The sequence below is a fragment of the Acidimicrobiales bacterium genome (assembly GCA_041394185.1).
Classification (GTDB): domain Bacteria; phylum Actinomycetota; class Acidimicrobiia; order Acidimicrobiales; family Poriferisodalaceae; genus JAAETH01.
This window is the reverse complement of the sequence record JAWKIQ010000002.1, coordinates 230,687-461,372: the sequence shown is the minus strand read 5'-3', so window position 1 is coordinate 461,372 and position 230,686 is coordinate 230,687. Positions and strand designations below refer to the sequence as shown.

214 protein-coding genes, 4 tRNA genes, 1 pseudogene and 1 riboswitch (2 of these 220 cut by a window edge) are annotated in these 230,686 nt (G+C 65.6%); of the genes and pseudogenes, 138 read left to right on the top strand and 81 right to left on the bottom strand.

What is annotated here, in order from left to right; genetic code table 11:
* From R2770_09690 to R2770_09680, 3 genes are all read right to left on the bottom strand, one after another.
* Window positions 1–603, bottom strand: partial view of a hypothetical protein gene (locus R2770_09690; GenBank protein MEZ5280735.1) — the 5' portion only. Its footprint begins 438 nt before the window's first position; 603 of the gene's 1,041 nt are visible here — the first part of the coding sequence; it begins with the start codon at window positions 601–603; the stop codon falls past the left edge of the window.
* Between the two features lie 964 nt (window positions 604–1,567).
* Window positions 1,568–2,722 (bottom strand): tyrosine-type recombinase/integrase, encoded by a 1,155-nt coding sequence (locus R2770_09685; GenBank protein MEZ5280734.1) that lies wholly within the window; start codon window positions 2,720–2,722, stop codon window positions 1,568–1,570.
* A 121-nt stretch (window positions 2,723–2,843) separates the two neighbouring features.
* Window positions 2,844–2,916: transfer RNA gene (locus R2770_09680), tRNA-Arg, on the bottom strand.
* 150 nt (window positions 2,917–3,066) lie between these two features.
* On the opposite strand from R2770_09680, the gene R2770_09675 reads away from it, so the two are divergent.
* Window positions 3,067–4,554 (top strand): hypothetical protein, encoded by a 1,488-nt coding sequence (locus tag R2770_09675; protein MEZ5280733.1) that lies wholly within the window; start codon window positions 3,067–3,069, stop codon window positions 4,552–4,554.
* Window positions 4,555–4,557: 3 nt separating this feature from the next.
* Here the strand turns inward: R2770_09675 and R2770_09670 are convergent, their stop codons facing one another.
* Window positions 4,558–5,355: an NUDIX domain-containing protein gene (locus tag R2770_09670; protein MEZ5280732.1), complete on the bottom strand. Its 798-nt coding sequence runs from the start codon at window positions 5,353–5,355 to the stop codon at window positions 4,558–4,560.
* A gap of 94 nt (window positions 5,356–5,449) precedes the next feature.
* Between R2770_09670 and R2770_09665 the strand changes: the two genes are divergently transcribed.
* Entirely contained in the window at window positions 5,450–5,965 is a 516-nt protein-coding gene (locus tag R2770_09665) for a hypothetical protein (protein MEZ5280731.1), read from the top strand.
* An 18-nt stretch (window positions 5,966–5,983) separates the two neighbouring features.
* Window positions 5,984–6,337 carry a hypothetical protein gene (locus R2770_09660; GenBank protein ID MEZ5280730.1) on the top strand — a complete coding sequence of 118 codons (354 nt, stop codon included), beginning with the start codon at window positions 5,984–5,986 and terminating at the stop codon, window positions 6,335–6,337.
* Between the two features lie 15 nt (window positions 6,338–6,352).
* Here the strand turns inward: R2770_09660 and R2770_09655 are convergent, their stop codons facing one another.
* Both R2770_09655 and R2770_09650 read right to left on the bottom strand, forming a co-directional pair.
* On the bottom strand, window positions 6,353–6,757 hold the full coding sequence (locus tag R2770_09655; GenBank protein MEZ5280729.1) for a hypothetical protein: 405 nt from the start codon (window positions 6,755–6,757) through the stop codon (window positions 6,353–6,355).
* Window positions 6,758–6,777: 20 nt separating this feature from the next.
* Complete coding sequence (locus tag R2770_09650; GenBank protein MEZ5280728.1) at window positions 6,778–9,309, bottom strand: DUF3516 domain-containing protein; 2,532 nt, start codon at window positions 9,307–9,309, stop codon at window positions 6,778–6,780.
* 105 nt (window positions 9,310–9,414) lie between these two features.
* On the opposite strand from R2770_09650, the gene R2770_09645 reads away from it, so the two are divergent.
* Window positions 9,415–10,869 carry a PLP-dependent aminotransferase family protein gene (locus tag R2770_09645; GenBank protein MEZ5280727.1) on the top strand — a complete coding sequence of 485 codons (1,455 nt, stop codon included), beginning with the start codon at window positions 9,415–9,417 and terminating at the stop codon, window positions 10,867–10,869.
* Between the two features lie 19 nt (window positions 10,870–10,888).
* Here R2770_09645 and R2770_09640 read toward each other — a convergent pair whose 3' ends face one another.
* Window positions 10,889–11,935 carry an IMP dehydrogenase gene (locus tag R2770_09640; protein ID MEZ5280726.1) on the bottom strand — a complete coding sequence of 349 codons (1,047 nt, stop codon included), beginning with the start codon at window positions 11,933–11,935 and terminating at the stop codon, window positions 10,889–10,891.
* Window positions 11,936–12,055: 120 nt separating this feature from the next.
* Between R2770_09640 and R2770_09635 the strand changes: the two genes are divergently transcribed.
* Genes R2770_09635 through R2770_09600 form a run of 8 tightly spaced genes read left to right on the top strand, consistent with a single transcriptional unit; the run spans window position 12,056 to window position 21,925 of the window.
* Entirely contained in the window at window positions 12,056–14,170 is a 2,115-nt protein-coding gene (locus R2770_09635) for a glycosyltransferase (GenBank protein ID MEZ5280725.1), read from the top strand.
* Window positions 14,171–14,201: 31 nt separating this feature from the next.
* On the top strand, window positions 14,202–15,020 hold the full coding sequence (locus tag R2770_09630; protein MEZ5280724.1) for a hypothetical protein: 819 nt from the start codon (window positions 14,202–14,204) through the stop codon (window positions 15,018–15,020).
* Window positions 15,017–15,880: a glucose-1-phosphate cytidylyltransferase gene (gene rfbF / locus R2770_09625; GenBank protein MEZ5280723.1), complete on the top strand. Its 864-nt coding sequence runs from the start codon at window positions 15,017–15,019 to the stop codon at window positions 15,878–15,880. The genes R2770_09630 and rfbF overlap by 4 nt, the downstream gene beginning before the upstream one ends.
* Window positions 15,880–16,908, top strand: a complete 1,029-nt coding sequence (locus tag R2770_09620) for an SDR family oxidoreductase (protein ID MEZ5280722.1) — start codon at window positions 15,880–15,882, stop codon at window positions 16,906–16,908. The genes rfbF and R2770_09620 overlap by 1 nt, the downstream gene beginning before the upstream one ends.
* A complete protein-coding gene (gene rfbH, locus R2770_09615) occupies window positions 16,905–18,320 on the top strand; it encodes a lipopolysaccharide biosynthesis protein RfbH (protein MEZ5280721.1) in 1,416 nt (471 codons plus the stop codon). Before R2770_09620 ends, rfbH begins: the two co-directional genes overlap by 4 nt.
* The gene (locus tag R2770_09610; GenBank protein MEZ5280720.1) at window positions 18,317–18,880 is read left to right on the top strand and encodes a dTDP-4-dehydrorhamnose 3,5-epimerase family protein; all 564 of its coding nucleotides are present in this window, start codon (window positions 18,317–18,319) and stop codon (window positions 18,878–18,880) included. Before rfbH ends, R2770_09610 begins: the two co-directional genes overlap by 4 nt.
* Entirely contained in the window at window positions 18,877–19,749 is an 873-nt protein-coding gene (locus tag R2770_09605; protein MEZ5280719.1) for an NAD(P)-dependent oxidoreductase, read from the top strand. Before R2770_09610 ends, R2770_09605 begins: the two co-directional genes overlap by 4 nt.
* 58 nt (window positions 19,750–19,807) lie before the next feature.
* Window positions 19,808–21,925 (top strand): glycosyltransferase, encoded by a 2,118-nt coding sequence (locus tag R2770_09600; protein MEZ5280718.1) that lies wholly within the window; start codon window positions 19,808–19,810, stop codon window positions 21,923–21,925.
* Between the two features lie 24 nt (window positions 21,926–21,949).
* Here R2770_09600 and R2770_09595 read toward each other — a convergent pair whose 3' ends face one another.
* The 8 genes from R2770_09595 to R2770_09560 all read right to left on the bottom strand — a co-directional run bounded on the left by R2770_09595 (window position 21,950) and on the right by R2770_09560 (window position 30,846).
* Window positions 21,950–22,615, bottom strand: a complete 666-nt coding sequence (locus tag R2770_09595) for a serine protease (protein MEZ5280717.1) — start codon at window positions 22,613–22,615, stop codon at window positions 21,950–21,952.
* Window positions 22,612–23,430, bottom strand: a complete 819-nt coding sequence (locus tag R2770_09590; protein ID MEZ5280716.1) for a 50S ribosomal protein L11 methyltransferase — start codon at window positions 23,428–23,430, stop codon at window positions 22,612–22,614. Before R2770_09590 ends, R2770_09595 begins: the two co-directional genes overlap by 4 nt.
* Before the next feature lie 4 nt (window positions 23,431–23,434).
* Window positions 23,435–24,148 carry a hypothetical protein gene (locus R2770_09585; protein ID MEZ5280715.1) on the bottom strand — a complete coding sequence of 238 codons (714 nt, stop codon included), beginning with the start codon at window positions 24,146–24,148 and terminating at the stop codon, window positions 23,435–23,437.
* Between the two features lie 22 nt (window positions 24,149–24,170).
* Window positions 24,171–24,758, bottom strand: a complete 588-nt coding sequence (locus tag R2770_09580; protein MEZ5280714.1) for a TetR/AcrR family transcriptional regulator — start codon at window positions 24,756–24,758, stop codon at window positions 24,171–24,173.
* A gap of 197 nt (window positions 24,759–24,955) precedes the next feature.
* On the bottom strand, window positions 24,956–26,128 hold the full coding sequence (locus tag R2770_09575; GenBank protein MEZ5280713.1) for a hypothetical protein: 1,173 nt from the start codon (window positions 26,126–26,128) through the stop codon (window positions 24,956–24,958).
* A 42-nt stretch (window positions 26,129–26,170) separates the two neighbouring features.
* Window positions 26,171–28,582 carry an ATP-dependent helicase HrpB gene (gene hrpB, locus R2770_09570; GenBank protein MEZ5280712.1) on the bottom strand — a complete coding sequence of 804 codons (2,412 nt, stop codon included), beginning with the start codon at window positions 28,580–28,582 and terminating at the stop codon, window positions 26,171–26,173.
* Window positions 28,583–28,586: 4 nt separating this feature from the next.
* A complete protein-coding gene (locus R2770_09565; protein ID MEZ5280711.1) occupies window positions 28,587–29,768 on the bottom strand; it encodes a hypothetical protein in 1,182 nt (393 codons plus the stop codon).
* Between the two features lie 103 nt (window positions 29,769–29,871).
* Window positions 29,872–30,846, bottom strand: a complete 975-nt coding sequence (locus tag R2770_09560) for a YihY/virulence factor BrkB family protein (GenBank protein ID MEZ5280710.1) — start codon at window positions 30,844–30,846, stop codon at window positions 29,872–29,874.
* Between the two features lie 123 nt (window positions 30,847–30,969).
* Here R2770_09560 and R2770_09555 point away from each other — a divergent pair, with 123 nt between their 5' ends.
* The 3 genes from R2770_09555 (at window position 30,970) to R2770_09545 (ending at window position 33,390) form a co-directional block, all read left to right on the top strand.
* Window positions 30,970–32,154, top strand: coding sequence for a cysteine--tRNA ligase (locus tag R2770_09555; protein MEZ5280709.1), 1,185 nt, complete (start codon window positions 30,970–30,972; stop codon window positions 32,152–32,154).
* A 69-nt stretch (window positions 32,155–32,223) separates the two neighbouring features.
* Window positions 32,224–32,430, top strand: a complete 207-nt coding sequence (locus R2770_09550; GenBank protein ID MEZ5280708.1) for a hypothetical protein — start codon at window positions 32,224–32,226, stop codon at window positions 32,428–32,430.
* 51 nt (window positions 32,431–32,481) lie between these two features.
* Window positions 32,482–33,390, top strand: coding sequence for a PD-(D/E)XK nuclease family protein (locus tag R2770_09545; GenBank protein ID MEZ5280707.1), 909 nt, complete (start codon window positions 32,482–32,484; stop codon window positions 33,388–33,390).
* Here the strand turns inward: R2770_09545 and R2770_09540 are convergent.
* Window positions 33,372–34,835: an RNB domain-containing ribonuclease gene (locus R2770_09540; protein ID MEZ5280706.1), complete on the bottom strand. Its 1,464-nt coding sequence runs from the start codon at window positions 34,833–34,835 to the stop codon at window positions 33,372–33,374. The genes R2770_09545 and R2770_09540 overlap by 19 nt on opposite strands.
* Window positions 34,836–34,907: 72 nt before the next feature.
* Between R2770_09540 and mutM the strand changes: the two genes are divergently transcribed.
* Both mutM and R2770_09530 read left to right on the top strand, forming a co-directional pair.
* On the top strand, window positions 34,908–35,711 hold the full coding sequence (gene mutM, locus R2770_09535; GenBank protein MEZ5280705.1) for a bifunctional DNA-formamidopyrimidine glycosylase/DNA-(apurinic or apyrimidinic site) lyase: 804 nt from the start codon (window positions 34,908–34,910) through the stop codon (window positions 35,709–35,711).
* A 26-nt stretch (window positions 35,712–35,737) separates the two neighbouring features.
* On the top strand, window positions 35,738–36,661 hold the full coding sequence (locus R2770_09530) for a P1 family peptidase (protein ID MEZ5280704.1): 924 nt from the start codon (window positions 35,738–35,740) through the stop codon (window positions 36,659–36,661).
* On the opposite strand, the gene R2770_09525 is transcribed toward R2770_09530, so the two are convergent.
* Window positions 36,651–37,979: a glycosyl hydrolase gene (locus R2770_09525; GenBank protein ID MEZ5280703.1), complete on the bottom strand. Its 1,329-nt coding sequence runs from the start codon at window positions 37,977–37,979 to the stop codon at window positions 36,651–36,653. The genes R2770_09530 and R2770_09525 overlap by 11 nt on opposite strands.
* Here R2770_09525 and R2770_09520 point away from each other — a divergent pair.
* Entirely contained in the window at window positions 37,978–39,855 is a 1,878-nt protein-coding gene (locus tag R2770_09520; GenBank protein ID MEZ5280702.1) for a glycosyltransferase, read from the top strand. The two genes, R2770_09525 and R2770_09520, sit on opposite strands and share 2 nt — an antisense overlap.
* 42 nt (window positions 39,856–39,897) lie before the next feature.
* Window positions 39,898–40,782 carry a class I SAM-dependent methyltransferase gene (locus tag R2770_09515; GenBank protein MEZ5280701.1) on the top strand — a complete coding sequence of 295 codons (885 nt, stop codon included), beginning with the start codon at window positions 39,898–39,900 and terminating at the stop codon, window positions 40,780–40,782.
* Here R2770_09515 and R2770_09510 read toward each other — a convergent pair.
* Genes R2770_09510 through R2770_09485 form a run of 6 tightly spaced genes read right to left on the bottom strand, consistent with a single transcriptional unit; the run spans window position 40,726 to window position 47,874 of the window.
* A complete protein-coding gene (locus R2770_09510) occupies window positions 40,726–41,973 on the bottom strand; it encodes a glycosyltransferase family 4 protein (GenBank protein MEZ5280700.1) in 1,248 nt (415 codons plus the stop codon). The genes R2770_09515 and R2770_09510 overlap by 57 nt on opposite strands.
* Complete coding sequence (gene asnB, locus R2770_09505) at window positions 41,970–43,802, bottom strand: asparagine synthase (glutamine-hydrolyzing) (GenBank protein ID MEZ5280699.1); 1,833 nt, start codon at window positions 43,800–43,802, stop codon at window positions 41,970–41,972. Before asnB ends, R2770_09510 begins: the two co-directional genes overlap by 4 nt.
* On the bottom strand, window positions 43,802–44,965 hold the full coding sequence (locus R2770_09500) for a glycosyltransferase family 4 protein (GenBank protein MEZ5280698.1): 1,164 nt from the start codon (window positions 44,963–44,965) through the stop codon (window positions 43,802–43,804). The genes asnB and R2770_09500 overlap by 1 nt, the downstream gene beginning before the upstream one ends.
* The gene (locus tag R2770_09495; protein MEZ5280697.1) at window positions 44,962–45,729 is read right to left on the bottom strand and encodes a hypothetical protein; all 768 of its coding nucleotides are present in this window, start codon (window positions 45,727–45,729) and stop codon (window positions 44,962–44,964) included. The genes R2770_09500 and R2770_09495 overlap by 4 nt, the downstream gene beginning before the upstream one ends.
* Window positions 45,730–45,757: 28 nt before the next feature.
* On the bottom strand, window positions 45,758–46,756 hold the full coding sequence (locus tag R2770_09490; GenBank protein MEZ5280696.1) for a glycosyltransferase: 999 nt from the start codon (window positions 46,754–46,756) through the stop codon (window positions 45,758–45,760).
* A complete protein-coding gene (locus R2770_09485; GenBank protein MEZ5280695.1) occupies window positions 46,753–47,874 on the bottom strand; it encodes a glycosyltransferase in 1,122 nt (373 codons plus the stop codon). Before R2770_09485 ends, R2770_09490 begins: the two co-directional genes overlap by 4 nt.
* A 131-nt stretch (window positions 47,875–48,005) precedes the next feature.
* On the opposite strand from R2770_09485, the gene R2770_09480 reads away from it, so the two are divergent.
* Together R2770_09480 and R2770_09475 are read left to right on the top strand one after the other, a co-directional pair.
* Window positions 48,006–49,211: a glycosyltransferase family 4 protein gene (locus R2770_09480; protein ID MEZ5280694.1), complete on the top strand. Its 1,206-nt coding sequence runs from the start codon at window positions 48,006–48,008 to the stop codon at window positions 49,209–49,211.
* Window positions 49,208–50,167 (top strand): NAD-dependent epimerase/dehydratase family protein, encoded by a 960-nt coding sequence (locus R2770_09475; protein ID MEZ5280693.1) that lies wholly within the window; start codon window positions 49,208–49,210, stop codon window positions 50,165–50,167. Before R2770_09480 ends, R2770_09475 begins: the two co-directional genes overlap by 4 nt.
* On the opposite strand, the gene R2770_09470 is transcribed toward R2770_09475, so the two are convergent.
* Window positions 50,157–51,170 (bottom strand): glycosyltransferase family 4 protein, encoded by a 1,014-nt coding sequence (locus tag R2770_09470; protein MEZ5280692.1) that lies wholly within the window; start codon window positions 51,168–51,170, stop codon window positions 50,157–50,159. The genes R2770_09475 and R2770_09470 overlap by 11 nt on opposite strands.
* Window positions 51,167–53,059 carry a polysaccharide biosynthesis protein gene (locus R2770_09465; GenBank protein ID MEZ5280691.1) on the bottom strand — a complete coding sequence of 631 codons (1,893 nt, stop codon included), beginning with the start codon at window positions 53,057–53,059 and terminating at the stop codon, window positions 51,167–51,169. Before R2770_09465 ends, R2770_09470 begins: the two co-directional genes overlap by 4 nt.
* Before the next feature lie 97 nt (window positions 53,060–53,156).
* Between R2770_09465 and R2770_09460 the strand changes: the two genes are divergently transcribed.
* From R2770_09460 to R2770_09425, 8 genes are all read left to right on the top strand, one after another.
* Window positions 53,157–54,254: a glycosyltransferase gene (locus R2770_09460; protein ID MEZ5280690.1), complete on the top strand. Its 1,098-nt coding sequence runs from the start codon at window positions 53,157–53,159 to the stop codon at window positions 54,252–54,254.
* Entirely contained in the window at window positions 54,251–55,111 is an 861-nt protein-coding gene (locus R2770_09455) for a hypothetical protein (protein MEZ5280689.1), read from the top strand. Before R2770_09460 ends, R2770_09455 begins: the two co-directional genes overlap by 4 nt.
* On the top strand, window positions 55,108–56,412 hold the full coding sequence (locus tag R2770_09450) for a glycosyltransferase (GenBank protein MEZ5280688.1): 1,305 nt from the start codon (window positions 55,108–55,110) through the stop codon (window positions 56,410–56,412). Before R2770_09455 ends, R2770_09450 begins: the two co-directional genes overlap by 4 nt.
* Complete coding sequence (locus tag R2770_09445) at window positions 56,409–57,602, top strand: glycosyltransferase family 1 protein (protein ID MEZ5280687.1); 1,194 nt, start codon at window positions 56,409–56,411, stop codon at window positions 57,600–57,602. The genes R2770_09450 and R2770_09445 overlap by 4 nt, the downstream gene beginning before the upstream one ends.
* Window positions 57,602–59,065, top strand: a complete 1,464-nt coding sequence (locus R2770_09440; GenBank protein MEZ5280686.1) for a hypothetical protein — start codon at window positions 57,602–57,604, stop codon at window positions 59,063–59,065. The genes R2770_09445 and R2770_09440 overlap by 1 nt, the downstream gene beginning before the upstream one ends.
* Before the next feature lie 78 nt (window positions 59,066–59,143).
* Complete coding sequence (locus R2770_09435) at window positions 59,144–60,895, top strand: hypothetical protein (protein MEZ5280685.1); 1,752 nt, start codon at window positions 59,144–59,146, stop codon at window positions 60,893–60,895.
* Window positions 60,896–60,984: 89 nt separating this feature from the next.
* Complete coding sequence (locus R2770_09430) at window positions 60,985–63,564, top strand: oligosaccharide flippase family protein (GenBank protein MEZ5280684.1); 2,580 nt, start codon at window positions 60,985–60,987, stop codon at window positions 63,562–63,564.
* 154 nt (window positions 63,565–63,718) lie between these two features.
* Entirely contained in the window at window positions 63,719–63,880 is a 162-nt protein-coding gene (locus R2770_09425) for an antitoxin (protein MEZ5280683.1), read from the top strand.
* Between the two features lie 5 nt (window positions 63,881–63,885).
* Here R2770_09425 and R2770_09420 read toward each other — a convergent pair whose 3' ends face one another.
* The 4 genes from R2770_09420 to R2770_09405 are packed head-to-tail and all read right to left on the bottom strand — an operon-like array spanning window position 63,886 to window position 67,114.
* Window positions 63,886–64,221, bottom strand: a complete 336-nt coding sequence (locus tag R2770_09420) for a hypothetical protein (GenBank protein MEZ5280682.1) — start codon at window positions 64,219–64,221, stop codon at window positions 63,886–63,888.
* A 26-nt stretch (window positions 64,222–64,247) separates the two neighbouring features.
* A complete protein-coding gene (locus R2770_09415; protein ID MEZ5280681.1) occupies window positions 64,248–65,381 on the bottom strand; it encodes a glycosyltransferase in 1,134 nt (377 codons plus the stop codon).
* An 8-nt stretch (window positions 65,382–65,389) separates the two neighbouring features.
* On the bottom strand, window positions 65,390–66,136 hold the full coding sequence (locus R2770_09410) for a methyltransferase domain-containing protein (GenBank protein MEZ5280680.1): 747 nt from the start codon (window positions 66,134–66,136) through the stop codon (window positions 65,390–65,392).
* 12 nt (window positions 66,137–66,148) lie between these two features.
* Window positions 66,149–67,114 (bottom strand): hypothetical protein, encoded by a 966-nt coding sequence (locus tag R2770_09405; protein ID MEZ5280679.1) that lies wholly within the window; start codon window positions 67,112–67,114, stop codon window positions 66,149–66,151.
* Window positions 67,115–67,473: 359 nt separating this feature from the next.
* Between R2770_09405 and R2770_09400 the strand changes: the two genes are divergently transcribed.
* Both R2770_09400 and R2770_09395 read left to right on the top strand, forming a co-directional pair.
* Window positions 67,474–68,418: a pyridoxal-phosphate dependent enzyme gene (locus R2770_09400; protein ID MEZ5280678.1), complete on the top strand. Its 945-nt coding sequence runs from the start codon at window positions 67,474–67,476 to the stop codon at window positions 68,416–68,418.
* Between the two features lie 330 nt (window positions 68,419–68,748).
* Entirely contained in the window at window positions 68,749–70,170 is a 1,422-nt protein-coding gene (locus tag R2770_09395; GenBank protein MEZ5280677.1) for a M20/M25/M40 family metallo-hydrolase, read from the top strand.
* A gap of 10 nt (window positions 70,171–70,180) precedes the next feature.
* On the opposite strand, the gene R2770_09390 is transcribed toward R2770_09395, so the two are convergent.
* The 4 genes from R2770_09390 to R2770_09375 are packed head-to-tail and all read right to left on the bottom strand — an operon-like array spanning window position 70,181 to window position 72,996.
* Window positions 70,181–70,435, bottom strand: a complete 255-nt coding sequence (locus tag R2770_09390) for a hypothetical protein (protein MEZ5280676.1) — start codon at window positions 70,433–70,435, stop codon at window positions 70,181–70,183.
* 5 nt (window positions 70,436–70,440) lie between these two features.
* Window positions 70,441–71,637, bottom strand: coding sequence for an aminotransferase class I/II-fold pyridoxal phosphate-dependent enzyme (locus tag R2770_09385; protein MEZ5280675.1), 1,197 nt, complete (start codon window positions 71,635–71,637; stop codon window positions 70,441–70,443).
* Entirely contained in the window at window positions 71,634–71,942 is a 309-nt protein-coding gene (locus R2770_09380) for a hypothetical protein (protein ID MEZ5280674.1), read from the bottom strand. Before R2770_09380 ends, R2770_09385 begins: the two co-directional genes overlap by 4 nt.
* 40 nt (window positions 71,943–71,982) lie before the next feature.
* A complete protein-coding gene (locus R2770_09375; GenBank protein ID MEZ5280673.1) occupies window positions 71,983–72,996 on the bottom strand; it encodes an NAD(+)/NADH kinase in 1,014 nt (337 codons plus the stop codon).
* Between the two features lie 24 nt (window positions 72,997–73,020).
* Between R2770_09375 and R2770_09370 the strand changes: the two genes are divergently transcribed.
* Window positions 73,021–73,812, top strand: a complete 792-nt coding sequence (locus R2770_09370) for a PfkB family carbohydrate kinase (protein MEZ5280672.1) — start codon at window positions 73,021–73,023, stop codon at window positions 73,810–73,812.
* Between the two features lie 5 nt (window positions 73,813–73,817).
* On the opposite strand, the gene R2770_09365 is transcribed toward R2770_09370, so the two are convergent.
* Both R2770_09365 and R2770_09360 read right to left on the bottom strand, forming a co-directional pair.
* Window positions 73,818–75,467, bottom strand: coding sequence for an iron ABC transporter permease (locus R2770_09365; GenBank protein ID MEZ5280671.1), 1,650 nt, complete (start codon window positions 75,465–75,467; stop codon window positions 73,818–73,820).
* A gap of 4 nt (window positions 75,468–75,471) precedes the next feature.
* Window positions 75,472–76,566: a thiamine ABC transporter substrate-binding protein gene (locus R2770_09360; GenBank protein MEZ5280670.1), complete on the bottom strand. Its 1,095-nt coding sequence runs from the start codon at window positions 76,564–76,566 to the stop codon at window positions 75,472–75,474.
* 15 nt (window positions 76,567–76,581) lie between these two features.
* Window positions 76,582–76,726: riboswitch (TPP riboswitch) on the bottom strand.
* Window positions 76,727–76,814: 88 nt separating this feature from the next.
* On the opposite strand from R2770_09360, the gene R2770_09355 reads away from it, so the two are divergent.
* The 4 genes from R2770_09355 to R2770_09340 are packed head-to-tail and all read left to right on the top strand — an operon-like array spanning window position 76,815 to window position 79,723.
* Window positions 76,815–77,342 carry a DUF4333 domain-containing protein gene (locus R2770_09355; GenBank protein ID MEZ5280669.1) on the top strand — a complete coding sequence of 176 codons (528 nt, stop codon included), beginning with the start codon at window positions 76,815–76,817 and terminating at the stop codon, window positions 77,340–77,342.
* A gap of 31 nt (window positions 77,343–77,373) precedes the next feature.
* A complete protein-coding gene (locus tag R2770_09350; protein ID MEZ5280668.1) occupies window positions 77,374–79,125 on the top strand; it encodes an ABC-F family ATP-binding cassette domain-containing protein in 1,752 nt (583 codons plus the stop codon).
* Window positions 79,126–79,136: 11 nt separating this feature from the next.
* Entirely contained in the window at window positions 79,137–79,283 is a 147-nt protein-coding gene (locus tag R2770_09345; protein MEZ5280667.1) for a hypothetical protein, read from the top strand.
* Between the two features lie 8 nt (window positions 79,284–79,291).
* Window positions 79,292–79,723: a GNAT family N-acetyltransferase gene (locus tag R2770_09340; GenBank protein MEZ5280666.1), complete on the top strand. Its 432-nt coding sequence runs from the start codon at window positions 79,292–79,294 to the stop codon at window positions 79,721–79,723.
* A 7-nt stretch (window positions 79,724–79,730) separates the two neighbouring features.
* Here the strand turns inward: R2770_09340 and R2770_09335 are convergent, their stop codons facing one another.
* Window positions 79,731–81,665, bottom strand: coding sequence for a S8 family serine peptidase (locus tag R2770_09335; GenBank protein MEZ5280665.1), 1,935 nt, complete (start codon window positions 81,663–81,665; stop codon window positions 79,731–79,733).
* Between the two features lie 210 nt (window positions 81,666–81,875).
* Here R2770_09335 and R2770_09330 point away from each other — a divergent pair, with 210 nt between their 5' ends.
* The 3 genes from R2770_09330 to R2770_09320 are packed head-to-tail and all read left to right on the top strand — an operon-like array spanning window position 81,876 to window position 83,407.
* Window positions 81,876–82,505 (top strand): NifU family protein, encoded by a 630-nt coding sequence (locus tag R2770_09330; GenBank protein MEZ5280664.1) that lies wholly within the window; start codon window positions 81,876–81,878, stop codon window positions 82,503–82,505.
* A 60-nt stretch (window positions 82,506–82,565) separates the two neighbouring features.
* Complete coding sequence (locus tag R2770_09325) at window positions 82,566–83,117, top strand: sigma-70 family RNA polymerase sigma factor (protein MEZ5280663.1); 552 nt, start codon at window positions 82,566–82,568, stop codon at window positions 83,115–83,117.
* A complete protein-coding gene (locus tag R2770_09320) occupies window positions 83,117–83,407 on the top strand; it encodes a hypothetical protein (protein MEZ5280662.1) in 291 nt (96 codons plus the stop codon). The genes R2770_09325 and R2770_09320 overlap by 1 nt, the downstream gene beginning before the upstream one ends.
* A 39-nt stretch (window positions 83,408–83,446) precedes the next feature.
* Here R2770_09320 and dxs read toward each other — a convergent pair whose 3' ends face one another.
* The 3 genes from dxs to R2770_09305 are packed head-to-tail and all read right to left on the bottom strand — an operon-like array spanning window position 83,447 to window position 87,231.
* Complete coding sequence (gene dxs, locus R2770_09315; protein ID MEZ5280661.1) at window positions 83,447–85,318, bottom strand: 1-deoxy-D-xylulose-5-phosphate synthase; 1,872 nt, start codon at window positions 85,316–85,318, stop codon at window positions 83,447–83,449.
* A 30-nt stretch (window positions 85,319–85,348) separates the two neighbouring features.
* Window positions 85,349–86,215 (bottom strand): phosphatase PAP2 family protein, encoded by an 867-nt coding sequence (locus R2770_09310; protein MEZ5280660.1) that lies wholly within the window; start codon window positions 86,213–86,215, stop codon window positions 85,349–85,351.
* Complete coding sequence (locus R2770_09305) at window positions 86,212–87,231, bottom strand: lysylphosphatidylglycerol synthase transmembrane domain-containing protein (GenBank protein ID MEZ5280659.1); 1,020 nt, start codon at window positions 87,229–87,231, stop codon at window positions 86,212–86,214. Before R2770_09305 ends, R2770_09310 begins: the two co-directional genes overlap by 4 nt.
* Before the next feature lie 81 nt (window positions 87,232–87,312).
* On the opposite strand from R2770_09305, the gene R2770_09300 reads away from it, so the two are divergent.
* Genes R2770_09300 through R2770_09280 form a run of 5 tightly spaced genes read left to right on the top strand, consistent with a single transcriptional unit; the run spans window position 87,313 to window position 93,049 of the window.
* Window positions 87,313–88,137 (top strand): LppX_LprAFG lipoprotein, encoded by an 825-nt coding sequence (locus R2770_09300; GenBank protein ID MEZ5280658.1) that lies wholly within the window; start codon window positions 87,313–87,315, stop codon window positions 88,135–88,137.
* Between the two features lie 42 nt (window positions 88,138–88,179).
* On the top strand, window positions 88,180–89,583 hold the full coding sequence (locus R2770_09295; GenBank protein MEZ5280657.1) for a TldD/PmbA family protein: 1,404 nt from the start codon (window positions 88,180–88,182) through the stop codon (window positions 89,581–89,583).
* The gene (locus tag R2770_09290) at window positions 89,580–90,935 is read left to right on the top strand and encodes a TldD/PmbA family protein (GenBank protein MEZ5280656.1); all 1,356 of its coding nucleotides are present in this window, start codon (window positions 89,580–89,582) and stop codon (window positions 90,933–90,935) included. The genes R2770_09295 and R2770_09290 overlap by 4 nt, the downstream gene beginning before the upstream one ends.
* Complete coding sequence (locus tag R2770_09285) at window positions 90,932–92,272, top strand: TldD/PmbA family protein (protein ID MEZ5280655.1); 1,341 nt, start codon at window positions 90,932–90,934, stop codon at window positions 92,270–92,272. The genes R2770_09290 and R2770_09285 overlap by 4 nt, the downstream gene beginning before the upstream one ends.
* Before the next feature lie 54 nt (window positions 92,273–92,326).
* A complete protein-coding gene (locus R2770_09280; GenBank protein ID MEZ5280654.1) occupies window positions 92,327–93,049 on the top strand; it encodes a PHP-associated domain-containing protein in 723 nt (240 codons plus the stop codon).
* Between the two features lie 25 nt (window positions 93,050–93,074).
* Here R2770_09280 and R2770_09275 read toward each other — a convergent pair whose 3' ends face one another.
* Complete coding sequence (locus R2770_09275; GenBank protein MEZ5280653.1) at window positions 93,075–93,470, bottom strand: hypothetical protein; 396 nt, start codon at window positions 93,468–93,470, stop codon at window positions 93,075–93,077.
* Between the two features lie 56 nt (window positions 93,471–93,526).
* Between R2770_09275 and R2770_09270 the strand changes: the two genes are divergently transcribed.
* Entirely contained in the window at window positions 93,527–93,745 is a 219-nt protein-coding gene (locus R2770_09270; GenBank protein MEZ5280652.1) for a hypothetical protein, read from the top strand.
* A gap of 14 nt (window positions 93,746–93,759) precedes the next feature.
* Here R2770_09270 and R2770_09265 read toward each other — a convergent pair.
* Window positions 93,760–93,900, bottom strand: a pseudogene (locus tag R2770_09265) (FmdB family zinc ribbon protein).
* 143 nt (window positions 93,901–94,043) lie between these two features.
* Between R2770_09265 and R2770_09260 the strand changes: the two are divergent.
* The 6 genes from R2770_09260 (at window position 94,044) to R2770_09235 (ending at window position 98,902) form a co-directional block, all read left to right on the top strand.
* Window positions 94,044–95,198 (top strand): UTP--glucose-1-phosphate uridylyltransferase, encoded by a 1,155-nt coding sequence (locus tag R2770_09260; GenBank protein MEZ5280651.1) that lies wholly within the window; start codon window positions 94,044–94,046, stop codon window positions 95,196–95,198.
* A 43-nt stretch (window positions 95,199–95,241) separates the two neighbouring features.
* Window positions 95,242–96,444 carry a molybdopterin molybdotransferase MoeA gene (locus R2770_09255; protein MEZ5280650.1) on the top strand — a complete coding sequence of 401 codons (1,203 nt, stop codon included), beginning with the start codon at window positions 95,242–95,244 and terminating at the stop codon, window positions 96,442–96,444.
* A gap of 69 nt (window positions 96,445–96,513) precedes the next feature.
* A complete protein-coding gene (moaA, locus tag R2770_09250) occupies window positions 96,514–97,500 on the top strand; it encodes a GTP 3',8-cyclase MoaA (protein ID MEZ5280649.1) in 987 nt (328 codons plus the stop codon).
* A 24-nt stretch (window positions 97,501–97,524) separates the two neighbouring features.
* Complete coding sequence (gene moaC / locus R2770_09245) at window positions 97,525–98,097, top strand: cyclic pyranopterin monophosphate synthase MoaC (protein MEZ5280648.1); 573 nt, start codon at window positions 97,525–97,527, stop codon at window positions 98,095–98,097.
* A gap of 175 nt (window positions 98,098–98,272) precedes the next feature.
* Complete coding sequence (locus tag R2770_09240) at window positions 98,273–98,779, top strand: hypothetical protein (protein MEZ5280647.1); 507 nt, start codon at window positions 98,273–98,275, stop codon at window positions 98,777–98,779.
* A gap of 46 nt (window positions 98,780–98,825) precedes the next feature.
* Window positions 98,826–98,902, top strand: a tRNA-Ala gene (locus R2770_09235).
* 83 nt (window positions 98,903–98,985) lie between these two features.
* Here the strand turns inward: R2770_09235 and R2770_09230 are convergent.
* Entirely contained in the window at window positions 98,986–99,978 is a 993-nt protein-coding gene (locus tag R2770_09230) for a tyrosine-type recombinase/integrase (protein ID MEZ5280646.1), read from the bottom strand.
* A gap of 74 nt (window positions 99,979–100,052) precedes the next feature.
* Window positions 100,053–100,343, bottom strand: a complete 291-nt coding sequence (locus R2770_09225) for a hypothetical protein (GenBank protein ID MEZ5280645.1) — start codon at window positions 100,341–100,343, stop codon at window positions 100,053–100,055.
* A 355-nt stretch (window positions 100,344–100,698) separates the two neighbouring features.
* Here R2770_09225 and R2770_09220 point away from each other — a divergent pair, with 355 nt between their 5' ends.
* The 9 genes from R2770_09220 (at window position 100,699) to R2770_09180 (ending at window position 106,763) form a co-directional block, all read left to right on the top strand.
* Window positions 100,699–100,926 (top strand): helix-turn-helix domain-containing protein, encoded by a 228-nt coding sequence (locus R2770_09220; protein MEZ5280644.1) that lies wholly within the window; start codon window positions 100,699–100,701, stop codon window positions 100,924–100,926.
* A gap of 297 nt (window positions 100,927–101,223) precedes the next feature.
* On the top strand, window positions 101,224–101,958 hold the full coding sequence (locus R2770_09215; protein MEZ5280643.1) for a tyrosine-type recombinase/integrase: 735 nt from the start codon (window positions 101,224–101,226) through the stop codon (window positions 101,956–101,958).
* 219 nt (window positions 101,959–102,177) lie between these two features.
* Window positions 102,178–102,411, top strand: coding sequence for a hypothetical protein (locus tag R2770_09210; protein MEZ5280642.1), 234 nt, complete (start codon window positions 102,178–102,180; stop codon window positions 102,409–102,411).
* Window positions 102,408–102,785 carry a hypothetical protein gene (locus R2770_09205; protein ID MEZ5280641.1) on the top strand — a complete coding sequence of 126 codons (378 nt, stop codon included), beginning with the start codon at window positions 102,408–102,410 and terminating at the stop codon, window positions 102,783–102,785. Before R2770_09210 ends, R2770_09205 begins: the two co-directional genes overlap by 4 nt.
* Before the next feature lie 483 nt (window positions 102,786–103,268).
* A complete protein-coding gene (locus R2770_09200) occupies window positions 103,269–103,436 on the top strand; it encodes a hypothetical protein (protein ID MEZ5280640.1) in 168 nt (55 codons plus the stop codon).
* A 38-nt stretch (window positions 103,437–103,474) separates the two neighbouring features.
* The gene (locus tag R2770_09195; protein MEZ5280639.1) at window positions 103,475–104,107 is read left to right on the top strand and encodes a hypothetical protein; all 633 of its coding nucleotides are present in this window, start codon (window positions 103,475–103,477) and stop codon (window positions 104,105–104,107) included.
* On the top strand, window positions 104,091–104,528 hold the full coding sequence (locus tag R2770_09190) for a hypothetical protein (protein MEZ5280638.1): 438 nt from the start codon (window positions 104,091–104,093) through the stop codon (window positions 104,526–104,528). The genes R2770_09195 and R2770_09190 overlap by 17 nt, the downstream gene beginning before the upstream one ends.
* A 964-nt stretch (window positions 104,529–105,492) precedes the next feature.
* Window positions 105,493–106,494 (top strand): phage major capsid protein, encoded by a 1,002-nt coding sequence (locus tag R2770_09185; protein ID MEZ5280637.1) that lies wholly within the window; start codon window positions 105,493–105,495, stop codon window positions 106,492–106,494.
* Window positions 106,491–106,763: a hypothetical protein gene (locus R2770_09180; GenBank protein ID MEZ5280636.1), complete on the top strand. Its 273-nt coding sequence runs from the start codon at window positions 106,491–106,493 to the stop codon at window positions 106,761–106,763. The genes R2770_09185 and R2770_09180 overlap by 4 nt, the downstream gene beginning before the upstream one ends.
* Window positions 106,764–107,433: 670 nt before the next feature.
* On the opposite strand, the gene R2770_09175 is transcribed toward R2770_09180, so the two are convergent.
* Complete coding sequence (locus R2770_09175; GenBank protein ID MEZ5280635.1) at window positions 107,434–108,603, bottom strand: citrate/2-methylcitrate synthase; 1,170 nt, start codon at window positions 108,601–108,603, stop codon at window positions 107,434–107,436.
* A 68-nt stretch (window positions 108,604–108,671) separates the two neighbouring features.
* On the opposite strand from R2770_09175, the gene R2770_09170 reads away from it, so the two are divergent.
* The 7 genes from R2770_09170 (at window position 108,672) to xylB (ending at window position 117,726) form a co-directional block, all read left to right on the top strand.
* Window positions 108,672–109,865: a citrate synthase gene (locus R2770_09170; protein MEZ5280634.1), complete on the top strand. Its 1,194-nt coding sequence runs from the start codon at window positions 108,672–108,674 to the stop codon at window positions 109,863–109,865.
* A 95-nt stretch (window positions 109,866–109,960) separates the two neighbouring features.
* Window positions 109,961–111,646 carry a septum formation family protein gene (locus R2770_09165; protein MEZ5280633.1) on the top strand — a complete coding sequence of 562 codons (1,686 nt, stop codon included), beginning with the start codon at window positions 109,961–109,963 and terminating at the stop codon, window positions 111,644–111,646.
* A 4-nt stretch (window positions 111,647–111,650) separates the two neighbouring features.
* The gene (locus R2770_09160; protein MEZ5280632.1) at window positions 111,651–112,934 is read left to right on the top strand and encodes a hypothetical protein; all 1,284 of its coding nucleotides are present in this window, start codon (window positions 111,651–111,653) and stop codon (window positions 112,932–112,934) included.
* A 50-nt stretch (window positions 112,935–112,984) separates the two neighbouring features.
* Complete coding sequence (locus tag R2770_09155) at window positions 112,985–113,185, top strand: hypothetical protein (protein ID MEZ5280631.1); 201 nt, start codon at window positions 112,985–112,987, stop codon at window positions 113,183–113,185.
* A 129-nt stretch (window positions 113,186–113,314) separates the two neighbouring features.
* Complete coding sequence (locus tag R2770_09150) at window positions 113,315–114,928, top strand: site-specific DNA-methyltransferase (GenBank protein MEZ5280630.1); 1,614 nt, start codon at window positions 113,315–113,317, stop codon at window positions 114,926–114,928.
* A gap of 36 nt (window positions 114,929–114,964) precedes the next feature.
* Window positions 114,965–116,293 carry a xylose isomerase gene (xylA, locus tag R2770_09145; GenBank protein MEZ5280629.1) on the top strand — a complete coding sequence of 443 codons (1,329 nt, stop codon included), beginning with the start codon at window positions 114,965–114,967 and terminating at the stop codon, window positions 116,291–116,293.
* Window positions 116,290–117,726, top strand: a complete 1,437-nt coding sequence (gene xylB, locus R2770_09140; GenBank protein ID MEZ5280628.1) for a xylulokinase — start codon at window positions 116,290–116,292, stop codon at window positions 117,724–117,726. The genes xylA and xylB overlap by 4 nt, the downstream gene beginning before the upstream one ends.
* Window positions 117,727–117,749: 23 nt before the next feature.
* Here the strand turns inward: xylB and R2770_09135 are convergent, their stop codons facing one another.
* Window positions 117,750–118,952: a DUF445 domain-containing protein gene (locus R2770_09135; protein ID MEZ5280627.1), complete on the bottom strand. Its 1,203-nt coding sequence runs from the start codon at window positions 118,950–118,952 to the stop codon at window positions 117,750–117,752.
* A gap of 130 nt (window positions 118,953–119,082) precedes the next feature.
* Between R2770_09135 and R2770_09130 the strand changes: the two genes are divergently transcribed.
* The 3 genes from R2770_09130 to R2770_09120 are packed head-to-tail and all read left to right on the top strand — an operon-like array spanning window position 119,083 to window position 120,977.
* Window positions 119,083–119,751, top strand: coding sequence for an SCO family protein (locus R2770_09130; protein ID MEZ5280626.1), 669 nt, complete (start codon window positions 119,083–119,085; stop codon window positions 119,749–119,751).
* Window positions 119,748–120,602, top strand: coding sequence for a cytochrome c oxidase assembly protein (locus tag R2770_09125; GenBank protein ID MEZ5280625.1), 855 nt, complete (start codon window positions 119,748–119,750; stop codon window positions 120,600–120,602). The genes R2770_09130 and R2770_09125 overlap by 4 nt, the downstream gene beginning before the upstream one ends.
* 39 nt (window positions 120,603–120,641) lie before the next feature.
* The gene (locus R2770_09120; protein ID MEZ5280624.1) at window positions 120,642–120,977 is read left to right on the top strand and encodes a hypothetical protein; all 336 of its coding nucleotides are present in this window, start codon (window positions 120,642–120,644) and stop codon (window positions 120,975–120,977) included.
* 6 nt (window positions 120,978–120,983) lie between these two features.
* On the opposite strand, the gene R2770_09115 is transcribed toward R2770_09120, so the two are convergent.
* Both R2770_09115 and R2770_09110 read right to left on the bottom strand, forming a co-directional pair.
* A complete protein-coding gene (locus R2770_09115) occupies window positions 120,984–121,109 on the bottom strand; it encodes a hypothetical protein (GenBank protein MEZ5280623.1) in 126 nt (41 codons plus the stop codon).
* Between the two features lie 279 nt (window positions 121,110–121,388).
* Window positions 121,389–123,935 carry a M1 family metallopeptidase gene (locus R2770_09110; GenBank protein MEZ5280622.1) on the bottom strand — a complete coding sequence of 849 codons (2,547 nt, stop codon included), beginning with the start codon at window positions 123,933–123,935 and terminating at the stop codon, window positions 121,389–121,391.
* 114 nt (window positions 123,936–124,049) lie between these two features.
* On the opposite strand from R2770_09110, the gene R2770_09105 reads away from it, so the two are divergent.
* On the top strand, window positions 124,050–125,045 hold the full coding sequence (locus tag R2770_09105) for an adenosine kinase (GenBank protein ID MEZ5280621.1): 996 nt from the start codon (window positions 124,050–124,052) through the stop codon (window positions 125,043–125,045).
* Window positions 125,046–125,058: 13 nt separating this feature from the next.
* On the opposite strand, the gene R2770_09100 is transcribed toward R2770_09105, so the two are convergent.
* Entirely contained in the window at window positions 125,059–126,720 is a 1,662-nt protein-coding gene (locus tag R2770_09100; protein MEZ5280620.1) for a phospho-sugar mutase, read from the bottom strand.
* Between the two features lie 82 nt (window positions 126,721–126,802).
* Here R2770_09100 and R2770_09095 point away from each other — a divergent pair, with 82 nt between their 5' ends.
* From R2770_09095 to R2770_09085, 3 genes are all read left to right on the top strand, one after another.
* A complete protein-coding gene (locus R2770_09095) occupies window positions 126,803–128,233 on the top strand; it encodes an MBOAT family protein (GenBank protein MEZ5280619.1) in 1,431 nt (476 codons plus the stop codon).
* Between the two features lie 84 nt (window positions 128,234–128,317).
* Entirely contained in the window at window positions 128,318–129,652 is a 1,335-nt protein-coding gene (locus R2770_09090) for a DUF459 domain-containing protein (protein ID MEZ5280618.1), read from the top strand.
* Complete coding sequence (locus R2770_09085) at window positions 129,649–130,854, top strand: DUF459 domain-containing protein (protein ID MEZ5280617.1); 1,206 nt, start codon at window positions 129,649–129,651, stop codon at window positions 130,852–130,854. Before R2770_09090 ends, R2770_09085 begins: the two co-directional genes overlap by 4 nt.
* Before the next feature lie 24 nt (window positions 130,855–130,878).
* Here the strand turns inward: R2770_09085 and R2770_09080 are convergent, their stop codons facing one another.
* Together R2770_09080 and R2770_09075 are read right to left on the bottom strand one after the other, a co-directional pair.
* Window positions 130,879–131,472 (bottom strand): hypothetical protein, encoded by a 594-nt coding sequence (locus R2770_09080; GenBank protein MEZ5280616.1) that lies wholly within the window; start codon window positions 131,470–131,472, stop codon window positions 130,879–130,881.
* Between the two features lies 1 nt (window position 131,473).
* Complete coding sequence (locus R2770_09075) at window positions 131,474–131,995, bottom strand: hypothetical protein (protein ID MEZ5280615.1); 522 nt, start codon at window positions 131,993–131,995, stop codon at window positions 131,474–131,476.
* 347 nt (window positions 131,996–132,342) lie between these two features.
* Between R2770_09075 and ychF the strand changes: the two genes are divergently transcribed.
* The 3 genes from ychF to rsmI are packed head-to-tail and all read left to right on the top strand — an operon-like array spanning window position 132,343 to window position 134,626.
* On the top strand, window positions 132,343–133,428 hold the full coding sequence (gene ychF / locus R2770_09070; protein MEZ5280614.1) for a redox-regulated ATPase YchF: 1,086 nt from the start codon (window positions 132,343–132,345) through the stop codon (window positions 133,426–133,428).
* Window positions 133,429–133,469: 41 nt separating this feature from the next.
* Complete coding sequence (locus R2770_09065; protein ID MEZ5280613.1) at window positions 133,470–133,799, top strand: DUF192 domain-containing protein; 330 nt, start codon at window positions 133,470–133,472, stop codon at window positions 133,797–133,799.
* Window positions 133,796–134,626: a 16S rRNA (cytidine(1402)-2'-O)-methyltransferase gene (gene rsmI, locus R2770_09060; GenBank protein ID MEZ5280612.1), complete on the top strand. Its 831-nt coding sequence runs from the start codon at window positions 133,796–133,798 to the stop codon at window positions 134,624–134,626. Before R2770_09065 ends, rsmI begins: the two co-directional genes overlap by 4 nt.
* A gap of 4 nt (window positions 134,627–134,630) precedes the next feature.
* Here rsmI and R2770_09055 read toward each other — a convergent pair whose 3' ends face one another.
* From R2770_09055 to R2770_09045, 3 genes are all read right to left on the bottom strand, one after another.
* Window positions 134,631–136,487 carry a glycosyltransferase gene (locus R2770_09055; protein MEZ5280611.1) on the bottom strand — a complete coding sequence of 619 codons (1,857 nt, stop codon included), beginning with the start codon at window positions 136,485–136,487 and terminating at the stop codon, window positions 134,631–134,633.
* A gap of 68 nt (window positions 136,488–136,555) precedes the next feature.
* Window positions 136,556–137,842 (bottom strand): aminotransferase class I/II-fold pyridoxal phosphate-dependent enzyme, encoded by a 1,287-nt coding sequence (locus R2770_09050; GenBank protein ID MEZ5280610.1) that lies wholly within the window; start codon window positions 137,840–137,842, stop codon window positions 136,556–136,558.
* A 67-nt stretch (window positions 137,843–137,909) separates the two neighbouring features.
* Window positions 137,910–139,583, bottom strand: coding sequence for a diguanylate cyclase (locus R2770_09045; GenBank protein ID MEZ5280609.1), 1,674 nt, complete (start codon window positions 139,581–139,583; stop codon window positions 137,910–137,912).
* A 287-nt stretch (window positions 139,584–139,870) separates the two neighbouring features.
* Between R2770_09045 and R2770_09040 the strand changes: the two genes are divergently transcribed.
* The 5 genes from R2770_09040 to R2770_09020 all read left to right on the top strand — a co-directional run bounded on the left by R2770_09040 (window position 139,871) and on the right by R2770_09020 (window position 144,735).
* Window positions 139,871–141,370 carry a class I tRNA ligase family protein gene (locus tag R2770_09040; GenBank protein MEZ5280608.1) on the top strand — a complete coding sequence of 500 codons (1,500 nt, stop codon included), beginning with the start codon at window positions 139,871–139,873 and terminating at the stop codon, window positions 141,368–141,370.
* 20 nt (window positions 141,371–141,390) lie between these two features.
* Window positions 141,391–142,179 (top strand): TatD family hydrolase, encoded by a 789-nt coding sequence (locus R2770_09035; GenBank protein ID MEZ5280607.1) that lies wholly within the window; start codon window positions 141,391–141,393, stop codon window positions 142,177–142,179.
* 120 nt (window positions 142,180–142,299) lie between these two features.
* The gene (locus R2770_09030) at window positions 142,300–143,148 is read left to right on the top strand and encodes a transglycosylase family protein (protein ID MEZ5280606.1); all 849 of its coding nucleotides are present in this window, start codon (window positions 142,300–142,302) and stop codon (window positions 143,146–143,148) included.
* A gap of 13 nt (window positions 143,149–143,161) precedes the next feature.
* Window positions 143,162–143,983, top strand: coding sequence for a 16S rRNA (adenine(1518)-N(6)/adenine(1519)-N(6))-dimethyltransferase RsmA (gene rsmA / locus R2770_09025; protein MEZ5280605.1), 822 nt, complete (start codon window positions 143,162–143,164; stop codon window positions 143,981–143,983).
* A complete protein-coding gene (locus R2770_09020; protein MEZ5280604.1) occupies window positions 143,980–144,735 on the top strand; it encodes a 4-(cytidine 5'-diphospho)-2-C-methyl-D-erythritol kinase in 756 nt (251 codons plus the stop codon). Before rsmA ends, R2770_09020 begins: the two co-directional genes overlap by 4 nt.
* Window positions 144,736–144,807: 72 nt before the next feature.
* On the opposite strand, the gene R2770_09015 is transcribed toward R2770_09020, so the two are convergent.
* Window positions 144,808–144,897, bottom strand: a complete 90-nt coding sequence (locus tag R2770_09015; protein ID MEZ5280603.1) for an AURKAIP1/COX24 domain-containing protein — start codon at window positions 144,895–144,897, stop codon at window positions 144,808–144,810.
* A 138-nt stretch (window positions 144,898–145,035) separates the two neighbouring features.
* On the opposite strand from R2770_09015, the gene R2770_09010 reads away from it, so the two are divergent.
* From R2770_09010 to R2770_08940, 15 genes are all read left to right on the top strand, one after another.
* Entirely contained in the window at window positions 145,036–145,629 is a 594-nt protein-coding gene (locus R2770_09010; protein ID MEZ5280602.1) for a sigma-70 family RNA polymerase sigma factor, read from the top strand.
* Complete coding sequence (locus R2770_09005) at window positions 145,626–146,684, top strand: hypothetical protein (protein ID MEZ5280601.1); 1,059 nt, start codon at window positions 145,626–145,628, stop codon at window positions 146,682–146,684. Before R2770_09010 ends, R2770_09005 begins: the two co-directional genes overlap by 4 nt.
* Window positions 146,685–146,756 (top strand) — tRNA-Gln (locus tag R2770_09000).
* A gap of 2 nt (window positions 146,757–146,758) precedes the next feature.
* A complete protein-coding gene (locus R2770_08995; protein MEZ5280600.1) occupies window positions 146,759–147,850 on the top strand; it encodes an NTP transferase domain-containing protein in 1,092 nt (363 codons plus the stop codon).
* Between the two features lie 63 nt (window positions 147,851–147,913).
* Entirely contained in the window at window positions 147,914–148,909 is a 996-nt protein-coding gene (locus R2770_08990) for a ribose-phosphate diphosphokinase (protein ID MEZ5280599.1), read from the top strand.
* Between the two features lie 131 nt (window positions 148,910–149,040).
* The gene (locus R2770_08985; protein MEZ5280598.1) at window positions 149,041–149,694 is read left to right on the top strand and encodes a 50S ribosomal protein L25; all 654 of its coding nucleotides are present in this window, start codon (window positions 149,041–149,043) and stop codon (window positions 149,692–149,694) included.
* A 2-nt stretch (window positions 149,695–149,696) separates the two neighbouring features.
* On the top strand, window positions 149,697–150,344 hold the full coding sequence (pth, locus tag R2770_08980) for an aminoacyl-tRNA hydrolase (GenBank protein MEZ5280597.1): 648 nt from the start codon (window positions 149,697–149,699) through the stop codon (window positions 150,342–150,344).
* The gene (gene mfd, locus R2770_08975) at window positions 150,341–153,778 is read left to right on the top strand and encodes a transcription-repair coupling factor (protein ID MEZ5280596.1); all 3,438 of its coding nucleotides are present in this window, start codon (window positions 150,341–150,343) and stop codon (window positions 153,776–153,778) included. The genes pth and mfd overlap by 4 nt, the downstream gene beginning before the upstream one ends.
* A 22-nt stretch (window positions 153,779–153,800) precedes the next feature.
* Window positions 153,801–154,670 (top strand): peptidylprolyl isomerase, encoded by an 870-nt coding sequence (locus tag R2770_08970; protein MEZ5280595.1) that lies wholly within the window; start codon window positions 153,801–153,803, stop codon window positions 154,668–154,670.
* A gap of 7 nt (window positions 154,671–154,677) precedes the next feature.
* On the top strand, window positions 154,678–156,093 hold the full coding sequence (mazG, locus tag R2770_08965) for a nucleoside triphosphate pyrophosphohydrolase (GenBank protein ID MEZ5280594.1): 1,416 nt from the start codon (window positions 154,678–154,680) through the stop codon (window positions 156,091–156,093).
* A gap of 94 nt (window positions 156,094–156,187) precedes the next feature.
* Window positions 156,188–157,465, top strand: a complete 1,278-nt coding sequence (gene eno / locus R2770_08960; protein ID MEZ5280593.1) for a phosphopyruvate hydratase — start codon at window positions 156,188–156,190, stop codon at window positions 157,463–157,465.
* Window positions 157,462–157,857 (top strand): septum formation initiator family protein, encoded by a 396-nt coding sequence (locus tag R2770_08955; GenBank protein ID MEZ5280592.1) that lies wholly within the window; start codon window positions 157,462–157,464, stop codon window positions 157,855–157,857. Before eno ends, R2770_08955 begins: the two co-directional genes overlap by 4 nt.
* Window positions 157,857–158,825, top strand: a complete 969-nt coding sequence (locus tag R2770_08950) for an ATP-binding cassette domain-containing protein (GenBank protein MEZ5280591.1) — start codon at window positions 157,857–157,859, stop codon at window positions 158,823–158,825. The genes R2770_08955 and R2770_08950 overlap by 1 nt, the downstream gene beginning before the upstream one ends.
* A 7-nt stretch (window positions 158,826–158,832) precedes the next feature.
* Complete coding sequence (locus tag R2770_08945) at window positions 158,833–159,633, top strand: ABC transporter permease (GenBank protein MEZ5280590.1); 801 nt, start codon at window positions 158,833–158,835, stop codon at window positions 159,631–159,633.
* The gene (locus R2770_08940; GenBank protein MEZ5280589.1) at window positions 159,630–160,421 is read left to right on the top strand and encodes an ABC transporter permease; all 792 of its coding nucleotides are present in this window, start codon (window positions 159,630–159,632) and stop codon (window positions 160,419–160,421) included. Before R2770_08945 ends, R2770_08940 begins: the two co-directional genes overlap by 4 nt.
* A gap of 30 nt (window positions 160,422–160,451) precedes the next feature.
* Here R2770_08940 and R2770_08935 read toward each other — a convergent pair whose 3' ends face one another.
* Window positions 160,452–161,762, bottom strand: a complete 1,311-nt coding sequence (locus tag R2770_08935; GenBank protein MEZ5280588.1) for a hypothetical protein — start codon at window positions 161,760–161,762, stop codon at window positions 160,452–160,454.
* Window positions 161,762–162,547, bottom strand: a complete 786-nt coding sequence (locus tag R2770_08930) for a hypothetical protein (GenBank protein MEZ5280587.1) — start codon at window positions 162,545–162,547, stop codon at window positions 161,762–161,764. The genes R2770_08935 and R2770_08930 overlap by 1 nt, the downstream gene beginning before the upstream one ends.
* Window positions 162,548–162,616: 69 nt before the next feature.
* Here R2770_08930 and R2770_08925 point away from each other — a divergent pair, with 69 nt between their 5' ends.
* The 10 genes from R2770_08925 (at window position 162,617) to R2770_08880 (ending at window position 172,244) form a co-directional block, all read left to right on the top strand.
* Window positions 162,617–163,132 (top strand): (2Fe-2S)-binding protein, encoded by a 516-nt coding sequence (locus tag R2770_08925; GenBank protein ID MEZ5280586.1) that lies wholly within the window; start codon window positions 162,617–162,619, stop codon window positions 163,130–163,132.
* A 10-nt stretch (window positions 163,133–163,142) separates the two neighbouring features.
* Window positions 163,143–163,970 carry a xanthine dehydrogenase family protein subunit M gene (locus R2770_08920; protein MEZ5280585.1) on the top strand — a complete coding sequence of 276 codons (828 nt, stop codon included), beginning with the start codon at window positions 163,143–163,145 and terminating at the stop codon, window positions 163,968–163,970.
* A gap of 43 nt (window positions 163,971–164,013) precedes the next feature.
* Window positions 164,014–164,889, top strand: coding sequence for a MoxR family ATPase (locus R2770_08915; GenBank protein MEZ5280584.1), 876 nt, complete (start codon window positions 164,014–164,016; stop codon window positions 164,887–164,889).
* Complete coding sequence (locus tag R2770_08910; protein ID MEZ5280583.1) at window positions 164,849–166,018, top strand: VWA domain-containing protein; 1,170 nt, start codon at window positions 164,849–164,851, stop codon at window positions 166,016–166,018. The genes R2770_08915 and R2770_08910 overlap by 41 nt, the downstream gene beginning before the upstream one ends.
* A gap of 54 nt (window positions 166,019–166,072) precedes the next feature.
* On the top strand, window positions 166,073–166,390 hold the full coding sequence (locus R2770_08905) for an XdhC family protein (protein MEZ5280582.1): 318 nt from the start codon (window positions 166,073–166,075) through the stop codon (window positions 166,388–166,390).
* Window positions 166,391–167,173, top strand: a complete 783-nt coding sequence (locus tag R2770_08900; protein MEZ5280581.1) for an XdhC/CoxI family protein — start codon at window positions 166,391–166,393, stop codon at window positions 167,171–167,173.
* Window positions 167,170–167,727, top strand: coding sequence for a nucleotidyltransferase family protein (locus R2770_08895; protein MEZ5280580.1), 558 nt, complete (start codon window positions 167,170–167,172; stop codon window positions 167,725–167,727). The genes R2770_08900 and R2770_08895 overlap by 4 nt, the downstream gene beginning before the upstream one ends.
* Window positions 167,718–168,404, top strand: a complete 687-nt coding sequence (locus R2770_08890; protein MEZ5280579.1) for an SRPBCC family protein — start codon at window positions 167,718–167,720, stop codon at window positions 168,402–168,404. The genes R2770_08895 and R2770_08890 overlap by 10 nt, the downstream gene beginning before the upstream one ends.
* Before the next feature lie 92 nt (window positions 168,405–168,496).
* Complete coding sequence (locus R2770_08885; GenBank protein MEZ5280578.1) at window positions 168,497–170,419, top strand: Hsp70 family protein; 1,923 nt, start codon at window positions 168,497–168,499, stop codon at window positions 170,417–170,419.
* A 13-nt stretch (window positions 170,420–170,432) separates the two neighbouring features.
* Window positions 170,433–172,244, top strand: a complete 1,812-nt coding sequence (locus R2770_08880; GenBank protein MEZ5280577.1) for a hypothetical protein — start codon at window positions 170,433–170,435, stop codon at window positions 172,242–172,244.
* Window positions 172,245–172,253: 9 nt separating this feature from the next.
* On the opposite strand, the gene R2770_08875 is transcribed toward R2770_08880, so the two are convergent.
* The gene (locus R2770_08875; GenBank protein ID MEZ5280576.1) at window positions 172,254–173,963 is read right to left on the bottom strand and encodes an ATPase, T2SS/T4P/T4SS family; all 1,710 of its coding nucleotides are present in this window, start codon (window positions 173,961–173,963) and stop codon (window positions 172,254–172,256) included.
* 122 nt (window positions 173,964–174,085) lie between these two features.
* Between R2770_08875 and R2770_08870 the strand changes: the two genes are divergently transcribed.
* The 3 genes from R2770_08870 to R2770_08860 are packed head-to-tail and all read left to right on the top strand — an operon-like array spanning window position 174,086 to window position 176,080.
* The gene (locus tag R2770_08870; GenBank protein MEZ5280575.1) at window positions 174,086–174,535 is read left to right on the top strand and encodes a DUF501 domain-containing protein; all 450 of its coding nucleotides are present in this window, start codon (window positions 174,086–174,088) and stop codon (window positions 174,533–174,535) included.
* Complete coding sequence (locus R2770_08865; GenBank protein ID MEZ5280574.1) at window positions 174,532–175,497, top strand: hypothetical protein; 966 nt, start codon at window positions 174,532–174,534, stop codon at window positions 175,495–175,497. Before R2770_08870 ends, R2770_08865 begins: the two co-directional genes overlap by 4 nt.
* Window positions 175,487–176,080 carry a GNAT family protein gene (locus R2770_08860; GenBank protein MEZ5280573.1) on the top strand — a complete coding sequence of 198 codons (594 nt, stop codon included), beginning with the start codon at window positions 175,487–175,489 and terminating at the stop codon, window positions 176,078–176,080. The genes R2770_08865 and R2770_08860 overlap by 11 nt, the downstream gene beginning before the upstream one ends.
* Window positions 176,081–176,109: 29 nt before the next feature.
* Here the strand turns inward: R2770_08860 and R2770_08855 are convergent, their stop codons facing one another.
* Both R2770_08855 and R2770_08850 read right to left on the bottom strand, forming a co-directional pair.
* Window positions 176,110–177,060, bottom strand: coding sequence for a PD-(D/E)XK nuclease family protein (locus R2770_08855; GenBank protein MEZ5280572.1), 951 nt, complete (start codon window positions 177,058–177,060; stop codon window positions 176,110–176,112).
* A gap of 35 nt (window positions 177,061–177,095) precedes the next feature.
* The gene (locus R2770_08850) at window positions 177,096–178,778 is read right to left on the bottom strand and encodes an SLC13 family permease (GenBank protein ID MEZ5280571.1); all 1,683 of its coding nucleotides are present in this window, start codon (window positions 178,776–178,778) and stop codon (window positions 177,096–177,098) included.
* A 78-nt stretch (window positions 178,779–178,856) separates the two neighbouring features.
* Here R2770_08850 and R2770_08845 point away from each other — a divergent pair, with 78 nt between their 5' ends.
* The 6 genes from R2770_08845 to R2770_08820 all read left to right on the top strand — a co-directional run bounded on the left by R2770_08845 (window position 178,857) and on the right by R2770_08820 (window position 184,028).
* A complete protein-coding gene (locus tag R2770_08845; protein MEZ5280570.1) occupies window positions 178,857–179,174 on the top strand; it encodes a hypothetical protein in 318 nt (105 codons plus the stop codon).
* Window positions 179,175–179,183: 9 nt separating this feature from the next.
* Window positions 179,184–181,100, top strand: a complete 1,917-nt coding sequence (locus tag R2770_08840) for an acetoacetate--CoA ligase (protein MEZ5280569.1) — start codon at window positions 179,184–179,186, stop codon at window positions 181,098–181,100.
* Window positions 181,101–181,139: 39 nt separating this feature from the next.
* Window positions 181,140–181,225 (top strand) — tRNA-Leu (locus tag R2770_08835).
* A gap of 114 nt (window positions 181,226–181,339) precedes the next feature.
* Window positions 181,340–182,488, top strand: coding sequence for a tyrosine-type recombinase/integrase (locus R2770_08830; GenBank protein ID MEZ5280568.1), 1,149 nt, complete (start codon window positions 181,340–181,342; stop codon window positions 182,486–182,488).
* A gap of 109 nt (window positions 182,489–182,597) precedes the next feature.
* Window positions 182,598–182,993, top strand: coding sequence for a hypothetical protein (locus R2770_08825; protein ID MEZ5280567.1), 396 nt, complete (start codon window positions 182,598–182,600; stop codon window positions 182,991–182,993).
* Window positions 182,994–183,398: 405 nt separating this feature from the next.
* Window positions 183,399–184,028, top strand: a complete 630-nt coding sequence (locus tag R2770_08820; GenBank protein MEZ5280566.1) for an NYN domain-containing protein — start codon at window positions 183,399–183,401, stop codon at window positions 184,026–184,028.
* Between the two features lie 47 nt (window positions 184,029–184,075).
* On the opposite strand, the gene mobF is transcribed toward R2770_08820, so the two are convergent.
* Both mobF and R2770_08810 read right to left on the bottom strand, forming a co-directional pair.
* Window positions 184,076–187,345, bottom strand: a complete 3,270-nt coding sequence (gene mobF, locus R2770_08815) for a MobF family relaxase (protein ID MEZ5280565.1) — start codon at window positions 187,343–187,345, stop codon at window positions 184,076–184,078.
* Between the two features lie 110 nt (window positions 187,346–187,455).
* On the bottom strand, window positions 187,456–187,755 hold the full coding sequence (locus R2770_08810) for a helix-turn-helix domain-containing protein (protein MEZ5280564.1): 300 nt from the start codon (window positions 187,753–187,755) through the stop codon (window positions 187,456–187,458).
* A 258-nt stretch (window positions 187,756–188,013) separates the two neighbouring features.
* Here R2770_08810 and R2770_08805 point away from each other — a divergent pair, with 258 nt between their 5' ends.
* From R2770_08805 to R2770_08795, 3 genes are all read left to right on the top strand, one after another.
* A complete protein-coding gene (locus R2770_08805) occupies window positions 188,014–188,559 on the top strand; it encodes an RNA polymerase sigma factor (protein ID MEZ5280563.1) in 546 nt (181 codons plus the stop codon).
* Window positions 188,556–189,506 carry a LysM peptidoglycan-binding domain-containing protein gene (locus tag R2770_08800; protein ID MEZ5280562.1) on the top strand — a complete coding sequence of 317 codons (951 nt, stop codon included), beginning with the start codon at window positions 188,556–188,558 and terminating at the stop codon, window positions 189,504–189,506. Before R2770_08805 ends, R2770_08800 begins: the two co-directional genes overlap by 4 nt.
* Before the next feature lie 1,175 nt (window positions 189,507–190,681).
* Complete coding sequence (locus tag R2770_08795; GenBank protein ID MEZ5280561.1) at window positions 190,682–192,139, top strand: hypothetical protein; 1,458 nt, start codon at window positions 190,682–190,684, stop codon at window positions 192,137–192,139.
* 149 nt (window positions 192,140–192,288) lie between these two features.
* On the opposite strand, the gene R2770_08790 is transcribed toward R2770_08795, so the two are convergent.
* A complete protein-coding gene (locus R2770_08790; protein MEZ5280560.1) occupies window positions 192,289–192,624 on the bottom strand; it encodes a hypothetical protein in 336 nt (111 codons plus the stop codon).
* A 26-nt stretch (window positions 192,625–192,650) separates the two neighbouring features.
* Between R2770_08790 and R2770_08785 the strand changes: the two genes are divergently transcribed.
* Window positions 192,651–192,893, top strand: coding sequence for a CopG family transcriptional regulator (locus tag R2770_08785; protein ID MEZ5280559.1), 243 nt, complete (start codon window positions 192,651–192,653; stop codon window positions 192,891–192,893).
* A gap of 268 nt (window positions 192,894–193,161) precedes the next feature.
* Complete coding sequence (locus R2770_08780; GenBank protein ID MEZ5280558.1) at window positions 193,162–194,196, top strand: RNA ligase (ATP); 1,035 nt, start codon at window positions 193,162–193,164, stop codon at window positions 194,194–194,196.
* Between the two features lie 13 nt (window positions 194,197–194,209).
* Here the strand turns inward: R2770_08780 and R2770_08775 are convergent, their stop codons facing one another.
* A complete protein-coding gene (locus R2770_08775) occupies window positions 194,210–196,207 on the bottom strand; it encodes a hypothetical protein (protein ID MEZ5280557.1) in 1,998 nt (665 codons plus the stop codon).
* A 669-nt stretch (window positions 196,208–196,876) separates the two neighbouring features.
* Here R2770_08775 and R2770_08770 point away from each other — a divergent pair.
* Window positions 196,877–197,164 carry a hypothetical protein gene (locus tag R2770_08770; GenBank protein MEZ5280556.1) on the top strand — a complete coding sequence of 96 codons (288 nt, stop codon included), beginning with the start codon at window positions 196,877–196,879 and terminating at the stop codon, window positions 197,162–197,164.
* Window positions 197,165–197,384: 220 nt separating this feature from the next.
* On the top strand, window positions 197,385–198,398 hold the full coding sequence (locus R2770_08765) for an HNH endonuclease (GenBank protein MEZ5280555.1): 1,014 nt from the start codon (window positions 197,385–197,387) through the stop codon (window positions 198,396–198,398).
* On the opposite strand, the gene R2770_08760 is transcribed toward R2770_08765, so the two are convergent.
* Window positions 198,395–199,855 carry an SDR family oxidoreductase gene (locus tag R2770_08760; GenBank protein ID MEZ5280554.1) on the bottom strand — a complete coding sequence of 487 codons (1,461 nt, stop codon included), beginning with the start codon at window positions 199,853–199,855 and terminating at the stop codon, window positions 198,395–198,397. The two genes, R2770_08765 and R2770_08760, sit on opposite strands and share 4 nt — an antisense overlap.
* A gap of 55 nt (window positions 199,856–199,910) precedes the next feature.
* Here R2770_08760 and R2770_08755 point away from each other — a divergent pair, with 55 nt between their 5' ends.
* Window positions 199,911–200,126 (top strand): amphi-Trp domain-containing protein, encoded by a 216-nt coding sequence (locus R2770_08755; protein MEZ5280553.1) that lies wholly within the window; start codon window positions 199,911–199,913, stop codon window positions 200,124–200,126.
* A 7-nt stretch (window positions 200,127–200,133) separates the two neighbouring features.
* Here R2770_08755 and R2770_08750 read toward each other — a convergent pair whose 3' ends face one another.
* The 6 genes from R2770_08750 to R2770_08725 form a co-directional block, all read right to left on the bottom strand.
* Window positions 200,134–200,970, bottom strand: a complete 837-nt coding sequence (locus tag R2770_08750; protein ID MEZ5280552.1) for an enoyl-CoA hydratase/isomerase family protein — start codon at window positions 200,968–200,970, stop codon at window positions 200,134–200,136.
* A 12-nt stretch (window positions 200,971–200,982) separates the two neighbouring features.
* Window positions 200,983–201,663: an FMN-binding negative transcriptional regulator gene (locus R2770_08745; protein ID MEZ5280551.1), complete on the bottom strand. Its 681-nt coding sequence runs from the start codon at window positions 201,661–201,663 to the stop codon at window positions 200,983–200,985.
* Window positions 201,653–202,213, bottom strand: a complete 561-nt coding sequence (locus R2770_08740; protein MEZ5280550.1) for a hypothetical protein — start codon at window positions 202,211–202,213, stop codon at window positions 201,653–201,655. Before R2770_08740 ends, R2770_08745 begins: the two co-directional genes overlap by 11 nt.
* 181 nt (window positions 202,214–202,394) lie before the next feature.
* Window positions 202,395–202,952, bottom strand: a complete 558-nt coding sequence (locus tag R2770_08735; protein MEZ5280549.1) for a DUF3501 family protein — start codon at window positions 202,950–202,952, stop codon at window positions 202,395–202,397.
* A gap of 7 nt (window positions 202,953–202,959) precedes the next feature.
* Window positions 202,960–204,321: a heterodisulfide reductase-related iron-sulfur binding cluster gene (locus R2770_08730; protein ID MEZ5280548.1), complete on the bottom strand. Its 1,362-nt coding sequence runs from the start codon at window positions 204,319–204,321 to the stop codon at window positions 202,960–202,962.
* Between the two features lie 51 nt (window positions 204,322–204,372).
* A complete protein-coding gene (locus R2770_08725; protein ID MEZ5280547.1) occupies window positions 204,373–204,789 on the bottom strand; it encodes a rubrerythrin family protein in 417 nt (138 codons plus the stop codon).
* Window positions 204,790–204,924: 135 nt separating this feature from the next.
* Between R2770_08725 and R2770_08720 the strand changes: the two genes are divergently transcribed.
* The 3 genes from R2770_08720 to R2770_08710 all read left to right on the top strand — a co-directional run bounded on the left by R2770_08720 (window position 204,925) and on the right by R2770_08710 (window position 206,451).
* Window positions 204,925–205,338, top strand: coding sequence for a Fur family transcriptional regulator (locus tag R2770_08720; GenBank protein ID MEZ5280546.1), 414 nt, complete (start codon window positions 204,925–204,927; stop codon window positions 205,336–205,338).
* 13 nt (window positions 205,339–205,351) lie between these two features.
* Complete coding sequence (locus R2770_08715) at window positions 205,352–205,768, top strand: cyclic nucleotide-binding domain-containing protein (protein MEZ5280545.1); 417 nt, start codon at window positions 205,352–205,354, stop codon at window positions 205,766–205,768.
* 74 nt (window positions 205,769–205,842) lie between these two features.
* Window positions 205,843–206,451, top strand: coding sequence for a hypothetical protein (locus R2770_08710; GenBank protein MEZ5280544.1), 609 nt, complete (start codon window positions 205,843–205,845; stop codon window positions 206,449–206,451).
* A gap of 12 nt (window positions 206,452–206,463) precedes the next feature.
* Here the strand turns inward: R2770_08710 and R2770_08705 are convergent, their stop codons facing one another.
* Window positions 206,464–208,065, bottom strand: a complete 1,602-nt coding sequence (locus tag R2770_08705; protein ID MEZ5280543.1) for a molybdopterin-dependent oxidoreductase — start codon at window positions 208,063–208,065, stop codon at window positions 206,464–206,466.
* A 153-nt stretch (window positions 208,066–208,218) separates the two neighbouring features.
* Here R2770_08705 and R2770_08700 point away from each other — a divergent pair, with 153 nt between their 5' ends.
* Genes R2770_08700 through R2770_08690 form a run of 3 tightly spaced genes read left to right on the top strand, consistent with a single transcriptional unit; the run spans window position 208,219 to window position 212,403 of the window.
* Entirely contained in the window at window positions 208,219–210,720 is a 2,502-nt protein-coding gene (locus R2770_08700; GenBank protein MEZ5280542.1) for a S8 family serine peptidase, read from the top strand.
* Window positions 210,721–210,767: 47 nt separating this feature from the next.
* A complete protein-coding gene (locus tag R2770_08695; protein MEZ5280541.1) occupies window positions 210,768–211,460 on the top strand; it encodes a histidine phosphatase family protein in 693 nt (230 codons plus the stop codon).
* Between the two features lies 1 nt (window position 211,461).
* The gene (locus tag R2770_08690; GenBank protein ID MEZ5280540.1) at window positions 211,462–212,403 is read left to right on the top strand and encodes a TIGR03560 family F420-dependent LLM class oxidoreductase; all 942 of its coding nucleotides are present in this window, start codon (window positions 211,462–211,464) and stop codon (window positions 212,401–212,403) included.
* A gap of 9 nt (window positions 212,404–212,412) precedes the next feature.
* On the opposite strand, the gene R2770_08685 is transcribed toward R2770_08690, so the two are convergent.
* Both R2770_08685 and R2770_08680 read right to left on the bottom strand, forming a co-directional pair.
* Window positions 212,413–213,684, bottom strand: a complete 1,272-nt coding sequence (locus R2770_08685) for a M18 family aminopeptidase (GenBank protein ID MEZ5280539.1) — start codon at window positions 213,682–213,684, stop codon at window positions 212,413–212,415.
* 27 nt (window positions 213,685–213,711) lie between these two features.
* Window positions 213,712–214,611 carry a hypothetical protein gene (locus R2770_08680; protein MEZ5280538.1) on the bottom strand — a complete coding sequence of 300 codons (900 nt, stop codon included), beginning with the start codon at window positions 214,609–214,611 and terminating at the stop codon, window positions 213,712–213,714.
* A 118-nt stretch (window positions 214,612–214,729) separates the two neighbouring features.
* Between R2770_08680 and R2770_08675 the strand changes: the two genes are divergently transcribed.
* Together R2770_08675 and ybaK are read left to right on the top strand one after the other, a co-directional pair.
* On the top strand, window positions 214,730–215,455 hold the full coding sequence (locus R2770_08675) for a rhomboid family intramembrane serine protease (GenBank protein MEZ5280537.1): 726 nt from the start codon (window positions 214,730–214,732) through the stop codon (window positions 215,453–215,455).
* Complete coding sequence (ybaK, locus tag R2770_08670) at window positions 215,455–215,925, top strand: Cys-tRNA(Pro) deacylase (protein ID MEZ5280536.1); 471 nt, start codon at window positions 215,455–215,457, stop codon at window positions 215,923–215,925. The genes R2770_08675 and ybaK overlap by 1 nt, the downstream gene beginning before the upstream one ends.
* A gap of 11 nt (window positions 215,926–215,936) precedes the next feature.
* Here ybaK and R2770_08665 read toward each other — a convergent pair whose 3' ends face one another.
* Genes R2770_08665 through R2770_08655 form a run of 3 tightly spaced genes read right to left on the bottom strand, consistent with a single transcriptional unit; the run spans window position 215,937 to window position 217,553 of the window.
* A complete protein-coding gene (locus R2770_08665) occupies window positions 215,937–216,110 on the bottom strand; it encodes a hypothetical protein (GenBank protein ID MEZ5280535.1) in 174 nt (57 codons plus the stop codon).
* A 43-nt stretch (window positions 216,111–216,153) separates the two neighbouring features.
* Window positions 216,154–216,633 (bottom strand): DUF4262 domain-containing protein, encoded by a 480-nt coding sequence (locus tag R2770_08660; GenBank protein MEZ5280534.1) that lies wholly within the window; start codon window positions 216,631–216,633, stop codon window positions 216,154–216,156.
* Between the two features lie 23 nt (window positions 216,634–216,656).
* Window positions 216,657–217,553, bottom strand: coding sequence for an LLM class flavin-dependent oxidoreductase (locus R2770_08655; protein ID MEZ5280533.1), 897 nt, complete (start codon window positions 217,551–217,553; stop codon window positions 216,657–216,659).
* A gap of 120 nt (window positions 217,554–217,673) precedes the next feature.
* On the opposite strand from R2770_08655, the gene R2770_08650 reads away from it, so the two are divergent.
* A complete protein-coding gene (locus R2770_08650; GenBank protein ID MEZ5280532.1) occupies window positions 217,674–219,845 on the top strand; it encodes an EAL domain-containing protein in 2,172 nt (723 codons plus the stop codon).
* A 74-nt stretch (window positions 219,846–219,919) separates the two neighbouring features.
* Here R2770_08650 and R2770_08645 read toward each other — a convergent pair whose 3' ends face one another.
* Genes R2770_08645 through R2770_08635 form a run of 3 tightly spaced genes read right to left on the bottom strand, consistent with a single transcriptional unit; the run spans window position 219,920 to window position 222,684 of the window.
* Complete coding sequence (locus R2770_08645) at window positions 219,920–221,554, bottom strand: fumarate hydratase (protein ID MEZ5280531.1); 1,635 nt, start codon at window positions 221,552–221,554, stop codon at window positions 219,920–219,922.
* Between the two features lie 24 nt (window positions 221,555–221,578).
* A complete protein-coding gene (locus R2770_08640) occupies window positions 221,579–222,190 on the bottom strand; it encodes a hypothetical protein (protein ID MEZ5280530.1) in 612 nt (203 codons plus the stop codon).
* A gap of 2 nt (window positions 222,191–222,192) precedes the next feature.
* On the bottom strand, window positions 222,193–222,684 hold the full coding sequence (locus tag R2770_08635; GenBank protein MEZ5280529.1) for a hypothetical protein: 492 nt from the start codon (window positions 222,682–222,684) through the stop codon (window positions 222,193–222,195).
* Between the two features lie 68 nt (window positions 222,685–222,752).
* On the opposite strand from R2770_08635, the gene R2770_08630 reads away from it, so the two are divergent.
* Window positions 222,753–223,550 (top strand): hypothetical protein, encoded by a 798-nt coding sequence (locus R2770_08630; GenBank protein MEZ5280528.1) that lies wholly within the window; start codon window positions 222,753–222,755, stop codon window positions 223,548–223,550.
* Window positions 223,551–223,565: 15 nt separating this feature from the next.
* Here R2770_08630 and R2770_08625 read toward each other — a convergent pair whose 3' ends face one another.
* Window positions 223,566–224,186, bottom strand: a complete 621-nt coding sequence (locus tag R2770_08625) for a TetR/AcrR family transcriptional regulator (GenBank protein ID MEZ5280527.1) — start codon at window positions 224,184–224,186, stop codon at window positions 223,566–223,568.
* A 129-nt stretch (window positions 224,187–224,315) separates the two neighbouring features.
* Here R2770_08625 and R2770_08620 point away from each other — a divergent pair, with 129 nt between their 5' ends.
* The 3 genes from R2770_08620 to R2770_08610 are packed head-to-tail and all read left to right on the top strand — an operon-like array spanning window position 224,316 to window position 227,382.
* Entirely contained in the window at window positions 224,316–225,863 is a 1,548-nt protein-coding gene (locus R2770_08620; protein ID MEZ5280526.1) for an MFS transporter, read from the top strand.
* Between the two features lie 45 nt (window positions 225,864–225,908).
* On the top strand, window positions 225,909–227,165 hold the full coding sequence (locus tag R2770_08615) for a PspC domain-containing protein (GenBank protein MEZ5280525.1): 1,257 nt from the start codon (window positions 225,909–225,911) through the stop codon (window positions 227,163–227,165).
* Between the two features lie 10 nt (window positions 227,166–227,175).
* Window positions 227,176–227,382, top strand: coding sequence for a hypothetical protein (locus tag R2770_08610; GenBank protein ID MEZ5280524.1), 207 nt, complete (start codon window positions 227,176–227,178; stop codon window positions 227,380–227,382).
* Window position 227,383: 1 nt separating this feature from the next.
* On the opposite strand, the gene R2770_08605 is transcribed toward R2770_08610, so the two are convergent.
* On the bottom strand, window positions 227,384–229,327 hold the full coding sequence (locus R2770_08605) for an ABC-F family ATP-binding cassette domain-containing protein (protein ID MEZ5280523.1): 1,944 nt from the start codon (window positions 229,325–229,327) through the stop codon (window positions 227,384–227,386).
* Window positions 229,328–229,393: 66 nt separating this feature from the next.
* On the opposite strand from R2770_08605, the gene R2770_08600 reads away from it, so the two are divergent.
* A protein-coding gene (locus R2770_08600; GenBank protein ID MEZ5280522.1) for an ATP-dependent helicase crosses the window boundary here: on the top strand, window positions 229,394–230,686 show its 5' portion. Its footprint extends 795 nt past the window's final position; 1,293 of the gene's 2,088 nt are visible here — the first part of the coding sequence; it begins with the start codon at window positions 229,394–229,396; its stop codon lies beyond the right edge, outside the window.

Sequence of the window (230,686 nt, the reverse complement as noted above, 5' to 3'; positions counted from 1 at the left end):
AGCGGCGCGGACCTCCTTAAGGCGATCCCCTGACAGAAGTGGCTCCGACCCGAGGCCGCGGACTGGGCCCCCAGGTGGCCGCGCGAGTTTGCGTGGCCGGAGGGTGGTCCCGTCATTGACGTAGAAGCGGAAAGCCGAGACAAGATCCCGACCAATCGGCTGGGCCCAGAAGGCGTCGCATCGGTTTCGGTACTCGGTGATGAGTCGGTTGGTCGCGTCGAGGGCCAGGTCCGCGGCTGCTTCCATCGCCTTGTCACCATGTTGATCGATCCACTTCGACGCGGTCTCACCGAACTCCACCTGAATACTTGTGAACGCGGACTGCCCGTAACACGGTCGAAGCTCGCCTGCCAGCACGAAGGGCACGTCGACGTTGCGGAGTCGTCGTAGCGTTCGGACCTGCCCAAAGCCATGGTCGAGTTGCACGAGCACGGGATCGACCGTCTCGGTTGGGATGTGTGCCAGGGGCCCTACGGACGTCGGGTTCTCGAGGCGCGGCGAGTACGGAACTGGTGTGGTGTCAGCTCCAGCTGTCGTGGTCTCCATGTAGGACTTGAGCCGACTGTCGACCATCGAGTCCGGCATGCTGATCATGAACGGCATGTCGAACTGGACGACCCACCCAGCTGCTTCGGGTTCAGGAATGCCAAACCGTCGCACAACAACCCAGGGAGCTTCCACCGAGTTTGCCTAGGTGCAATCCAGACCGATGGTCAAGGCGAGCGTCGTTGCGAGCAGCACAGACGCGCACAAAACGCGCACAAGACTCGCCGGATCGGGTCGGAATCGCCGGGTTCAGCCGGAAAGCCCGGACAAGAAATCACCCTCTGGCCAGCACATTCGGAATTCCCCGGACTCCGCTGGACGTTTCCGGCCGCCCTTAAACCCCGCTGAGATCGTTCCGGCGAGTTGATTTCCGTCCATAGAGTCCCGATACTTGAAGAGCCGGAGGCCGAGGGCCGAAGGAAGTAGGCCCCGTACGCTCGACACCATACGAGGTGCGGGGTTTTGCGCGTCTGAGGGTCAGAGCCGTAGCTCGGGCTCGAGCCATGTGAGCCCGGTAGCTCGGCTGCGCGTACCAGCCGCGTGGGCGACGCCGTCGGCGATCCAGAGCAGGGGATCGTCCCGGCTATGGGCATGGCGGAAGTGGAGGGTCGGACCGCTACGTCGGGCGTCGGAGATTGCTCGACCGTCGCCGGCTCGCGACCGGTGAGCGAGTCGAGGCACAACTCGACCGCTCCGATCCCCTGAAGCCAGCGCACGGCGCCCGTCATGGAAAGGTCGCGGGGCGTTCATTTCGGACTCGCCTTTCTGCCTGGCGTGACAGAAGACGGAAGCGACGGCCACCGGAAGGTCCGCGAACTCTCTGAGCGCCCGCTGACGCTGATCCGGGAGTAGATCGTTGAAGTGGAGGTTCGACTTGCCGAGCGAGGATGCGAGCCGCTTGAGGCTCCGACGGGCCTCGGAACCGCTCGAACGGGTGAGCACTACCACGGCGATGCGATAGCGCGCTCCTCGGATGGACTCGTCGGCGTAGCCGATCAGATCCCCACCGGCGGGCCTGCCTCTATCCATCGAGGAGGTTTCCGATGTGGTCGGCGGCCTGCTGGTCGCCGCGGTGGCCTTTGTGGGCGTAGACCTTGGCGAGGGTTTCGACGTGGTCTCCGATGCGGGCGGCCACGGCAGGCAAGGGTTCGCCGGCGTCGAGTTGGGTGCTGGCATACCCGTGGCGCAGGTCGTGGAGACGCATTTCCTCGGCTCCGGGGACCCTGGCCCGGATGCGGGCGAATGCCTGGGTGAGGCGGTTGGGCTGGGTCGGCGCCTCGCCGGTGGGGTCGAGGGTCATGTCGGCGAGAACGAAGGCTTCCCTCGACAGCTCGTCGCCCATCTCTGCGGCGAGTTGTATCTGGGAGGCGTGGTGCTCTCGGAGGAGGTCGACGGTCTGGGCGTCGACGGTGACCTCGCGGATCTGGTGGGTCTTGGGTTCCTTCTCGACGACCTTGCGGTTGTTGAGCTGCGCCATTGCGGCACGAATCTCGATACGGCCGGTTTCGATATCGACAGCGGACCAGCGCAACCCGCAGATCTCGCCCCGACGTGCGCCGGTGGCTGCGAGGAGGCGAAAGGCGACCAAGTTCTCGGGGTTCCGGCTCGAAGCCGCCTCGGCCAACAGGGCAGCGACGACCTTGGGCGTGGCGATCTTGCGGCCCACTCGGGGAACCGACGGCGGGGTTGCCAGCTGGACCGGGTTGGTGGCGATCCAGCCCCACGCCATCGCCTGCTTGAACGCCGAGCGGAGCAGCGCGTGGTAGCGGCCGACCGAGGCGGGGGAGAGGCCTCGGCCGGTGAGGCGGTTGTAGAAGTCGTCGAGCGACTTGACCGTGACCTTGTCGAGGCGGGTCTTGCCGAGGGTCACGTCGGCGGCCACACCACGAGCGATTGTGCGGTAGCCCTCGATGGTGCGGGCGCCTCGGCCGCGGGTCTCGAGGTGATCGATGTGGGCGCTCAGCAGTTCGTCGATGGTGTGGCGGGCGGTGGGCCCGTGCCGATCGAGCTCGGACGTGAGCGACGTGAGCAGCTTCTGAGCCTGCCGCTTGCCGCCACGAACGGTGCGGCTGACATATCGAGGGCGCCCTGTGACGGGATCGCGCCCTGCATAGGCACGAACTTCCCAGTAGTCGGGCTCACGTTTGAGCCGGATGCTGCCACGACCTGATCCCACGGCCGAAGCCTACGCAAACCCTGCGACATGTATGGGACACCGTATGGGACAGATCCGGAATCGGCGATTTTGAGAACCGATTCTCGGGGAAGAAATATCCTCTGAACTGGGAGTTTGCCAGCGCCCCCGGCAGGATTCGAACCTGCGACGCACGGTTTAGGAAACCGACGCTCTATCCCCTGAGCTACGGGGGCTGGAGCCATGAAATGTGGCAGACGCGCAGCTCGATGTCGAGCCGGTTCGTCGATAAATCGATCTCATCTGCTCAACCGATTACGGAAACATGACGATAATGTAACCTGGGCGTAATAAATGCGTGCGGGCCTTACGAAGGGACGACCCCCATGTCTCGTAGTTTCCTAGTTCGAATTCTGTCGGTCTGCTTGTTGGCCGCTTCGCTTGCTGTCACCGTCAAGACCGACGCCGGTGCCCAGTCCTCCGCCCAGGGGTTCACCCCCGTCGGATGGGTTCTCGAGGCCTCTGGCCGAGTCCACGAACTCGGCGGAGCCCCGAACCTGGGCGATGCGGCAGCCTCAGCTTCTCCAGCCGTTGACCTCGTCGCTACTCGCGATGGAAAGGGTTACTGGGTAGTCAGGGCCGACGGCACCGTCTCGGCTCACGGCTCGGCAGGACACTTCGGCGACCTCAGCGGGTTTGCCCTCGCCCGGCCCGCCATCGCCCTCGCACCTACCCCGACAGGCAAGGGTTATGTGATCCTCGGCCAAGATGGCGGTGTGTTCGCATTTGGCGACGCAGGCTTCTTCGGGTCGGTACCTGGGGTCTCTCCGCTGGCTGCAGCGCGCACGACGGCGGTCGAAATTCAGGTCGCGTCTGCCGGGTATCGAATCATCCATGACGATGGAGGCGTATTCGCCTTCGGCAACGCTTCGTTCATAGGTTCGGTCCCGGGTGTGCTGAGAGGGCGGTCGCTCGATCGACCGATCGTGGCGGCGGTAGACGACGGCAATGGTGCCTACGCCATGGTTGGCGGCGACGGTGGAGTATTTGCATTCGGGATGAGCTTCCACGGCTCGATAGCTGGTGTCGCAGGCACCGACATCGTCGGGGCCGCGGGCGACCGCGCCGGCGGATATGCCCTCTTGGACACAGATGGCACCGTCTCGTGGTTCTCGGGAGGCACCGTCGTTCAGTTCAGCGTTCCCGTTCAGTCGAGGGCCATCGCCATCGCCATCATCGGCACGAAGCCCGTAGATGCCGGCAACACCACCACGACGCGCCAGCTCCCGACCACGACTCTCCCCAAGCCGACCACCACAGCCCCCAAGCCGACCACCACCACAACCCGGCCAACCACGACGCAGGCTCCTGCGTCCGGCAGTGTGGTGATCTGGAACCAGACGATGAACTCGGGTCCCGACGTCTATTGGGAGCCGAACTGGAACGATGTCGGCAACTTCCGCAGCCCGAACCTCATCGCTGGAGATGCAGTTCTCGAGGTCGAGATCTTGTCGAAGCCGACCAGTCGAGAGGTCATCTTGCAGGTGTGTGCTTGGCGGTGGCTCAACGGCCACAGCTTCTCGGGTGGCTTCGAAGAAACCTGTACTTCGCAGAACCTTCAGACCATGCGCTTCACCGACGAGACGGGCAAGGTGACCATCAACCTCGGATCCCCCGACGGTTGGTGGGTCAAGGGCGGTGGCAAGTTCCCTTGGGACAAGGGGCCGGACGTGATGCGAATCCTCATCAAGGACGCGGCCACGAAGTCGCTTCTCATGGACAGCAGGTGCGGTTCTGCCTGCTACACCGGGCCCGGAAACGCTGCGGACCACACACCCATTCAGATCCGTTCGAAGCTGACCTTCAACAACTAGGACCTAGATCCTGATCTGACCGAATTCGGACTCGGCACCCGACTCGTAGTCGGGGTCGCCCGGGAACAGGATGCGGTCGATGTCGTGAGCGCCCTGCCTCAGCCGCATGCGTTGGGGCAGGGCGTCGCTGTCTGCGGCCGCTATGGCCTCGGAAACCGATGCGTACCGCGCCAAACGGGCCAGAACCGCCACGGTGGGGGTCATCATCACCATGTGGCCCGCCCGAGCCTGCTCGAGAGCCTCGGCGGGCGACACCCAACGATGACCGACAGCTTCGTCGTCGTCTATCGATGCGGTCTGGTCTGGTGGATTCGGCGCCAGGAAGAACCTGGCGTCGTACCTTCGAGGCGGCCCCATGGGTGTAACGAACCGAGCGATGTAGCGAACCGCCGCCGCGTCCAGCACCAGGTCGGCCGCAGCCACGAATGAGGCGAGGTCGGTCTGGCCGGCGTTCAGGGCATCGCGCCACGCGGTGTGCCTTGCGAGGTCGGCGTCGGTCCAGGCTCGGCCGTCGGCGTCGTGGCCCAGCATCAGGCCGGCTTCCTCGTAGGTCTCGCGCAACACCGCAGCCCAGTGTGCTGCGGCATCGGGGGCAGACATGTCGACCGCGTGCATCACCTGGTCGAGACCGCGGAGGCGGTCGGTGAGGTCGTCGTGATGATCTTCGGCGTCGACGGCCCCGCCGGGGAACACCCACATGTCCGGCACGAAGACCGAGCGCCGGTTGCGCTTCAGCATCAAGACCTCGGGCCGTTCGGCGTCGCGGATGACGACGACGGTGGCGGCTCGGCGAACTGGCACCGTGGCAGGATCGTGATTCATAGACCCCAGCACCCTGCCACACGGGCGGGGTCTGGTTACAAGCCACAGGCTGACGTCGCGTACCTTCGGCCCCATGGCCGACGACCGAACCAGTCGCATCACCCACCGCACCTACCTGAGCTACATCGACAAGAGCCGCGAGTACTACGCCGCGCAGGGCTACACGCGGCCCTACCGATGGGCCCGCCACGGCGACGTTTCGTTCGTCCGCCCGCAGCGGCCGCTTGCCGACATGCGAGTAGGGGTCGTGACCACGGGCCAGCCTTGGAACCCCGACAACGTCGACGGGTCGCCCTCGGGGCCCAAGGAAGCCATGGCCGTGCCCGCCAGCCCCGTTCCCGACCGGGTCTTCACCTCGGACCTGTTCTGGGACAAGGAGCACACCTCGACCGACGACCTGGGTTCGTTCCTGCCGCTCGAACACCTCGCAGCGCTGGCAGCCGAAGGCACCATCGGTTCGGTCTCGGACCGCTTCTACTGCGTGCCCACCGAATACAGCCAGCGTCGAACCCGCGAACAGGACGGCCCCGATGTGGCCCGTTGGTGTGCCGAGGACGGTGTCGACCTGGCCATCCTCATCCCCTTGTGACCCGTGTGTCACCAGACCGTGAGTCTGGTCGCAGAGGTGCTGGAGGCCGCGGGAATCGTCACGGTCGTGATCGGTTCGGCCCGCGACATCGTCGAAGAGGTGGGCGTGGCCCGGTTCGTCTTCAGCGATTTTCCACTGGGTAGCCCGCTGGGGGCCAACGGCGACGTCGACACCCAGATGGCGACCCTGCGCTTGGCGCTTGACCTTGCGTCGGGCGCGGTAGCGCCACGAACAACGGTGCAGTCGCCGGCCCGATGGTCGACAGAGGCTTGGCGCGAACGGTTCATGTATGTCGGCGACGACAATCGCGACAAGCTGTTCGAGGCCGGCGAGCGCCGACGCGCTCAACAAAGAGCCAGCAAGGACTCGTAAGCGGGCCTGCCGCCGTCAGGTCACCATCAACACACCGCACACGAAGGCGCCGACGGCTGCCACAAAGCCACCTCCGCCCGTGACGGCCATGACGACGCGCGATTTGGTGGTCGAGTGGACGAATGCCGCCACGCCCGAAAGGGCGACCAACAGCAGCTTGATGCCCAGCGTCATGTGATAGCCCGCCGAGACCGACCCGAGGTCGACCTCGAACAGGTTCCAGATCCCCGTGACCACCAGCAGTGCGTAGAACGGCCACGCGACCTGCCCGAAGCGGTTGGCTGCGATCTTTGCCGCGTCGGGTCCGAGGCCGCGAATCGCCGGCACCAGCGCGGCCATGACGATCTGGCCGCCCACCCACACCGTCACGCCCAGCAGGTGGAGGAAGATCCGAATCGTGTACGCGTCGAGGTCGATCATTGGGTTGCCTTCGTCAGCTTCTACAGCCGCACGATGCTATCGAGCGTGACGTGCGGACGATCGAGCTCGCGGCTGGCAACCAGGTCGACCGTCGCCTCGATCCGCCACTCGCCGTTCTCGTCGGGGTCGACCAGGATCTGGGTGACCCGCCAGGTATCACCGCGGTCGTCGATGACGAACCAGTTGGCCCCGCGGGCCGCAGCGCCAACCTGGATGTGGTCGAAGTCGTCCCAATATGGCTGCATCGCATCGGCGATGTCGTCGGCGCTCCAGCGAGCCTCGGCGGTTGCGGTCGAAGACAACAACTCGGCCAGCGTCTGGTACCGCTCGTCGGCCAGCATCTGCACCCACCGGAACAGCTCGTTGCGAACCATCACCGTGAAAGCTCGGCGGTTGGTGGTGATGTTGACCGGCTCTGGCGGACGAATGTCGGCAGGGTCTTCGGGCTCGGGGTTGGCCAGACGCTCCCACTCGTCGATCAGGCTCGAGTCGGTGTGGCGAACCAGGGCACCCAGCCACTCGATGACGTCGTCGAGTTCGTCGGTGCGCAACTCGGCGGGCACGGTCTGCACCAAAGCCTTGTAGGCGTCGGACAGGTACCTCAGCAGCACACCCTCGACACCCTTGAGGCCATAGTGGTTGACGTACTCGCGAAACGTCATGGTGCGCTCGTACATGTCGCGAACCACCGACTTGGGACGGATCGTGTCGCCTCCGACCCATGGGTGGTGAACCACCCACGTGTTGAACATCTGCCACAGGGCCTCGCCGTTTGGCTGGGGCCATGTGATCTCGTCGAGGCGCTCCATCCGCTCCTCGTACTCGACGCCGTCGGCCTTCATCTGGGCTATCGCCTCGCCCTTGGCCAGGTCGAGTTGCCTTGCCAGCACGGGGCCGGGATTCTCGAGCACCGACTCGATGACGGTCACCGCGTCGAGGACAAATTCGGGGTCGTCGGTGGAGAACGTGTCGAGGACCTCGACCGCAAACAGCGACAACGGCTGGTTGAGGGCGAAGTCGTCTTGCAGATCGAGGTTCACGCGCACCATGCGCCCGTCGATGTCTGGCTTGTCGAGCACCTCGACGATGTCGGCCTCGACGAGCGAGCGGTACATGCCGATTGCCCGCCTGATGTTCGATCGCTGGCGCGGCCTGACATCGTGGTTGACCGTGAGGATGCGCCGGGTGGCTGCGCATCCGTCGCCTGGCCGGTCGAGCAGATGTAAGAGCATCGAGTGGCTGACGCTGAAGCGCGACGTCAGCGCTTCGGGCGTTCCTCCGGCCAGCTTGGCGAACGTGTCTTCGTCCCAGTGCACATAGCCACGCTCGGGAGGTTTCTTGCGGACGATCTTGCGCAGCTTCTTGGGGTCGTCGCCGGCCTTCTCCTCGAGCTTGAGGTTCTCGATGACGTGGTTGGGTGCCTGGCACCAGACATAGCCGATGTCGTCGAAACCCTTGCGCCCGGCCCGACCGGCGATCTGCTGGAAGTCGCGCACCGTCAGGGTTCGGGTTCGTTGGCCGTCGAACTTGCACAGCTGGGTGAACAAGACGGTGCGGATGGGCACGTTGACCCCGACGCCCAGGGTGTCGGTGCCGCAGATGACCTTCAACAGCCCTTCTTGTGCCAGCTTCTCGACGAGCAGCCGATATTTGGGCAAGAGACCCGCGTGGTGCACACCTATCCCTGACAGCACGTAACGCTTGAGGTCTGCTCCGAACGTCGAGTCGAAGCGGAATCCTCCGACGGCGTCTTTGACCGCCTCCTTTTCGTCTTTCGACAACACGTCGATGGAGGTCAGCGCCTGAGCCGCGTCGGTGGCCGACTTCTGCGTGAAGTGCACGATGTAAACGGGCGCCTGGCGCAGCTCGATGAGGTCGGCGATCGTCTCGTGTATTGGTGTGGTGCGGTAGGTGTATTCGAGCGGCACCGGGCGCTGGGCCGAGGCCACGACCGTGGTGGGTCGGCCGGTCAACTCGGTTAGCCGGCGGCTGTGTTCTTCGGTCGAGCCCAGCGTCGCCGACATCAACAGGAATTGGGCGTTGCTGAGCTCGAGGAGCGGCACCTGCCACGCCCAGCCGCGGTCGCGGTCGGAGTAATAGTGGAACTCGTCCATGATCACCAGGTCGGCCGGGGCGTACTGGCCGTCACGGAGGGCCACGTTGGCCAGGATCTCGGCCGTGCAGCACACCACCGGGGCCTGGGGGTTGACCGAAGCGTCTCCGGTGATCATCCCGACCCGCTCGGCGCCCAGCTCGCGGGTCAGCGCGAAGAACTTCTCGGAAACCAGTGCCTTGATCGGGGCGGTGTACCACGAACGTTGGCCGCGGGCGAGGCCGGCGAAGTGCGCCGCCGACGCCACGAGCGACTTCCCCGAGCCGGTTGGCGTGTTCAAGATGACGTTGTTGCCCTCGAGCAGCTCGAGGATCGCTTCCTCCTGGGCGGGGTACAGCTCGAGGCCGATCTGCTCTGCGTAGGTGAGGAAGGCTTCGAGCAGGGCGGTCGGGTCGCCCGAGGTCGGTAGGTGTTTGACCAGTGGCGGCAGGACCTGCATCGGGTCGAACCTATCGGAGCGTCGCTGGTGGCTGCGCATAATCCGTTTGACTGCGGACCGATCCACATCAACGATTGGACCTGATCCAATCGAGACGAGGTGTCCGTGGACGACAAAGACATCGCAGAGGCGCTGGGGCCGTGGGGCGCCGAGCACGGCCCTCTGTACCTGACGCTCGCAGACGCCCTCGACGAGTTGATCCGGGCTGGTCGCTTGGGCCCAGGAGAACGCCTACCCGCCGAGCGTCGTATGGCGGCGACCCTGCACGTGTCTCGCGGCACCGTCGTGGCGGCCTACGACGAGCTCAGGCGAAGGTCTCGCATCGTCACCCACCAGGGAAGCGGCACCGTGGTTGCCGAACACGCCAGGCCGGTGTCGCGCCTCGATCCGGTTCCGCCGCGCGGAGCGATCTACGACGGCATGCTCGACGGCCCCTACGACGATCTGATCGACATGCGCAGCGCCTATTGGGTGGGCGTCGACGATCTGCCTCCCGAGTCGCTGGAGCTGCCAGAAAAGGCGTGGACCGAGGTGCTGACGGGCGCCGGCTATCACCCTTGTGGCTACCCGCCGCTGCGCGAACATCTGGCCGCACATCTCACCGCCGGTGGCCTCGAAACCCGACCCGACCAGGTGTTGGTCACCAACGGGTCGCAACAGGCCCTGGCTTTGGCAGCACAGTTGCACTTGGGCCGCGACGACCTCTGCGTCGTCGAGGAGCTGACCTATCCCGCCTTCATCGACCTGATCGCCGCGCTGAGGGGCAGACTGCACACCACGCCCATCGACGACGACGGGGTCGACGTAGACCTGCTGGACAGAGCCGTTCGGCGGGTTCGGCCACCGATGGTCTATGTGATGGCCGGTGTACACAACCCCACCGGTTCGGTGTTGAGCGAGGACCGCAGACAACGCCTGGTCGACTACGTCCAGAGGTGGGATGCGGTGGTGATAGACGACCGCACCCTGGCCGAGATGGTCATAGACCGACCGGTGCCACGGCCGTTGGCCCGCGCAGACGGTTCGGGTCTGGCCAACGTCATCACCGTCGGTTCGACATCAAAGTCGACCTGGGGCGGCCTGCGCATCGGCTGGATAAGGGCCGAGACCGACATGGTCGACCGTCTTTCGCGCCTGAAAGCGGTGATGGATCTGGGCTCGCCGATCGCCAGTCAGGTGATCGTCAGCGACCTCCTGATCCGCCAGGGCGGCCCCAAGCTGCGCCAAGCCGAGCTGCGCAGGCGCCGCGACGCTCTTGCCGACGGCATCGCCGCCAGGTTGCCCGAATGGAGGTTCAAGCGGCCGTCGGGCGGACTGTGCCTGTGGGTCGAACTGCCCGTCAGCGATGTCTCGCGGTTCATCTCGCTTGCCGCCCGACACGGGGTCGGCCTGGTGTCTGGCACCGCCAGCTCGCCCGACGGACGGTGCGGCAACTACCTGCGGCTTCCGTACGGGAACCGCACCGAGGTGCTCGAAGACGTCGTCGAGCGCTTGGCCATCGCCTGGGCCGAGCACCAGAACAGGCCCATACGCTCGCCGCTGTACGGGGTGATCGTCTGAACCTGGCTGCCCGCCGGGCTCAGTGGGTGGCGTGGGGGGTGTTCTCCCGATATCCCAGGGCCGTGACCTGGATGAACTCGGCCCGTTCGTGGAACTCGGCCAGGCTGTGGGCGTCGCTGTAGCTCATCGCGCTGCGCACGCCGGCCAGCAGCTGGTTGATCAGCTTGGCAGCGTCGCCTCGGTAGGGGACTGTGCCCTCGACCCCTTCGGCGGCGCGCTGCTCGAAATACTCGTCGTCGATCTCGTCGCCGTGGCGCTCGGCGCGAGCGGCGATGGCTTCGAAGCTGGCCATGCCCCTGATGCGCTTGCGCAACCCGTTGGGGCCCTGCTCGACCTCACCAGGCGACTCGCGGGTGCCGGCAAGCAGGCTGCCGATCATCACCGTGTCTCCACCGGCTGCGAGCGCCTTGGCCATGTCGCCCGATGTCTTGATGCCGCCGTCGGCGATGAGCGGCACGTGGATTCCGTTGACGTTGTCGATTGCCGTCAGCTGCGGCACCCCGACGCCGGCGACGAGCCGGGTTGTACATACGCCGCCCGGCCCGACGCCGACCTTGATGGCGTCGGCGCCCGCGTCGATCAGGTCGTCGGCCCCGGCACGAGTTGCCACGTTGCCCGCTATCACGTCGGTGTCGGGGAAGGCGTCCTTGAGACGCTTGACCCCGTCGATCGAGTGGTCGGCGTGCCCGTGTGCGATGTCGAGCACCAGGACGTCACAGCCGGCGGCGACCAGGGCCTTGGCCCGGTCGATCATGTCGTGGTCTGTGCCGACGGCCGCGCCTACCAGCAGGCCCTCGGCCTTGACCTCCCCGACCTGGGCAGCGTGAACCTCGATGGGCAGGAAACGGTGGATGATTCCGATGCCCCCCAGCCGTGCCATGGTCTTGGCCATCTGCTTCTCGCAGACCGTGTCCATGTTGGCAGCGATGACCGGAATCTCGAGTTCGATGTTGCGGCTCAGCTTGGTCTTCAGCGAGACGTTGCTGCGAGAACGAATCGTCGATCGCTTGGGTACGAGCAAGACGTCGTCGAAGGTGAGTCCGATACGCGGTTCGCTGAATCGCATTTGGTGTCCTATCGCGTTTCCAAGAGATCGGGCAGCCGATCACGATACCCATCGGTGCCCGACGGTGCCGTCTAAACCCTCTGATGGACCGGCCGACTGCACCAAGCAGTTGGAGGCACTGTGTCACGATCATCGAACAAGTCGCGCCCCGCGGGCAAGAATCGGCCCGCATCCGCCCTGTCGGCGGTGGTGCTGGTCGGCTACGGGCCACGCAGCGCCACCCGGGGGCTGACCAAGGCGATACATCGAACCTGCGCCGAGCTGAAGGTCGACCTGATCGAGATTGCGGCGTTCGACCCCGACACCGGCAAGCCCGCGAGGGCTGGCGAGCAGCTGTTCGACCAGCTGGTCAGGCGCGACGATGGTCCCGTTCTGTACATCCACGACGACGTCGCCATCGACGACACCTCGCTGGATCGTCTGGTTTCGGCGCACCTGGCGGGTGCGGCCGTGGCCGTGCCGGCCAGCAACGACGTGGGCACGGCGCACTTTCACGGCAAGCTGCCTCCCGCATCGGTGGCTCGTGCCGAGCTGAAGAAGCTGAGCCGAACCGGCGACGGATCGACCTCGGCCATCGAGACGTTCCGGCCCTCGTGCATGGTCACCTCGAGAGCGACCCTGGTGAGCCTGCTGGACAAGCGGATCCACGACCCCTTCACGCTGGTGACCGATCGGGGAATCGGTCTGGAGATGGTCTCCGGCGCCTATTGCGCCCACGACGGCATGTGCGGAAAGGCTGTGCGAGCCGCCGTGTCACAAACCGACCGGCCGGTGCTAGTGGCCTCGCTGATCGTGAAGAACGAGGAGGCGATGCTGGCCGATTGCCTGGCATCGATGGAAGGTCTGGTGGATCGGATCGAGGTGGTCGACACCGGCTCGACCGATTCGACCGTCGAGATCGCAAGACGATTCGGAGCCAACGTCACCGAGATCGAGTGGCGCGACGACTTCGCATGGGCCCGAAATCAAGCCGCGGAACTGTGCCGCGACGCGATGTTCACGCTGTGGATAGATGCCGACGAGCGGGTCGTGACCCAAGACGCCGGCCTCACCCGCGACCTGTTTGCCGCATGTTTCGACGAGATCGAGGCCTTCGACGTGCGCCTGGCCAACCTCAGCGGCGAGAACTCAGATGGTGCGTCCAGCACGGTGCGGCTGAGAAGGGTGGTGCGCTCTGACCTGCTGGCCTTCGCAGGCCGTGTCCACGAGCAGCCGGTGAGGCTGGGAGACGAACGCACACCGCTGGTGGCTGCCACCTTCGACGCCCTGCGCCTGGACCACCTCGGGTACACCAAGGAGGTCATCGACCGGCAGGGCAAACGCGACAGAAACCTTCGACTGGCGAAGGCCCAGCACGGGGAAGATCGATCGCTGAAGGCATCGGTGGATCTGGCCCGATCGTTGCTGATGGTGGGTGACTACTCGGGCGAGGCTGTCAGTCTGCTCCGCGACGCAGTCGCTGAACTGGAGGCCTGGGGCGAGACCCGCGCCGACTGGACCGCCTACCTGTACGGCTCCTTGGCCCACGTGCTGCTGAACACCGGCGAGCTCGAAGAGGCGCTCGAGTGGTCCACCCGGGCCTTCCACACCCTGCCCAGCGACGATCTGGCCGCCGCCGTGTTGGCGACGGCGTCGCTGGACCTGGGACGAGAAGCCGAGTTCTTGGCCCTGATCGGTCGCTTCGACGAGCCGACGGCCGTGCGCCCGGTGTTCGAGTCGCCCCAGAACAAGCGGGTGGTGCGCGAGGCCACCGTGAGAGCGCTGGCCCGCGTCGGCGACACCGGCGCTGCCTGGGCTCAGGTCGAGGAATGGTTGACCGCCCACGCCGATCTGGCCGACGGGGCCCTTGAAGCCGCCTCAGAGGTCGCGTGCCTTCACTTCCACGACGCTGAGTTGCCCGAGGCCCTCGCACGTCTCGCAGCCCATGCATCAGACCCGACCGCACTGATTCGCCCGGTTTCTGGCCTGTTGGCGCCCGAATCCACCGCGGTTGCAGCGAGCGTGATCGCAGCGGCAGGTGGCGGGGCCGAGGTTGTTTCCACCGGCATGGCGTGCGCGATGGTCGCAGCTCGCTGGGACGTGTTCGACGAGCTGCAGCGGTACTCAGAGCTGCTGGAACCCGCGGTGAGACAACACCTGGCAGCGCGATTGCACGAGCGCGGTGAACAAGACCGGGCCCAGGCGCTTGGCGGAACACCGGTGCGCCGCAGCGGCGGCTTCCGCATTACGGGTTAAGGGTCGACAGCTGCGGTCGACCGGCTCGACCATGGATCGAATCGCGGCGGCCCTCGAGGGTTCTGGTGAGGTGGTTGCCTGCCTGCCCAGCCGTCGCGCCGATGGCGATTGGGGTGACCTCAGGATCGCCGTGGCCGCCTTGGCCGCATACGCACCCCAGGTTCCGTTGCTGGTGTGCTGGGAAGGTCCCACCGAGCCTGATCATCTGGCTCCTCATCCGAACCTGTCGCTTGTCGAGCGGCCTCCGGGTATCGGCACGGCCAGCGAGGCGTGGAATCACGCCGTGGGGTTGGCCCGGCAGTGGGGTGCGGTCGACGTCATCCTTACCGCCGACGACGTGGTCGTCGTTCCCGACTCGGTCGAGCGACTGCTGGGCGACACGGCCCAGGTTCGCGACCGGTTCGGAGCCCAGTCGGTGGGAATGGTCGCGGCCCGAAGCAACTACGTGAAGGGCCCGCAGAACATCCGCTCGGGCAACGGTGGCGTGCTGTCGACCAACATGATGCGCTGGTCGACCGAGGACGAGGTATTCGCCATCGACATGGCGGTTCCGGTCTTCGCCTGCGTCTCGATCGACGCGTTCACCTCGGTCGGGGGTATGCCCGCCACCAACTGGTTCGGTGACGATCTCTTCTGCTTCGACCTGGTGGCGTCGGGCAGGCAGAACTTCGTGAGCCGGGCATATGTGCACCACGTGGGGGAGAGGGGAACGGGCTCGCAGGACGCACTGTTGCGTGCCGGCGTTCAGTTCCTCGTCGACCACCGCAGAGATTTCATCGAGGCCAAGCGCCTCGAAGGACTCGTCGAGCAGGTTCTCGGCGCGTCGGTACTGACTGGAGCTAAGCGATGAAGGCAGTGATCCTCGCCGGAGGACTGGGTACGCGCTTGTCGGAGGAGACCTCTGTCAGGCCCAAGCCCATGGTCGAGATCGGCGGCCTGCCCATGTTGTGGCACATCATGTCGATCTACTCGGCCCACGGGGTCACCGACTTCATCGTTGCCTGCGGCTACAAGGGCTATGTCATCAAGGAGTTCTTCGCGAACTTCTTCTTGCACTCGTCGGACGTCACCATCGACCTCACCACGGGTGAAATCGATGTTCACCGGAGCCGCACCGAGCCGTGGAAGGTCACGCTGGTCGAGACAGGCGAGCACACCGAGACCGGTGGCCGGCTGGGCCGCATCAAGCAGCACGTCGCCGGCGAAGGCGCCTTCTGTATGACCTATGGCGACGCCGTTGCCGACATCGACATCTCGGCCCTGATCCAGTTCCACCGCAACCACGGCAGACAAGCCACGGTGACGGCGGTCAGGCCACCGGGTCGCTTCGGCGCCATGACCTTCGACGAGAACGACGTGGTCAGCCAGTTCGCGGAAAAGCCCCGAGGCGATGGCGCCTGGATCAACGGCGGATTCTTCGTGTTGCACCCCGACGTGCTCGACCTGGTCGACAGCGACGCGTGTGTCTGGGAACGCGAGCCGCTGGAGAAGTTGGCCAGCCGGTCTCAGCTGTCGGCGTTTCGCCACGACGGCTTCTGGCATCCGATGGACACCCTCAGGGACAAGCGACAGCTCGAGGCCCTGTGGGAGAGCGGAAAGGCGCCGTGGCGGGTGACACCCACCGCCGATGGCGCAGCCAAGACCGACGCCCGCAAGGCGCCGGTGACAGATCTCACCTCCGATCAACGAGGAGCAAACCTGTGCGTGTGATGGTTACTGGTAGCGAGGGCTACCTCGGAGCTCTGGTGGTTCCCCGCCTTCTTCGCGACGGCCACGATGTGGTCGGTGTCGATGCCGGCTGGTTCGACGCCTCGTTGTTCTCGCCGCCCATCCCGGCCGACCTCAGGATGGACACGCGCGATCTTCAGCCCGAGCACCTCGAGGGCATCGACGCGATCGTCCACCTAGCCGCTCTTTCGAACGATCCGATGGGGGCCATCGACCCGGCCCTCACCGACGACATCAACCATCGGGCGACCGTGCGCCTCGCACGTCTGGCGAAGTCGGCCGGGGTAACCCGGTTCTTGCAGTCGTCGTCTTGCAGCCTCTATGGGGCCGGTTCGGGCGATGAGGTGCTCGACGAGACCTCGCCCCTGGCGCCTGTGACGCCCTACGGCCGCTCGAAGGTCGACTCCGAGCGCGGCTTGCTCGAGTTGGCCGACGACCGGTTCCACCCGGTGTTCCTGCGTAACGCCACCGTCTATGGCTTCTCCAGCAAGCTCCGCATGGACCTCGTGGTCAACGAGTTGGTTGCCGGGGCCCTCACCACCGGGCGTGTCCGCCTGCTGTCCGATGGCACTTCGTGGCGGCCGCTGGTGCACGCGTCAGACGTGGCCGACGCGTTTGCTGAGCTGCTCGTTGCACCTGCCGACGATGTCGCCGGCGAGGCCTTCGACATAGTCGGTGAGAACCAGTCGTTTCGGATCATCGATGTGGCCAACGCGGTGGTGCAAGCCGTGCCGGGTTCACAGCTCGAGGTGTCCAGCCAGGCACCCACCGACGTCCGCAACTATCGGGTGTCGGGCGACAAGCTCAGGCGCGTGGTGCCGTCGGCCGCACCCAGCCGGACCCTCGAGCGCGGCATTGTCGAACTGCGCGATGCGTACCTCGACGCAGGCCTCGACATGTCAATGATCGAGTCTCGCGATCTCGTCAGACTCGTCGTTCTGCAACGACACCTGGACTCGGGCCGTCTCGGCGCCGATCTGAGGGCCGTCGCCGTGGGAGCCGGATTGTGAGCGACGAGATCTATCTGGACGACGCTGCGCTGCGGGCCGAGATCCTGCGCCTGACGCGAGAACACGCCCGCCGCCAGGTTGCCCGGTCCGACCACTTCGAGCCGGGCTCGACCCTGGTCAACTACGCGGGCCGCGTCTACGACGCGGACGATGTCGAGCGCCTGGTGGGCGCATCCCTGGACTTCTGGCTCACCGCCGGGCCCGAGGCGACCACCCTGGAGAACCGGCTGGCGCGCTGGATCGGGGTCGAACACCTGGCCTTGGTGAACTCGGGCTCGTCTGCGAACTTGCTGGCCTTCGCCACCCTGATGTCGCATCGTTTGGGCGACCGCAGGATCGAACCCGGCGACGAGGTCATCACCGTCGCCGCCGGCTTTCCCACCACTGTTGCGCCCATAGTGCAGCTGGGCGCCGTACCGGTGTTCGTCGATGTGAAGGCCGAGACTGCCAACATCGACACCACCATGCTGGAGGCTGCTCGCAGCGACAGGACCAAGGCCGTGATGGTCGCCCATGCCCTGGGCAACCCGTTCGACCTGGACGCGGTCATGGACTTCTGTCGCCGGCACGATCTGTGGCTGGTAGAGGACAACTGCGACGCTCTGGGTTCTCGCTGGGACTCCGCCGTCGAGGGTGAACAGCGTTACACGGGCACCTTCGGTCACCTGGCGACGTCGTCGTTCTACCCCGCCCACCACATGACCACGGGCGAGGGCGGAGCCGTCTACACCTCAGACGACGAACTGGCCGGCATCATGTTGTCGATTCGCGACTGGGGCCGGGATTGCTGGTGCAAGTCGGGCCGCGACAACACCTGCGGCAAGCGGTTCGACCAGCAGCACGGCAGCCTGCCGTTCGGCTACGACCACAAGTTCGTCTATTCGCATCTGGGCTTCAACCTCAAGATGACCGATCTCCAGGCAGCTGTGGGCGTGGCCCAGCTCGAGAAGCTCGATGCGTTCTGTGATGCCAGACGGCGCAACCACGACCGGCTGCGCGCCGGCATCGCCGACCTCGCAGAGGTGTTGAGACCGGTCTCGGCCACCCCCAGGTCTGATCCGGCGTGGTTCGGTTTCTTGATGACCGTGGCGCCCGATGCTCCATTCGACCGCAACGAGTTGGTGGCCGCTCTCGAGGGAGCGAAGATCCAAACCCGCAACCTGTTCGCAGGCAACCTGTTGCGCCATCCGGCGTTCGACCCGCTGGTCGAGGGTCGCGACTATCGGGTGGTGGGCGAGCTCACCACCACCGACCTTCTGATGGGCCGGGCGTTGTGGATCGGCGTTCACCCCGGGCTGGACGACCGGCGCCTCGGTTACATGCTCGACGTGATCCACAGCTCGATCGCCACCCTGTCGGACCGTCGTTCTGTAGAGGCATCGAACACTCCGGTTGGGATTCGGGTCCGATGAACGGTCCGGTCGATCAGATGCGCGAGCTGGCGGTTCCTGGCAGCTTCGTACGTCCGCTGGCCGTTCACGAGGACCGTCGCGGTTCGTTCGCGAAAGGGTTCTCTGCCGAGCAGCTCGCGCCGCTTGGTCTCGACATCGACGTCGCCGAGCTGTTCTGGTCGTGGTCTCACCGAGGGGTGATCCGTGGAATGCACGCCCAGCTGCCCCCTCGTGGCGCAGCACGCGTTGTGATCTGCCTGTCGGGGAGAATCCTCGACGTCGTGCACGACCTGAGGCCCGGCAACGAACCAAAGACCGACAGCGTGGTGCTGGACGGCCAGTCGCCCGCAGCCGTTCACGTGCCCGTCGGGGTCGCGCACGGGTTCCAGGTGCTCAGCGAGACGGCCCTGGTCGCCTACCTGGCATCCGATGACCACGCGCCCGACTACGACACGGGTGTCCGCTGGGACTCCTTCGGCATGGTGTGGCCGATCATGCCGCCGATCCTGTCCGACCGCGATGCGGCGTTGCCCACTGGTGCCGAGCTGCTCGCGTCGACCGCTGGCCGCGCCCGATCGTGACCGGGCCGATCCTGGTCACCGGTGCCTCGGGTTTTATCGGTGGGCATCTGTGCAGGGCACTGATCGACGACGGCCACGATGTGGTGGCGTTGTTGCGCCCCAACAGCACTTGCCCACATGGGGTCAGGCCGCTTCGGGTCGGGTCCAACACAGCGGTTGCCGACGCCGTCGAAGCCTTGGCGCCCGCCACCTGCTTTCACCTGGCCACCCACTTCACCGTCGCCGACGACGACCCGGCCGAGATCGACAAGCTGGTCGAGGCCAACCTGTCGTTGACCGCCCATCTGGCTGCTGGGTTGGCGCGCGTTCCCAGAACTGGTCTGGTGGCCGTGGGAACCGTCTGGCAGCACGTCTACAGCGAGCCCTTTAGGCCCAACAGTCTGTATGCGGCAACCAAGGAGGCCGCTCTGGCGGTCTTGACGCACTATGGCCTGAACCGCGACCTGGCGACGGTTTGGGTCGAGTTGGGTGATACCTACGGGCCGCTCGACCCTCGGCCGAAGTTGATACCGACCCTGCTTCGCATCGCCGGCACCGATGAGGAGATCTCGTTGAGCCCGGGCGAACAGCTGGTCGACCCTCTCTATGTCGACGACGCCGTCTCTGGCCTGCTGGCCGCATCGGCCGCCGTGGCACCCGGTGTGGCTCCGCCCCGCCTGGCCTGCCTTGCCGACTCACCGGTGACGCTGCGCGAGTTGGTGGCTCTGGTCGAGGGCGTGACGGGCAGTCAAGCAAATGTCAAGTGGGGCGCCCGGCCCTATCGACCCGTCGAGATGTTCGAGCAGTGGCGCGCCGGCGACCGCCCTGATGGATGGCAGCCATCGACGACACTTCGCGACGGGCTGGCTCGGCTGGCCTCGACCCGATAGCGGCACTTCACAAGCCCCGCCCGCGGCCGACTGGTCGCAAGAGTACGGGAGGAAGCCCATGAGCCCCAGGGTCACCGTGGTGATGCTCTGCTACAACAAGTCGGAGCTGTCGCTGCGCTGCCTGACCTCACTGGAGGTCTGTCAGCAAGGAGACGAACCGTTCGACCTGATCGTGGTCGACAACGGGTCCAGTGACGACACGCCCCATCTGCTGTCGCGCCTGGAAGGCGCCCACACCATTCGCATCGACGACAACATCGGTTTCGGGCCGGCGAACAACGTAGGCGCCGCCGAGGCCGAGACCGAGTACATCCTGTTTCTCAGCAACGACGTGGTGCTGTTGCCCGGCTGGCTCGAACCGCTGGTGCGCGCAATGGACGAAGACCCCACCATCGGTGCTGTCCAACCGATGTTCTTGTACCCCGACGGCAGGGTGAACGACGCCGGTGGTCTGACCTTCGCAGACGGCGAATGTTGGAACTATGGCAAGGGCAACCCGTTCCCCGACACACCTGCCCTGAACACCAGGCGGGCGCCCGACTATTGTACCGGCGCGTGCCTGCTGGTCAGGCGCGAGGCCTTCGAGCAGGTCGGGGGGTTCGATCCTCGATTTGCGCCCGTGTACTACGAGGACGTCGACCTGTCGTTCGCCATGCGCGAGGCGGGCTGGAAGGTCATGTACGAACCAACCTCGAAGGTGGTTCACGACGAGGGCGGAACCAACGGCACCGACGTCTCCGAAGGTGAGAAGCGCTATCAGGTGGTGAACCGCCCCAAGTTCGTCGAGAAGTGGGGACACCGTCTGCGCCAGAGGCCACGTCTGAACCCGGGCCTGATCGAGTACTGGGCTCACCGAGGCCAGGGTGGCTATGGGCCGGGCGAAGCGGGCGAGCTGAACCCCGATGCCGCGCAGGCCAAGGAACGCAGGGGTCTGCACATCCTGATTTCGGACACGCTGGTGCCGATGCCCGACCGCAACGGCATGCATCCGCGCTCGATAGCGATGATCGAGGAGTTGCGGGCCCAGGGCCACAGCGTTGTGCTGTTCTCGGTCAACAGCCTGTGGCACGAACGCTACGCCCCTCCGCTTCAGCGCCTGGGCGTGATCGTGTTCGCCGGCCGACCCGATCTGCAGGTCGCCGATCCGACCACCAATGAGATCTACGGGCAGCTCCACCGGCCGCGCCTTCCGTGGATCCTGAACAACTACGCATTCGACACGGCGATCTTGACGGTGTGGGAGAACGCCGAGATGTTCAGCGATGTCGTACGCAAGGCATCGCCCCAGACCACCGTGGTGGTCGACACGATCGACGTGCATTGGCTGCGCATCGAGCGCGAGGCAACGCTGAAGGGGGATGCAGAGGCCAAGCTGCACGCCCTCGAACTGAAGCGGCGCGAAAAGGAGCAGTACCGCCTGGCCGACAGGGTGGTTGCGATCAACGAACAGGACCGCAAGGTCATACATGCCGAGTTGCCCGAGGTTCGTCAGGTCGTGTTGCCTACCGTCCATGAGCCGGTCGATCCCGGGCCGGCATACGACGATCGCGACACCATCGTGTTCGTCGGCAACTTCTTGCATCCGCCGAACGTCGACGCGATCCGGTGGTGGATCGACGAGGTGGGCGACGAACTAGCGCAGGTGCTTCCCGGAGTGCGCCTTCGGGTGATCGGTGATGCTCTCGACAAGCAGATCAGCAGCATTCCAGAGTCGCTCCTGGATGTCGCCGGCTGGGTGCCAGATCTGAAATCCGAGCTTCACAGGGCCCGGTTGTCGGTTGCGCCGCTGCGCTTCGGCGCCGGCCTGAAGACGAAGGTCCTCGAGTCTCTGGGCGCCGGATTGCCGGTTGTCACGACCTCGATCGGAGCCGAGGGCATCGACCTCGACCCTTCGCTGCTGCCCATCGCCGACGACGCACGGGCGTTCGCAGCCGAAGTTGCGAGCCTCTACAACGACCGCGATCGGTGGCAGCGCATCAGCACCGAAGGCCGTCAAGAGGTCGGCCGCGTCTATGGAATCGAGGCATTCCGCGCCGCACTGCCCGCCGTGGTCGCGCCCGTGCGTGAGCGCTCTTCGCGGCTGATGAAGGTGATGGGCCCCGCGGCGTCGAACGTGGTCGATCTGCGCCAGACCGAACCCAACGGCGAACTGATCGGCGCGATCAGGCGGCTCTGATCGCCGGCCACGCCGACCCGGGAGTCAGCGCCAACAGCGCGTCTCGACAGGCTGTCGGCGGCCGATGGCGTCGTTCAGCAGGCCTTTGACCTCGTCGACATGAACCGCGTAGGCGATCGAGTCGGCCGAGTCTGCGGTCGAGCTCACAACGATCCCGGCCACCTCGCCCGCACTGTTCAGAACGGGTGCGCCCGAGTCGCCAGGTGCAATGACGGCCTCCAGCTCGAGGGCCTGTTTCACGACCTCGTGTTCGCGGTAGATGTCGGTGGTGCGGGCGCTGACTTCGCGCATCAGACGCGCTGGCTGCAACACCGGCCAGCGCAGCGCCAGGCCCACGGCAACCACGACCCCGACCCGGTCGGCGAGCGGCGCCGGGGTCAGATTTGCACCCTCGACGCGCACGAACGCGACGTCAAGGTCGGTGTCGACCAGAACAGCGACGCCGGTCCACGTACCGGCCGGACCGATCACGTCGACCTCGGCAGCTCCGGCGACGTTGTGAGCAGCGGTGACCACGATGTCGTGCGTAACGGCCACGCCGCTCGACGTCGACAACCTGCGGCAGGCTTCCGACCGCAGCTGAACCATTGCCGAGGATGCCTGGGCGCTGTCGGGAAGATCGGCTCCGCACCCCACACAGCAGGCGAGCAGCACGGCCGCTGCAGCCCGCCATCTCCCGCCGAGACTCAACCTCGTGCCTCGTACACGGCAATCGACCATCCGTCGCGTTCAGTGTGTCGAACCTCTGGCAGCCCGAGCGCTGCCTGCACCCTCGAGCGCTGATTACTCATGTGCCCGGTGGTCACCAACAGCCCGCCGGGACAGACGCTGCCCGCAAGAGCGCCCGCGATGGGCTCGATGTCGGCGAGCAGAAGGTTGGCCACCACCAGATCGAACCCGGCCGACGCCGGTGGGGTCGAACCGACCGCCACGTCGATCTTGGAAGCGAAGCCGTTTCGCTGGGCGTTCTGGCGGGCGACCTCTACGGCGTCGCGTTCGCAGTCGATGGCGACCACCGATCGTGCTCGCCGCGCAGCGCATGCGATGGCCAACACACCGGTGCCGGTGCCCATGTCGAGTACCCGCGCTCCACCTATTTCGATCGTCGACAGCATCTCGAGAGCCATCACGGTGGTGATATGAGAGCCGATTCCGAAGCTGCGGCCAGGCTCGAGCTGGATACGGGTCATTCCCGGCGGGGTGGGTGAGTCGATCCACTCGGGGACCACCCAGAAGTCACCCGCCGCAACCGGAGACGCCCACCGCCGCCAAGTATCTAGCGCTGCATCATCATCGACTGGCTCGATGTGGCCGCCGACCATCTCCGCGGCCTCCCGGGCCGCGCCCTCGTCTGCAAAGCCGGCCAGCAACACCACCATCGGCTGTGAACCCCTGGATGGACCCGACCGCTCCTCTATGCCCAGGGTGCCGAGTGCCCAGAGCTCGCCCGACAGACGATCGGCATCGTCTCGGGGTGCGGTGACGATCAGCCGTACTGCGGTCATGGGCTCAGTCTTCGAGCAGGCGCGGCTGATCTTGTGCGGGGCCGCTGATGAGGGGTGGCTCTTCGCTGCTGGCCGCGGCCCTGCGAGATTCGAGCCTTTCGATGGCCGGATCGGTACCCGGGAACACCTGCTGAAGAGCCGTGGCCTTCGCCGCGGCCTCCATCACCAACTCCTCGACCTCGGCCCACGAGCCCGCCCTGGGCCCGGCGACGCCTTCGTTGTAGGGCTGGGCGAACGCTATGACCTCGTTGCCGTGCGCTCGAAGCGCCTCGATGTTGTGCGGAGCGTCGTCGATGTACAGGTCGGCCTCGACCTCGGGTTTGGCCCCGAGAAAGCAGATGTCGCGATAGGGCAGACGTTGGCGATCGAGCCATTCGGCAGTGTCGGCTATGGCGATCGCGTGGCCCCAGTTGACGTAGAGCCTGTGGGTGATGATCCGAATCCAGATCCCGGCGTCGCTGAGGCGCCACAGAGCCTCGGGTGCACCCGACACGACTGGCATGTCGCGAAACATTCGGCGCTGCAGCACCGCGATGCGGTGCAATCGTTCGAAATCGCCTTCGCCCAGGCCCCACTCGTTGAAGCCCCAAGACCGCTGCAGCGGAAGGCTTTCGGGGTCGACCCCGAGTTCGTCAGCAACGATGGCCCGGAACGCCACCGTGTGATCGGCGCACACGCCGTCGAGGTCTACACCGAGAACGAACGAACCGTTTGGCACCTGGGAAAGGGTAGACCCTGGTTCAGCGCTGACGGTCGAGCAGGTCGCAGTCGTGGGCCAAAGCGATGACCGCTTCGGTGTCGGAAGGTCGAGCGCCCAGAAGGCGAAGCAGCGACCTGGTCAACAACTCGGCGTTGTGTCGCGGGGCCTCTGGGGTGCCGATGAAGACCAGGCTCTGGCGCACCAGGCCCACCACCAGCAGAGCCGTCAGGGTCAGATCTTCGAACACGATGAGGCCTTGATCGTGTGCCTCGTCGAGATTGTCTTCGAACATCGTTGCGAAGTCTTGGGTGCCCGGCAGATCGGTGCGAGCCAATACCTCGGCCAAGAACCCGCGGAAGTTCTCGTCCTGGGCGGCCTGGCACATCATCACGAAGAAGCCCACGGCCATGCGTTCGAGAGGGTTCTCGAACGGGCGTGGGCGCACCCTTCTGACCTCTTCGAGCCAGCCGGTGAGAGCTTCCTCGGTGAGGGCCTTCAGGTAGTCGTCACGGTCGGCGAAATGGTTGTAGAACGACCCCAATGCCACATCGCCAGCTTCGGTGATGCTGGCGATGGTCAGCTTGTCGAGCCCTCGCTCCGATATCACCGCCTGGCCGGCGTCGAGCATCGCCTGACGCGTGCGCGCGCGTCTGCGCTCAGACCGCGTTGTGGCGCTACTCGAGGTGTCTTGCGCCGCCGTCATGGGACCTCCAGACCTGAATTCCTATCAGGTTCGAAGGCCGATTTCTGCATTCTGCGGTTGACGCATCACCCTGAGTGAGTGAATGGAGATTCAACCCCGGTAAATGGTCACTGAATGTGCCTTCATCGACGCCTTCCGAAGCGTCGCGATGGGCGCCTCGGGTCGTCTTGGTCGTCGTTCGAAGGCTCTGCGGGCCAGCCGGACACGAGGGCATCGCGCCCCTCGGACCGGAGCTGTTCGAGCTCGTCGTGGGTGTAGGGCTCGGGCCGAGGGTCGAGCGAGCGATGACGCCGCTCGGCCGCGGCGAGGGTGGCCGGACCCAACAGGTCGGGGATCAATTCGACGGGGCGCCAATCGCGGCGCGGCGCAACAAACAAATAGCCATCGGCCAGGTCGGCCAGTTCGAATGGCCCGGGAGTCGCGTCGACCACCCCGCCCAGCGCCCGAACCCTGACGTTGCCGATGGTGCTTCGCCGCAGGTCGATGCCGAAACTGTCGAGGCTCTCGCTGCTTGCGGCCACCAACTGCTCGACATCGTCAAGCAAGGTGTCGTCGGGGGTGGCGCCATGGAACACGATGCGAGCCACCCCGGGCCCCACCCACTTCTTCAGCAGCATCGCCGGGGTGACATCGGGGGCGCCGCCGTCGAAGCCGACGTAGTTGGTGTGGGTGCGCGCCTCGTCTGCGTACACAACGGTGCGTTCGCCATGGCGAATGACCTCGTTGGTGATGACGTTGGCCATGTGGATGGCGCTGATGTCGCGGTAGTGACCGCCCATCCACCAGTTGCGAAGCTCGGTCTCGGCGGCAGAGCGCCCGTCGAGCAGGTCAGGGTCTTCGACGAAGGTCGGAAGTCCGGCTGCCACCAGCCTGAAGGGTGGCCAACCTTCAGGGCGGTCGATGTTTCGCTGCCACACGGCGTGGATCACGTCGAGGTATTCCTCGTACCCGTGGCCGATGCCCATCAGATCCACGAACAACGCCACGGCCGTGCGGCGGTCCCACTCGGCCGACTGGGTCACGCGGTCTAGTTCGGCTTGGCGACGCGAGTGCGTGAACTCCCAAGTCAGGCTCGAGACGCCCGCCTCGTGAAGCGGTGCGATGGCGCTGCGGATCGTCTCGAGATGCTGGGCCACGCCGCGCCGGTCGCCGACGAAGACGACCTGGTGAGCCTTGGCCATCTGCACGATGTAGCCGACCGGATCGGCGATGGCAGCCGGCTCGTCGTCGCCTCGGGGGGCGGAGCCGGCCGCTTCTTGCGGTTGTGCAGGACGTACCTCGAACACCTCGTTCACGGGATGACACCCTAGGCCGACTTGGCAGCCAGCGGCGTTAGCTCACGAAGGCCGCTTGGGCATGCCGGGCCGCCATGGTTCGGCCGTCTCGGGGTTGTCGGGCCAGTGGTGTTTGGGATAGCGCCCCCGGAGCTCCTTGCGGACATCTGCGTAAGTACCCCGCCAGAATCCGGCGATGTCGGTGGTGCGCTGAACGGGTCGCATCGCGGGTGAGAGAAGCTCGAGGGTCACCGGAAGCCGGCCGCCCGCGACCGCAGGGTGTTTGGTGCATCCGAGAAACTCCTGCAGAGGCGCAGCCATCACCGGCACGCCCGACGACCAGTCGATCTGGCGAGCCGAACCGATGGGAGTCGTCATGCGCGTCGGGGCCAGGTCGTCCAGTCGCAGCGATGCATCCCACGAACGCCCGGCCAGGATCGCAGAGGCGACCGTCGAGGCGCCCAGGGGCTTGGTCAGGTCGGTGTAGTCGGCCAGCCATCCGATGTCGTCGGCCAGCAGGTCGGGTTCGATCGGTTCCATGTCCTGGACCAATGCAGCCACTGCATTCCAGCGCATCACCACGGAGGCGATGCGGCCCTGGTCGTCGAGCGCCTCGATGCCGTTGGCCCGAACGTATGCCTGCAACGCTTCGAGGGCCTCGGCGTTGGTGGGCGGGCGAACATCGGCCGAGAGCTCGATGGCGCCGATGTGTGTGCGCGTTCGAGCCAGGGCGACGCGCCGCTGGGCGTTCCACTGCACCTCGGTGGCTTCCGAGGGTGGCGAAGCCGTCACGGCTGTTGCCCGGTCGATCTCGGCCGCCGCGTCGATGCGGACGTCTGGGCCCTGCCCGGATACGGCCGTGACCGCCAGCCACTCGGCGCTGAAGGCGGGGGACGAGGCCCCGCGACCGCACGCCAGCAGATAGCGCCCATCGGGTCGACGCCTGGCGATGAGCTGGGGGAACGCTGCCGTGATCGCCCTCCCGGTCACCGGCCCCGAGGCCTCGGCGGCAATCCCCAGGCTCTCGTCGGTCCCGCCGCCGGTCGCCTCGCCGATGCGCCTGGCCAGCTGCTCGGTCTGGCGCGATGGTGCTTTGCGCTCGGCGCTTGCCAGGTCGATCAGCTCACCCCTGGCACCTGACTCGATGACTGCGATCAGGCAGGCCGTCTCGACCGCACCCAAGCAGGGGGCGAGCTCTAGCGCGACCTTTGCCAGGCGTGCCGTGACGCCGAGCCCCGCGGCGGTTCTGCCCAGCTCGGTCGGTCTTGCCTGGCGGTCGACGAAGCCGAGCTGTTGCAGGGTCGAAGTAGCAGCATCGAGGTCTTCGGCTTTGGGTTCGGTCAGCCACGTCATCTGGTGGGGATCTGCACCCCAGATGGCCAGCTGCAGCACCAGGTCGTCGAGCTCGACCGACTCGATTTCGGGCGGATCGACATCGGCCAGGGATTCGTCGACACTGCTGTCCCACAGTCGCAGCACCCGACCCGGCCCCAACCGCCCGGCGCGCCCGGCCCTCTGGTCGACCGACGAGCGCGACGCCCGCACCGTTCGCAGAGGAGACAGGCCCGAGAGATCCCGAACCGGTGCGCGACGCAGCCCCGAGTCGACGACCGCCGTCACGCCCTCGACCGTCACAGATGATTCGGCCACGTTCGTAGCGATGACGACCCTCGGCCTATCGCCGGCCCCGACGACACGCGCTTGTTCGGCCGGGCTCATCGAACCGTGCAAACCCACACCGTGCCTGGCCCACCCCGCCGAACGTTCGAGGCACAGGTCTATTTCGCGCCGGCCAGGGACGAACACCAAGATGTCGCCATCCGTGCGTGTCTCGAGGTTGCGCACGGCGCGGTCGATGGTGTCGATCATGGGCTCCCTGGGCTGCGGGGGAAGGTACGAAACGTCCACCGGGTGCCCCGGAGAAGGGACCTCCAGAACCCGTATCCCGGGCACCGCCTGCACGGCGGCGTCCACATCTGGCGTTGCAGACATCAACACGATCCGCAGATCGGGCCGCAGCACGCCCGCGATGTCCATGCACAGGGCAAAGGCGAGGTCGGACGACAACCGGCGCTCGTGGAACTCGTCGATCACCACCACATCGACGCCCCCCAACTCGGGATCGCTTTGCAGCCTGCGCACGAAAAGGCCGTCGGTCACCACCTCCAAGCGGGTGCGGTTTCCGACCCGCCGTTCGCCCCTGACGCTGAAGCCCACCCGGTCACCCACCACAGTCCTCTGCTCGGAAGCGATGCGATGGGCGGCACTTCTGGCCGCAACCCTCCGCGGCTCCAACACGATGCACCCAGATCGGCGCGGGTCGTCAAGCAGAGCTGCCGGCACTCGTGTGGTCTTGCCACAGCCAGGCGGGGCGACCACCAGGGTCACGGGGTGAGCGTCGATCGAGTCGGTGATCTCGGCCAGGAACGGATCGATCGGAAGCGACTGGCGATCGACCCCCGGAGGCCCGTTCACCCGGTCACGTCCCGACGGCGTGCCAGGTCATCTCCGAGACCAGTCGATTCGTCTCGAGCGCCGAGATCAACTGCTCGACACCGTTGTCGGGGCGCCTGACCTCGCCTGGCACCATTCGCCGGCGGATGTCGTCGACGTTGTGCTGAGCGATGTGGTCGCCCAGCTGCCTGGGGCCCGTGAGCCGGTGAAGAGGATCCAGGAAGACCCACCCGCTGGCGAGTTGCCCCAGCGGAACCGACTCATAGGACGACGTCGTCGTCAGCTTCGCAAACGCCGTGCCTGCGATTTCGAAGCCGACAGGGAACTTGGGCCCATCACCCCGGGCGAACACCAGGTCGACGAGACCATCTGCGACGAACACGTGCTCTGGCGAACCGGAATCGGGGCCGAGCAGGGGCTGGTGCAACAGCACGGTCGCCACACGATCTGCCATGGTCCCGTACAAGATGTTGCCGGCACCGACCACACAGCCGTCGACGACCTCTCGGTCGATGCGGTCGTGAAGTGGATGAAAGCGACGCCGGTGATGTGTCAACGCATTGGCTGTCGAGCACGACACCAGAGCGCGATGGCGCTGGCTCGTGATGTATCTCTCGATCACCTCGGCCATGAACCTCGCCCCAGACCCTCGGTCGCGCAGGTGCGGCCACGCCTCGGGGGTGGTCAGGTCGGCCCGGTCGGTCACGTTGTCGTACGCAATCTCATAGTCGAGACCGATAACCCGCATGGGCAGTGCGTTCGGATCGCGGGTGCAGTTGTATTGCCACACCGCCCGCAGCACCTCGACGCGCTCGACAGGCATACAAACCCTGGGCGCACCGCCTCGCATGACCAACTCGACGGCCATGCCGTCGTTGAAATCGGGAGCGTTGACCAACTCGTCGAGGGCCAGTTGATCGTCGAACAGCAGCCAGTCGGCCGCGAAGTGCCAAACGCCCGACTCGGCCAGTACAGGAATCAGGTCGACGATCAGCCGACACGACTGCTCGGTGGCCATCAGCTCGCCCAGGAACACCACATCGTGAGCGTCCAGCTTGTCGGCCAGGTACTCGGTGGGCGACTTGCCACGATTGGCGACATGATCGATGAGATCGTTGACGACGGCCGAGATCTCGGGAGCGAGATATGAACGCTTCCGGAACCTCTCGACACGCTCGATGGTCTCGAGATCGGCGTCGCGCTCCATTCAAAACGAGAGTACCGCTGCTGTATCAGACCGCAAGGGCCCAGTAGAACGCGAGGGCTAGCGCTTGCTAGCCCTCTGTGCTGTGTTGTCTGTGCGCTTCGGGCTAGCGCTTGCTAGCCCTCTGTGCGATGGCCCCGAGAGCGGCGCCGAGAAGGGCCCCGCTCAGCGCGGCGCGACCCTGGTCGCTTCGTGTGGCCGCCTCGTACTTGGCGTCGATCTCGGCGCGTTCGGCGGCCTTCTTCCGGGCCGCAATGGTCTCGCGGGCCACGTCGATCTCGGCGCCCACCAACACGCTGAACGCGGTCGCGTTCAGCCACAACAGCAAGGCGGTAATGGCCCCCAGCGTGTTTGCCCCGCCCGAGAACTTGCCGGCGTTTGCCGTGTAGATCGACAACAGCGCGGACACGACTATCCAGATGAGGGTTCCGACGATGGCGCCGATGGTGGTGATCCTGAACCGACGCACGTTGCGGTCGGGGCCGAGGTTGAACAACACCGAGATCGCCATCGACATCAACAGGATCAGTACCGGAAATCGCAATATGCCAATCAGCACCCGGCCGGCGTCGCCCATGTCCACCGCCGCCAGCACGGCAGGCAGAATCGCCAAACCGAAGATCGCCCCTACCAGCAAGACGATGGCGCCGACCGTGAAAAGCAACGCGGTGCCGCGAAGGGCCACGAAACCCCTGGTCTCGCGGAAGCCATACACGTTGTTCAAAGCGGCGATCAGATGTTTGACCGCAGCCGAAGCAGACCACAGGGCGGCGACGATGCCGATTCCGGCCACCAGCCCCAGACCGCCCGAAGCCGACGAAGCGATATCGGATAGTTGCTGGCCCAGGAAATCCCTCGTCGACTCGGGCGCGCTCTCGAGCACGTCGTTGATCTGGCTGGTGATCTCATCGGGGTCCGAGATCAGCCCGTATATCGAGATCGCCGCGGCCAGAGCCGGGAACAAGGACAAGAACCCGAAGAAGGCGATACCTGCAGCAGCAACCGGCACATTGTCCTGTTTGAGACTGTCCTTGACCTCGAGGGCCACTTCCTTGACGTGGTTGAGCCGTTCAGAACCCATGCCAGCCAGGCTCGCCCATGTGGAGGTCTGTGACAAGTACCGCCCGGCAATGCTCCGATGCGGGCGCCGCTAGCTAGGCTTCGCCAGGATGCCACGAGCCCACCAGGGGGAAACGCTGTGACCATGCGTCTCTACGACACTGCGCGACGCGAGGTGGTCGAATTCGACCCTCCCGAGACGGTGTCGATGTACGTGTGCGGCATCACACCCTACGACTCGACCCACCTCGGGCATGCGTTCACATATCTCATCCACGACCTGGTGGTCAGGCGTCTGGAAGATCTGGGCCACACCGTCCACATGGTGCGCAACATCACCGATGTCGACGATTCGATCCTGCCCAAAGCGCGCGAGCTGGGCGTTCACTTCCTCGAGCTGGCCGCCGGCGAGATCGCCCGGTTCCACAAAGACCTGGTTGCGCTCGAGATGAGGCCGGCGTTCGCCGAACCCCGCGCCACCGAGTCGATCGGCGACATGATCCCGATCATCGAACGGCTTCGCGATATGGGGCACACCTACACCATCGATGGCATCACCTGGTTCGACGTGTCGACCTACGACGCCTTCGGCAGCGTTTCTGGGCTTACCCCAGAAGAGATGGTCGTCCTGGCCGCCGAACGCGGCGGCACTCCCGACGATCCTCGCCAGCGCAACCCGCTCGATTTTGTCCTGTGGCAGCCATCGGCCCCCGACGAGCCCGCCTGGGACTCGCCGTTCGGCCGAGGACGACCCGGGTGGCACATCGAGTGCTCGGCCATGAGCGCCGCCACCCTCGGCCAACCGATCCACCTCCACGGCGGCGGAGGCGACCTGGTGTTCCCCCACCACGAGTGCGAGGCCGCTCAGTCCGAAGCCGCCAGCGGCCACCGCTTCGTCGAGCACTGGATGCACGGAGGCCTGGTTTGGTACCAGGGCGAGAAGATGTCGAAATCGCTGGGCAACCTGGTGTTCGTCAGCGACCTGGTGGCCCGGGGTGATGCACGAGCCATCCGGCTGGCTCTGATGGCCCACAACTATCGAACCGACTTCGAGTACTTCGACAGCGAGTTCGACTCGGCGATGGAACTGCTGGACCAACTCGTCGCCGCGGCTTCCGGCGCCACAAATGCCACCGACGCCGAAGGGCCGATGTTGGCAGCGGTGCGGGCCGCCCTCGACGACGACCTGGACACCGTCAGTGCCCTCGAGGTGTTGAAGGCCGCGGCGCAGGCCGGGCCCGATGCCCTCGACGCCGACGGACGTGCCGACCTGCGCGCCGCAGCACGGCTGGTGGGTGTCGACCTCGCCCGACCGGTGCACCGCGCCTGACCCCAGACCCAGCTCGTCCACCAGCCCCAACCCGCCCGAGCGGACCCGGCGCCCTGTAGATTTCAGCGGGTGAACGACAACTCTGCGTCGAAGTCCAAATGGTCCGACGACCCAGACGACGTCCCAGGCCCGGCGCGCACCACCGTGCCCCGGCTTGCCGCCCCCCTCGACTCCAACGTCGTGCCTCTGGCGCTGGGGGCCGGCTTCATCGGCGCCATCGCCGGGTTCCTCGTCATCAGGCGTGTCGTCGAGTTCCTCGAGGCCCGAAACGGCTGAGTCGGCGGGCATTGCGCAGTGGCTGTCCCACCGTTGGGCCACACTGGCAGGGTGAGCTCGCCAGCCGTCAGACCGATCAGCCCCGAACCCGTCGTCGAGCGAGCCCTTCGGGTCGTCACCGATCCTGCCGATCCGGATTCGCCCGATGTTGGCGATGACGGTCTCGATGCCCGGCCTTCGGGCCCGCCGCCGTACCTGTCGCCCTCGTCTGCCTCGACGTTCGAACAGTGCGCCCGTCGCTGGAAGTTCCGCTACATCGACCGCCTGCCCGATCCGCCCGGCGACAAGGCTCTGGTCGGTACGTTCGTGCACCGGGTACTCGAAGAGCTGTTGGCCAGAGATGTGGCCGAACGATCGGTCGCGTCAGCGCGCAAGATCGCGGGCCTGGTATGGCCCGAGATCGAGGCCGACCCCGCCTACATCGACCTGGGTCTGGAGGTCGACGAGGGCCGAAGGCTTCGCTGGGACGCGTGGCGCCTCATCGAGGCCTACTTCGCAATGGAGCGACCCGAGAGCGTCGACGTGGTCGAGCGCGAACAGCGCATCGAGTGCGAACTGGGTGACGTGCCGTTCGTTGGTGTGGTCGACCGTGTCGAGCGTCGCGACGGCAAGCTGGTGGTCACCGACTACAAGACCGGTCGCGCCCCGGCCGCGCGCTTCGAAGCCGACCGGCTTCATCAGGTTCAGCTGTACGCGGCAGCCCTCGACGCCACCGGCGAACGGCCCGACACCGCACGCCTGCTCTATCTGGGCTCGCGCAGCATCGAAGCCGAGGTAACCGATGAATCGCTCGACGCCGCCGTGTCGTCCATCGGGTCGACCTGGGTTCGCATCAACGACGCACTCGACCGTGGTGACTATCCGCCCCGCACCGGGCCGCTGTGCGGGTGGTGCCCCTACACCCAGCACTGTGCCGAGGGGCGGGTCGAGCTAGAGAGGCGCTACGGCCCTGCGGTTTGACCTGGCGCGTCGACCACCTCGAAGTGCACCGACCGTTTGGCGGGGACGGCATCGGTCAGCCTCACTTTGACCCGGCTGGCGGGCTCGAGCCCCACCGAGATCATGGCCTCCACCGCCGGCTCGACTATCTGGATGGTCGACCGACGATCGCCCCGCCTCGAGGTCACGGTGGCCCCGAACACCTCACCGACGCGTGGCTCCAGCAGCACCGCTTCGACATAGTCGACGCAAGCACGGTCCAGGCGTGCCTCGCGGCGGCGGGCTCCACGCATCGTCTCGGGTAGATCCGAAAGTGCTTCGACGGCCCATTCGGGCGGCCGGTCGTTGGCACAGATCGCCAGGGCGATCTCGTTGGTGTAGCGATCGCAGAGCCGTCGCAGCGGTGCCGTCACGTGGCTGTAGTGGGCCGAGATCGCCCAGTGCGTAGCCTCGGCCGGCACGGTGCCGTCGAAGGCCACATAGTCCGCGCCGCGCAGGGCCCGAACCGCCTGGTTCAGCAGTGCGAGGTGTTTGGGATTGTCGGGCGACAGCGAACTGACGCGTTGTGCATAGGTCACATCAGGCGGCCAATCGACACCCAACGTCAACCCGGCCAGACGAATCTGCTGCAAGACCTGGCGCTCGGGAGTGGGCAACGTTCTCAACAGCCCCACACCGGCATCGAGCATCAGACCCGCCGCGGCCATGCCGGCCAGCAGCGATACCTGGGCATTCCACTCTTCGACGGGCAACGAGTTGTCGTAGATCAGGTGGTAGCGGCCGTCGACCAGCTCGACCTCCTGCGAGGGCAGCTTCAACGACACCCCGCCCCGCGACCGCTCGATCTCCTGGCGCCTGAGGCCCACCTCACGTAGCAGCGCCAAAGTCGGCCAGCCCGTCGCCTCGTCGATGTGTTTCTGGGCCTGGGCGTACGACAGCTTCTCGCGACTGCGCACAGTGGCCCTGAACACCTCGGTCGACAGCAGCTCGCCCTGGGTGTCGAGCATCATTTGCCACACCACCGACGGACGATCGACTCCGGGCAGGAGGCTGGCTGCGCCCTCGCCGATGTCGGGTGGGTACAGGGGTGTTCGCCGGTCGGGTGCGTACATGGTGAGGCCGCGGCGATGGGCCTCCAGATCCACAGGTGATCCGGGGGCCACGAACGTGGTGGGATCGGCGATTGCGTAGCGGACCAGGTACCCGTTGCCGTCGGGCTCGATGTGAACCGCCTGGTCGAGATCGCGCGACGTGGGCGGATCGATGGTGACGAAGGGGATACGTGTCAGATCGATCGTCGGGGCGCCCGCCCTGGGCACGCCTTGGGGAGGCTTCGACGCCGCCTCTCGTGCCGCGGCCAGCACCTCGGGGGCAAACTCCTCGGAGATCTCGAGCTCGGTCCGAAGCTCGTCGAACCCTGCTTCCAGGACAGATCGCCGGTCGAGTCTCGGAGGCGGCTTGCGCATGGTCTTCGAAGTTATCGGTGGGTGGCGGGCTTCGTCGCAGAGCCGACGATTGGCTGGATACGCTGCGGCGCGATGCCCGAGCTGCCAGAAGTAGAAACGGTCAGGCGGGGCCTCGAACCGGGCCTCGTCGGACGCACCATCGTTGGTGCCAGGTGTACGACCAATCGCAAGTTCACGTCGGCTCCCGACGCCGTCGGGGCCCAGATCGAGTCGGTCGCCAGGCGCGGCAAGTACCTGATCGTCGGGCTGCTCGACGGTCGCGAACTGGTCATCCACCTGGGTATGACCGGCGTGCTGGCCTTCGCCAGCGACCCTCCTCGCGGCCCACACGAAAGGGCTGCTTGGGAGCTCGACAACGGAACGTGGCTGACGTTTACCGACGTTCGGCAGTTCGGGCGTATAGCAGTGGTCGACGAAGGCTGCTACGAGTCGATGGCCACCCTGGCTGCGTTGGGCCCAGAGCCGTTCGATCCCGAGCTGGATGCCACTACTTTCTGGCGATCGCTACGCCGTTCCAAGCAGCGGCTGAAGACCAGGCTGCTGAGCCAGCGAGCCATAGCCGGGGTCGGCAACATCTACGCCGACGAAGCGTGCTGGCTTGCAAGGGTCAATCCCGCTAGCCGCAAGGTCACACGCGCCGAGGCCGAGCGGCTGCTGGACGCCATCAGGCAGGTTCTGGCCTCTGGCATCGCCAATGGGGGAACCACGCTTCGCGACTATCGCACCGTCACCGGCCAGACCGGCTCGAATCAGCATCAGCTGAACTGTTACGGCCGAGCCGGCGAGCCCTGTCCCCGCTGTGGCGCCCCTCTGGCGTCGAAGGTCTACGACGGCCGAACCACCACGTGGTGCCGTGCGTGTCAGCCGTCGAGATGATCGGCTCCATCGAATAGCCTGCACTCGTGGCTCTTGGACTCGATTCGGTTTTGGTGGGCTGCTGGACCGACGACGCTCGAGCCACAGGGGTGACGGTGGTCTTGCCGCCACCGCACACACAAGGTGTCGCCTCGGTCAGAGGTGGCGCACCAGGAACCCGCGAAATAGCGGCGCTGGGGCCGTTCGCGTCTGGCCGGGAGTGCCACGCTGTCGTGTTGTGCGGCTCTTCGGTTTTCGGACTGGCGGCGGCCGACGGCGTGACCCAGTGGTGTGCCGACAATGGCAGAGGCCTCGACCTCAAGGGCGCGGTCGTTCCGGTGGTCGGAGCTGCCGTTGTGTTCGACATCGGCGGACCCGACCATGCCAGACCCGGCCCCCAGGCCGGCTTAGCCGCTTGCCTCGCCGCTACCTCGGCCGATCCTGCCATGGGCCGTGTCGGCGTCGGACGGGGATGCACCGTGGGAAAACACGCCGGAAGATCATTCGCTGTCCCGGGTGGCCAGGGGTGGGACGTCCAAACCCACGGAGAGCTCACCGTCGGTGCGATCGTCGCCGTAAATGCGTTCGGAGATGTCGTCGACCCAACCGGGCGAATGTTGGCCGGATCGACCGCACCTCCCGAGCGGCCCCGCTACCCGTACGCAACACTGGAACAGGTCGCGGCGTGGGGAGAGGCCGCCGAGGGGCGGGCCAACACCACCATCGGATGTGTGGTCACCAATGCCGCCTTGACCAAGCCCGAGGCAGCCCGGGCCATCGACCTGGCCCACCACGGCATCGCCCGCGCCGTGCGCCCGTCTCACACCGATGCCGACGGCGACGCTTTGTTCTTGCTGAACACCGGGCCGGTGGCGGCGTCGGCCGATCTGGTCGCCGAGATGGCGGCCGTTGCAGTGTCTAACGCCATCCGCAACGCTGTTGCACCTGCCGGGGGCAGCGTCAGCGGCTGATGCCGAACTCGGGGCGTGCGACCACCTCGGCGAACGCCGACCGAGCCTCGGGCGAAGACACGATGCGCCAGTCAGTCTCCTTGTCGACCTCGAACCAGATGAACCCGACGATGTCGTCACGTTGGGCCGCGGTCTCCAGTACGTGTGTCAGCCACAGCGCCTTTTTTCCGCCCTGTTCGGTGGCGCCCAGTTCGGTCAGCACCAGCGGCTTGTCGGTCAGCTCGCGGACCTCGTCGATGGTCGGCCCGAAGAGCTGGTCGAAGGTCGGCACATAGACCCGCGGATCGATTCCGTTGCCCAGATATCCCACGACACCGACCCAGTCGACGTAGTCGTCGCCCGGGTACAGGCCACCGATGGGGGTTAGGGAAGGGTCGGTGGGGTTCGGGCTCCATATCCAGATGACGTTGTCGGCGCCGGCCTGGGCGAACCGTGTGTGTACGTGACGCCAGGCAGCTACGAACTCTCCGGTGGCGTTGCCGTTGACCGACTCTGACCACGGGTACCAGAAGCCGTTCATCTCGTGTGCGAAGCGGATGGCGACCGGTCGACCCCATGCGGCCAGCTCGGTGGCCCACGCATCGATCAGATCGTCGTGTTCGCCGTCGATGATCGTCGAGAGCTTGAACTCGGGCTGCTCGCCGCGGCGACGGTCGAACGTCGACTCGACCCGATGGTTCCATGGCTCCCAGGCGATCAGTGGCATGTAGCCCCACGAAGTGATCTGCTCGATGGTCGCTATGTCGGGCGACGCCTCGGCCCAGTCGCGCGAGATCATCACCACGTCGGGAGCCTTCTCGGCGGCGGCAGCGAAAGCCTCGATCTCGGCCCGAGAGCCGGTCTCGGTGGTCACGCCGATGAACGTCTGGCCGGGCGCGGGTATCGATTCGAGCCATGCGTAGGGATCGGCGGGAGCTTGGGTGGTCGGCGGCGACTGGGTGGTCGTTGGGCCTTGGCCTGTGGTGGGCACGAGGATGTTCGTGGTGGGTGGGCCTGCGACCTCCGGGGTTGCGTCGGGGGGCGCCGGCGCGGTCGTCGAGGCTGCCGGGCGAGGCACCAGCGTCGAGGCCGAGGTCTGGGCCGCTGCCGAGCTGTCGGTACGCGACGCGCTGGCCAGGGTGACCACGCCCAGGCAGAACACGACTATGAAGGCGAGCGTCGAGCGCCCCAGATCGTGCGACAGCATCAATCGTCCATCGGCACTGTCGCCAGCTTCTGTGAGCCAGTCGCCCCCTTCTATGAGCAGGTCGGCCGCGGCCACCGCCAGGAGGTGCCGATCAGTCTCACAACCGGTGTTCGCTGACCGATGGATCTGCATGCTGACGTCGTCAAGGCCGGTGGACGACGATCCTCTCACCGGTCTCGAACAGCGCGAGTTGATCGCGCCCATGTCGCCGCGGGCCAAGTTGGCAGCCCGCGTATTCTCGCTGCTCGTCGTCGCTTCCAGCCTGGCCTATTTGGCTTGGCGCGCCGGGTTCACCATCGCTTGGGGCAGTTGGTGGGTGTCGGTGCCGCTGCTCTTGGCCGAAGCCCACCTGGTCGGGCGCTCGATCATGACCGTTTACGAGCTGTGGGACCTGGACTCCGCACCGCCTGCCCCACCGGTGGCCTCGACATCGGCCAGGGTGGCCGTGTTCATCGCCACCTACGACGAGGGGCCCGAGGTGTTGTTGCCGACCCTGGCGGCTGCGCTGGCGCTGGAGCCGACCCACGAAACCTGGTTGTTGGACGACGGCAAGCGGCCCGAGGTAGAGGAGATGGCGCGGGCTTTGGGCGCCCGATACGTGACCCGCCCGACCAACGAGCACGCCAAGGCCGGCAACCTGAACCACGCGCTGGCTCTGTGCGATGCCGACCTGGTGGCCGTGCTCGATGCCGACCACGTGCCCGAGAGGAACTTCCTGCGCAACACCCTCGGCTACTTCGCCGACCCGGCTGTGGCGTTGGTGCAGACTCCTCAAGAGTTCTACAACGGAGACTCGTTCTTGCATTGGGGCAAGAAGGGTCGCCACGAGGAGCAGTTCTTCCACCGTGTGATCATGCCGGGCAAGAACCGCGCCAATGCCGCATTCTGGACGGGCACCAACGCGGTGCTGAGAACTGCGGCCATCGAGTGGATCGGCGGCGTCTCGACTGCGACCATCACCGAGGACATGCACACGACGGTGCGTCTTCATCGCACCGGGTGGAAGACGGTGCACCACAACGAGGTGTTGGCACGAGGCCTCGCGGCCAGGAACTATGCCGAGTTCCACACCCAGCGTTGGCGTTGGGGAGCCGGCGCGATGCAGTCGCTGGCCGTCGAGAACCCGCTCTTGTCCCGCGGGCTCACCTTCGGCCAGCGGATGATGTACCTGGCGTCGGCGTCGTCGTGGTTCGACAGCTGGCGAACGCTGGCACTGCACATCTTGCCCGTGGTGGCGATAACAACCGGAGCTGCCCCGGTGAATGCCCCCATCGGTGTCTTGGTTCCCATCGTCATGGGCCTTCACCTTCTGCAGTTCTCGCTTTCGAAGGTTCTGGGGCGAGGCCGTTTGAGGTTGTTGCCCACGCTGGTGTTCGAGGTATTGAAGATGCCGGCAAACCTCTCGTCCTCACTCGTGTTCCTGAAGCCGCGGCGGCTGAAGTTCGCAGTTACACCCAAGGGTCGCTCGGCCTCGGGTCGAACCCGTCACACCGTTCCTGCGATGTTGTGGTCGCTGCTGACCCTCGACCTGATCGGCTGGGCGTACGCGACCCTGGCTGTGGGTGGAGCCGTGGAGGTGCCGGTCGAAAGCCAGGGTCTTCTGCTGCTGGGCGTCGGGTGGATACTGATGAACCTGTTCGTCGTGGTGCTGGCGATCGATCGAATCAGGCGGTCGAGCTTCGGCGGCGAACGGCGGGCCGGTCATCGGGCCGAGGCCCAGATCGACGCTTCACTGGACGGCATGAGGGCACGCACCTTGGACGTGTCGTTGACCGGAGCGTCGCTGCTGGTCCGTGGCGAGATCGCCGCTGTCGGAGGTCGTGCAAGCGTGGTTCTGGATCTCGCCGACGGCCCGGCGCTGTTGGAGGGGACGATCCGACGGTCGCGCCCGACAGCGGTCGACGGCGTCAGCCATGTGGGTGTCGAGTGGGACCCTGGCCAGTGGGGCTCGTTGGCGAGGTTGGCCACGACGCTGTTCCGTACCGGTGCGACTTTGCAGATGGTCTGAGGCGTCGGCTCAGTTCGCAGCGGTGGCATCCGATGGAGGTGTGTGGGCTCCACGATTCTCGACAGCGTGTTCGAGCGCGAACTTCCCGTGGCGACGACCGTCGCGCGGGCCGCAGGCCCTGCATATCGATGGGTCTGTTCGCAGCGGGCGGTTCGGCAGCGGATCGCGCCATGGCTCGACGACGTCGCCCTGGATGACTTCAGCCTCACGGGTGCAGGGCTGGGGCCAGACGACGGCCTCAGGCGCCTCGAGCGGGGAGGTCACCTCGAAGGGGCGACGGTGCTGGTGCTGGGGTGCGGAGAGGGTCCCGAGATCGGCGACTACTGGCTGGATCGAGGGGCATACCACGTCGTCGGCATGGACCTGTTCGCCTACCCAGACGCCTGGGCGGAGGTCAAGACCAGGGCGGCCGACGAGGGTCTGAAGGCCAGCTTCGCACTGTCGGATGGTGCGAACCTGGCCGTGGCCGACACCAGCGTCGACCTGGTGTTCAGCCAGTCGGTTCTGGAGCATGTGGTCGACCTCGACTCGTTCTTGTCCGAATGCAACAGGGTGCTGACCGACTCGGGTCGATTCTTCGCCTACTTCGGGCCGCTCTGGAGCACGTATGGCGGCCCGCACGTCGGCCAATTGGGCTACGACCACCTGCTGGTCGACGACGCCTCGTATCTGGAGGCCGCCCGCCGGGTTGGTGGCGGCTGGGAACATTGGCTCGAGGCCGGCCTCTTCAATCGCCTGCGATTCGACGAGTACATCGACCACATCGAACGGCACTTCGAGATCGAACGTCTGGGCGTGGTCGCCAGTCGAAAGGGCCTGGGTTTTCGCCAGAACCATCCCGACGAGTGGAACCGGCTCAGGCGGTCACACTCAGAGCGTGATCTGCTGACCAACCTCGTCAGTGTCATCGGCAAGCCCCGGCGTTGACCCGGCGCGCGAGCCGACCGGTTGCAGCGACGCCCTCGCCGGTTGATCGACGTGTCCGCACACCTCGCGGTACAGGCGCTCCATAGCGTCGACATGGCGCGCCGGCGCGAAACGTGCGGCGCTCAGGCGGCCCATTTCGATCAGGCGGGTTCGACGTTCTCCAGGCCACATGGCGCTGTCGATGGCGTCGCGCAGAGCTTGCGCCGAGCCAGCAGGCACCAGAAGGCCGTTCTCGTCGTGGGAGATCAGGTCGAGCACCCCGCCCAGAGCCGTCGCTACCACAGGCACTCCAGCCGCTTGAGCTTCGGGCACGACCCTGCCGAACCCCTCGGGGTAGCGGCACGGGTGCACCACCACATCCGCCGCGGCCAACACGGTGCCAATATCGTCGACGGCTCCGAGGAAGCGCACGTCTTCGTCGAGCCCTGCCGAGGTGGCCCGGGCCTGCAACTCGGATCGATATCGGGCCGAGTCGGCGTACAGGTCGCCGCCCGCCAGCAAGAGCAGGGGCCGTTCGTTTGGATTCCACCCGGCGAGAGCGTCGATGGCGATGTCGTGCCCTTTCGACGGATGCAGATGTGCCAGAACTGCGACCACATGACGATCGTCCGCAAGACCCAGGCTGGCCTGGGCGGTCGACTTGTCGGGAACGGTCGCCGATTCGATGGGGTTCGAGATGACGCGCACCGAGGGGTGATGTAGCTGGTCTGCGGTGAAGGTCGAGTTGGCTGCGACCGCGGCCGCGCTGCGGCTGGCGTGTTGCAGCACCTGCCGCTGCCACCTGCTGGGGGCTCTGTCTCTGAGACTCCAAACGATCGGAGCCGGCCCGGCGCCCAACAGCGGAGACAGCACATGGCTCCGGAAACCGTTCGAGTGGACGACGTCTGGTCGGGAGCGGGCGATCATCTGGCGGAGACGACCCACGGTTCGTACCAGGTCCGGTGCGCCGACGAGGGTCGAGGCCAACATCTGCGGCGCCGATCCGTGACGGCGGCCCCAGGGGGTGCCCTCACCGGCGATGCCGGCGACCGTGGCACCGACCTCTCGAAATGCGGTCGATGCATCGCCTGTCTCCATGACGGCTACATGCACCTCGTGCCCGCGTTCGAGCAGTCCTGCCATCAACAGTGCGAGGCTTCGTTCGGCGCCACCCTGAGCGTGCCCGCCCGGGCTGACGAACATGATCCTCATGCGCGTACCTCCTTCGGGGTCCGGCCAGGCGATCTGTCGAGCGGCTCGGTTTGGGCGGCCTGTCGTTGGTCGATCCAAGCGGCCAGCACCAGCAGCGCCCAAGCCCTCAATGGCTCTCCGCGACCTCTGCGGTCGTGGTTCAAGATCGCGTCTGCCTCGACCGGGTCGATCAGCCCGCGCCATGGTTGTGGCGCCAACAGCAGGTCCTTGTGGGCGTCGAGGATGGCAGGCATCCAGCGATTCCAGGGTAGACGGAAGGTCAGTTTGGGCTCGGTCGCCTTGGCTTCGAGGAACCGGTCTCCCCATGCTCGGGCCAGTTCGGCCTTGGTCAGCGCCCGAGACCGGCCACCAACCGCTGCTTTCACGTGGCGATCGACGAACGGCACCCGCAGTTCTACGCCGTGGCGCATCGAGTGGATGTCCGCGTCTCGCAGCAGCGTCGGGCGCAGATAGGTCGCAGTATCCAGAGCGGCGAACTGGCCGGCCGCCGCGTCGCCGGACCCGTCCCAGCGGACCGACACCGAAGGGGCGCAGCCGGTCAATCGGGTTACCTCTTCGGCGTCGAACAGCGTGCGAAAAGCCATGTGTCGTTCCGTGACGCCCTTGGCTCCCATGGCCGCGGCAAGCCTGGCCTCGGGCCGGCCAGACAAGCGCGACGCAACGGCGGCTGCTCGCTTGCGCAGGCTGGGCGGAATCGGGCCGATCACACGCTCGGCAAGCCCCATGGCCGGTTCGGTTCTGTAGTAGCGGTAGCCACCCAATATCTCGTCGGCCCCCAAACCACTGAGTGCCACGGGAAAGCCTCGCTGTGCAGCTGCGCGCGAGATCAGGTGTGTGTTGAAGCCATCGATTCCCGGCTGGTCGAGGCCCTGCCAGAACTCGTTGGTCTCGTCGACGATTGTTGTGTCGTCGACCTCGACTATCTCGTGCTCGATCCCATAGTTGGCCGCCGTCCGTTTGGCCCTGGCCACGTCTTCCCGGTTGTCGGACGTAGCCAGCGTCAGGCCCAAAGGCGACACACCAGCGTCGCGAAGCCCCCGAAGCAGAGCGGCCGAGTCGAATCCGCCACTGAGGAACAGCGCCACCGGCCGGTCGGATCTTGCGTGTTCGGCTATGGACCTACCGAGCGTGCGGACCGGGTCGAGGCCGGCTACGCCTGCCGAGTCCCAGTCGGGTGAGGTCGAGTCGGTAGCGGCGAAGGGTCTGACCGTCACCCCCGACCGATCGAACCTCACCACCGATCCCGGCGGCACCTCGTTCACGTGTTCGAAGATCGGCTCGGAAACCGGAGCGCCGAAGCGGAGAAACTCGCGCACCGCGCGCCCCCGAAGCAGATGGGGCTCGTCGTCTGCCAGCACCCGGGCTTCCGATGCCCACTCGACGACCGTGCCCGAGGTGCGCCAGTACAGCGGCTTGATGCCGTCGCTGTCGCGAACCAACATCAGGCTGCTATCGGATCGATCCCAGATGGCGGCGGCGAACATGCCCCTGAGGCGCGACAGGCCCGGCGTGCCCATGCGCAACAGCACCTCGACCAACACCTCGGTGTCTCCTGCGGTTTCGAACCGCGATCCCGTGGCCGCCAACTGGCGCTTCAGCTCGAGGTGGTTGTAGATCTCGCCGTTGTATGTGACGACCAGCGAGTCGCGCTGGAACGGCTGCGAAGATGCTGGGGTCGGGTCGATGATCGCAAGCCGCGTGTGCGCCATCGCCACCTGGCCCGACGACCACATCCCCGAGCCGTCGGGGCCTCTGTGCAGCAAGCGTTGCATCGCCCGTTGCGCCCTGTCTGGCGCATCGGGCCCGAGCGCTCCGGCCAAGCCGCACATCAGTTCACCCCCAGCAGGTTTCGGCGGCTGATCGGTGTGGGCGCTGGAACACCTCGCAGGGCGTCCAGAAACGAGCGGGCGGTGGTTGCGGTGTCGAGGGTCTGGCCAAAGCGGTGGGCGGCCTGCGCCATCGACATGCGCAGGGGCTCGTCGCGGGCTAGTTCATCCAGAGCGTCCACCCAGGCCGCCAGGTCGTCCGGCTGGACCAGTTTGGCCCACTCGGTCCTGGCGGCATCGCCCGCTCCGCCGACATCACCGACGATCACCGGCAAGCCCGCCGCGGCGAACTCTTGAACCACTATGCCGAAGCCTTCGAAGCCGCCCTCTGCCCTCGAGACTCGGCTGGGGAACAGACCGACATGTGCCGTCTGCAGCAGGTCGCCCAGCTGTCGGTCGTCGAGTCTCCCGGCCAGGGTGACGTGTTCGCCGAGCCCGAGGCGATCGATCCTGCGCTGAAGCGAGGCCCGCCTGGGGCCGTCGCCGACGATCGTGTAGTGCTCGACGGTGCCGTCGGCCACCAGCAACGCCACCGCTCGCAGGGTGACCTCGAGGTTCTTGTATCCCTCGCAGAGCCGGGTCACGGCCACGGCGTGCAGGCCGGCTTGTGTGCGTGGCGAAGGGTCGCCGGGTCGGGTGAACCTGGGCTTCAGTTCGCACCCCACCCAGGCGCTGTGTTGGGGCTTCACTCCGAGTCCTCGCACCACGTCCTGGCTGTGCCGACTGATGGTCACCACCTTGTGGTCCAAGCGCAGGGTCGACAAAGCCAGCCGGTGGGCCAGGTTCGCCGGTACCAGCTCGCGCCCGTAGCAAAGGGTGCTCACAGGAGCCTTCGAGAGCAGGCCGACCACATGGGCGAGTGGGCCCAGATAGGCGTGGGCGCTGACCACCAGGCGGTCGTCTGCGGCATCGAGCCAGCGCCTGGCCCTCAGTGTCTGGGTCACCATGGAGCGCATGCCGCCGGCGCGCACAACGCGCTCGTCGGGTGCGCCAGGTGCGGCGGTTATGACCTTCCAGTCGACCATGTCGGCGGTGGCCTCGACTATGGCCGTTATCAGCCTGGGCTGGCCGCCGGTCTGTGGTGCGTAGTCGAGGCTGAGCAGCAGAGCCCGCGGCTTCACTGCCCGGGGTCTGCCCTCGCGGTAGTTGCCTGTCCGCAGGTTCACGACGCTGCCCTGACGCGGCCGAAGCCGATCTGGTCCAGCACCACCCGCTCGAGGTAGGGGGCTACGAGGGTCTTCCCGCGCCGCTCGGCCCTCCACACCAGTTCGGGCACCACCCGACGCCGAGCCTCGTCCAGCAGGGCTGGGTCTGCCAACACTTCGGCCAGATTGGACGGCCTCGATATCAGCGCCCGCGGTCCCCACGGGTATATGTCGAGCGCCCAGTCTCGGCCGCCGAGGTCGGTGTGGCCCGGGGCCGTGGGGTCGCCCAGGCCGACCCGCCGTTCCAGAGCCGGCAGGTGTGAGTCGACCTCGGCAACCAGGCGCGCATAGCTGAACCCTGGCACCGGATCGGCGATCGGGTCGGCCACAGCCGCGGGGTTGCGTCTGCGGGCAGAAAGGGTCGAGACGCGAAAGTCGCCGAGGTGGGGACCCTCAGCCAGCAGTCCGTTGAGGGCACAATGCCAACTGCCGTCGATCAGGTCGATCAGGGCGAGCGGACCCGAGAACAGGGTTGCTGCGTAGCCACCGAATCGTTCAGCACGATCGATCACCGCCGACAGCGGGGCCAGGTCGTAGGGATCGGGCCAGGGGGTTGCGTTGGGTTCGCCTATCGCAAGCCAGCGACCGCGGCGGGCCCAAGTAGTTCTGTCGCTGTTGGGCATCTCGGCCACCAGCCACGAACCCCAGTCTTGTGATCTGGCTGTCACCTCGTAGCCGTCGGGAATATCGGCGACCACCGAAGCCAACAACTCACCAGGAGCCATGCCTACACCGGTCGCGGCCCACGCCATGTCAGATCGCCCCGGCCAGCGCCGCCAGGTCGCGCCCGCGTGCGACGTAGGTGTCCTCGGCTATCGCGAACTGGGCCTTGCGCGCAATCTCGGACGTGCCGACCGGGTCGTTCAACGCGGCCTCGACAGTGGCCCGCAGCTCGGCAGGCGACCGGAACCACAGACAGCTCTCGCCGTCCAGCAGTGGTGTTCCGTCGGTTCCGGGCTCGGTTATCTGCAGGGCTCCGCACGCCGAGATCTCCCGTGTGCGCATGTTGTGCGCCCCGGCGCACTGAGGGTGCAGCAGGTTGATACCGATGGCCGCAGAACGCAGAACCGCACCGGCATCGTCTTCCACGATCGGGTCGCCACCGCCCAGGCTGCTGTTGTCGCGCCAGCCGGTTCCGGCGATGGTCAGTGGCAGTCCTTCGAGGGCGGACAGGAAGCGTTCGCGGCGAGGCGACCACGTGCCCAGAAAGGCGATGCCAGACCGGTCTCCGCCTGGGCTGGCAAGAGGAAACCAGTTTGCGTCGTAGCCGAACGGCAAGACGGCGACGTTTCTGGCTTCGGCGGTCAGCAGGTCGGCCTGCCGTGCCGACCACAGCACCGCCGTGTCGCAGGCGATCAGGCGCTCGCGTGCACCACTGTCGGCGCCGCGCCAGGCCGGGTTGTCGGGGTAGTAACAAAGCACCCGTGTGCCAAGCGAACGCACGCGATCGATGGCGTCGGCATCTATTGCTCGACCCTTTATCAGCACCACGGCGTCGGGGCGCAGCTGTTGCACGGCCTCGATGAGGCGCTCGCCTGCGTGGCGGGCGATCAGTCGCCGTCTCACGGCGGCGCCGAAGCGCTGAACCCCGATCAGCTCGCGGGCTGCGGCCAATGGGTTCAGAACGGTTGTGGGGGCGGCGGCTTCGATGCCCGGTCGCAGGCTCGACAACAGGGCGCCCGGAGCATCTTCGCCCACCAGCAGTATTCCGCCGCGCGATTCTGCGGCGATGCCACTGAACGTGCGTGTCACAGGCCTGCTCCTAATGTCAGCCGGGCAGGCGAACCTGCGCTGCGTTCGCACACACGAGCGATCTCCGAGGCGCAGGATCTGGCGATGCGGTCGTAGTCGAAGGACTCGGCAAGCGAACGCAGCGCAAGCCCGCGGGCGATCGTACGGTCGCGGTCGTGGGCGAGTTCGCCCAGCTTGCGGGCCAGCCGGTCGGGGTAGGTCGTGTCCCAGTGGCCGCGATAGTCCAGCAGGTGCTCGGGCTCGAGCAGGTCGACTGCGGTTCCGACCCTGGTAGCAACGACGTAGCGGCCGGTTGCCAGATAGGTCGGCAGCTTGCCGGTGGTGCGGGCCCAGCTGGACGGATCATCCGTTTGGGTCAACAGGGTGACGTCGCACAACGACAGGTAGGTGGCCAATTGTGAGTATGCAACGCGTCCCATCATGTGGACTCTGTCGCCGACGCCCAGCCGCTCGGCCATCAGGCGAAGCTGTGCCAAGCCGGGGCCCTCGCCGATGAAGACCGCATCGATGTCCAGGTCGTGACGCCCGATGGCCTGCACGAGGTCCCAACCCAGACCCCCTCCGAGCTTTGGATACCAGGTGAAGTTGCCCTGCACACCAACCGTCATTCGTCGGTCGAGGCCCAGCTGGGTGCGCAGGTCGGTCACTTCCTTGGGCTGCAGCAGGTCCAGGTCGACCCCATCGGCCACCACGGAGACGTGATGGTGCCCTGCCGCATGAAGTTGCTCGGCGTGATATCGGCCTCGCACGATGACGAGATCGGAACGCCCGTACCCCACTGATTCGAGGGCGCGGGCCATCACGCGTCGTGTCGCGGACGCCCCGACCAACTCCAGGAACGCCAGCGGTGCGTCGCCGGTGTCGACGATCAGCCTGCGACGCCCGCCGTCGAGAGCCCAAGCTGCAACGGGGGCCACGGCCAGGTCCATCGCATAGACCACCTCGGGTGCGTTCCTTGCCACCTCGCGGGCCATCGCCACGGCGTCGGCGCGCCGCGTGCCTTTGCGGTAGGTGACGATCGCATCGCCGTCGACCATTCGAGCGATCCGCTCGGCTCTCTCGCCCGCGGCCGATCCTGGTCCGGCGTTGACGAGGAACTGCACGCCAACAGGTGTCATGAACCCTCCTGGTCCGGTGACGGTGCACCCCTATTAGGACGCTGGACCAGTCGGCCGCGCCGGGCGCGTCTTCAGCGCCCCGGGCCCCTGAAGTGGGGCCCAACCCAGCCGACTTGGAAGGTGTGCGCGCAGTGCTCGTCACACCAACCCTTCCATTGCCGTTCGGCGGCGCCGATGCCCGATGGCTCCACGTCGTGCTGGCCGAACTCGCCAGACGGGGCCACGACGTGGTCTGTCTGTCGTGCACCGAAGAACCCGAGGGGCGTGTCGCCCAGGCCGCGCAACTGGCTTCCGAGCTGGGCTATCGGTTGGTTCACGTCGAGCTCCGCCTCGACTCGGCGTCGAAGGTCGCCCGCAAGCTCGGCAGTATCCGGCGTCCGTTCGGCGAATACACCAGGGTCGCCGAACTACGCCGTCAACTGGATGATCTGGCCCAGACCGCGGACGTGGTTCACCTCGAGCATCTGTTCGCATCGAGGGTTGGGCTGGGCTACGAGAACTCGCTCACATATCTGCACCACCTGGAGGTCATCGACTGGGAGTGTCGCCCAGACCTGGACCTTCGGCTTCGTTCCGTGCGACTTCAGATGCAGCGGGCCACCCGTCAGATCCTGCGCAGCTCACCCCGCGTGCTGGTTGCAACCTCGAGGCTGGCCGAACGGGTGGCCTCGATCTCGCCGGGTACCACTACCCAAGTCGTGCCGATCGCCATAGACACCGACCTCTATCCGGTGCTGCCGGCCCCCGATGGCCTGGTGTTCGGTGTCATCGGATCGATGCACTGGTATCCGAGCCGTTCTGCGGCCGAGCGGGTGCTCACCCGTCTGTGGCCCCAGATCCACGAACAGATGCCCGAGGCTCGTCTGGTCGTCGCCGGTTGGGGGTCGGATCGGTACCTGGGGCACATGTTCCCGAACGAGGGTGCCGAATTGATGGGTGAGGTCGCCTCGCCCGAGGAGTTCTTCGCCTCGATCTCGACGCTGCTGTACCCGCCCGAACGCGGCAGCGGCTTCAAGGTCAAGGTGCTGGAAGCAATGGCTTACGGCCGCCCGGTGATCTCCAACGCCGAAGGGCTCGAGGGCCTGGGCGACCGCGACCGGCCGGCGGCCGTACAGGCGACCACCGACGCCGAGTTCGTCGACAGCGCCGTTTCGCTCATGGGCAGCGCCGGCGAGCGCCAGGCCCTGGGCGCGGCTGCTCGCCTGGCCATCGAAACCGACTACTCGCCAGAGCCGGCCGTCGACCGACTGCTCGACGCGTACGAGCGTTTCGGTCTGATCGGCTCGGCGAGAGCACGGGCCGGCCGACCAACACACAAACACGGAGAATCAGAGTGAACGAAAAGGTCTTGGTCACCGGAGGCGCGGGGTTCATCGGCGTGCCCACGGTAGAGAGGCTCTTGTCGGCCGGGCACGAGGTCGTGGTCGTCGACAACTTCTCGGTGGGCTCGCGAGATCGACTCGCCCACCTGACCGACCACCCGCGGCTGGAGGTCGCAGAGGTCGACTTACGCGACGCCCACGCGACGGGCCGCATCGTTTGCGAGATCGGTCCGACATGTGTGGTGCACCTGGCAGCTCATCACTTCATCCCGTATTGCAAGGCACATCCTGCCGACACCATCGCCGTCAACGTCTCCGGTACCCAGAACCTGCTCGATGCCCTGGTGCCGGTAACGCCGAGGCGGATCCTCTTCGCCTCGACCGCCGATGTCTACAAGCCAGCGCCCGTGGCCCACTTCGAGGGCGACCAGACCGACCCCGACAACATCTACGGGATGTCGAAGCTGATGGGTGAGAAGCTGATGAGGTTTCACGCCGACAGGTGTCCTCAGACCGACACCGTCGTGATGCGTTTCTTCAACGCCATCGGCCCGTTCGAGACCAACCCTCACCTGGTTCCCGACATCCTCGACTATGTCAGGGCCGGTGACGAGTTGCCGTTGGGCAACACCGATACGAGACGCGACTACATCCACACCGACGACATGGCCGACGCGATAGCGGGGCTGGCATCGGGACCATCGGGTTCGTTCCTGGTCAACGTCGGCACGGGCGTGAGCTGGGACGCGAAGGACATCGTCCACTTCATCGGTCAGTTGCTGGATCGTGACCTGTCGATCGTCACCGATCCGGCAAAGGTGCGGGCTTCGGATCGGCCCAACCTTCAGGCTTCGGTGCGGCTGCTCGAAACCCTCCTGCCCGGGTTTCGCACCAAGTCGCTGCGCGAATCTCTCGCCTGCACACTCGAAGCCGAGGGCTTCGCCCTTGGCCATTCGTTGGTCAGTTACTGACGCCGGCGCCGGTGGGCGTGCTGGCTTCACCCCGGCGCACCATGGGCCAGTCGAGGTAGGCCACAACAGCCAGGATCAACCCGACGTCTGCAACGACACGCGCGGGCAGCGACGCCGTTGCTGACAACCCACCGAGCAGGGCGCACAGCCCGATGATGGCCGCAGCGAAGGCCGCTGTCTTGGAGTGGGACCAGCCCAGGTCGGTCAGGCGTTGGTAGACGTGGTGCCTGTGTGGCTGGCGCCATTCGTGGCCAGAACGGACGCGCCAGATCAGGGTGGATCCGGTATCGATCAAGTACAGCGCCATTGGCGCCAGAACCGCTTCGGGCGTCAGGCCGGCTCGCAGCCCGACAACGGCCAGAGCGGCCATCCAAGCGCCCAGGAAGTACGACCCGACATCGCCCAGGAAGACCCGGGCCCGAGGCACGTTGAAGGGAGCGAAGCCCAGAGTTGCGCCCAGCTGGATCGCTCCAGCGGTGGCCAGGAAGGGCTCGCCCGTCGCAACACCCAGGATGGTCCAGGCCGTCCCGGCTACGCACGCCTGGGCCACACTCATGCCGTTGATGCCGTCCATGAAGTTGAACGCGTTGACGAACGACATCAACCAGAACACGGTTGCGCCGAATGCCAGCACCATCAGATGGGTTGGCAGCCCAGCGGCGTTCAGCAGCAGAACCGACGAGATCACACCGAAGGTGAGCTGGATGGCCAGCCTCAGGTTTGGTGACAGGTCGAAAAGGTCGTCGGCTAGGCCCACGAATCCGAAGCCTGTGGCCGTGACGGCCACTGCTATCGCTGGGCCGCCGGCGCCGTTCCAGACCAGCGCAAGCGTCGACAGCCCGGCAATGGCCACGGCGACGCCGCCGCCTCGAGGGGTGGCCGTCGAGTGCGAGCTGCGTTCGCCGGGCGTGTCGTAGATCTCGGCGCGGCGCAGCAGCGCTATCACCAGAGGCGTCAGCACCAACGCCAGCACAAACGAGACCCCGAGGGCGTACCAGCTCACGTCAACGAGGTCCGTAGATCTGCCACCGTGTCCGAGTCGTTGTGATGCTCACACATGGTGATCATCGCCGCCACCAGAGTTTCATCGGGTGCGTTGGGGCTGAGGCCCATCACCATCTCGGGCGCGAGCTCGGGCACCCGGGCACTGTTGATCAGCTCATGTTGAGTGGCGACCGGGCTCTCGGAGCCCGCGAACAGGTCTTCACAGAGCTTCTCGCCCAAGCGCAGCCCGGTGTAGACGATCTCGGCTTCGCGCCCGGCCTGTGCCGCAAGGCGCCGGGCGACGTCGACTATGCGAACCGGCTCGCCCATGTCCAGCACCAGAACCTCACCGCCGGCGCCGATGGCACCGGCCTGGATGACCAACTCGACCGCCTCCTCGACGGTCATGAAATAACGGGCAACGTCGGGGTGGGTGACGGTGAGCGGCCTGCCAGACAGAACCTGCTTGTGGAATGCGGTCAGCACCGATCCGCGACTGCCCAGCACGTTGCCGAATCGAACGCTGACGTAGCGCCCCGAACCGATGGTGTCGGTGTAGGCGGTGAGGCGTTCGGAGATTCGTTTCGTATATCCCAGCACCGAGATCGGGTCGGCCGCCTTGTCGCTCGACACGTTGATGAAGTGGCTGACGTCGTGAGCGGCGGCGAGCTCTAGTAGGTGCACGGTCGCCTGGACGTTGGTCTGGTAGGCCTCGGACGGGAACCGTTCCAGCAGCGGCAGATGCTTCAGGGCGGCTGCGTGGAACACGACGTCTGGCTTGGTTTCCTCGAATACCCGCTCGAGGCGGTCTCGTTCGCGGATGTTGGCCAGTATCAGCTCGTCCGAGTCCAGCAGGGCTCTGCCGTGAATCGACAGTTGCACCGCGTGCAGAGCCGACTCGTCGCGGTCCAGCAGGAACAGCCTCGAAGGCCCGTAGCGGCTGACCTGGCGGCTCAGCTCACTTCCGATCGAACCGCCGGCGCCCGTGATGAGCACTCGGCGTCCGCTTATGTAGCCGGCGATCGAGCGTACGTCTGTCTCGATCCGGTGGCGTCCCAACAGGTCCGATTCGCGGAGTTCTCGGATGTCGGCGATTCGAACCCGCCGGCCGAACAGATCGTCTGCCGTAGGAAGCACCTTCACATCCAGGCCGAACGAGTGGCCCAGGTCGAACAACTCGGAGATCAGTCGGCCCGAGGCGCTCGGCACCGCAATCACCAACATGGTGGCGTCGGTAGCCCCGACGGCACGCTCGAGTTTGTTGCGACCGCCCATGACGGGAACTCCGTCGATGCGCATCCGGTGTTTGTTGGGGTCGTCGTCCAGGATTGCGACCGGAAGGTAGGGGCTGGCCGGATCTCGCAGCATGGTGCGCACGGCCAACTCGCCACCGGTGCCTGCCCCGAAGACGATCGCACGGGTGAGGTCGGGCGAGGTCGGCCTGGCACCTCTGAGATCTCGACGACGCACGAGGCTTCGGTACAAGCCCATCAAGCCCGTGCCGCCCAGACCGCAGATGGCGGTGCGAGCCGGGGTTGGGGTCGAGCCTGCCAGCGCGTCCAGACCGGTGAACGCACATGCCGTGATGACACCCACGGCGATCAGCGCCGTGCTCTCGTCGAATGACCCGAGCCTCCATCGGCCTCTGTACAGGCCTGTCACAAGCCCTACGACGGTCAACGAAACAGCGATCAGGGCGAACTCGACGACCGAAGCCACTTGTTCCTCGGACGGGACGATCGACCACGCGATCGATACGGCGGCCATCCAACCCAAGACGTCCACCGTCCAGACCTGGACGCGACGAAACGGTGAGGCCGCCCGGCTGGTCATACCCATCGGACCACCCATCGACTCGGTTTCGGTCCCGTCGTGTGAACGTCCGGGGAACTGCGTTGCGAATGACACGTCGGGACCGTCGGCCGCCATGACTCACACTTGAAGAGTCACTCAATAGTGATCGTTCGATGTTGACTGAAGGGCGGTTCGGTCGACCGGCCCACGGATGCGAATCGCCCACGTATTCAAAGACGCCAACCCGCCCGTCGCAGCGGGCATCACGCGATACATGGCAGACCTGGCTGCGGCCAGTGTCGCCAGGGGAGCCGACGTCGATCTCTATGTAGCCGGTGTCAAACACACACGGTCCGAGCAGCGACCAGACGGAGTGACCATTCATCGGTTCGCCGAGGCTGGCCGGGCGTTGTCGATGCCGCTGTCGTGGTCGCTCGCCGAGGCAACACGGCGTCTCGATGCCGATGTCGTCCATTTGCACAGCCCCAACCCCATCGCCGAGTTGGGCGTGCTCGCCAACAGAAACGACCCGGCTGTGGTGGTGTCGTTCCATGCGCAGCTGGGCAAGCAACGGTTCCTGGACCCGGTGTACGGGCCCGTTCAGCGACGCCTGATGCGAAGGGCCCGGGCAGTGCTTGCGGCCAGCCAGATGCTCGTTGACGCACCCGAGCTGTCGGCGGCCTCGGGTCGCGTCCGGCTGGCTCCCTATGGAGTGTCGCCGCGGATGCTCGACGCACAGCCAGGTCGGCCGCGCCGCCTGGACGGCCCTCTGAGACTGCTGTTCGTCGGGCGGCTCGTCTACTACAAGGGCATCGAGGTCTTGCTCGACGCCATGCGCGAGGTCGAAGACGTCGTGCTGACCGTCTACGGCGACGGCCCACTTCGCGACGTGGTCACCCAACGCACCCAGAGCGACCCCGCCCTCTGCGGACGTGTGACGTTGGTGCACGACGGCGACGACAACGTGGTGAGGTCGGCCCACAGGCAACACGACGTGGTCGTGTTGCCGTCGGTTTCGAGGGCCGAGGCATTTGGGCTGTCGATGGCGGAGGCCATGGCGAACGGTCTCCCGGCCATCAGCACCCGGCTGGGCACGGGAACCGACTGGGTGAACCTCGACGGTCAGACCGGTCTGGTCGTAGCGCCGGGCGACACGACAGCCCTGGCCAGAGCCATCGAGACACTGAAGGACGACACCTTGCGCCATCGCCTCGCTGGGGGAGCGCTTCGAAGGGCGCGCGAGGAGTTCTCGTTCGACCGTCACGTCGACCTGATCCACGACATCTACGAACAGGCGTTGGCTTCATGACCGCGCCCTTGAAAGTCTTGGTGGTGGGCGCCGGCGGCTACGTGGGCCGCCGCCTGGTTCGCCACCTGCAGCTCCTGTCCTCCAGCTCAACCGAGCCCTTCGAGGTCGTTGCTGCCGTCAGGCCCGGGTCGCGCACCGTAGCCGGCGCCGTGCCCGTAGCCGACGCGTCGGCGCTCGATCGCTTGGTCGGCGAAGCCGAACCCTTCCGGGTGGTCTGCTTGCCACAGCTGACTGGCAACCACGTCGACTGGCTGGTCGATCGCGTCGATGGTCCGCGGTGGCTGGTGTTCTCGTCGGCGCAGTTGGCAGCCCACACCGCCGCTCCTGGTACCGAGGTGGCGCTGGCCAGACAGGCGCGCGCCGTCGGACGAGGAGCGGCCGTGTTGGCCCCGACCATGATCTTCGGTGGCGGCCAAGACGAGAACATCTCCCGAATCGTCCGGTCGATGCGCTCGACGCACATCCCCACATTCGCCGGCGACGGTTCGCAGCTGGTGCAGCCCATACACGTCGACGACATCTGCTCGCTGGTCGCCGCCCATCTTTGGGCGGAGGTGGGCGCCGGCGTGTACCCGGTTGGCGGGTCGGAGGCCCTGCCGGTCTCAGAGTTGATCGGCTCGATCGCCGAACTGCTCGGTGTTCGCACACCCGCGTTGGGGTTGCCGTTGGCAGCGCTGCGCGCGGGCGCGAGGTTCGCGTCCGTCGTAGGACTTCGGCCCGACCAGGTGCTGAGGCTGATCGAGGACAAGATCGTCGACGACACGCTGACACGAGCTGCGTTCGGCTGGGAGCCAAAGCCCCTGGCTCACCGCCTCGAGCAGGCGGTACGCGAAGTCGACCTGCTGGTAGACCGATGACGGCAGGTGCGGCCTACCGCGGTCCCCGAGTTCTCAGCGTCCTGCTCGACTTCCCGCTGCCGGCCAACACCGGACTACATCTGCGGATGGCTTCCGTCCTGTCCGCGTTGCGCACAGCCGACGTCGACAGCCGTGTTCTGTGGTTCTCGACCGCCGATCGAAGCGTCGACTCGGTCGACGACGGCGCTCTCGACGAGCTTTGCTGCGGCCACCGTCATGCGGGCCAGCGTGTCGAGCAACACGAGCTTGGCTTGGCGCTTCGTGCTGCTTCGAAGTTGACGTTCGCTGCAGCACCGTTTGTGGCGCCGATGGTCGAGCGCATCGGCTCGCGACGGCCATTCGTCCATCCCTTCTCGATGCGCTACGACGCGGCCGGTGCTCGCGAACGCATCGTCGAGGAGATAGAGCGCCTTGCAGCCGATGCGGTAGTGGTGCCTTCGCAGGGGATTCACTGGTTGTCGGCGGTTCCGCACACGGTCATGAAGATCGTCGACGCTGCTGACGTGCTGACCGATGTGAGCCATCGGCTGGCATCGGAGGCTGCCGGCGCCTCTGCCGTAGGCCTGTGGGCCAACCATCTGGCGTGTCGCACACTCGAGCGTCGCTATCTGCCCGCCGCCGACGAGGTCTGGGTCAGCAGTGCCGCGGAAGCCTCTCGGGTCGTCGAACTGGCCCCCGGCAGCAAGCCCTTGGTGGTGCCAAACGTCGTCGCAGCCCCGGGCGAGCGCACTGGCTCTGACGGGCCCGATCACCCCCGTGCTGTCGGGATGATCGCCACCTGGTCGTACAAACCCAACCTCGATGCTGCGCTGCGGCTGATCGACGAGGTCGCTCCTGTGCTGCATCGACGCACCGGTGCCAGGCTGATCCTGGCGGGTGCCGACCTGCCGGCCGATTTGCGTGGCAAGTGTCGGCAGAGCCCCGCCGTCGAGTACATGGGTCGGGTCGAGCATCTGCACGACTTCTACTCGGCCGTCGACGCGGTGGTCATGCCAATCTCGGTGCGAGGTGGTGTACCGCTGAAGTTGGCCGAGGCTTTGGCTTGGGGTGTGCCGATCGTGGCCACTTCGGCCGTGGTCTGTGGTCTCGACCTGCAGCACGGTCGCCATCTGCTGGTCGCAGACAGCAACGACGAGTTCGCGGAATCGGCCGCGGTGTTGCTCGCCGACCGGCAACTGGCGTCGCATCTGGCCGAGCAGGGTCGGGCGGCGCACCAGAGCATGTTCTCGCACGAGGCGTTGCAGCACGCCATGTCGTCGTCTCCGGTGCTCGGTCGCCTCAGTGCGGCGAGGGTTCGATGACGACCACACACGACTTGCGCGTTGCGGTGGATGTCCGCTGCCTCGACACCCCCAAGCTGCGGGGCTTCGCTCGCTATACATCCGAGCTCTTGAAGGGGCTGACGCACCTGGGCGGCGTCGACGTGGTGGCCGTTTCGGACAGACCTATGACGCTGCGGGTCGAAGAGGAACACGTGCAGGTCCACGCGCCGGACGGCGGTCGCGAATGGCGGCGCGAACAGGTCGCTTTGCCGCGACTCGTCGCCGACCTGGAGGCCGACGTGTTGCTGTCGCCCGCTAACAGAGGCCTTCCTCTCGTCGGAGTTCCGTCGGTTCTGGTGCTGCACGATGCCGTCGAGTGGAACCGGCGCTTGGTCGCCAGGCCCTCGGGCAGGGATCGCATTCGGTTCGGTTACTCCAATGTGGCCTCATTGCTGGGCGCTACCCGGATCATCACCGTGTCCAATCATTCCGCCGAGCAGCTGCACTCGCGACTGGGTCTGCGACGCGACCGCATCACGGTGGTGCCAGAAGCCGCTGGTGGGCGGTTTGTGTCCGGTGTGAGCGCCGAGATGCGCGCGGCCGCCCGTCAGAAGATCGGCATCGAGGACCCGTTCGTCTTGTACTGCGGGGGCTTCGACCCCAAGAAGTCGGTCGACACGCTGGTCATCGCATGGGCGCTGCTGGGTGAAGGTGCCCCTTCGCTGGTGCTGGCCGGCGCTGTCGAAGCTTCGCAAGCCGAGCATCTCAGGTCGCTGGCGGCGGGTCTCGGAGCCGACACCGAGCGACTTCACCTGCCCGGCTATGTAGACGATGACCAGTTGCCGGCTCTGATGGCTGAAGCCGACATCTTCGTCTTTCCGGGTACTGCTGAGGGATGGGGCCTGCCCGCGGTCGAAGCGATGGCGGTGGGGACAGCGACCGTGGTCGCCGACAGCGGTGCGCTGCCCCAATCGACACACAACCTCGCGGTCCGCTTTGCGGCCGGTGACGCCGCCGGCCTGGCCGGCGCACTCGGCCGACTCTTGGGAGACGAAGCCCTGCGCAGGCACCTCGGCCGTCAGGGGTCAGCAGCGCAGCTTCAACGATCGTGGCTGGATGTGGCCCAAGACACCTTGGTGGTGCTGCGCGAGGCCGCCTCCGTGGGGGCGGTCGAAAGACTGGGGGCTGCGGCCGCGCAATTGCCCCGCGCCTACCGGTGGGTGGTCTGATGTCGTCTGGTTCGCTCGAGCTGTCGTTGCAACGGGCTTCCAGGAGACTGAGCCACAGGCCTCACAGCACCGCACCGCTGCTGGCGGTGGTGGCTGCGGTGGTCGGTGTTCTCGTGGGTATCGCCACCAGGTCGGGGCCCTCGTCGTTGCCACTGGTCACCGGCGCGGGGGTGGCGGCCCAGGTGCTGTTGTTCGTGGTCATGCGCAGAGTGGTAGGTCGCTCGTTGGCCCTCGGCGTGGCCGTCTGTGGTGCGTGGCTGGTGTATTTCACGCTGCGCATCGCCGTCACCCAAATCGACCGGTCGAACCGGGTCGAGAACGAGCTGGTCAGGGCTGCGGGCGACTCGACGTTCGTCTGGGCCTGGCTGATCACAACAGCAGGTCTCGCCGCTGTGGTCGCGGGTGCGGCGCTGGCGGGCGCGGGGCGCCCTTCGGGCAAGTACGTTCCAGATCTCGGCGTGGCCACGCTCGAGTGGTTCGCCGTCGTTGGCGTGGTGGGCCGAGCCGCAATGGTGTTCGGCGGCGTCGCATCGGGCTTCGTCGAGAACGTGCTGAGCCTGTATCTGCTGGCGTTTGCGGCCCTCGGATACCGCAGCGTCGCCGAGCCGGCCCTGAGGCGCCGTCTGTACCTGCTGGTCGGGGCGGCCTCGACGCTCGGCGTGCTGACCTCGTTCAAAGAGGCGGCGATCGTTCCCATCGCAGCCTTGACCGTTGGAATGCTGGCGGCAGGCGCTCGGCTCGAGCGGCGCCGCATCGTGGCGCTGGCCTTTGTGGGGTTGACGGTCTTTGTCGGCGTGCAGGGCAACCGAATCGCCTGGGATGCCGGCGAGCCGGTGCCGTTGTGGAAGGGTGCGATCGTTCCGTTCACGACCTACGACTACGAGTCGGGCCATGTAGCCGACCCAAACCGAGACCTCGTGGACGCGGCTGTTTCGGTGGGCAAGGGGATGTCTCGAAGGTTTGGTGGGGCGACATCGTTGATCTTGGTCCGCGAGCGCGTTCCGACCGACGTCGACCATCTCGGTGGCAAGTCGTTGTGGCAGCCGGCGGTCTCGGCGATGCCGGTCGTGGCCGGCTGGTACGACCTTGAGTTCTCGACGCTTTCGCTGGGCCGATACTTCACGACCACCTTTGTCGCCCCTGACCAACCCGAGAACTCGTCCTCGCAGGCCATCACCATGCCCGCAGATCTGTATCTGAACTTCGGCGACACCGGTGTGGTGCTCGGTCTGTTGGTGTTCGGGTTCGTGGTCGGCCGCGTCGATCGACTGTTTCACCCAGGTTCGGCGACCCGTGTTGGAGCGTTGGTGTACCTGGGCCATGTTCTCGTCGGCATCGAGCGCAACGTCGCCTATGTGGGCGTCAACGCTGCCATCCGGCTGGTGGTCTTGCTGTTGGTGCTTCGAGGTGTGGCCCGCTGGGGCGCTTTGCAGGGGTCGGCCAGGCGAACCCTGGCGGGTTGACCTCTGACTGCAGTTGCGAGCGAAGTGGCAAACCTGAACGATGCTTCACCCGGCGTCGGCGCGGCCGACTTGTCTTGAGTGAGCACCACAGCCTCGCCGGCCAACGCGGGGATCGCGGACGACGATCGATACGACCTCGGCCTGGCCGTGGTCCTTCGGGTCGTCGCCCAGCGCTGGTGGTTGATCCTGATCGTGGTGGCCTTGTCGGCCGGAATGACGGTCAGACGTGCCAATGCGGTTTCGTACATGTACGAAGCCAGCACTCAGGTAGCCGTCACCGAGGCATCGCGCGACTGGGTGTTCGGCGTCGCCGGGGTCGAGGCCACCGACCCGATCAGAACGATCGAGACGCAGATCCAGATCGCCCAATCTCACCCGGTTTGGGAGGGTGCCTGGGAGCGGTTGGGCGTCGAACGGTCCAAGCAGATATCGCACTATGCAGTCGAGACCGCCGGCGTCTCCGACGTGTTGGTGTTCAAGGTCCAGAGCGCAGACCCCAGGCTGGCCGAGGATGCGGCGATCGCATTTGCCGAGGCTTATGTGGACGTGCGAAAGAAGCAGGTTTCGACCGAACTGCACACCCTGGCCGACTTCCTCACCGAACGCAGCGCTGCCTACCAGGAGGACGTCAGCATCCTCGATGCGCGCATCGCCGAGCTGGCCGGCCGCGAGCAGGACGAGGAGTTCTACCGGCTGCTCGCCTCGGCTGCTTCGGCCAACGAGGCGCTTCAGGCCAGCGTGTTGATCGAGGGCGGACGCTCCGACCCCGAGCTGGCCCGCCTGATCGCGGCGCGCGAGGCTGCGCTGACCCTGGCCCTCGAGCTCGAAAAACGTGCCGACGAGGTGAACCTCGAGGCTGCGCTGCTCGGAACCGGGCCCTACCTGGTGGATGGCGTGGCCTATGCGGCTGGCCCGCTCGGCACCCCGTTCGCTCGTCAGATGACGGTTTCGGTGTTTGCCGGTTTGGTGGCTGGTATCGCACTGGCCTTTGTCGCCGACTATCTGGACGACCGGCTGCGCCGCCGCGAACGGATCGAGCGCGAGCTGGTGGGTATAGCGGTGCTCGGCGCCACCCCGCGTGACAGAACCCTGCGACGCAAGGGTGCCGGTGTCGCGTCGATGACCAGGCCCGTGTCGCCAACGGCCGACGCGTATCGATCTATTCGTTCCGCGTTGCTGGCGCGCAGCGAGCACAGCCCTGTGCAGACGCTGTTGATCACCAGCCCCAGACAGCGCGAGGGAAAGACCGTGGTCGCCGCCGAGCTGGCCGCGGTGATGGCACGGGGCGGACGAAGTGTGGTGTTGGTGGATGCCAACCTGCGCAAGCCTCGGCTACATCAGAGGTTCGGCATCGATCCGCAGCCCGGTCTGTCGGCCGTGCTGGTGGGCGAGCACGGTCTGGGGTCGTGCCTCATCGAGATACCCATGTCTGGAACCACCGGTCGGCTGCGAGTGCTGCCCGCAGGGGCCACACCCGACGGGGTCACTCGCGTTCTCGACGGCGGCCGGACCGTCGAGGTGCTCAGGGCGCTCCAGGCCGACAGCGATCTGGTCATCATCGACACCACCCACCTCAACTCGATCGCAGACGCCCAGGTGCTGGCCGGGGTGGTCGACGCAGTTGTGGTGGTCGCCAGGCGCAAGGTCACCAAGCGTCGCCAGCTGGCCGTTGCGTTGACGGCGGTTTCGAAGTCGGGTGTGCCCGTCGTGTGGACGGTTCTGAACGGCTTTGCCGACCGAGATCGCTCGATTGGGTCGATTGCACCCAGGCGCGCCGCCGAGGTGGTGAAGATCGAAAAGATCGACCTGGACACGCTCGGGGTTTCGTGACCGCCACCGACTCTGCCGCCTGGCCATCAAAGGCTCCAGGCCGATCGCGTCCTGGTGGCACTGCACCAGATCGACAGGGCCATCTGTCTATGGCCACTCGCTCGGTGCGAGGAGCTGCCCTGCTGGGAGCGCGCCAGTTGGCCAGCATGGTCCTCAGCGCGATCTCGGCGATCGTGTTGGCCCGCTGGTTGGAGCCCTCCGACTACGGCATGTTCGCAACGCTCAACATGATCGTGTTCGGCGCGGCGACGATCTTGGGCGACCTCGGCCTGACCGTGGCCCTGGTGCGCCAACCCGTCGAGCCGCCGCCAGGCGAGTGGGCTGCCGCCAAACGACTGCTCGGCGCGGTGTCGGTGATCTCGGGAATCGCCGGAGCCGTAGCGGTGTCGATCGTGGCGCGCTCGGGTCGCCTAGAGCTGGCGCTGTGGATTGCAGCACTCGTGGTGGCGTTGGTGGCCCGGTTCTCCCGGGCCGTCCCTTCGGCGCGGCTGCAGCGGCGCGGCTCGTTCGCGGCGCTGGCCGTCATCGAGTCGGTCGAGTCGTTTCTCTACTTCGCCACGGTGGTGTGCCTCGCCAGAGCGGGCTTCGGCGCCGGGGCGCTGGCACTGGCGGTCGGGGTCAAGGAAGTGGTGGGTGCCGGCGCCCAGTGGTGGGCTGCTCGCGGCGGCGAACCAACCAGGGGAGTGTCGGCGCACTATCGCCGCCTGATTCGTGTTGGCGCGCCCGTTCAGGCTTCGGGCTTGGCCGTGGCGCTCACAGATGTGTTCCAGCCCCTGTTCATCGGGTCGGTTCTGGGCCTGGCCGCGCTTGGCCAGTCCACCTGGGCGTACAACCTCGTGCTGATGCCGATTCTTCTCGTCGGCGCCATGGACCGCGTGGTGCTGCCCGGTCTTGCTCGGGTGCAAGAAGACCGGACGCTGCTGGCGTTGCTGACAGCTCGCGCCGTGCGGATCAACGTCTTGGTCGTCTTTCCGGTGGTGTTGGCAGTGTTGGTGGCGCCCGGCGAGATGGTCAGCCTGGTCTTCTCCGACAAGTGGCTGCCCGGCGCCGACCTGCTGGTGCTGTTCGTTCCCGCCGTGGCAACGACCGCCGTCTCGGCCCCGCTGTTGCACGCGTTCAATGCGGCGGGCCGTACAAGGGTGGCCATGTGGCTGTCACTGACGTGGCTGGTCTCGACATGGACCCTCGGCGCCTGGGTGACCTCGACCTGGGGGTTGGTCGGCTTCGGGGCGTTCTATGTGGCATTGCAGCTCAGCTACGTGCCCTTGTGGATGCTCGCAGCCCGAGACTTGGGGGTGCGGGTCTGGAGCGAAACCTACGACGCCGTGGCGGCGCTGCTGCTGGGCGCGTCGGTCGGGTCGCTCGTCGGCGGCTGGCTGGGCACCGCGCTCGGCGACGAACAGGCCGATCGCTGGTTTGCCCTGGTGGGGGCCGTGGTGGCCGGCGAGTTGGTGTTCTGCTCGGTCGTGTGGCTGGTCGAGAACCAACGCACACGCGCCGACCTGACGTTCCTGCTGCGAAGCATCACCGGCGGACGCCGGTGGCCGCTGCGCCCGGCTCTCGATGATGGTCAACACTCGCGTGGCTGGCGGCTGTCCTATGTGCCCGCGCTGGACGGGTTGCGCGGGCTCGCGGTGCTGGCCGTCATGTTCCACCACGCCAACTTCCCGTTCTTGCAGGGCGGATTCCTGGGCGTCGACGTGTTCTTCGTGCTGTCTGGTTTCTTGATAACGGCGCTGTTGGTCGGCGAGTACGACCGCGTGGGCCGTATCGACCTGAAGCGCTTCTATGCGAGGCGCGCGCTTCGCCTGATGCCGGCTCTGGTGGTGATGGTGGCCTTGGTGTGCGCCGTGTTGTGGTTCTGGCCCAGCGGAACCCTGCGGTCGGATTCGTTGTCCTCGGCGGGATGGAGCTTGGCGTACCTCTCGAACTATCTCGCCGTGCTGGTCGACCGCGGTCTCGGAGTGTTCGGCCATACGTGGTCGTTGGCCATCGAGGAGCAGTTCTACCTGTTGTGGCCGCCGGTGTTGGTGTGGTTCTTGACCAGGGGGCGTGCTCGAGCCGCCATGTGGTCGTTGGCCATCGTCAGTGGCGCGGTGGCCTTGGTGCGCGCCATCACCTGGCTGGCAACCCACGATGTCGACCAGGTCTACTTTGCCTTCCACACCAGGGCGGACGCCCTGCTAGTCGGGTGCCTCACTGCCTTGATCACAACCCGCATCAGGCAAGACGCCCTGGCTCGCTGGGCCCATCGGTGGCGCCACGTGCCGCTGCTGGTGGGCGCCGGTTTGACCTCGATCGCCGCCTTCGCGTCGACCTCGTCTGGGTGGGTCTACGTGGCCGGGCTTCCCGTGGTGATCCTCGGCTGCGCCCTGGTGATCGCCCAACTCGCCTCCGATTCGGGCTCGGCGGTGACCCAGCTGCTTGGCCACAGGCTGCTCGTGTGGGTTGGTTCGCTGTCCTATGGGCTCTACCTGTGGCACGTGCCGGTGTTCGAGTTGGTGAAAGACGCAGCCCCACAGCTGGCATACCGATACCTGGTGTTGATCCAGTTCGCCCTCAGCTTGGCGGCCGCCGTGCTCAGCCACCGATGTGTCGAGCGATACTTCATGGCCGTGAAGTCGAGGCTGGTCCCCTCTGCCCAACAGCCGACACAACGCTCAGGGTGACTCCTGGTCGATGCAGTGCCTGCGTCGAACTCACACCGGGTGGTGGTCTGGTGACCTTGGGTCGCGCGAGATCTCGGCGGGTGTCACCGGCTTCTGGGGCTGGTAGACACTTTGTCGAAGGCAGGCGCAGAGCGCCACGACGGAAAGGACCATCATGGGTCTGTTCGACAAGGCCAAGGACATGGCTGAAGATGCTCGCGACAAGATCGGGGACGCCGCCGAGGCAGCCGTCGACAAGGTCGATGAGATGACCGGCGGCAAGGTGCCGGACGCGATCAAGGACGCAGTCGACAAGATCGACGGCGAAGAGGGCTGATCGCTCTAGCGCGCCGGGGGTGTGACGCCCCCAGCACCAAGGCCTGCAGCCCCAGCCAGCACGGCTGACGCCGGCAACTGCCGGGCGGGGGTCAGACCACAGCGCGTGCGACGTCTTTCGACCGAGCGGCGCGCCCAGGTGGGCGGATCGACCAACACCAGGTCGTCCATCTCAGTGGCCTTGAGCCTCATCGACCACCAAGCGAGATGGCGTCGGATGCGAGCTATCGCTCCGGCGCCTTTTCGCGCCGGAGAAGACCCGATGACAGGCCATACCGCGACCCCGTCGATGCCGGTGGCGGGCAGGTCTCGTTCGGTCAGGCCGAAGACCCCGACCGCCATCCCTGGACGTTCGCAAAGTTCAGGGTTCACAACACCTCCAATGGGGCGGGGTCTGATGTCAGCAGCCGCTCGTAGGCCTGGCCCACGACGTCCCAAGACCGTCTCTGTGCCCAGTCGGCGGCCCGCTTGGCCACCAGCTCGCGTTGTTGGTCGTCTCGTGCAACGCACAACATGGCTTCGGTCAGCCCGCCGACGTCTGGGGTCGTGAACACGGCAACCTCCAGCTCCTCCATCAGCCCAGAGCGCTCGCCTCGCGTGGTCACCGTGGCGATCCCGTGGTGTGCGAATGCCGAAAAGGCGCCATTGTTCTCGCCAACGCCAGTGTCGTACGGCAACACACCTGCGTCGCTGATGGCGATCAGCCGGGCCACCGCCTGGTCGTCCTCGACTCGCCCATGCCAGGTCACGGCTTCGCCCAGGCCGAGCTGCCTGGCTTTAGCCACCAGCTGCTGGTGATAGCCGTCGATCGTGGGATCGAACCTGCCGATCACCTGCAGACGAGCGTCTATCCCTGTGGTGCGCACGGCGGCCAGTGCCTCCAGCAGCTCGAGCACCCGATGCTCGCGCATCACGAAACCGAAGAAAGTGAACAGCACCGTCGAAGCCTCAATGCCGTATCGCGCTCGCAGCAGGCGCCGGTCGGAGACGACGGGTTTCACGATGTTGGAACCGCAAGCGACGATGTCTGGTGGAGTGCCGAAGCGACGGAACCGTCGAACGCCGGCAGCATGCCAGTGGCTGAACGTGATCACCCGGTGAGCCGAGTTGAGCAGTATTGCCTTGGGTAGGGCACCGAAGCGCCCCGGCTTCCACAGCTCGTGATACGTCATCACAACCCGATGGCCCCGGCGGCGCAGCGCGGCCGGCAGCAGGTGTGGCGCCCATCTGAGATCAAACGCGTGGGCCTCGAACTGAAGCAGCACCACATCAGGGCTGGTGCTCTCGATGCTGTCGACAGCGCCCCGAAGCGAGCGCAGGCCCCGCGGAAGCGGACCCGACTTCACCGCGCAGTCGCCAAATTCGACCACCTGGTCTTGGCCCAGCACAACCACGTTGACGTCGAGACCGCGCTCTGCCAGAGCGTGGGCCAGCAGGCCGCTGAAGTCTGCGTGTCCCGAGAGCCGGGGAGGAAAGTGTGCGGTTACCAGAGTGATGCGCACGGGCGACCTCAAACGGCGCGGGCCGCAAAGGCCACGAACCCGATTCCTACGCCCAGGAACTCGACCGGAAGGGTTTGGGGCAACTTCGGCGGATCAACGGCTTCCACGAAGAAGCCGTTGAGTGCGAATACGTCCGCCATGGGTGCGATTTCGCTGGGCCTCAGGGGCGTCCAGGGGAGCCCGAATGCGGTCAGACCTTCCGTGCGGGCGTGTTCGGCGACCAAGTCGGTCGACACATACACGAGCCCGCCGGGCTTGACTATCCGGCGGCATTCCGCCAACCACCGGTTCCAGTCGACTCCGTGCTCGACGACCGAACCGGCCACGATCAGGTCGAAGGTGTGGTCGTGGTAGGCGGTGGCCATCATGTTCTGGCACGAGTAGGTCACATGGGCCGACCTGGGCGACATCGGCACCCTCGGGTTGAGATCGATGCCTGCCACCCTTCGCACGCCCACACGCGAGGCAGCCCACGGTGCGGGCGAGTTGTACGCACCGCAGTCGAGCATCGAGAGGTTCCTGTCCCAATAGCTCAGCAACTCGACGACGTTGGCTTCGTCCCACCGCTTGGCCCGATCCAGCGGAGGGAACCCAGTGCCACTGAGCACCCGATGCTTGAGATTCGTGACCCAACGGTCGAACGGGCGCTGGGGTTCGAGTCGCCTGATGGCACGGTCGAAGTCTGCCTCGCAGAGCGCGAACCTGGTCCAGGTAGGCCAGCCGGTGTCGATTGGGTACCCGACCGAGGTTGTCATCGCTCAGCTCCTTCAGCCGTTGGGTTCGGCCGCACCGACGGCTGCCAACTGCCCCTTCAGATCTGCGATTTCGTTGCGCAGCTCGCGGACGTCCACCTGGAACGAGTGCACCAGGTGGGCGGCCGAGATGTCCTCTATCCCTGCTCCTCGCAGGGTGTTGATCGTGGCAGCCAGCTCGGTAGCTGTGACCAGTTCGGAACCCGTGTGCAGCCGCGCGACGTCGTCGCTCAGTGACGCGATCTGCCTGGCGATGTCGTCGGTATCTGGCATCGGTTGCGCAATGCGGTCTGTCGACTCGACGGTGCGTCTCATCAACTCGGTGAGCTGCCTACGAAGGGCATGTGTTTCCCGGGCCTGCGCATCGACCAATTCGACGAGCTCGTTTCGCATGGCGATCGACATCGTGGCCGTGTTGTCGACGGTCTCCTGCAGCGTCTCGAACGCCAGCGGCGACACCTGTTGAGGTCGCGTGCGTTGTTCGTTGCCCTCGATCACCGCCTTGGTGAGGCGCTCTATCGAGGCCTGTACTCGCGTGAGCTGGTCGGGGGTGCCCGCTTGTTCTTCGATGTCGTCTCGAAACGACTGGACGGTCGAGGTGAGCCTGTCGACGGCGGACTCGAGCCGCGACATGCGATCCAGGGCTTCGTCCACACGTCCGAACGATCTCCGCAACGCCTCCTGCTCGGCGAGCAGGTCAGCGATCTGTTCGACCACGGGGGTGTTCTGAGCCATCGACTCGCGAAGGTGTACAACCGCCTCGGCCAAGTCGTCGACCGAAACCGGGCGTGAACCGTTCACGTCGACCGGCCGATCGTTGGCGGGTACGGCGGCGTACCGGCTAGGGATTGGTGCGATCTCGAGGTCGGCCTCCGGTTTGAGGTCGAAGTGATCGGTGCGACCAAAGTGGGCTGAGGCCCCGGCACCGACGGCCGCTCCGACCGCGGCCGGAATCCGTTGTGGTTCAGCCCGCACGGCCACGGGCGCTGGGTCCAGTGCCCATGCCGGGGCGTTCGGCGGAACCCTCCCCGGTTGGGAGAGGATCTGTGAGCAACCGGCAAAGCGGCCGACGCAAACTGCACCGCTCGACGGGCAGACGCAGCGCCCGCCCTCTGGTGCAACGACCATGGCCCGTTCCGAACTGGGGTCGATTGACACCCCGAAGTCGTAGCAGCGTCCCATCAGCCGGTCGCCTGTTGATTCGAATTCATCTGTATAGACCCCTCCGGAGCCCGTTCGGGCGCCTCCTCCTCGTTCGACTCGTCGACCGCCGGGCGGTTCGCGAAAGTGATGTGAATCCGATCGAGGGACGCGCTCTGGTCGCCGGGTAGCGTCGGCCCATGACAGTCGAACCCTTGCGATTCGCCGGACTTCCAACCCCGTTGCAGCGTTGCGATGCGCTGGCAAAGGCGATCGGCCTCGAGCCGGGCCGGCTGTTCATCAAACGAGACGACCTCACGGCCATCGCCGGTGGGGGTAACAAGGCTCGCAAGCTCGAGTACTTGTGTGCCGACGCGATCGCGGCGGGCGCCACGACACTGGTCACCGGGGGCGCTGCTCAGAGCAACCACGTGCGCATGACGGCGGTGGCCGCGGCGATGAACGGCCTGCGTTGTGTGGCCGTGTTGGGTGGCGCCGAGCCGCAGGTGCCCGAGGGAAACCTCGTGCTCGATCGAATTGCGGGCGCAGACCTGGTGTTCACCGGCGACGGCTATTCCGACGACCTCGAGCAGGCCATTGCCGAGGTGGCCGCTGAGGCGCCAGACCGGTACCTGGTGCCTCTGGGCGGGTCTAGCCCGGTTGGGTGCCTCGGCTATGTCGAAGCCGCCGACGAGATAGGGCAGCAGGCGCCACCCGACAGCCTGGTGGTGCACGCCGAGGGGTCCGGCGGCACCCATGCCGGGCTGGTAGCGGGGTTCGCAGACCACGACAGGGTTCTTGCCGTAGACGTCGGCGCCGTCTCGGGCGTTGCCGCAAAGGTCGCCAAGCTGGCTTCCGACACCGCAGCTCTGGCCGGGCGCCCCGAACCGGTGGGCGTGCCACGGGTCGCGCAGGGTTTTGTGGGCCGGGGTTATGGGGCGCGTACCGACCTGACTCGCGAGGCGATCGGCTTGGTCCTGCGACACGCCGGGGTCTTGCTCGATCCGGTGTACTCGGGCAAGGCATTCGGCGGGCTGATGAGCCTGGCCGATCAGGGCCAGATCGAGGATCGGCACATCGTGTTCGTGGCAACCGGGGGCTCGCCGGCACTGTTCACCGACAAATATCGCAGCTGGGTGGGCTGACCGCCCTGGCCCCGACCACAAACCGACTCGCATCGGCGAGTTTTGTGTGTCAGCATCGCGGAACCAGAGAAAGGAGGTGGTCCCTACATGCATTCAGACTCTAGGACCTTGGAGGTGGCCGGGCGCTGAGGCACCCGCCACGTGGGTTGTCTCCGATCCGACCTCTGGTCGGGTCCAGGTGGCGACTCCAACCCGGACCACCGGAACCCCGAGCCCCGCGGCCCGTCCGACTGCGGCATCCGAACCGTCACCTGTGAAGGTCACGCCAGGATGAAGTGGCTCGGGGTTTCCTATTTCTCGTGAACCCTTCGTCTAGCCGAGAGCGCCGAGATGAGAAGCCAAGACCTCACCGCCTACATCGATTCCGTCTGGGCCCAGGACGTCGTGCCGACCTTGTGCGACTACATCGAGGTGCCCAACCTGAGCCAGGCGTTCGATCCCGCCTGGGCCGAGCACGGTCACATGGACCAGGTCGTCGAGATGTTCGCCCGTTGGGCGTCGGCCCGCAACATCGAGGGAATGAGTGTGGATGTCGTCCCGCTCGAGGGTGCAACCCCGGTCATAGTGTGCGAGATCCCCGCACATCCCGACGCGCTGTCGGACAAGACGGTGCTGCTGTACGGGCATCTCGACAAGCAACCCGAGATGCAGGGTTGGGACGACGGTAAGGGCCCGTGGACACCCGTCATCGAAGATGGCCGCCTGTACGGCAGGGGTGGGGCCGACGACGGTTATGCCATGTTTGCGGCCCTCACCGCAGTAGAAGCCCTGGTGGGCGCCGGCGGTCTGCACAGCAGGCTCATCGTGCTCATCGAAGCCGGCGAGGAATCGGGCAGCCCCGACCTGGCGGCCCACGTAGACAACCTGGCGCACAGGCTCGGCGACGTGGATCTGGTCGTGTGCCTCGATAGTGGCGCCGCCGACTACGACGCTATGTGGGTCACCACATCGTTGAGGGGGCTGGTCAGCGGAACCCTGCACGTCCAGGTCACCGACCAGGGCCTACACAGCGGCTCGGCCAGCGGAGTGGTGCCATCGTCGTTTCGGATCCTTCGCACTCTCATCGAACGCGTCGAAGACTCGGCCACGGGCCACATAAAGCTGCCCGAACTGCACGCCGAGATACCCGCCGACGTGGTGGCCAAGGCGGCTCAAGCTGCGCCGTTGCTGGCCCACGAGGTGGTGGGAGCCCTTCCGTTCTCGGGCTCGACCCGGCCCGTCGACGACGACATCGTCGAGTTGATCCTGAACCGCACTTGGCGACCCGCCCTGTCCGTCGTGGGCTTGGGTGGCGCCCCGCAGCCCGGCGACGCCGGCAACGTCCTGCGGCCCCATACCTCGGCCAAGCTGTCGTTCCGCCTCCCGCCGACGGTCGATCCCGAGGTCGCGGCCCGCGCAGTGTCGCGCGCCCTTACCGAGGATCCGCCCTATTCGGCCACGGTCGAGTTCGATGATGCCGAGCACGGCCCGGGTTGGGCCGCACCGCTGCTGGACGAGTGGCTTGCGCAGGCCCTCGACCAGGCATCGGAAAGACACTTCGGCCGCCGTGCGGGGTTCCAGGGCGAAGGCGGATCGATCCCGTTCATGGGCATGCTGGGCGCCAAGTTCCCTGGCGCCCAGTTCGTCATCACCGGGGTGTTGGGGCCCGAGTCGAACGCGCACGGACCCAACGAGTTCCTGCACCTCGACACGGCCAAGAACCTGACGGCCTGTGTCGCCGAGATCCTCGACGCCCACGCGTCGCGCAGCTGAACCGACTGACCTATTCCTTCGTGGCGATCTGGTTGGGCACCACGTTCATCTTGGGCTCGTAGCCGGCGACTTCTATCTCTCGTTGCTCGCCCGCCATCCGAGCGCGAAGCTCACGGCGACATCTGGTGCACGGGCCATAGAACGCCTCGGCAACCGTGTGCCCACACCGCGGGCAATCGAACTCGACAGCGGCATTCGGGTCGAAGTTCGGGTCGTCTGCGAGCTGGTCGGACGATGGGTTGTGTGGCGCAGCGGTCTCGGTCACGCCGTTCATCGTTGCACGTCGAGCCAGCCGCCGATGCGATCGATCGCCTCGCTCATGTCGCGCGAGGTGCCGGCGTAAGAGAACCGCACGTGGCGATGCCCGTGGATGGGGTCGAAGTCGACCCCCGGCGTGACCGCCACGCCCAGGTCGTCGAGCCACGTCTTGCACAGCTCCTGGCTGTCGTCGCACAGATGTGACACGTCGGCCCAGATGTAGAACGCCCCGTCGGCCGGAGCCAAACGGGTGAACCCCATACTCCGCAGAGCATCCAGCAGCGTGGCCCGGTTGAGGCGGTAGACCTCGACGTTGCGGCCCAGTTCGTCGTGGCAGCCGAACGCCGCGCGGGCCGCTAGTTGGGCGATGGTCGACGGGGCGATCGTCAGGTTCTGGGCCAGCCGCTCGACAGGGGTAACCAGCTCGGTCGGCAAGATCGTCCAGCCCAACCGCCAACCCGTCATCGAGAAGTACTTCGAGAAGCTGTTGACCACTATCGGGTCGCCGTCGAGGTCGGCCGCAGTGCGCGCCTGCTTGCCGAAGGTGATGCCGTGGTAGATCTCGTCGCTGACGAAGCGGACCCCTCGTTCGGCGCACCAGTTGGCCATGGCGACCAGCTCATCGGGCTCGATCATCGTGCCGGTGGGGTTGTTGGGGCTGGCCACGATGACGCCGTCGATGTCGCCGGCCGCCTCCAGGTGATCGATGCCCAGGACGTATCCGTCGGCCGGACCCACCTCGACCAGTACCGGCTCGATTCCCAGGGCCGTCAGCATGTTGCGGTAGGCGGCGTAGCCGGGAGCGGGAATCACCACCCTGCTGCCCGGAGCGAACGCCGCCAGGAAGATCAGCGAGAAAGCGCCCGAGCTGCCCTGGGTGATCACGACACGCTGCGGGTCGACATCGACCCCGTACCAGTCCTGATAGTGCTGTGCTATCGAGGTTCTGAGCGAGTCGTCTCCCAGTGCCACCGTGTAGCCGAGCACGTCGTCTTCCAGCGCAGTGCGGGCCGCTTCGATGACACCTCGAGGGGCCGCTGTGCCAGGCTGCCCGACCTCCAGGTGAACAACGTCGGCGCCGGCGGCCACTCGCTGGGCGGCAGCACGCATGACCTCCATCACGTGGAACGGCTCGATGCGAGCGCGGTCGGGAAGGCTTGTCTGTCGCTGCGACTGGCGTTTGGGGAGTGGCTGGTTCTTCGAGGTCACTCGAGCATGCTGTCACGCCGCTCGGGGTGGCGAAGATCGACGGCAGGTTCTGCCAGGTCGATGGTGGCCGGGGCTTCGGTCAGGTCCAGCGCAGGCGATGTCGTTGCATCTGTGCCGGGCGGTTGCGCTGCCAGCTCGGCGGCGCGTTCCAGGCATACGGCCGCAGCCCTCGTCTGCCAGCTCCGCTTGAGCACCTGGGTCTTGTCCGACGGCCTTGGTCGGCGATACACGAGCGCCATCAACGACGCGGCAGCCACAAAGGCGGTGGCAATCGCCGGCTGGTCGCTCAGAACCCCGATATCCATGCAGAGTTTGTCGGCCGCCTGGCCGCAGGCTTGAGCCGGTTCAGATCAGCGTCTGATCCCCGCTGGCTGCTTCGTCGGTCGAGAATGCGCCGTTGGCGGCTGCCAGGCTCATGGCCCGCTCGACGTCGACCACGCGCGGGCCATCGCGTACGACCCGTGCGGTTGCGGAGCCCGTGATCTTGTGGGTGCGGTCACCGTCGTAAGCCAGCAGGCCCGGCGGCGAGATCTGAACGGTTTCGCCCAGCTCGACGAATCGGCTCGAGATCACCGGCACGGTTCTGTACAGCCCGGGTGCGATCGGCGCCCGAAGCGGCATGCCGCCCGGGCCGCATTCGACGACCACGCCGGCGTCGGCGTCACCCGCACATGGCCTCACGAGCCCACCGATCGCCGATACGCCGATGGCAGCGGGTTCAGAGCGGCTCAGCACCAGGGTTCGGATACACGACGGCTCGTAGGGCATCCGGTTACCGACGAAGTCGCCCACGAGGTGAACGGCATCGATGAGGGCCACGTCGGGATCTCCGTCGACATCGACTCGCACCACCTTCGAGCGGGGCGCAACGGTTTCTATGTCGACCCGCCCAGCGGCGACCAATCCCGCCGCAGCACCTGCGATGGTGGGTTCGATCGAGGTCGGGAACACGTTGTTGGTGCCCGTCGACATCGGCATCAAGGTGACGTCGGGCCATACGGAGGCGATCATTCGGTTGGTGCCATCGCCGCCCAGGACGATCACCACTTGAACACCCATGTCACGCATGGCCACCGCAGCGCGCAGCGTGTCGTCTGGGGAGAGCTTGGCGCCGACGTCCAAGGTTTGCAGCTCGATGTCGAGTTTCAGGTCGGCGATCGCACCCGAGGCGATACGGAACGGCTCGTCCATGACCACTATGCGCCTCGCTCCGGCGGTGACCGCACCGATGACCGCCCGGGCTATCCGGTTGCGCTTGTCCTGGTTGGTGGCGATGGCACCGCGGGCCGCAACCCGCCGAACGTCACGCCCGGACAACGGATTGGCGATCACGCCGACGGTTGGCAGGTCAGATTGCATCGCTGCACCGTAGGCTCGGCGGCGATGCGACCGCCAGTGACGCTGCTGATCGGTGGACTCGACCCGACCGGAACGGCCGGCCTGGCCGTCGATGTCGGGATCTGTTGTGGGCTGGGTGTTCATCCGGCACCGGTTGCCACGGTCAACACCTGCCAGACAACCGAGCGCTTCGAACGAGCCGTCGCCACCGATGTCGACATGGTCGGTGCCCAGTTGGCAGCCGTCATCGCCGACCTCGAACCGCAGACCGCCAAGCTCGGGATGCTGTGGTCCGGTGCCACGGCTGCCACGGTCGCGAAGCGCGTGGTCGGCGCAGTTCCCAGCGTGGTCGTCGACCCGGTGCTGGTCGCGGGTGACGGGGCGCGCATCGTTTCCGCCGAGGTCGACCGGGTCTACATCGAAGACCTGATTCCGGGCGCATGGTTCGTCACCCCCAACCGGGCCGAGGCCTCGTTGCTGACGGGCACCAGCGTGTCGAACAACCGCGAGGCGTTGGCCGCCGCCGAGATGCTCGTCGACATGGGCGCCATGTCTGCGGTTGTCACAGGCGGAGCGTCGAACGACGACGGCCACGTGGTCGATGCTGTGGCTGGACAGGTCGGTCGGGGCCTGGTGCGCTCGAGGCGCATCGATGTGCAGGCGATCCGTGGCAGTGGCGATGTGTTGTCGGCGGCTATCGCAGGCTTTGGTGCCACCGGGGCAAATGCCGCCGACGCATACGCCCTGGCGCTCGAGGTGGCTTCGGACGCCATCTCGAGGGGGCACCAGCAGCGCAGGGCACACGGCCGTCCTTGGGTGGTCTACACGAAGGCCTGACCACATCAGAAGTCGCCGGCGTCGCCCACCCGGTTGTTCTCGATGACGGCAACCGCGGCCACGGTCACCAGCATCAAGATGGTCGCCATGGCCATCGCCTGGCCGGTGTTGGAAGCTCCCGGGCGGCCCAGGTAGCGCATTATCGCTGTGGGGATGGTGGGGCGGTCGGGCCTGGCGATGAACGCAGTGGCGCCGAACTCGCCCAACGACACGGCAAAGGCGAATCCTGCTGCTGCCAACACCGAGCGCCTCAAGATCGGAGCGTCGACGCGCAATATCGTCTGCACCGGCGACAGGCCCAGCAACGCAGCGGTCTCGTGGAGCCTCGCGTCGATGGACCTGACCGTGGGAACCAGCAGGCGCATCACGAACGGGATCCCCACCAGCGCGTGGGCGATGGGAACCAACACAGCCGAAGTGCGAAGGTCGAGCGGTGGATCGTCGAGTGCCACGAGGAATCCGAAGCCCAGGGTCGCCGCCGAAGTTCCGAGCGGAAGCATCAGGGCAGTGTCGAGCCCTCGCCCCCAATTCTTCGATCCGTAGCAGACTGCGATCGTGGCGAGGGTCCCCATGACCAGCGCAGTGACCATGGCTGCCGCGGCGATGGTGAACGAGTTCCAGATGGCCTCGGCCGGGGTTGCCAGCATCACCTCGGATACATCCCACAACCGCCGGTAGTTGTCCACGGTGAAACGGCCTTCGAGGCGCAGAGACCTCCAGACCAACATCGCCATCGGAACCACCAGAACCACCACGGTGGTACCGACTGTGCCCGCCACCACCGCGACATCGCGTGCCGAGCGGATGGGTCGGCGAAGCTCGCTGGCTCGAACAAGGCGATGCGAGGCGCCCATGCGGCCGGTGAGGGCTCGTTGCGCCAGCAGCAGCGAAACCACGATGGCCAACTGCGTCAATGCAAGTACGGCGGCCACGTCCAGCCGGAGAAACGAGGTGGTCTGGATGTAGGTCTCGACCTCGAGGGTCGATCTGGACGGGCCGCCCAAGAACAGCACGACGCCGAAGCTCGTGAACGAGAACAAGAACACGATCGCGGACGCTGCACCGATGGCCAGCCGCAGTCGGGGCAGTGTGATGGTGGTCAACACCCTGAACGGTCCGGCACCCAAGAGCCGGGCGGCCTCCTCTTCGGACCGGTCGAGGCGAGACCAAGGGTCGACCAAGGCCCGAATGACCACCGCCAGGTTGAAATAGACGTGGGCGATGATCACGGCCGCGGCGCTGTTGCGCAGCGCATCGCCCGCCGCTCCCATGGTGTCGAACACCGCTATGAAGGCGGTGGCCACAACGATGGTGGGCAACACGAATGGCACCGTCGTCAAGCTGCGGATGAGTCGGCTTGCCGGCACGTCGTAGCGAGCCAACACCCCCGCCACCGGAATGCCCAACGCCAGGGTGGCCAGGGTCGACACCACCGCCTGCCACGTCGTGAACCAAGCGACGCGCCACCACCGATCGTTCGACAGGATCTCCAGCGTCTTGCCCAGATCCAGATGGCCGTCGGGGGCCAGCCCGCGCCAGGTGATCGTGGCCACCGGGTAGATGAAGAACACCGTCAGAAACACTGCCGGGACCGCGATGGCGCCGATCGATCCGAACCGCCCCAGCGTGGGGCGGGCGCCCGGTCCGCTTCTCATGGCCTCAGCCGATGACCGTTTCGGTCCATTGCTCGATCCAGGTCTCGCGGTTCTGCTCGATCTGTTCGGCCGGCACCGACAGAGGGTCGGTCGGAACCGTCGAGTACTGGACGAACTCGTCTGGCACCTGGGCGGTTTCGTTCACCGGGAACACGAACATGTTCCAGGGGATGTCCTCCTGGGCCGTCCGCGACAACAAGAAGTCGACCAGGGCACGAGCGCCTTCGAGGTTGTCGGTTCCGCGGAGAATGCCCACGAACTCCTGCTGGCGAAAGCAGCTGGCCTCGACCACCGCGGTGGGGGCAGTGTCGGGGCGAGGGTCGGCGAAGAACACCTCGGCGGGTGGGCTGGTCGCGTACGACACCACTATCGGGCGATCGCCGCCGGCGATCGTGAACTCGACGGTGTAAGACTCGGTCCACCCCGGCTGCACCGAGACCCCGTTCGAGCGGAGATCCGACCAGAAGTCCAACCAGTCGTATTCGTCGTCAACCCCGAATTCGGCGACGGTGGCCAGCAAGAACGCGAGCCCAGGCGACGACGTCGCCGGGTTCTGCACGACCAACAGGTCGGCGTAGTCGGGCTTGGCCAGGTCTGCCAGCGATGACGGAGCCGCCAGCCCGGCGTCTTCGAACCAGCTCACGTCGTAGTTCAGGCACACATCGCCGACGTCTACGGGCAACAGCCGATGGCTCGAATCGAGCTCGAGGTGATCTGGTATCTCGTCCAGCAACGGTGACTCGTAGGCGATGGTCACCTCGGCTTGTAGCGCCCGTGACAAGAAGGTGGTGTCGACCCCGAAGATCACATCTCCCAGAGGATCGCCCGCGGTCAGTATCGATTGGTTCAGCATGCTGCCTGCGTCGCCCGGCGCCAGGATGCGCACCGTGTAGCCGGTCTGGTCGGTGAACTCTGCCAGCACGGCCTCGCTGAGCGAGAACGAGTCGTGGGTCACCAGGGTCACCGAGCCCAAGGTCGATGGCACCGGTGGTGGTGCGGCCGTCGACTCGCTGGCGACGTCGCCCGAAACCGAGCCGCAGGCAGACAATGTGACGAATCCGCCGGCCAGCAACGCGGCGGCCAGATGCCTGATTCCCATGAGGGACCCTTCCCCGGCCAGTCGTGTGGCCGTTCCCTACGCCGGCATTACCCGGACAGGTTCGAGGGGTCGGCGACGGCGCTCGGTGAACCAGATGACGGTGCACCAGAACATGGTCGCCCTCTCAGCCCGGCTCACCCGAGCTCCCCGAGGTACAGGCCATGATGCTAGTTCAAGTCGTTCAACTCGACACGGGGTGTGCCGAAACATATTGTCTGGCTGTTGAAATTCGTGGTGAGGACAGAAGCATGAAGCGTCGATCGAGGGTTGAGTCAACCTTTGCCCTCATCGCGCTCACCCTGCTCGCCTCGGCTTGTGGCGGTTCTTCGAAGCTCGACGACCTCAAAGCCCAGATGGTCGACGTGTTCACGACCCAGCGCGGTGTCGAGTTGGTAGACATCGAGTGTGAGGACGGCGCAGCGGTCGAACCCAACGCATCGTTTCTGTGCACATCCAGCGTCACCGACGGAGAAGGTCGCCTTCGCGTCCAGGTCTCGATCGACGCCGACGGTGCAGCCCGGTTCGAGCAGATGGATGCAATCGTCATCCTCGGCCAGATCGAGGCCGACGTCGCCGCCGACCTGACCTTCGGCCTCGGAACCGACATAGCGGTTTCGTGCCGCGACGACCAGGCCACCGTGTACCGCATAGAGCCAGTCAACGCGACCTTCCGCTGCACCGCCGTAGCGGTTGGTTCGGGCACTGCGACGCGCGACGTCGAGATAACGGTCAGTGGCCTCGACCATCCGCACGCGTGGCGGCTGTTGTCGGTCTGATTCGAACGCCCGCTCACTCGATGCAGACACCGTGATCCTGGTCGACGTCGACTCTGTCACCGTTACCCGCCCCGATAGGCCTCTGTTCGAGAGCGTGTCCGTAACGCTCGACTCGGCCGATCGGCTGGGGATTCTGGGCATCAACGGAGCAGGGAAGAGCACGCTGCTTGGTGTCATGACCGGTTCGATCACCCCAGAACAGGGGACGGTCAGGCGAGCCCGCGACCTGCGTATGGTGGTTCTGGCACAGCGGCCCGACCTCGGAGACGGCACCGTTGCCGACGCCGTCGGTTCTGGCTGGGAGGTCGAGTCGGTCCTCGACCGCCTTGGCGTCAGCGGGCTGCTGGATCGCCCGGTCGACGAGTTGTCGGGTGGGCAGGCCAAGCGCGTCGCCCTGGCTGCGGCACTGGTGAGCGAGAGCGACCTGCTGGTGCTGGACGAACCCACGAACCACCTCGACATCGAAGCCATCGAGTGGCTCGAGGCCCGGTTGGCCAGATACAGGGGCGGGGTTGTGTTGGTGAGCCACGACCGCCAGATGCTGGACCGGGTTTGCACCCGCATCCTGTCGCTCGACAAGGATGGCTGCCATCTGACCGACGGCGGATACAAGGCCCACCTCGACGCCGAGATAGCCCGGGCGGAAAAGGCGGCGCGAGACGAACGATCGCGCCGCATCCTGGCCCGCCAGGAGCTGGCCTGGCTGCAGCGCGGCGCCAGGGCCAGGCGCCGCAAGCCCAAGTCGCGCATCGCCGAAGCCCGCTCGGTCATCGACGGAGGTCCTGCGCCTTCCAGCGACCGGTCGGTGCCGTTGGGCCTCGATGCCTTCGGGTCGTCGCGGTTGGGCAACAAGGTCATAGATGCCGAGGGGGTTGGGTTTGCCTACCCTGGTTCGCAGCGGCTGTTCAGCGATGTCGACATCTCGCTGGCGCCGGGTGGGCGGCTCGGTATCGTCGGCCCCAACGGTGGCGGCAAATCGACACTCCTCGACGTCCTCGCACGTCGTCTCGAGCCATCTGCGGGAACCGTCCAGTGGGGCCCGACGGTGAAGCTGGGCTATTTCGACCAGCTCGGACGAAACCTCGACCCGAAGTTGAGGGTCAGGGAGGCTGTTGTCGGAGACGAACCAAAGCTCACACCAGCGCAGAGCCAACTATTCGAGCGCTTCTGGTTCGACAACGACGCTCAGCAGGCGCTCATCGGCACCTTGTCCGGCGGCGAGCGCAGACGGCTCGAGCTGTTGTTGGTACTTGCCGAAGGGCCCAACGTCTTGTTCCTGGACGAGCCCACCAACGACCTCGATCTCGACACCCTTCGGTCGCTGGAGGGTTTCCTCGACGACTGGCCCGGTTCGCTCGTCGTCGTCTCCCACGACAGGGTGTTCCTCGAGCGTACGGTCGAGCAGGCCATCGCTGTGGGCGCAGGACGGACGCGCCGTCTGGGTTCGGGTGATGTCGTCTGGAAGGCCGAATCGGGTTCGATCGTCGACTCGGCTGGCGACAAGGGTGGCGAGCGAACGACATCTGCCGGAGTCGTCGGCTCGGCGTCGGGGCGCACCAAGAAGCGGACGCCCTCGACCCTGCGGCGCCTCATCGCCAAGGTCGAGGCAGACATGGCAGCGCTGGAAGGCCGGCGCGACGAACTCGAGAGCGAGCTTGCCTCGACCACCGACCACGTTGCCGCCGCCGAGCTCGGCAACCGGCTTTCGGAAGTGATCGACTCGCTGGGCGCCGCCGAAGAACAGTGGCTAGAGCTGTCTGGCGAACTCGAGGACCACCGCTAGCATCGTCTGAGATGGCTCGGCGTAGACCTACTCACGATCACAGCGGCAAGATCCTGCCGATGCGGGTGCGTCAACCCTTTGCGTACTGGACGATCATGATCGTCTCGGCGCTGATGGTGCTTTCGCTGGTTGCATCGGCAATCCCGTTGTTGTTCTAGGGGCGCAAGTGTCTGGCACCATTCAAGATCTGTGGTTCGATCAGCTGACCACCCGTCAACTCCACGATCTGTTGCGGCTGCGATGTGACGTATTCGTGGTGGAGCAGAACTGTCCCTACGCCGAAGTCGATGGCTTGGACCTGGTCGCCAGACATGTGTGGATCGACAGCGATGGCGACATCGTTGCAGCTCTGCGAGTCATTCCCGATGACGATCACGTCAAAGTCGGCCGGGTCGTCACCCACCCACAGCACCGAAGTCGGGGCCTGGCACGCCGATTGTTGTTGCACGTACTCGACGACACGCACATGGTCGAGATCGAGGCCCAGGCGCATCTCGCCGACTGGTACCGCGGGTTCGGCTTCGAGTTGACCGGCCCCGAGTTCGATCTCGACGGCATCGCACATGTACCGATGAAGAGGGTGCCCGCCGCCGGCTAGCGCCGTCTCAACTGCTGATGTCGACCAGGGCGACGGCAGTTTCGCCCGGGTTCAGCAGCCCGGCTGCCGAGCCTGCGTACGGGGCACCGAACGAGAACACGCCGCCATCACGAGCAAACATCCAATACGCATTGCCGGCGTTGGTTGGTGCCATCCCGACAATTGGTTGGTCGAGGGCCATGCCGCCGGTGGATCCGTAGAAGCCTGCGTCCCCGAAGGCGAAGATGCCGCCGTCGCTGGCGACCAGCCAGTAGCCGTTGCCGGTCTTGGTTGGTGCCATCCCGACGATCGGTTGGTCGAGGGCCATGCCGCCGGTGGATCCGTAGAAGCCTGCGTCTCCGAAGGCGAAGATGCCGCCGTCGCTGGCTACCAGCCAGTAGCCGTTGCCGGTCTTGGTTGGTGCCATCCCGACGATGGGCTGGGCCAGCGCGATACCACCCGTTGAGCCGTGGAACATCGCGTCGCCGAAGGCGAACACGCCGCCGTCGCTGGCGACCAGCCAGTAGCCGTTGCCGGTCTTGGTTGGTGCCATGCCAACGATTGGCCTGTACAGCTGAATGTCGCCCGTCGAGCCGTGATAGGCGGCGTCGCCGAACGTGAACACGCCACCGTCCCCGCCGGCCATCCAGTACCCGTTGCCCGAGGGGGTCGACGTAGCAGCGATCACCGGCTGAGCCAGGGCCTGACCCTCCATCGATCCGAACGAGGTTGCGTCACCCAGTGGCAGCACCCGACCGCTCGAGGTGACAAAGGCATAACCCACACCTTGAGATCCACTGTCCGGTGAGGTGCCTCCGCCACCCTCGCCGAGGGCCGACAAGATTGCGGCTGCCGGATCGACGAACCCGGCGCCGTACTGAACATCGTCGCCGACGGGCCCCAGGTCCACCGCCGTCGCCTTCAGGATGCTGCGGACCTCGGCCGGTGACAAGGTGGGATCGGCGGCCAACAGCAGGGCTACCGCCGCGGAAGCGTGAGGCGAAGCCATCGAGGTTCCGTTGGCATACGCATAGCTGGAGTCGCCGCCGTGGTGCAGCGACAAGATGCCCTCACCCGGGGCCACCACATCGAGCCACGATCCGTAGCCAGAGAACCCCGACCTGGTCAGGGAGGAATTGACCGACCCGACCGATAGCACATTGTCGAGCGCAGCCGGATACATCGTCGGGTTTCCGGCATTGCCCGAGTTGCCCGACGCCGCTACGACGACGACACCCTCGGCTATCGCGTAGTCGATGGCCGACGCCACCACGGTCGAGTTGGTCGTCGAGCCGAGGCTGAGGTTGATCACGTCGGCCCCGTGATCGGCTGCCCAGATGATGCCGTTGGCCACACCGGTCGAGCTTCCGCTGCCGCTGGAGTCGAGCACGCGTACGGGCATGATCCTGACGCCGGTTGCGGCTGCCTCGATGCCCTTGCCGTTGCCCGTCACGGCTCCGGCGATGCCGGCCACGTGGCTGCCGTGGAAGTGGTCGGCCACCAGACCGTCACCCGATCCAAGGACGAAGTCGGCGCCCGAGACGAGAACGCCGCTGAGTTCCTCGTGGGTGCCTCGTATCCCGGTGTCCAGGACAGCGATCGTGACCGTGCTGGCGTCGACCATCCCTGAAGCCGTCTCGAATGTCGAGTGATCGAGCGACCACTGATTGGACCGCTGGGGGTCGTCGGCAAACGCGGAGAACTCGACCAGAGGCTCGGCGGCGATCAGCTTTGCGCCCGCCGACGCTTGGATACCCGGGGTGTTCGCCGCTGCCAGAACCGAACCCGCCACGGCCGATGCCTGGAGCTGGGCGGCCTGGGCCGGACTCACCTCGACGGTTTCGCTAACCAGGGAGCCATCGGGGTGCTTCACCAGGGTCGACATCTCGATCCTGCTGGTGGGGGCGGCTCCCGAGGAGCCCGCCGAGGCGAGCATCGACGCCAGCACGAGCAACACGACCACGGCAACCCGGCCCCGGGGGCGGGTCGATCGCCGAATGCGATCTCGTCTCGGCTGTCGTGTCCGGGCTAGAGCCACGAGATACTTCCTGGATCCGAGCCGCGCCCTGACGCGGCCTCATCCCTTTCATTCGGATGGGTTGGGTGCTGAATTAAGAGCCACGTCACAATCAGTCGGGTTCAATGCCGGAGCCTCCCGGTAGGCTCTGGGCCCATGGCTATCGAGTCGACAGACACGATCGTGGGCGTCAGCGACGCTGCACTGGAGAAGATCTTGGGTATTCGCGATGGCGAGCCAGAGGGTGACGCCCTCGGCCTGTTCATCGAGATCACCGGAACCCGCGGCGTCGACTATGTGTACGACCTGGCCTTCCAGGCCATCTCCGACGCCCGTCCCGCCGACGTGATCACAAGGGTTGGTTCGTTGGCCATCGTCTTGCCCGAGGCCGACGTCCCCAAGCTCGACGGAGCCGAGCTGGACCTGCCCAGCAATCCTCACCAGAGCGGTTTCGTGCTGCGCAACCCGAACCGGCCCGATGTGTCGTCGAACTTCGACGAGCCCCTCGAACTGACCGGATCGGTCGAGGACCAGGTACGTCAACTGCTCGACGCACGCATCAATCCGATGATCGCTGCCCACTCCGGATGGGCCGAGCTGGTCGAGGTAGACGGCTCCACGGTCGTGGTTCGCCTGGGAGGCGGCTGTCAGGGCTGCGCAATGTCCAAGGCCACGGTCACAGCCGGCATCGAGCAGACGATCCGCCAACACATCCCGTCGATCGAGAACGTCGTCGACGTGACCGACCACCAGTCGGGCGAGAACCCTTACTACGCCAGTCACTGACCGACGATCGGTTCGGGGAATCTTGCGCCGTCGGGTTGGGTTTCGGAGGGTGTGATCACGATGGAAGCGGCTCGAACCGACCGAGAGGCGGCATTCAAGCTCTACGTGGTTCCCGAACTCGACGTCATGTATCGGGTTGCCATGACTCTCACCCGAAACAAGAGCGATGCCGAAGACCTCGTGCAGGATGCTCTGATCAGGGCCTACAAGGCGATCGATCGTTTCGACGGACGCCACCCCAGGGCCTGGCTGCTGACCATCGTTCGCAACGCCCAGATCAACCGAACCAGGCGCAGGCGTCCCGGCCTCCTCGACGACCCCGACGCCGACCTCGAACGGCTGGCCACCACCGACACCGGCGGTGCCTTCGACCCCGAGGCCACCGTCGTCGATCCGGTTTTTGATGCGTCGGTAACGTCCGCGCTCGACGCCCTGGCCACCAAGTTCAGGCGGCCGGTCGAGTTGGTCGACATCGGCGGCTTGTCATACCAGGAGGCCGCAGATCAGCTGGGGGTGCCGGTGGGTACCGTGATGAGTCGCCTTCACCGGGCACGCAAGAAGATTCGTGAGCATCTCGACGATGCCGGTTTCGGACGAAGGGAGATCAACTGATGCGTTGGCTCCGTCTGTTGAAGCGCGGTCGCCACGTCGGCGCCGACGAGTGCGCCCGGGTTGGTGCCGTGATCCAGAGCTACCTCGATGGCGAGTATCAAGGCGACCCTTCGTGGATAAACCAGCATCTCGATGTGTGCGCACACTGTGGCCTAGAGGCAGATCTTCTGCACCGCATCAAGGATGCTGTCGCGCGCCAAGGGCACCCGGATTCGTGCACCCGTGCCCGGTTACAGGAGTTCGCTGACCGTCTGGCCGACGGCGGCCTCGACGCAGCCGACGCAACCTGAGGTTCGCAGCCGAGCCGCCGCTCGGCCTGTGCAAGCTGCTCAGCCCTTCATGGCCTTGTAGATCGACGCCGCGATGCCGGCGCCATCGAGCCCGAGTTCGGCCTTCAGCAGGTTCGGGTCGCCGTGAGGCAGGTAGCTGACCGGAGTGCCGATGTTGAGCGTGCGCGGCCGGTGGGTCTCGGCTGGCATCCGCGACAGTTCGTCGCCGACCAGCGACCCTACGCCCCCCACTCGCATGCCGTCCTCGACGGTCGCGACCAGTTGATGCCCGGCTGCGTCGCGCAGCATCGCCCGGTCCAGGGGCACGGTACGCACGTCCCAGACCGAAGCCGACACGCCCTGCCCCGACAACTCCTCGGCCGCCTCGAGCGAAGCCGTCAGCTGGGTACCAACCGACAGAATGCACACGTCTGAACCATCGACCAGCTTGCGAGCCGAACGGCCCGAACCGACCTGGCCGTCTGGTGATCGGGGCGCCGAACCGCGCGACCATCGCAGTGCCACCGGGCCGTCTTCTATCTCGAGAGCCGATTCGAACATGACGCCCAGCTCCTCGTAGCACGATGGGGCGAAGATCGTCATGCCAGGAACACGCAGGCACATGGTGAGGTCGAGCACGCCGTGGTGCGAGGCACCATCGGGGCCGGTGATGCCGGCACGGTCGAGGCACAGGATCACGGGCAAGCCGTGAAGGCCGACGTCGTAGGTGAGCTGATCGAAGGCCCGGGCGAGGAACGTCGAATACAACGCGACGACCGGCCGCATGCCTGCCATCGCCATGCCGGCGGCGGCGGTGAGGGCGTGCTGCTCGGCGATGCCGACGTCGAAGAAGCGATGCGGGTATTTCTCCTCGAAGGGCAGCAGCCCGGTCGAGCCGGGCATGGCCGCGGTGATTGCGACGATGTCACTGCGTTGGTCGGCCGCCTTCATGAGCGCCTCGGTGAAAGCACTCTTGAACTCGGGCGCCTTTGCCGTGGTGCCCACCGGCGCGCCACCCGTCGCCGGATCGAACAGGCCGATGTCGTGGAGATGCTTCTCGTCGTCGTCCTCGGCGGGTTCGTAGCCTCGCCCCTTCTGGGTGACGACGTGCACGACTATGGGGCCGTCATAGGTCTTGGCGTCGCGGAGTGCATCCTCGACGGCCTCGATGTCGTGACCGTCTACCGGGCCGGTGTACCTGACCCCCAGCGTCTCGAAGAAGGCAGGCGGCTCCCACATTTCGCGGACCGCAGCGGCCGCCCCCGACAGGCCCCGCTTGACCTCGCCGCCCAAAGGCACGCGGTCCAAAACGTCGGCGATCTGGCGTTTGCCCCGCACATAGTTCGGGCTGGACCTCAGCTTCGAAACCGCGCTGGACAGGCGGCTGATCGTGGGGGCATAGCTGCGTCCGTTGTCGTTCAGCACGATCACGACTGGCTGGCCGCTGTGGCCCAGGTTGTTGAGGGCCTCGAATGCCATACCCCCCGTCAGCGAGCCGTCACCTACGACGGCGACCACCTGACGGTGTTCCTGACCCGATCGCGAGAACCCACAGCTGAGACCGTGCGCGTAGCTGAGCGCAGTGGAAGCATGGCTGTTCTCGACCCAGTCGTGGGGTGATTCGGAGCGGCTGGGATAGCCCGACATGCCGTGGCGTTGGCGCAGTTCGTCGAACTCGCGCACCCGACCCGTAACCACCTTGTGTACGTAGGCCTGGTGGCCGGTGTCCCAGACGATCACGTCGCGGGGCGATTCGAACACCCGGTGGATGGCGACCGTCAACTCGACGGCGCCGAGGTTCGAGCCCAGGTGGCCACCGGTCTTGGAGACCGACTGCACGATGTGTTCGCGGACTTCGCGGCACAGCTCGTCGAGCTGGTCGGGGTCCAACGCCCTCAGGTCGGCAGGGCTCTGGATCTTGTCGATGATCATGCGATGCTCCCGGCGATCACGCACGACAGGCTATGCCGACGAACGGGGTTTCGCAGGGTCGTCGTCGTTGTGTGCGTCTGGGGGCAGCTCGAGAGCGGGCTCGATCTTGGGGCTGATCCACCGAGAGGCCCAGTTGCCCAGGTACCAGCCGACCGTCAATGTCAGTGCACCGCCCACAGCGTCCATCCAGTAGTGGTTCCCGGTGACGATGATCGCGAACAGCGTGGTCATCGGGTAGAAGACCACCAATATCCGGCTCCAGCGGTTGGGTAGCACCGGGAACAGGGCCAGGGTGCACCAGAGCGCCCAGCCGATGTGCAGGCTGGGCATCGCCGCCCACTGGTTCGAGATCGATTGCATGGTTCCCGAGTCGAACGACCACAGGCCGCCGATCTCGGCAAGGGTGTCCACATAGTCGTGGGCCGCCAGGTTGGCGCCATATTCGCCGCCAGCGTTCAGCAGGCGTGGGGGCATCAGAGGGAACGCCGAGAAGCCCACCAGTGCCAGCGCGGTGGTTGCCGACAAGACGTTGCGATAGCGCCGATAGCGGTTGGGTGTGCGTCGGTACATCCAGATCATCACTCCGCCCGTGACGACGAAGTGGAGGCTGCCATAGAAGATGTTCCAGCCCTTTATGAACCATTCCCAGTCGATGAAGGCGCTCTGGATGTCCAGCTCGACATACAGGCCCAGAGCCCGCTCGATGTCGATCACCAACTCTGCATTGCGCAGGGCCGTGGCGCTTCCGGCCGAGAAGCTGCCTCCAGAGCCGAACTGGTTTCGGATCGTCGAGTACACGGCGTAGAACAGCAACACGTAGGTGACCTCGAGCCACCAGCGGCGCCTGATCGGTGTGCGATCGTCGAGCTGCGAGTCCCTGGCCGCCGGGGCGCTCATCTCTGGTGCTCCGCGTCGGCGTCGACCTTGTCGTAGCCCCTGATCCATCCGTAGGCGAAGGCCGGGGCCCCCAGCAGGCTCACCGCCAGGTTGATTGCATAAAGCAGGAGGCCGAGCAAGATGGCGTCGGCCTGGCTGACGCCCAGCGGACCGAGGAACAACACCAGCGCACCCTCGCGCAACCCGAGCCCACCTATGGACAGCGGGAGCACTTGGGCGATCAGCACTGCTGGCGCAAAGGCCAACCAGGCCGTTGGGGACACGTCTATGCCCACGGCCTCGGCCGCCATGGCCGTGGCTCCGATGAGGGCCAGCTGATAGACGATTCCCACAGCCAGCAGGTCCACCACGGCGCGCGGCTGACTGCGAAATTCGCCCAGGCCCAGGTGCAGGCCGGTGAGGGTCACCTTGACGTTGCCGGTGCCCTCGAGCCGGCGCCCGACCCGCGGGTGTTCTGCGACCCACACCACCAACAGCAAGACCACGAACGTGATGGCTGCGATGGCGATGGCGGTTCTGGAGCTGGCGCCCAGGCGGGCCAGACCCGGGTTGATGGCGAGCCCGAACAGTGTCAGCAGCGGAAGCACCACCCAACCGGTCAACCGCTCTATGACCACAGAGGCAAAGCAACGAGGAACATCGCCCATGCGACGACCCAGCCTGCGGACCCTCAGCACATCGCCGCCCACGGTAGTGGGCAAGAAGTTGCTGACGAACTGCCCTGCCAGGTTGAGCACCACCAGCCTGTAGAGGCTCGGCTGAACGCCAAGCGTCGCCAAGACACGCTTCCAGCGCATCGCCGCCAGGGTTATGGCGCCGGCGGTGAGCCCTGCTGCGCCCGCCAGCCATTCCAGGTCGCGCGTGTCCCAACCCGACCACATCGCACCGAGATCGTCGCGTGGCACGTTCAGCAGCAGGAACGCCAGCATGCCGACGCTGACCAGAGCGCGCAGCAGCAGCATCCATCCTGCGCGGCTGGATCGCTGCGCTGGTTCGGTGGTCAAGGTGCTGCTCATGCCGGGGAAGAGGTTAGATGTCGTTGCCGCCGGGGCGCGGAATGTGTCACATCGGGTGCCCAACGTGCCGAAAGGGCCGACATGAAGCGTCGTTTGCTGATGGTTGTGGTCGTGGCGGCCCTGATCGCCACCGGATGTGGTGGTGGATCGGGTTCCGGATCGGTGGGCCAGGGAGCCGACCTGCCGCTTGTCGAGCTCGATGGCACCGATGCGATGTTGATCGCCGCCGTCGACCGTACCTCGACAGCGACGTCTTATCGGTTCGCGATGTTGATGTCGTTCTCGGCGCCCGAGTTCGGTATGGAAGAGATGCGCTTCGAGGTGGACGGCGCCATCGATTCGCGAACCAACGAAGCGACTATGACCATGGACATGAGCTCGCTTCTCGAGGGCATGTCCGATCAAGAGCTCGACCTTTTCGGCGACCTGTTCGGCGACGGCAAGATAGACATCGTCGTCGCAGGCGACACCGCCTACATGAGGTTTCCGGCCTTGACCCAGATGATGGGCTCATCGGCCGACTGGGTAGCAGTGCCCAGTGAAGGCTCGAGCGATGCCATCTCGTCGATGGGACTGGCGTTCGAGGAACCCGGCACCCTGCTGGACGGGCTTCGGTCGGTGGCCGATGTGGAACAGGTTGGCACCGACACGGTTGGGGGAGTCGACACCACGATGTTCGCGGTGACCCTCGATGCCGCCGAGCTGGACCCCTCTGGGTTCATGACCGGTGACGTGCCGATCTTCGTCTGGATAGACGACCATGGTCAGGTACGCCGCTTCGAGATGCAGTTCGACTCGATGGGTATGTCGGGTGGTGTGGTGATGGAACTCAGCGACTTCGGTGTCGACGTCGACGTGAAGGTGCCGGACGAGTTCATGAGCCTCGACCCGTCGATGTTCGGCTGAGTACGCATACCCTGATCGCCACACGATCAGGGAGGCGCACCAGTGTTCGATACACAACTGCTCGACCGCGGACTAGTCGAGGCGACCATTGCGGCCGGCCTGTCGAAGGGCGCCGATTTCGCCGAGGTGTTCGTCGAAGATCGGTCGAACGTCAGTGCCGTACTCGACGACGGAAGGGTCGAGGAGCTGACATCGGGTCGCGATCGCGGCGCCGGCATTCGGGTCATAGCCGGCGACACCACCGGCTACGCGCACACGGCCGACCTGTCGCCCGAGGGTCTCAGAGCAGCCGCTGTGGCAGCGGCCGCGGTGGCCCAGGAACGTTCGTCGGGCGTCAAGGCAGTTGCCATGAAGCCTTCGGCTCCCGGCGCCACCGTCGTGGCGACGTATCCCGAGGCGGTCTCCAAGGCCGACAAGGTGGCGCTGCTTCGATCGGCCGACGGTGCCGCCCGGGCGGTGTCCAACTCGATAACCCAGGTCAGCGCCCGCTACAGCGACGGGCGCAGGCGCATCCTCGTCGCCAACAGCGAGGGGGTGTGGGCCAGCGACGATCAGGTTCGAACCCTGTTCAGCGTCAGCGCCGTGGCGTCGGGCGACACCGGCATGCAGACCGGTCGCGAGTCGATCGGCTACACCATGGGCTTCGAACTCTTCGACGATCACGACGTCGCCGAGCTGGCCGAACGTGCCGCCAACCGCGCTGTCACCAAGCTGAGGGCCCGCCCTGCACCGTCTGGCGAGTTGCCGGTGGTCATCAAGCGTGGCGGCGGCGGCGTCTTGTTCCACGAAGCGTGCGGCCACGGCCTGGAGGCCGACCTTGTGCGCAAGGGTGCATCGGTGTTCAAGGACCGCATCGGCGAGATCGTGGCCAACCCGGCCATCACTCTGGTCGACGACGCCACGATGGCTCGCGAGTGGGGCCATTTCACCTATGACGACGAGGGCCATCCCGGGGCGCGCAACACCCTCATCGAAAACGGGGTACTCACCGACTACATGTGGGATCACATCCGGGCCAGGGCCGAAGGGCGAGCACCGTCGGGCAACGGCCGCAGGCAGAGCTATCAACATCTGCCGATGGTGCGCATGACCAACACCTACGTTCTGAACGGTGTCGAGGATCCCGACGAGATCGTCGCCCAAACCCCCTACGGCGTCTATGTAGCCCAGCTCGGTGGCGGCCAGGTGAACACGGCCACGGGCGACTTCGTATTCGGAATGCTCGAGGCCTATCTGATCGAGGACGGCAAGATCACCGAACCGCTCCGTGAGGGAAACCTGATCGGCAACGGCCCCCAGGTGCTGATGGACATCGATGCGCTGGGCAACGACTTCGAGATGGGTCACCCCGGCACTTGCGGCAAGGACGGTCAGGGCGTGCCCGTGGGCGACGGTCAGCCGACGTTGCGGGTCAGCCGACTGACCGTGGGCGGTACCGCAGCGTGACGGCCGGCTCACCAGACCTGCTCGACATCGCTGCAGGGGTGGTGTCGCGCGCTCGCGACGGCGAGGGGGTCGAGGCCTATGTGGCCCGCTCGCGCTCGACCGAGATCAGGGCATACGAAGGCCAGGTCGAGTCGCTCTCGTCGGCCGAGTCGCTGGGCGTTGGTGTGCGCGTCGTGGTCGACGGCCGCCAGGGTTTCGCCTACGCAGGCAGCCTCGAGCCCGCTGCGGTGGCCGAGGCCCTCGACGCGGCGCGCGACAACGCCGAGTTCGCCAGCCCAGATCCGTGGCTGGTGTTGGCCGGTCCAGACGATGTGGCCCCCGCCGAGTTGCACGTCTTTGACCCAGCGGTCGACACCACCCCCACCGAACACAAGGTGCAGATGGCGCTCGAACTCGAAGCCGCCCTGCGGCGCTCCGATTCCAGGATCACGGGCATCGAGTCGGCCGACTATTTCGATGCCATCGGCGAAGCCGCTCTGGCCTCGACCACGGGCATCGCCGTCGAGAGCCGGGCCACCAGGGCTGGGCTCAGCACCTTTGCGCTGGCCACCGACACCGCAGGAGCCCAGGTCGGCTTCGGGTGGTCGGTCGGGCGTGGGCCCGGTGTCCTCGACATCGAGGCGGCCGCGGCCGCGGCTGCCACCAGGGCGACGCGAATGCTCGGAGCCACCAAACCCGACTCGACGCGTTGCACCGTTGTGCTCGACCCGCTGGTGACCTCGATGTTTCTCGGGATCATCGGGTCGACGCTGTCGGGCGAAGCGGTCAACAAGGGGCGGTCGTTGTTCGCCGGCCGCCTCGACCAAGAGGTCGCCAGTTCGTTGATAACCCTGGTCGACGATCCCACAGACCCCGAAGCCTTCGCTGCCAGTGCCTTCGACGGTGAGGGGATCGCCTCCAGGCGCAACGTGCTGATCGGCGCAGGCACGCTCAGGGGATATGTCCACAACGCCTCGTCGGCGGCGCGCGTCGGCACCAAGTCGACAGGCAATGCCGTCAGAGGCGGGCATGCGTCGATTCCTGGTGTTGGTTGCCGAGCTCTCACCCTGACGCCGGGTCAGCAGAGCCCCGAAGACATCTATCGCAGCATCGGCGAAGGCATCTTGATCGGATCTGTGTCTGGTCTGCACTCTGGAGTCAACCCCGTGTCGGGAGACTTCAGCACCGGCGCGGAAGGCGTCCGCATCCGCAACGGCGAACTGGCCGAGCCTGTGCGCGAGTTCACGATCGGCTCGACGCTGCAGCGGATGCTGCAAGACACCATCGCCGTCGGCTCCGACATAGAGCGCGTCCCTGGCACCGCGGCGGGCGTCAGCCTGGCGATCGAGGGTGTCAGCGTGGGTGGTCGATGAGTGAGCTGACCGAGCTCGCTCGGTCTGTAGTTGCCAGGGCCCGACCAGGCGAGCAGGTCGAGGTCTATGCGGCCAGGGGCCGGTCCACCACCGTCAGGGCCCACGAGGGTCGGGTCGAGTCGCTCAAGTCGGGCAGCTCGGCAGGTGTTGGCGTGCGGGTGGTGTTCGACTCACGCCAAGGGTTCGCATCCGCTGGTGCGGCCGATCTCGAGATTGCACTGGCGATGCTGGACGAGGCGCGCGAGAACGCCTCGCTGGCCGAACCCGATCCGTTCGTGGGCCTGGTCTCACCCGATGGCGTCTCGCTGCCGGCCTTCGGGCTGTTGGACCCGTCGCTGACCCTGCTAACAGATCAGCAGCGCATCGACATGGCCATCGAGGTCGAGAGGTTGGCGCGTTCGCTCGATTCGCGGATCGAGGGAGTTCGGGTTGCCGCGTTCTCCGACGCTTGGGGCGAGGCTGCGGTGGTCAGCACCCAGGGGATCGACGTCTGGTCCGATGGTGGTTCGTGTTCGGTCGCGGTGTCTCCACTGGCCCGAGATGGCTCCGAGACCCAGATCGGTTCGGGGGTCGACGCAGCCCGAGCGCCCGGTTTGCTCGACATAGGGCGCGCCGCGCGCGATGGGGTCGAAAGAGCGGTTTCGATGTTGGGGGCCTCCAAGCCGGCGTCGGGCCGCATGGCAGCGGTGTTCGACCCGCGGGTGACGGCGTCGTTGATGGGCATCGTCGCAGGCACCCTGTCCGGCGACCGGGTCAATCGCGGCCGTTCACCGTTTGCCGACCGGCTCGGAGATCTCGTGGCTTCGCAGGCGCTGACGCTGGTCGATGACCCCACCGATCCCTCCAGCTTGGCCGCCGACCTTCATGACGGCGAGGGTTTGGCCACCAGACCCAACGTCTTGATCGACTCGGGGCGCCTCGACCGGTTCCTCTATCACAGCGAGTCGGCCAGACGTGCGGGAACCAGCTCGACGGCTTCGGCGGTTCGCTCGTCGCGGTCGACCCCGTCGGTGGGTTACCAGGCGCTGCGGATGGAACCAGGCTCGTCCACCACGCAACAGCTGCTCGCCGATGCGGGCGAAGCGATTCTCATCGAGGCGATCAACGGCATTCACTCGGGTGTAAATGCAATCAGTGGCGACATCTCGGTGGGTATCCGAGGCCACATGATCAGAGACGGCATGATCTGCGAGCCGGTTCGCGAGGCCACCATGGCCACCACCATTCAGCGGTTGCTGTTCGACATCGTCCAGGTCGGCGCCGAGGTCGAGATGCTGCCAGGAGGCACCGTCACCGCACCGCTGCTGGTCGAGTCGGTGTCTATCTCGGGTCGCTGACGATGCAGTTCGCGTGTTGCGCCCGGGTACGTGGCCCGCAACAGTAGGGGCTTCGTGAACAGCTATCCCATGCCCACCGCGGCTGCCATCGAGATGCACCCGCACCTTGCCGAGGCTCGCCCTCCAGGCACGGTTCGCGTCGACATGCACACACACACGATGTGGTCTGGAGACTCGACCACCACCCCAGCAGAGGTTCTCGAGGCGGTCAACGAGTGCGGGCTCGATGTGTTGTGCATCACCGATCACCACGCCATCGACGGTGCCAAGCGACTTGCCGACGAACTGCCTTGCCAGGTGGTGGTGGGCGAGGAGGTTCGCACACACACAGGCGAGGTGATCGGCCTGTTCCTGACCGAGCGTGTGCCACAGGGCCTCACCGCGGCTGAGACGGCCAGGCGCATCCGCGACCAGGGCGGCATCGTCTACGTGCCCCATCCGTTCGATCCCATGCGTTGCAACCTGGCCGAGCCGAGCCTCTACGAGCTGGCCGAGCAGGGCCTGATCGACGCCGTTGAGGTGCTCAACGCCAAGACGTCCTTGCGTTCGCTGAACGCCAAGGCGGCAGCGTTCGCCCAGCAGTTCGGCCTGCTGGCAGGTGCCGGTTCTGACGCCCACGTCGCCGAGGCCCTCGGTGCTGCCTATGTCGAGATGCCCCACTTCGTCGATGCCGCTGGATTCGTCGAATCGCTGGGTGCAGCCCGGGTTGTCGGTCATCACAGCGATCCGCCGCGGCGCTGGCGCCCACGGATAATTCCCTCGATCGAGCCGACTTGAGCGCCCGGCAGCGCCTGCCACTTGGTCAGTAGCCGACGACGGTGAAGTGCCCGTAGGCCCCTCGGGCAGCCACCGCCACGATGGTCTGCTGGGGCGCGGCCACCACGAGTGCCGCGTCTGAGTTGCCCACCACCACCAGGGCTGTGCCCACGAGCTCGACCGCTCCGGTGAGCGGGTCGGTGCTGTACAGGTCGACGATGTCACCCGGTGTCAGGTGAGGTGCAGACACCCAGCCCGACGGCAACGCCAGGCGCCGCAGAGCAGGGTCGATCGTCGGCATGAACGCCTGGACTGTCGAAGCCTGCTGTTCGGGCCGATCCGACGCCGAACGGAGCTCGACCCCGATGGCGATGGCGAGCACCATCAAGAGCGGTATGTATCTGCGAACCTTGTCGCGTCCGAGTGCGTGTTCGATCGCCACGCGACCACCTCCCCGGCCGTCAGGGCCAAAGTCGGGTTCTGGGTGGGGGAAGGGTCGTGGGGGCAAAAATCGATCAGGGGGCAGGAGAGGTCGACGATGTCGAACCCGCCGACCCAGAAGACGCCGATCCCGAGCCAGACGAAGCCGAGTCGGACGAACTCGAAGACGCGGCAGACGAACCCGAGTCTGAGGAGCCCGAGGTTGCAGGTGCCGAGCTGGTCGATGACGAACCCGACGAACTCTTCGAGCTTTCCGATCGCGAGTCGGTCTTGTAGAAGCCGCTTCCCTTGAAGGCGATGCCGACGTTGCCGAAGACCTTCACCAACTCGCCACCACATTCGGAGCAAGTAGTGAGTGCGTCGTCAGAGAAAGACTGATAGATGTCGAACTGGTGACCGCAGGATTGGCAGAGGTATTCGTAGGTGGGCATCTTCGCTTGAGCCAGGTCTCGATGAACGGCGACCGATTGTATCGGTAGGCAGACGCAACCCGTTCGACCGGTCGACTCCAGTGGGTCGAAATCGGGTCGACTATCAGAAACAGGGCCCGACCGGCGGGCCGAGGGAGAACGAAATGGACACCACCACGACGGCGCTTGCTGATTCACTCGCAGCGCGGCTGGACATCGAGCCCGACGTCGCCACGATGCTGGCGCGCCATGGGTTCGACGCGGACCTGTTCGACCAACTCCGGTCGCGGATCGTCGAGGGTGGAGTCGACCTGTCTCGCAATGTCGTTCAAGGTGTTGTCGAACCACCAGATCCGTCCAGCCTGATCGGCTTTCCGCCCACGGGTAGCCCTGAACGGACTCGCCTGGCCCAGATCGGGGCCGCTGCGATCGACGCCGGTCTGGTCGCGGTGGTGCTGCTGGCCGGCGGCATGGCCACCAGGTTCGGTGGCGGGGTCAAGGCGTTGGCCGAGGTGCTGCCGGGAGTGCGCTTCGTCGACACCAAGATCAAGGATCTCGAGTTGGTGTCGCAGCGGGCGGCCTCGCCCATAGCGATGGTGTTGATGACCAGCTTCCAGAGCGACCCGGTGTTGTCGGAGGTGGCCAGGGAGTTCTCGACCGAAAGGGTCGCCATCGAGACCGCCCCTCAAAACATCGCCCTGCGTATCACCCACGACGGCCAACTGTTCCGCGGAGCCGACGGCAAGGTGTCGCCCTATTCGCCAGGGCATGGCGACCTGGGCGACGCCATCAGGCGGTCGGGCTTTCTCGAGCGTTTCCTGGCGGGCGGGGGCAAGTATCTGTTCGTGACCAACGTCGACAATGCCGCGGCCACCCTCGACCCCGCGATGATCGGGCTGCACATAGACAGCGGCAACGCGATGACCTGCGAGGTCGTCTCGGCCGAACAAGGCGCAACCGGCGGCGCTCCCTACGTCGTCGATGGCCACCTGCAGATCTTGGAGGCCTTCCGCGTCCCCGCAGCCCTGGCTCACGTCCAGATTCCCGCGGTCAACACCAACTCGCTGATAATCGACGCCGAGCGGCTCACCTCACCGCATCCGCTGACCTGGTTCGAGGTCGAAAAGAAGGTCGATGGCGAGACCGTCGTCCAGTTCGAGCGCCTGGTGGGCGAACTGTCGGCTTTCATGCCGACGACCATGGTGGTCGTAGAGCGCAACGGGGTCGATGGCCGGTTCCAGCCCGTGAAGGATCCGGCCGAGCTGGAGCGGCGCCGCCCCGACATCGCCAAGATCCTCGAGGGTCGAGGCATCCTCTGACTCGACTGCCCCGATGCCCACCACCGGCTGTAGGTTCAGCGGGATGATCCCTCTCGACGAAGCTCGCCAATTCGTGCTGTCGCTCATCGAGCGCTCGAACCCCGTAGTGGTGCCCGTCTCCGAGGCCCTCGGCATGGTTCTGGCCTCCGATGTGGTCAGTGAGGTGGCCATTCCGCCGTTCGACAACACGGCGATGGACGGATTCGCCTTGAGGTACTCCGACGTGGCGGACGCCCCCTGCGATCTCGAGATCGTGGGCACGGTGGCGGCCGGCGACAACCCGACCACCACCATCGGTCAAGGCCAGGCGATGCGAATCATGACCGGGGCGGTCATCCCTCCCGGTGCCGACGCTGTGGTGATGGTCGAGTTGACGTCGGTCGACGGGAACGTCGTTCATGTCACCGAGAGCGTGCCCGAGGGCAACCACGTGCGCCCTGTTGGCGACGATCTGAAGCCGGGCGAATTGGTCTTCTCAGCGGGTGAGCAGCTGAGCGCGGGCCACCTGGGCGTTCTGTGCTCGCTGGGTCTCGAATCGGTGCCCGTATACCCACGACCGCGGATAGGGGTTGTCAGCACCGGCGACGAGTTGGTCGCCGACGGTTCGCCTCTGCAGCCTGGTCAGATTCGCGATTCGAACCGTCGCACGATCTTGTCGCTGGTGCAGCGCTGTGGCGCAATCGGTGTCGACCTCGGTCTGGTGCACGACGACGAACAAGCCATCGAGGCCGTCATGCGTCGGGGCGTCGCCGAGTGCGATGCCGTCATGACCACGGGTGGTGTCAGCATGGGCGACTTCGACTATGTGAAGGCGGTGCTCAGCCGCATCGGCGACATGCGCTGGATGCAGGTGGCGATCAAGCCGGCCAAGCCGCTTGCGTTCGGCACCGTCGACGGGGTGCCGGTGTTCGGCTTCCCGGGCAACCCGGTCTCTTGCATGGTGTCATTTGAACTGTTCGGCCGTCCGGGCCTGCGAAAGATGATGGGCGTCGACGAGGCCGAAGTGATTCCGACTCCCGTGGTGGCCGTCGCCGCGGAGGCGCTCGACAGGCGCCCCGACGGCAAGACCCATTTCCTGCGCGTCCATGTGAGCTACGGCGCCGATGGCCGCCTGCAGGGCAGGTCGGCCGGAGGACAGGGCTCACACATGTTGTGGGCCATGGCCAAGGCCAACGCTTTGGCGGTTGTGCCAGATGGCGATGGCGTTCCCGCAGGCGGCCAGGTTCAGGTGCTGCTGCTCGACTGAACCTCGGCTCTGGCGGGTTCAGGCCGGTCGCTGGTTGGGGCTGGCGACCTTGGCGCTAGCGTTCAGTGCGTGGAACCCACCGATCTCGTCGATCCGCACGGCCGAACCGTCCGCGACCTGCGAATCTCGGTGACCGACCGCTGCAATTTCCGGTGCACCTACTGCATGCCCGCTGAGGGCATGCAATGGGTCCCCCGCTCTGAGATCTTGACGTTCGAGGAGATCGAACGCTTCGCCAGGGTTTGTGTCGAGCGCTTCGCGTTCGATTCGATTCGCATCACCGGCGGCGAGCCGCTGGTGCGAGCCCACCTGCCGCGGCTGGTTTCCAAGCTCGCTGCGCTGGGCGTCGACCTGTCGCTCACCACCAACGGTTCGACATTGCGGCAGCACGCCAAAGGGTTGTCCGACGCTGGTCTGAAGCGCATCAACATCTCGCTCGACTCACTCCAGCGAGATCGGTTCATCGAGCTGACCCGGCGTGACGAACTCGACCGTGTACTCGACGGCATCGATGCCGCCATCGAGGCCGGCCTAGCGCCCGTGAAGGTCAATGCCGTGGTCATGGCCGGCGTCAACGAGGACGAGGTCGTCGACTTCGCGACCTTTGGCCGCGAGAAGGGTGTCACTGTTCGCTTCATCGAGTTCATGCCCCTCGATGCCTCGGGTGCGTGGACACGAGACACCGTGGTGCCTGCCGAGGAGATCGTCGAGCGGATAAACGCGGTGTACCCGCTCGAGCCGATAAGGCGTGGGTCAGAGCCCGCCGAACGTTTCGCCTTTGCCGATGGGGCGGGCGAGATTGGGGTCATCGCTTCGGTCACCAGGCCGTTCTGCGGCGACTGCGATCGGGTGCGAATCACCGCCGAGGGCGCATTCCGTACGTGCCTGTTCGCGATCGACGAGTTCGACATGCGTCCGGTTCTGAGGTCGGGTGCCGACGACGACACCATCGCCGAGGAGATTCGCAAGGCGGTTGGCACCAAGTGGGCGGGCCACTCGATCGGCCAGGTTCACTTCATCAGGCCGTCCAAGTCGATGTCGCAGATCGGCGGCTGAGGTCTTGGTGCCTACAATCGCCCAATGGCCGAAGACAAGCAGCTGACCCACCTCGACCCGCTGGGGCGGGCTCGCATGGTCGACGTCACCCCCAAGGAGCCGTCGCACCGTAGGGCGGTTGCCAGGGGCCGGGTCTACATGGCCCCGGACACCACCGACCTCATCATCCGCGGGATGGTCAGCAAGGGCGACGTGTTGGCCGTGGCTCGGGTGGCCGGTATCCAGGCGGCCAAGCGGGCCTCAGACCTGATCCCGTTGTGCCACCCGCTGATGGTCGGAGGGGTGTTCATCAACTTCCACGTCGACGACACCTTCGTCGAGGTCGAGACCCACGTCGAGACCTTCGATCGCACCGGTGTCGAGATGGAGGCCATGACGGCGTGCACCGTGGCGGCTCTGACCATCTATGACATGTGCAAGAGCGTCGACAAGACGATGGTCATCGGGTCTGTGTCGCTGTGGGAGAAGACGGGCGGCAAGTCGGGTCCGTACAAGAGGCCCGAAACGATCGAGGAAACCCTCGACCGATATGATTCGTCGGCAGCAGAGCGCAGCCTTCCGTCGGGTGCAGGAACCGACCTCGACCACTTCGAGTGAGACCTTCGCCACAAATATGACAGAGCGTTGCGCATTCGTAGCTCATCCGTAATACTGGCGGCTTACCGACAGGGTTGAACAGATTGTCAACCCAACAACCCGAACCGAGTCACGGGTTCAGAGCCCGTATTCGGCAGGGTGAACAGACGGGCGGAAACGCGGAGTGTGCCTGTAAATGACAGCAGGACTCAACCAGATAATCCTCGGGGCGTTGGCCCTGATGTGGATCGCGGTGCTTGCGTGGGAGTTCATCGGCGATGTTCGTGACGGCAGGTCGCGTCGCGACCCGATGCGGTCGTTCCATCGCCAGCTAGATGTCCTGGGTTCGATGGCGCCGCGGAAGCTGGTTCACCCCGCTCACCGCATGTACTCGAACAAGACACCTTCTCGCCTGATCCCGGGCGCGATTCCGCAGTCGCGCAGCCATGCCGCCGAGCGCCGTCGCTTGGTGTTCACCGTCCTGGCCGTCGCCACGGCGATCTCGGCTATTGGTTGGCTGGTGTCGTCTGGTCTTGCCACCGGGGTTGCGTTGGCGGTTACGGGTGGCGCGCTGATCGCTTTCGCCTACATGGCCATCCGTCGCCGGCAGGTCGCAGCCGAGCAACAGCAGAAGGTCTCGTACCTGCCCAACTCGCGGTCGGTCGAAGTCACTCCCCTTCCCGCACGCCGCCGCGCGAACTGACGTCGTATCTGGCCGGGTGCACCGGCTACAATGGCGACGCCCTGATGGGGGTGTAGCTCAGCCTGGCAGAGCACCTCGTTCGCAACGAGGGGGCCGTCGGTTCAAATCCGATCACCTCCACCATCAAAGCCCCTGGTCACAGCCGTAGTCGCTGAGTCCGGGGGCTTCAGTGTTTCGGGGCTGTGGGGCACCTGTGGGGCAATCTGTCAGCCGAACCGCTCATCGAGCCTGTTCGCTAGGCGCTCGTCAGCCGTGGAGAGGTACTTCCCGTACACATCCATCGTCACCCGAGACGACGAATGCCCCACCCGCTGTTGGATCGCTCTCGGGTGCGCGTCGTCCTCGATCATGAACCCGACAGCAGTATGGCGCAGATGGTGGAACGTGAGCCCCTCCAGCCCCGCCCGCTCGACTGCTGGCCGGAACGCCCACCGCATGAACGTTCGCCGGATCAGGGGCCGACCATCGGGTCGTTCCACGAAGAACGCCTCACCTGGGAACCTCTCGGCGTGCTCAGCGAGCCTCGCCATGGTGCTCGGCCCGACACGAATGATTCTCGTGCCCGCCTCGGTCTTCGGTGGCCCCAGGAACAGCTTCCCGTCGACGTCGGTGAGGTTCTGCACCACGGAGACCACACCAGCGTCGAAGTCGACATCACAGGGCCGCAGGCCTGCTATCTCACCGAACCGAAGCCCCAGCCGACCAGCTAGATCGATCGTCGCTCGGTACTCAGGTTTGATCGCCGACGCCAGGCGCTCGAGTTCGTCAACCGTCAGAAACCGGATCTCCTTCACCCGCTGATCCTTCGGGAGCTCAACGCCACGAAGCGGAGACTTCCTGAGGAGCTCCTCCTCGATGGCCGCGTTCAGAACGGCCCGCAACACTCCCACGTAGGTGCGAATCGTCTTCGGGCTCAGCCCTTCCCGCTTCATCAGCCCAACCACCTTGCGAACGTCCTTTGCCGTGATCGCGGTGAGTCTCAGCGTTCCGAGGTGGGGGAGCCACCACTTCCGCAGAGCGCCGGCATCACGCTGCTTGGTTGTCTCGCGCTTCGATTCCTCCCGGCGCTCCTGATAGGTCTCAACCCACTCGGCGAACGTGGTGTCAGACTCAGGCGCCCAGATCCCTAGGTCGACCTCTCGCTGGGTCTTGGTGATCCACTCCTCGGCCCGCTTCTTCGTCTCGAACGACTTAGACACCTTCCGGCCATGAACCCGAACCACCGCCCGATACCGCTTGCTCCCTCTCGGCCGATTGAGCGTCTCGACCCAACTCACCGAACTCGCCGAATCCAGACACGCGCAGCGTTCTCATCACCGCCGAAGTACTCGTCCGCCAGGAGTGACGTCACAGCGTCGCCAAGAAATCGAGCCTCTGCCTCGACCTGAGCGATGTGGTAGAGCCAGTCATCGCTTCGAGGGTCGGGTCGGCCCTCTGGCCACGAGAACCGTTCTGGAACAAAGATCAGATCAGCTGAAGCGAGATTGATCAGCGCCCGGGTCGGGATCGTGTTCGCCTCCTGGACCGTCAGCTCGAGCCAGTCGGGACCGTCACCGTCGCCCATGTCAGCTGTTCCAACACATTGACGAGCTAACTCAAGCCTGCCAGCACCACCCTGAATGAGCTTCATCTCGACCTGGAGTCGGAGCCGACCGGGGTTCTTGGCCCTGGGATGCGCGCGCGAGAACCGAGCGACGACTCCATCGGGAGGGTGGGGAACCCAGCAGAAGACCGCCGCGCCGACCGATATTGGTTCGGGCGCCCGACCCGAGATTTGGTCGAGAGTCCACTCCGAGACATCGCTCGTTCGCCGGTTCCTCACCACAGGCCAACACTAGCAATGGTGATCGTTGACTCTTCGAAGTTCAGACAATAGTGTCTGAACAAATACAAACGAACAACGCCGAAAGGGGCGATCTGTGAGGGCAAGTGATCTGATACCGATCGAGGGGGCTGCCGAGTTCTGCGGTGTTTCGGTGAACACGATTCATTCGATGCGTATGCAGGGCGTCGGACCTCGGGCCTACCGGCTTGGCAAGCGGCTGATGTTCGATCCTGCGGACCTCGAGACCTGGATCGAGGCTCGCCGAGAGCCTTGGGGCGATGAGATCGCCGACCGGATCGGACAGGCGGGTGATGCGGCATGAGTGGGGATCTGATGGAGGTGGCTGAGCGGTCGTTTGCCCGGGCTGTGCGGTCTGGCGTGGATCCGAGGACTGCTGCCCGTACAGCGGCGGTCGATGCTCGAGCGGTTGGCCAAGAGCGTCTCGATGCTGAGCTGGCCCGTGTGGGGGAGCGTCTCGGCGCCGGGGCTGGTGTGGTCGAGTGATGGCCCAAGAAATGCAACGGTCCGCCCCCAGCAAGGAAACGGACCATCACAGAGCGGTGAACTCGCAAACGACTCTACAAGGGCCTGGGGACAGTCACCGACGTCGGTTAGCCCGGTGCGCGCACCGAAGAAGCGCCGGCGTGCTCAGAAGACTCTGCCGTTCAAGCACACGACCCGCGGTCGCATCGTGGTGTACCTGCAGGGCCGCTTCGAGCGCGGTGAGATCGCGTCAAAACGGCAGCAGTGCCAGCAGGGCTACAAGCTGAACCGTTTCGCTGAGATCGCCCCCGAGGACCCTTCGAAGATCAAGCGTTCTCACGCCGACAAGTTCCGGGCGGGGATGGTGAAAGAGGGTCTCGCGATCTCATCGCAGCGGACGTATCAGAGCGTCGTTCGGCAGTTCTGCGCTTGGCTTGTGAGAGAGGGCCACTTGGCGTCGAACCCGTTCGACGAGTTGAAGCTACCCAGAGCGCCACGCACCGTTCCTCGAGGTCTCACCAAAGCCCAGGTAGCCGCGATCCTCGCTCACTGTTCCTCGGTCCGAGACCGGGCGATCGTCCTGTTGATGGTGCAGGAAGGTCTGCGCTGTGTCGAGGTCTCCCGGCTCCTGGTCGGCCACATCGACATGGCCGAGCGAGCCGTGTTCATCGAGGCTGGCAAGGGCGACCATCAGCGGATCGTGCCCCTGACCACCGAGACCCGCCGAGCGATCAAGGAGTACCTGGCCGAGTCACCTGCGTCAGCGTCATCACACCTGATCCGAAGCACCGGTCAGGGACGCGAGCACCTCGGGATCGGACCACCACGCGTCAGCGCCCTGGTCGCCAAGATCATGCGCGAGGCGGGGTGAAACGCACCGCTTCGACGGGCGCTCAGCGCACGCTCTGCGACACACAGCCGCAACCGACGTGCTGCGCGCCGGTGCTCACGTCCGGGACGTTCAGGCGTTCCTCGGGCACTCCTCGCTGACGACCACACAGCGATACCTGCCCAACGTTGTCGGAGATCTTGCCAAGTTCGTGGATGGACGCCAGTACAGGGGCGCTCACGAAGAGCCTGGAGACGACGAGTGAACCCCAGAGATCACCGTCTGGCGCTGATTCACATGTCCGACGAGGCCTCCTCGATCACCAACTCGATCGAGGACTTCATCGAAGAAACCGAGTTCATGCTGTTTGGTGCTCAGTCGGTGTTCGGCCCCGGCGAGTACTCTCGGCTGATCGGTCGCCTCCGAGGCCACGTCCTCGACCTCGCAGAATCGCTCGACCAGCTCCGATCCCAGGTAACCGAGGTCGCTGAGTGACTCCAGGCGGCTACATGGGGCGCTGCTACGCGCTGGCCAAGGTGCTCGGTGTTCCTTCGCATCTGAGGGGTTTCTTGGCGCTCGCAGCGGGCTACGGCGACTGGGAGACCGGCGAGGGCATCCGACCGTCTCAGGAGACCCTGGCCGATGACGCTGGCATCTCGGTTCGGCAGGCACGCCGCAACCTCGACCAGCTCGTCGACCTCGGCGCGCTGGTGCTCGTCGCTCCGCTGCCCAGCATCGCCCCAACGGCTACCGCCTCGCGCTCGAGGCCCTCGACATCGCAGCCAGGGAGGACACCCACGTCCGGTCTGAACCTGCACCCAGGGAGGACACCCACGTCCGGTCTGAGAATCCAGACCGGACACCGGTGACCGCCAGACCGGACATGGGTGACCGCCAGACCGGACACCCATGTCCGCCTATCAATAAGACCAATAGTGATCAATCCCCCTACCCCCACGCGTGACACGACCCCAACGGCCAGCCGCTCGACGACGGGGAGGGGGACGAGAGTCATCAGCTGCAGATGGTGCTCGACGAGATCTCGGTGCTCGGCGAACCACCCGACGTTGGGATAGCTCGCGAGATCGTGGCCAAGGCGGTCGGATGGGGGTCGAACCGAACGAGCTGGCCCGTCAGCTGATCGAGGCCGCACCCGTGCCTGACGTGGTGCTCAACCCTGCAGGTCTGCTGCGGGCCCGGCTCGCAAAACTGGCCCCCGATACCCGCACCTCCAACGTTGGCCGTCCCTCCCCTCTTGTACGACATCAGCAGCTACTTGGCGGGCTGGGCCCAGCCGCGCTCGAGGTGGTGCTCGAGGTGATCGACGTTGACGCCGAAGGGGCTGCCCCCTTGTGCGCGACGAGGTATGGCTCGACTACCTCGACCAGCTGCCCAGCGGGCAACCACCAGACCTCGAGGTCGTGGCTTCCCTGGCCAGGGGGATCGTCGATCGATACCCCGACATGGCAGCGGCACCGCCACGCAACCCCCAGCACACAAGGACCAGGCCAGCGGCATGACCCCAGCACACGACGTGATCCTGAAAGGACCAACCACCATGACTGACCCCGACCCCGACTTGTTCGATAGGTCCTACGTGGACGAGCTACGCCGAGAAGCAGCCGAAGCGAGAACGGCCGCCCGTGACCTTCAAGCTCAGGTTGAGACGCTCACGACCGAGCTTGCCGAGTCTCGACACGGGCAGATGATTCGAGCGATCGAGGAAACCAACCAGAACCACAACGGGCCCGGTCTGCATGATGTCAGCGACCTGATCGGACGCACCGACGATCTCGACGTCTTCCGCGGCGACAATGGCGAACCCGACCCAGACAAGATACGTGCAGCAATAACCGAGCTCGCACTATCGGCGCCTCACCTGATGCGCCCCTGGGTTCCCGAAGCGGACCCGCCAGGCACACCAGGAGTAACCGGACCGCCAGCGACCGCTGAGAACAGCCCGGCAGTCACCTCGCTAGGTGCAGCCCTACGAGACGCCGCTGCGTCGATGGGATATCGGTCTTCAGCAGATCGGCACGCCAGCGCTCGCGAACACCTCTCGCCATACGGCAAACCGACCCCGGGCCGCTCCTCCGAACCGGCGACAACGGCGACAGGTCCGTCCGAGAACAGCTCCGGCCCAACCCGCGTTCAGCGTTCCAAGGAGACGACGAATGACCGATACATCTGACGCCGAAACCGCCGGCGACGACGGCATAGAGCCCGAGACGTTCCCTCGCGAGTATGTCGAGAAGCTCCGCCAAGAGATCACCCAACACCGTCACGCAGCCGATGAAGCCCGATCGGTGCTCGACACTCTCACCGACCAGCTCGCCCCGTACAGGGCCACTCGTGTCGACGAGCAGCTCAACGAGGTCAACGACTCTCTCCAACCCGGTGGACTATTGGTCGACGTGCTAGAGATCCGCTCCCGGGGCCTCCTCGAGGACTGTCTCGGCGCCGACGGCCAGGTCGACCGGGACCGCACCCGTGACGTGATCGGCCGTCTCGTGCAAGAGCGCCCCTACCTCAAAGCGAACCCGCACGTTCACGTGGAGCCGGCTATCCCGCCCACGTTCGGGCAGCTGCTCTCCCGCAGTGCTCAGCGATGACCCTGCGGGTGTGCGCCGAGCCAGGATGCCCCCAGCTCACAGACACGACCCGGTGTAGGGAACACACTCTGGAGCGTTTCCGGGCTGATCGGACTCGCACAAGCCGAGGCAGCGATACCCGAAACTATCGGCGCAACCGTCGCACGCTTCTGCGATACACCCTTCCAGGCGACCCATGCCCCTGGTGCGGCCAACCCCTCGGCGACGACAAACGCTTGTGGTCTGTCGACCACATCACCGAGCTGTGGCAAGGCGGAACCGACGACCTCGACAACCTCCAGGTCATGTGTTCCAAAGCCTGCAACACCGCCAAGAGCCACTCACTGCGGCACCAGCGTTGAAGGGGGTGGGGGTGACCCACTAGACCCGACCATCCTGGGTCTATTGGGGCTGCTCGGCGCCGTGTGTACGGAACCCCCAACGCGGGCCCCTGACCCTCTCCACAACTGAAAGGACGACCATGCCACCCCTCCCCAAGACCGACGCTGTGCGTCGAAACGCCCGCAAACCGAACCGGTTCGTGCTTCCCGCTGGTGGCCGTCCAGGCCCGCCACCCGAGCCCCCACCAGGACTGGTGCTCGACGAGCACGCCGCCGCGATCTGGGCTGACCTGTGGGGACAACCCCAGGCACGCGGCGTGGGAGATGCTCGGAACGCACCGCGCCGTGGCCCGCTACTGCCAGCTGTCAGCAGCGAACAACCGCGAACCGTCCCTACGCCGCAGGCGGCTGCGCCTACTTGAGAAAGACCTCGGCCTCTCGCCTGCAGGCCTCCGAGCCCTCGAGTGGTCGATCGACAACGAGCCAAGACAGTCCGAGCGTGACGATCCCGACGAGGTCACCCGCCGACGCGGAGACGGCGAGCCCGCCAGGCACGCGGAGTCAAAGCTGTAGATCCCACCATGGTCACACCTGCCGGCTAGAGTGGTCTGTAGACCGATAGGAGCCAGGCGCTCTCGAGGTCTATACCGCACGCCCTGGAGGCAACCGGGATCGCTGGCAGAGGCCACACCGGAGCAACACGACGAAACCAATTCCGTGACCCTCCAGGGAGTTCTAATGGCTACTGGCTACACCAGCGCCGCTATTGGCGGTGCTCTCACGACCGAACAGGTCAAATCCACCCTTCTCGAGCCGCTTCTGGCCAAGGCTGTGGTGCTCAACGCTGTCAACACGATGGCCCCAGGCAACGTGCTCTACTCCGACGGGGAGCGCCGCTGCGTATCCCCAAGATCGACGCTCTCGACCTCACCGACCCATGGCGGGCCGAGTCGACCGCGATCAACGAGGAAGACATCACCTACGAATCGGTCACCCTGTTGCCGACGTCGCTGAAGTCGCTCAAGGTGATCCACCGGCTGTCCAACGAGGTGATACGTCACTCTGTGGTGTCTGCGCTCGACTCGATCGGCCGCGCTCTCACCACCCGCGTAGGCCTCTACCTCGACAAGGCGATGATGATCGGTGATGGCGCATCGAACACCATCACCGGGTTCACGTCGATGGCTGACACCACCGGCATGGCTGGGGTAGGTGACATCGACGTGGACGCCCTCCACGACGCCGAGCTGGCCCTGTTGAACGCAAACGCCGACCCGGCCACCGCAGCATGGTTCATGGCCCCACGGGACCTGATCGCTCTGCGCAAGCTCAAAGCCGGCGGATCGGGCGAGTACCTCGTCCACGCCGACCCGACCGAATCGGGCCGATACGTGATGCTTGGCCACCCCGTCTACACGACAACCCAGCTCCCCACCGACCAAGGCGCAGGCTCTAACGAGTCGAGCATCGTGTTCGCTGACGTCGCCCAGGTCGTTGTCGGTGTCGACGACCAGGCATCAGTCGACATCCTCTCCGAACGCTACGCCGACACCGACGAGACCGGCCTGCGAGTGACCGCACGCTTCGATATCGGTGCCCTCAACCCCGAAGGCATCGTCGTCATGAGCGGGGTCACGGTGCCGTGATCGTTGATCCGTTCGCTGAACACCAGGACACGCTGCTCAGCGGTGCCCGAGCGATGGTTCTCGTCACACCAGACGACGACATCGACCTGGCAGTGCAGCCGCGAGCCCTGTACTTCGCAGACGCAGGCACGGTGGCCGTTCACATGCTCAACGAGAACGGCGTCTCGGCGCTCGTGGCCGTGCCCGTCAGATCGTTCCAGACGCTCGACATCAGACCGACCAGAGTGCTCGAGACCGGGACAGACGTCACGGTGTTCGCACTCTGGTGACACTCAATCTCCCGCTGCGCCCCTATTGATGGTCTGGGGGCGCAGAGGAGAGCAAGCCAAAGGTTGGGGTCATCGCCCCTCGACGACGCCGCGACGGCTACTTGAGGTGCCCAACCAGCGGCACGACGTGCAGCCCCGGGTCCCTATCCCCCGGGGCTGCACACGTTGCTGAAGACTCAGGCGGATTGAGACGTTCTGAACACGAGCACGATTCGACGTTTGCTGTCCGCGTTGCCCACTCGGTATCGAACCCCGTCTCGCTCGATGGAGTCGGTTCTTGGCGGCTCGTCTACCTCGGCCAAGACCGTTGCCGCACCCACCCCATCGACGCGCCCTAGAACCAGCTGCCACTTCGTATCATCGCTCATGCCTACCCAGTCGACCCGAAACCCGCGTGGCCAAAGCATCGCTACCGGTCCCATTGGTTCGATGTCTGGTGGGGCACCTGTGGGGCAAGGGGCGCCAAACCGAACACAATCGACCGTGAGCGACCGTTGCGCAGTGGTGCTCAACCCCATTGAAATAGGGGCGACTCAAGACGACCGAGCCGGGCAGTTGAGTCTTCTGCTTCGTTCGCAACGAGGGGGCCGTCGGTTCAAATCCGATCACCTCCACCATCACTCACCCCTGGCCTCAGCTCTGCGAGTTGGGTCAGGGGTGTCGTGGTTTCTCAAGCTGGTGTTGGTCCCACGTAGGCAGACTGGGGGCGGATGATGCGGTTTGCGGCCGCCTGCTCGCATGCATGGGCCAGCCAGCCGATCAGGCGACTGACCGCAAATGTGGGTGTGAACAGCTGGCGGGGCAGGCCGACGCCATCGAGCACCACCGAGGCGTAGTACTCGACGTTGGTGCGCAGGTCGCGTCCTGGGCGGTGCCGATCGAGGGCTTCCAGGATCATGGGCTCCATCCCCAGGGCGAGGTCTGCGTAGCGACCGCCCATCTCGGCTGCCGTGCGCCGCAGCAGGGCCGCCCGCGGGTCGTCGGCTCGATAGATGCGATGCCCGAATCCCATGATCACCTCGCCGCTGGCGAGAGCCCGCTCGATCCATCGTGGGGCATCCGACAGGTCGCTGATCTGATCGAACATGTCGAGTACGCGGCTGGGCGCTCCGCCGTGCAGCGGCCCGGCCAGGGCACCCAGAGCGCCGACGGCTGCCGAGCACAGGTCGCCGCCGGTCGAGGTGATGACCCGGGCGGTGAACGTCGAGGCGTTGAACCCGTGGTCGATCGTGAGGATCAGGTAGCGCTCGAGGGCTGCGACGGCATCGGCCGAAGGAGTTCGACCGGTGACCATCCTCAGGTAGTCGGCCGCCAATCCCAGCGATGGATCCGGGTTCAGCACCTCGAGCCCCTGGCTGGCGCGCCACAGTGCGGCAACGATCGTGGGGAATGCAGCGGCAAGCTGCACTGAGCGCTCCGGTGTGGGCACCAGGTCGTCGAGCCAGCTCGTCACGCCGAGCTGATCGCCCAGCATCGACAGCGCAGCCCTGGCACCGTTCATCGGCTGCATCGACGCACCGGCGAGAACGTCGATCAGGCCCAACACCGAGTCGGGAACCTGTCTGTGCTGTGATGCGCGGGTCCTGAACGCGGCCGCCTGGGCCGCAGTGGGGATCTGTCGTTCGACGAACAAGTGCCACACCTCCTCGAACGTGCGGGTTTCGGCTAGCACCGCGGCGTTGTGCGGCCCGTAGTGGAAGAAGCCCTCAGATCCCCTCACGCCACCAATGCTGGTGTCGGCCACGACCACCCCGTCGAGCCCGCTGTTGACCCTGGTGAACGCACTCGACTCGTCGTTGCTGTTCAGCGGTGATCTTGCCTTCTCTGTTACCTGTTTCATGGGTTCGATATTGACCCCGTCATAAACATTGATCAAGATTGATCAATGTTCAATGCAGAGGAGGCTTGGTGCCCAAACAGCCGTTGATCTCCAGTCGAGAGGCCGCCGAGCGCCTGGGTATAAAGGTCGAGACTCTGTACGCCTACGTGAGCAGGGGCCTGATCAAGGCGCACCACGTGCAGGGTCTGCGAGGCAGCCGGTTCCACCCCGGTGACGTGGACACCCTGGCCCAGCGCGGACGTCGGGCGACCAAACGTTCGCCGCTGGCCGTCGAGTCGGCCATCACCCGCATCGCTGACGGATCGTTCGCATACCGCGGCCACGACCCGTTGACGCTGTTGGGGCAATTCCGGTTCGAGAACGTCGCCGCACTGTTGTGGGATGTCGAAGATTGGCAGCAGGCCGATTCGTGGACGCCACGGTCGGCAGCTGCCCGCAGCGCTGCCGATGCGCTGGCCCTGCTTCCGGCCGCGGCCTCGCCTTTGCAGAGCATCACGGTGGCTTCGGCCGTGGTGGCAGCCCACGACGAACTGCGCGCCGACCTGTCACCGGCTTCGGTGCGCACGACGGCTTCACGAATGATCGCCAGCATCGTCACAGCGTTGGGCGTCGCGAGCGGGGCGACAGCCGTTGACATGACGATGGCAGCGCGGCTTGCTGCCGCTACCGGCGCGGAGTCGACAAAGGCGGCGCTCGCGGCACTGGATGCGGCGCTCATCCTGCTGGCCGACCACGAGTTGGCGGCCTCGACCATGGCGGCGCGCACTGCGGCGGCGTTTCGGGCCGACCCCCACGCTGTCGTTGCCGCGGGACTTGGGGCACTGGCCGGTGCCTGGCACGGAGGTGCCAGCGGCGCCGCCGAAAAACTGCTGCGCGAGGTGTTGTCAGGTGTCAGTGTCGAGCGCGCTGTCGCTGATCGGGTGTCTGGTGGTGGCCGGGTACCTGGGCTGGGACAGTTCCTGTATCCCCTGGGCGACCCCAGGGCTCCTGCGCTGTTCGCTGCCGCCAGGCGTGCCGCTCCGGGCAGCGCCGTTCATGGCGTCATCGACGAGCTGCTGATCGTTTGTGACGAGCGCGGGTACCCGCCTCCCAACGTCGACTTGGGTCTCGCCGCGCTGTCCGTCGGGCTCGACCTGGTTCAGGGGTCTGGCGAGGCGATCTTTGCCGTCGCCCGCATGGCGGGCTGGGTGGCCCATGCCATGGAGGAATACGCGAGCCCCAGCGACCTTCGGCCGCGAGCCGTGTATGTGGGCAGGCGATAGTCGAACGGGCGTGCCCACAGCGCTCCCGTCGGCAGCGAAGGTCTGACGCGATCCGGTCGACCTACAGGACAAGAAGTACCTGAGAGGTGGGACGGATGATCTTCGAAGATTTCAGCGAGGCGCCGCGCCAGATCGACTACGGCGCCGAAGGCAGCGTGCCCGAGGATGCACCCGAAATGGCGTTCGGTCCGGCAGGGCTCGAGGCGTGGCGTCGTATCCGCACCAGAACGATGGTGTTGCTTGCGAGCCTCGGGGTGGCGACCGCGTTGGCCATGCTGCTGGTGTTTGCCATAGCGCGTCAGCGAGCCGCTCTGGCGCAGGTGATCGACAACCCCACGGCTGACGCGACGCGGATACTGGTTGGCACCGACGATCTGGTCACCGCCGCCACGGTCGCGTCGTTCATCTCGGGTTTCGTGACCCTGGTTGCGCTGAGCCTTTGGTTGCACCGGGCCCTGCGGCTCCGCACCGAGCAGGGTGCGTGGGTGCACCCCCCGGCGTTCGGGGGTTGGGCGCCGATGGTGCCGGTCGGCAACGTATTCATGCCGATCATGGCGATGAGAGACATCGCCAATGGCCGAAGGGCCAGGGCTGTGTCGACCAGGCACGACCCTCTGTCGATGGCTTGGTGGCTGCTCGTGATTCTGGGCACGGTGTTGGTGCGGATGAACGACGCCGGTAGCACCGCGTCAGAGACCCTCGGCGCCCTCGGTCTGGCTATTGCAGGTTGGAGCGTGCTCGTAGTCGCGGGCTTCGTCGGAATGGCCGCGGTCTTGCACCTGACTCACCATGTGAGCTTGGGGCAGCGCGTGGATGTGCAGTCGGGAGGCGACCCCCACGCGGCCGGCATCGTCGAATTCGACAAGCCCGTTCCGGCGCGAGTGCTCGGCTCGAGGGCCACCGTTGTTGGTGCGTTGGGAGTGCTGTTGTCGGCAGTTGCTGTGGCCTTGATCGCCGGAATGTCGGTGCCCGAGGCTCAGGCATCTCTGGTGGTTGCCGGAGCAAGCCCCAACGGCGTGCGCGACGTCGTCTTGACCACCGAGCTGCAGGCACCGATGTGTATTGCTCTCGACGCCGAGTTGGGTGCCGAGATCCTCGCCCTGCCCACGGTTCCGTGTACGGAGCTCCACTCGACGCAGGTCTATGCAAATGTCGCCTTCAGCGAAGGCGCCGGAGCCCCGTACCCGTCGATCGAGCAAATCGATCTGCGATCGACCCAGATGTGCGCCGATGCCTTCTACGACGAGTTCCGGCAGCGGTTCGACGAGGTTGCCTACTACCCCCTGGTCCTATTCCCGCTCGAGCAGTCGTGGCGGATGGGCGACCGCTGGGTGGTGTGCATGGCCGAGTCGATCGACCCGACAGACAGCCTCCTTGGGGCCGGTCCCGACCTGAGGGTCAGCTCGCAGCGAAGCATCGTCAACCGGTTCGGTCTTGCTGTTGGCGAGTGTGCTGACCCGAGCACGTCAGTGGCCTGGTTCGTGCTGGTGCCCTGCGACCAGCCTCACACGCTCGAGATGATCCATCTCGACGGGACGGGGCCGCAGCCGGCGTTGCCAGTGCACCCGGGCGATGAGCAGATCTCGGAGGACGCCCTTGACCTGTGCACTGGCGAGATCTTCGAGGACTACGTGGGCGTCGAGTGGGTCGACTCGCAGTTTGACGTGGTTGCCCTCTTCACCGAGGAGGTATTGGCCGAGGCGCTCGGGCATATCCATGTTGGTTGTGTGCTGCGGGCTTTCGAGCCCGTCACCGGTTCGCTAAGAGGCTCGGGACGGTGAACAGGTGAAGGCCGTCGCACTGTTCGCTGGCTTGGCAGCTGTAGCCCTGGTTTCGGTGGCGATGATGTCGGCCACCGGTGGAGCACCATCGACACCCGGGCTCGCCGTCACGGTCGACGAGGCGCTCGAACACGTCGAGTCGGTGCGTGGGGTCGAACTGGCCACTGGCGTTCCCGTGCACGTATTGTCCGATGTCGAGTTCGAGATCAGATCGAACGGCGAACCCGCCTACGGTCAGGGTGCCGACCTGAGGCTCGCTGTCGAGAGGGCACTCGGATCCGAAGTGGTGGACGATCCAGAGCTGTTGGCCGACGACGTGAGTTCCTCGGTGTTGGGGTTCTACGATCCCGGACTGCGCGGCATCGTCGTTCGAGATGTGCCCGTCACCGATGAATTGGCCCGAACCGTCGTCCACGAGTTGGTGCACGCGGTTCAGGACCAGATTCACGGGCTCGGTGATGTCGCCGATCCGAGCTCCGACGCGTGGCTGGCCCACCGCAGCTTGGTCGAGGGGGAGGCCGTTCTGGTCGCCGATCTCTGGTCAGACCAGAGATCCGCTGCCGGTACGACTGGCGAGGAGACGACGGCAGCTGTTCTGCCGCTGGGGTTCTTGGCAGACTTCTACACCCCCTACTTGGTGGGTCCGTCGTACGTCGACTTCGCCACGGAAGGCGATCTGAGCCGTGTTCACGAGTTGTTTGAGGAGGCCCCCGCTTCGATGGTCGAGCTGTTGTGGCCCCACCTGGTGGCCGGGCGGCCGGTGGAATGGCCGGACGAGCCGACGGGCGTAGGTGTGGTCGAGTCGCGCGATCGAAGGGGGCCGTGGCACTTGGCCCTTGTAACGGCGGCGCGGCTCGACTTGGGGTCGGGCTGGCGGGCGGGGCTCGCCTGGGCAGATGACGACTTCGTGGTGCACACCACAGCCGACGGGATGGTCTGTGTGGCTTGGACCATCGCCGCGAGACCGGGTCATGAAGCTGAGATGCACTTGCTGGTAGAGCGGCTGGCACGGTCTCTGCCCGCTGGCACCGCCGACGGTTCCCGGCTCGACGCGTGCGACTCGGGCGCCGAGATGGACCTGACCACCCCGAACGAGGCGTTGGACCTCTTGTTGGCTCTGAGCGCCTCGGTGCGCCTCAACCACCTATTGGGAGGAGACCGGGCGTCGGCGTGCTCGGTTGGGGGGCTGCTCGCATCGGGTGTCGGCTTGCGTGAGCTGTTCGAGACCGTCGAGCGGGTCTCGGCGGGGGACCTGCCCGACTGGTCAGGCAAAACATCGTGCAGCTAGCCGTTTTGCCCGCTCAGGGGCGGCCGACAAGAGCAGTGGGGAGGTGTCGCATGGATACAACGACACTGCAGCAGTGGCTGGGGGAAAGGCCCGTGGCGACCGGTCTTGTGGTCACGGCGATACTGGTCGCTGTGATCGGCGCCGTTTCCCAGGCCTTTGACGGCCCGGTCGGAGTTATTGTCGCAGCGGCCGTAGCCGTCGGATTCAGACGGCTGGTGCAGAACCTCGCCGACACGCGCTCGGCCTACTAGCGAACGACGGGCGACATCGGTCTCGCGCCGATGTCCCAGCGACACAGACATCGGTCTCGCGCCGATGTCCCAGCGACACAGACATCGGTCTCGCGCCGATGTCCCACCGACTAGGTACTGTGGGCCCCCATGAGGTCCGACCACACCACCGATTCCGCGAGCCCGTCCGTGGGCGCAGCGTCGGCCCGGTCGAAGTTGGGGGCGACCTCTTCGGTGCCGGCATCTCAGCGTCGGGCTCGTCGTGGCACGGCTACGACGTCGTTTGGCACCGGGGCGCGTGAAAGTCACGATTCGTCCAGTTTCTACGCGCGGTTCAACCCACCCGAGATTTCGGTTTCCACCGACGTTCACGGTCCGGTGGACGGCGTCGAGTCTTCCGTGTGTTTCCTCGGCGACTCCACCGACATGGCCCAGCTTCCCGACAACTCGGTCGCCCTCGTTGTCACCTCGCCTCCTTACTTCGTGGGCAAGGAGTACGAACTAGCCATCACGGGCGATGTCGACGACGCAGACCGGCGTGTTCCCGAGTCTTACTTCGAGTTCCTGACGATGCTTCGCGACGTCTTCGCCGAGTGCGCCCGCGTGCTCGAGCCTGGTGGGCGCATCGCGGTCAACGTCGCGAACCTCGGCCGCAAGCCCTATCGCAGCCTCTCGGCCGACGTCATCTCGATCCTGCAGGACGAGCTGGGCCTGTTGTTGCGTGGTGAGGTCATCTGGCAGAAGGGCAAGACTTCGTCGTCGTCGTGTGCCTGGGGTTCGTTTGCCAAGGCCGCCAACCCTGTGCTTCGCGACACCACCGAGCGCGTCATCATCGCCAGCAAGGGTCGCTTCGACCGGGCCCTCACGGCGGCCGACCGCAAGAAGGCCGGCCTGCCCTGGAAGTCGACGATCACCAACGACGAGTTCGTCGACGTGACCTCAGACGTCTGGGAGATCGACGCGGCTTCGGCAACTCAGGTCGGCCACCCGGCCCCGTTTCCGGTCGAACTGCCCAAGCGGCTGATCGATCTGTACACCTACGAAGGTGACCTGGTTCTCGATCCGTTCGCCGGAAGCGGCACCACGCTCGTGGCCGCGGAGCGACAGGGTCGCATAGGTGTGGGCTACGACACCGAAGCCAAATATGTCGAGCTTGCCAACACTCGTGTTGCAGAGGCGTTGAAGCGTCGCGAACGGCTCGAGGAGGCGGCTGCGGTCGAGCAGCAGTCGTTCGAGTTGCACGTCGAGTTCGTCAAGTCCCTGGAACCCGACGAGCGCGAAGAGCACTTCCAGCGTCGGGCCGTCATCCAGGGTCGCAAGGTGCAAGACATCGCCAGAAACCTGCTGGAGGAGGTCGGGTTCATCGTCGACGACAAGGCCAAGGTGCGTGGGGGAGGGGTTCAGTTCAACTTCCTAGTCACCAGCCAGAGTGGCGAGAAGCAGTGGTACGTGGATGTCTCTGGGGCCTTCACCACCAGCCGGCCCGGCCTGCTTCGCACCGACACGCTCTGGAAGACATTGGGCCGCATCTCGGTGTTGAAGGCGGTCGACCCCGAGGCCGAGGTGCTGGTGCTGACCTCGAATCTGCCCAGGCGCAACAGCCCGGGCGACAAGGCGATAAGGGCGATGGGTCCGGCGATGGTGTTCGACGCCCTCGAGCTCTATGACCCAGAGGCCCGAGAACGTCTGCAGCGCTACGCTGCGGGCGAGGACAACTCGCTCGAAGGCTTCTGGAGCCGCAAGGATCTCGCCGAGGCCGACTGAGCCCACAGGGGCCGCAGCGCGGCCCGCAGGAGTCACATGGCCGATTTCTTCCCAGACGTTGCCGACCGCGTTCCCTTCATCGGGCTCGATGGCGAGGGGTTGGGTTTTCGGATCTACGAGCCCGACCGTTTGGTGGCGGGCAAGCGGCTCGAAGACCACCTACGTATAGCCGTGTGCTACTGGCACAGCTTCAACTGGCCAGGCTCCGACATCTTCGGTGACGGCACCTTCGATCGTCCATGGCTGGCGGCCACGGGCGACCCGATGGCGGCAGCCAGGCTCAAACAGGACGCTGCGTTCGAGTTCTTCTCCAAGCTGGGCGTGAGGTTCTTCTCATTCCACGATGTCGACATGGCCCCTCAGGCGGCGACGTTGGCCGAGAGCCGGGCCAACCTCGATGCGATGGTCGAGCGTGCTGCCGAGAAGATGTCGCAAACCGGTGTCGAGCTGCTGTGGGGTACCGCCAACCTCTTTTCCCACCCCCGGTATGCCGCGGGTGCGGCCACCAACCCAGACCCAGAGGTGTTCGCTCACGCTGCGGCCCAGGTGCGGCACATGCTCGACGCAACACACAGGCTCGGCGGCCACAACTATGTGTTGTGGGGCGGCCGCGAGGGCTATGAGACCCTGCTGAACACCCGCATGAGCCAAGAGGCAGACCAGCTCGCACGGTTCTTGTCGATGGTGGTCGAATACAAGCACTCGATCGGCTTTGAGGGCACCCTGCTGCTCGAGCCCAAGCCCCAGGAGCCAACCAAGCATCAGTACGACTACGACTGCGCCACCGTGCACGGATTCCTCGATCGATACGGCCTGACCGGCGAGTTCAAGGTCAACATCGAGGGCAATCACGCCACCCTCGCCGGCCACTCGTTTCACCACGAGGTCGCCTACGCGGTCGACAACGGCATCTTCGGCAGCATCGACGCCAACCGTGGCGATCCGCAGAACGGTTGGGACACCGACCAGTTCCCGACGTCGGTAGACGAACTGGTCCCGGCGGTCTACGAGATCTTGCGCGGCGGCGGGTTCGATACCGGCGGGTTCATGTTCGACACCAAACTGAGGCGCCAGAGCATCGCTCGCTCCGACCTGTTCACCGCCCACGTCGGTGGCATGGATGCGCTGGCCAAGGCGTGGCTGGTCGCCGATGAGTTGCTTCGCAGCGGCACCCTCGAGAACGCAAGAGATCAGCGCTACAGCGGTTGGATCGAGGGCCTCGGCGCCGAGATCATGGCTGGTGAGCACGACCTGGCGAGCCTTGCCGACATGGCCGTCGACGCGGCTCTCGATCCCGCGCCTCGGTCGGGTCGCCAGGAACACCTCGAGAACGAGGTCAACCGGGCAATCTGGTCGGTCTCGTGACCCTTGTCGCCGGGGTCGACTCGTCGACCCAGTCGACCAAGGTCGAGATCCGCGACATCGAGTCGGGCAGGCTGATCGCCTCGGCCAAGCGGAGCCATCCGCCCACCTCACCGCCTGTGAGCGAACAGGATCCGTCGGACTGGTGGCGGGCCCTGGTCGGGTGTTTCGGTGAGCTCGCCCCACATCTGCGGCAGGTACGGGCGGTGTCGGTCGCTGCTCAGCAGCATGGCCTGGTGATGCTCGACCATCTCGGTGTTCCGGTACGCCCGGCCAAGCTGTGGAACGACACAACATCGGCCCCGCAGGCCCAAGCCCTCGTCGAGCGGTTGGGTGCCCATCGCTGGGCCGCCATGACCGGTTCGGTGCCGCTGGCTGCGTTCACGATTTCGAAGCTGGCGTGGGTTGTCGACAACGAACCCGATGCCGTCTCGCGATGTGCCAGCTTGATGTTGCCCCACGACTATCTCGTTTACTCCATGACCGGAACTGCCGTCACCGACCGGGGCGATGCATCCGGAACCGGGTGGTTCGACCCGGCGACAGACACCTATCGCCCAGAGGTCTTCGAACTCGCCGGATGCCCCCAGTTGGCCCAAGCCGTCCCCTCGGTGTCGCGCCCCTTCGAAGCCGTCGGCGAAGTCACGGCGCCCGAGCTGGTCGAACTGGGCCTTGGTGGCGCCGTGGTGGGCCCGGGCACTGGCGACAACATGGCGGCGGCGCTGGGGTTGGGGCTCGAAGCCGGAGACCTCGTCATCTCTTTGGGCACCTCCGGAACCGTCTATGCCCGCTCGGGCACTGCAACTGCCGACCCGTCGGGCTTGGTCGCAGGGTTCGCCGACGCGGCCGGCGGGTTCTTGCCCCTGGTGTGCACGCTAAACGCCACCAAGGTCACCGACAGCGTGGCCACGTGGCTGGGCGTCGACGCGGCGGCCCTCGCAGAGCTTGCGCTGGAAGCGGTTGGTGACACCGAGGTACCCGTGCTGGTTCCGTACTTCGACGGCGAGCGAACGCCCAACCTGCCCGCAGCAACCGGAAGTCTGCTGGGCCTGGGCACATCGACCACCCGGGCCCAGCTGGCACTCGGTGCCCACGACGGGGTCTTGTGCGGCTTGCTTGGCGGAGCCGATGCCCTGCGGGCTGCCGGAGTAACCATCGAAGGTCGCTGCTATCTGGTCGGTGGCGGGGCGCGTTCGCAGGCCTATCGCCGACGCGCCGCCGACCTTCGAAACGACTCGGTCGTGGTTCCTCATCAGGACGAGGTGGTCGCCACCGGAGCCGCGGTTCAGGCGGCAGTCGTGGTCAGCGGATCCGACCTTGGCGATGTCGCCCGCCGCTGGGGTCTGGGATCTGGGACGACGGTCGAGCCCACCGTCGACGCCACCGCCACGGTGCACCGCTATCACCAGGCGGCTGGGTTGCACCTGAATCGATGAGCGCTCGCCCGGCGGCGGGGCGATTACAGCAACGTGTGCCCGACCGTGTGTATCGCCAATCCGGCCAGGCCGCCCACCAGCGTTCCGTTGATTCGAATGAACTGAAGGTCGCGGCCTATCTGTTGTTCGAGGCGCAGCGAGGTGTCCTGGGGGTCCCAGCGCTCGACGGTTGAGGAGATCAGCTCGACCACTTCGGGCCGCAATTGGTCCGAGATGTGAACTGCAGCGCGGGTGAGCCAGGCGTCGACCGAAGCTTCGAGGCTCGGGTCGGTCAAGATCCGCTGCCCGAACTCGACCAGGGCTGTCTCGACACGTGACCGCGCCGGCGACTGAGGGTTGTTCATCTCGGTGACCACGAACCGCTTCAGTTCGCGGCCGATGGTGGCCGAAACCTCTCGCACATCGGGGTGCTCGAGCACATTGCCAACTGCGGTGGCGACCTTGCGTCGCAAAACGTCGTCGGTTCGCAGCCGCGTGACAAGCGATGCGAGCTGTCGGTCGAGAGCCTGTCTGGCAGGGTGGTCGCGTTCGTATCGGATGGCCGACACGACGTTGTATGCGGCCTCGTGCAGCCGCCGAAACACGGCGTCGTCGAGCACCGAAGGCACCCACCAGGGGCTCTCGTCCGAAACGAGGGTGCGCAGCGTGTCCTGGTTGTGAATCAGATAGTCGAGGGTCACGCGGCTGAGTGCGTCGACCAGCACATCGTGGTGACGGCCATCGGTCACCGCCTCTATCGCTGTGGCCAGCCCATTGGCAGCATCGAGGCGGCTGAGTCGATCGATGATCACCTCGTCGATGGCCGATTGCACCTGTTCGTCGTCGAGGACTTCTGAGATTCCGGTCAGGGCAGCGCCCAACTGGGTTGCCAGGGAGGTGGCCGCTTCGGGCTTCGACAGCCACCCACCGACGCGCTGAGCCGGTCTCGCCGCCTCGACGCGGGCAGACACCACCTCGCCCGACATGAAGTTGCTCTGAACGAACTCGCCCAAAGCGTTGCCGATGGCGTCTTTGCGTTTGGGGATGATCGCCGTGTGCGGAATCGGAAGGCGCAGGGGATGGCGGAACAGGGCGGTGACAGCGAACCAGTCGGCGAGCCCTCCGACCATGGCGGCCTCGGCGGTGGCGCGGACATAACCCCAACCCGTGCTGTCGCCCTCCAGGCTGCGCGCCACCACGTACACCACCACGGCCGCCAGCAGCAGGCCGGTGGCCCTTCGTTTCATCGCCCTTAGATCGTCCAACTGCGTTCTCCTGCTCGGCGTGGTGCTCGCCCGGACGGCATCACCACCGAGCGCTTCACCCAAAGCATGCCGCGGTCGTACCGACCTTCCGCCGCCGATAGCCTTCAGCGCGGTGATCGTGTCTGGGCTTCCCAACCGCCAGCGCCGCGTTGGCGCAGGCCGCTTCCCGTTGTGGGTTGTGGCGTTGATGCTTGCGGTCATCGCATCCGTGGGGGCGGGCTGCGCTGCCTCGGCGCTGGAACCCGGCGGCGACTATGCCGGTATCGAACTCGATCCGCCCCTGGCCATCCCAGACGTTGTTCTCACAGACACCTCGGGCAATCCATACGACCTTCGCCAGGAGTTGGCCGGCCGTATCGGCCTTGTCTATTTCGGCTACACCAGTTGCCCCGACATCTGTCCTGTTCACCTGGCACAGATCGATTCGGTGCTAGCTATGGGCGACCAACCAACCAACGTCGAGGTCGTGTTGATCACCGTCGACCCCGAGCGTGACGATGCGGCAACGCTGAGGCGTTTCCTCGACCAGTTCGACCGCCGATTCGTCGGCCTGCTCGGCACCCCAGAACAGCTCGCTGACGCACAACGGGCCTTCGGTCTGGCGGTCGCGGCCAAGGAAGGTGACGGCGACGACTACACCTTCGGGCATGCTGGTCAGGTGTTCGCCTTTGCCCCTGACGGCTACGCATACACCGTCTACCCACAGGGAACTCGCCAAAGTCACTGGGCAGACGACCTGCCCAAGCTGGCTCAGATCCAACCTGCAGAGGACAGCCAATGAGGTTCTGGTGTTCCACTCTCGAAACGCCGTGGAGCTGGGAGTTCCGGGCTTACCCGGGCATCTGGGCGGCGATGTTGCTACTGGCCGTGCCGTACGTGCTGGCGGTGCGCAGGCGCAACGCCAACGTCGGCGCGGCGCCAGACGCCAAGCGCAAGGCGGCGCTGTTCTTCGGCGGCATGTTCTTCTTGTGGCTCGCGACCGATTGGCCCCTCGGCCTCTTGGGCGCCAGCTACCTCGCCTCGGCTCACATGCTGCAGTTCATGCTCTACACCATGGCCGCCGCTCCTTTGATGCTGCTGGGTACCCCCGAGTGGATGGCCAGGCGCATCGTCGGCAGGTTGCGCATCTACCGGCTGATCTCCAAGCTTTCCAAGCCGGTCGTCGCGGGCCTCACCTACAACGCGATCTTGTTGTTCACCCACTCGCCGTTTGCCATCGACAACTTCCGAACCAACCAGTTCGGTTCGTTTGCCATGGACGTCTTGTGGTTGCTGTCGGGCATCATCTTGTGGCTGCCGATCATTTCGCCGCTGCCGGAAGGCACCAAGACGCCCAACCCCGCGAAGATGGCCTATTTGTTCCTCGCCGCCGGCATCGTGCCCGCCATCCCTGCCGGTTTCATGACCTTCGCAGATCTTCCGCTCTACTCGATCTACGAGCTCGCTCCACGAGTGCACGGCATGTCGGCTGCCACCGACCAACAACTGGCCGGGCTGGTGATGAAGCTCGGCGGTATCCCGGTTGTGTGGGGAACCATGCTTGTGCTGATGGTGCGCTGGATGGGCCAGGACCGAAAGCCGCCCACCCCGCCCGAACGTGGGCCCGGATTGGCCGAACAATCGCGGGTGTGATGCCCTCATTGGTGTGACTGGCGGCGCCGATGGAGTGTCATGGCTCGCCGCCGACGCATCATCTTCGCCTGCGCCATCTGTGACGCAGCGCTGGTCTGGCCCTCAGAGGAGTTGGCCGAAGGCGTCGCGCACACCGATTGCCACTACACGGTCGACGACGGCTTCTTCGCGCACTCTGAAGACCTTCTGGGGCGTCCGACGGTGGTCATGCACCCGGACCGGATGTGGCGCCTGACCATCGATCCGTCGGGTCGGGCGCGCTGCCCAGAGGGGCATCCGGTGGGTGTGGCCACCACTGGCCAGAACCCACCGCCGTGGTTCATCGCACTGTGGACCGACAAGGTGACCACGCGCGAAATGCGTGGTCGGGTCTGATCCTGGTCAGGCCAGCGACAGGGCCCACATGCAGGCGGCTATCAAGACCGCAGCACCAAAGGCGATGGCCAGCACGGTTGCGAACTGGTCGTAGTACCTGAATGCGGCCTTGCGGCGGGGTCTTCCGAACACGGCGACCATTTTGGCCGATCCCGGGGCCGATCTGACATCAACCCGATCATCTCGCCAAGACGGTCCGGGCTGGGCCGCACATTCGCGGGCCGAAGCGCTCAACCCGAAGCCGATCGAGCCGACCAGATCAATACATACGACAGCACCCGATCTCGACCCGCCAGGTGTCTCAGCGAGTCTCGATCAGCCGGACGGACGAATCCCTCCTCGTCTCTGCCCGGTACGGGAGCTGACGTTTGCATCGACCCCCGTTTCCCCCCGGCGGGGGTCGATGCGCGCTCAGACTGCCGTGAGAGCAGCCGCGAACCCGGCTGAGGCTTCGGCGCAAAGTCTCACCTGTACCCGCATTCGCTCGAGGTGCTGGTCGATGGTGGCTCCACCCTCGGGAATGGGGTGCTCGCCCACGAATGCCGCCACATCGTCGGCGACAGCGGGGTCGTTCAGGTGGACGATCCCGCCGAGCATCCGAGGCACCGAGTTGCTGGGGAACCGAGCGGTCAGCTCATCCCAATGCTGGGAGATGAACTGCCAAGCCATGGCTCCGTGCTGCTTGTGGGCCAGGCAGTGCGCCAACAAGAACGGTGCGTTCTGGGAACGGACGCGCTCGCGGCACATCTCCATGGTGCGTTGGACCTGCCCGGCCTCGGGGAAGCGCGCCAGGGCCATCAGGTATCGCTGCTGGATCTGGGGGGTAGCAGCACCCTCGTACTCGGCCACGAATGCCTCGAAGTCCTGGTCGGTGCCGTTCGAGGCCACCACGGCCACCGCAGCTGCGTGCAGCTCGGGGTCGGCGCCGGCAACACCCGACTGCACCAGGGCGCGGCTGACGCTGTGGGCCCTGGCGTCCTGGGCCACCGTGCCCGCCAGGCGCAGCAACAGGCCTCGCAGCTCGGCGGTTGCGCCATCCTCGCCCGCTGCCGGTTCGACGCCCAAGACGTCGAGAGCGGGCCCGACGACCCGGCCCACCCGTTCGGCGAATCTGGCCTTGGCCCCAGTGTCTTTTGCGCTGTCGACGAGTCGGTCCAGCAGGTCGAGGCCGATGGCCATCGAACGCCAGACGCTCAGGTCGGTCTCGAACATGAACTGTTCGATCAGCTCGAGAAGCCGAATCGGTTCGGTTCGGCACGCGGTGACCGCGGCGACCATGTCGTCGACGAACGAAACCCGTTCGGCCACCGACATGACCTCCTCGGCCTGCTCTATCAACTCGGCGGCCAGCGATGGCTCGTAGCTGACCCGATAGAAGCCGTTTGCCCCGGCGTTGGCCACCACCCAGCGGGGCCTGCCCCCCAGGTCGACGGTTGTGGTGGGCTCGGTCAGCAGCACCGACTTGTCGACGATCGAGCCGTCCAGGTCGGCCCTCATCAACACAGGCACGGCCCACGTGCCGTCGGCGGCGCCTTCGTAGCGAAACACCGACTGCGAAATCTCGATACCTGTGTCGGTGGGCTGGACGTCGATCATCGGGTGCCCACCCTGAAAGATCCACGAGTCCATGGTCGACCTGACCGGCTGGCCCGATGACTCCTCGAGGGCGTCCCACAGATCGGTCGTGTTGGTGTTTGCCCCCTCGAACTTTCGCAGGTAGTGCCGCACACCGTCGCGGAACACCTCAGGACCCAGATGTTGCTCGAGCATGCGAACGACGGCAGCACCCTTCTCGTAGGTCAACACGTCGAACATCGCCTCGGCATCGGCGGGCGAGTGAACCGCAAACTCGATGGGCCGGGTGGAGGCGAGCGAGTCGACCTCGAATGCAACTCCGCGGTCGCGGGCGAACTGGTCCCAGCGGTTCCACTCGGGCCTGAACGCCGCAACGGTGGCGTTCTCCATGAAGGTGGCGAAGGCCTCCTTCAGCCAGATGCCCTCCCACCACGACATGGTGACGAGATTGCCGAACCACATGTGGGCGATTTCGTGGGCTACAACATCGGCGACACGAACCAGCTCGGAGGTGGTCGCTCCGTCGGGGTCGGCCAGCAGCAGGCTTTCGCGAAATGTCAGGCAGCCGTGGTTTTCCATGGCGCCTGACGCGAAGTCGGGCACCGCAACCAGGTCGAGTTTGTCGACAGGGATGGGGATGTCGAAGTAGTCCTCGAGCCACCCGATGGCGAACTGGGCGACCTCCAGCCCGAAACCGGTCAGCGCTGCCTTGCCAGGCACATGCACCAACCTGACGGGTACACCGCGGACCTCGATTGGTTCGGTGACCTCCAGCTCACCCACGATGAAGGCCACGATGTAGGTCGACATCGGCATCGTGTCGGCGAACACGACCTCGACCTTGTCGTCTGGCCGAGCGCGCCGCTCGATCTCGGGTCCACAAGAGATGGCGGTGAGGTGTTGGTCGACGACCAGGGTCACGCCGAACACCGCCTTCAGCTCTGGTTCGTCAAAGCATGGAAACGCATAGCGGGCGCTGGTCGACTCGAACTGTGTGGTCGCGATCGTCTTCTCGGTTCCCTCGGTGTCGGTGTAGGTGGACCGGTAGAAACCGCGCAGCTGGTCGTTGAGAATGCCGCTGAAGGTGATCGACAAGCACGCCGAACCAACCGCGAGCGGCCCCGCGAGTTCGATTTCCAGGGTCTCAGACTCGGGATCGCAGGCGTAGGACGAGATCTCGATCGTCTCGCCGTTCTGCTCCAGAACCATGGCTCCGATGTCGAGTTCCATCGCGTTGAGCCGCAACCGCGGGGTCGAGGTACTGACGCTCAGCTCTATGGCCACCGTTCCGTCGAAGGTCGCCGAGCCCAGGTCGGGCTCGAGCACGAGGTCATAGCGAATTGGCACCGCATGGCGGGGCAGCCGGTACTCGTCTGTTGACACGACTCGCGAGGATAGGCGCTGGCCGATGTCACGAGCCGCCTCACATCGGGTGTCGCGCCTGCCGATTGGTCAGGGCAGCTATCGTCGTCAGCTGTTCTGCGGGAAGGTTGGGTCATGACCGTTCACGACATCGATGTCATAGGCATCGGCAATGCACTGGTCGACGTGCTCACCCACGAAGAGGATGAGTTCGTGGCCGCGCAGGGCCTGGTCAAGGGATCCATGACCCTCATCGACGCGGCGCGCGCTGAAGAGCTCTATTCGCAGATGGGCCCCGCGACCGAGGTCTCGGGAGGGTCGGCTGCCAACACCATCGTCGGTGTGGCTGCTCTCGGCGGTGCCGGTGCGTACATAGGCAAGGTGCGCGACGACCAGCTCGGGGCCATCTTCGCCCACGACATGAGGTCGATGGGCATTGTGTTCGATGTCGGTCGGGCTCAGGCGGGCGACCCCACGGGGCGCTGTCTGATCCTGGTTTCTCCCGATGGTCAGAGAACGATGAGTACCTACCTGGGGGCATCGGTCGGACTGACGCCAGACGACATCGACCAGTCGCTGATCGAGCGGGGCAAGATCCTCTACCTGGAGGGTTACTTGTGGGACCCACCGCATGCAAAGGCAGCCATGCGGGCCGCCAGCCAGCTGGCGGGTCATCCCGACCAGCGGGTCGCGTTGACACTCTCTGACTCGTTCTGCGTCGATCGCCACCGCGAGTCGTTCATGGACCTGATCGAGAGCTCGGTCGACGTCTTGTTCGCCAACGAGGACGAGGCGCTTTCGCTGTTTGAGGTCACCGACCTGGAGGCGGTTTATGACAGGGTCGCCGAAAAGGTCGAGATAGGGGTGATCACCCGCTCGGCTGAGGGCTCGGTGGTCGTCACCGCCGACTCGAAGGTGGCTGTGCCCGCCGAGCCAGTTGCTCGCGTTGTCGACACCACCGGAGCCGGCGACCTCTACGCATCGGGGTTCTTGATGGGTTTGGCCCGAGGCGCCGACCTCGAAGCCTGCGCCAGGCTGGGTTCGATTGCGGCCGCGGAGGTCATCAGCCACATGGGTCCGCGGCCCGAGGCAGACCTCCTCGAGCTGGCAGGTTCGCTACTGCCACGCTGACGAGTAGGCGTGGCTAGAGCAACTCGGCCACCACCCCTTCCAGGGTTGCCAGGCGAGATCTGACCTGTTCGGTCTCAGCCGAGGTGCCCGAGGCCTGCAGATAGGCCTTCAGCTTGGGCTCGGTGCCGCTGGGCCGCAGCAGGACGCGATCGCGGTCGGGGCCGATGTGCCATTCCAGCAGGTTCGTCGACGGCTGGGCTTGCAGGTGATCGACGATCTCGACGATGTCGAGATCTGCGGGCGGTGAGTCTCTCAGCTCCTCCATCCGCTGCCCGAGGCGCTCGGGCGTGTCGTCGTATCTCCTGGTGACCTGAGCCGACAGGGATACCCCGAAGCGCTCGATCATCGCTGCCAGGTGGTCTGAAAGGTCTTGGTCTCGAGCCGCCAGTTCGTGGATCAAGGTGGCCATCTCGACAGCGGCCGTCACCCCGTCCTTGTCGCGGACCTTGGGGGAACATGCGAAACCCAGGGCCTCCTCGTAGCCGAACACAAACGTCAGATCGGGTTCGTCGATGGCCGCCCTGATTATCCATTTGAATCCGGTGAGGGTTCGCCTGACCTCGGCCCCGTGGTGGTCTGCGATCGTTTCCAACCACGGCGACGAAACGATCGAGCTGGCCACGACAGGTCTCGGGCTCTGATTGCGGGCCAGCAGGCGGTCGGCGAGTATGCAGCCGATCTCGTCGCCGGTCAGCTTGCGCCAGCCGTCGGCGACCCTTATCGCCACGCCCAACCGGTCGGCGTCGGGGTCGTTCGCAATGATGGCGTCTGCGCCGACCTCGTCTGCCACCCGCATCGACTCGTCCAGGGCGCCGGCTTCTTCGGGGTTGGGCAGCTCTACGGTGGAGAAGTCGGGGTCTGGTTCTATCTGGCTCGCGACCTCGAAGGGCCTGGGTAGGCCGGCGGCGTCGAAGGCGGCTCGAACGGTCTGGGCGCCAACTCCGTGCAGCGCCGTGTAGACGATGCTGGCCGCGGCGCTTTCGACGCGGGGCGTGCCCAGCCCGGCCACCACCTCGGCGACGTACTGGTCTATGGCGATGATGGGGTCAAGGCGCGTCACCCGGTCGGCCGAGGCCAGGTCGTGCTCGGAAACCGGCGGCTGGTTCATTCGCTGTTCGATGTTGGCGTCGATCGGTGGCACGATCTGGGCTCCGTCGGACCAATACACCTTGTAGCCGTTGTCTCCCGGGGGGTTGTGGCTGGCGGTCACCACGATTGCGGCGCACGCATTCCTGGAGAGAGCCTGGTAGGCAACGACGGGGGTGGGAACCTCGCCGTCGATCAGCAAGGGATCGAACCCGTGGGCAGCAAACAGGCGGGCAGAGTCCTCGGCAAAATCGCGCGACCCATGTCTGGCGTCGTGGCCGATGACGACCAGCCCCGACCGCCCCTCGGCGTGTAGCTGTTGTGCGATGGCGCGGGCCGCGAGCCTGACTATGACGCGGTTCATGCGCGCCGGGCCCAACCCCAGGGCCCCGCGCAGACCCGCGGTGCCGAACCTGAGGCGTTCGGCGAACATGGCTGCAGCTGCCCGGGGGTCGGTCCGGAGAAGCTCGAGCAGGGCGGCGCTCGATCGAGGGTCGGGGTCGGCTTGCGCCCACAGGCCGATCGCGTCCACAACAGCTGGATCGATCGAGTGGCTGGGTGTGGTTGATTCGGTGGGGTCCTGGGTCATGTCCGTATCGATTCTTCGCCAGCGCGCAGAGCGCGTTGTTCGATGGTCCTAGGATGCCCCAGGTTCGAAGCCCTCGTTTCCCATGCTGTTCCCCACACTCGAATTCGCACTCTTCTTCGTCATCGTCTTCGTGGCCAATTGGCTGCTGCGACCTCACGATCTCGCGTGGAAGTTGGCCATGTTGGCCGCCAGCCTGTTCTTCTACGGCTGGTGGAACCCGCGGTTCGTACTGTTGTTGGGAGGTTCGATAGTCGCCAACTGGTTCTTCGGCGACCTGGTCGAGCGGGCTCATCACGACGGTCAGGTGGCTCGTGCGTCGATGACCGTCAAGGCGGCCGTGGCCACCAACCTCGCTGTGCTGGGTGTCTTCAAGTACTACGGCTTCTTCACCGAACAGTTCCGGAGTTCGTTTGGTGCCCTCGGCGAGCTCATACCGCTGGTAGAGATCACCCTCCCGGTTGGCATCTCGTTCTTCACGTTTCAGGCCCTCAGCTACGTCGTCGACATCCACCGGCGTCACATACAGCCGCTGTCGTTGCTCGACGTCGGGGTCTACTTGTCGTTCTTCCCCCAGTTGGTGGCCGGGCCGATCGTCAGGGCATCGGAGTTCGCTCCGCAGCTGCTGACACACCCAGACCCGCGTTCGGTGCCCACCGCAGAAGCCTTCAGGTTGATCTTCGCCGGCTTGTTCAAGAAGGTCGTGATCTCGACGTTCCTGGCGTCGGCCATCGTCGACGAGGTCTTCAACCTCCCAGACGCCTACAGCGGCGCCGAGGTTCTGTTCGCCGTCTATGCCTACGCCATTCAGATCTACGCCGACTTCTCCGGCTACACCGACATTGCCATCGGGGTCGCCTTGCTGATGGGCTTTCGGTTTCCCCAGAACTTCGATGCTCCCTACCGGGCGCTGTCGATCCAGGATTTCTGGCGCCGTTGGCACATGACGTTGTCGAACTGGCTGCGCGACTACCTGTACATACCGCTCGGGGGCAACAGGCGTGGCACCCTGTTCACCTACCGCAACCTGTTTCTCACCATGTTGCTGGGCGGTTTGTGGCACGGCGCCGCCTGGAACTTCGTGGTGTGGGGAGCCATCCACGGCGGGGTTCTCGCAGCCGAGCGGTTCGTCAGCACCATCTGGCTAAGGCGGGTCGAAGGGCCGGTGTTGCCCGAGGCGCTGTCCAAGGCCCTGCGGTGGCTCTACACCTTCCACGTCGTGTGTCTGGCGTGGATCTTCTTTCGTGCCGAGACCTTCGAGATAGCGACCTCGATGATCGGGCGCATCCTCGGATGGGCGGCGGGCCCCAGCCCCCTGGTGACAACGCTGTTGGTCCTGACCATCGTGTTGATGCTGGTCAGCCAGTTCGTGCCCGCCCCGGTGGTCGATGGCCTCCAGCTCGAGTTCAGCCGGCTCAGCTGGGTTTGGCAGGGTGTTGCGCTGGGATTTGCGATCGTGCTCGTCGATGTCCTGGGACCCGAGGGCGTCGCCCCGTTCATCTACTTCCAGTTCTGACGTCATTCGGTCGCCAAATCCAAGCAAAACGGGTGTTTGGCGATGTCGTGGGGCGTTGTTTCTGGACTAGCGTCAGGGCCGTCTATGGCCCCAGAGAGGCAGTCGCCCCCCGAACCAGCAGACGACGGCGGTCATCGGGCCGGACCGGGTTACGTCAGCGGTCTGCACAGGCCGGCCGGCGACGTGACGCGCCCCGAACCCGACCTGCCGCACCGGCAGCAGGCAAGCGGCCGCGCCCCGCGTTCGGCCAAGATGCCAAGGCGACAGCGACCGGCGAATGCGCCAGGTCGGCAGCCATCGCCGACGATTCCGGCTGGCAAGGCGCTGGGTGCGGGCCTCATCGCATTGCTGGTGGCAATGCTGTTGAACTCCGAACAGTTGGTCAGGGACGCCGAACGCAAGCCGTTTGGCACCGGCCGCGACATGTCGCTCGCCGTCTGGGAGCCGGTCAGCAGCTTCGCCTCAGCCGTCGGCCTCACGCTGCCTCGCCGCGCCGCTGATGCGGCCCTCGGTCGCGATTTCTCCGACGGCTCGGACGCCTTCGAGCTTGTGGCGGAATCGGGTCAGGCAGCCGGCGCCGGCGACGCTACTCGGGCACCGTCGTCGACATCTTCGCCCGACGGCTCGAACGGTGGGGCGACTACCGGCTCGACGGCCCCGCAGGAGGCCGCAACAACAACTGCGACGTCGACCACCACGACCACGACCGTGCCTCCCCGGGTGCCCACCGCCGAGAGCCCGCTCGACGTATGGGTCGGTGGCGACTCCATGGCGCAGGTGTTCGGCGAGTCGTTCGTGCGTATGGCCAGTGACTCCGGTGTGATCTCGCCCGAGCTGGACTACCGCATCTCTACGGGCTTGACCCGACCAGACTTCTTCAACTGGCCGTCTCACTTCGCCGAAATCATCTCCGATGGGGGTCCAGAGGTGATGGTCGTGATTTTTGGCGCCAACGACGCCCAGGGCATGGAGTTGTCCACCGGCGTGTTTCAGCCTTTCGAAGACGAGTGGGTCGCCGAGTACTCCAGCCGCGTCGGCTTCACGATGAATCAGCTCACCGAGGGTTCCGATCGTCTCGTCATCTGGGTCGGGCAACCAGTCATGCGTTCGGCCGACTTCGACGCCCGGATGGACCGGCTGAACGAGATATATCGCTCACAGGCTCAGGCGTATGAGCGCGTGGTCTACATGGACACCCGCGACCTGTTCGCCAATGGGTCGGGTCAGTACGAGGCCTACCTCACCGCTCTCGACGGCGAGCTTCGCAACATGCGACAGCAGGACGGCGTGCACCTGTCTCGGCCTGGCGGCGATCTGCTCGCCGATGCCGTTCTCGATCTGCTGGGAACCTATGTCGACCTGCAGTCTGGTGTGGCCGAGACCACGACCACCACAGCGGCTGCAACGGTGACGCCATGAAGTCGCGCAAGGTGTATCACGCCTCGGGCACAGATCGGCGATGGAAGGGGCCGGGCCGCGACGCAGGTGGCCACTTCCTGGCATCGGAACGTCGCGACAGGGTGCGTCTCATAGTGATCGTCCTTGTGGTTGGCCTACTGGTATTGGCCATCACGGCCGTTCTGTCGCGTCAACCAGACGACGAGCTTCGCATCGACTACATCGACGTCGAATCACAGCAGGCTCCGGGCGACAGCCAGCCCCAGGTTCCGATGGCCCTCACCATCACCAAGCCCACAGTGCTGATGGCTGCAGTGTCGCCCATTGCCGACACCCAGCCGGCCCAATCAGAACCGGCCCAGCCAGAGATTGCCTCCCCCAGCGAAGACATCGCCCAGCCCGAGCCCGTTCCGGCTGCGCCGCCCACCGACACCGCCGCCGGCGGCGAGGCGTCTGGCGGCGATCAGGTCGCCCCCGAGCCCGGAGTCTTCCACAGCCCCGACGCCCAGATCGACCCGGCCGATCCGGCGACGATAGACGCCATCGTGGCCACTATCGGTTCGGGCCCGACAGCCATCGTGCGCACCCCCTCGGGCGATGATCCTCTCACGGTGTACGTGGGTGGAGACTCCTTGTCCGACGCCCCCAGGTGGGGTCTCGACCAGGCGGACGCAAACATCTCTGTAACGGGCGACACCCACATTTCGACGGGCATCGTCAACCGGGCGTTCTATGACTGGCCCGGTCGGGTTGCGAACTATGTGGCCCCAGAAGGTTTTGATGTCGTCGTGTTGACCATGGGCGGCAACGATGCCCAGCGCTTCGTGTATGAACACGACGTGGCCTCGCCCGAGTGGAACGCCGAGTACCGAAGCCGGGTCAACGCGATCTTCTCGTCGTTGTCGGGTGGGCCGTTGGTCATCTGGATCGGGATGCCCCCGGTGCAGCCGGCCAACATCAAGCCCGCTATCGAGGCTGCAAACCAAATCACCTCGGAGCTGGCGGCAGGCTACGACCATGTCGAATATGTCGACGCGTACTCGATGTTCGTCGGGCCCGAGGGTGGTTTCGCGCTGAACCTCGAAGGTCCGGACGGCCGAAGCCACCAGGTGAGGGCCGGCGACGGTGTGCACTACACGACAACGGCGGGCGCCTGGCTTGCCGACGCAGTGTTGGATGTGATCGCCAACCGGATGGAAGATCCCGGGTCTCTGCGGCGCTGATCGGGCACCGACGAGGCGGCGAGGTCAGTCTTCGCGCGACAGATACTCGACGTCCAGGTCGCCCAGCTTCACCAGCAGCGAGGCAATCCATACGCCCAGCCCACCTAGGTGCTCGTCGATCTCTGAGCCGTCGGCCAGGGCCGACTCGGGCAGCTCGTAGTCGCCTACGAACGTCGTCTCGATGGCCCAACCCTGCTCGATCATGTCGAAATCGTGGATTAGCTCGAGTGTGGTGGTGTCGCGACGCAGCGGATCTGGGCCGATGTCGGCCGAGCGATCGGGGAAGGAAGCCAGCAGGGCAGCGGGGTCGGGGCGTGTTGCTAGGTGTTGCACACGAAACGCCAGCTCGATGCTGATTCGAGGCGGATCGTCTATGTCTTCGCCGATGTACCACGACCGATACGCGGTCTGGGCCCACGTCGGCCACACCATGGTTATGTCGACCTGAACCCTGGGGTCGTCGCCCTCGCCGGGCAGGCAGTAGGTGGTTTCCCAGGTGGTGTCGCCCAGCAGCACGTCTACGTTGAAGCGCTCTTCGAAGGCCTGTCGCTCGAGCAGCGCACGTTCGAACGCATCACGGATGGCGCCAATCGCGTCAGTGAATACATGGTCGAGCATGTCAAGAAGGCTCGGTGCTCGCGCGATCGTCCATGAATGCGAAGGCTATTCCCAACCCGGCCTCAGGGCGAACGGTTGCGATGCGACGGCCGCGCTGTACGGCGTTTCGCGGAGTCGACATGGCGGTCGATGGCAGGTCGAGGGCATCGATGTCGTCGACGTTTGCCACCAGACCCCAAAAACTCGACGGTCCGTCGCCGTCGTCGTCTGGGCGCCCCACGACCTCGAGGATCACCTCGCCGAGGCGATAGAACGACTGCACGATAGGGGCATCGGCAGCGCCGGCGTCGCGAACGCGGCGCAGGTCGAATCCGCTGCGTTCGAGGGCGCTCTGGGTGCGCTGGACGTTGGGGGTTCTGACCACCAGGTGGTCGAACGAGGTGGCTCCGTTGGGGTTGACGATGGGCCGCGTGGGGTCGCCGGCTGGGGCCATTACGGACAGGCCGTCTATGGGCTCGGTGGTCGTCGGCGAATCGAAGCACCATCCGGCGATGTTGGGCGTCGACGCGGGCTCGTCGAACACCAACGTCATGGTGCCGACACGCGTGCGCGCGAACGAGTCCGGTGAGCCGGACTCGTTCGGGGCCTGTATGTCGAAGCCGAGGTCGATCCAGGGATCGACCGGACCATGGATGCGGAGTTCGAGGAGACGGGGACGCGGCGTCGCGTCAGCCGCGTCGACCACTGTCAGCCGCGGCCGGTGTTGGGGCGCTTGCCGTGGTTGGCCTTGTTGCGGCGAGCGCGCAGCTTGCGCTTCTTGGTCTTCTTGCTCATAAGGCTCGAAAGGGTAGTGCAAATGGGCTCGAATCGAAACCCTTGCGACCCGACGCGCAAAGCGATCGGAACAGGTGCAGGTAACCTCCCCACCTCATGGAACGCTTCGGATTCGTAGGCCTGCCCAACGCCGGCAAATCATCGTTGTTCAACGCCCTTGCCGGGGGCGGGGCACTGGCTGCTCCGTACGCGTTTGCCACCACCGACCCCAACGTCGGTGTCGCACGGGTGCCCGATCAACGCCTCGACGCCCTGGCGGCAATGTCCAAGTCCAGGAACATCGTTCATGCCACGACCCAGTTCGTCGACATCGGAGGCCTGGTCGAGGGTGCTTCGCAGGGCGAGGGGTTGGGCAACAAGTTCCTGGCCGGCATCCGCGAGGTCGACGCAGTGGTCTTCGTCCTGAGGGCGTTCCCCGACGGTGACGTACCCGGCCCCTCCGACCCTCTCGAGCATCTGAGGATTGTCGAGATCGAGCTGACGCTGGCCGATCTGGAAGCCGTCGAGACCCGCATAGAGCGGCGCCGCAAGGCGCTCAAGGCAGAACCTCGCAACGCCGAGCTGATGACCGAAGTCGAAGCGCTCGACGCTGCCCTCGCGGTCTTGTCCGAAGGCACCCCGCTGTTCAGGTCGACCGTGTCGCCAGACCTGCGCGACGCCCTTCGCACCCATTTCCTGTTGACCAACAAGCCGGTCATGGCGGTGGTGAACGTCGGCGAGGATCAGCTCGACGATGCCGAGGCCATCGCCGAACGGGTGCGGGCCGAGCTTCCCGGTGCGGCCGACGTATTGCCCATCAGTGTTCAGCTCGAGGCCGAGGCAGCCCAAATGGAAGGTGAAGAGCGCGACGAGATGCTCGAAGGCCTGGGGCTGGGCGAGGGTGCGTTGCCCAGGTTCGTCCGATCGGCGTACCACACCCTGGGGCTACGAACGTTCCTGACCACCGGCGAGAAAGAGTCGCGCGCGTGGACGTTCAGGGCCGGCTCGACAGCACCTCAGTGCGCGGGTCGGATCCACACCGACTTCGAGCGGGGCTTCATCCGCGCCGAGGTCATTCACTGGGACGAGCTGCTCGAGATCGGATCGTGGAGCAAAGCCCGCGAGGCTGGCAAGATGCGTCTCGAAGGCAAGGACTATCTGGTCGACGACGGAGACGTCATCGAGTTCAGGTTCAACGTCTGATACTCACGGGTATTGCCGTTCGATCCAGGGTCGGTGAAGCGATGGCATGGTTGGTACGAGACGACAAGGTCTTGGCGAGCCTCGATGTCGCGTCTACTCGCGCCCAGCGCCGGCGCGGATTGCTGGGCCGCGACTCCTTCGATGGCGCTCTGCTGATTCGTCCCGCTCGCTCGGTTCACACCTTCGGTATGCGCTTCACCATCGACGTCGCGGTCATCGACCCCGAAGGGGTGGTGCTGGCCACGCTTTGTATGAAGCCAAGGCGGGTGAGCCGGCCCAGGCGTGGTGGGGTAGCGGTGATAGAAGCCCAGCACGGGTCGTTCGAGCGTTGGGGTTTGAAGGTGGGCGACAGGCTCGAGATCCGCTCGTGAGCGGTCGGCTGTATGCCGTGGCAACACCCATAGGCAACCTCGACGACGTCTCCCCACGGGCCAGGCGCGTGCTCGAAACTGTTGCTGTGGTGGCCTGTGAGGACACACGCCGCACCGGAAAGCTGTTCGAGTTGCTGGGGCTGAAGCGTCCGGAACTCGTGCGCCTCGACGCCCACACCGAGTATTCGCGCTCGGGCACCATCGTCGATCGCATCGTCGGCGGAATCGACTGTGCGGTGGTGAGCGATGCCGGGACACCCGTAGTGTCAGATCCCGGTGCCGACCTGGTGCGACGGGCCATCGACGCCGGCATCGAGGTCGTTGCCGTTCCGGGGCCGTCGTCGGTTCTGGCTGCGTTGGTGGTTTCGGGCCTGGCTGCCGACGGGTTCACGTTCGCCGGGTTTCTGCCCCGAAAGGGAAGGGCCCGCGACGAGCGCATGGCCGTCTTGTGCCGACGCCCAGAGCCGACGGTGTTGTTCGAGTCTCCCAAGCGCGTGGCGGCCACGCTGAAAGATCTTGCCGTTGCGTTCGGCCCAGATCGGCAATTTGCGATGTGCCGCGAGCTGACCAAGATGCACGAGACGGTTGTCCGAGGTCGTCTGGGGCAAGCGTCGGAACTGGTGAGCGGCGAGGTCAAGGGCGAGGTCGTCGTCGTGCTCGCCGGAGCAGCCCAGGTGAGCGATGTGGGTGACGACGACATCGTCGACGCCCTTCAGCGCCGTCGCGATCTGGGCCTCGACCGACGCTCTGCGGTTGCGGTCGTGACCCACGACCTGGCCATCGGCCGCAAGCGCGTATACGACCTGGCTCTAGAGCTCGACTGGTAGGTCTTCAGGCCCGCAGCAGCTGATAGGGCCGCACTACTGCCGTGTATTCGGCGATGAGGTTGGTCTGTTCTGTGGTGAGCCCGACAAACCGACAGCCGATGCGGAACCTCGTTCTCGACTGGTTGGGAAGCTGGTTTCGCACCACGGCGTTCAGCTCGAGGTCGGCCGCCCCACCCTTCGCGTCGGCCACCCTGAACCGCAGCGTGACGTTGGCCCCCGGAGCCAGCGGCACGGTCGAGACGAAACCAGCACCGGCCTGTGTCAGGTCTTTTATCTTGACCAGCCGGCCGTTGGCGTAGGCACCCAGGTCGACCTGGACGCGGTACTGGCTGCGATGCTGGCGGCGCCGCACGAACACGCCCAGAACCTGCAGGGCCATCCACAACACGGCGGCGCCGGTGGCTGCAGCAGCGATCAACGCAAGGCCGCGCATCGGTTCCAGAGGCCATCCGATGAGGGCGTCGAGCATCCGCACCGCCATCGCCACCTCGACCAGCAAGGTCAGGGCGGTCAGCAGGCTTAGATGTTCGATGACGTCGAAGCCACCTTCGTCGACCCCTGTGCGTTCGACCGGGGAGAAACGACCAGACCGCCTCGACATCGCAGCCAACAGGGCCCGCAGGTGTATCTCGATCGTCAGCATCCGCCTGGCCGCTGTTTCACCGAAGCGCACCCGCCCCCGAGACAACGCGATGGCCGCAGCCGAGCGCAGCGCGAACGCCGGCAACCAAAGGGTTGCCAGCTCCAGGGCGGAGGCCTCGAACGGAACATTGCCGGTCCACAGAACGACCACCAGCAGCAAGGTCATCGCCAGGTCTACCGGTGCCTGCAGATAGTCGATCAGCAACTGCGAGAAGCACAAGCGCTGCCTGGCGTTGATTCCCTTCTTGCGGATCGGGTCGTCGGCAGTTCGCAATACGCCAAGGTGTCCTCGGGCCCAGCGCTCTCGTTGACGCAGGAATGCCTCGAGGTTGTGTGGCGCCAGACCCTGCACGATGGGTTCGGAGTGATAGCGGGTCGACCAGCCTGCGGCGTGCAGACGCATGGTCGTTTGGAGTTCGCCGGTGGTCGAGTCTGTGGCGATACCGCCGACCGTTGCGAACGCGATGCGCCTGATGAGGCTGGCAGAGCCCTCCCACAGTGCGCCGCCCAGATGCCCTCTGGCAGGGCCCAACACCTCGTTGGTGTAGCTGCGCTCGTGGCGATCGTTGTCCGAGTGCAGCACCGAGTCTCGGTTGAGGTACTCCATCGGGGTCTGTACAACGGCCACCCTGGGGTCGTGGAAGTAGCCACTGACGGCATGCAGGGCGTCGGGCAAAGGAACCTGGTCGGCGTCGAGCACCAGCACCAGTTCGGCGCTCGACGCTTTGAGGGCGTGGTTCAACGCCCCGGCGCGGGCCCCGTCGGGGGTGTCGCGGCACACATAGGTGACGCCGAACTCTTCGGCCAGCAGCCGCATGTCGTCTCGGCCGGCGTCGTCGACCAGGTATGTGCCGTGAGGGTACGCGACCGCCCTGCAGCCGATAAGGGTTGCTCGTACTACATGAGCCGGCTCGTGATAGGTGGTGACGAAGATGTCGACGTCCTGAGCAGCGCCGATGTCTGGGCGTTTGGTCGGCGGAACGTTCCACAAGACGATGGTGTCGATCAGCAGCCTGGCCAGGATCCACACTTCGATGGCCAGCAGTGACACGAACAGCCCCAGCGGCGCATCGCCACGTGTCGATGTGAGGCGCCAGGTCAGATATGCCGTGGTTGCGACTATGGACGCAACCGCCACGACGCGGACCAGCGTCTGGTTGTCCCAGCGGGTTGCGGTGCGTTCGATCGGCTCGACGGCGCGCGTCTTGGTGGTGGACATGCGTTAGTCATGTCGACCGAAACCCTCCGACGCAGAAGCGATTATGTGGAGGGATGCCCCCACCTGGCCTAGGACGCCAGCACCTCTAGAAGGTCGTCGGCCAGGCGCCGCGAAAGGGAGCCGTCGAGGCGAGCCACCGAAACGCGAATTCCGTGAGGAGAGTTGGCATCCACGGCCTCGCCGCCGATGACCAGCCAGCCGCGTTCGAAGAGCTTGGCAACGGCCTTGTCCTGGTCGTGAACCGGAATCCACACCCAAGGACCGGCCTGGCCCCGACTGGCTATTCCGCGGGCGCGGAGCTCGCCCATCAGGGCGAGACGCTTGCTGCCGTTGGCGCGAGTGGTGAGGGCCAGTCGCTGCCCGGCACCGGGGTGAGCCAACAACTCGTCGACGATGCGGCGGGTCAGCGAGCCCAGCGGGCTTCCGAGGCGTTCGACCCGACCCCGGACCCTGGCCAGGGTCACGGGGTCGCCGGCCATGGCGGCCACCCCGAGGCGGTTTCCGAACATCGGCTCGAACGAACGAACAACCGACCAGCGCGACCGGTCGGGGTCGGCGATGGGCTCGTACTCGGCGCCTGCGAGCGGTCCGAGAGGATCCCACTCGATCAGGGCGACGCCGGGGCTGGCCCTCAGCACGGTCCTGAGCTCGGAGGCCCGGGCAGCGTCGATGACCGCCCCGGTGGGGTCGTGGCCCCTCGGGGTCAAGATGCAGGCAGCCACTCTTGGAAGAGCGGCCTCGAGGCTTTCGGGGATGGCGCCTCGTTCATCGACCGACACCGCTACCGGGTCCAGCCCGTTCAGGCTCAGAACGTCGGCGATTTCCATCGACGTCGGGTCTTCCACCGCCACCCGGTCGCCGGGCAGGAGCTGAGAGTCGAGGATGCGATCGAGCGCCTCTCGTGCAGAACCTATGACGACCACGCCTGCGCTGGTGATGCCGTCTACCTCGAAATCCTTGATGAGGCGCTCCTCGAGATCGACGGGACCGGGCGACACCAGACGATCAGCGAGGTCGTGCATCACCTGCGTCAGTGTCGGGGCGATCTCGTCCTGGTGGCGCGTCTGGGTGAGGTCGCGGACGTTGTCGGGCAGTGGCGACGGAGATGGCGTCTCGATGGGCGGGCGCTGGTGCACCTTGGTGCCGCCGCGACCGTGGGTCGAGATGACACCGCGTTGACGCAGCTGGCGATAGGCCGAGGACACGGTGCTCGGGCTGACGTTCAGCTGTTCGGCCAGCGCCCTGACGGTCGGCAACTTCGTGCCGGGCGCCAGGCGTCCTTCGCGGATTGCGTTCTCGACGCTGTCGCTTATCTCGGTAGCGCGTTTGCCCGCTACGCCCCACGGTGCCGTCATGGCGGCTGAGAGTACCGAACAAAGCTCGGCTACTGGTGGTTATCCGACGGCTGGTTGTTTGTGACGGTCAATCCGGTGGCGCGAACGGCAGCCGGGGGGTACTGAGCGTGTTGCCGAACACCACGTGTCGGCCCCGCCCGAGCTCCTTGGCGCGGTACATGGCGGCATCTGCACTGCGCATGAGGCCATCGACGTTGGTCACCCCGTGCCTGGCGACGGCGATTCCGACACTCATCGAGACGAACCACTCTGCACCGTCGAGCTCGACGGGTTCTTCGACGACGCGCATCAGTCTCTCGGCGAAACGCTCCGCGTCGTCGATGTGGTCGAAGTGATCACACAACACCACGAACTCGTCTTCGCCCATGCGCCCGATCGAGTCGCCAGGGCGAATCGACAGCACCAGCCTCTCGGCCAGAGCCTTCAGCATCCGGTCCGCGATGTCGACCCCGACCGACTCGTTGACCACATCGAAGAAGTCGAGGTCGAGCAGCAGCAAACCGACCCTCTGCCCGGTGCGGTTGGCCCTGGCCAATGCGACCTCGATGCGGTCGTACATCAGCACACGGCCCGGTAGGCCAGTCAGGTGATCGTGGGTGGCCGCCCACCTGAGCTCGGCGGCGGTGCGGTCGCCGGTGACCGGGCGGCTGATCGACGTCCACCTGTCGACTCGACCCGACGGGTCGGGGTGGCCGATCAGCACCAGCGAAACCGGAATCTCCTCACCGTCGCGGTCCAGTAGGGCGAGGTCTGCGGTCCACGATCGGCCGGCTCGGGTCTCGGGAACCCCGTGTTTGGCGATTCGTTCGACAACCCACCGGGGATGAATCTCCAACAGGCCCAGGCCTTCCAGGGGTTCGGTCGCTCCCAGCCCCAGCAGCTTCCGGGCCGCGGGGTTGGCCGACGCCGGACCTGTCATGTCGAATCTCCAGACGCAGTCCGGGGTGGACGCGAACAGGTCGTCGAATCGGTCTTCTGCGGGGTCGGTGGACAGCTCGGACGACGTTGCGGCGGTGGCTCCGACGTAGGCGATGCCCAGCAGTTGGTCGAGCTGGTCGCGGATCTCGGTGACCGTGAGGTGGCGCTTGCTCCAGCCGCTCTCGGATGCGATACGAACCGCGATCTCGAGCACGGGAGAGCGAGACTTGCGGCGTGCCGACGTGATGGCCACGCGATCTTCGGGGTGGACCAGGTCGAAGAACGACGAACCCACCAGCGATTCGGTGTCCCTGCCTGTGGCCCGCTGGGTCGACGCCGACACGAACGTGATGGTGCCGTCGGCCCTGGTGGTGACAATCAGGTCGTCTATGTGGTCGATGACGCCGTGGAAACGGGCCAGCTCTTCGCGGGTGGTGGGGCTCAGCGCCGCCGGGACCAACTGCACCAGGGTGTGCCCTGTGGCGCCGCCTCCACTGAGAGGGCTGACCAGCAACACCGCCTCCAGCGGGCTGGCAGATGCACGCTGGACCGTCACCTCGAAAGTCGCTGGCTGCACCGGTGCCAGGCACCACTGCTGGACCACCTCGCTCGAAGGTGGTTCGAGCAGGTCGGGCAGGCGTGTGCCGACGACCTTGCTCTTGGGCAGGCCCGACAGGTTGGTGAATGCGCCGTTGACCAGCCGAATCTGGCCCTCGCGGTCGATGATGGCGAGCCCTATCGAAGCCTGGTCGAACCCACCGCGCAACCACAGCTCGCGAGGCTTCACCGCAGGCTTCGCAGGCAGCAGTGTTTCGGCGCGCACGACGGGAGGGTCGTGGGAACGGTGTGCTTCAGGTGGCGAACTCACCGCTCTCCTCGTCTCTCGTGGTCGTGGGGGGATATGGCCGTTCGGAGGTACTCCAGCCGTATCGTCGGCCAGCTCGGATCGCAAACGTGGTCGCTTCATTGCTCGCGCGTGATGAGAATACCGCTTTGGCCCAGCTTGAAAAGAGGGCGCGTGTGCGGGCGTGGCGTCGCTACTCTCGACCAACACCGATCGCGTACGTGCACCGGGCTGGTGCGCCAAGGAGCGCTGGAGAGCAGGGTTCTATGAGCCGTACAAAGATGCTGACAACGCCCATCTACTACGCGAACGACGCACCCCACATCGGTCACGCCTACACGACGGTCACAGCCGATGGTGTGGCTCGCTGGCATAGGCTGCGTGGCGATGACGTGTTGTTCGTGACCGGCACGGACGAGCATGGCCTCAAGGTGCAGCGCTCGGCCGAAGACAGCGGCCTCGACCCGCAGGTGTGGGTCGACAGGACCTCGCAACGCTACGTCGATGCCTGGAACCAACTCGACATCTCCTACGACCAGTTCATCCGGACCACCGAACCCCGACACCACCGAGCCGTTCAGAAGATCCTCCAGGCCTGCTACGACAACGGCGACATCGAGCTGCGCACCTACGAGGGCCTCTATTCGGTGGCAGACGAGGCCTATGTGACCGAGGACGAGGTTGCCGAATTGGAACGGCTCGGCCGACCGGTCATAACGATGCGCGAAGAGAACTACTTCTTCTTGCTGTCGAAGTTCGAGGATCGGCTGCTCGACTGGTACCAGAGCAACCCCGAACTGGTCAGGCCTGCGTCCAAGCGCAACGAGGCCATCGGATTCATCAAGCAGGGCCTGCAGGACTTCTCGATCTCGCGGACCTCGATCGACTGGGGCGTACCCATCCCTTGGGATACCCAGCACGTCACCTACGTCTGGTTCGACGCCCTCACCAACTACATCACCGCGGCGGGCTACGGCACCGATGACGCACAGTTCGCAAAGTGGTGGCCTGGGCATCACCTGATCGGCAAGGACATCCTGCGGTTCCACTGCGTGTACTGGCCGGCGATGCTCATGTCGGCAGGAGTCGAACCGCCCAGCAACATCAGCGTCCACGGCTTCCTGCTGATCGGCGGTGAGAAGATGAGCAAGACCAGGCTCAACCACATCGCCCCCGCAGATCTGGTCGAAGACTTCGGCGTCGACGGGTTCCGCTATCACTTCCTTCGCGACCAGAACTTCGGTCCGGATGGTGATTTCTCCTACGAGGGGATGGTTGCTAGATACAACTCAGACCTGGCGAACAATCTCGGGAACCTGATGAACCGGGTGGCGACGGTGGTCGCGAAGAAATGCGACGGAATCGGCCCGGCGCCCAGGCCCGATTCACCCCTGGCCGAGGTAGCGGCTTCGGCTGTCGCCACGGCCGACGATGCCTGGTGCCGCGTCGCGCCGTCCGAGGCGCTCGAGGCGACCTGGCAAATCATCCGCGACACCAACTCGCTGCTCGAAGACGCCGAGCCCTGGAAGGCCGAGCCCGGCCCTGACACCGACGCCGTGCTCGGCGACGCACTAGAGGCTCTCAGGCTGGTGGCCATTCTGGCCAGTCCGGCCGTGCCGGCGGCCAGCCGCGAGATCTGGCGTCGAATAGGCCTCGATGGTTCGCCCGAACAGTGCAGGGTTGGCGTCGACACCCAGTGGGGTCTGTACCCCGGCGGGCTGACGGTTGCCAAGGGTGACCCCATCTTCCCGCGCCTCAAGGTCTGATGGCGTCCGAGGATTCGATGATGTCCGAGGTCGTCTGGATCGACAATCACTGCCATCTGCCCGACGACCCCGACCAGGCGCTCGAACAGGTCGAACACGCGGCTCGCGCCGGTGTGTTGCTGCTGGTCGACGTGGGCACAGACATCGACCACAGCCGAGCCGCCATCACTCGAGCCGAGCGATTCCAGTCGGTCGTGGCCACGGCAGGTGTTCATCCCCACGATGCCAAGGACGGAATCGACGGGCTAGCCGAACTCCTCGAGCATCCCCGGGTAGTAGCGGTGGGCGAGTGTGGTCTGGACTATCACTACGACAACTCGCCTCGCGATGTGCAACGGCGGGTCTTCGCCCAACAGATCGAGTTGGCGCACGAGCACCAACTGCCGCTGGTGATTCACTCGCGAAGTGCATGGGAAGACACCTTCGAAATGCTCGATGTCCATGGCATTCCGGCCAACACCGTCTTCCACTGCTTCACCGGAGGCCCCGCCGAGGCCGAGTGGGCGCTCGAACGGGGGGTCACCCTGTCGTTCAGCGGCATCGTCACGTTTCCGAGTGCCACCGATCTCGCAGAGGCCGCCAAGATGTGCCCCCTCGGCTCGATGATGGTCGAGACCGACTCTCCCTACCTGGCTCCGGTACCACATCGCGGTCGCAAGAACCGTCCCGAGCTGGTGGTTGCCGTAGGCCAGAAGATCGCGGCGCTCAAGCAGGTAGACGTGGAACGAGTGGCTCGAGCCACTTCGCTGAACGCCATCGATTTCTACGGTCTTCGAGAACCGTTTGCGCGAGCGTCATCGGCTACCTAGGCTCCTGTCCGCCAAGGAAGTCCCCTCCTTCGAGGGTGCCCCCGAGGCGGAGCTGGAAAACTGAGAAATCGATATTCGGAGCGCCGGCGCTCCATCCGCGTCGCCAGTTCGGTGACGATGGTGACGCTGCCGTTGCTCATGCTGTACAACCTGACTCTCGCGCCTGCGCCCCAGCCGGTAAAGGCCGCCTCGTCCAACGCGGACGTGGTCGAGACACAAAGCCTCGACGGTTCGCCGGCGGGTGGAGCTGCCGCGTCGTTCGCGTCTGATCTGTTCCTCGCCGCAGAATCAGCCCTGGCCCAGGCCCAGCAATCCCAGCCTGGGGCGACCGATCCCTCCGCCGGAGCTCAACAGTCGGCTGCCGTCGCTGCCGAAACCCCCACGACCGTGGCCGAAACCACCACCACTACCGAACCTGCCGTCGAGCAAACGCCCGAGGTGGCCGAGGTGGCGACATCGACCACCACGTCGACCGCAGCTCCGACAACCACGACGGCCGCAGCTCCGACAACCACGACTACCTCCACCACCGAGGCGCCCACCACTACGGCGCCCGAGACCACCACGACTACTTCCACCACCGAGGCGCCCACCACTACGGCGCCCGAGACCACCACGACTACTTCCACCACCGAGGCGCCCACCACGACCACCACAGAAGCGCCTTCGGTTTCTCCCATCGCTCCCTATCCGTGGAAAGACTCGTGGCCCACCATCGCAATGTGGGACCAATTGGCGATGTGCGAATCGAGCGGTCGCTGGGACATCAACACCGGCAACGGCTATTACGGTGGTATCCAGTTCACGACTTCTTCGTGGGAGTGGATGGGCGGAAACGGTTATCCACATCAGGCGAGCCGCGCCGAGCAGATCTATCGCGGTGCCCTGTTGTGGGAGATCCAGACCTGGGCCGCCTGGCCCGGCTGCATGAACCGGTTCGGCTGGAGCCCCACCCAGACCAGTCCGTGACCCAGACCATCCCGTGACACTGTCACCCAAGCAGGTCGCCGACCTGCTGAGTAAGCACGGCCTCGAGCCAAGCCGCGCTCTCGGCCAGAACTTCCTGGTCGATCCCAACACGGTCAGGCGCATCGTCGCTCTGGCGGGTGTATCTCCAGGAACCAGGGTCGTCGAGATCGGACCCGGCCTGGGCTCGCTGACGCTTGCCCTGTGCGAGGCCGGCGCCGACGTCTTGGCCGTCGAGGCCGATCGCCACCTCATCGAGCCGCTGCGCGACGTCACGTCCGGGATGTCGGTCGAGGTGCTCAATCAGGATGCTCTGCAACTCGAATGGGCGGCCGAGATTGGTGACCAGGCATGGGTGGTCGCAAACCTGCCCTACAACATCGCCACCCCATTGGTCGCCGAGATACTCGACAACGTCGAGGCGGTCGTGAAGCTGGTGGTGATGGTGCAGTCCGAGGTCGCAGACCGCATGGTCGCAGGCGTCGGCGACGCTGCCTATGGGGCAGTCTCGGTGAAGATCGCCTCGTGGGGTGTCGCCCGGAGGCTGTGCAAGGTGCCGCCCACGGTGTTCATACCCCGCCCCAAGGTCGACTCGACGGTGGTCGAGATCACCCGACACGCACAGCCGGTGATTCCCGCCGATACCGATCGAGCACGTCTGATGGCCCTGGTTCGAGCCGGGTTCGGTCAGCGCCGCAAGATGCTCAGGCGCTCGCTGAAAGGCCTGGTCGACCAAGCCCAGTTCGAATCGGCGGGGGTGAGGCCAGAGGCCAGGGCCGAGGAGTTGTCGCTCGAGGATTGGGTGCGGCTCGATCTGGCACGCAAGGAGATCCGGTGAACATCAAGGTGCTGGCGCCCGCGAAACTGACGCTCGAGTTGAGGGTCACAGGCACGCGACCCGATGGCTATCACCTGATCGATGCCGAGATGGTCTCGCTCGACCTGTGCGACGAGATCGAGATCTCGCAGGGCGATGGGCTCGAGATCGTCGAGGCGGGTAGCGGTCTGGCCGTCGAATCCGATGGCACCAACCTGGTGTCGCGGGCCCTGCGGATGGTTGGCCGTAAGGCTCACGTCAAGGTCACCAAGGCGATCCCTGCGGGGGCGGGCCTGGGGGGCGGCAGCAGTGATGCGGCCGCCATCTTGGCCTGGGCCGACATGACAGACGAGGTCGCGGCCAGCTCACTGGGAGCCGACGTGGCGTTCTGTCTGGTCGGGGGACGAGCTCGGGTGGGCGGAATCGGTGAAGTCGTCAGCCCGCTGCCGTTTCGCAGACAGGTATTCACACTGTTGACGCCGCCAATCGGGGTCAGCACGCCGGTCGTGTATCGAAAGTGGGACCAGATGGGCGAGCCTCGAGGCCTCAACGGCAACGACCTCGAGCCGGCAGCGCTGGCCGCGTTCCCCGAGCTGGCGCACTGGCGTGATGCCCTCGCCGAGGTGTGCGGTGTTCAGCCGAGGCTGGCAGGCTCGGGCGGCACCTGGTATGTCGAGGGAAGCCACGAACTGGTCCATCGTGGCGTCAGGTCGGTCGTGGCAAGCACGGTTCGGGCCGGGTACGGGCGCGAAAAAGCGGGCCAGACTCCCTAGGATCAGTCGATTCGGTGTCCCGAATGGCCGCCTGGGAGTCCGACCCGGTTGGTCGTTTGATACGTCGGTTGTTTAGCGGCGCTGGAAGCGGGTGCGACGAAGCATCTTCTTGTGCTTCTTCTTGCGCATCCGCTTGCGGCGCTTCTTTACGAGTGAACCCATGAAGGGCGAAAGGATAGCCGGTCGCGACGTGCAAGAGAACAGTCGGCGAGCACAAGTGGCCTGTTGCAAGAACACAGAGGTTCAGATGTCATTGCTGGCAGGGCTGGTCGTTGGAATGGGAGTATGTACGCAGCGGAGGTGAAGGTCGCGACCCGAGGCAGGCAGGTGGAAGAGTCCGATGGTGCGTTGGCCAACGAGGCAGCGCTCATCGAGCGGGCTCGACATGGCGATGCCAACGCCTTCGCGGCGCTGTACCGGCACTACTTGCCCCAGATCTATGCGTTCGCGTACCGGCGGTGTGCCAGCAGGGAGATCGCCGAGGACGTCACCGCGCTGGTCTTCGAGAAGGCCTTCCGCAACCTTCCCCGCTTCGAGCCGCGTGGCGGCGGATTCGCCGCTTGGCTGTTTCGTATCGCGGCGAACCAGATGAACGATCACCACCGACGGGCTGCACGCCCCGCCAGCGAGCGAGGCCAAGTTGCGATGTCGAGGCTGGTCAACGACAGCGAAGACCCCATCGACGACGTCGTGCGGGACGAGGAGTCGAGCGTGGTGCGCGAGGCGCTCGACCGGATCAAACCCAGGTATCGAAAGGCCTTGGCGTTGCGCTACCTGTCGGGACTGTCCAACGAGGAGGCCGCCGAGGCGATGGGTGTGTCGCGCAGCACGATGGCGGTGCTGGTGCACCGGTCTCTGAAAGCGCTGAAGCGCGAGTTGGAGGTGAAACCATGAGCCGCGACATCGAGGAGCTCCTCGAAGAGCTCGGGTCGGCGCCGGTGCCACCTTTGTCCACGAAGTTTGCAGATTCGCTCGAGTCCGATCTTCGGGTCATGGTCGCGACCTCGGCCGTGGCGACGGGCCGTGGAAGGTTCGGACGCTGGCCAGCGACCGTGGCCGCCGTGGGCTTCACGGTGTCGGTGTTCCTCTTCGCTATCGCCACGCTCAACCGCGAGCCTGCCGCGGTTCACATATCCACCGCCGACGATGCCGAGGTGATCCTTCCCACCGGCGAGCGATTCCCGGCCTCCGCCGGCGTCGTATTGCCCTCAGGCGCCGTGGTGCTGGTGGGCGAGAACGGGTCGGTGACGATCGGCGACGAGAGTTATGGCCCCAACGCCAATCTGTTCGTCGAGGGCGACGATGTGGCCCAGGTCGACGACATCGCCGCGATAGTCACCGAGTTCCCGACATCGACCATCGTCGAGCCCGACCTGGAGGTTGCCGACGGCTTCACGTCGTCTTCGGTCGATGTCGAAGCCAGGCCGACCGAATCGATCGACCCACCACTGACCTCGACCACCGTGTCGGTGGTGACTTCGGCGAAGCCTTCTACGACGGTGACGACCGCGGTCGAGTCGACCACCACCTCGGCCCCGTCATCTACTGTGCCGTCGACCACGGCGACGTCGAGGCCGTCGACCTCGACCACTGTGCCTACGTCGACTTCGACGTCGTCGACGGTGCCCGACGCTTCGACCTCGACCACCCCCACGTCGTCGACCTCGACCTCGACGACCACGACCGACCCAGATTCGTCCACCTCGACGACCTCGACCACTTCGACGACGTCCACCACCTCCACGACGTCGACCACCTCCACCACCGTCAAGGACGGCGACCCGACCGTGGGGGCTTCGACGCTCGGCTCCGACCCCAATGTCGATCTCGAAGGAGCCATCGGCGACGCGGTGCAGATCATCCGCGGAACACTTTGTCGTGCGAACGCACAGGGCCTGCCCGATTGTGGTGCAAGACCCGCCCAGACGCCGCTACCTTGGAGCGCCTGATCGGGGATCGTTCAATCGGTAGGACAGCGGGTTTTGGTCCCGTCAATGGAGGTTCGAGTCCTCCTCCCCGAGCAATGACTCGTACCATCTCGGCGATCGTGTTGGCCGCGGGGCAAGGAACCCGCATGATGTCTGCGATCCCAAAGCCGGCCCATCGGTTATGCGGTCGGCCGATGGTGTCGTTCGCTATCGACGCGCTTGCCCAGGTCGGGCTCGACAAGGCGGTCGTTGTGGTGGGCCACGGCGCCGACCGTGTGCGCAGCGCCGTCATCGACCACGCGCCCGCCGCGGCCGAGGTGGTGTTCGCCGTACAGGAACGCCAGAACGGCACAGGCGACGCCGCTGCGGTGGGGTTGTCCGCTTTCACCGCCAGCGAGATCGACGACGACGCCGCGGATGTCGTGATACTGCCCGGTGACACGCCCCTGGTGACCTCTGAGACGTTGGCCGAGATGATCGAGCTGCACCGTTCCAGCGGGGCTGGTGCCACGGTGCTGACGGCCCATATGCCCGATCCGAGCGGTTACGGACGGGTCGTGCGAGATCGGCACGGCCAGGTGGCCCGCATCGTCGAGCATCGCGATGCCGCCCCCGACGAGCTGGCAGTCGACGAGGTGAACACCTCGATCTACTGCTTCAAGCGATCGCTGTTGGGTCCGGCGCTTCGGCGGATCAACCCCGTGAATGCTCAGGGCGAGTACTACCTGACCGATGTCATAGGCGTCTTGCGCGAGGCCGGGTATCCCATCATGGCCCACGTGTGCCCGAACTCGGGCGAGACGATGGGGATCAACGACAGAGTGCAGCTGGCCGAGGCCGAGGCCGAGCTGCGCAAGCGCACCAACCTCGCGTGGCTACGCGCCGGCGTCACCATCGTCGACCCCGCCAATACCTATGTCGACACGACAGTGTCGCTGGGTACCGACGTGACGATCTTCCCAGGAGCGGTCATCCAAGGAGACACGGTCATCGGCTCCGGTACCACCGTTGGGCCTCGATGCCACATCGTCGATTGTCACATCGGAACCAACTGTCGGCTCGACGCCACCAGTGCCCGGGGAGCGACCGTCGGCGACGGATGTGAGGTCGGCCCTTTCGCCTCGTTGGCGCCAGGTGCGACAATCGCTGCGGGCACAGTCACCGGGCCCCTCTATGCTGCCGGGTGACCTGCCCGAACCTGCCGAGTGGCCTCGCCGCCCGACCGCCTACAACAAGTCGCCGAGGGTTTCATGTCGACCAACCTCGAACTGACCGCCAAAAAGCGGATGCACCTGCTGGCCGGCAGGTCCAACCCGGAGTTGGCGGCGGAGATCGCCGACCACCTCGGGGTAGAACTGGGCGACCCTGGCCTGGTCGATTTCGCCAATGGCGAGATCAAGTGCCAGTTCGCCGAGTCGCTGCGGGGTGGTGACGTCTTCGTCATCCAGTCACACGCCAGCTTCACCGGCGGCTCGGTAAACGACGCCATCATGGAGCAGCTCATCATGATCGATGCTGCCCGTCGTGCTTCGGCCAAGCGCATCACGGCGGTTGTGCCGTTCTATGGCTACGCCAGGCAGGACCGCAAGGCGGCCGGGCGCGAACCCATAACCGCCAGGCTCTTGGCCGACATGTTCCGGGTCGCCGGCGCCAAGCGACTGGTCAGCATCGATCTCCACAGCGGCCAGATCCAGGGATTCTTCGATGGTCCGGTGGATCATCTGACGGCCATGCCCGTCCTGGTCGACTACCTGCGCAAGACCGTGCCGTCCAACGCGGTCATCGTGTCCCCGGACTCTGGGCGGGTGAAGGTGGCCGAACGCTACGCCAAGCACCTCGACGCCGATGTGGCCTCCATTTACAAGCGGCGTTCTACGTCGGTTGTCAACCAGGTCGAGGCTCTGGGCGTCATGGGCGATATCGAGGGCAAGGTCTGCGTCATCGTCGACGACATGATCGACACGGCGGGCACCCTTTGTTCGGCCGCCGAGGAGCTCGTTGCCCTGGGTGCCACCGATGTCTGGGCGGCGTGCACGCACGCTGTGTTCAGCGGCCCCGCGATCGATCGCATGAAGAACTCCTCGCTGTCCAAGGTCATCGTGACCAACACCGTCCCCCTGCCATCGGAGAAGCAGTTCGACAAGCTCGAAGTGCTGTCTGCATCTGGTGTCATCGCCCGGGCGTTGCACGCGATCTACGACGATTCGTCCGTCTCTGAGATCTTCGACGGCGAGAACCAGAGTTAGGCACCCCGACACAGGCGTTGCCGGTCACCGCTGCTGGGCCTAAGCTGGTCGGTCGCGCTTCGCAGCCACCTGCGAACCCCCACGAACGCCACACGGTGTATCGCCGTGTGCTCCCAGGAGTTTCCGAGTCGATGGAACAGAACACGCTTGTAGCCACCACCGGTCGCGGACACGGAAGTGGCCCGTCGCGCCGCATCCGCGCCGAGAACAAGGTGCCTGCTGTCATCTACGGCCAGGGAATCGAGCCGATCTCGATCACGGTCGATCGACTCGAGTTTCGTCGTGTGCTCAACTCGGCGGGTTCCAACGCTGTGATCACCCTCGATGTCGATGGTGACCAGAAGCTCACCTTCGTGCGCGACATCCAGATCCACCCGATCAAGGATCGCGTGCAGCACGTCGACTTCTTGCTCGTAGACGCCAAGCAGACCGTCAGCGTCGAGGTGCCGATCGTGTTCGTCGGAGAGGCCGAAGAGCTCGCCCGCGAGGGCGGCATCCTCGAGCAGGTCCTCAACACGATTGCCGTCGAGGCGCCCGTGGTTTCGATTCCTCGCCAGTACGAGGTTGATGTCACCAACGTCACCGTCGAAAACTCGATCCGCATCGCCGATGTCGATCTGGGCGAGGGCGTGACCACCATCCTCGACCTCGATACCCCCATCGCTTCTGGCTCGTTGCCTCGTGGCGCTGTCGAAGCCGAAGAGGCCGAGGGCGAAGCGGTCGAAGGCGAGGCGGCATCAGACGGCGAGGCCGCGCAAGCCGCTGACGAGTCGTCACAGGACTGACGATGAAGTTTGGCTCGGTCTTCGACCGGGCCGGTGCCAGGCGCGGTACGCCTGCCGATTTGCTGGTTGTCGGCCTGGGAAACCCCGGATCCACATATCGCGGCACCCGACACAACCTGGGTGTCGAGGTCATCGAAGAGCTCGCGGCAAGGCACAGCACGCCCGGAACCAGCGCGGCGCTTGCCCTCTCCAAGGCCGACAGGGCGCTTGTCGCCCAGGTCTCGATAGGCGGGCGACGCGTGGTTCTGGCATTTCCCCAGACCTATATGAACCTTTCGGGTGAGTCGGTCTCGCTTCTGGTGAAACGCCACGGCATCACCGAACCCGGTGCAATCGTCGTCGTGCACGACGAGGTCGATCTTCCAGTCGGCGGACTCAAGGTCAAGGTCGGCGGCGGGAACGCAGGCCACAACGGCCTCAAATCGATAGAACAACACCTTGGCTCGCGCGAGTTCGCCCGCGTGCGGGTGGGGGTCGGTCGTCCCACCAACTCGCGGGCGGGCAAAGACCACGTGCTGAAGGCGCCGTCAAAGGCCGACCGCGACGAACTCGACATCGTCGTGCGCGAGGCCGCCGACGCCGTCGAGTGTTATCTCATCAACGGAATCGACGAGACGATGAATCGCTTCAACCGCGGATCCAAACGGTGATCGACGCCCCGCTGTCTGCGCTGCCCGATCGCGTCACGTCCAGCGAGGCCTTGACCCGGCTGGCGGGCCGCAGCCACGGGGTCCTGGCGGTCGCCGACAACGCCAGAGCCACCGCCATCGCCGGGCTGGCCAGACGATCCGACAGGTCGCCCATCGTGGTGGCCGCGGCCACCACGGCTGAGGCCGAGCGACTGGTCAACGACCTGCGGTCGATGCTGGGCGATGAGCAGGTGACTTTGTTCCCCGCGTGGGAGATCCTGCCCTTCGAACGGGTCAGCCCCTCGATCGACACCATGGGCACACGCCTCGAGGTCATGTGGCGCTTGCGCACGCCCGATCTGGCGCCCGCGGTGGTTGTCGCTCCTGTTCGGGCCCTTGTGCAGGTAAACGGCCCGGCGACGGCTCAGGCCGAGCCCATCGAGATCCGGCCAGGCGACATCATCGACCCCACAGAGCTCGTCACCCAGCTGGTCCAGATCGGATACCGGCGCGAGTTCCAGGTCGAACACCGTGGCGAGGTCGCCGTCAGAGGCGGAATCGTCGACGTGTTCGGCGCCACGGCCGATGGCCCGGTTCGTATCGACCTGTGGGGTGACGAGGTCGATCGCCTGACCCGCTTCTCGGTAGCCGATCAGCGGTCTACAGAAGACATCGATTTCGTCAGGCTGTTCCCTGCCAGAGAGGTTCTGCCCACCGACGCTGTCAGGGCACGCGCCCTGTCGTTGATGTCCAGCGCCCCTTGGGGTCGCGAACAGTGGCAGCGGCTCTCCGACGGCGAGTTCTTCGACGGAATGGAGTCGTGGCTTCCGTGGCTGGTCGACGACGAGCGGGTGTTGTTCGATCTAATTGGTCCCGACGCTCAGATCCTGCTGATGGAGCCCCGCCGCATGCGCGACCGGGCGGGCGACCTGCTGGCCGAGGAGATCGATCTCGCCAAGACGCTGGCCGGAACCTGGGGAGCCGTCGACGTTCACGGAGGCGTGGTCGAGTTCCCGCGCCTGCATGTCGAGTTCGACCGGTTGCTCGAGCACACGTCTGCCCCGGTCTGGAGCGTCGTCGCCGTCGCCGAGGGCCCCGACACGGTGCTGTTCGAATCGAAGGCCTGGGAGCCCGTTGCCGGCGATGCCGAGCGCACCCTCGCCCAGATGCGCCAAATCATCGCCACAGGCGGATCGTTGGTGGTCGCGGCCGAGGGTGAGGGTTCGGCAGCCAGGCTGGTGGAGACCCTTCGTGGTGAGGGCGTCGAGGTGTCGCTGCGGTCGGCGTCTGAGCTGAGTCGCATCGGCGAGCCCGGCGGCCACGTCGTCGTGGCCCCCATAGAGCGCGGCGTGGTGGTGCCCTGGGCACAACTGGGGCTGCTGGCCGAGAGCGACATAACCGGTCGTCGCCGAACCCACCGCCGGGCCAGGCCTCGCAAGCGTGGTCAGCAGGGCGCGTTCGAGGCGTTGACCGAGGGCGACTTCGTGGTTCACCATCACCACGGCGTCGCTCGTTATGCGGGCATGGTCACCCGCAAGATCATGGACGTCGAACGCGACTACCTGATCCTCGAGTACAAGGGCACCGACAAGCTCTACCTGCCCTCTGACCAGATCGACCTGATCCGGCCCTACTCGGGTGGCGAGACGCCGAGCCTGTCCAAGATGGGCGGCGCCGACTTCCAGAAGGCAAAGGCCAGGGTCAAGGCGGCGGTCAGGGAGATCGCCCAGGAGCTGGTGGTTCTGTATCAGCGCCGCATCACCACCGACGGCATCACCTATCCCGAGCCCACACCATGGGAAGCCGAGCTGGCCGACGCGTTCCCCTATCAAGAAACCCCCGACCAGCTGTCGGCCATCGCCGACATCTTCGACGACATGGAGCGCTCGGCCCCGATGGATCGCCTGGTTTGTGGCGATGTCGGTTTCGGCAAAACCGAGGTGGCGGTCAGGGCGGTTTTCAAGGCGGTTCAGGCGGGCAAGCAGGCCGCGGTGTTGGTTCCCACCACGCTGCTGGCCCAACAACACCACCAGACGTTCGCCGACCGCTTCGCCCCTTACCCGGTGCGGGTCGAGGTGCTCTCCAGGTTCTTGACCCCAGCCCAACAACGCAAGGTCATCGAGGGTGTCAAGGACGGCTCGGTCGACGTCATCATCGGCACCCACCGGCTGCTCAGCAACGATGTGGCGTTCCAGGACCTGGGCCTGCTCGTCGTCGACGAAGAGCAGCGCTTTGGTGTGTCTCACAAGGAGCAGATCAAGAAGCTCCGAACCGACATCGACGTGCTGACCCTCAGCGCGACGCCCATTCCGCGAACTCTCGAGATGAGTCTCACCGGAATTCGCGACCTTTCCTTGCTGCAGACGCCGCCCGCCGAACGCCAGCCGATCCTGACCTATGTGGGCGAGTACGACGATCGGGCCGTCGCCGAGGCGATCAGGCGCGAATTGCTGCGCGAAGGCCAGGTCTTCTTCGTGCACAACCGCATCGCCGATATCGATCAGGTCGCTGACGACCTTCGTTCGCTGGTGCCCGAGGCACGCATTGCCACCGCCCATGGTCAGATGGACGAGGGATCGCTCGAACAGGTGATCCTCGATTTCTGGGAGGGTCAGTTCGACGTGCTGGTCTGCACCACCATCATCGAGTCCGGCATCGACATGCCATCGGTCAACACCCTGGTGGTCGATCGTGCCGACATGCTGGGTTTGGGTCAGCTGCACCAGATCCGGGGCCGGGTCGGCCGGTCGGGGCAGCGGGCGTACGCCTACCTGTTCCACCCGCGCGACCGCGTGCTCACCGAAGAGGCTTACGAGCGCCTGAAGACCATCGGCGAGGCCACCGAGCTGGGATCTGGCTTCCGCATAGCCATGCGCGACCTCGAGATTCGTGGTGCAGGCAACCTGCTGGGAGAGGGCCAGTCGGGACATATCGCCGCCGTCGGCTACGACATGTATTGCCAGATGGTCACCGAGGCCGTAGCCGAACTGAAGGGCGAACCCACCCCCGAACCGGTCGAGATAAAGCTCGACCTGCCCATGCCTGCGTACCTGCCCACCGAGTACGTCGAGCGCGAAGAACACCGCCTCGAGGCTTATAGGCGGCTGGCGTCGGTCACGTCACCGTCCGAGGTCGACGACATCGAGGCCGAGTGGCTCGACAGATACGGACCGCTGCCAGACACCGCCCGCAACCTCCTCGAGTTGGGCTACCTGCGAGCTGCCTGTCAGCAGAGGGGTTTGCGCGAGGTCAGCGTGCTGCGCAACACGGTCGCCAAGCTGTCGCCATTCGACTTGCGAATCAGCGAGCAGACGCGACTGAAGCGCCTAGCGCCCAAGGCCGTCTACAAAGAGGACGCATCCGAGGTTCACGTGCCCGTAAAGGTCGGGCCGAAGCTGGCTCGCGAGTTGGTGTTGTTCCTCGACGAACTGCGCCCCGTCGATTCACCGTCGTGACTGGGCGATACCATGCCAAGCCGTGCATGCTCTCAGAACTCTTCTCGTGGCGCTGGCGGTAGCCCTGCTAGCTGCCTCATGTGCCAGTGACAGCCGCGTCGCGGCAACGGTCGAAGGTACCGACATCACCGTCGATGACGTCGATTCGATCCTGCGCCTCGCCATCGGCGACGAGGTCGTCGTCGAGGACCTCGCACTCGATTCGGGCGAGGTCAACGGCGCACTGAACGTGCTGGTGCTGATCGAGGCGGTCAAAGACGATGCTGCAGAGTTCGGCGTACAAGCGCCGGCTCTCGACGACGAAGACGCCGACTTCATCGAGACCTACAACGACTTCCTCGAGGGCATAGCAACCTCGCTGGTACCCGACATGACTGCCGCAGAGCGTCAGGCCGAACTGGACATCTTCATGCAGGCGGCGTCGTTGGAGCCCCCGGTGTGCTCCAGCCATCTGCTGGTCGAATCCGAGGCCGATGCGGTTGCCGCGCTGGCTCGCATCGAGGCGGGTGAGGCGTTCTCCGATGTGGCAACCGAGGTTTCCATCGACGAGGGCAGCGCTGTCCAGGGCGGCTACCTCGGATGCACCGATCCATCGGTGTTCGTCCCCGAGTTCGCCGAGGCTCTGGTCGCTCTCGAGGTCGGGCAGGTTTCGGCCCCGGTCGAGTCTCAGTTCGGATTCCACGTCATCTTGCGCGAAGACGCCACCGACGCCATCGCCGAGCGCGAGGCCAACCTGCTGGCCCAGGGTGAGGCCTCGGTCGACAACTTCATCTTCTCGCAGCGCCAGGCCGCATTGAGCGTTTGGATCACCGAACGGCTCGAAGCCGCCGATGTCACCGTCGACCCGGCCTTCGGCTCGTGGGTCGACGGCACGGTGCGGCCCCCGGCCTGAGCCCGCGGTGAGCACAAGCATCGTCGTCGCCGGCCTCGGCCCCGCCGACGCGTCGCTGCTGAACCAATTGACCCTCGCCGCGGTCGCCAGTGCCGATCATGTGCGGCTTCGCACCAGCGTGCATCCGGCCGCCGATGTCTTCGACGCCCCCAGCTACGACCACCTGTACGACACCCTCGATTCGTTCGAGGAGGTCTATGCAGGAATCGTCGAGGATCTGGTCGTTCTCAGTTCGACCGGCTCGGTCGTGTACCTGGTGCCCGGGGCCCCCACCGTTGCCGAACGCACGGTCGAGATGCTGGCCGCTCGCGACGATGTCGACGTACAGATATTGCCCGCCCTGTCGTTCCTCGATTTGGCCTGGGCCAGGTTGGGCATCGATCCGGTCGAGCGCGGCGTCCGCCTGGCCGATGCTCACGATTTCGACCCGACGGTGTCGGGGCCGGGGGCGCTGTTGATAGCCCAATGCCACGACGCGGCCACCCTGTCAGACGTGAAGTTGGCCTACGAGGTCGCCGAACCCGCCGAGGCGGTCTTGTTGCACCACTTGGGCCTCGCGGACGAACAGATCATCCGGGTTCCCTGGGCCGACATCGACAAGACGGTTCCGGCCGATCACTTGACCTCCCTGTTCGTACCCGACGCCCCGCGTGTCGGGCCGGGCGCTGCGGTGGAGCGCCTGGATCGGCTGGTGCGCCGGCTGCGCGCGGACTGTCCCTGGGATCGCCAGCAAGACCACGTATCACTGGTTTCGCACCTGATCGAGGAAACCTACGAGGTCGTCGAGGTGATCGATGCCGCGGCCCGCGGCGGCGGCTCGGACTTCGTCGACGCCCAACTCTTGCGCGAGGAACTCGGCGATCTGCTGTTCCAGGTCGTGCTCCACTCGGTCATCGCCGAAGAGCGGCTCGACTTCTCGCTGTCAGAGGTTGCCGACGCGATTCACGACAAGCTCTACCACCGCCACCCCCACGTGTTCGGCGACGTCCAGGTGGATGGCCTTCACGAGCTGTCGCTGCGGTGGGAGCAGATCAAGGCCGCCGAGAAAGGCCGTGAGGGGGTGCTCGATGGTCTGCCCGCACTTCCGAGCCTGCCGTTGGCCTCAAAGGTCGTGCGAAAGGTTCGTAAGGTCGGTTTCGCCTGGTCAGACGATGAGGGAGCGTGGCAAAAGCTCGCAGAAGAGATTGGCGAGCTTCGTTCGGCCGAGCCCCAGACGCGCCTGGCCGAGTTGGGCGACGTTCTGTTCGCCGTCGTTGCACTGGCCGCCCAGCTGGACCTCGATCCAGACGCTGCGCTCAGGCAGGCGGTGGCTCGTTTCATGACCCGATTCGAGGCTGTCGAGGCCCACTTCGCCGGCCTGGAAACGCCGCTGGCGGAGGCCTCCGAGAGCGATCTGCTCGCCGCCTGGCGCTCGGTTCGCTGACCGGCCAGGGCCGGCCGCAGACTGGGGATTGCCAGCACGATTTAGTTCGGTACTCTCGTCCACGTTCGCTACCCCCGGCAACGAGGCAACCACAATGAGCATCATCGAGCGTGTTCTAGGACGCGAGGTACTCGACTCGCGAGGCAATCCGACCGTCGAGGTCGAGGTGTTGCTCAGCAGCGGAGCGTCGGGCCGCGCCATCGTTCCGTCTGGCGCATCGACCGGGCAGTTCGAGGCGGTCGAGCTTCGAGACGGCGGCGATCGCTATCTCGGCAAGGGTGTGGCGACGGCAGTCGCGAACGTCAACGGCGAGATCGCCGACGCCCTCGTCGGCTTCGACGTCACCTACCAACGCGAACTCGATCACCTCATGATCGACCTCGACGGCACCGACAACAAGGGCCGGCTCGGCGCCAACGCCATCTTGGGCGCTTCGCTGGCAGTTGCTCACGCTGCTGCCGACGACCTCGACCTTCCGCTGTATCGCTACGTGGGCGGCCCCAACGCCCACGTTTTGCCCGTTCCGATGATGAACGTCATCAACGGTGGCGAGCACGCCGACAACAACGTCGACATTCAAGAGTTCATGATCATGCCCGTCGGGGCCTCCTCGTTCTCCGAAGGCTTGCGCTGGGGTGTCGAGACCTATCACGTGTTGAAGAAGGTCGTGGGCGAGCGCGGTCTGTCGACGGCCATCGGAGACGAGGGTGGGTTCGCCCCGAACCTGGGCTCGAACGAAGAAGCTCTGGCTCTGCTGGTCGAAGCCATCGAACGCGCCGGTCTGCGCCCGGGCGACGACATGGCGCTGGCCATGGATGCCGCTTCCAGCGAGTTCTTCCGCGACGGCAGCTATGTGTTGGCCGGTGAAGACCGCACGCTCAGCTCGGCCGAGTTCGCCGACTATCTCGCCGATCTGTGCGACCGCTACCCGATCGTTTCGATCGAGGACGGCATGGACGAACAGGACTGGAACGGGTGGGCCGCGCTCACGAACAAGATCGGCGATCGCGTCCAACTGGTCGGCGACGACCTGTTCGTGACCAATGTCGAGCGGCTCGGGCGAGGAATCGCCGAGGGCATAGCCAACTCGATCCTCATCAAGGTCAACCAGATCGGAAGCCTCACCGAGACCCTCGATGCCGTCGGCCTGGCCACCCGCAGTGCGTACACAAGCGTGATGAGCCATCGCTCGGGCGAGACCGAAGACGCCACCATCGCCGATCTGGCCGTGGCCACCAACTGCGGGCAGATCAAGACCGGTGCGCCGGCACGCAGCGACCGCGTCGCGAAGTACAACCAGTTGCTCCGCATCGAGGCCGACTTGGGCGAGGCTGCTGCATACCGCGGAATCTCGGCGCTGGCTGGTCGATGACTCACAACTCCGAACAAGCCCAGGGTCGGTCGCGCACGCGCCGCTTCGCTCGTCTCGCGGCCGGCTTGCTCGCCGTGCTGTTGATAGTCGGGATTGTCGCCGGGGTGCTGTTCGTGGCCGTCTTTCCGACCTCTGACTACATGGCCCAGCGAGACGAGCTGGCAGCGACGAAGGCCGAACTCGACGCGACACGTGCCGACGTGGCGGCACTCGAGGCCAAACTGGGCGACTACAACGATCGGGTGTCGGTCAGCCGCATCGCACGCGAACGCTTTTCTCTCGTGTACGAAGGCGAGCAGTTGTATCGCCTTTCGATTCACGCCGGCGATGCGGCCGAATTGCCGCCCGAGTGGCTGTGGCCCGGGTTTGCGAGGCTGGTGAGGGGCGGTTGATGTCAACGGGCGGTAGCCAGTCGGAGTATCCCGTTGTAGCCGACGGGCTGAGCCGCCGATTCGGCGACCTGGTCGCCGTCGACAACATCGACCTCCAGATCAAGGCGGGCGAGGTGTTCGGCTTCCTCGGCCCAAACGGGGCGGGCAAGAGCACCACGGTTCGTATGCTGACGACGCTTCTTCGCCCAACTTCGGGCCGAGCGGTCGTTGCCGGGTACGACGTTGTTTCCGAGTCTGCCAAGGTGCGGGCGTCCATCGGCGTCGCTCTGCAGGATGCCGCCATCGACCCCATCATGACCGGTACCGAGTTGGTACAGCTTCAGGCTGTCCTGCACGGCATTCCAAGGTCGGTGGCCGCCAGACGCGGCGCCGAGTTGCTCGAGCGCGTGGGCCTGACAGCGGCAGCCGGCCGTCGGGTTGGAACCTACTCGGGTGGCATGCGCCGCCGTCTCGACCTGGCGTTGTCGCTGATCCACGAGCCGACGGTCTTGTTCCTCGACGAGCCCACGACCGGGCTCGACCCCACCAGCAGACAGGCTTTGTGGGAGGAGGTCAGGCGCCTGAACAGCGAATTCGGCACCACCGTGTTGCTGACAACGCAGTACCTCGAGGAAGCAGACCAGCTGGCTCACCGCATCGCCATCATCGACCGAGCGAAGATCGTGCGCGAGGGCGAACCCACCGCACTCAAGGCCGCGGTCGGCGACCCTACCTTGCGTATCGATGTCTCCAGGGGCGATCTCGAGCGTGCCGAACAGACCATGGCTCGCTTCGGCGAGGAGCGACCTGCTCGCGAGGGGCGCCTGGCAATAGGGCTCGCTGGCGGTGCGGGTCGAATGGCCGACGTTGTCAGGGCCTTCGACGAGGCGGGCGTGGCGATCGTTCACATGGAACTGGACGCTCCGAGCCTCGACGACGTCTTCGCCGAGGCCACCGGCCGGCGGCTCGAGGGCGCTGAGGACAGCTGACGTGTCGATGACGCAGGCCCCGGCCCCTCACCTTCGCCGGAACTCGCGGTTGGGGCCCGTATTTGCAATGGCGGGCAGGTCCATCCGCTCGATCGCGCGCCAGCCACAAACCTGGGTGCCTGCGGTGGTGTTCCCGCTGTTCTTCTCGTCGGTCAGTGCCGCAGCGTTCGACCGAACCAGAGCGCTGCCGGGTTTCCCCGAGGTCGACAGCTTCCTCACGTTCATCCTGCCCGCGACCATCATCCAGGGTGTGGTCTTTGGAGCCACCTCGGTCGGCACCGAGATGGCAATAGACATCGAGAACGGGTTCGCAGATCGCCTTCGCGTTGCTCCGGTCGGGCGCACCGGATTGATGCTGGGCCGCCTGGCAGGTGTCATGACCCTTGCCTTGGTGCAGGCCGTGTTGTTCAGCGCTGTCTTTGCGCTGTTCGGGGCCTCCGTCGCCGGAGGGATTCCGTCGGTGCTGGCGATAGCGATGGTCAGTTGCCTGTTGGCCGGGGCAATCGGGTCGTTTGCGCTGACGGTGGCCATCCGCACCGGCTCTGTCGAGGCCGTCAACGGATTCTTCCCGATCCTGTTCGTTGCGCTCTTCTTGTCTTCGGCGTTCTTCCCCCCTCAGCTCGCGGGCGGGTGGTTCGAGGCCGTGGCGAAGGTCAACCCGATGACGTGGATGATCGACCCCGCCAGAAGCCTCGTCATCAGTGAGTTCTCGGTGTCCGACGCCCTGCAGGCGATGGCCGTGGCAGGTGCCCTCATGGTGGCTCTGGTCTCTGTTGCGGTGGCGGCTCTGCGAGCGAGTGCCCGATGAGCGCCACGGCCGGGTTCTACAAGCCGAGCTTTGTGGGGGCTTCGGTGGCGGTCTGGCGCCGCGGTCTCATCCGCACTCTGCGCATTCCCGCGATCTTGGTGCAGTCGTTCTTCTTTCCGGGCTTCTTCCTGATCGTGTACGTGGGTCTGTACAAGGCTGTGACCCAGTTGCCCGGATTTCCAACCGACAACATCGCCAACTGGTACCTGCCTTTCATGATGATCCAGGGAGCGGCGTTCAGCGGTGTGGGTGCCGGGTTCGCGACCGCAGTCGACATCGACAACGGGTTCTTCGACCGTTTGATGTTGATGCCGGGCAGCCGTCATGCCATCACCATCGGAACCACCGCGATGGCCCTCACCCGGGCTCTGACCGTCGCCGCCGGAGTGTTCGTCATCGGTCTGATTGCCGGCGCCCGCCCGACCGACGCCGCCGGCTTGTTGTTGACCCTGCTGGCGATCGTGTCGGTGTCGGCTATGGCGAGTTGGTTCGCGCTGGGCCTCGTGTATCGGGTGAAGGACCAACGGGTTGCGCCGCTGTTCCCGATTGCGATCTTCGTGGTGTTGTTCGTCTCGACGGCCCAGGTGCCGCTCGACCTGACGACCGGCTGGCTGACCACAGCGGCCGAGATCAACCCGATGACCCGCATTCTGGGCCTGGCTCGAACGGGATTTGTCGACAGCGGTGTCACGTGGTCCGACACGTGGCCCGGACTCGTGGCTATCGGCGGGTGTTGCGGCCTGCTCGGCCTGTTCGCTTGGCGCGGGATGAGGCGCTACATCCCCTGAGCGGGCGTTGCCCTTGGCGCTCGCGGTGGCTCAGGCGTTCACCAGCAGCAACAATCCTGCAGCCGTATAGACCACCATCGCTGCGATGGTGGCGTACTGGGCTCTCAGCGCCTTTTCGGAGTCCGGTTCTATCTCCAGGGCTCGATCGTGGGCCACCATCACCGCCACGATGTGCCCGCCGATGATCGACAGGACCTGAACCCATGCGATGGTCGTCGGTGACACTGCGGTGTAGTCCTCGACACGGCCGGCGGTTCCGAACCAGTCGGCTCCGGTGAAGAACGGATCCGACAATCGGATCATCAGCGTCTGGCCCTCGAAGACCAGCAGCGAGAAGTAGTGCGCTATGCCGTAGCCGAAGGCGATTGGAACCAGTGATGGGCCAAAGGCCGAGAAGGCGGCCGAGGTGGTGCTGGTGCCCCGGTCGAAGTACCGGGCAGCGATCCAGTAGACGATCCCCACCAGGCCTGCAGTCAGTCCCAGGCCGACCGTGTTGATGGCCGTTGACCTCCACCCGAACGCGTCGCCGCCGATGTCATTCCACAGATCGGTGCGCGAGAGGCCGTCGAAGGAGGCTGCTCCCAGCACCACCAGGATCGAGATCGACGCAGCGACCGAGGTCTCGAGCTGAGCCAGGCCGGCGGTCGGAGCCCGAACTCCCCGACGCCGATCGTCGCGCCGAACCCAAACCGACATCGCGGCGACCTTCGAGAACCACCATCCCAAGCCGTCGGCAGACTCTGTCCATGCCCGCCCCAGCCAAAGGACGGGCACTGTTGCCCAGAGTGTGTAAGCGATGATCAACCAGCCGAGAACCCGGGGCGAGCTGGGCGAGTGATAGGCCAACTCGACCCAGGCGAATCCGACCAGGGCCACGGCCGCAGGCCACGCACCGACCTGCTGATCGTCAGCGCCTGCCGACGATCGCCGCATCCCGGCCAACACCGACGCGATCGGGCGAAACGGGCTGATCCATCTCCAGACATCGCCGAACAAGAACGCGGCCAGGGGCATGGCGGTCCACACGGCGATATACACGATCCACGGAACAGGGTTCAGGGCTGCTATCGGCGAGCCGAAGAAGGCAGCCGAAACGGTCAGCCCATACAGGGCGAGACCGAGCATGCTGCCCAAAGCGGACACCCAGCCCGAAGCGGTTGTGCCCGGGCTCCACAGGGGCACCGATCGGCGAGCCGCAGCGCTGAGGCGAGGCGTGGTCCACAACACCCCGAATGCGGCGAACGACACCAGCAGCACCAGGCCGCCGCCCCAAGCCAGAAATGACGGATCTACCGGCAGGTCACCCCTTGCCCCGACGCCGTGCGCCAGGAGCAGACCCATCAGGAGACCTCGAATTCGACCACTGTCTGGCCGCGGCCTTCGAGTTCGACCTCGAACACTCCCGGGATGTCGGCGTCGAACAGCAGAACTCCGGGCTGGGTGGGAGCGACAGTCGCGTAGACGTCGTATCCGTGGAGGTGGAGTTGGTCGTCGACATCGGCCGTCACCGAAAGCCTCACCAACGAACCGATGGGTACCTCGACGGTCTGGACCCCTCCTTCGACCTGTCCATCGGAAACCACGACCTCGACGTTCACGTCGGCCTGGGTGGCGCTGTCGCCTGGCACGACCAGTATTTCGGTGTCGCTGATGAGGGTTCCGTCGCTGCTGAGTGGGCTGTGGTCGTTCGCGGACAGGTCGACGCGGATCGTGTGTTCGCCCGGCGGCAGGGTCGGGAGCTGGTGCCACTGGCCATAGATGCGGGTCAGCTTGATGCCGTCGACGTACAGATGTGCGTGGCCCTCGCCCGCGACGTGTTCGGTCGACACGTGCTCGGGAGCGAATACGAAGTTGGTGGTGTCCAGGCGCAGGTTCCAGCCACCGGCCGGGTCTTCGACCAACACCAGGTCGAGAGTCGGCGCGTTCTCGGCGCCCACCTCGATGGCGTCGTCGTGGGTGTGTTCCGCGTCGCCATGGTCGTGTTCTGCGTCGCCATGGTCATGTGTTGTCTCGGGGGCGGCCTGGACCTCGCTGGTCGGGGTGTCCGACGACGTCTCATCCGAGCCGCACGCGGCCAAAACGGTGATCGCGGCGATCGCCGCTGCTGCGAGCCTGATGCTTTTCATTGCCGAGTAAGTGTACGGGCAGCAAACCTCGGGTGGTCCTGACGACCGGGTGAGGAAAACGGCGTGCACATGAGGCATGATGGCGGGGTTGCCAACCTGCCTCCAGGGGGATCTGTGGAGATCAACATCACCGTCAACGGGCAGCCGACCTCGGCCGACGTCGAGCCTCGGCGGCTTCTCGTGCACTACCTGCGTGAAGACGTCGGTCTCACCGGGACGAACATCGGATGCGACACGTCGTCCTGTGGTGCGTGCACGGTCCACCTCGACGGCGAATCGGTGAAGTCGTGCACGGTCCTTGCGGTGCAGGCCGATGGCGGACACGTAGTGACCATCGAGGGTCTGGCGCCCAGCGCCACCGAGCTGCATCCGATGCAGGAAGCATTCCGGCAGAACCACGGCCTGCAGTGCGGCTACTGCACACCTGGCATGGTCATGGCCGCCGTGAGCCTCTTGGACGAGAACCCCAAGCCGACCGAGCGAGAGGTTCGCGAGGGCCTCGAAGGCAACCTGTGCCGCTGCACCGGTTATCACAACATCGTCAAGGCGGTCCTGGCCGCCAGCGGCCAGCCGGTCGAGAGCTGAGGAGGCAACGATGATCCCAGCCGCATTCGACTACGTCAGGGCCGGTTCGGCCGAGGAAGCGGTCTCGCTGCTCGTCGAGCACGGCGACGAGGCCAAACTCCTGGCCGGTGGCCATTCCCTGGTCCCCATGATGAAGCTGCGTCTGGCGGTTCCAACCGTCGTGGTCGACGTCGGTCGTGTCGACGACCTCCGCTACATCAACGACGTCGGCGACCACCTCGCCATCGGCGCCCTCACCACCCATCGCATGCTCGAGACCAGCCAGCTGCTTGCCGACCAATGCCCGATTCTGCCGGCTGTGGCCCATGTGGTCGGAGATCCACAGGTGCGCCATCGCGGAACCCTCGGCGGAACCCTCGCCCACAGCGACCCGGCGTCCGATCTGCCGGCCGCCGTTCTGGCGCTCGGCGGAACCCTCGTGGCGCAGGGCCCCAACGGCAGCCGCGAAATAGCCGCAGCAGATTTCTTCACCGGCTATTTCGAGTCGGCGTTGGCAGCTGACGAGATGCTCACCGAGATCCGTCTGCCGAAATGCCCCGGGGCCGGCTGGAACTATCAGAAGTTCAACCGACGAGCCCAGGACTGGGCCATCGTTGGGGTCGCCGCCGTAGTCGGCGACGGCCTCACGGGTGTCAGCCTGGTGAACATGGGCTCTACCCCGCTGCGGGCATCGGCGGTCGAGGCCGCGCTCGCCGGTGGCGCCAGCGCAGCAGACGCAGCCCAGGCCGCTGCCGACGGCACAGAGCCGCCGACCGACCTGAACGCCAGCCCCGAGTATCGCGAGCATCTGGCACGCGTGCTCACCAGGCGGGCCCTCGAGGCTGCGGGCGTTGCCTGACTCTGCCCGCCCGAGCCCCATGCTCGGGACGTCGCCTGATGCCGTGGCCTCGACGCTCGAGGCCCACGGCTATCTGGCCGATCAGGGCTTGGCGACCATCATCCACCTGGCGGTTGCCCTCGGTAGACCTCTGCTGCTCGAGGGTGAGGCCGGCGTCGGCAAGACCGAAGTCGCCAAGGTGCTCGCCGCAGCCACCGGTGGCGAGCTGATCCGCCTGCAGTGCTACGAGGGCATCGACGCGTCGCAAGCCCTGTACGAGTGGGACTACACGCGCCAGTTGCTACACCTGCGAACGGCAGAGGCCAGCGGCGATGCCCAAGGCCGCGCCGATCAACTCGAGCACGAGCTCTACTCCGAGCGTTTCTTGGTCAAGCGGCCTCTGCTGCGGGCTCTCGACCCGGCCGCCGCGGTGCCGCCGATCCTGCTCATCGACGAGGTCGACCGGGCAGACGACGAGTTCGAGGCCTTCTTGCTGGAGGTCCTCAGCGACTACACGGTGACCATTCCCGAGTTGGGCACCTATCGGGCTCCGACGCCGCCCATCGTCATCATCACCTCCAACCGCACTCGCGATGTTCACGACGCCTTGAAGCGGCGTTGCCTTTACCACTGGGTCGAACACCCCGATTTCGAGCGTGAGGTGCGCATCATCGAGTTGAAGGCTCGCGGCGTCTCCGATGCCCTGGCACGGCAGGTCGCGGGCGCGGCTGCCACCATGCGAGACATCGGGCTGTACAAGCCTCCCGGCGTTGCAGAGACCATCGACTGGGCGACCGCGCTGGCCACGCTTGGCGCCGCCGAGATCGATGAGAGGGTCGTAGCCGCCACTATCGGCACGGTGCTCAAGTACCGAGAGGACCAGGCCAAGGTCACGACCTATGGCCTCGATCATCTGGTGGCGTCGCTCAAACGTGGCTGATGTCGCAGCGGCCCCGATCGAACGCATCGCCGTCGCTTTCAGCCGAATCCTGCGCGGAGCGGGCATCGACGTGGTCCCCGCCCGCACGATGGGCTTTGTGGCCGCGCTCGAGCAGATCGACATCACCAGACGCGACCACGTCTACTGGGCCGGTCTTGCGACGCTGACCTCCGACCCTCGCGACCGCAAGACCTACGACGCTGCCTTCCGGGTCTTCTGGGAACGCTTCGAGCCGCTCGAGCGACCGGCCGATGTGGCCGAGGAAACCATCGAATTCCTGCTTGCCACCGATGCCGGCCCCGACGACATCCCAGACGACGGTGACGCAGAGGTGCACGAGGGTCCGATAATCGAGGTGCGCTGGAGCGACCGCGAGGTGCTGGCCGCCAAGGACTTTGCCGATTGTTCCGACGCCGAGCTCGAGCAGATCCAGAACATGATGCGAGACCTTCGCTGGAGCGTCAGCACCAAGACCAGCCGAAGGCTGGCACGGTCGAAACGAAAGACCCGGCGCCCAGACCTGGCTCGAACCGTCAGACGCGCCCTGGCGACGGGTGGCGAGCCCATCCGCCGGGACTTCCGTCGACCCGATCGCCGCCCTCGTCGCCTGATCCTGCTGGTCGACGTGTCCGGGTCGATGGAGGCCTATGCGCGTGCTCTGTTGCGCTTCGCCCATGCCGCGGTGGTGGGGCGTACTCGCGTCGAGGCCTTCACCATCGGCACCAGGCTCACCCGCGTCACCCGCGAGCTGCAGAGCCGCGACCCAGACGCCGCCATGCGAGCTGCCTCCGATTCGGTGAAGGACTGGTCGGGAGGCACCCGCCTCGGTGAGACGTTGCGGTCCTTCAACGACGAATGGGGGGTGCGGGGTCTGGCTCGCGGCGCGGTGGTGGTAATTCTCAGCGACGGATGGGATCGCGGCGACGCCGCCGAACTCGGCGCCCAGATGCAGCGTCTGCATCGGGTAACCCACGATCTGGTCTGGGTCAACCCGCTCAAATACACGCCGGGTTATGCGCCACTGGCTCAGGGCATGGCCGCAGCGCTGCCACATGTCGACCAGTTCGTCGAGGGCCATGCGTTCGAGTCGATCGAGGCGTTGGCACGCCTCATCGGGCAGCAGTCGTGATGCTGGCGTGGGGCTAGCCTTCGAGGTGACAGCGCTCTTGCCTGGAGGTGCGACGTGATCGAGATACTCGACGACATCGAGCGGTGGCGGCGCGGCGGAAAGCGCATAGCGGTGGCCCGCGTCGTCGACATCGAGGGTTCGGGTCCTCGCGACCCTGGCGCGGCAATGGCCGTCAGCGAGGACGGCGAGGTCGCCGGGTCGGTTTCGGGAGGCTGCGTCGAGGGCGCCGTTGTGGGCGAAGCCCTGCAGCTGCTGGACGGCCAGCGGGCTCCGGGCGTGGTGACGTTTGGCTATTCCGACGACGAGGCCTTCGCTGTGGGGCTGACCTGCGGTGGCACCATTCATCTGTTCCTCGAAGAGCTGGACTGGTAGATGTCGCAGATCTATGAGCTGTTTCGCGACGCGTTGCGAGCAGAGACACCGGTGGCCCTGGCCACGGTCATCGAAGGCCCTGGCCTCGGCTCGAAGCTGCTCCTGCGCTCTGGTGCAGAGTCGGTCGGCAGTCTCGGCAACGAGGGCCTCGACCGGGTAGTCGAGCGCGACGCCATGGCCGAACTCGACGCTGGAACATCGGGCGTTCGGCACTATGGGCCCAACGGTGAGGCGCGCCAAACCGAGGTGTCGGTGTTCATCGAAACACACGCCGCCCGACACCAGTTGGTGATCTTCGGTGCAGTCGATTTCACCCGAGCGTTGGCAGCTCAAGGCAAGCTCTTGGGCTACAGGGTCACGGGGTGTGATGCCCGCGAGGTGTTTGCCACCAAGCGCCGGTTTCCCATGGCAGACGAGGTCGTCGTCGACTGGCCCAACCGGTTGCTCGACCGTATCGGAGACTCGCTGGGCCCCAGGGATGCGGTTTGTGTCCTGACCCACGACAACAAGTTCGACGTTCCTGCCATCACCTCGGCGCTCAAGAGCCGCGTGGGATACATCGGGGCCATGGGCAGCCGGCGGACCACCGACACCCGTAACGAGCGATTGCGCGAGGTCGGGGTCACCGATGCCGAGATCGAGCGAATAATGGCTCCGATTGGGCTCGACATCGGTGCCCGGTCGCCGGAGGAGACTGCCGTGTCGATCGTGGCCGAAATCATTGCCTCGCGCACCGGTCGCACCGCGCCAAACCTTCGCGATCGCGACGGATCCATCCATTGACCTGCGCCGCGGTGTTGCTGGCCGCCGGTGCTGGCTCGAGGTTCGAGGGATCGACCCACAAGCTCCTCGCTCGAATCGGCGACGCGACGGTGTTCGAAACGGCGCTCGGCGTGGTGCTGCGTGCTGGTTTCGACGAGGTCGTCGTAGTCACCGGTTCGTGTGATCTCACCGAACTGATTCCGGTGGGCGTCACAGTGGTTCACAATCCGCGCTGGGCCCAGGGCCAGGCGACCTCGCTGAATTCTGCTGTCGAGTACCTCCAGGGTCGGCCACACGATGCCGCGGTCTTTGGCCTGGCTGACCAGCCGGGTGTCGATGTCGAGTGCTGGAGAGCTCTGCGCGACTCGAAGGCACCTCTTGCAGCTGCGGTCTACGGCGATGTCAGGGGTAATCCGGTGCGGCTCGGCCGATCGGTGTGGCCCGACTTGCCGACCGAGGGCGACCATGGTGCGCGCCATGTGCTGCGTACGAGGTCAGACGAGGTCGAGCGGGTAGCGTGTAGAGGCCGTAGCGACGACATCGACACCCTGGAGGACCTGAGCTCATGGAGCTGAACAACGAGTTTCGCGTTGACGCACCGATCGATGTTGCCTGGGCGACCCTCACCGACGTCGAGGGCATCGCACCGTGCATGCCGGGTGCCCAACTGACCGAGATCGACGGAGACGAATACAAGGGTTCGGTCAAGGTCAAGGTGGGCCCGATCACGGCCCAGTACAAGGGCGTGGCCAAGTTCATCGAGAAAGACGACGCCAACCACAAGGCCGTCATCGACGCCTCGGGCCGCGACACCAGGGGTCAGGGCAACGCCAGCGCTACGGTGACCCTGCAACTCACCCCAGACGGCGGGGGTACCAAGGCCGAGATCTCCACCGATCTCAAGGTCACCGGCAAGGTCGCCCAGTTCGGTCGTGGCGTCATGGCCGACGTCTCCGAGAAGCTGCTCGGCCAATTCGTAGAGTGTCTCGAAGCCAAGCTCGAGGCCACCGGGGCTGAGGCGCCCGAGGCCGCTTCTGCGACCGAGGACGACGGCGCGGTCGCGGATGGGCCCCAGGATGCTCCCAGCAACGAGTCTGCTGCGCCGTCTGGCCCTCGCAAGATCGACATGCCCGAGGCAAAGCCCGTCGACCTGCTCGACACAGCCGGTGCGCCGGTGCTCAAGCGCGCGGCTCCGTTGCTGGTGGCCTTGATCGTGCTGCTGCTGGTTCTGCGCCGCCGCAAGTCCAGCTGATCGCAGCGCCGGCGCTGGGCCAGCGCCGGCGGTGGCCTCGCCAGTGAGCCCGAACTAGAGTCCTGGGCTAGCAAGAGGCGAGGTTGGATCCGTTGAGCTACAGGCTTGGTGTCGACTTGGGCACCACATACACAGCCGCAGCGGTTCACAAAGCCGGGCGCAGCGAGGTGTTCGAGCTAGGAACGCGCTCGGCCACCATTCCGTCCGTCGTATTCATCCAAGACGATGGCACGATTCTGGCCGGCGAGGCCGCGAACAGGCGCGCGCTTCGCGAGCCCAACCGGGTGGCGCGCCAGTTCAAGCGCCGCGTTGGCGATCCGACTCCGATGCTGGTGGGCGGCAGTCCCTACGCTGCCGAGGCGCTCTCGGCGAAGCTGCTTCGTTGGGTGGTCGACACGGTCGCCGAACGAGAGGGCTCGCTGCCCGAACAGATCGCCTTGACCCATCCGGCGAACTGGGGGTCCTACAAGCTCGACCTTCTGCAACAGGCACTTGCTCTCGAATCGATCGAGGGCGTGACCTTGCTCCCAGAGCCCGAAGCGGCTGCAATCGAGTACGCCTCGTTCGACCGCACCGAATCCGGCAGGGTGGTTGCCGTATTCGACTTGGGAGGCGGCACGTTCGACGCCTCGGTGCTTCGCAAGACCTCCGAGGGCTTCGAGATTCTCGGTCGGCCGGAGGGAATCGAACGGTTGGGCGGTGTCGACTTCGACGAGGCGGTGTTCGGCTTTGTGGCCCAGTTCCTGGGCGATGCACTCACCGGCCTGGACCGAACCGACCCGGTCACCCAGGCCGCGGTTGCTCGCCTCAGGTTCGAGTGTGTCGAGGCCAAAGAGGCGTTGTCGTTCGACACCAAGGTCTCGATTCCCGTCGTGTTGCCGACCGTGCACACCGAGGTGAGGCTCACGCGCAGCGAGTTCGAGGACCTCATCCGGCCCAGCCTCCTGAACGCGGTTTCGGCGATGAAGCGGGCGGTCGCCGGCGCCCACCTCACCGTCGACGATGTCGATGTCGTCTTGCTGGTGGGCGGCAGCAGCCGCATCCCGCTCATCGGTCAGATGGTGGCGTCCGACCTCGGCAGGCCAGTCGCCGTCGATGCCCATCCCAAACACCTGGTGGCCCTGGGGGCTTCGAGGCCCAGTGCCCCAGAACCGAAGATGGCTGCGGCAGTGCCTGCGCCGCCGCCTCCGCCTCTTCCGCCACCCGAGCCCGGTCCCGAGCCACCGGAGGGCGAACGCAGCGACGATGTCGAGGTGTTGGCCCCCACTGTTTCTGGGGCGGCCGCCATCTCGGCCCCGCTTGTCGATCCCCCCGAGATTCACATCCACAGCGTCGACAGATCTGCTCCGCCAAAGCCTCGACGTCGTGTGCTTGTGTTGGTTGCGTCGGTCGCTTTGGTAGCAGCAGTGGGCCTGGCCTTGGCCCTCACCCGCGGCGACGACAGCTCTCAGGCGGCCACAACAGCCAGCACCGAGCCAAGTGCCGAGGCGACCGTGGTCGACAATTCACCATCGACTACTACGTCTACGACGGTGGCGTCCACGACGACGAGCTCGACTACGACCACCTCACAACCCCAATCCGACTCTGCGGGCGAGACCGCTTTGCTGAGCGCCGACAGCACCTCGACGACCACTTCTTCCAGCGTTGCTCAGACCACCACGACGGCCGCCAGGCCGGTCACGACCGCGCGAACCGAAACCACCACCGCTGTAACGACCACCCAACCGCTGACCACCACGACAACCGCAACAACAACAACCACCACGACCGCAGCGGCGACCACGACGACGGTCGCCACTACGACCACATCGTCCCCGCCGACCACGCAGCCTCAGCAGGCGTTCGTTCCGGGGGTCGCGGGTCTGACGGGCCAGCAGGCAGTGCAGCGGATTGCGGCTGCCGGCCTCACGTCATCATGTGGGCAGCGCTGCAGCGATCTCGTCGGAGGCACGAGCCCGCCAGCCGGCACGGCGCTCGATCCCGGAACGTTCGTACAACTCAGCTACTCATGACCGGAGCATCCAGATGACACCACGAAGCATCATGCGAGTCGCACTGGCGGTGGCGATGTCCATCACGGCTCTCGTCGCGGTCGATGCCAGGGGTGCCCAGGCGGCCGAGCCCAGCGACGGCTACTGGATCCTCGACCAGTCGGGCAACATCTACGCGTTCGGGGGCGCCGAGCAGTACGTCCCGGTATTCGGCACGGCTGTCGACATGGCGTCGGGGCCGCGGATGTCGCTCTGGGTTCTCACCGACAACGGGGTGGTACACACCCGCGGCTCTGCAATGCACTTCGGCGATGTCGACATGGCGTCGCTGGACACGGGCGAGACGCCGTCGGCCATCTCGGTGACCCCCTCGGGTGAGGGATATTGGGTGTTCACCACTCGTGGGCGGGTGCTGACCTTTGGCGACGCCACCAACTTCGGTGGTGTCGAGAATCTCGACCTCGACGGTCCTGTGATCGACGCGGTCGCCATGCCGGACGGCAAGGGTTATTACATGGTCGGAACCGATGGTGGCGTGTTCGCTTTCGGGTCGGCCAAGTTCTGGGGATCGATGGGCGGAATAGCCCTGGATCAGCCTGTCAACGCGCTCATCCCAGATCCAGATGGCGAGGGCTATTGGCTCACCGCCGGCGACGGAGGGATCTTCGCCTTCCGAGCGCCGTTCCGCGGCTCGTTGGGCGGAATCGCGCTGGACGAACCCGTCATCGGCGGCATCGCATATGGCGCCGGCTACACGATGGTCGCGTCCGATGGGGGAGCGTTCGTGTTCTCCGAGCTGGCATTCCTCGGCAGTGTGGCCGATCTCGATCTGCCTACTCCGGTGGTGTCGATAGCCGCGTCGTATCCGGTGCCCAAGGTCACCGCCGACAGCATCGAACTGTTTGGCACCTTCACAGTCGGCGATGGTTCGTGGCAGGGCAGGGCTGGGTTCGGCATGATGTGGATTCCGAACCGCACCGAGGACACGGTGTCGGTCGTCGATCGCGAGACGCTCACCGTCGTCGACACCATCCCGGTTGGCGACGAACCGTTCCCGGTGTCGTTGGGTGGCGACAAGATCTGGGTTCCAAACAACAGCGACGGCACGGTGACGGTTATCGACGCTGCCACCCGGAAGGTCTTGAAGACCATAGCCACCGGCAGCCAGCCCAGGACCCCTCCGCACTACGACGGCTGGGCCTATGTGTCCAACAGGGGCGACGGCACCATCACGGTCATCGACCACGACACCCTCAACGTCATCGCCACGATCCCCATCGGCGGGGGCGGGCAATCGCCCATCATCGACAACGGTCTCATCTGGTTCTGCGACGTCGACCAGGATCGCGTCGTGGTGTTCGATGCCAAGACGTTCGTGCAGCGAGCGGTCATACCTGTGGGGCAAAAGCCCTACACCGCGTCCGCTGGCTACGGCCGAATCTGGGTGCCCAATCACGGCGAGAACACGGTCAGCGTCATCGACCCGTCGAGCTTCAAGGTCATCACCACCATCACGGTCGGAACCCAGCCGTATAGGCCCGTGGTCGCCTACGACAAGGTCACGGTTGCGGGTGCTACGTCGCCAGACCTGTACGTGATCGACCCCTCGAACTACGGAACCGAATTCCGCAACATGGCCGACGGGGCCTACATGCCGACGCCGGGGTTGGACGTGTTGTGGGTTGCCAACAACCTCAGCAACACCGTCACCGTCTTCGACCCGTCGACCTACGAGATAGTCACCCAGTTCACGGTTCCGGGTGGCCCTCAAAAGCCGGTTGTGTTCGGCGACTACGTGTGGGTCTCGACCGACAGCGGAGTCAGCTACGTATACCGAGCCAGGTGAGCGGCCGGCTCAGGCGACCGAGCGTCCGAGTTCCTTGATGGTTGTCATGCCCTTGGCAGCCTTGATCAGGCCGTCTTGGCGCATGGTCAACATGCCTTCCTTTTGCGCCTGACGCTTGATGTCGGACGACGAGGAATGGTTCAGGATCATGTGCTGGATCTCGGGTGAGATGAGCAGCACCTCGTGTACACCGAATCGACCCTTGAAGCCGGTGTTCGAGCACTTCGAGCAACCGACCGGCCGCATCCACCGGGGTGTGTCGATGTCGGAGGCACGGATCAGGCCGTCCTGCCACCCGGCGGCCTTGAGGTCGGCCGGATCTGGATCGTCTGGCTGGGCGCAGTGTGGGCACAGCTTCCTGGCGAGACGCTGGGCGACCACGCATGTGATGGCAGCCGTGACCATGAACGGCTCCAGGCCCATCTCGATCAGGCGAAGTGGAGTCGACGCCGAGTCGTTGGTGTGAAGGGTCGACAGCACGAGGTGGCCCGTGAGGGCGGCCTCGGCCGCGATCTGGGCGGTCTCGACGTCGCGGATCTCGCCCACCAGGACTACGTCGGGGTCGGCTCGCAGGATGGCTCGAAGCGACGAAGCAAACGTCAAGCCGGCCTTGGCGTTCATCTGCATCTGCTTGATGCCATCGATGCGGTACTCGACCGGGTCTTCGACCGTGACGATGGCCGTGGTCGGATCGTTCAGCGCGTTGAGAGTCGAGTACAGCGTGGTCGTCTTGCCCGAGCCGGTGGGTCCCGTGACCAGCACACCGCCCGCCGGCTTGTTGTAAGCCCACTCGAAACGTTTACGAGACCTCGGGTGCATGCCCAGGTCTTCGATGTCGAGGCTGTTGGTGCCCTGGTCGAGAATGCGCAGAACCACCGATTCGCCATAGACCGTCGGAACGGTGACGATACGAAGGTCTACGACGCGGTCTCCGACCTTCACCGAGGTGCGGCCGTCTTGGGGAACTCGCTTTTCGGCGATGTCCAACTCGGCGATGATCTTGAATCGGGACAACACGCCCGACTGAACCGACTTGGGCGAGCGCATCACGTCTTTCAGCACGCCGTCGATGCGGAACCGGATTCGGAGCCCGTCTTCGGCCGCTTCGACGTGAATGTCGGAAGCGCGTTCTTGAATGGCTCGCTTCAGCAGCAGGTCGATGAACTTTACGATCGGGCCGTCGTCGACCAGTTCGCCCATCTCGGCCAGGCCGGCGTTGTCCTTGGGGCCCATCTGGCTGGCGGCGTTGCGAACGGCTTCTTCTGCCTTGCCGTCCTCGTAGATCGAGTTGAGTACCCGGTCGAGCTGCTCTTGTGAAGCCAGCACTGGCATGATTCGCGAACCGGTCGCAGCGCGCAGGTCGTCGATCGCGAATACGTCGAACGGTTCGGCCATCGCCACGCGCAGCTTGCCGTCGGAGGTTTCCGACAGGGCCACCGCTTTGATGCGTCGGGCGAGGGTTTCGGGAACCTTGCGAGCGAAGATCGGGTCGGGACGCTGGTTTTCGAGGTCGACGACCTCGATGTCTTGCTGGTCGGCCAGCGCCTTGTAGAGGTCGCCCGGGAAGAGGACGCCCGAATCGACGAGTATGTCGCCGAGGCGTTTCTTCGTCCTGGCCTGCTCCTCGAGCGCGGTCTGGAGCTGGTCGACGGAGATCACGCCGTTGGCTATGAGGATGTCACCCAACTGCCGTCGGGTCCGCGTGGCGTTCTCACTCACGAGAACTCCTTCGGCAACAGTCCCCTCGACTTCAAGGGTTCGTGTCGCCTAGCCGCACGATTCTCGCGTCGGCGGTTTTGTGGCGGCCATTTGCGGGTGCCTGCGCGAATACGATGCGGTGCGTGTTGAGTCCCGAAGATCTCGAAGCGGTCACCGAGCTTCTCGGACGACGACCTCAGGGCCACTTCGAAATCGTGGCGCGCAACGATGTGGGTGCGCCCGTGGTCTTGCGCAACTCGCCCCTCCTCGACGACGGAACTCCGATGCCGACCCTGTACTGGCTGGTGGGCGATCACGAACGTGTGGCCGTGGGACGCCTCGAAGCCGCATACGGGGTTCGTCGAGCCGAATCCGACGTCGACCCCGACGAACTCGCCGCAGCGCACGAGCGCTATCGCTGCGAGCGAGATGCGCTGTTGCCAGACGACCACGATGGGCCCTTGCCTTCGGGTGGCGTCGGCGGCACTCGACAGGGCGTCAAGTGTCTACACGCCCACTACGCCTACCATCTCGCAGGCGGCGACGACCCGGTCGGCCGTTGGGTCCACGAACACCTCCAGGAGATCCTTTGACTTCGGGACGCCCCATAGCTGCGGTCGACTGCGGGTCCAACACGACGCGCCTTCTGGTCAGCCAGGATGGCCGAGACCTCGTTCGCACCTCGCAGATCACCGGCCTCGGGCGCGGGCTGGCCAAGACGGGCCGAATGTCCGACGAAGCCATCGAGCGGTGTGTCGCCGTGTTGGGCCACTATCGAGGGCTAATCGATCAGCACGGGGTGGCTTCTCGCGACATCGGGGTCATCGCGACGTCTGCGTCGCGCGACGCTGCGAACGCGGCTCAGTTCTTCGATGCTGCCGACGCAGCACTGGGTGTGCGCCCCACGGTGATCACCGGCGAACGCGAGGCGTCTCTCAGCTTCGCAGGGGCAGCGGGCGGACTCGACGGCGGTGGCTCGGTCACGGTGTTCGACATCGGCGGCGGATCCACCGAGTTCTCGGTGGGGAAGGTCGTCGAAGGCGTTGCGACCCTCGAAGGCGCGGTGTCGATCGACATGGGGTCGGTGCGGTTCACCGATGCATACGTCGAGCACGACCCGCCCAGGCCTGAGGAACTGTCTGCAATGCTCAGCGTCATCGAGGCCCATCTCGACGACGTTGTTCGCGATCTGCCTGCTGCGGCTGGGGCATCTCGTTTTGTCGGTGTCGCGGGCACGGCCACGACCATCGCCGCGGTCGAGATCGGGATGGTCGATTACGACCCCGACGTCATAGATGGGTTCGTGCTCACGCGCGCCGCTGCCGAGGATGTCTTTCGGACGCTCGCCACCGAGCCACTCGCAGACCGAATCCACAATCCAGGTCTGCTCGAAGCCCGGGCCGATGTCATCGTCGCCGGGTGCGCGATCTTCGTCGGCATCATGCGGTTCTTCGGTCTCGACGAGGTGATCGTTCGCGAACACGACATCCTCGACGGGCTGATAGCAGCAGTCGAGGCCGGCGAATCGGCCGACGGGAGCACACATGGTCGGTGAGCTCCACACGTCGCGCTTGTTGCTGCGAGCCTTGCGCGCTTCCGATTTCCCGATGTGGAGCGAGGTACGCCTCCGCTGCAGCGAGTACCTCAAGGTCTGGGAGCCGATGAGGCCCGATGGCAGCCCCGACCCCGCCACCGACCCGGTCGCGTTCGCCACCCGATGCGCCTCTCGAGACCGTGAGCGCCAGTTGGGCGTGGCCTATGCCCACGGCATCTTCCTCGACCGACGGTTCGTGGGCGAGATGAACCTCTCTAATGTTCGTCGCGGTCCATTTCAGTCTGGCGACATCGGCTACTGGGTCGACGAGCAGTGCGCCGGGCTGGGAATTGCGCCCGAGGCGTTGGTCGCCGTCATGGGGCTGGCCTTCGAGGAGGTACGCCTGCATCGGGTCGAGATCTCGATCATCCCTCGCAACTCGCGCAGCCGGCGGGTCGTCGAGAAGCTGGGCATTCGTCAGGAAGGTGTTGCCCAGAAGTACCTCGAGATCAACGGCGTCTGGGAAGATCACGTGCGTTATGCGCTGACCTCCGAGGAATGGCTTCAGCGCCGAACCGAGCTGCGCGCAATCGTCAGCCGCTGAGGATCAACCCAGGGGTCGCTGGGTTGGCCTCACCAGGCGTCGTCTTCGCTCACCCATGCCTGGCCTGTGGCGCACTTGGCGAACGCCGGACACCACCGGCACCCTGGGCCGGGCTTGTAAGAAGGCTGGCTTTGGTCGATCGCCAGCCGGGCCAGGGTTGCTACACCGTCGATGGTGCGTTTCAGGGTCGAAATCAGCATGGCCTCGGTGACCTGCTCTCGTTCGAGGCGACCCGACTCGACGTAGTGGGTAGCGATCGCCAAGGGGGGAACACCCGTGACGAGGGTTTCTATCAGCGCATAGAAACGCAGGTCCTGGCGGTGTTCGCCCGAGTTGCCTCCGGTCTTGATGTCGATGATGACCCGGCCCGCTGTGGTGTCCGAAGGCATGCCCAGGGTCAGGTCGAACTTGCCGGCCAGAACCAGATGGTCGTCGCACAACTCGATTCGTTTCGACACCTCGGTTGCGGGGCGCCAACCCTTGCGCAGGGGTGGGAACGTGTCCAGAAAGCCGGCGGTCAAAGAGGCGGTCTCGCTGCGTAGCTCGGCCAGGGTCGCCTCGTCGCAGCGAGACAGGAAGTCTCCCAGCGAGTTCTCTCGATCGATGATCCTCGCCATGGCGTCGTCGATCAGGTCGCTCGGGTCTCTTTGCCCCCGAAGGTGCAGCGACAGCTCTATCGCCTTGTGCACGATCGTGCCCCTGGCCATCGGGGCACTCCATTCGAACTTCGACTCGGCCTCGGCCAGGTAGCGGGCCTGGCATCCGTGAACGGCGGCGAGCTGACGTTTGCCGACGAACAGCTGCTTGCCCTCGGTCGCTTCGGCGTAGCGGTCGATGATGGTCACCAAGTCGCGCTCGAGCTGGTGTCTCAACTCGATCTTCAGCGTCGATGGGTACGAGGGCCGCTCATCCATCGGCGGCCGCAGCAGGTCGAGGTTGTCTTGCTGAGTCGGGTTCAGCCGGGGAAGCTCTGCTGCCACCGGGTCAACGTATCAATCCTTCGCGTCGCAGACGGCTAGATCATCACGCCTGCGGTCAAGGTGGCCAGCACCAGCACGGTCAGAGGTGCTCCCAGGCGGGTGAAGTCTGTGATGTCGTAGCCGCCGGGCCGCCACACCATCGTGTTTGTCTGGTAGCCGAACGGGGTGAGGAATGACGCCGACGCTGCGACCACCACGGCCAGGGCCAGTTGGCGCTCGTCCACCGCCAGTTCCGGACCCAGTTGCAGGGCCACCGGAACCAGAATCGCAACTGCTGCCACGTTGGTCAGCATCTCTGTCATCACGACGGTTGCCACCAACAGGACCACAACCCCGATGACGGGCTCGGTCGACCCGGCCGCGGCCGCTATCTGGTCGACGATCGCCGAAGCCAACCCCGATTGTTCAACCGCTGCGCCGATGCCCAGGGCGGCTCCGATCAGCACGACGACCTCGATGTTCACGAAGCGCAGGGCTTCACGAGGCCTCACCGTTCCGGTGAGCACCAGGGCGCCCACCCCGCAGATGACGGCTCGCAGGATGCCGATCGGGTCGAACGAGGCCGCAACAATGGTCGCCATCGCGATAGGAATCACGCGCTTGGTCAGATGAGGCCGCGACGGAGGCATGTCGAGGCGCACCGCCAGGCTGAACTCCGAGGTCCAAGACGTCGCGCGCATCGAGCTCGGGTTGGCGCACACCAGCACTGTCTCGCCTCTAGCTATAGGCGACCCCGGTGTGTAGTGACGATCCAGACGCCTGGCGAAGACGTGAGTCGAGGTGGCAGTTTCGCCGAGCATGCTTCCCTTGTGTGAGCTGCCCGGAGCCACGACGGCCTCGAAGTATCGCTGGCCCATTTCCTGCACCGGGCGCGAAGCCAAGGCCTCTCGGGCGGCGATCAGGGCCACGGCCGGACCTACGACGATCACTACATCGCCCGACGAGACCATCTGGTCGTCCTGCAGTTCGGCACCGTTGCGTTCGATCGACTCGACCCCGGTGATCTGATCTCGCAACGAGGCGGCGGTGACGTCGCCCAGCAGGCCTTCATCTCGCACCACGAAGCGGCCGGTGTACATGTCCGCGACCGCGTCGTCGGCGATGTCGTGACTGGTGCGAAGCATCCTCGGGGTGGCCATCACCAGATAGATCAGACCGACGATCACCGCCGGAGCGGCGACGGGAAACAGTTCGAACATCGCTATCGATTCGTGGCCGGCGGTCGCCAGCAGTCCAGATGCAGCGACGTTGGTCGACGAGCCGATGACCGTGAGGGTGCCTCCCAGGATCGTGGCGAACGACAGCGGCATCAGGTATGGCCCGGGGTGCTTGCCTCGGGCGTTGGTCCAGCGGGTAATCGCAGGCACCAGGGTCGCGACGACCGGTGTGTTCGCCACCAGCGCCGATATCAGACCCACCGGGGTCAGCAGCCTCGCCAGCGACCTTCGGGCCGACCCGTTCTTGGGCATCAGCCTCGCGACCTGTCCGGCCATCGCTCCGGTCTGCTGGACAACGCCGGCGATGACGTAGAGCCCGGCGATCACCCACGGGGCATTCGCTGAGAACCCTCCAAAGGCCTCCCGGCTGTCCGTGACTCCCAGGACGTACAGGCTCGCCGTGGACGCCAACATGGCTGGCGCCGGGCCGACACGGCCGCTGAAGAGAGCACCAAGAGTCGTCACCAGCACTGCGGTGGTGATCCATGCATCGATTGGCATAGGGAAGACCAACTCCTAGGGCTACGCAGGTACCGGTCGACCGTCCCACCCCCTGTGTTAGATGAACACGTGACCAACGTGGCTTCCATCCAACAAGCCCCATCCATGCGCTTTGCCCTCGCAGCGCGCTGCGTTGCCGACGAAGCTCGCCGCATCGGCCTGGTCGCGCCCGCGTTCAAGAGCCCACCGCGCATCGGCGACGTCGACCGTACGCTTCGGCGAACCGGGCGCGATGTCGTCGTCGCTGTGCGGGTCAAGGGCCGCCCGTTTGCGGCGGTCCTGGCCGACCTGGTCGAGGGTGTGGTGGTCGCCAACTCGCTCTCGGGTGCCGAGGCATCCAAGGCCAGGGCCGTGCTGTGGCAGGCCCTTTCCGGTACCGATGCCATGGCGGCCTAGGCTCGCCCCATGTCCGAAGTGTTGTGGAGCCCGCCCGACCCAGCTTCGACCAACTGGTCCCGCTTCGCCGGCTTTGTCGGGGTGGCGGCCGACCAGCTTCACCCGTGGTCTGTCGACAACGTCGAGGACTTCTGGTCTGCGCTGTGGGACTTCGCCGGGGTTGTGGGCCACAAGGGCGATCGGGTCTTCGAACCAGGCGAGCATTTCTGGCAGGCGCGGTTCTTCCCGGACGCCAAGCTCAATGTCGCCGAGAACCTCTTGCGTGACGGTGCCGAGGTCGCTCTGATATGTCGGGGTGAAGATCGGGCTTGCGACCGCGAGCTGACACGCACCCAGCTGCGGTCGCTGGTGGCCAAGGCTGCGGCTGCCATGCGCGATCTGGGTATCGGGCCTGGCGACCGTGTCGCCGCTTGGCTTCCCAACATCGGCGAGACCTACGTCGTCATGCTGGCCGCCGCTTCCATCGGGGCTGTGTTCACATCGACCTCGCCCGATTTCGGGGTCGACGGCGTTCTCGACCGTTTCCAGCAGGTCGAGCCGAAGCTGCTGGTCGGTGTCGACGGCTATCGCTACGGCGGCCGGGTTTTCGATCGCCGTTCCGAGCTGGCCCAGGTCGCCGCTTCGATCGATTCGTTGGCGGCAACATGGGTCGTCTCATTCGTCGGGCTCGACACATCCTCGCTCGATGCCGATTCGTGGTCAGAGGCCGTATTGGCCCGGCCCGAGATCGACCCGACGTTCCAGCGGTTCGAGTTCGACCACCCGTGGTACATCCTCTATTCGTCGGGCACCACCGGCAAACCCAAGTGCATCGTCCACCGTGCCGGGGGAGTGCTGCTGAAACACCTGACCGAACACGTTCTGCACTCCGATGTCAGGCCCGGCGACCGGGTGCTCTACTTCACCACCGCTGGGTGGATGATGTGGAACTGGCTTGCGTCGGGTTTGGCGGCGGGCGCCACCGTTGTCCTCTACGACGGTTCGCCCTTCCACCCCGACGGCAACCGCTTGTTCGACCTGGCCGACGAGGTCGGGGCAACGCTGTTCGGTACGTCGGCCAAGTTCATCGAGTCGGTCGACAAGGCAGGTCTTCGGCCGGTCGACACACACGGGCTCGACACCGTTCGCACGATCGCATCGACGGGCTCGCCCCTCATGGCCGAGGGTTTTCGTTTCGTCTACGACGCTGTTGCTCCGCATGTCCACCTGGCGTCGATCAGTGGTGGCACCGATCTCTGCGGCTGCCTGGTGGCCGGATACCCGACCCGACGTGTTGTCGCAGGCGACATCCAGGGCCCGACCCTGGGCCTCGATACCCAGGTGGTCGACGACGATGGCCTGCCTGCCCCCGTGGGCCAGCGCGGCGAGTTGGTGTGTCGCAACCCGTTCCCATCGATGCCGCTCGGCTTCTGGAACGACTCCGGCGACGAGCGGTACCGGGCTGCCTACTTCGAGCGCTTCGAAGGGATGTGGCACCAGGGCGACTTCGCCGAGCGCACACCGGCTGGTGGCTTCGTCATCCACGGTCGCAGCGACGCCACCCTCAACCCGGGAGGCGTGCGCATCGGTACCGCCGAGATCTACCGCCTGGTCGATCGCTTCGACGAGGTGCTCGAGAGCCTCGTCATCGGCCAGCAGATCGGTGCCGATGTCCGCGTGGTGCTGTTCGTCAAGCTCCGCGACGGCTTGGTGCTCGACGACGAGCTGCGCGACCGCATCCGCGCCGCGGTCCGCGCAGGTGCCACGCCGCGCCACGTTCCCGCCGTGGTCGCCCAGGTGCCAGACATCCCCCGAACTCGGTCGGGCAAGTCCACCGAGCTAGCCGTCCGCGAGATCGTTCACGGCCGACCGGTCAAGAACATCGAAGCACTGGCAAACCCCGAGGCTCTCGAAGCCTTCGCCGACCACCCCGACCTCGCCACCTGATCGCCCGCAGGCGAGTACCTTCGCGTCAAGCCGCACCCGGCCCGGATGGCGGAATTGGCAGACGCAGGGGGCTTAAACCCCCCGGCTCCGAAAGGAGCGTGCGGGTTCGAACCCCGCTCCGGGCACCTCTGACCAGGGGTCTTGTCGCTTCTTCGCTCGTTGGCGAAACGGCTCGAAATCGAAAACGCGCACAAAACGCGCACGGATTTGTGCGCGTCGGGTGTGTAGCGTGCCCTCTCATGGCACGCGGATCGGTGTACAAGCGCAACAACAGCTACGGCTATCGAGCCGACCTGGGGCCCGATCCGGCCACAGGGCGGCGGCGCCAGATGTCCAAGCAGGGGTTCCGCACGAAGAAGGAAGCCGAGGCGGCTCTGGGCGATCTGTTGTCCTCGGTCCGGGCTGGTTCGGCGGTGTCCAGATCGTCCGTCACGGTAGGGGAGTACCTGGCCGATTGGCTCATCGGCCAGCGCCAGCAGCTGAAGGCGACCACCTGGGCGTCGTACGGAACCATCGTCGAGCGCATCGACGCCAAGATCGGATCTCTGCCTCTCCAGGGGCTTCGGCCGAAACACGTCGAGGACTTGTACCGAGACCTCGGCGAGACGGGTGGTCATCGAGGTCGGCCCTTGTCGCCCAAGACCGTTCGCAACACGCACACCGTTCTGCGCAAGGCGCTGGCCGACGCCGAGCGACTGGAGCTGCTACCCCGCAATCCTGCCGCTGTCGCCCGTCCGCCAGCCGACGACGAGACCGAGCGTGTCACCTGGTCGAGCGACGAGCTGCGCGACTTCTTCTCCCACGTCGCCGACGACCGGCTGTACGCCCTGTGGATCCTGTTCGCCACCACGGGCATGCGCCGCGGCGAGGCGCTGGGCCTGCGCTGGCGAGACGTCGATCTCGATTCAGGCGATCTGCGGATCACCCAAACGATCGTCACTATTAGCTACGCGCCGCAGTTCGACACGCCGAAGACGAAGCGCAGCCGTCGCAGCCTCTACCTCGACCCCACGACGGTCGATGTCCTGCGTCGTCATCGCGTGCGTCAGAAGGAAGAGCGCCTGGCCCTCGGCGAAGCGTGGATGAACGACCGCGATCTCGTCTTCACCGACGAACTCGGTCGTCCCCTACATCCCGACAAGGTGACGAGAGCCTTCCGTGCTCACGTTCGTGAAGCCGATCTCCGATCGATCCGCCTTCACGACCTGAGGCACACCTACGCGACCTTGGCGCTCAAGGCCGGCGTCCACCCCAAGGTCGTTTCCGACCGCCTAGGTCACGCCACGACAGGAATCACGCTCGACTTGTACTCGCACGTGACCCCGGGCATCGGCCGAGAAGCCGCCGACTTGGTGGCCGATCGGATCTTCGGTACGGAGGCGGGCTGACATGTATCTGGTTTGGTGGGTTCATTTCGCCCAGCCGACGACGATCGAGGACATCGCCGAGCAGCTGCGATCTTCTCCAGGTCTCTACAGACTGCACGGCACAGCGTCTATGTCCGAGCTTCCCGTGGAAAACGGGTGGCGCGGTCCGGGTGTCGTCGTCGAGGTCGACACGGCTGAAGGCCGGACGTACGTGGAGGTCAGGTCAATCGATGCCGCCAGCATTGGGGGGCCGTTCGAAGATGTGGCCAGGAGCTTCAGAGTGCCCGAGACCGAGATCGTGTTACCTGACGAGTGGCTGTTCGAGATCAAGGCGTTGGGTCCCGATGAGGCGTTCATGTTCGGCACCCTTGGATACCTTCTGGGCTGGGACCGCTTTGATGGTGGTTGGCTAACGGCAGAAGCCAAGGGCTACTCCTTCTACTCGAAGTCCCGCGGCTGGATCGAGGACCGGCCCCTTGGCCGCGGGACCGACGTAGGACCATCGGACGGAAGACTCGGCTTCTAGGGCCTGGGGACTCGTCCGCCGTCCTCCTACGTTGCGTCGGGTGCGGCCTCTCAGACTCTCCCTGGCCCGTTCGGGTGATGCGGTTGGGGGCAGACGATTCGAAGGCCGAGGACTTGTCAGAGGATCGACGAGGACCACGGCGAAGACTCACGCGATGAGTTCCGCCATCGGCATCTCGAAACGGGCCGTGGAGGCCGATATCCCATTGCGAATGCCCTCTCTCGTGACGATCACGGCCTGTCGAAAAAGAGCACAGCCCCGGCGCGAGGCCGGGGCCGCGGTGCCGGGGTTACTCATCCCGGCGGGGTACATCCATAGTATCGGCATAAGGCGACATTCGGTCAAGGCAGTCGCGGCAGAGACACCGTCGATCGTGGCCCACTTCGTCGATAGTGTGCTCTCCGAATGACCGAACGAGTGATCGCTTACATCGATGGCTACAACCTGTATCACGGGATGATGGCCGCAGGGCTTCGCAGCTCGCGCTGGCTCGATCTCTTCGGACTGTGCGGGTCACTCCTCCGGCCAGACCAGCGCCTGGATCAAGTTCGGTACTTCACCGCCCCTACGCCCAAGTCGCAGGCGAAGGCGAAGCGGCAGTCGCTCTACTGGGATGCGCTGGAAGCTCACGGCGGAATCGTCGACATCGTCAAGGGCTACTACCTGAGCAAGACGGTCAGCTGTCGCGCCTGTGGCGCATCCTGGAAGAGTCAGGAGGAGAAGAAGACCGACGTCAACATCTCGCTTGCCATGTTCGAGGACGCTGTCGACAACTTGTTCGATGTGGCCCTGCTCGTGTCGGGTGACTCCGACCTCACCCCTCCGATCACGACGGTTCGCCGGCGGTATCCGCAGAAGCGAGTCATCGTGGCGACGCCCCCAAAGCGGGGCTCGACGGAACTCAAGCTGCACGCCGATGCCTACTTCACGATCCCTGGTAGGCGGTTCCGGTCGAACCGGCTGCCTTCGACGGTCGTGACGGCGCGCGGGGTGCGGCTCACCGCTCCGCAGGGGTGGCTGCCACCGGGCGTGTAACGGGCCCCCGAGGCGCCAGAGTGGTGAACGATAGCCCAGGGTCGTGCTCACATCCCGATGCCAAATGACGGTCCTTCGAGGTCTCGTGTGATCTCGGGCTGCTGGATTCGTCGCAGTTGTCGAATGGCGTCGTTGGTGAGGTTGGCGCTGTCTTGGAGGGCGCGGGGGAGTCGTTCCCACGGCTCGTCTGGTATGGCGATTCCGAATGCTGCTCGGTGCTGGTCGAGTTGGGCAGCGGCGTTGTCCCAGGAGAAGGCGGCTTGGCCGCCGTAGGGCCGTTCGCCGAGGGCTTCGACGATGTGGGCTGGTGGGTTGTGGCGCATCTGCAGGTGACGGACATGTCTGTCGTCGCCAAGGCGGGCGTTGATGTCGTCAATCTTCCGGTACATCCGGGGTGCCCGTTCGTTGGTCCGCTCAGCGCGGTCGAGACGTTCGGTGAGGTCCTCAATCCGTTGGTCGAGGTCGCGGATGTCGGCCTGCTTGTCCTGGACCTGGCCTGGCAGCCGCTCGACTGCGTCGTGAGCGGAGGCGATTTCGGTTTCGTGGCCTCGGCGTCGTAGGAGCCGATCTCGGGTCTCGATGGTCTCGTTGGCTTGTTCGATCTCGACCCGCATTTCCTTCAGGGCCTGAACGGCCTGGGCCCGTTCGACCTGTGCTCGGTCCAGGTCTCGGGGCAGGCGTGCCAGGTCCCGTTCGAGGCGGTCGAGTACGTCGTTGAGAGTGGCCTTCTCTTCGAGAAGACCACGTACTTCGGTGGCCGGGAGGGTGCCGGGCCGGTGTGGGTCATGGCCGGCGAGTTCGGCTTGGCGGCGGATGGCCGGCTGGTCGATCCAGCTTCGGGCCAGCGACTCGGCGAACACGTCGACGGCGGTCTGCTCCCCGATTGTCGCGATGTAGGCGTCGTTGTGGTGTCGTCCGCGGGTCATGGGCACGTAAAGGCCTCGTACGTCGGTGGCTCCGTCGAGCACGAGAATCGATCGGTCGACGGTGCGGCCCTGGGATGCGTGGCTTGTTTGTGCGTAGGCGAGTTCGACATGGTCCTGCACGTAGTGGCTGGGAAGGCGGACGGTGCCGGTGTAGCCGTGCACGGTCAGGTCGCCGTTTCGGTGCACCACATCGACCGTCCACTGGTCGCGGTTGCGGACCATGAGCTTCTGATCGGTGTGCATCTGGCGGTCGTTGCGTCGGGTCACGATCTCGTCGCCGACGTGAATCCGGTAGTCCGACGCGTGGGCAGCGCGTCGCCGCGGGTCGAGTTCGCCGACGTCGATGCGTATCTGTTGGGCAGCTTTGTTGAGCTCGACGACGGCATCGTTGGTCGGAGCGGCGAGAAGCACGGTCTCGCCAGCCCATCTGGCCCGGCGCCAGACCTGAAGTGCCTCGTCGTGCATCCGCGTCGCGGTGCCCGCGTGGAGACGGCCGTGTTCGTCGTAGACCTCGGCGACACTCGGGTCGCCTCGGCGAAGGCGGAGCGAGGCTTCGCGTTCCCATTCGTTGGTGAACCGGTGGACCTGGTCGAGTTCGATCGCTCCGTAGGTTTCGACGAGGTATTGGAACATGCCGCCTCTACCGACGGCGGAGAACTGCAGCGGATCGCCGACCAAGGCAACTCGCCAGCCTCGGGTGTCTGCCAGGTTGGCCAGCCGGTCGAGCTGGTCGGTTGCGACCATGGCCGCTTCGTCGACGATGACGGTCGCCCCTGCCGGAAGGTTGTAGCGATGGTCGGGTGGCCGTTTCAGCGAGTGCTCGGTCAGGAGTTTGTCGATCGTGTCGGCCTCGACACCGGTTTCGGTTGCCAGCACGTCGGCTGCCGCGGCGGAAGGGGCGACTCCGAACACCGGTCGGCCTGCTGCTCGCAGCTGGTCGATGGCTGGTGCGAGGGCGGTTGTCTTGCCTGTGCCGGCGGGGCCGACGACGAGTACGAGGTCCCGCGTTCCGGCCGTAGCTGCTGCCGTCTGGGCTTGTGGTGCAGTGAGTTGGTGCACTGAACGGTGCACTGCCTCGGCTGAGTCGATTCCGGGGTGCACCATTCTGCGGTCGGCCCACGCGACGAGGCGTTCCTCCTGGGCGAGAATCGCCGGAGTGGTCAAGGCCCGGTCGACTGCTGCCTCGGTGATCGGTCGGCCATCGCTGCGCAGCGCCACGCCGTCGGGGATTGGTCGTGAGATGTCGACGCAGCGCTCTGCGATGGCCTCAGCTGTTAGACGGTCGAGCGTGGCGATCGTCGACTTCGGATCGATACGGACGTCGGTAGGCAGCGCAGCCGCGATCTCCCTGGTCAGCTCGGCCGGTCGCCAGGTCGACTGCCTCTCTTCGAGAGCGGCGATGGCGATGGCGACTGTCTCGGTCTCGATACCGGTGTCGAGGGGGCGTGGTGTGACCCAGTCGGTAGCCGTGGCGACGAGCCGATCCGGGGCGATTCCGAGCGCTTCGACCTGCGATCCCCACACCTCGTGCAGTGACGCCGCGTCGGTGTTGTGGATCTTTGCTGGTCTGGAGTCGACGACGGCTTCGCGTTCGAGTTTCCAGCGTTCTCGGGCGGTTGGTTGCCGGTCGAACGTGTCGATGAACCGGTCGATCTTGACGTCGATCCGCTTCTGGACGTCGAGCGTTCGTGTCGAGAATTCCTCGAGCACGACCTTGGGCATGTTGGCGATTTCGGCGATGCCGTTCTCGACGGGTTCCCACATGACCCCCAAGCGGTCGGTCAGGTCGGAGCGCAGAGTTGCGTGGTAGATCGACGAGAGCGTGCGCTGGTCGAGCTTGAGCGTCCGAGCGTCGAGCGCCAGCCAACGGCCGTCGGGTGACATCACACGGTTGGCGATGACGACGTGGGTGTGTAGCTGAGGATCGAGCGCGCGCGAGGTGTGCTGACGAAACGTCGCTGCGATGATCCCCTGGGCGTGCACGACCGCGACGATGCGAAAGCGAGTGTGGGCGTGGGCTTCGATCCAGTCGATCATCGTCGCAACGGCCAGATCGTGGGCGGCGAGCACATTCGCTCGGGCCTGTTCGTCGCCGATGGCGAATAGGGTCGAGACCGACTTCGGAGCCGACGCTGTGACGTCGAACCCTTTGACCGAGTCGTCTCCGTACCGTCGGCCGAGAGGGATCTCGTCGGCGGCGTGCGGATCGTGTCCTGCCATGATCCGCAGGAACCGATCGTCTGACACAGTCCCGCCGAGTCCGAGCATTCCGGCGCCTCGGCCGTGCCAGATCCCCCTCGGCTCGCCCGAATCGAGGTAGTAGGAGGGCAGCGCTTCGACGTAGTAGGCGCCAGCGGACGCACCCTTGAGCGTGGTCACGCGGGCGGTCATCTGCTGCACCTCCCGACCGCGATGCACCACCTACTGGCACTGGTTGTGCACTCGTCTGTCACTTCAAGGTCGTTCTGGCGGGAGGTGCTGGTAGGTGTCATCGCGCGGCCTCAGGCGGTGAACGGGAGGTTCGGCTGATCGGCCTTGGCTGGCTCGCTGCGACGTGTTGGGTGGCGGGGCGCTTGGGGGGCAACGTTCGCGGCGATGCGGGCCGCGTCGAGTTCGGCCGGGAGCGGTGGCTCGACGCCGAGTAGTTCGGTCAGTGTGGGGCGAGTGATGACCCTGCGACGGCCGATCGCCACGGACGGCAACTCACCGCGGGCTACCAGCTCGTAGGCGGTCGAGCGGCCGATGCCCAGCAGCTCAGCCGCCTCGCTCACCGAATAGACAAGCCGAAGTCCTCGTCGCATGCGTCCTCCTGCACCAGTTGCCGACACCCACCCCAGGGACCTCGAAAGCCACCAAACGCGACAGACGAATCCCAATACCCGGTAGGCGCGTCCCGAAGGCCAAACGCGACAAGGACGCCGACGATCCTTCTTGGCTGGCTGCTGGGGCCTGGGGGTGATGGGGGCCGTTGGGGTGTGTGGTTCGCGGATGGTGGAACGAAGTTGTGAGCTCGTGGCGCAGGGTGGGAACTTTTAGGACGGCTGCGGTCAAATAGAGGTGTGGGTCCAGTTGATCGAGATCGGGTCGCAGCTGCGGGGAGGCTGTTCGACGAACATCACACTGCGGTGTGGAGGCTCCTGTGCAGGTTGGCTGGGTCGACGGTGGCCGATGATCTGGCGGCTGAGGTGTTCTGCGTCGCATTGGATCGATTCGGGTCCTTCGATGCGAGTCTGGGGTCCGAGCGCGGGTGGTTGTTCGGGATAGCGGTCAATGTCGTGAGGACGCACCATCGTGGGGTCGACCGAGAGAGCAGGGCTGTGCAGCGTCTTGCAGCTCGGCCGACCGCCCCTGGTTTGGGCACCGGCTCTCAGGTGGTCTCGGCGGTCACGCGAGAGGAGCAGCGTGCTGCAGTTCGAGACGCTGTAGCGGCGTTGTCGGAGAGTCAGCGCGAGGTGGTGGTGCTGGTGCTGTGGGAGGAGCTGTCCTATGAAGCGGCAGCCATGGTGTTGGGCATTCCGCTGGGAACGGTGCGTTCGCGGCTGGCTCGTGCACGGTCTGCCTTGCAGGAGGCGTTGGCCGCAGCGAAAGACGGGAGTTCAGGGTGAGTGATCTTGAAGAACTGATTCGCGAAGTCCGGCCTGACGAGGGGCCGGCGCGTGCGATCGTGCGCGCCCATCGACGCCAGGTGCTGCGTCATGTTCCGGGCGATCGGGTGGATGGCGTCTCGTCCCTTGTGTTCGATGGCGGGCTCGAGGCTTTGCCGTGGCGCGGTCTGTCGCGTTCGCGGGGGCTGACGCCCTGGCTACTAGCAGCGGCGCTCCTTGTCGTGGCTGGACTGGCGGGCATGGTTCTCAGGGGTGCTGCGGATCAGGAGCCCGAGACGGTTGCCGCCGAAGGGGCGACTGTGGAAAGCCCGCGCGTGACCACTGGCTCGGTTCCGAAGAGCGCGGTCGACGCCCCGGTCATCTGGGGCAGCGGTCTTGAACCCGAGATTGATGGTGGGCGGTATTCCGATGATGTGATTTCCGTGGAGTGGGTGTCAGGCGACATCGACGGGCAGCTTGACGTGTGGCCGCTGGTAGCGGACTCATTCGAGCAGTTCGTGTCATCGCGCACCGGTCCCCAGCCCGACACGGCGGTGGGCAGAGTGCTCGATGAACGGGCGGTCCTGGACTTCTGGGACGGCGGGGCAACGGCCATCTGGGAGTACGCCGGTTTCGTCTACGAGATCAACGGGAGCTTTCCCGACCGGCAGTCGCTGGAAGACTTGCTGGAACGGCTCGCAGTCGTGGAGGGAGCCACCTGGCTGGGCTTCAGCCCGGTGGCGAGGGTGCCGCACGAGGACCGAAACCGCCAATTCTATGTCGTGCAGGAGGGTGACACGCTCAGTGGGGTCGCCGCGGCGTTCGATGTGACCGTGGACGTTCTGCGGACGCTCAACTCACTGACCAGCGACGCGATCGAGCCCGGTCAACAGTTGGTAATCGCGTCCGACCCGCCTGGCGACCTCGACGCGCCAGCGACCACGGCGATACCTGAGGACCATCGGTAGGTTGCCCCGGTCCGGGCGCCATCGGCCCCAAGAAGCTCGGCGACGCCAAGTCTCCACGCAACAGATCGCACGAAGAAGGAACCCGACGCAGCCGTTTGAGGTGGGCTGCTCGAATACGCTGGGTCATCATGTGTGGGCCTGAGCTATGAGCTACGAGTTTCGGGGAGCGATTGGCCCTGTCCCCGAGATCGGCGAGCTGGGGTCCAGGCTCGCGCTAGCCGTTGTGCCTCTGTCGGAGTGGTGGAGTCTGTTGCCGCTGACAGATGAAGGCCTGAGGTCGCTTGGTCCGTCGGGCGGTGAGCGAGCGGCGCCGGGGCTATGCCATTCGAGACTCTCGGCCGTCCTCGCTAGCGTTTCGGCGTCTGCGAGGTTGGTCTATGTCGAGGTCGAGTGCTGGCCAGGAGCCTGCGAGCAGGGTGCGATTGTGTTCGAGGGTGACGTCGTGAGTTGGACATCTCCGTTCGGTCCGATCCAACCAGCTCAGAACGGGAGGACTCCCGTGAGCGCGGCGCTTCGGCGGGTCGGTGTCGATCCGGGCGACGCGCTCGACGAGTTCGAAGCCCTCGGTCTGGGTCGTCAGCGTCACACTGGCGACTGGGCCTGACTCGGCGGTGTGGTCGGTGGGCCTGTCGAAGAGCGGGGCATTTCGTGTGGGTGGGTGTCATCGTTTCGCCGTTGTAGGGCGTTGAACGTTTGATGGAGTTCGCCGAGTTCTTTCGCAGGGAGCAGGCGTCGTTGGTTCGGATGTGTTGGCTGTTGACCCTCGACGACCAAGCGGCGGCCGATGTTGCCCAGGAGGCGATGGCCCGGGCTTGGTCGTCGTGGGGGCGATTGGCGGGCGAGGGAGAGAATCCTGCGGGGTGGGTGAGGACGGTTGCGGCAAATCTCGCCAGGAGTCGATGGCGGAAGCTTCGCCGGGAGGCGGCCGTGCTGTCGAGGCTCGGGGATCGGACGTCGAGGCAACAGCTTGCCGATCCGGCATTGGAAGCGGCGTTGGGGAAGCTGGCGCCCCGTCAACGTGAGGCTGTCGTTCTTCGCTATTGGGCAGATCTTCCGGTCGCCGGGTGTGCCGAGGTGATGGGTGTGTCGCCGGGCTCGGTGAAACAGCACTTGGCGCGGGCTCATCGGCGGCTCGCCGATCTCGTCGAACCATCGATGTTGCAGGGGCTGGAGCTATGACGGTTCTCGGTGAACGAATGGAGCGGTTGGCGGCCGAAGCGACCGCGGGGATTGAACTGGCCGATCCGTCGTCCGCGGTTGTCATTCAGCCGGCTTCTGGGTGGGGAGGCTTGGGCCGGCGGAGCATTGTGGTCTTCGCGTCGGTTGTGGTCGCGGCAGCTGCGATCTTGGGCGTCTGGTCGCGCTTTGGTGGTGACAGCGTGGTTGTGACGGGTCCGGCCATGCGTATCGCCGATCGGCCGGGGGTGTTCACGCGACCGGCGCTTGCTTCCGATTCCCCTGATGACGCGACCATGGACATGCTGGCGCGGTCGCTGGCTGGGCTCGGGATTGGGCGGGATGCCCTTCGGGCTGGTCCTGCCGTTGATGGCAATCGTGTGTTCGTTGCCGCCGTGCCTAGCGACGTCGAGTTCTGTGTCTGGGTTGTTCGCGACGCGGACGGATCTGTTTCGAGGTCCTGTTTCCTGTTCGCGGAGCTTCTGGCGACGGGGTTGCCGCTGACAATCACGATCACGGACGTCAACGGACAGACCCTCCTCGTTGGGGTAGCGCCGCCCGATGTGGTGGGAGTCCGGGTCGCCGGTTCCGAGACGTCCTTCGCCGATGGCGTGTTCGTTGCCGTCGGCAGCGGCCAGGAGGTCGAACTGGTCCGCTCTCATGATCGGCAGGCTCAGCTCGACGGGTGTGACGCCCTCGCTGTTCTGGCAGGCAGGTGGAACAGACTGTCACCGGTAGGTGACGATGAGGCCTCTGAGATCACCGACGTGCTCGATCGCAGCGGAATCGATGAACTGGCCGCACTTTCCCAGCTCCTGAAGAAGCTGCCGACCCCGTGGGATCCGCGACAGTGGGCGGAGGAATTCGACCTAACCGAGCTCAACGAAGCGATCCCCGCGGCGACCGACGCGTGTCGAGGCGTCGAGGCTCCAGGCTGGTCGGTCCACTACGTTCCGGCTACCTGGAGATCCATCAACCACGAAGTGCCCGAACCCGAAGTAGACCTCGCAGCATTTGGCGAGTTGCAGGAACTCTCCGAAGCGGAACCGGAGCTGGGAAGGGTCGTCGGGCATGGCGTCGGACCGGTCTTCGGTGGCCAGATAAGCAACGCAGGCCCCACGATCGCATGGTGGCAAATCCAAGAGGATGGGGGTCTGGCATCGATTTGCCTGGGCGCAGGCGAACGCCAGATCACATCAACTTCCTGCAGTTCCAACCTGGTACTTGCCGAATGGCTCTCCGTTCCCGGAGCCGGTGCCGTCGTCGTGGTTGGTGTAGTCGACGGCGCCGCTTTCGCTACTGCTACACACGGGGACCTGACCCTCGTCCAGGCCGCTCGCGGCAGCTACTTCGTCTTCGCTCTCCCCGACGAGTCCCAAGCAGCGGTCGTCACCCAGTACAGCTCGACCGGCGACATCCTCACTGAACGCAGCATCAGCCCATCGCCGCCCGGCTAGGCCGTGTCGTGGACGAGGCCCCCGGAGCCGTCGATGCGGTCCGCCGGAGACGAGAATGCTGCCTAGCATCTCAGAAATTTCGATGGACCAATCTCAAAGCGTGTCGGATTGTCCGGTCCATCTCTGATCCAGCGGTCACTCATCCCGACTCAGGCTAGATCGCAGACCTTGACTCGACGGCCGTATTCGTTTGTATTACAAAACGATAGGGGAGTGATCTGTTCGATCTCGATGCGCTCGACGACAACGATCCGTTTGAGATCGATCATCAGCTCGCCCATCTGTTCAAACTCGAGACGCTCGGCGTCGACGACATCCAAGAGGTCTGGAACTCTGATCCGCTGTTCTGCCCAGCCAAGCCTCCGGCGCATTGGCTGATGGTTGCCGAGGTAGCGGGTGAGGTGTTGGTTGTCCCGCTGGCTCCGTCCGATAGCGGCGACGAGACGAGGTGCCGCCCGATCGGGTGCTATGTCGCCGCCAAGCATCTCGCTGATCGGTACAGGGAAGACATATGACGAACAAGATGACCCGAGAAGAGGAACGCGACTTCTACGCCGATCCCGAGAACCAGGTTCCGCAGGGCCCGGCGCGGCGACGTAAGTCGAAGTTGACCGAGCTCGTGCCGGTTCGGTTCGCCCCCGAGACCTTGGCGAGGATCCGCGATGCTGCCGATGCCGACGAACGATCTGTCTCGGCGTGGATTCGCCGCGCTGTGGACCACGAACTCGAACAAGGCCCTGCCCGGTCAGTCTGAGAAAACGCGCACGAAACGCGCACAAGACTCGCCAGATCGGGCCGGAATCGCTGGATTCGGTCGGATTGTCCGGACAAGGAAACCCCCTCTGACCAGGCTGTTTGGATTCCATCGGACTCGGCTGGACGTTTCGGGCCGCTCTTAAACCCCCCGGCTCCGAAAGGAGCGTGCGGGTTCGAACCCCGCTCCGGGCACTCCTTTGGAGGTGAGCGGTGGCACGGCGTAATTCGATTCGCCGGGCGGAACCGGGTTTGTACGGTTTCTGACCATGAAGCAGAAGCAGGTGGGTGATCGCAGCTTGGTGAGCGTTCGCAGGGTGGATCGTGTCGATCAGATCGAGGGCGCCGATCGCATCGAGGTTGCGCGTGTCGGTGGGTGGAGCATCGTCGTGAAGCGCGGCGAGTTTGCTCCCGGTGATCGGTGCGTCTATTTCGAGCTTGACGCATTTCTGCCCACCGACGATGCGAGGTTTGACTTCCTGGCCGAGCGTGGCGAACGGACAGCCGAAGACGGCCGGACGGGTCATGTCTTGAAGACGGCGCGCCTTCGAGGTGTCTTCTCGCAGGGGCTGGTGATGCCCCTCGATCTGTTCCCTGAGATCCGAGATGCGGATGGTAAGGATGTCGATCTCGGCGAGTTGATCGGTGTTTCGAAGTGGGAGCCGCCCATTCCGGCCGGCCTCGAGGGTGAGGTCTTGGGGCCGTTCCCGTCAGCGCTTGCCCGAAAAACCGATTCGGAGCGAATCCAGAATCTGACGCACGTCTACGACCAGATCCGCTCGTCGGCGCAGTGGGTGGCTACCGAGAAGATCGATGGAATGTCGGCGACGTTCATTCTCGACGATGGCAAGCTCCGCGTCTGTGGTCGCAATTGGGAGTACGCGGAGTCGGACGGCAACAAGATGTGGGCTCTCGCTCGCAGTCTGAGTTTGCCCGAGCGGATGGCGGATGGGCTGGTGCTGCAGGGCGAGGTGTTCGGTGAGGGCATCAGCTCGAACCCGCTGAAGATCAGCGGTCAGCGGTTCGCCGTCTTTGCCCTGTCCCGCGACAGGATTCCTGTCCCACGGAATGAGTGGCCGGATTGGGTCCGCGAGATCGCGGTGCCCGAACTCGACCTGGAACTCCCGGCAGCCGTCGAAGAAGCGCTGCAGCAGGCTGACGGCCTTGATTCGGCCATAACGCCCGGCCGTCGAGCTGAGGGAATCGTTTGGCACACCCTCGACGGCTCGATCCTCGACGAGCTCGATGGCCGCGGCACCTTCAAGGTGATCTCGAACCGCTACCTACTCAAGCACGACCGCTGAAGGCGGCGGCTGGCTAGGGCTCGCAGACCGTGATTTCGGCCGCGTACCAGCCGGAGGCTGGCGGGATGCGGAGTGGGTGAGGTGATGGGGAGGTGCCGGCTTCGAAGCGGACTTGGCGGCCGTTGACGACGTCGGTCGCGATGAGTTCGAAGTTGACCCAGTGGCCGCCTGCTGTCTCGGGTACGGCTCGAAGCGCCGAGGCCAGGTCCGGATAAGGGCTGAACCTGCTCTGTGCTGTGTTGCGGACTGGTCGCGTTGTTCTGGCGGTTCCGGCGGGGCATCGCAGCATGTGTGAGGGCGGCTGAACGGCGCCGACGCCGACGCTCACACGGGTGCCTCGTTCGAAGACCAGGTCGTTGGTTATGCCTGTCACCGGTGCCGGGTCGACGGCTAGGCCGACGAGTGTTAGGGCGAATCCGAAGTTGAAGAGTTGGCCCTGTTCGGTGGCGATGGCATAGCCATCGCCGATGGAAGCAATTCCTACGGCCCGATCATTCTCAGCGAGGATCCGGTCCAGACCCAGGTCTGCGGTCAGGCTCGGTATCGATCCCAAGTAGGGCGCGTCGCCGAACGTGAACACACCCCCGTCGGCGCCGAGCAGCCAGTACCCGTCACCCGTCGGTGTGGGTTCGATGTCGACTATCGGTTGTGCCAGTGAGACTCCTGGGGGCAGCACGCCGGGGACCGAGCCGTGGAACGCTGCGTCGCCGAACGCGAAGATCCCGCCGTCTCGTGCCGCCATCCAATAACCGTCACCGGTCGGGGTTGGAGCAAGCGCCACCATCGGTTCGTCGATTTCGATTCCACCCATCGACCCCAGATAGGGCGCACCTTCGGTGGCATAGAGCGCGCCGCCGAGGTCGATGCGCCAAACTCCGCCACCAGGACGAGTGGCGATGTCGACTCCGGCGACCAGCGCCGCGTCGTGTGGGGGCGGCTCGGCTCCGGCTCCCCCAAGCTCGATGATCCCGTCGGCGTTCGAGTAGACCTCATGGATCTCTCGATCTATCCGTATCACCAGGCCTTCGGCGGGAACGAGCGAGCGGCTGATCGCTATGAGCCGCTCACCGCCAGGTCCTGTGCCGATATCGGTGGCGAAGTCGAGGCCATCGAAAGTTGCGTCGGCGCCGGCAAGCCGGCCCCGGAGGCTGACGGGGATCACGAACTCGGTTCCGAAGTCGACCGGCTTGCCGCCGGTCCAGTCGACCTGGCTGGGGTCGTTGATCACGTTGTGAGCGCTGGATGATTGGGCGATCAGTCTCCACCCGGCGCCTGACGGTTCGTCGGGCAGCACCGTCGACGTGACGCGGCAAACGACGGAAAGGTCGAGCCCGTCGAGCAGCCAGGAGACGTCGCGGTCCAGTTCTTCGTCGGTCAGTTCGACGACCGCCCACGACGGACTGTCAACTGCAGGAAGCACACGGGAGCCTTTTCCGTAGGGCGACGGCCCCTCGGCCTGCTCGCCGTTGCGCCAGTTCTCAAGCCGGCGGTACAACTGCGCCCAAGCGTCAACGACCTCGCGGCGGTTCGGGTCGACCACCACCTCGACGCCGGTGTAGCCCTCCAAGACCCCGCGAACCGCTGAGGCATCGGCCTCCGAAACCGTGACCAGCTGGTAGTCGACCGCGATCAGTCCTCGATCGGCAACCAGGGCATCCACCTCCGGATACTGAGACAGCCTGTTGTCGATCGTGAACTCGAGACCCGTCAGGTCGGGCCTGGTGACCAGGCTCTGGCGGATCGGGTCGAAACGAAGCGCCCACGCCGTTGCCGCGTCGTAGTGCGAGTACCTGAGATCTGCCAGCAGTTCCTGTTCGGCAGCTATCACCGGGTCTTCCGATAGCTGCACAGAATCGAACGGCCCTGAGAGGTTCGGACACTCCTGGATGTCCCGAGCGGTGACCGGATCGGCCGCCAGTACCGAACCCGGCATCACGACCACAATCACCGCCGCCAAGACCACCAAACCGACAACGCGGACCAGCTGAACCATCGGGGTTCCTTCCACCATTCGACGGACGGTACAACGCCGGCATCCGGGGTGCGCTTACACGCGGGATGCCCGAGCCGGACGCGCACAAACCGCGCTCAAGACTCGCAGGAGCGGGGCGGAACTGCCGGACCCAGCCGAAAAGCCCGGACAAGAAGAAACCCTCTGACCAGCAACTATGGATTGCGCTGGACTCAGCCGGACGTTTCGTGCCGCTCCTAAACCCCCCGGCTCCGAAAGGAGCGTGCGGGTTCGAACTCCGCTCCGGGCACCTCTGACCAGGGGTCTTGTCGCTTCGGCTCGATCTGCGTGAAGGCCCCTCTGTCCAGCCCCGATCTGCTCGGGTATGCCGAGACACCCGGTGTTACCGTGCGGCACGTGAGGTGGATTGGCGTAGTCGTTCTGGTTTCGGTGGCCTCGTTGGGTTCGTGTGGTGGTAGCGGTGGCGACCCTGATCCCGTGCTGCGATCGGCCGCATACAGCCAATGTGCGTTGGGGGAGGGCGAGGACCGGGATCCGCCATTCCTGTACTGGGCCATGGGCGCTATCGCAGTGTTCTCGACAGATGACCGCGTAGCTGAGCGAGTAGCGCCACGCGGGGATTCGGCAGCGGAGCGCGACGCAGCTCGCCTAGAGAATGAGCGGAATGCCGAGGCAGCCTTTGTCCTTCACCCCGACCAGGTTCGCGCCGTGAGGGACCTGGGTGAAGACGCGGTCTCGATCTTTGCCTACACCGCTTGGGGCGGGCCGGCGAGGCTCACAGAACTGTTGGTGTTTCTGATGCCAGACGATTCGGTGGTCTTCGCCGGAGTGTGCGCATCCGAGTACGCAGTTGCGCTCGAGGCATTTGCCGCTAGCGAAGGATTGACCGCGGGCACCGTGATGCGGACGATTGTCGCTGAGCCCGAGCTAGGCGTGGCAGTGTCGCCGTATCAGTCGGGAATCGACGTTCCCGACTTCGAGCCGATCGAAGGGTGACTCCCGAGAGGCTCAGACCCGCTCCGCGCCTCTCGAGCAACCAGAGTCTGCTCCCAGGCGTCGCCGCGGACGCGTGGTGGCTACTGGTCGTGCCAGTACTGACACACTCTGTGGTGTTTCTTTATCAATAGAGACTGTCCCACCCCTTCAGTAGGCTTTCGATCACAGATCGAAAGCCCGTTCGACACACGAGGCAGCGGAAACAAAGCAGGGAACATTCATGGTGGAACCAGCGATCTACACGACACAAGAACTCGACGTTTGTCGTCGGGAAGCCGACCTGCTGATCGAAACCGGCCGCCGTATCACCCAAGCCCACTATCGGCTTGTTGTCGGGTGCGCCGAGTTCGCTGACGGGCCGGTGTGGATCGCAGACGGAGAACCATCGGCCGCGCACTGGTTGGCGCCACGCCTCGACGCCTGTGCGTCCACGGTTCGTGACTGGATACGCGTGGGCCGCGCTCTGCGCGTTCTTCACGCGTCCGCTGCTGCGTTCCAAACCGGTGAGATCTCCTACAGCAAAGTACGGGCGCTCGTGTCTATGGCCACACCGGCCAACGAAACCGAACTGTTGGCTATCGCACGCACCACACCAGCAGCAGACATCGCCAAAGCATTCGCCCGCTGGTCACAACAACACGAACCCCACACCATCATCGACAATCGCCACCGGCGATCACGCGCCATGCGGACCCGTAACGAACCAGACGGCACCGTCTCAATAAGTCTGCGGCTCCCACCCCTACAAGCCGGCGTGCTCGAGCGTGCTGTCGAGGCACAGGTGATGCGCCGCACCATGCAACGCGAACCCGACGGCACCTGGCCATCGCTGGCTCAGCAAAGAGCAGACGCCCTAACCGAACTAGTCACCACCAACAGCCAACACCGGTTCGAGGTCCTCATTCACGTGGACCACGACGGTTGCCGGTTCCCTGACGGAACACCACTCACCGACACCACCATCGGCAGCCTTCTCGACCAAGCAGCCATCAGACTCATCGTCCACGACACCAACGGCCGTCCGGTCAACGCGTCAGACGCCAGACGGCGACCAACCATCCGCCAGAAACGCACCACCCAAACCAGCCAACCCGCATGCACCCAATGCGGAACAATCGACCTACCCAACATCCACCACACCACCCCACACGCACAAACCGGCCACACCCGAACCGACCAACTCCAAACCCTCTGCACACCCTGCCACCGCAAGCATCACAAAGGCGGCCGCTAGTCGGGTGGGCTGATTCGTTCCTCGGTCTTGGTTGCCAGCTTGTTCAGCATTCCCCGAAACACCAGAGCGTGAAAGGGAATGAGGGCCCACCAGTACAGTCGCCCGACAAGACCTGCCGGCACGAACCGCGCTCGCTGGTGGATACACGAGCGCTCGTGGCCGAGGTCCTCGACCTCCCACTCGAGCCAGCCATGACCCGGCATGCGCATCTCGGCGCGCAGCCGCAGGAGCGCGGGCTCGAGAGCGTCGACCACGAAGAAGTCGACCATGTCGCCCACGACGAGCTCGGTCGGATGTCGCCTCCCTCGCCTGTACCCAACCCCGCCCAACAGGTCATCGCCGAACCCTCGGATGCGCCACATCCAGTCGAACGCCAGCCAGCCGGTCTGCCCGCCCAGCGACTTGATCGTCGACATCGCTTCACTCAGGGGCGCTTCGACGGTCGTCGATCGCTGGTCGGTCAACACCGTGCCCCCAGACCATCCGGGGTCGAATGGTCTCGGGCGTGCAGGGTCGAGCGGGCGGCTGGCGGCGGTCCAGCGCGTCGGGATGTCCAGGTCCTGTATTGCGGTCAGCGCCGCTGCGATCGCTTCGGCTGCCCCCAGCGGTCTGAGCCCCAGCTCGTCGGCCAGATCGCGGCCGCTGACGACCACATCGTTCTGGAGGCCGAGCACCAGCTCGTGGGCGATCCCGCGAGGCAGCGAGGTCACCAGATCGACCCAGTGCGTCGAAAGCCGAGGCGTCACGAACGGAACAGGAAGAATCACGCGTCGCGCAAGGCCCGCCGCCGAAGCGTGCAGTTGCATCAGCTCGGCGTAGGTGACCACATCTGGCCCGCCCAACTCCCAAACCCCTGGGTCGATGTCGGCGGTAGCCAGCCGTTGAAGCGCCTCGAGCACGTCGCCAACGCTCACGGGCTGGCATCGGGTCCGGCCGACCCACCGCGGTGTGATCATCAGCGGCAGCACTTCGACCAAACCGCGCAACATCTCAAACGATGCGCTGCCCGAACCCAGAATCACCGCCGCCCGCACCTCGACCACGGGCGTTGCCCCGGCCGCCAGAACCTCACCGACCAGGTGTCGGCTGGACAGGTGGGCTGAAAGATCGTCGGAGTCGTCGCCCAGACCACCCAGGTAGACGATGGTCTTGACACCAGCGAACTGGGCAGCCCTGCTGGCGTTCTGGGCACATCGGCGCTCGATCTCGTCGAAGTCTTCGCCAGCGCCGAGGCTGTGCACCAGGTAGTAGACCAGGTCTGCGCCGTGGAACGCGCCTGACAGCGAGTTCGGATCCAGCAGGTCGCCTTTGAACACCTCGACCAAGGGCCGCCACGGGCGGCCGCTGAGCTTGTCTGGCGTTCTTGCCAGGCAGCAAACCTCGTGCCCGTCCTCGACCAGCTGGGGCACCAATCGCCCCCCGATGTAGCCGGTAGCTCCGAGCACGAGAATTCTCATGAACATCCCATGCCCAGGGCGCCGATCAGCCAAACCGTTCGCCAGAATTCAATCCATGGAACTGTTCGAGATCGAGGACGAGAAGAAGCTGTCGCGAGAAGAAGCGGCCAAGTGGCTACACCAACTCGCCGACACGCTCGAGCGTCACAACCAGGTCGAGTTCGTGCAGAAGGGTCTTCCCATCAAGATCAAGGTGCCAGACGAGGTGACCATGGAGGTCGAGGTCGAGATCGGGGAAGAGAACAGCCTCGAGATCGAGATCAGCTGGTAGCGCGAACCTATTCGGTCATCAGGTCGGCGACCCGCAGTTCGCCTTCGCGCGTCTGACCGCCGCGCGCCAAGAACTCGCGCATCAGGGCCTGGGTGCCGGGTAGACGCATTGTCTGTTGGAACAGGAACGCCTCTTCCAGTAGGCCCTCGGACAGGTCGAGTTCGTCGGCGTTCAACACCGACTGCTTGGCCAGAGCCACGGCCCCCGGGGAGAACGAGGCGATACGTCTCGCCAGCGCATCGACGAACGGGGTCAGCTCGTCTGCGGGCATCGCACGATTGACCAAACCCCATCGGTCGGCCGTTTCGGCGTCGATGTCGACTCCGCCGAGCACTATCTCCATGGCGCGGCCGCGACCCACCAGGCGTGGCAACCGCTGGGTGCCCGACCCACCTGGCAAGATGCCCAGCGGTACCTCCATCTGATTGAAGACCGCACTGCCCAGCGCAGCGAAGCGCATGTCGAACGACATGGCCAGCTCGTTTCCTCCGCCACCAACACGTCCCGCGATCTCTGCGATGGTCGGCTTGGGCATGGTGCGATAGGTCTCGCACATGCGATGAAACGAGTTCAGCGTGTCGCTTCGCTGAGCGGGCTCGTCGACGGGGGCTGCTTCCAGCACCTCGACGTCGAAGTGAGCGATGAAGAACTCTGGGTTGGCGCTGCGAAGCACCACCACGCGCACCTCGTCGTCAGTGGCGGTCGCATCGGCGAAGTTGCGCAGATCTCGAAACAGCTGAGGGGTCATCACGTTGACGGGCGGAGCGTCGATGACGCCAACCGCCACACGATCGGAGATGTCGATGCTCAGGGTTTCGAATCCGTCGTACACAGGTGCCCCCACGTCGGCGCGTCGTCAACCGTCGGCTGACCGCATCAACGAACCTACTTCGCGGTCGCGTTGGCGGTCAGATCGCAGCAGGGCTTCAGCGGCGCCCAGCCGGTCGTGTTGCGGCTTGTTCTGGCTGAGCTTGCGCTTGGCTTCGACGTGGTCGACTTTGATTCGCAGCCCGACGATCGCAGAGAGCATCTTGTTGATGTAGTCGTCGGGGGCGTCGTCGACGCGCCATGCCGGTGAGTCTCCGGGGGTTCTGGCTTCGTTGAGGTCGGTCAGCGCAGTGACGGTGTCGAGCTTCCAGGTGTCGTCATGAACGACCTCGACAGTTCCGTGAACGTGGATCAGTTCGTAGTTCCACGTGGGCACCACCTTGGCGTCGCTGGCCTTGGTGGGGTACCAGCGCGGCGAGATATAGGCGTCAACAGTCGGCACTATCAGCAGCGCCTCGGCGCCATCGATGCGGCGCCAGTGGTCGTTGGCCCTGGCTACGTGAGCGCTGACCAGCGTCAGTTCATCGTCGACAAGGAACGGAAGAGCTGTCGACTCGAGCCGGTCGACCGAGGTGACCAGATGACCAAATGGCACAGCGCGCAACACGGCGAGCGCGGGGTGTGGTCGTCGACGGCGAACGCCTTCGGAACGTACATGCAGCGAAGCTAGCTCTGGTCGGCGAACAAGGCGCCGCCCTTTACCAGCCACGAAAACCGAACGCCAGAACCGCGACCGACTCGAGCCAGAAGACCAGCTCGAGATGGAACAGATCGGATACGGCGATCATGACCATGCAAGCCACGATCGTCCAGCCACAGAAGCGGAAGACCTTGTTGCGTTTGATCTTGTTGCCAGTGGCCGTCGAGTGCTGCGGGTCGTTGCGGAACACCCGTAACAGCCTGCGCTGCCAGGACATGTCGGCGGTGACCTCGCCTGCGGTCTTGGTGAAGTGGTACAGGCTGAACACGGCCAGCAACCCGAAGACGACGGCGGCGCTGAGCTTGTGTGCGTATCCGACCAGTCGGGGCGCACCCACGGCGTCGGCCCCCTGGCTGGGAGTTGGCAGGAGTGCGACGGCGATCATCGCCGCGCTCATGACGTTGCTGAGCGCGTTGTCGATCTTGTGGCCGGGCCTCGGCCGATAGTCGTACGACAAGAAGAACACGGCCAGGGCGCACAGGCTGCCCACGAAGTAGCCGCCGGTGCGGCCGTAGTAGTACGCGCTGATCGATCCCCGCAGCGCTTGGCCATCGAGCAACCAGTCGCCGAGGCCACGCCGAACGGCAGCGCAACGGCGATTACCCCCACGACCTTCTGTAGGTAGGCGTACGACCGGGCCAGCACATCCTGCTCGACCGGGCTCATCAGCTCGGCGGGCGGCGGCTCTTCCACATCTCAATGGTTACCAGGTGCCGTAGCCGGGGCGCCTGGTAACGGGGTCACGCAGCCAGATCGGAGGCCAGCGCTTCGCGCTGTTCGGCCGACAGCTGTACCTCGCCGGCCAGCTCTTCGAAGTCGCAGCCGACTGCGACGGGTGTTTGGCCGTTGACGCCGAACGTCAGGTACTGAACAGCAGACAGACGATCGTCGCCGACCTGGGCCGCGTCGTAGGACGCATAGACCTTGGTGCCGTCTTCGAGCTTGACGTACAGGGTCTTCTCGAGGCCCAGCCAGCGGCTCAGCAGCGGCTTGCGGTCGAACTGTTCTTCGATCTCGATGAGCAGCACGCAGGGCAGATCACCGTCGTCGCCGAGGAACTGGTTGTAGACCTCGATCTCGTCGACGATGGCGGCCTCGCGCACGATGCGTTCGGCCCGGATGATCTCCTGCACCTGGTAGGTGAGGGTCTCCTTGTTTTCGAACAGGAAAGTCAGGTACTCGCCGAGGTGCACCCGGCGTGGCCGCTTGACCTCGAAAATGTGGGCGCGGGCCTGGTCGCGGGTGTCTTCGTAGGTTTGGTAGTCGACGACGTCAGTGCGTTCGATGAGGCGGGTCATTGCGTGTTCACTCCTCTGATTTCTCGACTGGGGTGGGGAAACCGTCAGGGCGATAGGCGCGGGCCAGGATCGACATGGGATGCATGGGCCGTCGGCCGGCGTGTTGGCCGAACTGGATGGCTGCCAGCGGACAGTCGGTGGCCCAGACCTCGGCATCGGCGGCGGCCTTCATCCCGTCGAAGGCCTTCTTGCCGATGCGGATAGAGACCTCGTAGCCCTCGGTCTTCATGGCATAGGTGCCATCGTGGCCACAGCACTCCATGGTGGTGCTGGGCGTGACGCCTGGAATCTTGCGGATCAGGTCGCGGCCCTTGAAGCCGACCGCCTGAGCCCTGAGGTGGCACGGGGCGTGGTACGAGACGTTGCCCGGTGTCGATTTGAAGTCTTCGTTGAAGCGTTCCTCGCGGCGGATCGACCACAGGAACTCCGAAGGGTCCATCACCTGCTCTGCCAGCTTGGCCGCACGGTCGCGGTCGTCCTCGTCGACGAGGTCGGGGTATTCGTTGCGCAGCATCATCGAGCAGGTGGGGTTGATGGCCAAGACCTTCTTGCCCGCAGCCACGTGCGGCTCGAGCTTGTCGAGGTTGTTCTTGGCCTTCTTGCGAAGGGTGTCGAGGTCGCCCGATTCCCAAGCCGGCATGCCGCAGCAGTTGAGCCCCTTCTCGCAGGTGATGTCGACGCTGTTGGCCCGCAAGACATCGACGGTGTCGCGGCCGATCTCGGGTTCGTTGTGCTGCACGTAGCACGTCTGGAACAGCACGGCCTCGCCCTGTGAGGGGTTGTCGTGGATGAGCCCCTCGTTCTGGGCCCACTTCTCGAACGTGCTGCGGGCGAACTCGGGAAGCTCCTTGTCGGGGTGGATGCCGAGGACCTTCTCGAGGAACTGACGATGCAGCTTCGATCGTGAGTTGAGCTTGTTGGCGGCGCCCATGCTGGCCCTGGCTGCCACGGCGGTGCGGTCGGGGTCGCCGAGCACCTTGTCGCGAAAGCTCGTGCCGTTCTCGCGGGTGCGCTGGGCCTTGTATCGGTGAACCAGCTTGGGGAAGTCGAGCTGGTACTCGTGCTCGTCGCGCACCGTGTAGGGGCACTGCACCTCGCAGAGCTTGCACTGGAAGCACTCGTCCATGACCTGGGCCGTCTCGGCCTCGGTGATCTTGCGCACGTCGCCGTCGTGACGATCGTCGATGAACGAAAACAGCGAGGGAAACGAATCGCAGAACTTGAAGCACATGCGGCAGCCATGGCAGATCTCGAACGTCCGCTCGATTTCCTTGGCCAGACCCTTTGGATCCCAGTAGACGGGATCGGACGGGTCATAGGAGAGGCCGTCGGTCGGCGAGTAGGAGATTGGTCCGCTTGATCCGGTCATGGCTGCCGATGTGCTTTCAGTTCGTATGGATTCTGGAAGGGCCGAGGCCGATCAGCTGATCGACTCGAGCATCTCCTGGAAGCGGCCGGCGTGGCTCTTTTCGGCCTTGGCGAGGGTCTCGAACCAGTCGGCGATCTCGTCGAAGCCCTCTTCGCGAGCGGCCTTGGCCATGCCCGGGTACATCTCGGTGTACTCGTGGGTCTCGCCGGCTACGGCCGACTTGAGGTTGGCGACGGTGTCGCCCATCGGCTCGTCGGTGGCGGGGTCGCCGACCGACTTGAGATAGTCGAGGTGGCCATGAGCGTGGCCGGTCTCGCCCTCAGCGGTCTCGCGGAAGTTGCCGGCGACCTCGGGGTAACCCTCGACGTCGGCGATCTTCGCGAAGTAGAGGTAGCGACGGTTGGCCTGCGATTCGCCGGCAAACGCGTCCTTGAGGTTCTGGTGGGTCTTCGTGCCCTGGAGGCTCATGAACTTCTCCTTGGAGGATGGTCAGTGACCGTTGGTTTCGCCGACCGCGCGGGTCGACATCCGGACTCTAGCACTTTCTGGACTGATTCCAACTTTGTTGTCAGTCTTGATCTGGCGCGCTTATACTTGGATTTCATGTATCCGTCATTGCTGGAGCGTCTAAGGGACAGGGGCTATCGCCTCACGTCGCAGCGTCGCGTCGTGGCCGAGGTTCTCGACGGCGACCACGTTCACATGACGGCCGACGAAGTGCTCGAGGCGGCGGTGGGCAGGCTCCCCGAGATCAGCCGTGCGACGGTGTACAACACCTTGCGCGAGCTGACCGAGTTGGGAGAGGTCCTCGAGCTCAATCTCGACGGCCGCTCTAAGCGCTACGACCCCAACGTCACCCGCGCTCACCACCACCTGGTGTGTGACGGCTGCGGAATGGTGTTCGACGTGCAGTTCGAGGTCGAGGCTCCGGCGCTCGCGGCGACCGAAACCCACGGCATGAAGCTGGGCCGGGCCGAAATCGTTCACCACGGTACTTGCCCGACCTGCACCAACTAGGCCAACCTTTGGCATGAGCCAAACCCCTGACCCGCTTTCCCTGCTGCCGATTTTCGCCGACCTCTCGAAGTCGGACATGAAGCGCGTCAACAAACTGATGGCCGAGACGGTCGTCAAAGCCGGGCGCAACCTCGTCACCGAGGGCACCGTGGGACGTGAGGTGTTCGTGATCCGCGACGGCAAGGCGACGGTTCGCAAGGGGTCGCGTGTCATCGCCACCGTCGGTCCGGGCGATGTCGTCGGCGAAGGTTCACTGATCTCGGGCGAGCCCCGCAGCGCCACCGTCACCGCCGACACCGACATGACGGTCGAGGTGCTCGATCGGCGCGAGTTCTCGTCGCTGCTCGAGGAGTTCCCCGGCATCGCCCGAAAGATCCTCGCCGCCACGATGCGCCATCTCCACACCGTTGATCCTTCGGTGGCTCACTGACCCTGGGCGACGAGGGTGCGGTCCCTCATATCGGAACACTAAACGAGGGCTCACTTCACGCTGCCCTGAAGCAGATGTACGCCCGGCCCGGCGATCGGTTCGAGGCCCAGGTCGACGGCATGGTGGTCGACCTGCTGCGCGCCGACGATGTGGTCGAGGTCCAGACCGGTTCGCTGGGTGCGATGGGACCCAAGCTCGATCGACTGCTGGCTTCGCATCGCGTGGTCGTTGTGCACCCCATAGCCGAGCGCACTGTCTTGGTGCGCCCCGGTTACGCCGACCGCAAATCGCCCAAGCGCGGACGACCGGTCGACATCTTCGGCCAGCTCGTGTCGCTGCCAACCCTCTTGGACCACCCAAACCTGACGATCGATGTGGTCATGACGGTGGAGGAGAGGGTCAAGATCGAAGATCCCAAGATGAGGCGCCGGCGGGGCGGTTGGCGCACGGTGGATCGACGTTTGGTCGAGGTTGTCGACATCGTGCGCCTGAGCGGCGTCGATGACCTCGACGATTTCGTCCCATCGGGTCTCGCCGACGGATTCACCACCGCCGAACTGGCTGCCGCTGGTGGCTACGACCGCAACACCGCCCAGCAGATCGCATACTGCATGCGCGCCCTCGAGCGGTTCGAGGTGATCGACCGCACCAGGGCGGGCTACTCGTACCGCTTCAGGGGCTGAGCCTGCTGCCTTTCAGGCGCGTACCTCGAAGGTTCGGGTGTGGTGGCCGGTGGCGCCGTCAGGCGCTGGAGGGCGCTCCTCGGCGGTCTGCACAGCACCGGTGCCGTCGGTCGCGCGTACCTTGATCGTGTGCTCGCCGGGGGTTGCATCCCACTCGTACCACCACTGGCGCCACGATTCCTCGGTCTCGACGGGGCCCAGCGTGGTCTCGACCCAGGGTCCTTCATCGATGGAGATCTCGACCTTGGAAATGCCCCGCGTGGGCGCCCAGGCGACACCGGCCACGGGGTGTGTGCCGGCCTCGATCGACGAGAACTGGGGGACGTCGATTCGAGATTGGGTCTTGATGGGGCCTTCTTTGGCCCAGCCCCTTGGTATCCAGTAGCCGTCGGTGTCGAACCAGCCGGTCAGATCGATGCGCTCGAGCCACTTGGTGGCAGAGACGTAGCCGTACAGCCCGGCGACAACCAGGCGTGCTGGGAAGCCGTGTGCGGTTGGCAGCGGCTCGCCGTTCATGCCCACGGCGACCAGGGCGGTGCGACCGTCGTATGCCAGCTCGGTGGGGAAGCCCGAGGTCCAGCCGTCCACCGATGTGCTGAATATCTGAGCCCCCTGGGGCTTGACCCCGGCCTCGTCGAGAATCTCGGTCAGCGGCACGCCTATCCACTTGGCGTTGCCCACCAGATCGTCGCCGACACGGTTGGAGACACAGCTGAGCGTGACGTCGACCTCGGTGGTGGCCCGTTCGACCAGTTCGTCGAACGTGATCTGGATCGGGTTGTCGACCAGACCTCCGATCCGCAGCGACCAGTTGGCGGGGTCGATCTGGGGAACTGTGAAGGCGGTGTCGATGCGGTAGAACTCGTCGTTCGGCACATAGAACGGTGTGATCCCGTCGATCGCGTCGGCGGTCAGCGACGAAGCCGGACCGGCGCTGGCGGTGGTGGTGGTGATCGGGGCTGTCGTGGTGGTGGTGTTGAGCTGAACCTCTGACCGGGCCGCCTCGACGTTGTATCGGCTGGCCAGGCTTCGGCCGATGACCGGCAGCGCCACAGCGGCACCGGTGCCGGCAGCCGCCGTGACCACGAATCGACGGCGAGACGCGTCTGCGTCTTCGATGGTCAGCGAGCGGGGTGCGCCGGCCAGCCCGAGCAGCCACCACAGCGAAGCCGTGCCGGCTGCCACTCCTGCAGCCGCGCCCAGCAGCGCCCAACCGCCCTGGGCCAGCGGATCCTGGATGGCGGCAGCAACACCGATGGCAGCTGCGACCGACATGGCGATCGGCGCCACGGCCCGCCGCCGGCGGGTTGCCGGCCCGAGGAGCGCGCCCAACAAGATGCTGATGATGACGATTCCGACGGCCAGGGCGTGCTTGTCGTATTCGCCGAAGGTCCGAATGCCCCACTTGACCACCGGGCTCGGAGAAAGATCGATCACCGAGTTGCCTATCGACTCGACGAGCGATGGCACCCGTTTGAACAGGCCGGCTACGAACTCGGTGGTGCCCAGTGCAAGGGCTGCAGCGAGCAGGCCCGACAATCGATCGGCCCCGGTCGAGCTAACGGGGTTGTCGGCTTCGGCGCTTGCCGTCTCGGCTGAGGAGATGTCGGACATGGTCCGATGCTAGGGAAACCCTCGGTGAGGTTGACCCGTGGTGGCACCAGTTCCGCGAATCTTCAGAAATGGACCTGTCACTGTGTGTGCTCGACGGACCGTAGCGTGCACTGCGAGTGACAGGAAGTACACCGGGTGCTAGATTCCCGCGCTGTGAGTGGTTTCGGCAAACCCCAGTCTTTCGTGGCCCGCGGCGTGCTGGCGTTGGCGTGTCTGGGGCTGGCGGTTCCTGCCGTTGCAACGCCCGCCGCCGCCGAGTCTCGCCGAGCCGATCAGTGGGGTCTCGACCTGCTGGCCGCCGAGTTCGTCCAATCCGACGTCGATGGCTCTGGAGTGGTGGTCGCGGTGCTCGACACCGACATCGCTGCCGGCCACGCCGATCTCGTGGGCCAGCTGGTTCAGGGTTACGACTTCGTCGAGGACAGGCCCTTCGACCCGCTCGCGGCCGATCGACAAACCGCCCGGGTCGACCACGCGACGATGGTGGCGGCACTGATCGTCGGCGACGCGGATGGTGACGGCATCACCGGTGTGGCGCCAGGGGCCAGGGTGATGCCCGTTCGTGTGGTGCCAGATTTCGAACAGGGAACCACCACCGCGCTGGCAGAAGGCATCCGGTGGGCTGCCGACAACGGCGCCGACGTTCTGAACATCTCTGTTCGCACTCGAACCGACAGCCCACGCGTTCGCCAGGCCGTCGAGTATGCGGTTGGCAAGGGTGTCGTCGTGGTGGCCTCAGGTGGTTCCGACGACGAAGGCCCGTGGTATCCGGCTGCCCTCGGCGATGTGATTGCCGTCGGGGCTGTAGGGCGCAACCTCGACCTCTACTCGGGTTCGCCTCGGGCTCCCTACATCGAGGTTGTCGCGCCCGGTGCCGACGTGGTGTCGGCCTCTGGCCGTGACGTCACGGGCTACTTGAATGGGCGCGGCACTTCGTTCGCGGCTCCTCATGTCGCCGGAACCGTCGCACTGATGCGTCAGGTCGCGCCCGAGGCATCGTTGCGCGAGATCCGTGAGGCGCTTCGCTCGACCGCCCGCGACCTCGGTCCGGCCGGGCGTGACGATGAGTTCGGATACGGCCTGCTCGACCTGGTCGGATCGGTCATGTGGATCGACCGTCGCGACCCCGAGCCACCGTCGGTGTCCCAGCTGGACGTCCAGGGTTCGAGCCTGGTGGTTGGCCTGGAAAGGGGGCCATCGTTCGACGTCTTGGCCCACGAGATCACCGTCGACGGTGAGGTGGTTGCCGTCACCGGCGCCGAGTCCTCCACCGTGAAGATCGACCTCGGCGAAGGCTCAGGGCAGAGGGTGGCGGTTCGCTCTCGTGACGCCGCCGGGCGAACGAGCCCGTCGTTCACCGTCGTCGCCGCCCCAATGGCCGTTCGTGCCGAGTCTCGACCCGGCGCGGTGTCGGTCACTTGGCAGTCGCCGGCACAGCCAGGAGTGGTGGCCTTCGACGTAGCGGTCGACGGCAAGGTCGTGGTGCGCGTGCTGAACGGCGAACTCACCGATCATTCGACGAACGTGTCGGTCGAGCCCGGCACCGCGCCGCAGATATCGGTGGCCGCAATCGGCCCTCACGGCATCGTCAGCTCGTGGGTCGAGGCCCCCAGGGCACAGGCGCTGGCCGAAAACACCGCACCATCTGCGCCCGGTTCGTTGTCTGCACAAGCTGCAGCTGCCTCGGTAGGCCTGGCCTGGGAACGATCCGAGGGCGCGGTCGATCGCTACATCGTCGAACGAGACGGCAAGGTCATAGCCAGCGTGGCCGCGACCGTCAGCAGCTTCGCCGACCGCGCCGCTCAGCCCGGGGTCAAGCATCGCTACAGGTTGTTCGCAGAGGGACCGGGAGGCCGCAGCGAACCTTCGGTCGGTGCCGAGGCGACAGCCCTGGTCAGCGGCCTGGAGGCACTGAACTGGGGGGTCGTGACCTCGAACGGACGGGTGTTCACCACGATCGAGGGTTTCGAGACCCTCACCGTCGCAAGACCGATCGTCGCCGGGGCACTCACGCCTTCGGGGCAGGGGTTCTGGCTGGTTTCGGCCGATGGGCATGTCACCGCCCACGGCGACGCAGCCTGGTTCGGTGATGTGTCCAACCTGGACCTTGCCGGACCCATCGTCGACATGGCAGCGACCCAGCGAGGCGACGGCTATTGGCTGGTGGGCGCCGACGGCGGGGTGTTCGCACTGGGGGCCGCGGGCTTCGCAGGATCTGCCGCCCAGCTGGACCTGGATGGTCCGGTGGTGTCCATCTCGCCCACCGGCAGCGGGCGTGGCTACATCCTGGTAGCTGCTGACGGCGGCGTGTTCGCTTATGGCGACGCTTCCTACAGAGGCCAAGCGGGTGCTCTTCGACGATCGAAGGCCGTAACCGGCGCGGTCATGGGTTCGGCCGGGTATCTGGTTCTGTCCAGCGAGGGTGGCGTCTTCTCGTTCGACCAGACGTTCCACGGGTCGTTGGTGGGGCTCAGGGATCAACAACTGGGTCTTTCGGGTGCCGACGCCGTGTCGATAGCGGGCCGCCGCGATGGTTCGGGCTATGTGTTGTTGCAGGCCGACGGTCGCCTCATCGGCTTCGGCTCTCTGGCGGCCTTTGATGCCGTGCCCCTGATGCCCGGAGAGCGGGCGCTCGATCTCTTGTTCGGGCCCTGATCACGCTACGGTCGCCGGGTCCGCGCTGATCAGTCCAGGAGCACGCCTTGACCCGCGAACCGACCTCGTTCCACCAGACCCGATTCCAGCCCCCTGCGGGTTCCACCGAAGTGATCCTCGTGCGCCATGGAGCTTCCGCGGCGTTCACTCCAGGCGAGGAGTTCGCGATGCTCGACGGCCAGGGCGACCCGCCGTTGGCCCCCGACGGCTTGAGGCAGGCCGAACTGGTCGGTGAACGCCTGGCGGGCGAGCCGATCGACGCAATCTACGTCTCGACCATGCAGCGAACCCACCAGACGGCGGCACCTCTGGCCTCCAGAGTGGGGCTCGAGCCCATCGTCGATGCCGACCTGCGCGAGGTTGCCTTGGGCGATTGGGAGGGGGGCCTCCTCAGGCAGATGGCTGCCCAGATGCATCCGACCTATCTCGAGATGCGCGCCAAGGGTCGTTGGGACGTCATACCCAACGCCGAACGCACAGAAGACTTCGCGGGGCGAACCACCGGGGCCGTCGCCCGCATCGCCGAGCGACACCGCGACGGCCTGGCGGTGGTGGTGTGCCACGGCGGGGTCATCGCCGCCATATGCGCTCACGCCACGGGCGGAAGGCCGTTCTCGCTGGGCGGAGCAGACAACGGCTCGATCAGCCACCTGGTGATCACAGACGAACAATGGATTCTCAGGTCGTTCAACGACTCGAGCCACCTGTATCCCCGAATCAGCCTCAGAGGCGGTGCATGAAATGACACTCCAGCTCGGCGCCCACATCGGGCAACAGAACATGACCATGGACGAGATGCGGAGCCTCTGGCGCCGGCTAGATGCCGAAGGCCTCGACTGGATCTCGGTGTGGGACCACATCTACGAGGCCCCGCCCGCCGGAGGCACCGTCGACCACTTCGAGACGGTGGCCAGCCTGGCCGCCCTGGCGTGCGACACCACCAACGCCAGGCTCGGCGTGTTGGTGTTCTACGTCGGCTACCGCAACCCGGGTCTGTTGGCCAAGGTCGCTGCCACCATTGACCACATCTCGGGGGGTCGGTTCACCCTGGGGCTCGGCGCCGGCTGGCACGAACAAGAGGCGGTGGCATACGGCTATGACTTCCCGCCGGCCGGGCGCCGCCTCGACATGTTGGACGAGGCCACCCAGGCGATAAGGGGTCTGCTGACGCAGGATCGCACCACGTTCTCGGGCGACTGGGTGACGTTGGACAACGCGTCGTGCCTTCCCCGTCCGGTCCAAGATCGTCTGCCGATCTGGATCGGTGGCCGCGGTGAAAAGCGCACCATCCCCATGGTGGCGCGGCTGGCCGATGGCTGGAACGCGGCCTACGTCTCGGCCGAGACCTTCGGTCGACTGAACGGTCTGCTCACCCAGCACGCCGAGCAGGTGGGTCGCGACCCCGGTTCGATCGAGCGCACGGTGAACCTCAGCTTCGATCTGGGGTTGACCGACGCCGAGGTCGCCGAACGGCGATCGCTTGTGGCGGCCCAGTGGGGCGATCAGGCCGAGCGACTGATGAGCGGCTCGTTGCTGGCCACACCCGATCAGGCCGTCGAGCTGATCTTGGCCTATCGCGACGCGGGCGCCCAGATGGTGAACGTGGCTTTTCGTGCGCCCTGGAACGCCGAGGCACTAGATGCCTACCTGGAGGTCGTGGTGCCTCAGGTTCGGGCGGCCTGACGCTGCTGCCTAGCCCCCGGCTGCGAAGGCCGCCAGCGCTGCCGCGAGCATGGCGGGGTCTTCGACGCCGCCGAGTTCTCGGGCCGAGTGCATGCTCAGCTGGGCGCTGCCAACGTCGACGGTTCGCACCCCCAGGTTTGCAGCGGTCAGGGGCCCGATCGTCGAACCACAAGCCAGGTTGGTTCGGTGCGAGTACACCTGGTGGGGTACCTCGGCGACCTCGCACACCCGCTTGAACATGGCCATTCCCTCGGCCGAGGTGGCGTAGCGCTCGTTGACGTTGGTCTTCACCACGGGTCCGCCGTTCAGCGAGACGAGGTGGTCTGGTTCGTACCTGTCGAGATAGTTGGGGTGAACCGCGTGGGCGCCGTCGGCGCTGACACACCAGCTCTGGGCGATCGATCTCAGAAGGGTCTCGCGGTCGCCGCCGACGCCCATCTCGATCCTCTCCAGGATGTGCGCCAGCATCGAACCGTCGGCTCCGGTTGACGAACCCGAGCCGACCTCTTCGTGGTCGAACAGACAGATCATCGCCCACTGTGCAGCGTCGGCCGCGGAGGCCAGAGCCGCGATTGCACCGTGGCACGAGGCGAGGTTGTCGATTCTCGCCGCTGCGTACATGGAGCGGTCTGCGCCGAGAACTGCCGGCGGCGCAACGTCGTGAAGCATCAGATCGAAGCCGTCGACCTGTGCTGGCCGTACCTGTGCCTGAGCGGCCACGAACTCGATGAGTTCGCCGTCGGTGGCCGAGCCCAATCCCCATATCGGGCTGAGGTGCAGTTGACGGTCGAGCCTGAGACCCTCGTTCACCTCACGGTCGAGGTGGATGGCCAGCTGAGCGACCCTTGCGACCGGCTCGTCGATTCTGACCAGCACCTGGTGCCCGCCGTCGACCATCAGGCGTCCGGCGATTCCGAGGTCGCGATCGAGCCACGAGTTGAGCAGTGGCCCGCCGTAGACCTCCACACCAAGCTGGCGATAGCCGGCCCGCCCGCTGTCGGGTTGGGGCTTCAGCCTCAGGTTGGGGCTGTCGGTGTGGGCCCCGATGAGCCGGACCGGCGTAGCGGGCGAAGCGTCGGGTGATCGGACCCATGCGATCAGCGCCCCCGATCGCTTGACGAAGTGTCGGCCCGACGGGTCGTCCCAACGCTGGGCTTCGTCGAGGGCGCTGAACCCGTGAGACTCGAGCTCGGCCGCTGCCGAATCGACCGCGTGGAAGGGCGAGGGCGAGGCGCCGATGAATGAGAACAGGTCTGCGAGGACGTCGTCGCTCGTGTGCATCACGCCATTGTGCCGTTCGGCGCAGCTTCAGGCGAGGCGAGGAACCATCCTGGGCACCAGCCGGCGGGTCCAGAGCAAGATATGGCCTCCCGCAGCGACGACGGCAGCCAAGGCCAGCTGGACGTAGGCCTGGATGCGCAGGCTCTCCATGAGCAGGTCAGCAGCGATCGAGACCCCGACGAACAGTCGGTCGTCTGGCCCGAACCGCTCGAGAATTGCGCTGAGACCCATCGTCAGGCCGATCTGCAGGCCTGCGCCCAGGGCCATCAACACCCCGACCCGCCGCACCAGCACAAACCGGCGGGGGTGTATGGCAAGGGCCAGGCCCACGGCCGCAGCGCCGAATCCCAGCTGCAACATCCAGGCCAGGTGTAGACGATCGGTCAGGCTGCGAAGGTCTGGCAACTCGTCGGTGGCGACGGTCACCTCGTCGTCGGCGATCTGGGTGCGTTCGATCTGTGCCGCGAGCTGGGGGTCGACCGGCGTGAGACCGCGCACCAACGCGTCGCGGATCGGCGCTATGTCGAGGCTGATCTCGTCGAGACGAAACTCGGTGGCGGCCTGGTAGAGGTCGACGAACGCAGTGCGCACGATCGCCAGCACCTGAGAGTCCTCCATGGCTGCGGCCGCCGCGTCGGCTATGGCTGCTGCGTCGGTGTTGTCCAGGGGCCCTGCGCCGCCTTCGCCGGCAGCCTCGACGAAGGTGTCGGTCAGTTCGGACGCGACCGCCTGCTGGAACTCGGGCGACCGGCTGACCGCCGTTGCCAGCTCGGAGATGCGGTCGGCGTCGGCGACTTCGCGATCGAACCACCAACCGACCGCGCCGAGATTGAGCGCGACGACACCCAGGAACACCAGGGATCCCGCGAGCGTTCTGCGCAGCATGCCTATCTCATCGGCAGCGTCGTCCATCCAGTTGAACAGCAACAGAACGGTAGGGTGATCCCTCGTGGACAAGTGCTATCGCCATCCCGACCGAGAAACAGGTCGGCGCTGTACCCGCTGTGGACGACCTGCTTGCTCGGAGTGCCTCAGGCAGGCTTCGGTGGGTGCCCACTGCGTCGAATGTGTGGGGTCGGCGCAGCCGTCGCGGCGCGAGAAGGTGAGGGTGGCGGTTGCCCTGGGCACTCCGTATGCGACCTACACACTGATCGGCATCAACGCCCTCATGATGGTGTTGGCCTACCCACGGTCGAGTCGTTGGTTCGATCTGGGCCTCCAGGCGGTGGCCATCGATCAGCTCGGCGAGAACTACCGCATCATCACCTCGGCCTTCTTGCACGGCAGCGCTCTGCACATTGCGTTCAACATGCTGTTGTTGTTCCAGCTGGGCAGCATCCTCGAGCGCAGCCTCGGCCTGGGGCGATTCGTGGGCCTCTACTTCATCTCACTGATCGGCGGGTCGCTCGGTGCCCTGCTGGCGTCTTCGGCCCTCACGCTTACCATCGGTGCTTCGGGGGCCGTCTTCGGGCTGATGGGTGCCCTGGCCGTGTTCGTGAGAACCCGCGGTGGCGACATCTGGAGTTCTGGCATCGGCGGTCTGCTGGTGATCAACATCATGATCACGTTCATTGCACCGGGAATCTCCGTCGGAGGCCACCTGGGCGGGTTGGCGGCCGGCGCCATGTCGGGCTGGATGCTCGACACCGGAACCCGGACCCAACCGCCGCGGCTGTCGAACACGCTCGCTGCGGTGTATTCCATCGGGATGTCGGCCGCCCTCTTCGTGGCTGCGGTGATGGCTGCCGGCTGGGCGGTTGGCCGGCTCTGATGACGCCGGCGATAGACGAGCTGGTGGCCGCCGGCATCGATCATCGGGTGTGCGGGTACGACCATGACCCCAGCGCGGAGTCTTACGGCCTCGAGGCCGCTGCGGCCCTGGGCGTCGAGCCCGAGTCGGTTTTCAAAACCCTGATAGCCGAGGCCGCTGGCGTTGGGCTGGTCGTCGGCATCGTGCCGGTGACCACCACACTCGACCTCAAGGCCCTTGCGCGCGCCGCTGGTGCGAAACGGGCCGACATGGCACCCGTGGCCGCAGCAGAACGCTCTAGTGGGTATGTGGCAGGTGGCATCAGCCCCTTCGGGCAGAAGCGACGCCTGGCAACCTATATCGACGAAACGTGCGAGCTGTGGGACCAGATCTATGTCAGCGCGGGACGGCGTGGGCTCGATGTCGCCGTTGCGCCCACGGACCTGCTTGCGGTTCTCGGTGCTGTGTCGTACCCGATAGCCGTCTGGTAGGCCCAGCCGCGTCAGATTTCGGGCAGGTCGCCGAACTCGAGCTCGAGGTCGTCGTCAAAGGGCTCGCCCGAAGCCTCGGAAACCACCTCGACCTTGGTCTTCTCAGGCTCGAGGATGTCGCCGACGGCCAGCATCGCTGCCGCCAGGTAGGCCCCGCCGCCGGTCGAATTGTGGCCGTCGCTCATCGCCCAATTGTGCCAGCGGGGATTGGGTGGGCGGGCGCGGCCTTCAGCGGTCGAGCAAGGGCTGAAGCAGGCGCATCTCGTGAGGCCAGCCCTCTTCCCACGGGAACGCACCGTTGCGGTGAGGCCAGATCAGCTGAACCATGCGCCACGGCTGCTCGCCGTAGATGATCGGTGGCGTCGCGAATCGGTGCGCGTGCTGGGCCAGGTCGACGGTGACCAGCATCGAGCGCAGATCGTTGTCGAGCAGCCCGACGAAGGGCTGGTCGATTGGCAGGACGGTGCCGCTGCGCAGCATCGAAACGGCCAGGTTCAGCAACCCATTGGCAGCAGCCGGTGCCAGGCCCACCACACAGATCTCGGGATAGCCGACCAGAGCCTCGAGCCCGAAGGTGTACGAATACGTCGGATACGGCGCACTGGGATCGTCGACAGCCCTGACGGGTTCTATGCCGAACCCCTGCGATTCGAGCATCCAGTCGATCTTTTCGCGATGAGTCATGGGGTCGTACTGCAGCTCGCCCATGGTTGACCCTCCTTCGCAGGTTTCTAGGTGGTGAGGTCGAGCACGGCGTCGGCGACACCCTTCAGCTCGGTGGTCCAGTCCTGTGGCTCGCCGACCAGCACCGGCACGAACTTCGACGCACCGACCTCGATGAACCGTTCTAGCTGAGCCCGCAGCCCATCCCACCCGACGGGCACCACATCGTGGGGGTCAGAGTCGGGTGCCCGGCGCTTCAGCAGTTCGATGGTGGGCGCGTTGAGCTCGCCGTGGGTGTACGGAACCAGCACGCCGAAATGCTCAGGATCGATCTGGCGATCGTTGGCGCGGGCCTCTGCGTTCACGACCTGCCATCCGGCGGCCGCGATTTCGGGGGTGCAGAACGAAGGCAGCCAGCCATCGCCGAGGCGGCCCACACGGCGCAGCTCGGCAGGAGCAGCCCCGCCCAGCCAAACATCGAGCGTTTCTTGCTGTGGCTTAGGCTCGACCTTGAGACCCTGGTAGTGAAACCTGGGCCCTTCGTGGTCGACGGCGTCCTCGGTCCAGATGCGGCGCAGCAGCGGGAGGACCTCGTCGAACCAGGCCGCCCTCTCGTTGCGTTGCACACCGAACGCCATCTGCTCGTGGGGGTCGCGAACACCCAGACCAAATGCGGGCAACAGGCGGCCGCCTGAGAGGCGGTCGAGGCTGGCCATCTGTTTGGCGAGCAGGGCCGGGTTGCGCCCTGGCAGGACCATCACGCTCATCCCGAACTTGATGCGCTGGGTGCGCCCGGCCGCATACGCCATTCCCACAACCGGGTCTGGGCACTCGCCCGACACCCGCTCGGACAACCACAGCGAATCGAAGCCCAGGCCCTCGAGAGCGTCCAGGAACGGATCGAACGTGGCGCGATCGTTGGTGAGTGTTCGGGTGCCCAGACCGAAGCCGATACGAATCTTCATGGTCGAAACCTAGGCGAGCGTTCACCCGTGACCCGCTTCGAGTGGGTAGGATTCACCCCTGGCCACCAAGAGTAAGCACTTCAGCACCCAGCGAAGCGACCAGGCCGTTTTGATCCAGACATGACACTGCGCCGCAAGATACTGCTGATGCTGATGGCGGTGGTCGTCCCGTTGGCATGTTTGACCCTGATCGCCTACCTGGCGGCGCGTTCGACGCTGCTGGACCAAGCCCAAGACCAGGTCCGCAACGAGGCTCGCATCGAGGCCGTGGCCGCATCCAGGCGCTTGGCCATCGCACAGGGCGAGCTGGCGGGCATAGCCGAGTGGTTCGACCTCACCGACGCGGTCCGCTCGGGCGCTGACCGCGCCGATCTCGAACGCTTGCTGGCGGTGGTCGACACCTGGTGGGGCCGATTCGACGGGTTCGTCATCGTTGATGGCAACGGTGTCGCGATGGCCGACTACGCGGGGCTCACCAGCGCTCTTGGCGACGGCGAAGACTCGGTCGTCGTGTTGGGCGAGCGGATACACATCAAGGACCGCATCGCGGGCACCGACGTGTTCGTCGAGACCTCGGTGCCCACCGACTTCGTGATCGATCCGGCACTGCTAGAAAACCCACCGGCCATGGCCGATGTTGTCGCTGCCAGCGCGCCGGTGGACGATTTGGGCCGTTCGGTGAACGTGTGGCGCGACCGATCCGAAGTGCTCGATCCACTTCGGCCCCTGTGGTGGGCGGTGGTGATCGGCATAGCGGTGTCGCTGGCCGCCGCGGTTGCCGTCGCCATGCTGCTGGGGCGCAAGGTGGCGGCGCGGTTGTCGGCGCTCACCGAGCTGACCGAGGCGATGAGCGACGGCGATTGGACGCGGCGCTCGGGGGTCAGTTCCAGCGACGAACTCGGTCGGTTGTCGGCCTCGATCGACCGTATGGCCGAACAGGTCGAACTCGACCGCCGTCGACGCCGCCAGATCGAGGACCGCCTGGCCCACCAGGCCCTTCACGACCCCCTGACCGGCCTGGCCAACCGGGCCAAGTTCGTCGATCGCCTGGGCGACGCGTTGGCCCGTTCGTCGCGCTCGGGCGCACCCGTGGCGGTGCTGTTCTGTGATCTCGACAACCTGAAGACGGTCAACGACCAGATGGGGCACAATGCGGGCGACGACCTTTTGGTCGAGCTGGCCTCGCGTATGTCGGCATCGGTCAGGCCCAGCGACACGGTCGCCAGGTTCGGAGGCGACGAGTTCGTCGTACTGTGCGCCGAGATGGCCGCACCAGAGGACGCGACCATCGTCGCCGAGCGCCTCATGAAGGCGCTGTCGTTGCCATTTGAGGTGCAGGGCGAGATGGTGTCGTCAAGCGCCAGCGTCGGAATTGCGGTTGGCAGTGGCTCCACCACATCGGCCGCTGACCTGGTGCGCAATGCCGACGCCGCCATGTACGCCGCCAAACGTTCGGGCAAGGCGCGATACCTGGTGCACGACGACTCGATCGATCTCGGTGCCGCAAAACGCGACCGCAACCGGCGCGAGGCAACCCGAGCGATGGACGAGAACGAACTGCGTCTCGAGTTCCAGCCTGTTCTCGAACTCGAAAACGGGCGACTGCACTCTGTCGAGGCGCTGATCCGCTGGGACCATCCCGACAGTGGGGTGTTGACCCCAGAACAGATCCTGTCGAGGTTTGGTGAGGTCGGCTTGGAGGCCGACCTCGACGGATGGGTCATCGACCGGGCCGCCGCCCAGATCGACCACTGGAACTCGACCCTGCCGGGCCTCAGCGGCCGGATTCGGGTCGGTGTGAACGTCACCGCGGCCTCGTTGCTGGGTGAAGATCTTCCGCACCGCATCGAAAAGGCGGTCGCCGAACACTCCATCGAGCCCGGCCAGTTGTTGATCGAGGTCTCCGAGAACGACCTGGGTGCCGACCCGTCCAGGGTCATTCGAATGCTCGACCGTATGCGCGCCCTGGGGGTGGGCCTGGTGCTGGACGACTTCGGGTCGTCGCACACGTCGCTAGAGCGCCTCGGCCGATACGGCGCCGACCTGTTGAAGATCGACCACTGTCTGGTCGTGCGGCTCTCGGCCGAAGTCGACGACGGCGCCGAAGCGATCAACGCCATCTTGGCGGTGACGGCGTCGCTGGGCATCGATGCAGTTGCTGAGGGCGTGGAACAGATCGACCAGGTCCCCGAACTGCTGATACGGGGCTGTCGCTACGCCCAGGGCAGCCTGTTCTGCAGCCCGCTCGACGACCTGTCGGTGATCCCGTGGCTGGAACGCATAGACGTCTGAGACGGGCTGCCTACTTGATGTCGACCGGAGTCGACACTGTGCCTATTTGATGTCGACCGGAGTCGACACGGTGCCTATTTGATGTCGACCGGAGTCGACACGGTGCTGAAAAAGTCGTTGCCCTTGTCGTCGACGACGATGAACGCGGGGAAGTTCTCGACCTCGATCTTCCACACCGCTTCCATACCCAACTCGGGATACTCGAGCACCTCGACCTTGCGGATCGAGTCGAGCGCCAAGCGGGCTGCAGGCCCACCGATCGAGCCCAGGTAGAAACCGCCGTACTGGCGGCAGGCGTCGGTGACCTGCTGCGATCGGTTGCCCTTCGCCAGCATCACCAGCGATCCGCCCTGACTCTGGAACGAGCCGACATAGCTGTCCATGCGACCCGCGGTTGTGGGGCCGAACGAGCCAGAGGCGTATCCGTCAGGTGTCTTGGCCGGGCCCGCGTAATAGACGGGATGGTTGCGCAGGTACTCGGGCATCGGCTCGCCGGCGTCGAGGCGCTCTTGAATCTTGGCGTGGGCGATGTCGCGGGCGACCACCAGGGTTCCGGTCAGCGACAGGCGGGTCTTGACCGGATACTTGGTGAGCTCGGCCCTGATCGAGTCCATTGGCTGGTTGAGGTCGATGTCGACGACACCGCCGGGCAGATCGGCGTCGGTGGTTTCGGGCAGGAAATGGGCCGGATCCTTCTCGAGCTGCTCGAGGAAGATTCCCTCGGCCGTGATCTTGGCCTTGGCCTGGCGGTCGGCCGAACACGACACGGCGATGGCAACCGGATTCGACGCGCCGTGGCGCGGCAACCGGATGACCCTCACGTCGTGGCAGAAGTACTTGCCGCCGAACTGGGCACCGATGCCGAACTTGCGGGTCAGCTCGAGGATCTCGTTCTCCCACCCGACGTCGCGAAAACCGTGGCCTGTCACGGCGTCCCCGGTGGTGGGGAGCGAGTCGAGGTATCTGGCCGATGCGTATTTGGCGGTCTTCAGCGAGAACTCGGCGCTGGTTCCGCCTATGACCACAGCCAGGTGATAGGGCGGGCAGGCGGCTGTGCCCAGGGTGCGGAGCTTTTCGTCGAGGAACTTGGTGAGGCTGGTCGGGTTGAGAAGAGCCTTCGTCTCCTGGAACAGGTAAGACTTGTTAGCCGACCCGCCACCCTTGGCCATGAACAGGAACTTGTAGGCCTCGCCCTGGTCGGCGTACAGCTCGATTTGGGCGGGCAGGTTGTTGCCCGTGTTCTTCTCGGTGAACATGTCGAGCGGCGCCATCTGTGAATAGCGCAGGTTGCTGGTCTCGTAGGTGTCGTACACCCCGCGGCTGAGGGCCTCGGCATCGTCGAAACCGGTGTAGACCCGTTGGCCCTTCTTGCCCATGATGATCGCCGTACCCGTGTCCTGGCACATCGGCAGAACGCCGGCTGCGGCGATGTTGGCGTTCTTCAGCAGTTCGGTGGCCACGAACCGGTCGTTGTCAGAAGCCTCGGGATCTTCGAGGATGTGTGCCAGCGATTCGAGGTGTTCGGTGCGAAGGAAGTGGGCGATGTCGCGCATGGCCTCTGCGGCCAGCAGGCGCAGTCCCTCGGGCTCTACCTTGACGAACGTGTGGCCCGCGGCCTCGAACGTCGACACGTGGTCGTCGGTGAGCTTGCGGTAGGTCGTTGTGTCCTGCCCCAGCGGCAGCAGGTCTGAGTATGCGAAGTCGGCCATTTGAACTACCTCCGGGATCGAAAACTAGCGCTCGAGCGAGGCCGGCCTTACCAGCCGTGCCCAAGACGTGTACGAAGCGACGGCGGCGCCGGCCACGCCGCCGAGCCACGACTCCATCAGATCCGTGATGGTGTCTTCATAGGTCAGGTCGAGGCCCGTGGTGCCCGACTTGAGAACCAGATACTCGACGAACTCCCACAGCACTATTGCCGTGGCGCTGGTGCCCACACCGATGACGAACACCGCGAGCCGAGGCTCTCGTGTGCGCAGCAGCAGGGTCGACGTGCCCAGAACCAGCAGGAACCAGTTGAGGGCGTGCAGGACGTCGTCGAAGTGGTCGACGTCGAACAGACCAACCAGGTTTCCTCCGATGTCGAGGGCAAACGGAAGCACCAGCAGCGACGCGGCCAGATGGGGAAATGGGCTGGGGCGTCGCCTTATGGCCCAACCGAGGGGCACGGCTGCGATGCACAGCGGGTAGAAGAATGCCCGCATGACCATGCCCTTGTCGTGCAGGTGGTCGGAGTTGCGAAACACCACGCCGAGAGCCAGTTCGGCCAACAGCAGGCCGATGGCGGCCAGATGAACGTTTCGGGACCAGCGGGGCTCGGCTATTGGCCCCAAGCCGGCTTGCACGGTCAGGCCAGTGCCGGAGTTCCTGCGAACGGGCCCGGGTCGTCTGCGGTGGGTAGCTGCGGCTTGGCCCGCCAAGACATCGACCGTTCGACCCCATCGAGTACCAACCGCCACGAGTCGGGGTTCCAGCCCTCGGCGGCACCCGAGAGGCTGGCGTCTTGGCGGAGATGAACCAGGGCAGGCAAGAACTCGAGCTCGAGAGACTTGATCAGCTCGCGATCGGGGTCGAGCAGAACCTGCCACCGGTCGGCGTAGGGCCCCAGGTAAGACCGCGCGCCGTCGGCGTCGGCCGCGACCACGAACGCGCACCGAATGTCGGCCTCGCTGTAGTGGCCGAACAGGCGGTCGGCGGTGGGAATGATCCAGCCCGATTGGTGGGTATAGGGATCGATGATCGCGCCCAGCAGGTTGAACATCGTGAGACGAGTGCCCAGCGCGGCGCTGTGACCGGACAGGTCTTCCAGCTCGATGTCGGGTGAAGGGTTCGTAGCCACGGCTCGAAACCATAACAGTTCCGGTCGTCTGTGCCCCACGGCCTGGTGGCGACGCTAGCGTCTGTCGGGTGCACCCGATCGAACGACTGCGCTATGTGGCCCGCGCCGGCGGTGTCGACCAGGCCATGGTGGTGCGCGAGGCCGCAGGAGCGTTGGGTGCTCTCGGCTTTGATCCCGCAGGTCTGGTCACCTCGTGTCGCCGGTTGGTGTCGCGCCACCCGATGGCCGGCGCACTGTGGGTGCTGGCGTCTCGGGTGGTCACATCGGCCGATCCGATGCGCGAGGCCTGGGCGGTCGTCGACGAACTCGACCGTGACCACACCGCCCGCGAGCTGGCAGCTGCACTGCCCGACGGGGCGGGCGTCACCATCATCGGTTGGCCCGACACCATTCCGTCTGGCCTGGTGCGCCGTGGCGACCTGCGTGTGCTGGTAGTCGATCAGTTTGGCGAGGCGAGCGGCTTGGTGCGCCAGCTAGAAGACCGCGACGTCGACGCCGAAGACGTCCCGATGGTGGGCTTGGGCGGAGCTGTGCGCTCGACCGACATCGTGCTGATCGAGGCGTCCATGGCCGGCGAAGAGGGCGTGGTGGCGTCGTCTGGTTCGCTGGCGGCGGCTGCGACCGCTCGCGCAACCGGCGCAAGGGTGTGGGCCGTGATCGCCGCCGATCGTGTTCTTCCGCCCTCTACCTGGCGTTTCGCGACCTCGTCGCTTCGGGGTCCCGAGCCCTGGGGTGATGACGACGAGATCGTTCCGCTGGACATGATCGACAGCATCGTGGGTCCTGTGGGCCTTCGCGACGCGGCAGAGCTGAGGCTGCGCACCGACTGTGTCGTGGCTCCAGAGTTGCTTCGTACACCGATCTAGGCGGCCCCGTTCGCCTCAGCCGGTGCGGTTGATGAATCCCTTGGCCAGCAGCCGCGAGAACCGATCTGCCACTTCGGCGATGTCGGGGATGGCCGGCTCGTCGTGAAGCTGGGCCTTGAGCCGCATGGTGTCGTAGAGCTCGACCAGTCCCTGCATGGTCGACCAGCACAGTCGTGACGCAAGCGACACGTCGAGCTCGGGATTGTGCAGATCGGCGATGTCGCGAACGGTCTGCTCGAGTTCGCCGTAGGCACGATCCCCGGCTTCGGCGTACTCGGGCGAGTGTGAGTCGACCAGGTCGCTTCGGGACAACACCGCGCAATGCCCTGGGTGTGAGATCGACAGCTCGACATAGGCGCGGCCCTGGGCGGCCAGACACTCCAACGGATCCGGGTTGGCGGTCCGCGCTTGTGCCAACGCGGCCGCCAGCGCCTGGAAACCCTCGACCGCAACCGCGGTCAGCAGCCCGGTTGCGTCGCCGAAGTGGTGGCTGGGCGCCGCGTGCGACACGCCGGCGCGCCTGGCTACCTCTCGCAGCGAGAACCCGGCTGGGCCCCGCTCGGCAACCAATTCGGCGGTCGCATCCTTGAGCGCCCTGGGCAGGTCTCCGTGGTGGTAGCCGTCGCCGGGGGTCATGGTCGGATGTTCGCCCGGCGTCTTGTCGTTGTCAAGTTCAGTCTTGACATTGGTAACTTGCCAACGTAAAGATGTCGGGCAAGCCCGAGATCGCCACACCGACGAGTCGCCAGAGTGACAGGAAGCAGCATGGAAGCCACCCGAGCCGACCAACACACACCACCAGGAACAGAAGCCGACGCGGGGCATCCCAGGCGCTGGGCCGTGCTGGCCGTCGTGTCGCTGTCGATGTTCGTCACGGTTCTCGACGGGACAATCGTCAACATCGCCCTGCCGACCTTGACCACCGAACTGGGTGCCAGCACCCGACAGCTCCAGTGGATCGTCGATGCCTACCTGCTGGTGTTCACAGGCCTGTTGCTGGCAGCCGGTGGGCTCGGCGACCGCTACGGCCGACGACTGTCGCTGGTAGCTGGTCTGATCGCGTTCGGCGTGACCTCGGTTGTTGCCGGATCGGCCGATTCGGCCAACTCATTGATCGGCGCCCGGGCCTTGATGGGGATAGGCGCGGCCTTCATCTTCCCGGCGACGCTGGCCATCATCACCAACGTCTTCACCGACCCCAAGGAGCGAGCGGCAGCGATCGGGGTGTGGAGCGGTGTCAGTGGCCTGGCGGTCGCTGCCGGGCCAATCGTCGGGGGCTGGCTTCTCGAGCACTTCTGGTGGGGTTCGGTCTTCTACATCAACATTCCGGTGGTCGTCGTGGCCGTGGGTGCGGCCTTGGTGTTGGTGCCCGAGAGCCGAGATCGTCACGTGCCGCGCCTCGACACCCCGGGGCTGATCCTGTCGGTCGCAGCGATCGGCTCACTCGTGTTCACCATCATCGAGGCACCCGAGTGGGGCTGGCTTGCGCCCGAGACACTCGCTGGCTTCGCTGTTGCGGGTGCAACGCTGATCGGCTTCGTGGTGTGGGAGCTGCGTGTCGCACACCCGATGCTGCCGGTGAGGATCTTCGAGAACCTGCGATTCAGTGCTGCCAGCATCGCGGTGACGTCGGCCTTCTTCGCCCTTTTCGGGTTCATCTTCTTGATCACCCAGTATTTCCAGCTGATTCGCAACTACGGCCCGCTGGAAGCCGGCGTACGAACGATTCCGGTTGCGGCCTCGATCGCCATTGCTGCGGTGCTGTCACCCAAGGTCGTCGAGCGGGTCGGCACAACCCGAGTGGTGGTCACAGGTCTGCTGTCGATGACCGCGGCGTTCTTCTGGGTTTCGGCGGCGTCGGCCACCACGCCCTACCTCGAGATCGTGGGGCAGATGATCCTGTTGGGTGCCGGCCTGGGCATGACGACCGCCCCGGCCACCGAATCGATAATGGGCTCGCTTTCGCTCGACAAGGCCGGTGTCGGATCGGCGGTCAACGACACCACCCGCGAGCTCGGCGGAACCTTGGGCGTGGCGGTGGTGGGCAGCGTGTTCAACTCGATCTACGTCAGCCGACTCGCCGACAGTGCGGTGGTGTCAAACCTGCCTGTCGAGGCGAGGGAGCTGACCGAAGAGTCGGTTGGTGCGGTTCGAATCATCGCCCCGCAGTTGGGGGACGCCGCCGGACAGTACGTCGATGCGGTTGCCGACGCCTTCCTGTCCGGCTTGTCTGTGGCCTGCATAGTCGTCGGAGCGGTGACCCTGGCCGGTGCAGCTGCGGTGTCGAGGTACCTGCCCGCACGCGCTGGTTGATGGGCCCATGCCTCACTCGTTGTGACGAGTGTCCGATGGAGTGAGGTGACAGCGACCCGCCACAAACGGCCCTCGGGCAGGTCTGGCGCGCCCGGGCTGAGGCGCACCACCGACGACCGCGTGGTGTGGGGTGTCGCCGGTGGACTGGCCGAGGCCGCGGCGGTGGACGCCATATTGATGCGGGTCGCCTTTGTTGCCCTGACGGCGATCTGGGGCCTGGGTATCGGTCTGTATCTGGTGGGTGCCCTCGCGATGCCCGAGCGCGACTGGCCGACCTCGAACCCCGTCCGCCCGGGGATGAGGCCCATGCTCGGTCAGGGGATTGCGGTTGGTGTTCTGTGCGCCGGCCTTGTCGCCACCGCCAGAGCGCTGGGGCTGACCCCTCCCGACGACATCCTCGTTCCGTGGATGCTGGTCGTGGTGGGCGTGGGTCTCGTTTGGGGCCGCATGCCGCTGAGGCCCCGCGCCCGCTTGGCGTTGCCGCCTGGGCCTGCCCATCGCGGCGACCCGGTTTCATCGCAAGGCTCGGCCACCCAGGCGCCGCCGCGCTCCAAGCCGGTAGACCCCGTCGGCGAGCCCAGACGCGCCCAGACGCCAACCGAACCGCAGACTCCTGGTCGTCGGCCTGCGCCCGAGAGGCCGTCGGGTCCCAAGAACATCCCGCTCGGAACGCTCACCGCGGGAACTCTCCTCGTCGCCAGCGGCTTGCTGTACCTGCTCGAGAGAGGCGACCTGGTCGACGTGTCGTGGCGGCTGCTCGGTTCGATCGGTGTCGTGACGATGGGGTTGGCGCTGATCGCAGGCGGTTGGTGGGGAAGACCGCGCGGCCTGGTGCCGTTCGGCTCGGTCCTGTGCGCCTTGTTGCTGGCTGCAACGATTGTCCAGGTTCCGCTGACCGGTGGTGTGGGTCGGCGATTCGTCGTGGTCGATGCCCAGGAAGTGCAGTTGGGTCCCCAGCAGATCGGCCTCGGTGCGGGCACGGTCACCATCGACCTGACCGAGGTAGATCCGCTGGACGTCGAGGCGGCCGAGTTCGGCTGGGCGGCGTCGGTAGAGGGACCAGTGGTTCACGTCGTGGCCGAACTCGGTGCCGGCCAGATGCGCGTGGTGGTGCGGCCCGACCAGGCGATAGTTGTCGACGCCAGGGTGGGCCTCGGTCGTTACGACCTCGTGGGTGTCAGCGACGGGGGAGTGGCTGCAGAACGGATAGCAGCGTTCGAGCCGGTCGACGACCTGGGACCGCCTCTGGTGCTGGATCTCGACGTCGGTGTCGGCTCGATCACGGTCGAGGTAGAGCGATGAGGGGCGGTCGGTGAACAACCCGGTAGGCAATCAAGATGTCGACGTGTTCTCGGTGGTGGCCGGCGTGATCTTCGTCGCCTTGGGCGGTTGGTTCGCCTTCGAGTCGCAGGGTTGGGGACGCCTCGACCTGGCGTTGGCGCTGCCTGTGCTGCTTGTGCTGGCGGGCGCGGCGGTGTTGGTGGCAGCGGCCAGCCGCATGACCACCGGCCGCCGATGATCTAGACGGCGTTCTCGATCCGCGCCGACAGCCGTTCCCATTCGGCCATCAGTTGGGCGGCGCGATCTTTGGCCTCGTCGTGCTGTTTTGTCAGCTCTTTGACCCGCTCGGGGTTCTCGTATGTCGCCGGGTCGGCCATCTGATCCTGGATCTGCACCAGAGCCGCCTCGGCCGACTCCCAGTCTTTCTCGACCCGGTTGAGCCGGTTGCGTAGCTCCTTGGTGGCCTTGCTCTTGTTGTTTCGTTGTTCGGCCTCGGCGCGTTTGCGGGCTTTGCGATCTTCGCCCAGGCCCGATTCGGGCCGGGTCTTGGGCGTCGCCTGCGGTTGCACATTGCCCGCAACCCGCTGCGAGCTGGGCTTCAGAACCTCTTCGTCGACGCCTTCGTGCCATACGGCCTTGCCGTTGCGCACCTCGACCAGGGCATCTGCCACATTGCGGATCAGATGGCGATCGTGGGTGACCAACACAACCGTGCCCGGGTAGGCGCGCAAGGCGTCTTCGAGCAGGTCGCAGCTGGGCAGATCGAGGTGGTTGGTCGGCTCGTCGAGCACCAGTAGGTTGACGGGGTTGGCCATGGTCATGGCCAGGGCCAGGCGGGTCTGTTCGCCGCCCGACAGGTCTCCGACCCTGCGGTCGGCCGCGTCGCCGCCGAACCCGAACGAGCCCAGCACGGTGCGAAGGTTGCGATCGAGCGGGTCGCCGATGTTGGCCCGGAATTCGTCGAACACGGTGCGGTCGAGATTCAACACATCGGCCTGGTGCTGATTGAAGGTCGCGTGGTCGACGTTGTTGCCGATCTCGACCGAGCCCGCCATCGGGGCCAGATCGCCCAACAAGAGCTTGACCAGGGTGGTCTTGCCGGCGCCGTTGGGGCCCACCAGCGCCACCTTGCGGCCTCGTTCCACCACGAACTCGACGCCCGTCAGCACCGCCTGGCCGTCGTATCCGGCCGCCACCTCGCTGAACTCGACGACCACCCGCGAAGAGCGCTGAGGCTCGGGGAAGGCGAACCTGGCCTTGAGCTGTTTGTGGGTCGGGACCGGAATCGACTCGAGTTTCTCGATCGCCTTGATGCGGCTCTGAACCTGGCGAGCCTTGGTGGCCTTGTAGCGGAAGCGCTCGACGAAGCGCTCCATGTGAGCGACCTTGCGGGCCTGCTGGGCGGCTGCGGCCTCGGCCCGCTGCACCATGTCTTCGCGCGCCACGACGAACTCGGCGAAGCCGCCCACGTATTCGGTGGCGGCCCCGTCGATTATCTCGATGACCCGGTTTGCGATGCCGTCGATGAAGTCGCGGTCGTGCGAGACAAAAAGCAGCGCGCCGGTCCACGCGGCCAGATGGTCTTCCAGCCACGCCACCGAGTCGACATCGAGGTGGTTGGTGGGCTCGTCGAGTATCAACACGTCGGGTTCCGACAGCAACAACCGGGCCAGCGCCAGGCGCATGCGCCACCCACCCGACAGTTCCTCGACGTCTCGTGCCGACATCTCGGGCGAGAAGCCCAGGCCCGCGAGCACGCGATGTGCCTCGGCCTCCAGGGCGTAGCCGCCAAGCTGCTCGAATCGGCTCTGAGCGTGCCCATATTCGTCGAGAACGCGCTCTTGCTCGGCGCCCGTTGTTGTGGCCAGTCTGGCCTCGAGTTCGGCGAGCCTGGCCCCGACCTCGTTGATGTGGGTTGCCCCGGCCATGGCGGCCTCGATGACAGGCCCGCTGATCTTTTCGGTCAGGTCCTGGGGCAGATACCCCAGTCGCAGGCCCTTGGCGCGGTGCACCTCGCCACTGTCGGGCGCTTGCAGGCCTACGAGGATCTCCAGCAGGGTGGTCTTGCCCACCCCGTTGCCGCCTACGAGCGCGGTTCGGTGACCGCTCAACAGCTTCACGGTGAGGTCGCGGAATAGGACGCGGTCTCCGTGAGCGCGCGAAAGGCCCGATGCGGTCAGCACGGTCGGCAAGGGTAACGGTTCGGATGGGCCACACCTTTGTCCTATGGGGGAACTATGCTCGAACGGGTGTTCGTGAAACCTGCAGCCGACGACCTCGCCCCCTGGTTGCGGCGGCTGAACACCGAGCAGACCCAGGCGGTGTTCGACGACTCGACCTCGCTGCTGATCGTGGCCGGTGCCGGCACCGGCAAGACCGGCACGCTTGCGGCGCGGGTAGCCAGGCTGATCGCACAAGGCGCTGACCCAGACCGCATCTTGTTGCTGACGTTCACGCGACGAGCCGCCGCCGAGATGCTCGATCGTGTGGGTGCCATGGCCGATCGCCAGCTGGCCGCCAGGGTTTGGGGCGGCACGTTCCATTCGGTCGCCAACCGATTGCTGCGCCATCACGCCGAATCGTTGGGCCTCAGCGCGTCCTTCACCGTGCTCGACCCGTCGGACGTCTCGGAACTGTTCGCGATCGTCCGCACAGAGGCCGACGTTGTGTCTACCCGGCGCCGCTTTCCCCGTGCCGACACCATCGCGGCCATCTACTCGCGAATGGTCAACAGTCGCCAACCCCTGTCCGAGGTCCTCACCGAGCACTTCCCTTGGTGCGCAGAACACCACGAGGCGATCCGCACCATCATCAAGGACTACGTGGCTCGCAAGCGGCGCCAGCAGGTCCTCGACTACGACGACCTGTTGCTGCACCTGAGGGCTTTTGCGGTCTCAGAAGCCGGTGGTGCCGCCCTGAGGGCCCGATTCGACCACGTTCTGGTCGACGAGTACCAGGACACAAACCCCATCCAGGCCGACATCGTCATGGCCCTCTCTGCGACCTCAGACCACCCCGGCGCAAAGATCACCGTTGTGGGCGACGACGCCCAGGCGATCTACGGGTTCAGGGCGGCCACGGTCGACAACATGTGGAGCTTTACCAACCGGTTTCACGATGCCCGCATGGTCACCCTCACCACCAACTATCGGTCGACCCAGCCGGTGCTCGAGATCGCCAACGGCGTCATCGCCCAGTCGCAGTTCCTGGTCCGCAAGGAGCTGACCACCGATGCCACCGTGGGCCCGCTTCCTCGATTGGTGACCTGCGACGACGAGTCGGCCCAGAGCAACTGGGTGTGCGACGAGGTGCTCAGGTTGCGCGACGACGGCGTCGACCTCAGCGATCAGGCCGTGCTGTTTCGTGCCGGCCACCACAGCGCACATCTCGAGCTCGAGCTGGCCAGGCGCAACATCCCGTTCGTCAAGTTCGGTGGCCTCAAATATCTCGAAGCCGGCCACGTCAAGGACCTTCTGGCCCTGCTGCGTGTGCTCGACAACCCAGGCGATCAGCTGGCGTGGAACCGTGCTCTGCGGATGCTC

Bases quoted from the DNA above. Each gene is read 5' to 3' on its own strand.
- R2770_09675 (MEZ5280733.1), top strand. From the start codon at position 3,067: ATGTCTCGTAGTTTCCTAGTTCGAATTCTGTCGGTCTGCTTGTTGGCC.
- R2770_09665 (MEZ5280731.1), top strand. From the start codon at position 5,450: ATGGCCGACGACCGAACCAGTCGCATCACCCACCGCACCTACCTGAGC.
- R2770_09655 (MEZ5280729.1), bottom strand. From the start codon at position 6,757: ATGATCGACCTCGACGCGTACACGATTCGGATCTTCCTCCACCTGCTG.
- R2770_09650 (MEZ5280728.1), bottom strand. From the start codon at position 9,309: ATGCAGGTCCTGCCGCCACTGGTCAAACACCTACCGACCTCGGGCGAC.
- R2770_09640 (MEZ5280726.1), bottom strand. From the start codon at position 11,935: ATGCGATTCAGCGAACCGCGTATCGGACTCACCTTCGACGACGTCTTG.
- R2770_09630 (MEZ5280724.1), top strand. From the start codon at position 14,202: ATGGATCGAATCGCGGCGGCCCTCGAGGGTTCTGGTGAGGTGGTTGCC.
- rfbF (MEZ5280723.1), top strand. From the start codon at position 15,017: ATGAAGGCAGTGATCCTCGCCGGAGGACTGGGTACGCGCTTGTCGGAG.
- R2770_09620 (MEZ5280722.1), top strand. From the start codon at position 15,880: ATGGTTACTGGTAGCGAGGGCTACCTCGGAGCTCTGGTGGTTCCCCGC.
- R2770_09610 (MEZ5280720.1), top strand. From the start codon at position 18,317: ATGAACGGTCCGGTCGATCAGATGCGCGAGCTGGCGGTTCCTGGCAGC.
- R2770_09600 (MEZ5280718.1), top strand. From the start codon at position 19,808: ATGAGCCCCAGGGTCACCGTGGTGATGCTCTGCTACAACAAGTCGGAG.
- R2770_09590 (MEZ5280716.1), bottom strand. From the start codon at position 23,430: ATGACCGCAGTACGGCTGATCGTCACCGCACCCCGAGACGATGCCGAT.
- R2770_09580 (MEZ5280714.1), bottom strand. From the start codon at position 24,758: ATGCTCGACGCCGGCCAGGCGGTGATATCGGAGCGAGGGCTCGACAAG.
- R2770_09565 (MEZ5280711.1), bottom strand. From the start codon at position 29,768: ATGGAGCGCGACGCCGATCTCGAGACCATCGAGCGTGTCGAGAGGTTC.
- R2770_09560 (MEZ5280710.1), bottom strand. From the start codon at position 30,846: ATGGGTTCTGAACGGCTCAACCACGTCAAGGAAGTGGCCCTCGAGGTC.
- R2770_09555 (MEZ5280709.1), top strand. From the start codon at position 30,970: ATGCGTCTCTACGACACTGCGCGACGCGAGGTGGTCGAATTCGACCCT.
- R2770_09540 (MEZ5280706.1), bottom strand. From the start codon at position 34,835: ATGCGCAAGCCGCCTCCGAGACTCGACCGGCGATCTGTCCTGGAAGCA.
- mutM (MEZ5280705.1), top strand. From the start codon at position 34,908: ATGCCCGAGCTGCCAGAAGTAGAAACGGTCAGGCGGGGCCTCGAACCG.
- R2770_09520 (MEZ5280702.1), top strand. From the start codon at position 37,978: ATGCTGACGTCGTCAAGGCCGGTGGACGACGATCCTCTCACCGGTCTC.
- R2770_09525 (MEZ5280703.1), bottom strand. From the start codon at position 37,979: ATGCAGATCCATCGGTCAGCGAACACCGGTTGTGAGACTGATCGGCAC.
- R2770_09510 (MEZ5280700.1), bottom strand. From the start codon at position 41,973: ATGAGGATCATGTTCGTCAGCCCGGGCGGGCACGCTCAGGGTGGCGCC.
- asnB (MEZ5280699.1), bottom strand. From the start codon at position 43,802: ATGTGCGGCTTGGCCGGAGCGCTCGGGCCCGATGCGCCAGACAGGGCG.
- R2770_09495 (MEZ5280697.1), bottom strand. From the start codon at position 45,729: ATGGCTCCTGGTGAGTTGTTGGCTTCGGTGGTCGCCGATATTCCCGAC.
- R2770_09485 (MEZ5280695.1), bottom strand. From the start codon at position 47,874: ATGACACCTGTTGGCGTGCAGTTCCTCGTCAACGCCGGACCAGGATCG.
- R2770_09460 (MEZ5280690.1), top strand. From the start codon at position 53,157: ATGCGAATCGCCCACGTATTCAAAGACGCCAACCCGCCCGTCGCAGCG.
- R2770_09455 (MEZ5280689.1), top strand. From the start codon at position 54,251: ATGACCGCGCCCTTGAAAGTCTTGGTGGTGGGCGCCGGCGGCTACGTG.
- R2770_09450 (MEZ5280688.1), top strand. From the start codon at position 55,108: ATGACGGCAGGTGCGGCCTACCGCGGTCCCCGAGTTCTCAGCGTCCTG.
- R2770_09445 (MEZ5280687.1), top strand. From the start codon at position 56,409: ATGACGACCACACACGACTTGCGCGTTGCGGTGGATGTCCGCTGCCTC.
- R2770_09440 (MEZ5280686.1), top strand. From the start codon at position 57,602: ATGTCGTCTGGTTCGCTCGAGCTGTCGTTGCAACGGGCTTCCAGGAGA.
- R2770_09430 (MEZ5280684.1), top strand. From the start codon at position 60,985: ATGGCCACTCGCTCGGTGCGAGGAGCTGCCCTGCTGGGAGCGCGCCAG.
- R2770_09425 (MEZ5280683.1), top strand. From the start codon at position 63,719: ATGGGTCTGTTCGACAAGGCCAAGGACATGGCTGAAGATGCTCGCGAC.
- R2770_09420 (MEZ5280682.1), bottom strand. From the start codon at position 64,221: ATGGCGGTCGGGGTCTTCGGCCTGACCGAACGAGACCTGCCCGCCACC.
- R2770_09410 (MEZ5280680.1), bottom strand. From the start codon at position 66,136: ATGACAACCTCGGTCGGGTACCCAATCGACACCGGCTGGCCTACCTGG.
- R2770_09400 (MEZ5280678.1), top strand. From the start codon at position 67,474: ATGACAGTCGAACCCTTGCGATTCGCCGGACTTCCAACCCCGTTGCAG.
- R2770_09395 (MEZ5280677.1), top strand. From the start codon at position 68,749: ATGAGAAGCCAAGACCTCACCGCCTACATCGATTCCGTCTGGGCCCAG.
- R2770_09380 (MEZ5280674.1), bottom strand. From the start codon at position 71,942: ATGGATATCGGGGTTCTGAGCGACCAGCCGGCGATTGCCACCGCCTTT.
- R2770_09375 (MEZ5280673.1), bottom strand. From the start codon at position 72,996: ATGCAATCTGACCTGCCAACCGTCGGCGTGATCGCCAATCCGTTGTCC.
- R2770_09370 (MEZ5280672.1), top strand. From the start codon at position 73,021: ATGCGACCGCCAGTGACGCTGCTGATCGGTGGACTCGACCCGACCGGA.
- R2770_09365 (MEZ5280671.1), bottom strand. From the start codon at position 75,467: ATGAGAAGCGGACCGGGCGCCCGCCCCACGCTGGGGCGGTTCGGATCG.
- R2770_09360 (MEZ5280670.1), bottom strand. From the start codon at position 76,566: ATGGGAATCAGGCATCTGGCCGCCGCGTTGCTGGCCGGCGGATTCGTC.
- R2770_09355 (MEZ5280669.1), top strand. From the start codon at position 76,815: ATGAAGCGTCGATCGAGGGTTGAGTCAACCTTTGCCCTCATCGCGCTC.
- R2770_09345 (MEZ5280667.1), top strand. From the start codon at position 79,137: ATGGCTCGGCGTAGACCTACTCACGATCACAGCGGCAAGATCCTGCCG.
- R2770_09330 (MEZ5280664.1), top strand. From the start codon at position 81,876: ATGGCTATCGAGTCGACAGACACGATCGTGGGCGTCAGCGACGCTGCA.
- R2770_09325 (MEZ5280663.1), top strand. From the start codon at position 82,566: ATGGAAGCGGCTCGAACCGACCGAGAGGCGGCATTCAAGCTCTACGTG.
- R2770_09320 (MEZ5280662.1), top strand. From the start codon at position 83,117: ATGCGTTGGCTCCGTCTGTTGAAGCGCGGTCGCCACGTCGGCGCCGAC.
- dxs (MEZ5280661.1), bottom strand. From the start codon at position 85,318: ATGATCATCGACAAGATCCAGAGCCCTGCCGACCTGAGGGCGTTGGAC.
- R2770_09310 (MEZ5280660.1), bottom strand. From the start codon at position 86,215: ATGAGCGCCCCGGCGGCCAGGGACTCGCAGCTCGACGATCGCACACCG.
- R2770_09305 (MEZ5280659.1), bottom strand. From the start codon at position 87,231: ATGAGCAGCACCTTGACCACCGAACCAGCGCAGCGATCCAGCCGCGCA.
- R2770_09300 (MEZ5280658.1), top strand. From the start codon at position 87,313: ATGAAGCGTCGTTTGCTGATGGTTGTGGTCGTGGCGGCCCTGATCGCC.
- R2770_09285 (MEZ5280655.1), top strand. From the start codon at position 90,932: ATGAGTGAGCTGACCGAGCTCGCTCGGTCTGTAGTTGCCAGGGCCCGA.
- R2770_09260 (MEZ5280651.1), top strand. From the start codon at position 94,044: ATGGACACCACCACGACGGCGCTTGCTGATTCACTCGCAGCGCGGCTG.
- R2770_09255 (MEZ5280650.1), top strand. From the start codon at position 95,242: ATGATCCCTCTCGACGAAGCTCGCCAATTCGTGCTGTCGCTCATCGAG.
- moaC (MEZ5280648.1), top strand. From the start codon at position 97,525: ATGGCCGAAGACAAGCAGCTGACCCACCTCGACCCGCTGGGGCGGGCT.
- R2770_09240 (MEZ5280647.1), top strand. From the start codon at position 98,273: ATGACAGCAGGACTCAACCAGATAATCCTCGGGGCGTTGGCCCTGATG.
- R2770_09225 (MEZ5280645.1), bottom strand. From the start codon at position 100,343: ATGGGCGACGGTGACGGTCCCGACTGGCTCGAGCTGACGGTCCAGGAG.
- R2770_09195 (MEZ5280639.1), top strand. From the start codon at position 103,475: ATGACTGACCCCGACCCCGACTTGTTCGATAGGTCCTACGTGGACGAG.
- R2770_09190 (MEZ5280638.1), top strand. From the start codon at position 104,091: ATGACCGATACATCTGACGCCGAAACCGCCGGCGACGACGGCATAGAG.
- R2770_09175 (MEZ5280635.1), bottom strand. From the start codon at position 108,603: ATGAAACAGGTAACAGAGAAGGCAAGATCACCGCTGAACAGCAACGAC.
- R2770_09165 (MEZ5280633.1), top strand. From the start codon at position 109,961: ATGATCTTCGAAGATTTCAGCGAGGCGCCGCGCCAGATCGACTACGGC.
- R2770_09155 (MEZ5280631.1), top strand. From the start codon at position 112,985: ATGGATACAACGACACTGCAGCAGTGGCTGGGGGAAAGGCCCGTGGCG.
- R2770_09150 (MEZ5280630.1), top strand. From the start codon at position 113,315: ATGAGGTCCGACCACACCACCGATTCCGCGAGCCCGTCCGTGGGCGCA.
- xylA (MEZ5280629.1), top strand. From the start codon at position 114,965: ATGGCCGATTTCTTCCCAGACGTTGCCGACCGCGTTCCCTTCATCGGG.
- R2770_09135 (MEZ5280627.1), bottom strand. From the start codon at position 118,952: ATGAAACGAAGGGCCACCGGCCTGCTGCTGGCGGCCGTGGTGGTGTAC.
- R2770_09125 (MEZ5280625.1), top strand. From the start codon at position 119,748: ATGAGGTTCTGGTGTTCCACTCTCGAAACGCCGTGGAGCTGGGAGTTC.
- R2770_09120 (MEZ5280624.1), top strand. From the start codon at position 120,642: ATGGCTCGCCGCCGACGCATCATCTTCGCCTGCGCCATCTGTGACGCA.
- R2770_09105 (MEZ5280621.1), top strand. From the start codon at position 124,050: ATGACCGTTCACGACATCGATGTCATAGGCATCGGCAATGCACTGGTC.
- R2770_09100 (MEZ5280620.1), bottom strand. From the start codon at position 126,720: ATGACCCAGGACCCCACCGAATCAACCACACCCAGCCACTCGATCGAT.
- R2770_09095 (MEZ5280619.1), top strand. From the start codon at position 126,803: ATGCTGTTCCCCACACTCGAATTCGCACTCTTCTTCGTCATCGTCTTC.
- R2770_09090 (MEZ5280618.1), top strand. From the start codon at position 128,318: ATGGCCCCAGAGAGGCAGTCGCCCCCCGAACCAGCAGACGACGGCGGT.
- R2770_09085 (MEZ5280617.1), top strand. From the start codon at position 129,649: ATGAAGTCGCGCAAGGTGTATCACGCCTCGGGCACAGATCGGCGATGG.
- R2770_09080 (MEZ5280616.1), bottom strand. From the start codon at position 131,472: ATGCTCGACCATGTATTCACTGACGCGATTGGCGCCATCCGTGATGCG.
- ychF (MEZ5280614.1), top strand. From the start codon at position 132,343: ATGGAACGCTTCGGATTCGTAGGCCTGCCCAACGCCGGCAAATCATCG.
- R2770_09065 (MEZ5280613.1), top strand. From the start codon at position 133,470: ATGGCATGGTTGGTACGAGACGACAAGGTCTTGGCGAGCCTCGATGTC.
- R2770_09055 (MEZ5280611.1), bottom strand. From the start codon at position 136,487: ATGTCCACCACCAAGACGCGCGCCGTCGAGCCGATCGAACGCACCGCA.
- R2770_09050 (MEZ5280610.1), bottom strand. From the start codon at position 137,842: ATGACGGCACCGTGGGGCGTAGCGGGCAAACGCGCTACCGAGATAAGC.
- R2770_09040 (MEZ5280608.1), top strand. From the start codon at position 139,871: ATGAGCCGTACAAAGATGCTGACAACGCCCATCTACTACGCGAACGAC.
- R2770_09035 (MEZ5280607.1), top strand. From the start codon at position 141,391: ATGTCCGAGGTCGTCTGGATCGACAATCACTGCCATCTGCCCGACGAC.
- R2770_09015 (MEZ5280603.1), bottom strand. From the start codon at position 144,897: ATGGGTTCACTCGTAAAGAAGCGCCGCAAGCGGATGCGCAAGAAGAAG.
- R2770_09005 (MEZ5280601.1), top strand. From the start codon at position 145,626: ATGAGCCGCGACATCGAGGAGCTCCTCGAAGAGCTCGGGTCGGCGCCG.
- R2770_08995 (MEZ5280600.1), top strand. From the start codon at position 146,759: ATGACTCGTACCATCTCGGCGATCGTGTTGGCCGCGGGGCAAGGAACC.
- R2770_08990 (MEZ5280599.1), top strand. From the start codon at position 147,914: ATGTCGACCAACCTCGAACTGACCGCCAAAAAGCGGATGCACCTGCTG.
- R2770_08985 (MEZ5280598.1), top strand. From the start codon at position 149,041: ATGGAACAGAACACGCTTGTAGCCACCACCGGTCGCGGACACGGAAGT.
- pth (MEZ5280597.1), top strand. From the start codon at position 149,697: ATGAAGTTTGGCTCGGTCTTCGACCGGGCCGGTGCCAGGCGCGGTACG.
- eno (MEZ5280593.1), top strand. From the start codon at position 156,188: ATGAGCATCATCGAGCGTGTTCTAGGACGCGAGGTACTCGACTCGCGA.
- R2770_08955 (MEZ5280592.1), top strand. From the start codon at position 157,462: ATGACTCACAACTCCGAACAAGCCCAGGGTCGGTCGCGCACGCGCCGC.
- R2770_08950 (MEZ5280591.1), top strand. From the start codon at position 157,857: ATGTCAACGGGCGGTAGCCAGTCGGAGTATCCCGTTGTAGCCGACGGG.
- R2770_08945 (MEZ5280590.1), top strand. From the start codon at position 158,833: ATGACGCAGGCCCCGGCCCCTCACCTTCGCCGGAACTCGCGGTTGGGG.
- R2770_08940 (MEZ5280589.1), top strand. From the start codon at position 159,630: ATGAGCGCCACGGCCGGGTTCTACAAGCCGAGCTTTGTGGGGGCTTCG.
- R2770_08935 (MEZ5280588.1), bottom strand. From the start codon at position 161,762: ATGGGTCTGCTCCTGGCGCACGGCGTCGGGGCAAGGGGTGACCTGCCG.
- R2770_08930 (MEZ5280587.1), bottom strand. From the start codon at position 162,547: ATGAAAAGCATCAGGCTCGCAGCAGCGGCGATCGCCGCGATCACCGTT.
- R2770_08925 (MEZ5280586.1), top strand. From the start codon at position 162,617: ATGAGGCATGATGGCGGGGTTGCCAACCTGCCTCCAGGGGGATCTGTG.
- R2770_08920 (MEZ5280585.1), top strand. From the start codon at position 163,143: ATGATCCCAGCCGCATTCGACTACGTCAGGGCCGGTTCGGCCGAGGAA.
- R2770_08910 (MEZ5280583.1), top strand. From the start codon at position 164,849: ATGGCCTCGATCATCTGGTGGCGTCGCTCAAACGTGGCTGATGTCGCA.
- R2770_08900 (MEZ5280581.1), top strand. From the start codon at position 166,391: ATGTCGCAGATCTATGAGCTGTTTCGCGACGCGTTGCGAGCAGAGACA.
- R2770_08890 (MEZ5280579.1), top strand. From the start codon at position 167,718: ATGGAGCTGAACAACGAGTTTCGCGTTGACGCACCGATCGATGTTGCC.
- R2770_08880 (MEZ5280577.1), top strand. From the start codon at position 170,433: ATGACACCACGAAGCATCATGCGAGTCGCACTGGCGGTGGCGATGTCC.
- R2770_08860 (MEZ5280573.1), top strand. From the start codon at position 175,487: ATGGTCGGTGAGCTCCACACGTCGCGCTTGTTGCTGCGAGCCTTGCGC.
- R2770_08850 (MEZ5280571.1), bottom strand. From the start codon at position 178,778: ATGCCAATCGATGCATGGATCACCACCGCAGTGCTGGTGACGACTCTT.
- R2770_08840 (MEZ5280569.1), top strand. From the start codon at position 179,184: ATGTCCGAAGTGTTGTGGAGCCCGCCCGACCCAGCTTCGACCAACTGG.
- R2770_08830 (MEZ5280568.1), top strand. From the start codon at position 181,340: ATGGCACGCGGATCGGTGTACAAGCGCAACAACAGCTACGGCTATCGA.
- R2770_08825 (MEZ5280567.1), top strand. From the start codon at position 182,598: ATGTCCGAGCTTCCCGTGGAAAACGGGTGGCGCGGTCCGGGTGTCGTC.
- R2770_08820 (MEZ5280566.1), top strand. From the start codon at position 183,399: ATGACCGAACGAGTGATCGCTTACATCGATGGCTACAACCTGTATCAC.
- mobF (MEZ5280565.1), bottom strand. From the start codon at position 187,345: ATGACCGCCCGCGTGACCACGCTCAAGGGTGCGTCCGCTGGCGCCTAC.
- R2770_08810 (MEZ5280564.1), bottom strand. From the start codon at position 187,755: ATGCGACGAGGACTTCGGCTTGTCTATTCGGTGAGCGAGGCGGCTGAG.
- R2770_08795 (MEZ5280561.1), top strand. From the start codon at position 190,682: ATGACGGTTCTCGGTGAACGAATGGAGCGGTTGGCGGCCGAAGCGACC.
- R2770_08790 (MEZ5280560.1), bottom strand. From the start codon at position 192,624: ATGCTTGGCGGCGACATAGCACCCGATCGGGCGGCACCTCGTCTCGTC.
- R2770_08785 (MEZ5280559.1), top strand. From the start codon at position 192,651: ATGACGAACAAGATGACCCGAGAAGAGGAACGCGACTTCTACGCCGAT.
- R2770_08780 (MEZ5280558.1), top strand. From the start codon at position 193,162: ATGAAGCAGAAGCAGGTGGGTGATCGCAGCTTGGTGAGCGTTCGCAGG.
- R2770_08775 (MEZ5280557.1), bottom strand. From the start codon at position 196,207: ATGGTGGAAGGAACCCCGATGGTTCAGCTGGTCCGCGTTGTCGGTTTG.
- R2770_08765 (MEZ5280555.1), top strand. From the start codon at position 197,385: ATGGTGGAACCAGCGATCTACACGACACAAGAACTCGACGTTTGTCGT.
- R2770_08760 (MEZ5280554.1), bottom strand. From the start codon at position 199,855: ATGAGAATTCTCGTGCTCGGAGCTACCGGCTACATCGGGGGGCGATTG.
- R2770_08755 (MEZ5280553.1), top strand. From the start codon at position 199,911: ATGGAACTGTTCGAGATCGAGGACGAGAAGAAGCTGTCGCGAGAAGAA.
- R2770_08735 (MEZ5280549.1), bottom strand. From the start codon at position 202,952: ATGACCCGCCTCATCGAACGCACTGACGTCGTCGACTACCAAACCTAC.
- R2770_08730 (MEZ5280548.1), bottom strand. From the start codon at position 204,321: ATGACCGGATCAAGCGGACCAATCTCCTACTCGCCGACCGACGGCCTC.
- R2770_08725 (MEZ5280547.1), bottom strand. From the start codon at position 204,789: ATGAGCCTCCAGGGCACGAAGACCCACCAGAACCTCAAGGACGCGTTT.
- R2770_08720 (MEZ5280546.1), top strand. From the start codon at position 204,925: ATGTATCCGTCATTGCTGGAGCGTCTAAGGGACAGGGGCTATCGCCTC.
- R2770_08715 (MEZ5280545.1), top strand. From the start codon at position 205,352: ATGAGCCAAACCCCTGACCCGCTTTCCCTGCTGCCGATTTTCGCCGAC.
- R2770_08710 (MEZ5280544.1), top strand. From the start codon at position 205,843: ATGTACGCCCGGCCCGGCGATCGGTTCGAGGCCCAGGTCGACGGCATG.
- R2770_08705 (MEZ5280543.1), bottom strand. From the start codon at position 208,065: ATGTCCGACATCTCCTCAGCCGAGACGGCAAGCGCCGAAGCCGACAAC.
- R2770_08690 (MEZ5280540.1), top strand. From the start codon at position 211,462: ATGACACTCCAGCTCGGCGCCCACATCGGGCAACAGAACATGACCATG.
- R2770_08685 (MEZ5280539.1), bottom strand. From the start codon at position 213,684: ATGCACACGAGCGACGACGTCCTCGCAGACCTGTTCTCATTCATCGGC.
- ybaK (MEZ5280536.1), top strand. From the start codon at position 215,455: ATGACGCCGGCGATAGACGAGCTGGTGGCCGCCGGCATCGATCATCGG.
- R2770_08665 (MEZ5280535.1), bottom strand. From the start codon at position 216,110: ATGAGCGACGGCCACAATTCGACCGGCGGCGGGGCCTACCTGGCGGCA.
- R2770_08660 (MEZ5280534.1), bottom strand. From the start codon at position 216,633: ATGGGCGAGCTGCAGTACGACCCCATGACTCATCGCGAAAAGATCGAC.
- R2770_08655 (MEZ5280533.1), bottom strand. From the start codon at position 217,553: ATGAAGATTCGTATCGGCTTCGGTCTGGGCACCCGAACACTCACCAAC.
- R2770_08650 (MEZ5280532.1), top strand. From the start codon at position 217,674: ATGACACTGCGCCGCAAGATACTGCTGATGCTGATGGCGGTGGTCGTC.
- R2770_08645 (MEZ5280531.1), bottom strand. From the start codon at position 221,554: ATGGCCGACTTCGCATACTCAGACCTGCTGCCGCTGGGGCAGGACACA.
- R2770_08625 (MEZ5280527.1), bottom strand. From the start codon at position 224,186: ATGACCCCCGGCGACGGCTACCACCACGGAGACCTGCCCAGGGCGCTC.
- R2770_08620 (MEZ5280526.1), top strand. From the start codon at position 224,316: ATGGAAGCCACCCGAGCCGACCAACACACACCACCAGGAACAGAAGCC.